Origin of the sequence: Streptomyces sp. Ag109_O5-10, assembly GCF_900105755.1 — a bacterium.
Lineage (GTDB): Bacteria > Actinomycetota > Actinomycetes > Streptomycetales > Streptomycetaceae > Streptomyces.
This window is the reverse complement of sequence record NZ_FNTQ01000001.1, coordinates 3,189,182-3,419,867: the sequence shown is the minus strand read 5'-3', so window position 1 is coordinate 3,419,867 and position 230,686 is coordinate 3,189,182. Positions and strand designations below refer to the sequence as shown.

At 71.6% G+C, this 230,686-nt stretch carries 203 protein-coding genes and 1 pseudogene (2 of these 204 cut by a window edge); 133 read left to right on the top strand and 71 right to left on the bottom strand.

From position 1 onward, the window contains the following. Window positions 1-810, bottom strand: the 5' portion of a protein-coding gene (locus tag BLW82_RS15555) for a M14 family metallopeptidase (protein ID WP_093499373.1). The gene continues 546 nt to the left of window position 1, outside the view; 810 of the gene's 1,356 nt are visible here — the first part of the coding sequence; the start codon lies at window positions 808-810; its stop codon lies off the left edge, out of view. 258 nt (window positions 811-1,068) lie between these two features. Between BLW82_RS15555 and BLW82_RS15550 the strand changes: the two genes are divergently transcribed. The 3 genes from BLW82_RS15550 to BLW82_RS15540 all read left to right on the top strand — a co-directional run bounded on the left by BLW82_RS15550 (window position 1,069) and on the right by BLW82_RS15540 (window position 4,952). Then, window positions 1,069-3,429: an ATP-binding protein gene (locus tag BLW82_RS15550; protein ID WP_093499372.1), complete on the top strand. Its 2,361-nt coding sequence runs from the start codon at window positions 1,069-1,071 to the stop codon at window positions 3,427-3,429. 15 nt (window positions 3,430-3,444) lie between these two features. Continuing rightward, window positions 3,445-4,365 (top strand): MEDS domain-containing protein, encoded by a 921-nt coding sequence (locus BLW82_RS15545; protein WP_093499371.1) that lies wholly within the window; start codon window positions 3,445-3,447, stop codon window positions 4,363-4,365. Window positions 4,366-4,469: 104 nt separating this feature from the next. Beyond that, entirely contained in the window at window positions 4,470-4,952 is a 483-nt protein-coding gene (locus tag BLW82_RS15540) for an ATP-binding protein (RefSeq protein WP_256215810.1), read from the top strand. A gap of 55 nt (window positions 4,953-5,007) precedes the next feature. Here the strand turns inward: BLW82_RS15540 and BLW82_RS15535 are convergent, their stop codons facing one another. Continuing rightward, window positions 5,008-6,732, bottom strand: coding sequence for a chitinase (locus BLW82_RS15535; protein WP_093499370.1), 1,725 nt, complete (start codon window positions 6,730-6,732; stop codon window positions 5,008-5,010). Between the two features lie 259 nt (window positions 6,733-6,991). On the opposite strand from BLW82_RS15535, the gene BLW82_RS15530 reads away from it, so the two are divergent. From BLW82_RS15530 to BLW82_RS15465, 14 genes are all read left to right on the top strand, one after another. Further along, window positions 6,992-7,873: a hypothetical protein gene (locus BLW82_RS15530; protein ID WP_093499369.1), complete on the top strand. Its 882-nt coding sequence runs from the start codon at window positions 6,992-6,994 to the stop codon at window positions 7,871-7,873. A 67-nt stretch (window positions 7,874-7,940) separates the two neighbouring features. Beyond that, window positions 7,941-8,645 (top strand): Flp pilus assembly protein CpaB, encoded by a 705-nt coding sequence (gene cpaB, locus BLW82_RS15525; RefSeq protein ID WP_093499368.1) that lies wholly within the window; start codon window positions 7,941-7,943, stop codon window positions 8,643-8,645. Window positions 8,646-8,657: 12 nt separating this feature from the next. After that, complete coding sequence (locus BLW82_RS15520) at window positions 8,658-9,923, top strand: CpaE/TadZ family protein (protein WP_093499367.1); 1,266 nt, start codon at window positions 8,658-8,660, stop codon at window positions 9,921-9,923. Between the two features lie 224 nt (window positions 9,924-10,147). After that, window positions 10,148-10,477 carry a septum formation initiator gene (locus BLW82_RS15515; protein WP_093499366.1) on the top strand — a complete coding sequence of 110 codons (330 nt, stop codon included), beginning with the start codon at window positions 10,148-10,150 and terminating at the stop codon, window positions 10,475-10,477. A gap of 1 nt (window position 10,478) precedes the next feature. Continuing rightward, complete coding sequence (locus BLW82_RS15510; RefSeq protein ID WP_093499365.1) at window positions 10,479-10,850, top strand: TadE/TadG family type IV pilus assembly protein; 372 nt, start codon at window positions 10,479-10,481, stop codon at window positions 10,848-10,850. 18 nt (window positions 10,851-10,868) lie between these two features. Further along, entirely contained in the window at window positions 10,869-12,206 is a 1,338-nt protein-coding gene (locus tag BLW82_RS15505) for a TadA family conjugal transfer-associated ATPase (RefSeq protein ID WP_093499364.1), read from the top strand. A 7-nt stretch (window positions 12,207-12,213) separates the two neighbouring features. Then, the gene (locus BLW82_RS15500) at window positions 12,214-13,158 is read left to right on the top strand and encodes a type II secretion system F family protein (RefSeq protein WP_093499363.1); all 945 of its coding nucleotides are present in this window, start codon (window positions 12,214-12,216) and stop codon (window positions 13,156-13,158) included. Between the two features lie 33 nt (window positions 13,159-13,191). Continuing rightward, window positions 13,192-14,079, top strand: coding sequence for a DUF5936 domain-containing protein (locus tag BLW82_RS15495; protein ID WP_093499362.1), 888 nt, complete (start codon window positions 13,192-13,194; stop codon window positions 14,077-14,079). A 100-nt stretch (window positions 14,080-14,179) separates the two neighbouring features. Further along, complete coding sequence (locus tag BLW82_RS15490) at window positions 14,180-15,502, top strand: sensor histidine kinase (RefSeq protein WP_371131494.1); 1,323 nt, start codon at window positions 14,180-14,182, stop codon at window positions 15,500-15,502. Beyond that, window positions 15,499-16,221: a response regulator gene (locus BLW82_RS15485; RefSeq protein ID WP_093499361.1), complete on the top strand. Its 723-nt coding sequence runs from the start codon at window positions 15,499-15,501 to the stop codon at window positions 16,219-16,221. Before BLW82_RS15490 ends, BLW82_RS15485 begins: the two co-directional genes overlap by 4 nt. A gap of 107 nt (window positions 16,222-16,328) precedes the next feature. Beyond that, the gene (locus tag BLW82_RS15480; protein WP_093499360.1) at window positions 16,329-16,514 is read left to right on the top strand and encodes a hypothetical protein; all 186 of its coding nucleotides are present in this window, start codon (window positions 16,329-16,331) and stop codon (window positions 16,512-16,514) included. After that, entirely contained in the window at window positions 16,514-17,098 is a 585-nt protein-coding gene (locus BLW82_RS15475) for a pilus assembly protein TadG-related protein (protein WP_177233295.1), read from the top strand. Before BLW82_RS15480 ends, BLW82_RS15475 begins: the two co-directional genes overlap by 1 nt. A gap of 35 nt (window positions 17,099-17,133) precedes the next feature. Beyond that, window positions 17,134-17,715, top strand: a complete 582-nt coding sequence (locus tag BLW82_RS15470; RefSeq protein ID WP_093499358.1) for a hypothetical protein — start codon at window positions 17,134-17,136, stop codon at window positions 17,713-17,715. A 7-nt stretch (window positions 17,716-17,722) separates the two neighbouring features. Beyond that, a complete protein-coding gene (locus BLW82_RS15465; protein WP_093499357.1) occupies window positions 17,723-18,352 on the top strand; it encodes an OmpA family protein in 630 nt (209 codons plus the stop codon). Here the strand turns inward: BLW82_RS15465 and BLW82_RS15460 are convergent. Beyond that, entirely contained in the window at window positions 18,327-18,728 is a 402-nt protein-coding gene (locus tag BLW82_RS15460) for a DUF192 domain-containing protein (RefSeq protein ID WP_093499356.1), read from the bottom strand. The genes BLW82_RS15465 and BLW82_RS15460 overlap by 26 nt on opposite strands. Window positions 18,729-18,921: 193 nt before the next feature. Here BLW82_RS15460 and BLW82_RS15455 point away from each other — a divergent pair, with 193 nt between their 5' ends. Genes BLW82_RS15455 through BLW82_RS15430 form a run of 6 tightly spaced genes read left to right on the top strand, consistent with a single transcriptional unit; the run spans window position 18,922 to window position 23,224 of the window. Further along, window positions 18,922-19,233: a hypothetical protein gene (locus BLW82_RS15455; RefSeq protein WP_093499355.1), complete on the top strand. Its 312-nt coding sequence runs from the start codon at window positions 18,922-18,924 to the stop codon at window positions 19,231-19,233. After that, window positions 19,230-20,468 (top strand): hypothetical protein, encoded by a 1,239-nt coding sequence (locus BLW82_RS15450; protein WP_093499354.1) that lies wholly within the window; start codon window positions 19,230-19,232, stop codon window positions 20,466-20,468. The genes BLW82_RS15455 and BLW82_RS15450 overlap by 4 nt, the downstream gene beginning before the upstream one ends. Further along, window positions 20,465-21,088 carry a hypothetical protein gene (locus BLW82_RS15445; RefSeq protein WP_093499353.1) on the top strand — a complete coding sequence of 208 codons (624 nt, stop codon included), beginning with the start codon at window positions 20,465-20,467 and terminating at the stop codon, window positions 21,086-21,088. Before BLW82_RS15450 ends, BLW82_RS15445 begins: the two co-directional genes overlap by 4 nt. Before the next feature lie 10 nt (window positions 21,089-21,098). Continuing rightward, window positions 21,099-21,752: a hypothetical protein gene (locus BLW82_RS15440; protein WP_177232957.1), complete on the top strand. Its 654-nt coding sequence runs from the start codon at window positions 21,099-21,101 to the stop codon at window positions 21,750-21,752. Between the two features lie 56 nt (window positions 21,753-21,808). Next, on the top strand, window positions 21,809-22,687 hold the full coding sequence (locus BLW82_RS15435) for an LLM class flavin-dependent oxidoreductase (RefSeq protein ID WP_093499352.1): 879 nt from the start codon (window positions 21,809-21,811) through the stop codon (window positions 22,685-22,687). A 57-nt stretch (window positions 22,688-22,744) separates the two neighbouring features. Next, window positions 22,745-23,224, top strand: a complete 480-nt coding sequence (locus BLW82_RS15430; protein WP_093508059.1) for a GNAT family N-acetyltransferase — start codon at window positions 22,745-22,747, stop codon at window positions 23,222-23,224. Window positions 23,225-23,251: 27 nt separating this feature from the next. Here the strand turns inward: BLW82_RS15430 and BLW82_RS15425 are convergent, their stop codons facing one another. Continuing rightward, window positions 23,252-23,752, bottom strand: a complete 501-nt coding sequence (locus tag BLW82_RS15425) for a DinB family protein (protein ID WP_093499351.1) — start codon at window positions 23,750-23,752, stop codon at window positions 23,252-23,254. A gap of 51 nt (window positions 23,753-23,803) precedes the next feature. Here BLW82_RS15425 and BLW82_RS15420 point away from each other — a divergent pair, with 51 nt between their 5' ends. From BLW82_RS15420 to BLW82_RS15395, 5 genes are all read left to right on the top strand, one after another. After that, a complete protein-coding gene (locus tag BLW82_RS15420; RefSeq protein WP_093499350.1) occupies window positions 23,804-24,604 on the top strand; it encodes a class I SAM-dependent methyltransferase in 801 nt (266 codons plus the stop codon). Between the two features lie 863 nt (window positions 24,605-25,467). Next, window positions 25,468-26,241 (top strand): isoprenyl transferase, encoded by a 774-nt coding sequence (locus BLW82_RS15415; protein WP_093499349.1) that lies wholly within the window; start codon window positions 25,468-25,470, stop codon window positions 26,239-26,241. Between the two features lie 433 nt (window positions 26,242-26,674). After that, window positions 26,675-28,000 (top strand): PhoH family protein, encoded by a 1,326-nt coding sequence (locus tag BLW82_RS15405; RefSeq protein WP_093499347.1) that lies wholly within the window; start codon window positions 26,675-26,677, stop codon window positions 27,998-28,000. A 407-nt stretch (window positions 28,001-28,407) separates the two neighbouring features. Further along, the gene (locus BLW82_RS15400) at window positions 28,408-29,112 is read left to right on the top strand and encodes an aggregation-promoting factor C-terminal-like domain-containing protein (protein ID WP_093499346.1); all 705 of its coding nucleotides are present in this window, start codon (window positions 28,408-28,410) and stop codon (window positions 29,110-29,112) included. A 116-nt stretch (window positions 29,113-29,228) separates the two neighbouring features. Beyond that, window positions 29,229-30,701 (top strand): AI-2E family transporter, encoded by a 1,473-nt coding sequence (locus BLW82_RS15395; RefSeq protein ID WP_093499345.1) that lies wholly within the window; start codon window positions 29,229-29,231, stop codon window positions 30,699-30,701. A 24-nt stretch (window positions 30,702-30,725) separates the two neighbouring features. Here the strand turns inward: BLW82_RS15395 and BLW82_RS15390 are convergent, their stop codons facing one another. Beyond that, window positions 30,726-31,265, bottom strand: coding sequence for an alkyl hydroperoxide reductase (locus tag BLW82_RS15390; RefSeq protein ID WP_093499344.1), 540 nt, complete (start codon window positions 31,263-31,265; stop codon window positions 30,726-30,728). A 3-nt stretch (window positions 31,266-31,268) separates the two neighbouring features. Further along, complete coding sequence (locus BLW82_RS15385; RefSeq protein WP_093499343.1) at window positions 31,269-31,820, bottom strand: peroxiredoxin; 552 nt, start codon at window positions 31,818-31,820, stop codon at window positions 31,269-31,271. Window positions 31,821-31,956: 136 nt separating this feature from the next. On the opposite strand from BLW82_RS15385, the gene BLW82_RS15380 reads away from it, so the two are divergent. Further along, window positions 31,957-32,949 carry a LysR substrate-binding domain-containing protein gene (locus tag BLW82_RS15380; protein WP_371131343.1) on the top strand — a complete coding sequence of 331 codons (993 nt, stop codon included), beginning with the start codon at window positions 31,957-31,959 and terminating at the stop codon, window positions 32,947-32,949. A gap of 6 nt (window positions 32,950-32,955) precedes the next feature. On the opposite strand, the gene BLW82_RS15375 is transcribed toward BLW82_RS15380, so the two are convergent. Genes BLW82_RS15375 through BLW82_RS15365 form a run of 3 tightly spaced genes read right to left on the bottom strand, consistent with a single transcriptional unit; the run spans window position 32,956 to window position 36,511 of the window. Then, window positions 32,956-35,304 carry an ABC transporter permease gene (locus tag BLW82_RS15375; RefSeq protein WP_093499341.1) on the bottom strand — a complete coding sequence of 783 codons (2,349 nt, stop codon included), beginning with the start codon at window positions 35,302-35,304 and terminating at the stop codon, window positions 32,956-32,958. Continuing rightward, window positions 35,301-35,990 (bottom strand): ABC transporter ATP-binding protein, encoded by a 690-nt coding sequence (locus BLW82_RS15370; protein WP_093499340.1) that lies wholly within the window; start codon window positions 35,988-35,990, stop codon window positions 35,301-35,303. Before BLW82_RS15370 ends, BLW82_RS15375 begins: the two co-directional genes overlap by 4 nt. Continuing rightward, on the bottom strand, window positions 35,987-36,511 hold the full coding sequence (locus BLW82_RS15365) for a PadR family transcriptional regulator (RefSeq protein WP_093499339.1): 525 nt from the start codon (window positions 36,509-36,511) through the stop codon (window positions 35,987-35,989). Before BLW82_RS15365 ends, BLW82_RS15370 begins: the two co-directional genes overlap by 4 nt. Window positions 36,512-36,721: 210 nt before the next feature. Between BLW82_RS15365 and BLW82_RS15360 the strand changes: the two genes are divergently transcribed. Beyond that, a complete protein-coding gene (locus BLW82_RS15360; RefSeq protein ID WP_093499338.1) occupies window positions 36,722-37,663 on the top strand; it encodes an NAD-dependent epimerase/dehydratase family protein in 942 nt (313 codons plus the stop codon). A 284-nt stretch (window positions 37,664-37,947) separates the two neighbouring features. After that, the gene (locus BLW82_RS15355; RefSeq protein WP_093499337.1) at window positions 37,948-40,365 is read left to right on the top strand and encodes a transglycosylase domain-containing protein; all 2,418 of its coding nucleotides are present in this window, start codon (window positions 37,948-37,950) and stop codon (window positions 40,363-40,365) included. 165 nt (window positions 40,366-40,530) lie between these two features. Here BLW82_RS15355 and BLW82_RS15350 read toward each other — a convergent pair whose 3' ends face one another. The 3 genes from BLW82_RS15350 to BLW82_RS15340 form a co-directional block, all read right to left on the bottom strand. Further along, window positions 40,531-42,624: a SpoIIE family protein phosphatase gene (locus BLW82_RS15350; protein WP_093499336.1), complete on the bottom strand. Its 2,094-nt coding sequence runs from the start codon at window positions 42,622-42,624 to the stop codon at window positions 40,531-40,533. Window positions 42,625-42,928: 304 nt separating this feature from the next. Then, a complete protein-coding gene (locus BLW82_RS15345; RefSeq protein ID WP_093499335.1) occupies window positions 42,929-43,642 on the bottom strand; it encodes a cytidylyl-2-hydroxypropylphosphonate hydrolase in 714 nt (237 codons plus the stop codon). 84 nt (window positions 43,643-43,726) lie between these two features. Then, a complete protein-coding gene (locus BLW82_RS15340; RefSeq protein ID WP_093499334.1) occupies window positions 43,727-45,112 on the bottom strand; it encodes a class II fumarate hydratase in 1,386 nt (461 codons plus the stop codon). Window positions 45,113-45,296: 184 nt separating this feature from the next. Here BLW82_RS15340 and BLW82_RS15335 point away from each other — a divergent pair, with 184 nt between their 5' ends. Further along, on the top strand, window positions 45,297-45,671 hold the full coding sequence (locus tag BLW82_RS15335) for a hypothetical protein (protein WP_093499333.1): 375 nt from the start codon (window positions 45,297-45,299) through the stop codon (window positions 45,669-45,671). Window positions 45,672-46,127: 456 nt separating this feature from the next. On the opposite strand, the gene BLW82_RS15330 is transcribed toward BLW82_RS15335, so the two are convergent. Next, a complete protein-coding gene (locus BLW82_RS15330) occupies window positions 46,128-47,798 on the bottom strand; it encodes a fumarate hydratase (RefSeq protein WP_093499332.1) in 1,671 nt (556 codons plus the stop codon). Window positions 47,799-47,979: 181 nt separating this feature from the next. Here BLW82_RS15330 and BLW82_RS15325 point away from each other — a divergent pair, with 181 nt between their 5' ends. Next, complete coding sequence (locus tag BLW82_RS15325; RefSeq protein WP_093499331.1) at window positions 47,980-48,681, top strand: DUF1707 SHOCT-like domain-containing protein; 702 nt, start codon at window positions 47,980-47,982, stop codon at window positions 48,679-48,681. A gap of 153 nt (window positions 48,682-48,834) precedes the next feature. Then, entirely contained in the window at window positions 48,835-49,218 is a 384-nt protein-coding gene (locus tag BLW82_RS15320) for a WhiB family transcriptional regulator (RefSeq protein WP_093499330.1), read from the top strand. A 159-nt stretch (window positions 49,219-49,377) separates the two neighbouring features. Here BLW82_RS15320 and glpX read toward each other — a convergent pair whose 3' ends face one another. Continuing rightward, entirely contained in the window at window positions 49,378-50,415 is a 1,038-nt protein-coding gene (glpX, locus tag BLW82_RS15315; protein WP_093499329.1) for a class II fructose-bisphosphatase, read from the bottom strand. A 126-nt stretch (window positions 50,416-50,541) separates the two neighbouring features. Here glpX and BLW82_RS15310 point away from each other — a divergent pair, with 126 nt between their 5' ends. Beyond that, entirely contained in the window at window positions 50,542-51,066 is a 525-nt protein-coding gene (locus BLW82_RS15310; protein WP_093499328.1) for a DUF4245 domain-containing protein, read from the top strand. Between the two features lie 76 nt (window positions 51,067-51,142). Here the strand turns inward: BLW82_RS15310 and BLW82_RS15305 are convergent, their stop codons facing one another. The 3 genes from BLW82_RS15305 to xseA all read right to left on the bottom strand — a co-directional run bounded on the left by BLW82_RS15305 (window position 51,143) and on the right by xseA (window position 53,371). Next, on the bottom strand, window positions 51,143-51,736 hold the full coding sequence (locus BLW82_RS15305; RefSeq protein ID WP_093499327.1) for a malonic semialdehyde reductase: 594 nt from the start codon (window positions 51,734-51,736) through the stop codon (window positions 51,143-51,145). Between the two features lie 143 nt (window positions 51,737-51,879). Next, window positions 51,880-52,119 carry an exodeoxyribonuclease VII small subunit gene (locus tag BLW82_RS15300; RefSeq protein ID WP_093508058.1) on the bottom strand — a complete coding sequence of 80 codons (240 nt, stop codon included), beginning with the start codon at window positions 52,117-52,119 and terminating at the stop codon, window positions 51,880-51,882. Between the two features lie 43 nt (window positions 52,120-52,162). Beyond that, window positions 52,163-53,371 carry an exodeoxyribonuclease VII large subunit gene (gene xseA / locus BLW82_RS15295; RefSeq protein ID WP_093499326.1) on the bottom strand — a complete coding sequence of 403 codons (1,209 nt, stop codon included), beginning with the start codon at window positions 53,369-53,371 and terminating at the stop codon, window positions 52,163-52,165. Window positions 53,372-53,643: 272 nt separating this feature from the next. Between xseA and BLW82_RS15290 the strand changes: the two genes are divergently transcribed. Together BLW82_RS15290 and ppgK are read left to right on the top strand one after the other, a co-directional pair. Then, on the top strand, window positions 53,644-54,657 hold the full coding sequence (locus BLW82_RS15290) for a 4-hydroxy-3-methylbut-2-enyl diphosphate reductase (RefSeq protein WP_093499325.1): 1,014 nt from the start codon (window positions 53,644-53,646) through the stop codon (window positions 54,655-54,657). 76 nt (window positions 54,658-54,733) lie between these two features. After that, window positions 54,734-55,483 (top strand): polyphosphate--glucose phosphotransferase, encoded by a 750-nt coding sequence (gene ppgK, locus BLW82_RS15285; RefSeq protein ID WP_093499324.1) that lies wholly within the window; start codon window positions 54,734-54,736, stop codon window positions 55,481-55,483. 40 nt (window positions 55,484-55,523) lie between these two features. Here ppgK and BLW82_RS15280 read toward each other — a convergent pair whose 3' ends face one another. Next, window positions 55,524-56,075: a DUF6542 domain-containing protein gene (locus tag BLW82_RS15280; protein ID WP_177232956.1), complete on the bottom strand. Its 552-nt coding sequence runs from the start codon at window positions 56,073-56,075 to the stop codon at window positions 55,524-55,526. Window positions 56,076-56,272: 197 nt separating this feature from the next. On the opposite strand from BLW82_RS15280, the gene ychF reads away from it, so the two are divergent. The 6 genes from ychF to BLW82_RS15250 all read left to right on the top strand — a co-directional run bounded on the left by ychF (window position 56,273) and on the right by BLW82_RS15250 (window position 63,597). Further along, complete coding sequence (gene ychF / locus BLW82_RS15275) at window positions 56,273-57,361, top strand: redox-regulated ATPase YchF (RefSeq protein ID WP_093499322.1); 1,089 nt, start codon at window positions 56,273-56,275, stop codon at window positions 57,359-57,361. Window positions 57,362-58,099: 738 nt separating this feature from the next. After that, window positions 58,100-59,413 (top strand): NAD(P)/FAD-dependent oxidoreductase, encoded by a 1,314-nt coding sequence (locus BLW82_RS15270; RefSeq protein ID WP_093499321.1) that lies wholly within the window; start codon window positions 58,100-58,102, stop codon window positions 59,411-59,413. After that, window positions 59,410-60,144, top strand: a complete 735-nt coding sequence (locus BLW82_RS15265) for a DUF1365 domain-containing protein (RefSeq protein ID WP_093508057.1) — start codon at window positions 59,410-59,412, stop codon at window positions 60,142-60,144. Before BLW82_RS15270 ends, BLW82_RS15265 begins: the two co-directional genes overlap by 4 nt. Then, window positions 60,141-61,487, top strand: coding sequence for an SAM-dependent methyltransferase (locus BLW82_RS15260; RefSeq protein ID WP_093499320.1), 1,347 nt, complete (start codon window positions 60,141-60,143; stop codon window positions 61,485-61,487). The genes BLW82_RS15265 and BLW82_RS15260 overlap by 4 nt, the downstream gene beginning before the upstream one ends. Further along, entirely contained in the window at window positions 61,484-62,797 is a 1,314-nt protein-coding gene (locus tag BLW82_RS15255; protein ID WP_093499319.1) for an SAM-dependent methyltransferase, read from the top strand. Before BLW82_RS15260 ends, BLW82_RS15255 begins: the two co-directional genes overlap by 4 nt. Beyond that, window positions 62,794-63,597, top strand: coding sequence for a DUF1295 domain-containing protein (locus tag BLW82_RS15250; RefSeq protein WP_093499318.1), 804 nt, complete (start codon window positions 62,794-62,796; stop codon window positions 63,595-63,597). The genes BLW82_RS15255 and BLW82_RS15250 overlap by 4 nt, the downstream gene beginning before the upstream one ends. Window positions 63,598-64,233: 636 nt before the next feature. Here the strand turns inward: BLW82_RS15250 and BLW82_RS15245 are convergent. From BLW82_RS15245 to BLW82_RS15220, 6 genes and pseudogenes are all read right to left on the bottom strand, one after another. After that, window positions 64,234-64,606 (bottom strand): annotated as a pseudogene (locus BLW82_RS15245) (Asp23/Gls24 family envelope stress response protein); the annotation flags it as partial. Between the two features lie 152 nt (window positions 64,607-64,758). Continuing rightward, a complete protein-coding gene (locus BLW82_RS15240; RefSeq protein WP_093499317.1) occupies window positions 64,759-65,418 on the bottom strand; it encodes a fasciclin domain-containing protein in 660 nt (219 codons plus the stop codon). 68 nt (window positions 65,419-65,486) lie between these two features. After that, window positions 65,487-67,088, bottom strand: a complete 1,602-nt coding sequence (locus BLW82_RS15235; protein ID WP_093499316.1) for a sulfite oxidase — start codon at window positions 67,086-67,088, stop codon at window positions 65,487-65,489. Between the two features lie 783 nt (window positions 67,089-67,871). Continuing rightward, the gene (locus tag BLW82_RS15230) at window positions 67,872-68,627 is read right to left on the bottom strand and encodes an anti-sigma factor (RefSeq protein ID WP_093499315.1); all 756 of its coding nucleotides are present in this window, start codon (window positions 68,625-68,627) and stop codon (window positions 67,872-67,874) included. Further along, window positions 68,624-69,208, bottom strand: a complete 585-nt coding sequence (locus BLW82_RS15225; RefSeq protein ID WP_093499314.1) for a sigma-70 family RNA polymerase sigma factor — start codon at window positions 69,206-69,208, stop codon at window positions 68,624-68,626. Before BLW82_RS15225 ends, BLW82_RS15230 begins: the two co-directional genes overlap by 4 nt. Before the next feature lie 452 nt (window positions 69,209-69,660). Beyond that, the gene (locus tag BLW82_RS15220) at window positions 69,661-72,921 is read right to left on the bottom strand and encodes a choice-of-anchor D domain-containing protein (RefSeq protein WP_093499313.1); all 3,261 of its coding nucleotides are present in this window, start codon (window positions 72,919-72,921) and stop codon (window positions 69,661-69,663) included. Between the two features lie 394 nt (window positions 72,922-73,315). On the opposite strand from BLW82_RS15220, the gene BLW82_RS15215 reads away from it, so the two are divergent. Next, on the top strand, window positions 73,316-75,532 hold the full coding sequence (locus BLW82_RS15215) for a DEAD/DEAH box helicase (protein WP_093499312.1): 2,217 nt from the start codon (window positions 73,316-73,318) through the stop codon (window positions 75,530-75,532). A gap of 21 nt (window positions 75,533-75,553) precedes the next feature. On the opposite strand, the gene BLW82_RS15210 is transcribed toward BLW82_RS15215, so the two are convergent. Next, window positions 75,554-76,555 carry a LacI family DNA-binding transcriptional regulator gene (locus tag BLW82_RS15210; protein ID WP_093499311.1) on the bottom strand — a complete coding sequence of 334 codons (1,002 nt, stop codon included), beginning with the start codon at window positions 76,553-76,555 and terminating at the stop codon, window positions 75,554-75,556. Between the two features lie 253 nt (window positions 76,556-76,808). Between BLW82_RS15210 and BLW82_RS15205 the strand changes: the two genes are divergently transcribed. The 7 genes from BLW82_RS15205 (at window position 76,809) to BLW82_RS15175 (ending at window position 87,117) form a co-directional block, all read left to right on the top strand. Then, a complete protein-coding gene (locus tag BLW82_RS15205) occupies window positions 76,809-78,143 on the top strand; it encodes an ABC transporter substrate-binding protein (protein WP_093499310.1) in 1,335 nt (444 codons plus the stop codon). A 7-nt stretch (window positions 78,144-78,150) separates the two neighbouring features. After that, on the top strand, window positions 78,151-79,098 hold the full coding sequence (locus BLW82_RS15200; RefSeq protein WP_093499309.1) for a carbohydrate ABC transporter permease: 948 nt from the start codon (window positions 78,151-78,153) through the stop codon (window positions 79,096-79,098). A gap of 47 nt (window positions 79,099-79,145) precedes the next feature. Further along, window positions 79,146-79,952 (top strand): carbohydrate ABC transporter permease, encoded by an 807-nt coding sequence (locus BLW82_RS15195; protein ID WP_256216204.1) that lies wholly within the window; start codon window positions 79,146-79,148, stop codon window positions 79,950-79,952. Between the two features lie 41 nt (window positions 79,953-79,993). Beyond that, a complete protein-coding gene (locus BLW82_RS15190; protein ID WP_093499307.1) occupies window positions 79,994-82,720 on the top strand; it encodes a glycoside hydrolase family 38 N-terminal domain-containing protein in 2,727 nt (908 codons plus the stop codon). 106 nt (window positions 82,721-82,826) lie between these two features. Next, window positions 82,827-85,805, top strand: a complete 2,979-nt coding sequence (locus tag BLW82_RS15185; protein ID WP_256215807.1) for a glycoside hydrolase family 2 TIM barrel-domain containing protein — start codon at window positions 82,827-82,829, stop codon at window positions 85,803-85,805. Between the two features lie 59 nt (window positions 85,806-85,864). Next, window positions 85,865-86,170, top strand: a complete 306-nt coding sequence (locus tag BLW82_RS15180) for a response regulator (RefSeq protein WP_093499305.1) — start codon at window positions 85,865-85,867, stop codon at window positions 86,168-86,170. 119 nt (window positions 86,171-86,289) lie between these two features. Next, the gene (locus BLW82_RS15175; protein WP_093499304.1) at window positions 86,290-87,117 is read left to right on the top strand and encodes an oxidoreductase; all 828 of its coding nucleotides are present in this window, start codon (window positions 86,290-86,292) and stop codon (window positions 87,115-87,117) included. Window positions 87,118-87,283: 166 nt separating this feature from the next. Here the strand turns inward: BLW82_RS15175 and BLW82_RS15170 are convergent, their stop codons facing one another. After that, window positions 87,284-88,462: a serpin family protein gene (locus BLW82_RS15170; RefSeq protein WP_093499303.1), complete on the bottom strand. Its 1,179-nt coding sequence runs from the start codon at window positions 88,460-88,462 to the stop codon at window positions 87,284-87,286. Further along, a complete protein-coding gene (locus BLW82_RS15165; protein WP_093499302.1) occupies window positions 88,459-89,664 on the bottom strand; it encodes a serpin family protein in 1,206 nt (401 codons plus the stop codon). Before BLW82_RS15165 ends, BLW82_RS15170 begins: the two co-directional genes overlap by 4 nt. A gap of 98 nt (window positions 89,665-89,762) precedes the next feature. On the opposite strand from BLW82_RS15165, the gene BLW82_RS15160 reads away from it, so the two are divergent. The 6 genes from BLW82_RS15160 (at window position 89,763) to BLW82_RS15130 (ending at window position 96,362) form a co-directional block, all read left to right on the top strand. Beyond that, a complete protein-coding gene (locus tag BLW82_RS15160; protein ID WP_093499301.1) occupies window positions 89,763-90,980 on the top strand; it encodes a DUF4190 domain-containing protein in 1,218 nt (405 codons plus the stop codon). A 147-nt stretch (window positions 90,981-91,127) separates the two neighbouring features. Further along, a complete protein-coding gene (locus BLW82_RS15155) occupies window positions 91,128-91,880 on the top strand; it encodes a GntR family transcriptional regulator (protein ID WP_093499300.1) in 753 nt (250 codons plus the stop codon). Window positions 91,881-92,207: 327 nt separating this feature from the next. Continuing rightward, complete coding sequence (locus BLW82_RS15145; protein WP_093499298.1) at window positions 92,208-92,405, top strand: SPOR domain-containing protein; 198 nt, start codon at window positions 92,208-92,210, stop codon at window positions 92,403-92,405. 21 nt (window positions 92,406-92,426) lie between these two features. Then, window positions 92,427-92,861 (top strand): (deoxy)nucleoside triphosphate pyrophosphohydrolase, encoded by a 435-nt coding sequence (locus BLW82_RS15140; RefSeq protein ID WP_093499297.1) that lies wholly within the window; start codon window positions 92,427-92,429, stop codon window positions 92,859-92,861. Window positions 92,862-93,100: 239 nt separating this feature from the next. Next, on the top strand, window positions 93,101-93,514 hold the full coding sequence (locus tag BLW82_RS15135) for an ATP-binding protein (protein ID WP_093499296.1): 414 nt from the start codon (window positions 93,101-93,103) through the stop codon (window positions 93,512-93,514). 259 nt (window positions 93,515-93,773) lie between these two features. After that, the gene (locus BLW82_RS15130) at window positions 93,774-96,362 is read left to right on the top strand and encodes a SpoIIE family protein phosphatase (RefSeq protein WP_093499295.1); all 2,589 of its coding nucleotides are present in this window, start codon (window positions 93,774-93,776) and stop codon (window positions 96,360-96,362) included. 133 nt (window positions 96,363-96,495) lie between these two features. On the opposite strand, the gene BLW82_RS15125 is transcribed toward BLW82_RS15130, so the two are convergent. Then, on the bottom strand, window positions 96,496-97,977 hold the full coding sequence (locus BLW82_RS15125; protein WP_093499294.1) for a hypothetical protein: 1,482 nt from the start codon (window positions 97,975-97,977) through the stop codon (window positions 96,496-96,498). Between the two features lie 82 nt (window positions 97,978-98,059). Here BLW82_RS15125 and BLW82_RS15120 point away from each other — a divergent pair, with 82 nt between their 5' ends. Then, a complete protein-coding gene (locus BLW82_RS15120) occupies window positions 98,060-99,265 on the top strand; it encodes a glycoside hydrolase family 18 protein (protein WP_256215806.1) in 1,206 nt (401 codons plus the stop codon). Further along, the gene (locus tag BLW82_RS15115; RefSeq protein WP_093499293.1) at window positions 99,262-100,251 is read left to right on the top strand and encodes a phosphotransferase family protein; all 990 of its coding nucleotides are present in this window, start codon (window positions 99,262-99,264) and stop codon (window positions 100,249-100,251) included. Before BLW82_RS15120 ends, BLW82_RS15115 begins: the two co-directional genes overlap by 4 nt. Here the strand turns inward: BLW82_RS15115 and BLW82_RS15110 are convergent. Genes BLW82_RS15110 through BLW82_RS15095 form a run of 4 tightly spaced genes read right to left on the bottom strand, consistent with a single transcriptional unit; the run spans window position 100,226 to window position 104,091 of the window. Next, window positions 100,226-101,002, bottom strand: a complete 777-nt coding sequence (locus BLW82_RS15110) for a succinate dehydrogenase/fumarate reductase iron-sulfur subunit (RefSeq protein WP_093499292.1) — start codon at window positions 101,000-101,002, stop codon at window positions 100,226-100,228. The two genes, BLW82_RS15115 and BLW82_RS15110, sit on opposite strands and share 26 nt — an antisense overlap. Then, window positions 100,999-102,930 (bottom strand): fumarate reductase/succinate dehydrogenase flavoprotein subunit, encoded by a 1,932-nt coding sequence (locus tag BLW82_RS15105; protein ID WP_093499291.1) that lies wholly within the window; start codon window positions 102,928-102,930, stop codon window positions 100,999-101,001. Before BLW82_RS15105 ends, BLW82_RS15110 begins: the two co-directional genes overlap by 4 nt. After that, window positions 102,930-103,751 carry a hypothetical protein gene (locus tag BLW82_RS15100; protein ID WP_093499290.1) on the bottom strand — a complete coding sequence of 274 codons (822 nt, stop codon included), beginning with the start codon at window positions 103,749-103,751 and terminating at the stop codon, window positions 102,930-102,932. The genes BLW82_RS15105 and BLW82_RS15100 overlap by 1 nt, the downstream gene beginning before the upstream one ends. 49 nt (window positions 103,752-103,800) lie before the next feature. Further along, entirely contained in the window at window positions 103,801-104,091 is a 291-nt protein-coding gene (locus tag BLW82_RS15095; protein WP_093499289.1) for a hypothetical protein, read from the bottom strand. A 342-nt stretch (window positions 104,092-104,433) separates the two neighbouring features. On the opposite strand from BLW82_RS15095, the gene BLW82_RS15090 reads away from it, so the two are divergent. From BLW82_RS15090 to BLW82_RS15060, 7 genes are all read left to right on the top strand, one after another. After that, entirely contained in the window at window positions 104,434-106,680 is a 2,247-nt protein-coding gene (locus BLW82_RS15090; RefSeq protein ID WP_093499288.1) for an ABC transporter family substrate-binding protein, read from the top strand. 179 nt (window positions 106,681-106,859) lie between these two features. Further along, complete coding sequence (gene typA, locus BLW82_RS15085) at window positions 106,860-108,767, top strand: translational GTPase TypA (RefSeq protein ID WP_093499287.1); 1,908 nt, start codon at window positions 106,860-106,862, stop codon at window positions 108,765-108,767. Window positions 108,768-109,457: 690 nt separating this feature from the next. After that, window positions 109,458-110,492, top strand: a complete 1,035-nt coding sequence (locus tag BLW82_RS15080; RefSeq protein ID WP_093499286.1) for an ABC transporter permease — start codon at window positions 109,458-109,460, stop codon at window positions 110,490-110,492. Between the two features lie 87 nt (window positions 110,493-110,579). Then, a complete protein-coding gene (locus tag BLW82_RS15075) occupies window positions 110,580-112,391 on the top strand; it encodes an ABC transporter substrate-binding protein (RefSeq protein WP_093499285.1) in 1,812 nt (603 codons plus the stop codon). 95 nt (window positions 112,392-112,486) lie between these two features. Further along, window positions 112,487-113,467: an ABC transporter permease gene (locus tag BLW82_RS15070; protein ID WP_093499284.1), complete on the top strand. Its 981-nt coding sequence runs from the start codon at window positions 112,487-112,489 to the stop codon at window positions 113,465-113,467. A 22-nt stretch (window positions 113,468-113,489) separates the two neighbouring features. Next, a complete protein-coding gene (locus tag BLW82_RS15065; RefSeq protein WP_093499283.1) occupies window positions 113,490-114,551 on the top strand; it encodes an ABC transporter ATP-binding protein in 1,062 nt (353 codons plus the stop codon). Window positions 114,552-114,564: 13 nt separating this feature from the next. Next, a complete protein-coding gene (locus tag BLW82_RS15060) occupies window positions 114,565-115,671 on the top strand; it encodes an ABC transporter ATP-binding protein (protein ID WP_093499282.1) in 1,107 nt (368 codons plus the stop codon). A 27-nt stretch (window positions 115,672-115,698) separates the two neighbouring features. Here BLW82_RS15060 and BLW82_RS15055 read toward each other — a convergent pair whose 3' ends face one another. The 5 genes from BLW82_RS15055 to BLW82_RS15035 all read right to left on the bottom strand — a co-directional run bounded on the left by BLW82_RS15055 (window position 115,699) and on the right by BLW82_RS15035 (window position 118,874). Then, entirely contained in the window at window positions 115,699-116,139 is a 441-nt protein-coding gene (locus BLW82_RS15055; RefSeq protein WP_093499281.1) for a cytidine/deoxycytidylate deaminase family protein, read from the bottom strand. Then, a complete protein-coding gene (locus BLW82_RS15050; protein WP_093499280.1) occupies window positions 116,120-116,905 on the bottom strand; it encodes an alpha/beta fold hydrolase in 786 nt (261 codons plus the stop codon). The genes BLW82_RS15055 and BLW82_RS15050 overlap by 20 nt, the downstream gene beginning before the upstream one ends. 61 nt (window positions 116,906-116,966) lie before the next feature. Next, the gene (locus tag BLW82_RS15045; RefSeq protein WP_093508055.1) at window positions 116,967-117,707 is read right to left on the bottom strand and encodes a class I SAM-dependent DNA methyltransferase; all 741 of its coding nucleotides are present in this window, start codon (window positions 117,705-117,707) and stop codon (window positions 116,967-116,969) included. A 112-nt stretch (window positions 117,708-117,819) separates the two neighbouring features. Then, window positions 117,820-118,014, bottom strand: a complete 195-nt coding sequence (locus BLW82_RS15040; protein ID WP_256215804.1) for a DUF397 domain-containing protein — start codon at window positions 118,012-118,014, stop codon at window positions 117,820-117,822. 8 nt (window positions 118,015-118,022) lie between these two features. Next, the gene (locus tag BLW82_RS15035) at window positions 118,023-118,874 is read right to left on the bottom strand and encodes a helix-turn-helix domain-containing protein (RefSeq protein WP_093499278.1); all 852 of its coding nucleotides are present in this window, start codon (window positions 118,872-118,874) and stop codon (window positions 118,023-118,025) included. Between the two features lie 198 nt (window positions 118,875-119,072). Here BLW82_RS15035 and BLW82_RS15030 point away from each other — a divergent pair, with 198 nt between their 5' ends. The 3 genes from BLW82_RS15030 (at window position 119,073) to BLW82_RS15020 (ending at window position 121,738) form a co-directional block, all read left to right on the top strand. Then, the gene (locus BLW82_RS15030; protein WP_093499277.1) at window positions 119,073-119,471 is read left to right on the top strand and encodes an ATP-binding protein; all 399 of its coding nucleotides are present in this window, start codon (window positions 119,073-119,075) and stop codon (window positions 119,469-119,471) included. Beyond that, complete coding sequence (locus BLW82_RS15025; protein WP_093499276.1) at window positions 119,471-120,367, top strand: hypothetical protein; 897 nt, start codon at window positions 119,471-119,473, stop codon at window positions 120,365-120,367. The genes BLW82_RS15030 and BLW82_RS15025 overlap by 1 nt, the downstream gene beginning before the upstream one ends. A 111-nt stretch (window positions 120,368-120,478) precedes the next feature. Continuing rightward, entirely contained in the window at window positions 120,479-121,738 is a 1,260-nt protein-coding gene (locus BLW82_RS15020) for an MFS transporter (RefSeq protein WP_177232955.1), read from the top strand. A gap of 133 nt (window positions 121,739-121,871) precedes the next feature. Here the strand turns inward: BLW82_RS15020 and BLW82_RS15015 are convergent, their stop codons facing one another. From BLW82_RS15015 to BLW82_RS14995, 5 genes are all read right to left on the bottom strand, one after another. Beyond that, the gene (locus BLW82_RS15015) at window positions 121,872-122,915 is read right to left on the bottom strand and encodes an ABC transporter ATP-binding protein (RefSeq protein WP_093499274.1); all 1,044 of its coding nucleotides are present in this window, start codon (window positions 122,913-122,915) and stop codon (window positions 121,872-121,874) included. A 26-nt stretch (window positions 122,916-122,941) separates the two neighbouring features. Then, complete coding sequence (locus BLW82_RS15010; protein WP_093499273.1) at window positions 122,942-123,982, bottom strand: ABC transporter ATP-binding protein; 1,041 nt, start codon at window positions 123,980-123,982, stop codon at window positions 122,942-122,944. Window positions 123,983-124,030: 48 nt separating this feature from the next. Further along, window positions 124,031-125,011, bottom strand: coding sequence for an ABC transporter permease (locus tag BLW82_RS15005; protein ID WP_093499272.1), 981 nt, complete (start codon window positions 125,009-125,011; stop codon window positions 124,031-124,033). A 102-nt stretch (window positions 125,012-125,113) separates the two neighbouring features. Continuing rightward, on the bottom strand, window positions 125,114-126,847 hold the full coding sequence (locus tag BLW82_RS15000; protein WP_256215803.1) for an ABC transporter substrate-binding protein: 1,734 nt from the start codon (window positions 126,845-126,847) through the stop codon (window positions 125,114-125,116). Window positions 126,848-126,942: 95 nt separating this feature from the next. Beyond that, window positions 126,943-127,968 (bottom strand): ABC transporter permease, encoded by a 1,026-nt coding sequence (locus BLW82_RS14995; RefSeq protein ID WP_093499270.1) that lies wholly within the window; start codon window positions 127,966-127,968, stop codon window positions 126,943-126,945. Window positions 127,969-128,491: 523 nt separating this feature from the next. On the opposite strand from BLW82_RS14995, the gene BLW82_RS14990 reads away from it, so the two are divergent. Genes BLW82_RS14990 through BLW82_RS14970 form a run of 5 tightly spaced genes read left to right on the top strand, consistent with a single transcriptional unit; the run spans window position 128,492 to window position 134,063 of the window. Next, window positions 128,492-130,123, top strand: coding sequence for a peptide ABC transporter substrate-binding protein (locus BLW82_RS14990; protein WP_093499269.1), 1,632 nt, complete (start codon window positions 128,492-128,494; stop codon window positions 130,121-130,123). A 6-nt stretch (window positions 130,124-130,129) separates the two neighbouring features. Beyond that, window positions 130,130-131,053 (top strand): ABC transporter permease, encoded by a 924-nt coding sequence (locus tag BLW82_RS14985; RefSeq protein WP_093499268.1) that lies wholly within the window; start codon window positions 130,130-130,132, stop codon window positions 131,051-131,053. After that, on the top strand, window positions 131,046-132,026 hold the full coding sequence (locus BLW82_RS14980) for an ABC transporter permease (RefSeq protein ID WP_093499267.1): 981 nt from the start codon (window positions 131,046-131,048) through the stop codon (window positions 132,024-132,026). The genes BLW82_RS14985 and BLW82_RS14980 overlap by 8 nt, the downstream gene beginning before the upstream one ends. An 8-nt stretch (window positions 132,027-132,034) precedes the next feature. Next, window positions 132,035-133,009, top strand: a complete 975-nt coding sequence (locus BLW82_RS14975; protein WP_093508054.1) for an ABC transporter ATP-binding protein — start codon at window positions 132,035-132,037, stop codon at window positions 133,007-133,009. After that, window positions 133,002-134,063, top strand: a complete 1,062-nt coding sequence (locus BLW82_RS14970) for an ABC transporter ATP-binding protein (protein ID WP_093499266.1) — start codon at window positions 133,002-133,004, stop codon at window positions 134,061-134,063. Before BLW82_RS14975 ends, BLW82_RS14970 begins: the two co-directional genes overlap by 8 nt. 244 nt (window positions 134,064-134,307) lie before the next feature. Here the strand turns inward: BLW82_RS14970 and BLW82_RS14965 are convergent, their stop codons facing one another. Next, window positions 134,308-136,428, bottom strand: coding sequence for a S9 family peptidase (locus BLW82_RS14965; RefSeq protein WP_093499265.1), 2,121 nt, complete (start codon window positions 136,426-136,428; stop codon window positions 134,308-134,310). A 202-nt stretch (window positions 136,429-136,630) separates the two neighbouring features. On the opposite strand from BLW82_RS14965, the gene BLW82_RS14960 reads away from it, so the two are divergent. From BLW82_RS14960 to BLW82_RS14920, 9 genes are all read left to right on the top strand, one after another. Continuing rightward, on the top strand, window positions 136,631-136,825 hold the full coding sequence (locus BLW82_RS14960) for a hypothetical protein (protein WP_046733847.1): 195 nt from the start codon (window positions 136,631-136,633) through the stop codon (window positions 136,823-136,825). 71 nt (window positions 136,826-136,896) lie between these two features. After that, complete coding sequence (gene mshB, locus BLW82_RS14955) at window positions 136,897-137,763, top strand: N-acetyl-1-D-myo-inositol-2-amino-2-deoxy-alpha-D-glucopyranoside deacetylase (RefSeq protein WP_093499264.1); 867 nt, start codon at window positions 136,897-136,899, stop codon at window positions 137,761-137,763. Continuing rightward, a complete protein-coding gene (locus BLW82_RS14950; RefSeq protein WP_093499263.1) occupies window positions 137,760-138,176 on the top strand; it encodes a DUF6113 family protein in 417 nt (138 codons plus the stop codon). Before mshB ends, BLW82_RS14950 begins: the two co-directional genes overlap by 4 nt. Window positions 138,177-138,332: 156 nt before the next feature. Next, a complete protein-coding gene (locus BLW82_RS14945; protein WP_093499262.1) occupies window positions 138,333-140,639 on the top strand; it encodes a hypothetical protein in 2,307 nt (768 codons plus the stop codon). Between the two features lie 178 nt (window positions 140,640-140,817). Further along, complete coding sequence (locus BLW82_RS14940) at window positions 140,818-141,276, top strand: hypothetical protein (RefSeq protein ID WP_093499261.1); 459 nt, start codon at window positions 140,818-140,820, stop codon at window positions 141,274-141,276. A 152-nt stretch (window positions 141,277-141,428) separates the two neighbouring features. Then, on the top strand, window positions 141,429-142,397 hold the full coding sequence (locus BLW82_RS14935; RefSeq protein WP_093499260.1) for an ABC transporter ATP-binding protein: 969 nt from the start codon (window positions 141,429-141,431) through the stop codon (window positions 142,395-142,397). Further along, window positions 142,394-143,134 carry an ABC transporter permease gene (locus BLW82_RS14930; protein ID WP_093499259.1) on the top strand — a complete coding sequence of 247 codons (741 nt, stop codon included), beginning with the start codon at window positions 142,394-142,396 and terminating at the stop codon, window positions 143,132-143,134. The genes BLW82_RS14935 and BLW82_RS14930 overlap by 4 nt, the downstream gene beginning before the upstream one ends. Before the next feature lie 5 nt (window positions 143,135-143,139). Then, on the top strand, window positions 143,140-144,339 hold the full coding sequence (locus BLW82_RS14925; protein WP_093508053.1) for a sensor histidine kinase: 1,200 nt from the start codon (window positions 143,140-143,142) through the stop codon (window positions 144,337-144,339). After that, the gene (locus tag BLW82_RS14920; RefSeq protein WP_093499258.1) at window positions 144,336-144,950 is read left to right on the top strand and encodes a response regulator transcription factor; all 615 of its coding nucleotides are present in this window, start codon (window positions 144,336-144,338) and stop codon (window positions 144,948-144,950) included. The genes BLW82_RS14925 and BLW82_RS14920 overlap by 4 nt, the downstream gene beginning before the upstream one ends. 216 nt (window positions 144,951-145,166) lie before the next feature. On the opposite strand, the gene BLW82_RS14915 is transcribed toward BLW82_RS14920, so the two are convergent. Beyond that, the gene (locus BLW82_RS14915) at window positions 145,167-146,036 is read right to left on the bottom strand and encodes a transglutaminase-like and tetratricopeptide repeat-containing protein (protein ID WP_093499257.1); all 870 of its coding nucleotides are present in this window, start codon (window positions 146,034-146,036) and stop codon (window positions 145,167-145,169) included. A 50-nt stretch (window positions 146,037-146,086) separates the two neighbouring features. After that, window positions 146,087-147,097, bottom strand: a complete 1,011-nt coding sequence (locus BLW82_RS14910; RefSeq protein ID WP_093499256.1) for a GNAT family N-acetyltransferase — start codon at window positions 147,095-147,097, stop codon at window positions 146,087-146,089. Window positions 147,098-147,237: 140 nt separating this feature from the next. Here BLW82_RS14910 and fdxA point away from each other — a divergent pair, with 140 nt between their 5' ends. Both fdxA and BLW82_RS14900 read left to right on the top strand, forming a co-directional pair. After that, on the top strand, window positions 147,238-147,558 hold the full coding sequence (fdxA, locus tag BLW82_RS14905) for a ferredoxin (protein ID WP_089098949.1): 321 nt from the start codon (window positions 147,238-147,240) through the stop codon (window positions 147,556-147,558). A 131-nt stretch (window positions 147,559-147,689) separates the two neighbouring features. Further along, on the top strand, window positions 147,690-148,784 hold the full coding sequence (locus tag BLW82_RS14900; protein ID WP_093499255.1) for a bifunctional succinyldiaminopimelate transaminase/glutamate-prephenate aminotransferase: 1,095 nt from the start codon (window positions 147,690-147,692) through the stop codon (window positions 148,782-148,784). A gap of 320 nt (window positions 148,785-149,104) precedes the next feature. Here the strand turns inward: BLW82_RS14900 and BLW82_RS14895 are convergent, their stop codons facing one another. Together BLW82_RS14895 and BLW82_RS14890 are read right to left on the bottom strand one after the other, a co-directional pair. Next, on the bottom strand, window positions 149,105-149,524 hold the full coding sequence (locus tag BLW82_RS14895) for an ATP-binding protein (RefSeq protein ID WP_093499254.1): 420 nt from the start codon (window positions 149,522-149,524) through the stop codon (window positions 149,105-149,107). A 271-nt stretch (window positions 149,525-149,795) separates the two neighbouring features. Next, a complete protein-coding gene (locus tag BLW82_RS14890) occupies window positions 149,796-150,746 on the bottom strand; it encodes a VldE C-terminal domain-containing protein (protein WP_093499253.1) in 951 nt (316 codons plus the stop codon). 147 nt (window positions 150,747-150,893) lie between these two features. Between BLW82_RS14890 and dapE the strand changes: the two genes are divergently transcribed. Both dapE and BLW82_RS14880 read left to right on the top strand, forming a co-directional pair. Next, window positions 150,894-151,973 carry a succinyl-diaminopimelate desuccinylase gene (dapE, locus tag BLW82_RS14885; RefSeq protein WP_093499252.1) on the top strand — a complete coding sequence of 360 codons (1,080 nt, stop codon included), beginning with the start codon at window positions 150,894-150,896 and terminating at the stop codon, window positions 151,971-151,973. Window positions 151,974-152,077: 104 nt separating this feature from the next. Next, window positions 152,078-152,836: an LOG family protein gene (locus tag BLW82_RS14880; protein WP_093499251.1), complete on the top strand. Its 759-nt coding sequence runs from the start codon at window positions 152,078-152,080 to the stop codon at window positions 152,834-152,836. 141 nt (window positions 152,837-152,977) lie between these two features. Here the strand turns inward: BLW82_RS14880 and folP are convergent, their stop codons facing one another. Further along, a complete protein-coding gene (gene folP, locus BLW82_RS14875) occupies window positions 152,978-153,838 on the bottom strand; it encodes a dihydropteroate synthase (protein ID WP_093499250.1) in 861 nt (286 codons plus the stop codon). Between the two features lie 161 nt (window positions 153,839-153,999). On the opposite strand from folP, the gene BLW82_RS14870 reads away from it, so the two are divergent. Together BLW82_RS14870 and BLW82_RS14865 are read left to right on the top strand one after the other, a co-directional pair. Then, window positions 154,000-154,395 carry a DivIVA domain-containing protein gene (locus BLW82_RS14870; protein ID WP_093499249.1) on the top strand — a complete coding sequence of 132 codons (396 nt, stop codon included), beginning with the start codon at window positions 154,000-154,002 and terminating at the stop codon, window positions 154,393-154,395. Next, window positions 154,392-154,997: a DNA-3-methyladenine glycosylase I gene (locus tag BLW82_RS14865; RefSeq protein ID WP_371131342.1), complete on the top strand. Its 606-nt coding sequence runs from the start codon at window positions 154,392-154,394 to the stop codon at window positions 154,995-154,997. Before BLW82_RS14870 ends, BLW82_RS14865 begins: the two co-directional genes overlap by 4 nt. Before the next feature lie 72 nt (window positions 154,998-155,069). Here the strand turns inward: BLW82_RS14865 and BLW82_RS14860 are convergent, their stop codons facing one another. Next, window positions 155,070-155,873, bottom strand: coding sequence for a 2-cyclohexenylcarbonyl CoA isomerase (locus BLW82_RS14860; protein ID WP_093499248.1), 804 nt, complete (start codon window positions 155,871-155,873; stop codon window positions 155,070-155,072). A gap of 414 nt (window positions 155,874-156,287) precedes the next feature. Between BLW82_RS14860 and BLW82_RS14855 the strand changes: the two genes are divergently transcribed. Continuing rightward, a complete protein-coding gene (locus BLW82_RS14855) occupies window positions 156,288-156,455 on the top strand; it encodes a DUF3117 domain-containing protein (protein ID WP_004950282.1) in 168 nt (55 codons plus the stop codon). A 112-nt stretch (window positions 156,456-156,567) separates the two neighbouring features. On the opposite strand, the gene BLW82_RS14850 is transcribed toward BLW82_RS14855, so the two are convergent. Next, on the bottom strand, window positions 156,568-157,266 hold the full coding sequence (locus tag BLW82_RS14850) for an O-methyltransferase (RefSeq protein ID WP_093499247.1): 699 nt from the start codon (window positions 157,264-157,266) through the stop codon (window positions 156,568-156,570). A 235-nt stretch (window positions 157,267-157,501) separates the two neighbouring features. On the opposite strand from BLW82_RS14850, the gene sigE reads away from it, so the two are divergent. The 4 genes from sigE (at window position 157,502) to BLW82_RS14830 (ending at window position 160,901) form a co-directional block, all read left to right on the top strand. Next, the gene (gene sigE, locus BLW82_RS14845) at window positions 157,502-158,218 is read left to right on the top strand and encodes an RNA polymerase sigma factor SigE (RefSeq protein ID WP_093499246.1); all 717 of its coding nucleotides are present in this window, start codon (window positions 157,502-157,504) and stop codon (window positions 158,216-158,218) included. Next, window positions 158,215-159,180 (top strand): zf-HC2 domain-containing protein, encoded by a 966-nt coding sequence (locus tag BLW82_RS14840; protein WP_093499245.1) that lies wholly within the window; start codon window positions 158,215-158,217, stop codon window positions 159,178-159,180. The genes sigE and BLW82_RS14840 overlap by 4 nt, the downstream gene beginning before the upstream one ends. A gap of 364 nt (window positions 159,181-159,544) precedes the next feature. Beyond that, window positions 159,545-159,991 carry a sec-independent translocase gene (locus BLW82_RS14835; protein WP_093499244.1) on the top strand — a complete coding sequence of 149 codons (447 nt, stop codon included), beginning with the start codon at window positions 159,545-159,547 and terminating at the stop codon, window positions 159,989-159,991. 238 nt (window positions 159,992-160,229) lie between these two features. Next, window positions 160,230-160,901 carry a hypothetical protein gene (locus tag BLW82_RS14830; protein WP_093499243.1) on the top strand — a complete coding sequence of 224 codons (672 nt, stop codon included), beginning with the start codon at window positions 160,230-160,232 and terminating at the stop codon, window positions 160,899-160,901. A 147-nt stretch (window positions 160,902-161,048) separates the two neighbouring features. Here the strand turns inward: BLW82_RS14830 and BLW82_RS14825 are convergent, their stop codons facing one another. The 3 genes from BLW82_RS14825 to BLW82_RS14815 are packed head-to-tail and all read right to left on the bottom strand — an operon-like array spanning window position 161,049 to window position 164,131. Continuing rightward, window positions 161,049-162,182, bottom strand: coding sequence for an Mrp/NBP35 family ATP-binding protein (locus BLW82_RS14825; protein ID WP_093499242.1), 1,134 nt, complete (start codon window positions 162,180-162,182; stop codon window positions 161,049-161,051). 43 nt (window positions 162,183-162,225) lie between these two features. Further along, window positions 162,226-162,822, bottom strand: a complete 597-nt coding sequence (locus BLW82_RS14820) for a DUF1003 domain-containing protein (RefSeq protein WP_093499241.1) — start codon at window positions 162,820-162,822, stop codon at window positions 162,226-162,228. Next, window positions 162,812-164,131, bottom strand: coding sequence for a magnesium transporter MgtE N-terminal domain-containing protein (locus tag BLW82_RS14815; RefSeq protein WP_093499240.1), 1,320 nt, complete (start codon window positions 164,129-164,131; stop codon window positions 162,812-162,814). Before BLW82_RS14815 ends, BLW82_RS14820 begins: the two co-directional genes overlap by 11 nt. Before the next feature lie 199 nt (window positions 164,132-164,330). Here BLW82_RS14815 and BLW82_RS14810 point away from each other — a divergent pair, with 199 nt between their 5' ends. Next, window positions 164,331-165,056, top strand: coding sequence for a hypothetical protein (locus tag BLW82_RS14810; RefSeq protein ID WP_177232953.1), 726 nt, complete (start codon window positions 164,331-164,333; stop codon window positions 165,054-165,056). Between the two features lie 80 nt (window positions 165,057-165,136). On the opposite strand, the gene BLW82_RS14805 is transcribed toward BLW82_RS14810, so the two are convergent. Both BLW82_RS14805 and BLW82_RS14800 read right to left on the bottom strand, forming a co-directional pair. Next, a complete protein-coding gene (locus BLW82_RS14805) occupies window positions 165,137-165,649 on the bottom strand; it encodes a hypothetical protein (RefSeq protein WP_093499239.1) in 513 nt (170 codons plus the stop codon). 10 nt (window positions 165,650-165,659) lie between these two features. Further along, window positions 165,660-166,790, bottom strand: a complete 1,131-nt coding sequence (locus BLW82_RS14800; protein ID WP_093499238.1) for a magnesium and cobalt transport protein CorA — start codon at window positions 166,788-166,790, stop codon at window positions 165,660-165,662. Between the two features lie 490 nt (window positions 166,791-167,280). Here BLW82_RS14800 and BLW82_RS14795 point away from each other — a divergent pair, with 490 nt between their 5' ends. The 4 genes from BLW82_RS14795 (at window position 167,281) to BLW82_RS14780 (ending at window position 170,426) form a co-directional block, all read left to right on the top strand. Beyond that, window positions 167,281-167,877 carry a suppressor of fused domain protein gene (locus tag BLW82_RS14795; RefSeq protein WP_093499237.1) on the top strand — a complete coding sequence of 199 codons (597 nt, stop codon included), beginning with the start codon at window positions 167,281-167,283 and terminating at the stop codon, window positions 167,875-167,877. A 174-nt stretch (window positions 167,878-168,051) separates the two neighbouring features. Continuing rightward, entirely contained in the window at window positions 168,052-168,693 is a 642-nt protein-coding gene (locus tag BLW82_RS14790) for a DUF6758 family protein (protein WP_093499236.1), read from the top strand. 214 nt (window positions 168,694-168,907) lie between these two features. After that, window positions 168,908-169,765 carry a PHP domain-containing protein gene (locus BLW82_RS14785; RefSeq protein ID WP_093499235.1) on the top strand — a complete coding sequence of 286 codons (858 nt, stop codon included), beginning with the start codon at window positions 168,908-168,910 and terminating at the stop codon, window positions 169,763-169,765. 55 nt (window positions 169,766-169,820) lie between these two features. Beyond that, window positions 169,821-170,426, top strand: coding sequence for a MarC family protein (locus BLW82_RS14780; RefSeq protein WP_093499234.1), 606 nt, complete (start codon window positions 169,821-169,823; stop codon window positions 170,424-170,426). A 144-nt stretch (window positions 170,427-170,570) separates the two neighbouring features. On the opposite strand, the gene BLW82_RS14775 is transcribed toward BLW82_RS14780, so the two are convergent. Further along, window positions 170,571-170,723: a hypothetical protein gene (locus BLW82_RS14775; RefSeq protein WP_093499233.1), complete on the bottom strand. Its 153-nt coding sequence runs from the start codon at window positions 170,721-170,723 to the stop codon at window positions 170,571-170,573. A gap of 161 nt (window positions 170,724-170,884) precedes the next feature. On the opposite strand from BLW82_RS14775, the gene BLW82_RS14770 reads away from it, so the two are divergent. Then, on the top strand, window positions 170,885-171,787 hold the full coding sequence (locus BLW82_RS14770; protein ID WP_093499232.1) for an NYN domain-containing protein: 903 nt from the start codon (window positions 170,885-170,887) through the stop codon (window positions 171,785-171,787). Window positions 171,788-171,807: 20 nt separating this feature from the next. On the opposite strand, the gene BLW82_RS14765 is transcribed toward BLW82_RS14770, so the two are convergent. Then, entirely contained in the window at window positions 171,808-172,725 is a 918-nt protein-coding gene (locus BLW82_RS14765) for an alpha/beta fold hydrolase (RefSeq protein WP_093499231.1), read from the bottom strand. Between the two features lie 127 nt (window positions 172,726-172,852). Then, a complete protein-coding gene (locus tag BLW82_RS14760; RefSeq protein ID WP_093499230.1) occupies window positions 172,853-175,486 on the bottom strand; it encodes a DEAD/DEAH box helicase in 2,634 nt (877 codons plus the stop codon). A 560-nt stretch (window positions 175,487-176,046) separates the two neighbouring features. On the opposite strand from BLW82_RS14760, the gene BLW82_RS14750 reads away from it, so the two are divergent. Beyond that, entirely contained in the window at window positions 176,047-176,793 is a 747-nt protein-coding gene (locus BLW82_RS14750; protein WP_093499228.1) for a ferritin-like fold-containing protein, read from the top strand. Window positions 176,794-176,880: 87 nt separating this feature from the next. On the opposite strand, the gene BLW82_RS14745 is transcribed toward BLW82_RS14750, so the two are convergent. The 4 genes from BLW82_RS14745 to BLW82_RS14730 form a co-directional block, all read right to left on the bottom strand. After that, the gene (locus BLW82_RS14745; RefSeq protein ID WP_093499227.1) at window positions 176,881-177,153 is read right to left on the bottom strand and encodes a hypothetical protein; all 273 of its coding nucleotides are present in this window, start codon (window positions 177,151-177,153) and stop codon (window positions 176,881-176,883) included. A 174-nt stretch (window positions 177,154-177,327) separates the two neighbouring features. After that, the gene (locus tag BLW82_RS14740; RefSeq protein ID WP_218162371.1) at window positions 177,328-177,555 is read right to left on the bottom strand and encodes a DUF3107 domain-containing protein; all 228 of its coding nucleotides are present in this window, start codon (window positions 177,553-177,555) and stop codon (window positions 177,328-177,330) included. Between the two features lie 201 nt (window positions 177,556-177,756). Then, complete coding sequence (locus BLW82_RS14735) at window positions 177,757-178,401, bottom strand: TetR/AcrR family transcriptional regulator (protein ID WP_093499226.1); 645 nt, start codon at window positions 178,399-178,401, stop codon at window positions 177,757-177,759. Between the two features lie 202 nt (window positions 178,402-178,603). Then, window positions 178,604-178,837: a hypothetical protein gene (locus BLW82_RS14730; RefSeq protein WP_093499225.1), complete on the bottom strand. Its 234-nt coding sequence runs from the start codon at window positions 178,835-178,837 to the stop codon at window positions 178,604-178,606. 256 nt (window positions 178,838-179,093) lie between these two features. On the opposite strand from BLW82_RS14730, the gene BLW82_RS14725 reads away from it, so the two are divergent. From BLW82_RS14725 to moeZ, 12 genes are all read left to right on the top strand, one after another. Next, window positions 179,094-180,113, top strand: coding sequence for an alpha/beta fold hydrolase (locus BLW82_RS14725; RefSeq protein WP_093499224.1), 1,020 nt, complete (start codon window positions 179,094-179,096; stop codon window positions 180,111-180,113). Window positions 180,114-180,495: 382 nt separating this feature from the next. Beyond that, window positions 180,496-181,572 carry a DUF3152 domain-containing protein gene (locus BLW82_RS14720; protein ID WP_371131341.1) on the top strand — a complete coding sequence of 359 codons (1,077 nt, stop codon included), beginning with the start codon at window positions 180,496-180,498 and terminating at the stop codon, window positions 181,570-181,572. A 56-nt stretch (window positions 181,573-181,628) separates the two neighbouring features. After that, window positions 181,629-181,721 (top strand): Ms4533A family Cys-rich leader peptide, encoded by a 93-nt coding sequence (locus BLW82_RS46285; protein WP_351321593.1) that lies wholly within the window; start codon window positions 181,629-181,631, stop codon window positions 181,719-181,721. A 165-nt stretch (window positions 181,722-181,886) separates the two neighbouring features. Next, window positions 181,887-183,605, top strand: coding sequence for an ABC transporter substrate-binding protein (locus tag BLW82_RS14715; protein ID WP_093499222.1), 1,719 nt, complete (start codon window positions 181,887-181,889; stop codon window positions 183,603-183,605). Between the two features lie 5 nt (window positions 183,606-183,610). Then, complete coding sequence (locus BLW82_RS14710; RefSeq protein ID WP_093499221.1) at window positions 183,611-184,654, top strand: ABC transporter permease; 1,044 nt, start codon at window positions 183,611-183,613, stop codon at window positions 184,652-184,654. Next, entirely contained in the window at window positions 184,651-185,649 is a 999-nt protein-coding gene (locus BLW82_RS14705; protein ID WP_093499220.1) for an ABC transporter permease, read from the top strand. Before BLW82_RS14710 ends, BLW82_RS14705 begins: the two co-directional genes overlap by 4 nt. Next, entirely contained in the window at window positions 185,646-187,238 is a 1,593-nt protein-coding gene (locus tag BLW82_RS14700) for a dipeptide ABC transporter ATP-binding protein (protein WP_093499219.1), read from the top strand. The genes BLW82_RS14705 and BLW82_RS14700 overlap by 4 nt, the downstream gene beginning before the upstream one ends. Before the next feature lie 303 nt (window positions 187,239-187,541). After that, window positions 187,542-189,296: a glycosyltransferase gene (locus BLW82_RS14695; protein ID WP_371131340.1), complete on the top strand. Its 1,755-nt coding sequence runs from the start codon at window positions 187,542-187,544 to the stop codon at window positions 189,294-189,296. A gap of 254 nt (window positions 189,297-189,550) precedes the next feature. After that, on the top strand, window positions 189,551-190,624 hold the full coding sequence (locus tag BLW82_RS14690) for a hypothetical protein (RefSeq protein ID WP_093508050.1): 1,074 nt from the start codon (window positions 189,551-189,553) through the stop codon (window positions 190,622-190,624). A gap of 181 nt (window positions 190,625-190,805) precedes the next feature. Beyond that, complete coding sequence (locus BLW82_RS14685; RefSeq protein WP_093499217.1) at window positions 190,806-191,765, top strand: NAD-dependent epimerase/dehydratase family protein; 960 nt, start codon at window positions 190,806-190,808, stop codon at window positions 191,763-191,765. After that, a complete protein-coding gene (locus BLW82_RS14680; RefSeq protein ID WP_093499216.1) occupies window positions 191,753-192,502 on the top strand; it encodes a spherulation-specific family 4 protein in 750 nt (249 codons plus the stop codon). The genes BLW82_RS14685 and BLW82_RS14680 overlap by 13 nt, the downstream gene beginning before the upstream one ends. A gap of 63 nt (window positions 192,503-192,565) precedes the next feature. Next, window positions 192,566-193,744: an adenylyltransferase/sulfurtransferase MoeZ gene (gene moeZ, locus BLW82_RS14675; protein WP_093499215.1), complete on the top strand. Its 1,179-nt coding sequence runs from the start codon at window positions 192,566-192,568 to the stop codon at window positions 193,742-193,744. Window positions 193,745-193,806: 62 nt separating this feature from the next. On the opposite strand, the gene BLW82_RS14670 is transcribed toward moeZ, so the two are convergent. The 3 genes from BLW82_RS14670 to BLW82_RS14660 all read right to left on the bottom strand — a co-directional run bounded on the left by BLW82_RS14670 (window position 193,807) and on the right by BLW82_RS14660 (window position 200,022). Continuing rightward, on the bottom strand, window positions 193,807-195,363 hold the full coding sequence (locus tag BLW82_RS14670; protein WP_093499214.1) for an alpha/beta hydrolase: 1,557 nt from the start codon (window positions 195,361-195,363) through the stop codon (window positions 193,807-193,809). 205 nt (window positions 195,364-195,568) lie between these two features. Continuing rightward, window positions 195,569-197,113, bottom strand: a complete 1,545-nt coding sequence (locus BLW82_RS14665) for an alpha/beta hydrolase (RefSeq protein ID WP_093499213.1) — start codon at window positions 197,111-197,113, stop codon at window positions 195,569-195,571. A gap of 134 nt (window positions 197,114-197,247) precedes the next feature. Further along, a complete protein-coding gene (locus BLW82_RS14660; protein WP_093499212.1) occupies window positions 197,248-200,022 on the bottom strand; it encodes a lysylphosphatidylglycerol synthase domain-containing protein in 2,775 nt (924 codons plus the stop codon). Window positions 200,023-200,183: 161 nt separating this feature from the next. Here BLW82_RS14660 and BLW82_RS14655 point away from each other — a divergent pair, with 161 nt between their 5' ends. The 6 genes from BLW82_RS14655 to BLW82_RS14630 all read left to right on the top strand — a co-directional run bounded on the left by BLW82_RS14655 (window position 200,184) and on the right by BLW82_RS14630 (window position 210,989). Then, window positions 200,184-200,570, top strand: coding sequence for an MGMT family protein (locus tag BLW82_RS14655; RefSeq protein WP_093499211.1), 387 nt, complete (start codon window positions 200,184-200,186; stop codon window positions 200,568-200,570). Window positions 200,571-200,836: 266 nt separating this feature from the next. Continuing rightward, window positions 200,837-204,130, top strand: a complete 3,294-nt coding sequence (locus BLW82_RS14650) for an ATP-dependent helicase (RefSeq protein ID WP_093499210.1) — start codon at window positions 200,837-200,839, stop codon at window positions 204,128-204,130. A gap of 114 nt (window positions 204,131-204,244) precedes the next feature. Next, on the top strand, window positions 204,245-207,841 hold the full coding sequence (locus BLW82_RS14645; protein ID WP_093499209.1) for an ATP-dependent DNA helicase: 3,597 nt from the start codon (window positions 204,245-204,247) through the stop codon (window positions 207,839-207,841). A 10-nt stretch (window positions 207,842-207,851) separates the two neighbouring features. Further along, window positions 207,852-209,255: a dipeptidase gene (locus BLW82_RS14640; RefSeq protein WP_093508049.1), complete on the top strand. Its 1,404-nt coding sequence runs from the start codon at window positions 207,852-207,854 to the stop codon at window positions 209,253-209,255. A gap of 155 nt (window positions 209,256-209,410) precedes the next feature. Further along, complete coding sequence (nudC, locus tag BLW82_RS14635) at window positions 209,411-210,355, top strand: NAD(+) diphosphatase (protein ID WP_093499208.1); 945 nt, start codon at window positions 209,411-209,413, stop codon at window positions 210,353-210,355. A gap of 10 nt (window positions 210,356-210,365) precedes the next feature. Next, entirely contained in the window at window positions 210,366-210,989 is a 624-nt protein-coding gene (locus BLW82_RS14630; protein WP_093499207.1) for a class I SAM-dependent methyltransferase, read from the top strand. Window positions 210,990-211,032: 43 nt separating this feature from the next. On the opposite strand, the gene BLW82_RS14625 is transcribed toward BLW82_RS14630, so the two are convergent. Further along, window positions 211,033-211,275, bottom strand: coding sequence for a mycoredoxin (locus BLW82_RS14625; protein WP_093499206.1), 243 nt, complete (start codon window positions 211,273-211,275; stop codon window positions 211,033-211,035). Window positions 211,276-211,451: 176 nt separating this feature from the next. Between BLW82_RS14625 and BLW82_RS14620 the strand changes: the two genes are divergently transcribed. The 5 genes from BLW82_RS14620 to BLW82_RS43890 all read left to right on the top strand — a co-directional run bounded on the left by BLW82_RS14620 (window position 211,452) and on the right by BLW82_RS43890 (window position 215,339). Beyond that, entirely contained in the window at window positions 211,452-213,647 is a 2,196-nt protein-coding gene (locus BLW82_RS14620; RefSeq protein WP_093499205.1) for an ATP-dependent DNA helicase UvrD2, read from the top strand. 164 nt (window positions 213,648-213,811) lie between these two features. Beyond that, window positions 213,812-214,126, top strand: coding sequence for a hypothetical protein (locus BLW82_RS14615; protein ID WP_093499204.1), 315 nt, complete (start codon window positions 213,812-213,814; stop codon window positions 214,124-214,126). A 172-nt stretch (window positions 214,127-214,298) separates the two neighbouring features. After that, the gene (locus tag BLW82_RS14610) at window positions 214,299-214,667 is read left to right on the top strand and encodes a WhiB family transcriptional regulator (RefSeq protein ID WP_010984500.1); all 369 of its coding nucleotides are present in this window, start codon (window positions 214,299-214,301) and stop codon (window positions 214,665-214,667) included. Next, a complete protein-coding gene (locus BLW82_RS14605) occupies window positions 214,664-214,990 on the top strand; it encodes a hypothetical protein (protein WP_093499203.1) in 327 nt (108 codons plus the stop codon). The genes BLW82_RS14610 and BLW82_RS14605 overlap by 4 nt, the downstream gene beginning before the upstream one ends. Window positions 214,991-215,126: 136 nt before the next feature. Next, window positions 215,127-215,339 carry a hypothetical protein gene (locus BLW82_RS43890; protein WP_143063667.1) on the top strand — a complete coding sequence of 71 codons (213 nt, stop codon included), beginning with the start codon at window positions 215,127-215,129 and terminating at the stop codon, window positions 215,337-215,339. A 9-nt stretch (window positions 215,340-215,348) separates the two neighbouring features. Here the strand turns inward: BLW82_RS43890 and BLW82_RS14600 are convergent, their stop codons facing one another. Next, window positions 215,349-216,713, bottom strand: coding sequence for an ABC1 kinase family protein (locus BLW82_RS14600; RefSeq protein WP_093499202.1), 1,365 nt, complete (start codon window positions 216,711-216,713; stop codon window positions 215,349-215,351). Beyond that, a complete protein-coding gene (locus tag BLW82_RS14595) occupies window positions 216,706-217,911 on the bottom strand; it encodes a TOMM precursor leader peptide-binding protein (RefSeq protein WP_093499201.1) in 1,206 nt (401 codons plus the stop codon). The genes BLW82_RS14600 and BLW82_RS14595 overlap by 8 nt, the downstream gene beginning before the upstream one ends. Window positions 217,912-218,137: 226 nt before the next feature. Between BLW82_RS14595 and BLW82_RS14590 the strand changes: the two genes are divergently transcribed. From BLW82_RS14590 to BLW82_RS14575, 4 genes are all read left to right on the top strand, one after another. After that, a complete protein-coding gene (locus tag BLW82_RS14590; RefSeq protein ID WP_093499200.1) occupies window positions 218,138-218,734 on the top strand; it encodes a M48 metallopeptidase family protein in 597 nt (198 codons plus the stop codon). Between the two features lie 137 nt (window positions 218,735-218,871). Further along, window positions 218,872-220,518, top strand: a complete 1,647-nt coding sequence (locus BLW82_RS14585) for a TerD family protein (protein WP_093499199.1) — start codon at window positions 218,872-218,874, stop codon at window positions 220,516-220,518. Between the two features lie 11 nt (window positions 220,519-220,529). Further along, window positions 220,530-221,210, top strand: a complete 681-nt coding sequence (locus tag BLW82_RS14580; RefSeq protein ID WP_093499198.1) for an AIM24 family protein — start codon at window positions 220,530-220,532, stop codon at window positions 221,208-221,210. Window positions 221,211-221,227: 17 nt separating this feature from the next. Continuing rightward, window positions 221,228-221,983, top strand: a complete 756-nt coding sequence (locus tag BLW82_RS14575) for an AIM24 family protein (protein WP_093499197.1) — start codon at window positions 221,228-221,230, stop codon at window positions 221,981-221,983. 84 nt (window positions 221,984-222,067) lie between these two features. Here BLW82_RS14575 and BLW82_RS14570 read toward each other — a convergent pair whose 3' ends face one another. Both BLW82_RS14570 and BLW82_RS14565 read right to left on the bottom strand, forming a co-directional pair. Next, window positions 222,068-222,589, bottom strand: a complete 522-nt coding sequence (locus tag BLW82_RS14570; RefSeq protein ID WP_093499196.1) for an NUDIX hydrolase — start codon at window positions 222,587-222,589, stop codon at window positions 222,068-222,070. Further along, window positions 222,586-224,028: a zinc-dependent metalloprotease gene (locus BLW82_RS14565; RefSeq protein ID WP_093499195.1), complete on the bottom strand. Its 1,443-nt coding sequence runs from the start codon at window positions 224,026-224,028 to the stop codon at window positions 222,586-222,588. Before BLW82_RS14565 ends, BLW82_RS14570 begins: the two co-directional genes overlap by 4 nt. A 192-nt stretch (window positions 224,029-224,220) precedes the next feature. On the opposite strand from BLW82_RS14565, the gene BLW82_RS14560 reads away from it, so the two are divergent. The 4 genes from BLW82_RS14560 to BLW82_RS14550 all read left to right on the top strand — a co-directional run bounded on the left by BLW82_RS14560 (window position 224,221) and on the right by BLW82_RS14550 (window position 227,769). Then, window positions 224,221-225,333, top strand: coding sequence for an SDR family oxidoreductase (locus tag BLW82_RS14560; protein ID WP_093499194.1), 1,113 nt, complete (start codon window positions 224,221-224,223; stop codon window positions 225,331-225,333). 524 nt (window positions 225,334-225,857) lie between these two features. Continuing rightward, complete coding sequence (locus tag BLW82_RS14555) at window positions 225,858-226,319, top strand: molybdenum cofactor biosynthesis protein MoaE (protein ID WP_093508048.1); 462 nt, start codon at window positions 225,858-225,860, stop codon at window positions 226,317-226,319. Window positions 226,320-226,436: 117 nt separating this feature from the next. Then, window positions 226,437-226,601 carry a hypothetical protein gene (locus tag BLW82_RS44425; RefSeq protein ID WP_177232951.1) on the top strand — a complete coding sequence of 55 codons (165 nt, stop codon included), beginning with the start codon at window positions 226,437-226,439 and terminating at the stop codon, window positions 226,599-226,601. A 70-nt stretch (window positions 226,602-226,671) separates the two neighbouring features. Further along, the gene (locus BLW82_RS14550) at window positions 226,672-227,769 is read left to right on the top strand and encodes a YlbL family protein (RefSeq protein WP_177232950.1); all 1,098 of its coding nucleotides are present in this window, start codon (window positions 226,672-226,674) and stop codon (window positions 227,767-227,769) included. A 106-nt stretch (window positions 227,770-227,875) separates the two neighbouring features. Here the strand turns inward: BLW82_RS14550 and BLW82_RS14545 are convergent, their stop codons facing one another. Further along, window positions 227,876-228,418 carry a PPA1309 family protein gene (locus BLW82_RS14545; RefSeq protein ID WP_256215798.1) on the bottom strand — a complete coding sequence of 181 codons (543 nt, stop codon included), beginning with the start codon at window positions 228,416-228,418 and terminating at the stop codon, window positions 227,876-227,878. 187 nt (window positions 228,419-228,605) lie between these two features. On the opposite strand from BLW82_RS14545, the gene BLW82_RS14540 reads away from it, so the two are divergent. Beyond that, window positions 228,606-230,686 carry the 5' portion of a UPF0182 family membrane protein gene (locus BLW82_RS14540; protein ID WP_093499192.1) on the top strand. 892 nt of this gene lie beyond the right edge of the window, so the window shows 2,081 of its 2,973 coding nt (coding positions 1-2,081); its start codon is at window positions 228,606-228,608; the stop codon falls past the right edge of the window.

The window sequence follows — 230,686 nt, the reverse complement described above, 5'->3', positions numbered from 1 at the left end:
CCGGTTCAGGTCCGTACCGACGTACGAGGAACCGGAGTTGGGCTGCCGGTTCTTGCGCCACGACCGGTAGGAGCCGGTGGCGATGTCGTACTCGCCCCCGTCGGGGTTGAGGTCGGGGACGATCCAGATCTCCCGGCTGTTGACGATGTTCGTGACCCGGGAGTCCGATCCGTATCCCGCGCCCAGCTCACGCAGCAGGTAGAGGGCCATCTCCACCGTGAGGTGCTCGCGCGCGTGCTGGTGGAAGGTGAGCAGGACCTCGGGTTCGTTCTCGTCCGTCGCCACGTTGTCGCTGACCTTGATCGCGACGATGTCCCGGCCCTGGTACGACTTGCCGATCACCTGCTTGCTCATGATCGAGGGGTAGGCGGCGAGCCGCTGGTCGATCTCGGCGTTCGCCTCGGCGTAGTTGTGGTACTTCGCGTCGGCCGTCGGGAAGTCGAACAGGCGCAGCCGGTCGGCGGCGGAGGACCGGTCCGGGGCCGCGCCGAGGGGCGTGACGTCGTAGCCGAGGCGCTTCAGTGCGGCGACCTGCGCGGCCCGTCCGGAGACGACGACCGTCTCCTCGTCGGCCTCGTCCACGGTGACGCCGGTCCGCTGGATCGCCGCGCGGGTCACCGGGGTGGTGCTCTGGTGGATCTCGTACTGCCGGACGTCGTCGGCCGAGGGGACGGCCGGGCGGGCGCTGTCGGCGGTCGCGTGGGTCGCCGTCGCCGACACGGGGGCCGCGAGGACGATGGCCAGCAGGGCGCCCAGCGTGGCGGTCCGTCTGCTGCTGCGGGCACCGGAGCCGCGTATGCGAAGTCGCATGAAGTCTCCTGGGGGAGGTGGGGGTTGGTTCAGTGCGACGTACCTACGTACCTGTGCAAGGGCTGTGCGGGTGCCGCTCATCGTCCAGGGAATGACATGGACAGGTCAAGACGGTAAAATCGGCCGCGCAGTGTACGCGCGTGCCCGCCACCGCAAGCGGCCCCCGCCGAAGTACACCCGCCCGCGTGACGTCCGTGTGCGCTCTCCCGGTCCGCCGGGAGACCGTGGTCGGACGGTCTGGAGGAGGGCTGGCTGATCATGGGCGGATCGGCGCCGCGCGGAGGCTGCCAGCTGCCGGTCGAGACGACCAGCTTCGTCGACCGGAGAGCCGAACAGGCCGCGGGCCGGGAGCTGTTGGCCACGGCCCGCCTCGTCACGTTCACCGGCCCCGGCGGGGTCGGCAAGACCCGGCTCGCCGCCCACGTCGCCGCCCGTGTCGAGCGCGCCTTCCCCGACGGCGTCCGCTACGTCGCCCTCGCCGGCCTGCACGACCCGGCGCTCGTCCCGCTGGCCGCCGCCGACGCCCTCGGCCTGCACGACCACTCCGACCGGCCGCCCCTGGACACGCTGGTGGAGCGACTCCGCGACCGCCGCCTGCTCCTCGTCCTGGACAACTGCGAGCATCTGCTCGCCGCCTGCGCCGGCCTGGCCGCGGCCCTGCTGCGCGGCACCACCGGCGTCCGCATCCTCGCCACCAGCCGGCACCGCCTCGGCCTCACCGAGGAACACCTCATGGAGGTACGGCCGTTGCCGGTCCCCGACCCGGACGGCGACCTGTCCGCGGCCGAGTCCCACGCGGCCCTCGCCCTCTTCGCCGACCGCGCCGCCGCCGTGCTCCCCGGCTTCCGCCTCACCCCCGCCAACCGTGCCGCCGTGGCCCGCCTGTGCCGTCGCCTCGACGGGCTCCCGCTCGCCATCGAACTCGCCGCCGTCCGGATGCGCGTCCTCGGCCTCGACCAGCTCCTCGCCCGTCTCGACGACCGCTACCGCCTGCTCACCGCCGGCAGCCCAGCGGCCCTGCCCCGCCACCGGACGCTCCGCGCGGCCGTCGACTGGAGCCACGACCTGTGCACCGCGCGGGAGCAGTCGGCGTGGGCCCGGCTGTCGGTGCTGGCGGGCGGCTTCGACCTGGAGACGGCCGAGGCGGTGTGCGGCGGACCCGCGGCCGCGGACGAGGCGCCCGGTCCCGCAGGCCGGGAACCGGAACCGCTCGACGTCCTCGAAGCCGTCGCCGGGCTCGTCGACAAGTCCGTGCTGGTGCGGGAGGAGACCCCGGACGGCGGCGGGGCCCGCTACCGCCTCCTCGACACCCTCCGCCACTACGGCCTCGACCGGCTCCGGGAGCGGCCCGGCGCGGAGGCCGCCGCCCGGCGCCGGCACCGCGACCACGTCCAGCTCCACGCCGAAGCCTGCGAGGCCGCCTGGTTCGGGCCGGGACAGCGGGAGATCGTCGCCCGGCTCCGCGCCGACCAGGACAACCTGCGCGCCGCCCTCGACTTCAGCCTCACCACCCCCGGCGAGGAAGGCGCCGGACTGCGGCTCGCGGGCACCCTCTGGTTCTATTGGCACGCCTGCGGCGCCCCGCGTGAGGGCCGCTACTGGCTCGACCGCGCCCTCGACGCCAACCCCGCCCCGACCGTCGGCCGCGCCCGTGCCCTCTGGGTCTCCGCCCTGCTCGCCGGCAGCCCCGAGGACCTCACCCGGGGCCTGCGCCGCGCCCGCGAGGCCCGCGCCCTCGCCGAGCGGCTCGGCGACCCGGCGGAGGCGGCCCACGCCGACTACGTCATCGGCGTGGTCCAGCTCTTCGCCGACGACCTGGTCGCCGCCCGCGCCCACTACGAGACCACCGTCGCCCGCGGCCCCGTACCCGGCCAGCACCTCAGCCTGCACGGCCTGGACCTCGTCGAACTGGCCTGCGCGTACGCCCTCCTGGGGCAGGCGGACCAGGCCGCCGCCGTCTGCGCGCGGGCCCTCGCCCTGTGCGAGGCGCACGGCGAGGACTGGGTCCGCTCCTACGTCCTGCGCATCCTCGCCCTGGCCCACGCCGTCCGCGCCGACTGGCACCGCGCCGAGCCGCGCGCCCGCGAGGCGCTGCGCCGCAAACGCGAGGTCCACGACGTCATCGGCATCGGGCTCACCCTCGACCTGCTGGCGAGGATCGCCGACGGCCTGGGCGCCGCCGAGCGCACCGCCGTCCTGCTCGGCGGCGCCGATCGCGTCTGGTCCGACATCGACCGCGACCGCTGGGGCTCCACCGCCCTCAACCAGGCCTGCCGTGACTGCGAGACCCACGCCCGGGCGGCCCTGGGCCAGGGGCCGTACGAGCGGGCGTACGGCCGGGGCGCGGCGCTGGGTCTCGCGGAGGCCCTGGCGTACGCGCTCGACGAACAGCCGCAACCGCCGCCGCGGCGGCCCGAGGTACGGACGGCGCCCGTCCGGCTCACCCGCCGTGAGACCCAGGTCGCCGAACTGGTCGCCGAGGGGCTCGGCAACCAGCAGATCGCCGACCGGCTGGTCATCGCCCGCCGCACCGCCGAGGGCCATGTGGAACGCATCCTCGGCAAGCTCGGCTTCAGCAACCGCAGCCAGATCGCCGCCTGGGTGACCGCCCGGCGCTGACGCACAGGAGACCCGATGAGTACCAGTACGGGCGCGCGCCCCGCCGCGGCCCACGGGCAGTTCGACCACCGGATGGCCGTGTTCGGCTCGGACGACGCGTTCGCCGCCGCCGCCCTCCCCTTCCTCGCCGAGGGCCTGGCCGCCCCCGACGAGCCCCCGCCCGTCGCGATCGCCGCCCCGGGCCTGCTGGCCGCCCTGCGCGACGCGCTCGGCAGCGACGCCCGGGACGTCGGCTTCATCGACCACGCCGACTGGTACACCGGCACGGCCGCCAACGCCGTGGCCCAGGGCGCCGGGTACCTCGCCGCGAACGCCGGTCCCGGCGGCCGGGTGCACCTCCTCATGGAGCCCGACTGGGCGGGACGCGCGGGCCGTTCGGCGCGCGAGAGCACCGAGTGGATCCGCTACGAGTCCCTCGCCAACCTCCTGTTCGCCCCCTTCGCCACCACCGCCCTGTGCGCGTACGACACCCGTACCGCGGGCCCGGCCGTCGTCGACGCGGCCCGCAGGGCCCACCCGGGTTCGGGGGTGTACGAGCAGCCGCCGGTCCTGGTGCGCGAGCTGGACGCCGTACCGCTGCCCCCGCCGCCGCAGTCCGCGGCCCGGCTGCCCGCGCCGGAGGCGGTCCGGTCCTGGGCCGCCGGGCGCGGGCTGCCGGCCGTGGACGCCGGGCTGTTCGGCCGTGCCGTCGGGGCGGCGGCGGCCGCGCACGGGCCGGTGGTCGAGATCCTCGCCTGGGGCGAGGCCCCGGCCTGCGTCTGCGAGCTGCGGCTGTGCCGGGCGGTGGCGGACCCGCTGGCCGGCTTCGTGCCGCCGTCCGGCGGGGCACCGGAGCCGGGGCAGGGGCTGTGGTTCACGCGCCAGGTGTGCGCGTACGTCGACGTCCGGGACGGGGCGCCGGGGGACGGGGCGAAGATCCGCGTCCAGTACGCGTGAGCGAGACGCCGTACGCGCGTACCCCCGCGGCGGTCCGTACGCGGGTACCTGATCAGGTATTCCTCCCCGTGTGCGGGGAGCCGGGGCCGGGCAGGCTGGGTGGCATGCTGCTGCCTGCCGGGAGCCGGTTCCCGGATCCCGACCCCCAGTACGCCGCGTACCCGCAGCAGCCGACCCGGGCCGGTCATCTGAGCGTCGAGTACGACCCCCGGCCCACGGCGGCCGGCGAGGCGCGCGCCGCGGTGCGGCGGCAGCTGGAGGAGTGGGGGCTCGCGGAGCAGGGCGAGGTCGCCTACGTGTGCGAACTGCTGGTCGGGGAGCTGGCCGCGAACGCCCTGTGCCATGCGGCGACCAGGTTCCGGCTCACGCTGGCGGCCTCGCACGGGGTGCTGCGCTGCGAGGTGGCCGACGAGGACCGCCGCCCGCCGCGGCTGCTGGAGGCGGGCCTCGCGGAGGGCGGCCGGGGGATGTACCTGGTGGATGCGCTTGCCCGGCGCTGGGGCTGCCACCAGGACGGGCCGGGCAAGACCGTGTGGTTCGAGCTCGGCACCTGCGGGTGCGACGGCTGCGGTCGGCGACAGCCGTAGCGCCGCACAGCCCGGGTCCCGGCGGCCCTGCCCGGCCGCCGGGACCACCCGCCGGTTACGGCAGGGCGTGCACGTGGGCGCCCACCGAGGACGACCACGCGTTCCCGGCCGCCGCGTCCCAGTTCGTCGACCAGGTCATCGCGCCCCGCAGGTCGGGGTAGGCCTTCGACGGCTTGAACGAGCCGCAGCTGGTGAGCTTGGTCAGGCAGTCGAGGGCGTTGTTGACGACGGTGGGCGATACGTAGCCGCTGCCCGCCGCGCTGGTCGACGCCGGCAGGCCGAGACCCACCTGGGACGGCGCCAGACCGCCCTGCAGCTGGATGCAGGCGAGCGCGGTCAGGAAGTCCACCGAGCCCTGGCTGTACACCTTGCCGTCGCAGCCCAGCATCGAACCGCTGTTGTAGTACTGCATGTTGACGACCGTGAGGATGTCCTTGATGTTCAGGGCCGTCTGGAAGTACCCGTTGGACGTCGACTGCATGTCGATCGTCTGCGGGGCCATGGTGATGATCAGCGAGGAGCCCGCCTTCGACGAGAGCGAGCGCAGCGCCTGGCTCATGTAGGTGGCGTTGATGCCGTTCTCCAGGTCGATGTCGACGCCGTCGAAGCCGTACGTCTGCATCAGCGAATACACGGAGTTGGCGAAGTTCGTCGCGGAGGCCGAGTCGCTCACCGAGATCGTGCCGTTCTGGCCGCCGATCGAGATGATGACCTTCTTGCCGGCCGCCTGCTTGGCCTTGATGTCGGCCTTGAACTGGTCGACCGTGTAGCCGCCGAGCCCGGAGGAGTCGAGGGTGAAGCTCACCGCGCCCGGTGTGCCGGTCGCGTCCGCGAAGGCGACGGCGATGATGTCGTACGAGGACGGCACGTCCGAGATCTTCTGGACGGTGGCGCCGTTGTTGAAGTTCTGCCAGTAGCCGGTCACCGCGTGCTTGGGCAGCGAGCCGCCGCCGTTGCCGCCGGACGCGGTCGTGGTCGCCGTCACCGCCGACGACTTGGCCGACTCACCCGCCGAGTTCGTCGCGCTGACCTGGAACGAGTACGACGTCGAGGCCGCGAGTCCGGTGACCGTCGCCGAGGCGCCGGAGACCGCCGAGACCTTGGTGCCGTTCTGGTAGACGTTGTAGCCGGTCGCGCCCGAGACCGCGCTCCAGGACAGCGACGCGGAGGACGACGTCGTACCCGAGACCGCGAGGCCGGTGGGGGTCGCCGGGACGGTCGGGGCCGGGTCGGAGCCGCCCCCGCCGTCGGGGCCGTAGACCGAGACGTCGTCGGCGTAGTAGGCGGGCTGGCCGTACCAGCCGTGCGTCCAGACCGTCACCGAGGTGGTCGAGGCGCCGGTGGTGAAGGTCGTCGACAGCTGCGTCCAGGTGGTGTTCGGGGTCCAGGTCGACACGTCCGTGGTGCCGGTGCCGGTCACCCCGAGGTAGGTGTAGGAGCCCTGCACCCACGCGCTGAGCGTGTAGGTCGAGTTGGCCTTCACCGCCACCGTCTGGCTGCACTGGGCGTAGTCCTGCCCGGCCGGGGTCGCCTTCAGGGCGGCGGCGCCGGAGTGCACGGGGGAGGAGACCGTCGTCCCGCTGCCCGCGGAACAGGTCCAGTTGGACAGGCCCGACTCGAAGCCGGGGTTCTTCACGTTGTTGACGTCGGCGGCGGAGGCCGGCGCGGAGGCCAGCCCCGCCATCGCGAGTGCCGTGGCGAGGGAGGCCACGGCCGACCAGATGCGGATGCGTCGCTGTCCGGCATGCCGGGACACGAGCCGGGGGATGAGTCTGGGCATGACAATCAAGGTGGTCCAGACCAATTCACGTGTCAATAGGTCCAGACCAAATTCAAAGGTCCGCGAGGCCCCCGCGGGACCGAACGAGCCCCGGTCATATGCACAACCTGTCCCGTTTTGAAGTCACTTGTGTGGTCACGGATCCCAGACAGCTGCACAAACGCTGTTCTCCGGTCACAGACGCGTGGTTACAGTGCTGAGGAAGTCACGCAATGAAGTCGTCCCGGCTCATTGGAGTTACACCGGTGGGCCGCCGGGTGTGAAGAGCGGGGAGCTGCGCGTGCCAACTGCCATTGCCGTGACCAGTGCCGACATGGCGCTGCCCGTCCAGGACGAGCGGACCGTGCCCGCGGTCGTCCTGAAGGACCTCGACCAGCGGCCCCTCGACCACACCCTCGCCGAGTTCGTGGCCCTCATCGAGCAGTACGGGCACGTGGTCGTCGTGTACTCGGACGCCGTGCCGGAGGCCGTCGTCCGGCGCCTGCACACCCTCCGCTCCCTCCTGGAGAGCGACCGCATCGCGCTGTTCCGGCCCGGCCTGCCGCCGCTCGGCATCGCCGTCCTGGCCCGGCAGCTGCGCCAGCTGGCCTCCTGCGACCTCAGCCCCGGCGTCCTCGCGTCGGCCGGCCGGCTGCTCACCCACTACATCCACTCCGGCGCCGTCCTCGGCTCCGTCGCCAAGCTGGACCGCGTCCCGGTCGGCCTCAAGGCGCACGCCAAGTCCTGGCTGCCCGGCACCCACTTCGGGGTCGTCGCCCACCCCGAGCCGCAACTGGTCCGGATCGCCCCCGAAGCCGTCCTGAGCGGCCCCGAGTTCAGCACGTGGATGCTGGTCGCCCGGGGACAGCTGCAGTCCGACTGGATCGGCGGCCTCGCCAAGGCCTGGGGCGCGTACGGCCTGCGCGAGACCCCGCTGCCCGCCGAGTCCGCCGTGTGGTGGGGCACCGGCCGGATGATCGAGTTCACCAGCTACCTCGCCGACCTGTCGGTCCTCTACCAACTGGTCACCTCGGTACGGCAGACCAGCTGTCACTGGTGCGGGATCGACGTCATCGGCGACCGCTGCGTCTTCTGCTCCGCCACCCCGCCCGACTACGACCCGCCGGCGCCCCGCGCGCTGGAACAGCGGACGCCCGCCTGACCCGTACCTCCCGCCATCGCTCGGTTCCCCCACTCCTTTCCGCTTCCCCGATGAGGTCGCACGGTCCATGAACTCCCGTCAGCGCCGCGGCGTGATACTCCTGATCCTGTCGGTGATCTGCGCGCTCGCCGCGTTCGCCGGCGTGCTCTCGGTCATCGACAACGCGAAGTCCGAGGTCGGCCCCAAGGTCACCGCGTACGAACTCCGGTCCGACGTCACGCCGTACACCGCGCTGAGCCCGAGCCAGTTCAAGAAGGTCTTGCTGCCCGAGCGCTGGCTGTCCGCCAACGCGGTCACCAGTCTCAGCCAGATCCAGGGCAAGATCGCGGTCACCACGCTGAAGAAGGGTTCGCTGCTCCAGACCGACATGATCGTCGACCAGCCCGAGCTGAAGCCGGGCGAGCAGGAGGTCGCCATCATGATCGACGCGGCCACCGGGGTGGCCGGCAAGATCACCCCGGGCTCGCGGGTCAACGTCTACGCCACCTTCGAGGGCAAGCGGCAGAGCGACCCCGACGAGTCGAAGATCATCGTGACCGACGCCCGGGTCCTGGACGTCGGCGCCCAGCTCAGCTACGTGGACCCGGACAACCGGAACGCGCAGCCCAGCGACGCCGTCCCCATCACCTTCGCGCTGTCCACGCTCGACGCCCAGCGCCTCACCTACGCGGAGTCCTTCGCCCAGCGGGTCCGGCTCGCCCTGGTCGCGCCCGGTACGACGACCACCGTGCCGGACAAGGACCGCACCTACGAACTCGCGACGGACAAGTGAGAGGCGCCCTCCATGCCCATCAGGATCCTCCCCGCCGTCGGTGACGCGGACGCCGTCCGCTCCCTGGTCTCCCTGCTCAGCCAGCTCCCGGACACCGAACCGCTGCCCCCCGTCGTCGACTCCACCCAGCTCGTCGACACCCTCGCCCGGTCCGCCGCCGAGTCCGTCGACGAACTCCCCGAGGTCGTCGTCGTCCACGAACGCATCGGACCCGTACCGGCGCTGGAACTGATCCGCGAGGTCGCCCTGCGCTTCCCCGCCGTGGGCGTCGTCCTGGTCACCACCGACACCAGCCCCGGCCTGTTCGCCGCCGCCATGGACTCCGGCGCCCGCGGCCTGGTCGGCCTCCCGCTGAGCTACGAGGAGCTGGCCGGCCGCGTCCAGGCCGTCGCCCAGTGGTCCACCGGCGTACGACGCCATCTCGGCCACGGCGCCGACGTCTTCGCCGGCGTCGGCGGCACCGTCGTCACCGTCAGCGGCGCGAAGGGCGGCACCGGCGCCACCCTCGTCGCGGTCCAGATCGCCCTCGCCGCGCAGGCCTCGGGGCACTCCACCGCCCTGGTCGACCTCGACCTGCAGACCGGGGACGTCGCCTCCTACCTGGACGTCCAGTTCCGCCGCTCGGTCGCCGACCTCGCCGCGGTGGGCGACATCTCCCCGCGGGTCATGGCCGAGGCCGTCTTCCGTCACGACTCCGGGCTCGCCCTGCTCCTCGCGCCCGCCGAGGGCGAACGCGGCGAGGAGGTCACCGACCGCGCCGCCCGGCAGATCCTCAGCGCCCTGCGCTCCCGTTACGAGGTGGTGGTCGTCGACTGCGGCGCCCAGCTCGGCGGGGCGGGCGCGGCGGCCGTGGAGACCGCCGACCTCGCCCTCCTGGTCACCACACCGGACGTGGTCGCCGTACGGGCCGCGAAACGGACGGTACGGATGTGGGACCGGCTGCAGATCCGCAAGGCCGAGGAGACGACGGTGGTCGTCAACCGGTACACGCGCGGTACGGAGATCCAGCCGGCGCTGATCGCCCGCATCACCGGGACCGCCCTGGCGGGGACGCCGATCCCCGCCAACTTCAAGGAACTTCAGGGCGCGGTGGACGCGGGCCGCATGCACGAACTGGACGCGCGGAGCACGGTGAAGCAGGCGATCTGGAGGCTGGCCGGGGAGCTGGGGCTGGTCAGGTCGGGGGAGGGGGCACCGCCGCCACGCCGGTCCGGCACCCGGGCCCGGGGCGGGGAGCGGGCGGCGGTGGGGTTCCGGCGCCGGAAGGAGCTGCCGTGAGACGCGGTCGGTCGGGTTCGGGGCCGTCGGGTCGTCGGCCGGGTGCGGCCCGGTGGGGGTTGCTCGCGCGGTTCCCCGCGCCCCTGAAGGGGCGCTCACGGTGGCGCCCGGCTTTCAGGGGCGCGGGGAACCGCGCGACCAGCCACGACGGCGCCGCACCCGGCCGACGACCCGGCGCCCCCTTCCTCCGCGACCGCGGACAGGTCTCCATCGAACTCCTCGGCATGACCCCGGTCATCATCCTCACCCTCGTGCTCATGTGGCAGGCGGTCCTGGTCGGCTACGCGTTCACCCTCGCGGGCAACGCCGCCGACGAGGGCGTACGGGCGGGCACCGCCGTCCCCCGCGGGGAACGCTTCGGCGTCTGCGAGCGCGCCGCGCTGGAGGACCTCTCCGGCGCCTGGCGGGACGGCGCCACGGTGGACCACTGCGGCGGCACCGGCACGGTGACCGCGGACGTCTCCCTGCGCGTCCCGGTCCTCTTCCCCGGCTCCATCGACTTCCCCGTCACCGTGCACGGCCACGCCGGCACGGTCGAGGAGGTGAAGAACTGACATGCACCCCGGTCACCCCCGTCACCCACGTCCTCCCCGCCGGCGGTCCCGCGACCGCGGCCAGGTCGCCGTCGAGTACCTCGGCTTCCTCCCGATCCTCCTGATCGTCGGCCTGGCCGGCATCCAGCTCGGCGCCGTCGCCTACGCCGCCGAGCAGGCCGGTACCGCGGCGCGGGCGGGGGCACGCGCCGCCTCGCTGCGGCAGGACGCCGGCGCCGCCTGCTCGTCCGCCGTCAGCAGCGGGATCGACGTGAGCTGCGCGACCTCCGGCGGCGGCGACTCGGTCACCGTCACCGCCACGGTCCACATCCCGAAGATCGTCTGGGACCTCGGCAACGCCACCAAGTCCGCCACGATGCCCGTCGACCACTGAACGAGGAGCACGGCAACCATGAGCCTGCGGGCACGCATCAACTCCCCCGAGGAGCAAGGCAGCCGGGGCGAGGACGGCCACCTGGTCTCCTCCTACCGCGCCAAGCTCCTGGAGGAGATCGACCTCGCCGAGATGAGCGCGCTGGCCGCCGCCGAGCGCCGGGCCCGGCTCGAACGCGTCCTCGGCCACATCATCAGCCGCGAAGGCCCGGTCCTGTCGACCGTCGAACGCTCCCAGCTGATCCGCCGCGTCGTCGACGAGGCCCTCGGCCTCGGCATCCTGGAACCGCTCCTCGAAGACGCCTCGATCACGGAGATCATGGTGAACGGGCCGGACGCGATCTTCGTCGAACGCGGCGGCCGCGTCGAGCAGCTGCCGCTCCGCTTCGTCTCTGCGGACCAGCTGATGCAGACCATCGAACGCATCGTCTCCACGGTCAACCGCCGCGTCGACGAGTCGAACCCGATGGTCGACGCCCGCCTCCCCTCCGGCGAACGCGTCAACGTCATCATCCCGCCGCTCTCCCTGACCGGCCCCACCCTCACCATCCGCCGCTTCCCGCGCTCCTTCACCCTCCAGGAGCTGATCGGCTTCGGCTCGCTCGACGAGCACATGGTGTTCCTGCTGGCGGGCCTGGTGCAGGCGAAGTTCAACATCATCGTCTCCGGCGCCACCGGCACCGGGAAGACCACCCTCCTCAACGCCCTGTCCGGCCTGATCCCGGCCCACGAACGCATCATCACCATCGAGGACTCCGCCGAACTCCAGCTCCAGCAGACCCACGTGGTCCGCCTGGAGTCCCGCCCGGCGAACGTCGAGGGAAAGGGCCAGGTCACCATCCGCGACCTGGTCCGCAACTCCCTGCGGATGCGCCCCGACCGGATCGTGGTCGGCGAGGTCCGCGGCGGCGAGGCCCTGGACATGCTCCAGGCCATGTCCACCGGCCACGACGGCTCGCTCGCCACCGTCCACGCCAACAGCGCCGAGGACGCCCTCACCCGGCTGCAGACGCTGTCCTCCATGTCGGACGTCGAGGTCCCCTTCGTCGCCCTGCACGACCAGATCAACAGCGCCGTGGAGGTCATCGTCCAGCTGACCCGGTTCGCCGACGGCGCCCGCCGGATCACCGAGATCGCGATGCTCGACAGCCACGGCAGCGAGCCGTACCGGCTGGCGACCGTGGCCCGCTTCGACGCCCAGCCCATGACCCACGACGGGCGGGTCTTCGGCGCCTTCCAGTACTTCCCGCTCCCGCGCCGCACCGCCGACCGCCTCTACATGGCGAGCCAGCCCATCCCGCAGGCCTTCGGCGTGGCCCAGCACCTCGACCAGCTCACCACCCGAGAAGCCCGGTAGGCGGCCCATGTCCCTCCACGACCTCGTCACCCTCACCACCGGCATCACCCTGCTGGCCTGCCTGCTGGCCGTGGTGGGCCTGCACACCTACGCCTCCGGGCGGGCCCAGCGCGCCGCCCTGGTGGACCGTCTCTCCTACACCGGCCAGGCCCCGCTCACCGGCCGCCGGCGCCGGTTCCGCAACCTGGACCGCCGCCTGCGCGGCACGTCACTCGGCCGCCGCCTGGAACTCCGGCTGGCGGCGACGGGCCTGGACGTGACGCCCGGCGAGTTCCTCGTCTACCTGCTCGCCGCCGTCGTGGCCCTCTGGCTCGTCGGCCAGGCCGCCCTCGCCCCCTTCTTCGGCCCGATCGCCGGCCTGCTCGGCGTCTTCGCCGCCGTCCAGTTCCTCAACTGGCAACGGCAGAAGCGCATCGAGCGGTTCATCGGCCAGCTCCCCGAACTGGCCCGCATCCTGGCCAACGCCACCCACGCCGGTCTCGCCCTGCGCACCGCGATCGGCATGGCCGCGGAGGAGCTGGAGGCCCCGGCCGGCGAGGAACTCGGCAAGGTCGCCGACCAGCTGGCGATCGGGCATTCCATGGACGACGCGCTCGGCGAGCTGGCCGACCGGCTCCCCTCCCGCGAACTGGTCGTCCTCGTCACCACGCTGGTCCTCTCCAACCGGGCCGGCGGCCAGGTCGTCTCCGCGCTGCGCAACCTCACCGAGACCCTGGAGGAGCGCAAGGAGACCCGCCGCGAGATCCGCACCCAGCTCTCCCAGGTCACGATGACGTCGTACGCCGTCCCGGTCCTCGGCGTCGGCGCCCTGTTCCTGATGAACGGGGTCAAGGACGGCACCCTGGCACGCATGACGGGCACCGGCCTCGGCCAGGCGGCCGTGGTCGTCGCCTTCGGGCTGTACGTCATCGGGTTCGTCCTCATCCGCCGCCTGAGCCGCATCGACGTCTAGGCACTCGACGTATAGGTAGAGGTGGTACGTCACATGGCACTCCTCCTGGCCCTCCTCGTGGCCCTCGCCGTCTACGGCGCCTTCGCGGGCGTCCGCATGTACCGTGCGGACGCCAAGCTCCCCTCCGACCTGGCCATCGCCCTGGAGGTGGGCGCCACCCGCACCGGCGCCGCCAACTCCCTCATCGACCGCATGGGCATGCGGTACGCGCCCGCCGTGCTGCGCCTGATGGGCCCGCGCCAGGTGGCCAAGTACCGCCGCAGGATCGACCTGGCGGGCAACCCCGGCGGCCTGACCATCGACCGCTACGCGGCCCGCCGCGCCGTCTACGGCGCCCTGGGCGGCACCGGCTTCCTGGTCTTCCTCCTCCGCGGCCAGTGGCTGGTGGCGGTCCTGCTCCTCCTCTTCGGCGCGTTCTGGACGGAGGTCGGCATCTGGTCGGCGATCCGCCTGCGCAAGGACGTCATCGAACGCACCCTCCCGGACTTCCTCGACGTCCTCGCCGTGGTGGTCGGCGCCGGCCTCGGCTTCCGGCAGGCCCTGGACCGGGTGGCCACGCACTACGAGGGCCCCTGGGCCGACGAACTGCGCATCACCCTCCGCCAGATGGACCTCGGCATGAGCCGCCGCCAGGCCTTCGCGGAACTGCGCCGGCGCAACGACTCCGAACAGGTGGCGATGTTCGTGACCGCACTCCAGCAGGGCGAGGAACTGGGCGCGCCGATCGTCGACACCCTGGTCGCGCTGGCCAAGGACATGCGCCGCACCGACGCCCAGAACGCCCGCCGCAAGGCGGCCCGCGCGGTACCGAGGGCCACCCTCATGATCACCACGTTCATGGTCCCGGCGACGATGCTGCTCCTGGTCGCGGGTCTGCTGCTCGGCTCCGGGGTCGACTTCGGTTCGGTCACGGGTAAGTAGGGGGAAGCAGGCGGAGGTGACGACCGTGGCGACCAGCGAGGACGAGGAGAAGACCGCGCCCCGCGCGACCGGAGCGGACGGCGCGACCGCCGGTGTGGGCGTGGACGGCGTGGCCGTCGGTGTGGGTGGGGACGGCGTGGCCGTCGGTGTGGGTGGGGACGGCGAGACCGCCGGTGTGGGTGGGGACGGCGAGACCGCCGGTGTGGGCGTGGACGGCGTGGCCGTCGGTGTGGCCGGGGACGGCGCGAAGGTGGAGGTCCGTGCCCTCCAGGCGCTGTGCCGCCAGGTCTTCGGCCTCCGCCTGGCGATGATCGCCGTGGCGACCCCCGCCGCCCTCCTCAACGCCAGCCCCGGCCTGGGCGCCCGCCTGGTCGGCTCGGCCGTGGTCGTCACGTTCATGGTCTCCTACGTCCTCTTCCGGGACTGGCAGCGCTTCGGCCCCCTCCTCCTGCGCCACCCCACCCTCCTGGCCGCCGACACCCTCTTCGGCTCGCTCCTCCTGATCTCGGCGGGTCCCGACACCACCCTCGCGTACGTCAGTGTCTGCACCCCCCTGCTCGCCGGCCTCCTCTACAGCTGGCGCGGAGCGGCGGTCTTCGCCTGCCTCCAGTCGCTGATCCTCCTGGTGGCCCAGGAAGCGCTGCGGCACCACTCCGCACCGGCCGAGTCCCTCCTCCTCCCCGGCCTCTGCGTCATCACCGGTGCGATGGGCTCGACCCTGCGCAACCTGATGCTCCGCTTCGGCGCCGCCACCGAGGCCCTGACCGAGACCCGGGCCCGCCTGGCCGCGGCGGAGGCGACGAGTGCGGAACGCGCCCGGCTGGCCCGCGAGATGCACGACTCGGTGACCAAGACGCTCTACGGCGTGGCGCTGGTCGCCGACGGCCTCGCGTCGTCGGCCGCCGTCCCCCCGGACCGCCTGGACCCGGCCCTGATCAGGGAGCAGGCGGACCTGCTGGCCAGGGCGGCCCGCCGGGCGGCGGCGGAGTCACGCGAACTCCTGACGGACCTGCGCGGCGGCCCAGAGGCCGACGTACTGTCCCAACTGGAGTCACTGACCACCGGCTTCACCGCGCGTACGGCCCTTCCCGCCCGGTACGACGGCCCCGCCGCCCCGGTCCCGCTCCCGCCCCCCACCGCCCGCCAGCTGCTGGGCATCGCGGCCGAAGCCCTGGAGAACGCGCACCGCCACGCACACGCGACGAGAGTCGACGTACGGGCCACCACCACCCCCACCCACCTGGTGGTGACGATCCACGACGACGGCCGGGGCCTGCCCGCCGACACGTCCCTCGATGGCCTGCGCCGCACCGGCCACTTCGGCCTGCTCGGCATGACGGAACGGGCGGCGGCGGTGGGCGCCCGCATCCAACTGACCACCGGCAAGGGCACGGAGGTCCGAGTGGAGGTGCCACTGCCATGACCGACGCGACAAGAGCACTGCGCGTCCTGGTGGCCGACGACAACCCGGTGATCCGCGCGGGCCTGACGGCCGTCCTCTCGGCGGCGGACGACCTCACGGTGGTGGCGGAGGCCGAGGACGGCCGAGCGGCCTACGAGGCGGCCCTGCGGCACCGCCCCGACGTCATCCTCCTGGACGTCCGCATGCCCGGCGTGGACGGCATCGCGGCCCTGCCCCACCTGGCCCGCGTCGCCCCGGTCATGATGCTGACGTACAGCGACGAGACGGCCCTCGTGCAGGAGGCGGTCCGGCTGGGCGCCGGGGGCTACCTGGTCCACGGCGAGTTCACGACCCAGCAGCTGACCGAGGCGGTACGGGACGTGGGCCGGGGCCGCCCGCACTTCACACCGACGGCGACGAACGCATTGCTGGCACACGTCAGAGGGAACGCAACTGCACACGCCGGACCGGAAACAGGCGCTCCCCGTAGGGAATTTACCCACCAGCACCTTTCGCGATTGCAACCATCCATGGGACAGTCATCCCAGTCCCGGTTTCAACTGAGCGGCAGGGAGGCGGAGATCATGGACCTCATCGCGTCCGGCATGAACAACCAGCAGATCGCCGCCGTCTGCTTCATCAGCGAGAAGACGGTCAAGAACCACATCAACCGCATCTTCGCCAAACTCCACACCACCACCCGCGCCCAGGCGACGGCCAAGTGGCTGGGGGTGGCCTGAGATGAACCGGGTGAACTGGGTCCGGATTTGGGTCCCCGGACCCTCCGCCACCGGGTATGTTCCGCCCTACGCTGCCAGGATCGGAACCGAACCCGGAGGGGAGCACCATGAGCAACCTGATGCTGCGGATGCTTGTCGCAATGCAGCGCCGTGCCGACGACCGGGGCCAGACCGCGGTCGAGTACCTGGGGATCATCGCGGTGGTGGTGGCGATCGTGCTGGCGGTTACCGGTACCAGCATCGGCCAGACGATCCTCACCAAGATCACTGCGGAGATCAACAAGATCACGTGATACGTGTTCGTCGTTACGGCGACTCGGGGCAGGCCTTCCCTATCTACATCACGGTAGTGGGAGGCCTGCTCTTTCTCGCGCTCGCGTACCTGGCGGTGGGGCAGGCCGCAGTGAATCGTAACGGGGCACAGACCGCAGCCGACGCGGCGGCTCTCGCCGCGGCCATGAACACTCGAGACGAGCTCGCGGACCTGTGGGTGCAGGACGTGCGTGACCCGACCAAGTGGCTGGACATTTTCCAGGGCCACGTGGACGTCGCGGACTCCTGCTGGCGTGCCGACCAACTCGCGGCCCAGAACGACGCGACGGCACGTTGCGCGTCGGACCCGCCGTTGGCTTACGAGGTCGATGCCGTGCCGAACAAGACCGTGGGCGACTCGGTCGTGCCCGGCACCGAGAACCTGAAGTCGACGGGGCACGCCAGGGCCGTGATCGATTCGCTCTGCACATTCTCACCTGCCGGTGATGACGGCGCCCTGCCCGAGCTCACCTGCAAGGGCGGGCGGATCTGGAGGCTGGACCCCGCCGATCTCTCCGATCTCCCGGGACCCGAGGACCTCTTCGACGTCCACCTGGCCGACTGACAAGCGAATCGACGAGTGAAGAAGGAAGCGGTGCGATGAGCATTCGGTTCACTGCGATGGCTCGCAGGGGGGCGGTCGCGTTGCTGGTCACGGCTGGCCTGGCAGTTGCAACCGGCTGCGGCAGCGGGGGCGACGACAAGGCGGACAAGCCCCAGGCGTCGGCCTCCGCCTCCAAGGGCGGCGGATCGAACCCGAGTGCTCAGGAAGGCCAGTCCGAGACGCCGTTGGCCGAACTCAAGGGAACGGACGGCCTGCTCCTGCAGATCACCTCCGTCCAGCGGGACTCGGGCGGCTTCGTCACCGTCAACGGGGACATCAAGAACGACGGTGCCAACTCGGTCGTGATCCCCGCCCAGGTCAGCGGCGACGAAACGGAGATCACCAAACACGGCTTCTCGCTCGGCGGGGCCACCTTGGTGGACTCCAAGGGCAAGAAGCGCTACTACGTTCTCCGCGACACGGACGGGCGGCCACTCACCAGCACCGGCATCACGAACGTGGACGCCGGCCAGACCGTCCCCGTCTTCATGCAGTTCCCCGCCCCACCGGCCGACACCACCGAGGTCACCCTCCAACTCCCCACCTTCTCCAGCGGCACGATCAAGATCTCCGGGTGAGGCCGCAGTGACCACTCCACGCCTCCCCCTGACGCTGGGCGCCGCGGCGCTCCTGCTCGCCACGAATCTCTGCGGCGCGACGGCCGCCCGCGCCGACGGCGGCGACCCGAGCACCCCGCCGGGCACGGAACCCTCCGCTTCCGCCCCCGTGAAGATCGACCCGACCGATCCCGACCTGAAGCTCCCCGAGGGCGCCACCCTGGCCGAGCCCAAGGTCCTGGACATCAAGTCGGTCGTGGAGGACCAGAGCGGTGACGAACGGCGCGAGGACACCAACGCGGACGTGACGTTCGCCCTCCAGGCCGAGGTGCTGTTCAGCAAGGACAGCGCGAAGCTGAGCGAGGCGGCGAAGGCGCGGATCGGGGCGATCGCGGACGAGATCAGGAAGCAGAACCCGACCCAGGTCCGGGTCTTCGGCTTCACCGACAACCTGGGCACCTCGGCCCACGGAGACGTCCTCTCCCGCCAGCGCGCCAACGCCGTACAGAGCGTCCTCGACCAGGACCTGAACGACCCGAACATCACCTTCGACGTCCGCGGCTACGGCGAGCAGTATCCGATCGCCGACAACTCGACCGAGGAGGGGCGGAAGAAGAACCGCCGGGTGGAGGTCACGTTCCCGCGGACGGAGAGCTGAGCGCCACCTCGACCGTCACCCGCGCGCCCGCCCGCACCCCCCACCCGGCCATGGCCCCCGCCTCCGCCTCCAGCACATGCCGGGAGCGGAAGCGAGGCCGGCCGAGCCGGCCCGGCGGCATCGTCCGCACGGCGACGACGTTCAGCCGGCGGTCCAGGTAGGCGACGTCGATCGCCATCCGCATCCGGAAGGTGTGGATCCCGCTGGCGGGCGAGAGCAGGATCGCGCCGTCCAGGCCGTCGCGCCCCAACAGTCCTCTGGTGCGGGCGCGATACGACGTGGCGATCTCCAGGGGAACGGCGGCCACCGGGTCCCCGTCCTCGTCCCCGTCCCCGTGCACGAGCAACGTTCCCCGGCCGTCCCGCCAGCGCCCCACACCCCACCCCTTTCATGGCTGCACCGCAGGTGTGCGCACCGACCGTATCCACAACGCGGGCGGCAGGTCCTGGCCGAAGCCCGAATACGTGTCACCGGAGCACGCGGAGATCGTTGAGCGGGACGAGAGACCGCTGGCCCCGCCTGGAACTGGAGCCCCCCGGTGAACCCCCTGCCCGGCACGAGGAACGCACATGGCTGACCGGCTGAAGATCGACGGCACCGAACTGGACAGGTTCTTCAAGGAACTGAAGAGGGCGCAGGAGTCGTTCACCGCCCTGCAGGAGGCGTTGCGCGGTGCGGGTGCCGCCGGCCTCGGTACGGACGGCCTGGACAAGGCCTGCGACCGCTTCCAGGAGGAGTGGCGCTACGGGGCGAAGGAGATCGCCGAGCAGATCGGCGAGCTCACGGACATCACGAAGAAGGCTAAGGACGACTTCCACGAGGTGGACGTCGCCCTGGAGAAGGCGCTGGAGAAGGCGCGGAACGGGGGCGGGGGCACATGACGGTCGCCGGCCCCTACCCCCATCTCGGCTTCGACCCGGCGCCCGGCAGTACCGACCTGGTGCGGGACGTCCATCACAGGCTGTCCGACTGCGCCAGGGAGATGGAGAAGGCGCACGCCAAGGTCACCAGGCTGATGAACGGCAGCTACTGGGAGGGCGACGCGGCCGTCGCCTTCCGTGCGCAACTGGAGGGCGGCCCGCTGCCGCTCAACCTCAGGAACGGCGCCCGCTCCGTCGCCAAGGCGGCCGGGCAACTCGACCTCTGGGCCGGGGAACTGGAGGAGTTCCAGCGGCGCGCGAGGAAGCTCGACGGCGAGGCCGCGGAGGCGCGCGAGGCCTTGCGGCGGGCCCGGGGGCACGCGGCCCAGCACACGGCGCGGGAAGACCTGGACGATGTGCTGAAGCGTGCCCGCACTCTCGCCGGCGAGCACGAGGAGACCGCGCGCAGGCGGGCCCGGCACATCGGCGACGCCACGCACAGGCTGGCGCCGCACGAGCCGAGCGCGTGGGACGAGTTCACCGACTGGCTGGGCGACAACCTCCCCGACGTCCTCAGCGCGTGCGCCGCCGTGCTGGGCGTCATCGCACTGCTGGGCCTCACGGCCGTCGCCCCCTGGATGCTGTTCCTGGCCGCGGGCCTGCTCAGCGGAGCGGCCTTCGGCCTGCGCGTCAGCGACCCCGAAGTCCTCTCGTCCCTGAAGGACGGCTTCACCAAGGGCGAACTGGACATCGACTTCTGGAGCAACCTGCTGGGCGTGGCGGGCGACTTCCTGGGGATGCTGCCGGGGTTGGGGGCGGTGGCCAAGGGGGCCATGAAGGCCCCCGAACTGCTGGCCGCCACCGCGGGACCGGCCGGTGAGGCCGAAGGCGTGTTGACCCTCGGGCAGAGGATCGCCAAGGCCAGAGTCAGGGCGGGGACCTCGATCAGGACAGTGGGCGTCTCGATCCGGACGGAGGCCGCGGCGGCCGAGGGAGCGGTCAGCCTGCTGTCGCATCCCCGCGTGCTCGGCGGAAGGCTGGCGCCGATCGTCGAGAAAGTCGACAGGCCAGCGACCATCCTGGGGGCCGGCACGGCCGTGTACGGCGTGGCGAGCAGCCTTGCCGGTGCCTTGGACAACGGCACGGCCAAGACGGTCACCAACTTTCTCGACGGACCGAGAACCCTGGGCGTCGACGTTCCGGCGACAGCAGGTGCGCTCCACTTCCTGCTCCGTGGCGCGGGAGAAGCATCGTGAGCGGTGCCGCCTACACGATCGACGACTCGGCCCGGAGCGAGGACGCCGATGTCTGGTTCGCGCTGCCCTCGGGCTTCGTACCCCTTCCGCTCCACGAGTTGGGGGAGGCGTGTGATGCGGCACAGACGGACGGTCCGCTGGTCGGCCTCGGTCCGGTGCTCCGACTGGCCCAACTGCTCTTGGAGGCCGGGGTGATGCGCTGCTGCCTCGGTCTTCACACGGACGACGAGGGAGACGGCGGACTGTTGCTGTCTCTCTTCACGCTCGCCCGACGGGACACCGGCTGGGCCCCGCGCAGTGTCCTCGCGGGCCGGGCGGCCGTCGGTGTGGAGAGTGCCGAGCACATCGAAATGCTGGACCTGCCCTGCGGTCCGGCCTCGCTCGTCCAGACACGTCTGAAGGTGCCGCCGGAACTGGGACTCGGTGCTCCGAGCGGACTGCTCCAGGTCACGGCATACGTACCGTGCCTCGACGGCCGAGGCATCGCGATGCTCTCACTGGCCACAACGGCGGTCGACCACGCCCGGCACTACCGCGGTCTGCTCAGGGACATCGCCGCCACGGTCGGTTTCGAAAACCCGCTTCCGGAAGTGTCCGACGATGCGACTGACAAGGACTGACATGCCGCCCGTGCATCACCCCGTAGCCTGGGACGATCCCGCGACCCGCCGCGCCTGGGCCAAGCTGGTCACCTGCGCGCTCTTGGGCCAGATCCTGTGGCCCGCCGCGTGGCTGGGGCTGCTGGCCTGGTACGTCACCACGTCGACGACCTGGACGCTGTGGTTCTTCTTCGCTCCTCTGCTCTACGCGTTCTACCGGGCGTTTCTCCAGCCGTCCTACATCTCCTGGGCTTTCCGCACGCGGCGACTGCTGCGCGCCTACCCCTGGCAGGTGTTCGAGGAGCCGGAAAACGGGATCGGAAGGGTACCGGGAGCCACCGCCGGGGACGTCTGGCTGAGCTTCCCCGACCCGGAGCGCCATGACGAGAAGCTGCCGATGATCCTGAAGGTGCACATTCGGTCCATGTGGTGGAGACGGCGCCTCGGACGTGGCTACGCCACCGAGAGGACCCAGCAGATCAGGGAGGTGTGGTTCGCCGGAGACCCCCGCTTCGCCGCCGTCATCGCGGCCCCCGGCCCCCGTCGCCTCCACGTGCTCCAGCCGCGCCCCATGAACAAGCGAGGAGTGGCCGACCCCCAGGGCGCAGGCCCGGCCGCACTCGCACGCGCCCGCCGTGCCGGAGCACGACTGCCGGACGCGGACGCGGACTCGGTGAGCGGGTGAACGATCGGGTGGCTGATGGAGTTGTCGGGGCTCCACCCCCGGGTAATACCACCCCCATGACATCACTCGGTGCAGTCTTCCGCCCCCAGCTTCCCCCCGAGCGGTTGCGGGACGTGGTTCGTGTCGCTGAGGGGGTGGGGCTCGAGGAGTTGTGGTTGTGGGAGGACTGTTTCCGGGAGGGTGGGATCTCCGCGGCGGCGGCCGCGCTCGCGTGGTCGGAGCGGGTGCGGGTCGGGGTCGGGCTGTTGCCGGTGCCGTTGCGGAACGTCGCCGTCACCGCGATGGAGGTCGCCGCGCTGCACCGGATGTTCCCGGGGCGCGCGATCGTCGGCGTCGGCCACGGCGTGCAGGACTGGATGGGCCAGGTCGGCGCCCGCGCGGACTCCCCGCTGACCCTGCTGCGCGAGCATCTGGACGCCCTGCGCGCGCTGCTGCGCGGGGAGCGGGTCACGGTGGGCGGGCGGTACGTCCGGCTCGACGACGTCGCGCTCGACTGGCCGCCCGCCGGCCCCGCCGAGATCCTCGCCGGCGCCGAGGGTCCCCGTACCCTCCGGCTGTCCGGTGCCGCCGCCGACGGGACCGTGCTCACCTCCGCCACCTCACCCGACGGGGTGCGCCGGGCCGTGCGGCTCATCGAGGAGGGGCGGCTGGCCGCGGGGCGCGGGGCGGAGGAGCCGCACCGGGTCGTGGTGTACCTGCTGACCGCCACCGGGGCCGACGGTCCCGCCCGACTCCGTGCCGAACTCGTCGCGGACGGGCTGGAGTCCGTCCCCGGCCTCGGTGTGGCCGGCGACGCGGACGCCGTCGCCAAGGCCGTGCGGCGGCTCCTGGAGGCCGGTGCCGACACCGTCGTCCTCCAGCCGACGGCGGACGAGCCCGATCCCGAGGGCTTCGTACGGTTCACCGCGGAGGAGGTCCGGCCGCTGGTGCCGTAGCGGCCTGCCGGAGCAGGCCGCCCGGCGTTGTCAGTGGCGGGTGCCACACTCGCCGGTATGACGACCAACGACGTTCGGCTGCGGCCCGTACAGGACGACGACCTCGAACTGTTCCTCGCGTACGAGCACGACCCGGAGGCCGTCCGGCGGTCGAGGTTCACGCCCCGGCCGCGGGAGGCCTTCCTCCGGCACTGGAGAGAGCGGGTGCTCGGGGATCCGAGCGGCCTGGTGCGGACCGTCGTCGCGGACGGGGAGGTCGCGGGGAACATCGTCGCCTGGTGGGAGGGCGAGCGCCGGTTCACCGGGTACTGGCTCGGGCGGGCCTACTGGGGGAGAGGTATCGGCAGCCGCGCCCTCGCCCTCTTCCTCCGGGAGGAGCCGGTACGGCCGCTGTTCGCCGACCCGTTCGCCGGGAACACCGCCTCCGTACGGCTCCTGGAGAAGAGCGGCTTCGTGCCGTACGAGGGCGCCGAGCACCCCGTGGACGAGGGGTTCGTGCTGCTGGTCCTGCGCGACCGTGCCGCGGGGGCTCCCTGACCGCCCGCGCGGCACGCTGCCGGTGGTTCAGGTGCGCGGACGGTCCCCCGTCGCCCCGTCGATCAGCTCCCGCACGATGTCCATGTGCCCGGCGTGCCGCGCCGTCTCCTCGATCATGTGGACGAGGACCCAGCGGAGCGAGACCTCGTGGTCCCGCCAGTCCGGGCGGCCCGGCGCGTCCAGCGGGCGTCCGCTGATCACCGCGTCGGAGGCGGCGCGGGCGCGGCCGTAGAAGTCGATGATCTGCCGGGTGGTCTCACCGGGGCCGACGGACAGGTCGTCGTCGGTGTAGGGGTCGAACCACAGCGGCTCGACCTCGGCGCCGAAGGCCGCGACGAACCAGCCGTACTCCACCGAAGCCAGATGCTTCACCAGCCCCAGCAGGTTCGTGCCCGACGGCGTCATCGGGCGCCGCAGTTGCTCGTCGTCCAGGCCCTGCAGTTTCCACAGGACCGCGTCCCGGTGCCGGTCCAGGCTCGCGTGCAGGATTTCCTTCTCACCGGCCGTGTACGTGTCGTCAGTCGTCATGGCCGGTGAAATTAGCAGCGGGGACCGACAGTCCGCTGCGATGCTGCGGGCATGGCAGAACAGCTGACGCACCGCACCTTCGAGGACCTCGTCGCAGAGGGCGCCGCCGTGCCGACCGAGGGGTGGGACTTCTCCTGGTTCGAAGGGCGGGCCACCGAGGCGCGGCCGTCCTGGGGGTACGCCCGTTCGGCCGGCGAGCGGCTGGCGCGCGCCACCGCGGCGCTCGACATCCAGACCGGCGGCGGCGAGGTGTTCGACTTCGCCCTCGGCACGGCCGCCCCCGGCCGGCCCGGGCTGCTCGCCGCCACCGAGGGCTGGCCGCCGAACGTCCCGAAGGCGAGCGCGCTGCTGGGCGCCCGCGGTGTGGTGGTCGTGGCCTCTCCCGAGGACGCCCCGCTGCCGTTCGCCGACGAGACCTTCGACCTGGTGCTCAGCAGGCATCCGGTGCAGGCCCACTGGGCCGAGATCGCGCGGGTGCTGCGGCCGGGCGGCACGTACTTCGCGCAGCACGTCGGGCCGGCCAGCGTCTTCGAACTCGTCGAGTTCTTCCTCGGCCCGCAGCCGGAGGCCGTCCGCGGCGGCCGCCACCCGGGCACCGAGCGCGCCGCGGCGGAGGCGGCCGGGCTCGAGGTGGTCGGGCTGCGGGCGGAGCGGCTGCGGATGGAGTTCCACGACATCGCGGCCGTCGTGCACTTCCTGCGGAAGGTCGTGTGGCTGGTCCCGGGCTTCACGGTCGAGGCCTACCAGCCCCAACTCCGCGCCCTGCACCGCCGGATCGAGACGGAGGGACGCTTCGTGGCGCACAGCTCCCGGCACCTCTTCGACGTCCGCAGACCGGCGCTCCGGACCTGATCCACCGGCCTTGGAATGCCAGGCGGCGAAGAATGGCCAAGAACCGCCGCCCGGGGTTCCGGACACCCGCCCGGCGGGGCGGAAGGCGGAGCGATCAAGATGGGGCACTACGGGGCGTTGATCACAAATGTGGCCAAGTGGTGCTCCACATCCTGGTTCTGTACATGAGTGAAGAGTGGGTCTCTCTGTTCACCTCTCATTTTCACAGTGTTCTCACATCGTTACCCCTTTCGCTTCGTGTCACCCGATCGGCTCACGTAAGTTCAGACCAAGGCAATTCGCGTGAGCAAAGCTGCGCGGGCGGTACCGCGCAGTGGAGGGGGCTGCGCGGTGCCGCGACGCCCCACTCGCTCCCGTCAAGGCGCTGTTCACACCCCGGGTAGCCCGTCGGGGGGATGGGCGAACAACACGCCGAGGTGTCCACAAGACGGCTCAAACCCTCTTGATCTCCCCGTAAGCGGCTACTTTTCCTGGGATTCCGCTGCGAATCGGCCACGCGGGACCCTCGAATCCAGCGTTTCGGGCCCACCGGGGCGTCGCCGGACGACTCCGGAGCGTAGTTGATGCGCGCTGATGCACGCAGCATCACTTACGAAGGGTTATGGTGGAGCCCCCCCCTCGGGCCGGTCCGTCTCCCCCCCACGGACCGGCCCGTTTTTTTTCCCCGCTTCCCAACCGCCTCGGGGTCGCACCCCGAAGGCGCGCCGGGAAGTGCGCGACCAGCCGCGACCAACCCGCGGCCGCGCGCGACCGGAACCCCCGCCCCATGAGGGCCCTTCCCTGCCGCGCCTCCCCCAACTCCCCGCGGGGTAGGCTTCGGCGGGCGGACCCCACGCATCCGAATCACGAGGGGCGGACTTCAAGTGAACCTGCGCGACAAGCTGCGCGGCCTGCTCGTCAGGCTCTACGCGCGCCGGGTGGAAGGCCACCTGGACCACGCTCAGGTGCCCAAGCACATCGGCGTCATCATGGACGGCAACCGGCGCTGGGCGAAGGCCGCGGGATCCAGCACGGTGCACGGTCACCGCGCCGGCGCGGAGAAGATCGAGGAGTTCCTCGGCTGGTGCTCCGAGACCGACGTCGAGGTCGTCACCCTGTGGCTGCTGTCGACCGACAACTTCGACCGCGCCAAGGAGGAACTGGTCCCGCTCCTCGGCATCATCGAGGACGTCGTCCGCACCCTCGCCGCCGACGGCCGCTGGCGCGTCCACCACGTCGGCACCCCCGACCTGCTGCCCACCCCGATGCAGACCGCGCTGAAGGAGGCCGAGGAGGCCACCGCGCACGTCGACGGAATACTGGTGAACGTGGCCATCGGCTACGGCGGCCGCCAGGAGATCGCCGACGCCGTCCGCTCGATGATCCTGGACGCCCACGACAAGGGCGTCCCGATGGAGGACCTCGCCGACGCCGTCGACGTCGACATGATCGGCCGTCACCTCTACACCGGTGCCCAGCCCGACCCCGACCTGGTGATCCGCACCAGCGGCGAGCAGCGGCTGTCCGGATTCATGCTCTGGCAGACCGCCCACTCCGAGTACTACTTCTGCGAGGTCTTCTGGCCCGCGTTCCGCAAGGTCGACTTCCTGCGCGCCATGCGCGACTACGCGGCCCGGCACCGCCGCTACGGCGGGTGACGTCATCCTGACGGCGGACGCCAACGCGGCATACGGCCCCTGGCACCTGCGCCACGCTGGATGACCGCGTCGTCACGGTGGATGACCCCATGCCACCCATGAGGCGTAAATCACCCATATGGGGGCGCGAGTAACACGGAGTTCACCTGCGCGTCGTTGCGGACCGTGGCATGGCGGCGCATGTTCGAGGGCATAAGCCAGACAGGTCGACGCCCGAACCCCGGGCATCGGATCTCAGTGGGCGGCTCGGGGCCGTCCACCCGGGAGGCCCTTTGCACCAGCCCGACCGTGCGGTCACGGCACGGAAGAAGCAGCGGGGGGCCGGTTTTCGGCCCGTGCAGGGTGGCCGTCAACCGGTCGGGTTCTTCCCGCCCTCCCGGCCCAGCTCTGCCTTCGTCGCTCCCCGACCTCATCCGAGGGGGTACGTCCTTCCGTGGTGACCAGCACAGCGCGCCGCAAGTCCGACCGGCGCACCTATGTTCTCGACACCAGCGTCCTGCTGGCCGACCCGAACGCCATGACCCGCTTCGAGGAGCACGAGGTAGTGCTCCCGATCGTCGTGGTCACGGAACTGGAGGCCAAGCGGCACCATCCCGAACTCGGTTACTTCGCCCGGCAGGCGCTGCGCCTGCTCGACGACTACCGGGTCCGGCACGGCCGCCTCGATGCCCCCATCCCGATCGGGGACCTCGGCGGCACCATCCGTGTCGAGCTCAACCACTCGGACCCCAGCGTGCTGCCGAGCGGCTACCGCCTGGGGGACAACGACTCCCGCATCCTCGCGGTGGCCCGCAACCTGCAGGCCGAGGGGTACGACGTCACCGTCGTCTCGAAGGACCTGCCGCTCAGGATCAAGGCGTCGTCGGTCGGGCTCCTCGCGGAGGAGTACCGCGCCGAGCTCGCCATCACGGACTCCTCCGGCTGGACCGGAATGTCCGAACTGACCCTGCCCGGCGAGCAGGTGGACGTCCTCTTCGAGGAAGGGCACGTGTACGTCCCGGAGGCCTCCGACCTCCCCGTGCACACCGGCCTGACCATCCAGTCGGAGCGCGGCAAGGCGCTCGGCCGGGTGACCGCGGAGGGCAACATCCGCCTGGTGCGCGGCGACCGCGAGGCGTTCGGCATCAAGGGCCGCAGCGCCGAGCAGCGCATCGCGCTGGACCTGCTGCTCGACCCGGACGTCGGGATCGTGTCGATGGGCGGCCGGGCCGGCACCGGCAAGAGCGCGCTGGCGCTGTGCGCGGGCCTGGAGGCGGTCCTGGAGCGCCGCCAGCACCAGAAGGTGATGGTCTTCCGCCCGCTGTACGCGGTCGGCGGCCAGGAGCTGGGCTATCTGCCAGGCTCCGAGGCGGAGAAGATGAGCCCCTGGGCGCAGGCGGTCTTCGACACCCTCTCGGCGGTCACCAGCCGCGAGGTCATCGAGGAGGTCACCGCGCGCGGGATGCTGGAGGTGCTGCCGCTCACCCACATCCGCGGCCGCTCCCTGCACGACGCGTTCGTGATCGTGGACGAGGCCCAGTCGCTGGAACGGAACGTCCTGCTGACCGTTCTGTCCCGGATCGGCGCGAACTCGCGGGTCGTTCTGACCCACGATGTGGCGCAAAGGGACAATCTGCGGGTCGGCCGCTACGACGGTGTGGTCGCCGTGGTGGAGAAGCTGAAGGGGCATCCGCTGTTCGCGCACGTCACCCTCACCCGGTCCGAGAGGTCCCAGATCGCCGCCCTTGTGACCGAAATGCTGGAGGACGGGCACATCTGAACCATCTGATCCCTGTGTCCAACTTGGGCTGATGGCCCACCCGTTGGCGCCGTCCGGCAAAGGCCCCGAGCCTAGCCGGGCGGCGCCTTCGCGCGTGGTGGTTTCCTGAAATCCCCAGGGAGAAACCGGATGTGAGCTTTCACACGCAACTCGGAATTGCCACCCGGCGTCGGGTTACGGCAGAGTCTCACTCCTGTCAGGCCCCGCATACGACACACCCGTACCCCCAGCGGTACGGAACAACAGAAGCACCACCGCTAATTCCATAGCGACGTCGTATGCCGCCCGAGCACCACGCGGCGCTCCCTTCCGGAGCTGCCCGCCGGGCCCGTGTCTCCCGTGACCCAGTAGTGAGGAGACCTGTGCCAGGGGCACGATTGCGTCCGCCAGGGTCACCGAAGCGGGCGATGCTGGAAGGAAACCGTGTGAGCCGGATCTCGGTCCGGGGATTCGCAGTGGCCTCCGCCACCGCGGTCACCGCCGTCGGAAGCGTCGTGGGTGTTGCCTCGGGCAGCGTTGCCCAGCCCAACAACGACGCCGAGGCTACGGCAGCCGACACCACGCTCCTCGCCGACCTGCCCGCGGGTCAGCAGGCCCAGGTTCAGACCGCGTCCCTGACGCAGCAGGCCGACGCCGTGGCGATCCAGGCGGACGCGTCCGCCAAGAAGGACGCCGAGCAGGCCGCCCGGGTGGCCGCGGCCAAGACCGCCGAGGCCAAGAAGGCCGAAGCGGAGAGGGCGGCCAAGGCAGCCAAGGAGCGCGCCCAGGCGAAGCAGGCGGCCAGCCGCTCCTCGTCCAGCTTCCCGGTCCAGAGCTCGTACACCGTGGCGCAGATCCAGGCGATGGCGCAGCAGATGGTGGCCAGCGGCCAGTACCAGTGCTTCAGCAACATCGTGAACCACGAGTCCAGCTGGAACTACCAGGCGGTCAACGCCTCCTCCGGCGCCTACGGTCTCTTCCAGGCCCTGCCCGGCTCCAAGATGTCCTCCGCGGGCGCCGACTGGCAGACCAACCCGGCCACGCAGATCAAGTGGGGCCTCAACTACATGAACTCCCGGTACGGCAGCCCCTGCCAGGCCTGGTCGTTCTGGCAGGCGAACCACTGGTATTAGAGGCACCGGCCTCTCTCAACCTTCCACAGCCCCTTCCCGTCCTAGGGGGAGGGGCTGTTGCCCTGTACGGTCGTTGCGGACGACTCCAGGGGGGAGTGGTGGGGAAAGGGCGGATCATGTCGCGCGTGCCTGAGTGGCTCGGCCGTATCGGTGCCGGACTGACCGAGATGGGCGAGCGGTTGGACGAGCGCCGGGCCGAGGTGGAGCGGGAGCACGCCGAGCCGGAGCCGCCCCCTCCGGCCGTGCCCGTGCCGGCGCCCGCCCCGGCCCCGGACCCGCCGGCCCCCGCGCCCGTCCGGAAGCCGGCGCCGCGTCCGGACCCGGTGACGGCCATCCCCTGGGGCGTGCGGGTCGCCGCCGAGGCCGGCTGGCGGCTGCTCGTGCTGGCCGGCACGGTCTGGATCCTGATGCGCGTCATCAGCGCCGTCCAACTCGTCGTGTTCGCCTTCGTCATCGCGCTGCTGATCACCGCGCTGCTCCAGCCGACGGTCGCCCGGCTGTGCCGCTACGGCATGCCCCGCGGCCCGGCCACCGCGCTCACCGCCATCTCTGGCTTCGTGGTGATCGGCCTGATGGGCTGGTTCGTGACCTGGCAGGTCATGGAGAACGTCGACACGCTCTCCAGCCAGGTCCAGAACGGCATCGACGACCTGCGCAACTGGCTGCTGAAGAGTCCCTTCCACGTCACCGACAAGCAGATCAACCAGATCGCCAAGAACCTCCGCGAGGCGATCGGCGCCAACACCGACCAGATCACCTCGTTCGGTCTGGAGGGCGTCCAGGTGATCGTGGAGGCCCTGACCGGCATCCTGCTGGTCTTCTTCTCCACGCTCTTCCTGCTGTACGACGGCGCGCGCATCTGGCAGTGGTTCCTGAAGCTCGTGCCGTCCGCCGCCCGCGAGGGGGTGGCCGGCGCCGGTCCGCGCGCCTGGCGCACACTCACGGCCTACGTCCGGGGCACGGTCCTGGTCGCCCTCATCGACGCCATCTTCATCGGCATCGGCATCTACTTCCTGGACGTCCCGATGGCCGTGCCGCTGGCCGTCTTCATCTTCCTGTTCTCGTTCATCCCCCTCGTCGGCGCCGTCGCCTCCGGCGCCCTGGCGGTGATCGTGGCGCTGGTCACCCAGGGCGTCTTCGCCGCGGTCATGACCCTGGCCGTGGTCCTCGCGGTCCAGCAGATCGAGGGCCACATCCTCCAGCCGTTCATCCTCGGCCGGGCGGTCCGGGTCCATCCCCTCGCGGTGGTCCTCACGGTCGCGGCGGGCGGCATGGTGGCGGGCATCGGCGGCGCGGTCGTGGCGGTACCGCTGGTGGCGGTGACGAACACGGTGGTCAGCTATCTGCACCACTACTCGCACGACCGCTACGAGGCCACCGAGCCCGGCGACGCCGGCCGGCCGCATGATCCGGCCCGTCCGGTCCTCGACGACGATCAGCCGCACAACCCAGTCCCTCCGGCACCCGGCGACGGCGACCAGCCGCACGCATCAGCCCGTCCGGCGCCTGAGGACGAGACCGTTCAGGCCGGAGGGGGGTCTGGGGGCGCAGCTCCCAGGGATGCGGAAGACCCCGCCCACAAGAGGTGAGCGGGGTCCACAGGGCGACGCCGCCTACTCGAACTCGGCCAGCACGGCTTCGGCTTCCAGGGTGGAGCCAACCGCCTGGACCACCGAAGCGATCTTGAACGCCTCCTGGATCACCTCACGGCCGACCCCGGCCTTGCGCAGCACCTGCTCGTGGGAGTCCAGGCACATCCCGCAGCCGTTGACCGCGGACACCGCGAACGACCACAGCTCGAAGTCGACCTTGTCGACGCCGGGGTTGCCGATGACGTTCATCCGCAGCCCCGCGCGCAGGGTGCCGTACTCGTGGTCGGAGAGCAGGTGGCGGGTGCGGTAGAAGACGTTGTTCATCGCCATCACCGCGGCCGCGGCCTTGGCCGCCGTGTACGCCTCGGGCGTGAGGTTCGCCCTCGCCTCCGGCGCCAGCTCGCGCAGCACGATCGGGGAACGGGCGGCGATGGCGGTCGCCAGGACCGTGCCCCACAGCTGCTGGGCCGGCAGCTCCGAGTTGCCGATGACCGACCCCAGGTTGAGCTTCAGGTCCTTGGCGTAGTCAGGGACACGGGACTTGAGGTTGTCGAGGGACACGGGTCACTCACCCGCGAGGAGCGCGACCGGGTCGAGGGTGTCCTCGCCCTTGCTCCAGTTGCACGGGCAGAGCTCGTCCGTCTGGAGCGCGTCGAGGACCCGCAGGACCTCCTTGGGGTTACGGCCCACCGAGCCCGCGGTCACCATGGAGAACTGGATCTCGTCGTTCTGGTCGACGATGAACACCGCGCGCTTGGCGAAGCCGTCCTCGCCCTCGATGCCGAGGTCGCGCATCAGCTCGTGCTTCGAGTCGGCCATCATCGGGAACGGCAGCTCGCGCAGGTCGTCGTGGTCCTTGCGCCAGGCGTGGTGGACGAACTCGGAGTCACCGGAGAAACCGAGGATCTGCGCGTCGCGGTCGGCGAACTCCTCGTTCAGCTTGCCGAACGCGGCGATCTCGGTGGGGCACACGAAGGTGAAGTCCTTGGGCCACGCGAAGACCACCTTCCAACCCTGGTAGGTCTTGTGGGTGATCGTCTCGAACTCCTTGCCCTTCTCCAGCGAGACGCAGGCGGTCAGTTCGAACTCGGGGAACTTGTCACCGACAGTGAGCACACGCTCTCCTTGCAGCGCGGAGCCACCCCGGATCGCGGGGCCGGCTCCGATGGGTTGGACGCCGCCGATCGTGGCACAAGGTGCATTGATTCCTGAAATAGCTACACTCGGTCGGGTTGATCGGAGGTGGCTATCAGTGGCTGTGGGTAATTCCCTGGGGAACGGTACCGGGGGCGGAGGCGGGGCCGGCGGCAGGCGGCGGCAGCCCAGTCTCGCGCAGCTGCGCGCCTTCGCCGCCGTCGCCGAGCACCTGCACTTCCGGGACGCGGCGGCCGCGATAGGCATGAGCCAGCCCGCGCTCTCGGGGGCCGTCGCGGCCCTCGAGGAGACCCTCGGCGTCACGCTGCTCGAACGGACCACCCGTAAGGTGCTGCTGTCGCCGGCCGGCGCGCGGCTCGCCGTACGGGCGAGGGAGGTGCTGGACGGCGTGCAGGCGCTGCTGGCGGAGGCGGAGGCGGTGCGGGCGCCGTTCACCGGCGCGCTGCGGCTCGGGGTGATCCCCACCGTCGCGCCGTATCTGCTGCCGACCGTCCTCGCACTGGTCCACGACCGCTATCCGGACCTCGACCTCCAGGTCCACGAGGAGCAGACCGCCAGCCTCCTGGACGGGCTCGCCGCCGGCCGGCTCGACCTGCTGCTGCTCGCGGTCCCGCTCGGCATCTCCGGGATCGTCGAACTTCCGCTGTTCGACGAGGACTTCGTGCTCGTCACGCCCCTCGGGCATCCGCTCGGCGGCCGTACCGGCATCGCCCGCGAGGCGCTCAAGGAGCTGAACCTGCTGCTCCTTGACGAGGGGCACTGCCTGCGCGACCAGGCCCTGGACATCTGCCGGGAGGCGGGCCGCGAGGACGTCGCGGTGACCACCACGGCCGCCGGGCTCGCCACCCTCGTCCAGCTGGTCGCCGGCGGTCTCGGCTGCACCCTGCTGCCGCACACCGCCGTCAGGGTCGAGACCAGCCGCAGCGACCAGCTTCGCACCGGCTCCTTCGCGGAGCCCGCGCCGAGCCGCCGGATCGCCCTCGCGGCGCGTGCCGGGGCAGCGCGCGGCGCCGAGTACCGGGAGCTGGCGGCCGCGTTGCGCGAGGCACTGCGGCCGCTGCCCGTCCGGGTCCTCGGCGCCGGCTGCTGACAGCGGCTACTCGGTGCGCAGGCCGTCCGGGCGCATCAGCCGCACCAGCGGCGGCAGGCTGAGCAGGGTCACCGCGAGGACGACCGCCGCACCGAAGCCGGTCATCGCCAGCACACCCGGCCAGTCCACGCGCACCGTGGAGCCGACCATCTTCAGCAGCACCGTGCCGAGCGCCAGCCCCACCACACCGGCCAGCAGCAGGCCGAGCCCGACCGGGATCGCCGTCTGCCACAGCACCGACAGGCTCAGCGTGCGGCGCCGGGTGCCGAAGGCGACCAGGGCCGACAGCAGCTTCTTGCGCTCGCGCAGCTGCTCCAGCTGACTGACCAGCAGGCTCGCACCGATCAGCGCCAGTACGGCGGCCGCGCCTACGAGCAGCCCGGTGCGGATGGACTCGAACTGGCCGTTCCGCTCGATCGAGGTCAGCGTCTCCGCGTGCATCAGCGGGTCGATCCGGACCGCCGTGTTGATCACGTACTCGTGGGCGTCGCGGACCGCGGAGTCGATGGACAGATAGACGACGCCCTGCACCGCCGTACTGGCGCCCTGCGGCAGCGCGCCCGGGGTGAGCAGGAATCCACCGCGCTTGTAGCCGGTGGGGTCCTCTCGGGTCTCGGCCTGCTTCAGCCTCGCCGGCACCGTCCAGCGGCTCGGGGAGCCTTCGGTGTCGCCGGAGTAGGAGGGGTCGAGGTACAGCGTCCGGCCGTGCTTCTCGCCGGCCGCCAGCAGCTTCGTCGTCTCGGAGTCGCTGTCGGACCCCTGCACCACGAAGGCGTCGCCGTCGTGGCAGGACGGCAGGGTCGCGACCTCTCGCAGCGAGGCGCAACTGCCCACGCTCACCTGGCCCGTTTGGCTCGGGTCCTTCTTCCGGTCGCCGACCTGGCCGTCGGCGATCGAGACCACCTTCCGTACACCCTTGGTGGCCGTCATGGCCCGGGCCACCTCGGGCACCGGGACGCCGTTCGGCACCTGGACCGACATCTGTGCGCGGTCGAGGTCGTTGGTGGTCTGCTTGGTGTAGTCGGCCTCGACACCGGCGAAGACCATCTGGAGCGCGATCGCACCGGCCACCGCCACCGCGATGCCGTTGACCATGCGGGCCGCCGTACCGCTGCTCAGCTGCAGTCGCCGGACGGCCAGTTGCCAGGCCACCGCGCCCCGGCCGAGCCGGCCGACGACCGTCTCCACGACCCACGGCAGCAGCGCCGTGATGCCGACCAGGAGGAGCAGGACGCCGCCGGTCACCAGGTACTGGTTGAAGTCGCCACCGCCGCGGCCCTGTCCGATCATCGGGTAGAGCGCCGCCAGGCCGGCCACCGGGAGGAGCAGCCGCCACCACAGCCGGCGGCGGGTGGGCTTCGCCGTGCGCACCACGCCGAGCGGCTCGATGATCACCCCGCGCAGGGTGAACAGGGTCACCAGCACGGCCGCCGCCGGGACCAGGACCGCCACCAGCGCGGCCAGCACGGGGGAGGGGTTGAGATAGCTCGGGAACACGCTGGTGCCGAACACCTCGGCGTTGCCCGCGAGCTGACGGCCGACCAGGAAGAAGCCGAGGCCGAGGACGAGTCCGAGCAGAGCGCCCGCCATCGCCTCGCCGGCCGCGATCCGCCGGACCATCCGGCCGTCGGAGCCGACCAGCCGCAGCGCGGCCAGGCGACGGTCGCGGCGCTCGCCGCCGAAGCGGACGGCGGCCGCGACGAACACGGCGACCGGCATCAGCAGGATCACGAAGACCACGAGGACGAGCAGCGTGAGGACCGGGTCGCTCTCCGCGTCCGGGGACCGGGGGCTGCCGAAGTGGTCGATCCGGGCCACGTCCGGCGGGTGGATGTGGGCCGCGAGGTCGGCGGAGCCCGCGTAGTAGGCGAGTTCCTGCGAGCCGGTCAGTCCGCTCTCCGCGATGGTGGCGCTGATCCGGTACGGCAGCCGGGCCCGCAGGAGCGCTCCGTCCGCGGAGTCGAGCAGCCGCTTCAGCGCGGGCGAGACGGCCATCTCGCCGGGCGCCGGGTACTCGGTGAGTCCGGGCGGCACCGGCGCCTTCGCGCCCTCCCGCTGGATCATCCGGCCGCGGATGTCGGCGCCGCGGTAGGGAGTCTCGATGTCCGCGATGACGAACGTCTTCTCGCCGGCCTTCAAGGGGTGGCCGAAGACGTATGTGTAGTCCGCCCGTGCCACGTCGCGCTGGTGGCGTACGGCCAGCGCGTTCGGGACGGCCGTGGTGAGCAGCAGCAGCGCCACCCCCAGGCCCACGCCCACCGCCGTCATCGCGGCCCGGAACCAGCCCTCGCGGCCGCCCCCGAAGGCGAACCGGACCCCCATGGCCAGATCCCTGGACCACTGCCTGACGTTCATACCGCCCGCTCCATGTCCCGGGACTTCCCGTCCCGTACGACGATCTCGCGGTCGGAGTAGGCGGCCACCCGAGCCTCGTGCGTGACGAGGACGACGGCCGCGTTGGTGGAGCGGGCGGCGTCCGTCAGCAGCTCCATCACCCGCTCGCCGTTGAGCGAGTCGAGCGCGCCGGTCGGCTCGTCAGCGAACAGCACCCGGGGACCGGTCACCAGCGAGCGGGCCACCGCGACCCGCTGCCCCTGACCGCCGGAGACCTCGCCGGGACGCTTCTTCGCGAGGTCGTCGACCTCCAGCTTCTCCATCCAGCCCAGCGCGGCCCGCTCGGCCTCCTTGCGGGAGGTGCCGTTCAGCCGCAGCGGCAGCGCGACGTTCTCCACGCAGGTCAGCTCGGGCACCAGCTGGCCGAACTGGAAGACGAACCCGAACTCGCTGCGCCGCAGCGCGCTGCGTTCGGTGTCGTTCATGGTGGCCATCTCGCGGCCCGCGTACATGATCGACCCGGAGTCGGGCGGCACGATCCCGGCGAGGCAGTGCAGCAGCGTCGACTTGCCGGAGCCGGACGGCCCCATCACGGCGACGACCTCGCCCGGGTGTATGGAGAACTCGGCCCCGTCGAGGGCGACGGTCGGGCCGTAGGCCTTGTGGAGGTTCTCGGCCGCGAGCAGCGAACCGGCGGGGGCGTTCACCTGGTCACCTCCGCACGGAGCTTGTCGAGCCGGGCCGCGGTCAGTTCCAGCCAGCGCAGGTCGGCCTCCAGGTGGAACAGGGCGTGGTCGCAGACGAGCTGGTCCGCGAGGTCGCCGTGGCGCTTGCGGTCGGTGAGGATGCGCATGCTGCGCAGGTGCTCGGAGCGCTGGCTGTCGAGGATGTCGCCGGCGTTCCGGTGCGTCAGCAGCGCGAGCACGACCTTGGTGTAGAGGGTCGACTGGAGGTACTCCGCCGGCTTCTCGGGGGTCGCCAGCCACTGCTCGACGTCGGTGACCCCGGCGTCGGTGATGGCGTACCGCTTGCGCTCGGGTCCGCCGCCGGCCTCGATGCCGTCGACTTCCACGAGCCCGTTCTTCAGCAGCCGGGACATCGTCGAATAGACCTGGCCGTAGTGGAGCGGCCGGTCGTGACCGAACTTCTCGTCGAAGGCCCGCTTGAGGTCGTAACCGTGGCGCGGGCCGGACTCCAGGAGCCCCAGGAGGGTGTGACCGATGGACATGGGGAGGACTCTACACATGGTGTATACGTCGCGTGTATACGCGCTGTGTGTAGATCATGGCCCGCTGTACGGAGCCGCAGGTGAGGGTCGATTGTCACGGTTCTGCGACAGCGCGGTGTCACAGCGGCGGTGCCCGTCTCGTCTCCGGTCCGGCAGCGGGTCTCCCGCGTCGAGTCGGATCGGGTCGCATCGGGTCGGATCAGGAAGGTGATGGCCGTGAGGGTGTTCGTGGCAGGGGGCAGCGGGGTTCTGGGGCGGCGGCTGGTACCGCAGCTGGTGGCGCGAGGGCATCAGGTGACGGCCACCACGACCGGCGCGGCCAGGCTCGGGCTCCTGGCGGAACTGGGCGCGCAGGGGGTCGTGATGGACGGCCTGGACGCGGCGTCGGTCGGCGCGGCGGTGGCCGCGGCCCGCCCGGACGTCGTCGTCCATCAGCTGACCGCGATCTCCATGGCGCACGCCGGCAAGCCCGACATCAAGCATCCCGACCGCTGGTTCGCCCTCACCAACCGGCTGCGCACCGAGGGCACGGACCACCTGCTCGCCGCCGCCGAGGCGGCCGGCGTGAAACACGTCGTCGCACAGAGCCACGCCAGCTGGAACGGCATCCGCGAGGGTGGCTGGGTGAAGACGGAGGAGGACCCGCTGGACCTGCTGCCGGGCACCGCCGCGCACCGGGGGATGCTCGCGCTGCGCCACCTGGAGGAGGCGGTCCTGCGGGCCGGCGGCGCGGCCCTGCGCTACGGCGCCTTCTACGGGCCCGGCGCCATCGACGACCAGGTCGAGCTGGTCCGCAAGCGCCAGTACCCCCTGGTCGGCCGCGCGACCGGCTACAGCAGCTGGATCCACCTCGACGACGCGGCGAGCGCGACCGTCCTCGCGGTGGAGCGGAAGGCGCGGGGCGTGTTCAACATCGTCGACGACGAACCGGCGCCGGCCGCCGAGTGGCTGCCGTACCTGGCCGAGTGCGCCGGGGCGAAGCGGCCGCTGCGGGTGCCGGTGTGGCTGGCCCGGCTCCTGGCCGGCGAGCAGGCGGTCGTCGTCATGACCCAGGGCCGCGGCTTCTCCAACGCCAAGGCCAAGCGGGAACTGGGCTGGGAACCGCGGTATCCGTCCTGGCGGCAGGGGTTCAAGGCGGCGCTGGCAGGCTGAGATCCCACGAGGCGCACGGCCGGACGAGCCCGGCCGGCCGTGCAATCCCGGACGTCATTGCTTTATCGAAGTGATATCACTCGGCAGCTCCGGGCAACCCTCCGCGCCCTCCGATCGTCGGTTCCGTTGGGTGGGGGTGCTGATTGTCACGTCCGAAAAAGGACAGATCGTGCGGCCTTTGTCATAGAGAGCGGTGTTAGCTTTCTGGACTGACCTGAGCCACGTACCTGTGTGACACCCGTACACACGTGTGACAGCCGAGACGAAGCGGAGCAGACGGACTCATGGGACGAGCGGACGAGAGAAGAGCGCGACAGCGTGGCGGCCGCCGCGCCGCGCCCCGGAACCGTACGTCCCAGCAGGCCGCGCCCGACACGCGGGCGGAGAGCGGGACCAGCACGACCGTCGAGTCGCCGGCCGCCGCGGCCGCCGAGGGCGCCACCCGCGCGGAGCGCCGGCGGGCCGCCGCCAAGCCGCCCGGCAGGCCCGGTGCGCCGGGCAAGCCCGCCAGGGGCCGCATACGCAGACTGTTCACCTGGAAAAGGATGCTCGGCGCGTTCTTCACCGTCTGCCTGCTGGGCATCGGCTCCTTCATCGCGCTGTACATGATGGTGAGCGTCCCCGAGGGCAACGCGCTCGCGCAGACGCAGAGCAACGTCTACAAGTACAGCGACGGCTCGGTCCTGGCCCGCAAGGGCACCGTCAACCGCGAGATCGTCGACCTCTCCAAGGTCCCGAAGGCCGTCCAGCACACCTTCGTCGCCGCGGAGAACAAGACCTTCTACACGGACAACGGCATCGACCTCAGGGGCATGGCCCGCGGCCTCTACAACACCGCGCGGGGCCGCGGCACCCAGGGCGGGTCCACGATCACCCAGCAGTACGTCAAGAACTACTACCTCGACCAGGACCAGACCGTCACCCGCAAGCTGAAGGAACTGGTCATCTCGCTGAAGGTGGACCGCGAGAAGTCCAAGGACGACATCCTCGCCGGTTACATCAACACCAGCTACTACGGCCGCGGCGCCTACGGCATACAGGCCGCCGCCCAGGCCTACTACCGCGTAGACGCCGACAAGCTCTCGGTCGAGCAGGGCGCCTACCTGGCCGCGCTGCTGCAGGCGCCCAGCCAGTACGACTGGGCGGTGGCGGGTCCTGTCGGCAAGAAGCTGGTGCAGGCCCGCTGGAACTACGTCCTGGACAACATGGTCGGCCAGAAGTGGCTGGACAAGTCCGCGCGCGACGCCATGAAGTTCCCGATCCCCAAGGACCCGAAGCCCGCGTCCGGTCTGGAGGGCCAGAAGGGCTACCTGGTCGACCTGGCCAACACCCAGCTGGAGAACCAGCTGATGAAGTCGCAGAACATCACCCGGTCCCAGGCCGAGGCCCAGGTCGTCGACCAGGGCTGGACGATCACCCTGAACATCGACCCGAAGAAGCAGGCCAAGCTGGAGGCGGCCGTCAAGAGCCAGCTCACCAGCAAGCTCGACGGCAAGAAGCGCAAGGTCGACAAGAACGTCCAGGCCGGTGCCGTCTCCGTCGACCCCAAGACCGGCAAGGTCCTCGCCCTGTACGGCGGCATCGACTACTACAAGCACTACACGAACAACGCCACCCGCGCCGACTACCAGCCGGCGTCCACCTTCAAGCCGATCATCCTCGCCGCCGCGCTCGACCAGGACGCCAAGACGCAGAACGGCAAGGACATCAACGCCGACACGATCTACGACGGCACCAGCGGCCGTCCCGTCAAGGGCAGCGACATCGCCTTCGCCCCGCCGAACGAGGACGACGCGGACTACGGCAACATCACCGTGCAGACGGCGATGAACAAGTCCGTCAACTCGGTGTTCGCGCAGATGGGCGTGGACGTCGGCATGAAGAACGTGCTGAAGACCGCCGACGACCTCGGCCTGGACACCGAAAACCTCCAGGCGGTGCCCGCGATGACCCTGGGCAGCATGGGCGCGAGCCCGCTGGAGATGGCCTCGGTGTACGCCACGCTCGACAACCACGGCCGGAAGGTCACCCCGACGATCCTCGCGTCTGCGGAGAAGACCGGGCGCAAGGTCGACCTGCCGGACCCCATCGGCGAGCAGGTGATCAGCGCCGAGGCGGCCGACCAGGTGACGTCGGTGCTGACCGGCGTGGTCGACGACGGCACGGCCAAGGTGTCGGTGGCCCAGAACCCGCTGCGCAAGGGGCAGCAGGTGGCCGGCAAGACGGGTACGTCCGACAACAACAAGTCGGCCTGGTTCACCGGTTACACGCCCGACCTGGTGACCTCGGTCGGGCTGTTCGGCGAGGACGCCAAGACCCACAACCAGGTCCCCCTCACCGGCGCCACCGGCCTGATCCCCGGCACCGGCCGTATCAACGGTGGCGGTTACCCGGCGCAGATCTGGGCGACGTACACCTTCGGCGTCACGAAGAAGGCGAAGTTCGACCTGAACACGGAGCTGGGCGCGGCCGTCAAGCCGACGGACACCCCGAGCATCAGCGAGTCCCCGTCCGAGACGCCCTCGCAGACCCCGTCCCAGACCCCGACGAAGTCCGCGTCCCCGTCGCAGACGCCGTCCCAGACGCCGTCCCAGACCCCGACGAAGTCCCCGGATCCGACGACCAGCGCCCCGTCGAGCCCGTCGCAGAGCCCGACGGGCGGCATCACGGACAATCCGCTGAATCCGGCGGACGAGCAGTAGCCGAGCCCCCCCGCACCCGGCACACCGCCGGGTGCGGGAGCGTCGTGGTCGCTCGCGCAGTTCCCACCGGCCCTTCAGGGCGCCGGCCGTAGCGCCCTGGAGAGGCGCGGGGAACCGCGCGACCGGCCCGCAGCTCCCGGGCGACCCCGAGCAGCCCCTACCGCGCTACCTGTTCAGCTCGAACCACACCACCTTGCCGGTACTCAGCCGCGTCGCCCCCCACCGCCGTGCCAGCCGGTTCACCAGGTACAGCCCCCGGCCGCCCTCGTCCGTCGCGCGGGCCTGCCGCAGCCGCGGCAGCTGGGGCACGTCGTCCCCGACCTCGCAGCGCAGCACATCGGTCCGCAGCAACCGCAACGTCACCGGCCGCGACGCGTACCGCACCGCGTTCGTCACGACCTCGCTGACCAGCAGCTCCACGGAGTCGGTCAGTTCCTCGAGCCCCCAGCGGGCCAGCGCCCGCCGCGCGAGCCGCCGGGCCCGCCCCGGCGCCGCGTCCTCCGGCTCCAGGAACCAGTACGCCACGTCGCTCGGCGCGATCCCGTCGAACCGGGCCGCGAGCAGCGCGATGTCGTCGTCGCGGTCACCCGGCCCGAGCATGTCGAGCACCTCGTCGCACAGCGCTTCGAGCGGCGGCGGATGGTCCGGCCCCGTCAGCTGCGCCGTCGCGGCGAGCTTCTCCCGCAGCTGCTCTATGCCGGTCCACACGTCCCGCAGCCGGGACTCCACGAGACCGTCGGTGTACAGCAGCAGCGTCGCCCCGGCCGGCGCGTCCAGCTCCACCGCCTCGAAGTCGACCCCGCCGACGCCGATCGGCGCCCCGGCCGGCACCCGCAGCACCTCGGCGTGGCCGCCCAGGTGCAGCAGCACCGGCGGCGGATGGCCGGCGTTGGCGATGGTGATGCGGTGCGACACCGGGTCGTACACGGCGTACAGGCAGGTCGCCATCCGGTCGGAGCCGAGCCGCTGGGCCTGCTCGTCCAGGTGGTGCAGGACCTCCTGCGGCGGCAGATCGAGGCCCGCCAGCGTCTGCGCGGTCGTCCGCAGCTGGCCCATGATGGCCGCCGACGTCATCGAGTGGCCCATGACGTCACCGACGACCAGCGCCACCCGGCTCCCGGGCAGCGGGATCGCGTCGTACCAGTCGCCGCCCACCCGGGCCGTCTCGGCGGCCGGCAGATAGCGGGACGCCAGCCGCACACCCGTCGCGCTCGGCAGGTTCTCCGGCAGCATGGTCCGCTGCAGCTCGTCGGCGATGTAGGCCTCCCGGCCGTACAGCACCGCCTTGTCGATGCCGAGCGCGCTGTGCGTGGCCAGCTGGGCGGCGACCAGCAGGTCGTCGGCCTCGAACGCCGGCCGCTCCGGGCGGCGCAGGAAGAGGGCCGCGCCGATCACCCGGCGCCGGCCGCGCAGCGGGGCGAGGATCGCGTGCTGGGCGCCGGGGACGAGCGACTCGCTGCCCTCACCGAGGAGCTCGGGCAGCGCCGCGCGCGCCGCGGGGGAGTCGGCGAAAACCGGCCGTACGCCCCGCAGCACCTCGTTCAGCGCGCCGCCCGGCCGCACCTCGCACAGCTCCGCGGTGAGCGCGGCCAGGCCGAGGTCGGCCGGATCCGGCTCCGGGACCGGTACCGGCAGGAAGCCGCCGTCGCTGTCCCGCTCCTCAGGGATCCGGTCGGTGCGGCGCAGCCGCAGCACCACCGGGCCGACGGGACGCTCGTCGCCGACCGGCAGCGGGTCGCGCAGATAGACCAGGATCGCGTCCGAGAAGGTCGGCACGGTCGCCCGGCACAGCCCCATCACGATCTCGTCCAGGTCGATGCCCCGGGCGATCCGCCGGGTCGCGGCGCCCACGAAGCGCAGCCGGTCGCCGTCCCGCCGCATCGGCATCGGCCGGCCCGGCGGCAGCCCGCGTCCGGTACGCCGCTCCTGCGCGCTCGCCACCCGCTCCGGCTCGGCGCCGGGCTGCGGCGGAATGCCCTCGGGGACGGGGCGCGGCCGGTGCGGATCGGGCTCAGCGCTGGTGGGCTGGGCGTGCTCGGGGCCGTTGACGGAGTGCTCCTCGGACGTGCTGGTACCGGGGCCGGAGGGCGTCTCGCCCGTGCGGGCCTGTGCCGGTAAGGCGGTGCCGCCGCGCGGACAGGGCTGGGGTTGTCCCGGCGCCTGCAGCTGCGGCTGCGGGGTACGCAGGAGCGCCCCGCGGGCCTCCGCGGGGTCGGCGCCCGGCTGTGGGCGCTCGTAGGAGGTGGGGTGCTCCGTCACGCGTGTCGAATCCGTCCGTCCGGGGCTGCGCGCCGGGCGCGCAGGTGGTCCCGCCGAAGTGCCGATACCCGGATTACGTGTCCCAGGAACGGAATTTCGGCGTGGCTGGAGGCTGTTCCTGTGCCACCGGCGAACGGTCTGCGGCCCGCGGGCCGCTCGCCGGTGTTGCCCTCGTACCCCTCGCTCACGTCCTGCCGCCCCTCGGTGACGTTCGGTCAAGCCCGGCGCATGATCCGGGAGTTGTGCTCACGCTTCCTTGCGGAGGACGATCCTACGGTTGTGGGCCGGGGGCGCATCAAGGGTCTCATGAGGACACGTGCGCGGGCGTACGGTCCCAGTCCTTCGGCAGTGACGGTACCGCCCAGGTCGGGTCCGGGCGCCAGTGCTGCCAGCCGGCCGAGAAGGGCGCCTCCCAGGCCTCGACGGCGGCCACCGCGGCCAGGCCCGCCGTCCGCACCGCCGCGGCCGTCTCCGCGTCCATCAGCCCGTCCCGCTGCGCCTGCGCGAACTCGTCCTCGTCGAGCCACCGCCAACTGCGGTCGGGGTGCACGGAGATGTCCAGAAAATGGTCCTCCGAGTCCACTCCGCCGGCCCAGCGGGCCAGCGGCTGCTCCAGGTTGACGTACCAGTTCTTGAACTGCCAGCCCGGCTCCCAGAACAGCCACACCGACCAGGGCTGACCGGGCCGGGCCAGCTTCAGCACGCCGGTGCCGCGCCAGTGGCCGCGCGTGACGGACCGCGGTTTGGTGTAGCGGGACTCCAGCGGTTCCGCACCGACCGACGAGCCGTCGGCGAGCACGGGCCTGACGCACTCGGTGCCGGGGGCCAGCCAGACGGCGAGCAGCTCCGCGTCGTCCCGGACGACGGTGACGGGGCGCGCGATGTGGAAGCCGTGCCCGGCGTTCTCCCGGTACCGCCACAGGATCTGGCTCCCAGGAGTCCAGAAACCGGTCCCGTCGCCGGTCGCACCGCCCGTTTCCCCGCGCATCACGCGTCTCACCGCTCCACCGTCTGCCATGCACAGATATTAGGTGCCGTAGGCATACGACGCTGCGGCGGACGTCACGGTTCTGGCCGGGCGGCGCGAAACGTTCGCACCCGGTTACGGCCGTGTCATCCGCAGGACATCCAGCGCCTCGTCCAGCTGTTCGACGGTCAGGTCGCCCCGCTCGACGTACCCGCCCTCGATGACCACCTGGCGGATCGTCTTGCGTTCCGCGAGCGCCTTCTTGGCCACCTTGGCGGCCTCCTCGTACCCGATGTACTTGTTGAGCGGGGTGACCACGGACGGCGACGACTCGGCGTACTCCCGGGCCCGCTCCCGGTGCGCGGTGATCCCGTCCACGGTCCGGTCGGCCAGCAGCCGCGACACGTTGGCCAGCAGCCGGACGGACTCCAGCACGTTCTTCCCGATGACCGGCAGCATCACGTTGAGCTCGAAGTTCCCGGCCGCGCCGGCCACGGCGATGGTCTGGTCGTTCCCGATGACCTGCGCGGCCACCATCAGCACGGCCTCGGGGATGACCGGGTTGACCTTCCCCGGCATGATCGAGGACCCCGGCTGCAGGTCGGGCAGCGAGATCTCGGCGAGTCCGGTCCGCGGCCCCGAGGACATCCACCGCAGGTCGTTGGCGATCTTCGTCAGCCCGACCGCGACGGTCCGCAGCTGCCCGCTGGTCTCCACGATCCCGTCCCGGGCACCCTGCGCCTCGAAGTGGTTGCGGGCCTCCGTGAACGGCAGCCCGGTGACCCGCGCGACCTCCTCGATCACCGCGGCGGAGAACCCGGGCGGCGTGTTGATCCCGGTGCCCACCGCCGTACCGCCGAGCGGCAGTTCGGCCAGCCGGGGCAGCGAGGCCCGCAGCCGCTCGACGCCGTACCGCACCTGCGCCGCGTACCCCCCGAACTCCTGCCCCAGCGTGACCGGCGTCGCGTCCATCAGGTGCGTCCGCCCCGACTTCACCACATCGGCGAACTCCTCGGACTTCCTGGTGAGCGAGTCGCCGAGGTGCTCAAGGGCCGGAATCAGATCCCGGGTGACGGCCGCGGTGGCGGCGATGTGGATGGACGACGGGAACACGTCGTTGGAGGACTGCGAGGCGTTCACGTGGTCGTTCGGATGGACGTCCCGCCCCAGCCGCTCGGTCGCCAGCGTGGCGAGGACCTCGTTGGTGTTCATGTTCGACGAGGTGCCGGACCCGGTCTGGAACACGTCGACGGGGAAGTGCTCGTCCCACTTCCCCTCGGCGACCTCCTCGGCCGCCTCCTGGATCGCCCGCGCGATGTCCTCGTCGACCACTCCCAGCTCGGCGTTCACCTTGGCCGCCGCGCCCTTGATCCGGGCCAGCGCCGCGATGTGCGCGCGCTCGATCCGCTGCCCGGAGACGGGGAAGTTCTCGACGGCCCGTTGGGTCTGGGCCCGCCACTTGGCGTGCGCGGGGACCCGGACCTCGCCCATGGAGTCGTGTTCGATGCGGTAGTCGCTCATGCCCTTGTCAGCGATCGGGCGGCGGTGGTTGTTCCGGGTGCCTGCTGCATTGGCACCACCGACGTCACCGGGAAGGGGTACTGCCCCTCCGCTCACCAGGCGGGACATCTCGGACAAATGTGACGATCACCCAAGGCGGCAAGGCGATTCCCTGCCGTCATCACGGCTACCAGGAGGGCCACTCATGAACTTCACTCCCAAGGGTCTGCTCGGCGCCCTGGCGGCGGTGTCCATAGGCACGGCGACCCTGCTGGGCGCGGGAGCCGGCACCGCCGCCGCCGACGGTGGTGCCCACCGGGCCCACTGCGACCGTGCCGAACGACCCGTCTGGAGCGGCGACCCCAGCCGCAACATGACGAGTCACGGCTGCACCCTGCCGTCCAGCAAACGTCCCTGGTACCGCGTCGCGATCGACACCCTGGCGCAGCCCCACCACACGACGGACTACGCGAACGGCCCGGTCGACCACACCGAGAAACTGCACGACGAAACCGTCCGGTGCATGGGCTACACCAAGGACCGCGACACGGTGAACTGGTTCGGCTGCATCCCCGACTGACGGCGTCCGCCAGTCAGCCCGTCCGGCGCCGGTGACACCCCCTTCAGCCCGTCCGGCGCCGGTGGGTGAAGGCCGGTGGGTACCACCTCCGGCCTGTCCGGCGTCGGTGGGTGACACCCCCTTCAGCCCGTTCGACGTCGGTGGGTGAAGGCCGGTGGGCGCCACCTCCGGCCTGTCCGGCGTGGGTGGCGAAGGCCGGTGGCACCACCTTCAGCCTGTCTGGCGTGGGTGGCGAAGGCCGGTGGCACCACCTTCAGCGTGTCCGGCGTCGGTGGCGGTCGCCGACCCGCCCCCACCTTCCAGCCCGTCCGGCGTTTGAGGACGAGGCCGGAGGCCGATGCGGGGGTCCGGGGGCGGCAGCCCCCGAAACGGGCGGCCGCAGGGGGCCCACCCCCTGGAAGGACGGGACGGGTAGGGGCGGCGGGGGCGACATCCTCCCCCGCCGCCCCGGGCGCACTACGCCAGCCCGGGCCCCCGGACCGGAATCGACGTGAACGTCGGAGCCGGCGCCGGGTCCTGGAAGAAGTCGTTGCCCTTGTCGTCCACGACGACGAACGCAGGGAAGTCCTCGACCTCGATCTTCCAGACCGCCTCCATGCCGAGCTCCTCGTACTCGACGACCTCGACCTTCTTGATGCAGTCCTGCGCGAGCCGCGCGGCCGGCCCCCCGATGGAGCCGAGATAGAACCCGCCGTGCGCCTCGCACGCGTCGGTGACCTGCTTGCTGCGGTTCCCCTTGGCGAGCATCACCTTGGAGCCCCCGGCGGCCTGGAACTGCTCGACATAGGAGTCCATGCGCCCGGCCGTCGTGGGCCCGAAGGACCCGGAGGCGTACCCCTCGGGCGTCTTCGCGGGCCCCGCGTAGTACACCGGGTGGTCCTTCAGGTACTGCGGCATCTCCTCACCCGCGTCGAGCCGCTCCTTGATCTTGGCGTGCGCGATGTCGCGCGCCACGACCAGCGGTCCGGTGAGCGAGAGCCGGGTCTTGACGGGGTACTTGGTCAGCTCGGCGAGGATCGTGTCCATGGGCTGGTTGAGGTCGATCCGCACCACGTCCGAGGACTCGTCGAGGTGCTCGTCCGTCGTCTCCGGCAGGAACCGCGCCGGGTCCGTCTCCAGCTGCTCCAGGAACACGCCCTCCGCGGTGATCTTCGCGACCGCCTGCCGGTCGGCGGAGCAGGAGACCGCGATGGCCACCGGGCAGGACGCGCCGTGCCGCGGCAGCCGCACCACGCGCACGTCGTGGCAGAAGTACTTGCCGCCGAACTGGGCGCCGATGCCGATCTTCTGCGTCAGCTCGAAGACCTTCTGCTCCAGGTCCTTGTCCCGGAAGCCGTGCCCGAGCTCCGAGCCCTCGGCCGGGATCTCGTCCAGGTAGTGCGCGGAGGCGTACTTGGCGGTCTTCAGCGCGAACTCGGCGCTCGTACCGCCCACCACGATCGCCAGGTGGTACGGCGGGCAGGCGGCCGTGCCGAGCGAACGGATCTTCTCCTCCAGGAACTTCATCATGGAGGCCTCGTTGAGGACGGCCTTCGTCTCCTGGTAGAGGAACGACTTGTTGGCCGAGCCGCCGCCCTTCGCCATGAAGAGGAACTTGTAGGCGCCGCCGTCGGTGGCGTACAGCTCGATCTGGGCCGGCAGGTTCGACCCGGTGTTCTTCTCCTCCCACATGGTGAGCGGAGCCATCTGCGAGTAGCGCAGGTTGAGGTTCAGGTACGCGTCGTAGATGCCGCGGCTCAGCGCCGCCTCGTCGCCGCCCTCGGTCAGCACGTTCTGCCCGCGTTTGCCCATGACGATCGCCGTGCCGGTGTCCTGGCACATGGGGAGCACGCCGGCGGCCGCGATGTTCGCGTTCTTCAGCAGGTCCAGCGCGACGAACTTGTCGTTGTTCGACGCCTCCGGGTCGTCGACGATGCGGCGGAGCTGGGCGAGGTGGGCCGGGCGCAGGTAGTGCTGGATGTCGTGGATGGCCTCCTCGGCCAGCTTGCGCAGCGCCTCCGGCTCCACCTTGAGGAACGTCCGCCCGTCCGGTCCCTCGACGGTGGACACACCCTCCGAGGTCACCAGCCGGTACGGGGTGGTGTCCTCGCCCTGGGGGAGCAGATCGGTATACGCGAACTCAGGCATCTCAGCCCATTCCTCACTCTGACGGACGGCCGCCCGCCGACGCTGGCGGGCGCTGTCCAGCGTAGAACCTGCCGCTGACACGGAACCTGTGAGGTAAGGCTCAGTTCGCGGGCGGTACGGGTTTTCCACAGGCCGGGACGAGGGGTAGTCGCGATCTATCGCGTTTCGGTACGCTGCTGCCGTGGACCTTCAGAAGCAGACCCCTCAGGAGCGGGCCGGGGCGCCGGTGGCCGAGCTGCGCGCCTCCGACGCGGACCGCGACCGTATCGCCGACATCCTGCGGGAGGCCCTCGCCGAGGGGCGCCTGACCGCCGACGAGCACGCCGAGCGCGTGGAGGGGGTGCTGAACGCCAAGACGGTGGGCGAGCTGGAGGTCTTCATACGGGACCTGCCCGCGGCGCACGCCCGCCCGGCCGGCCCGGCCTACACGCCGGTGCCGCCGCGGCCGACGCCCGGCGCGATCCCCGTCGAGGCGGACAGCAACGTGGTCGCCGTCTTCAGCAGCGCCCGCCGCCGCGGCCGCTGGCGGGCCGGCCGCCGGCTGCACGCCTATGCGGTCTTCGGCTCCGTCGAGCTGGACCTCACCGAGGCCATCTTCGAGTACCAGCAGGTCGTCATCAAGGCGATCTCGGTCTTCGGCGACATCCAGATCCGCGTCCCGGAGAACGTGTCGCTGCGCGGCACCGGGGGCGGTGTGCTCGGCAACTTCGAGGCGGACACGCTGGATTCGGTCGACTCCGACGCGCCGGTCGTCTACGTCGACGGCTGGGCGGTCCTCGGCAACGTGGAGGCACGGCCGAAGCGCGGAAAGCTCATCGCGGACATCCTGGACCGGGTTCAGGACAAGGTCGACCGGAAGTTGCGCAAACACCTGGACCGTTGACGGTCGCGAATCACTCCTTGCCCAGCGGCCCCAGGGGTTGTGAACGAGCCTACGGGCTACGGCTGTTGAGAACGCTGTGCATAGGCCCGCGCACAGCGGGTAGGCCTTGCTGCATCGTCTCTCGCTCGCGAAGCCGTCGTCAGGAGTAGACCCGTGCTGCAACCGCCGCATTCGTCCCTGCAGGTAGCTGCCGTTCCGGCCCAGCGGGTGCCAGTGCGGGACAGGGACCAAGACGCACCCTGGCACACCGAGGCGGTGTGCCAGCGCGACGAGGCCGGCCTGTTCTTCGCACCCTCCAAGGAGCCCACCGCCGCCCGGCTGTCCCGCGAGGAGGCGGCCAAGCGGGTCTGTGCCCGCTGCCCTGTGATGGTCGAGTGCCGCGAACACGCGCTGGTCCAGCCCGAGCCCTACGGCGTCTGGGGCGGCCTCACCGCGGCGGAGCGCCGCGTGGTCCTGGCCCGCCGCAGGCGTCGCGAGATGGAATTGAAGAAGGCGGCGCGAGCGGCAGCGGCGAACCGCATAGCCCAGGCCGGCTGACGAAAAGGCGCCCTCTCCGCACCGAGGGCGCCTTTCGAACCGGCTGGGGCACCTTTCAGCGCCCCGAAAGTCAGCGCCCCGAAGGGGCGCGGGGAACTGCGCGACCGGCCACGGCGCACCCGCGGCCACACACGGTCGGCAGCCCCCTTCTGGCCGGCGTCACTTCGGCCTGTCGAAATCCACCGTGCTGTAGGCCCGCAGCTTGCGCAGCCGGTGCTCGGAGTCGATCCGCCGCACCGTCCCCGACTTCGACCGCATCACGATCGACTCGGTCAGCGCGGTCTCCGACCGGTACCGCACCCCCCGCAGCAGCTCGCCGTCGGTGATGCCCGTCGCGACGAAGAAGACGTTCTCCCCGGTCACCAGGTCCTCGGTGGTCAGCACCCGGTCCAGGTCGTGCCCGGCGTCGATCGCCCGCTGCCGCTCCTCGTCGTCCTTGGGCCACAGCTTGCCCTGGATGGTCCCGCCCAGGCACTTCACCGCGCACGCCGAGATGATGCCCTCGGGCGTGCCGCCGATCCCGAGCAGCATGTCGACGCCCGTGCCCTCGCGCAGCGCGTAGATCGACCCGGCGACGTCGCCGTCGGAGATCAGCTTGATGCGCGCGCCGGCCTCCCGGATCTCCTTGATGATCCCTTCGTGCCGGGGCCGGTCGAGGATGACGACGGTCACGTCCTCCGGGGTGGCCCGCTTCGCCTTGGCGACCCGCCGGATGTTGACGGAGACGGGCGCGTCGATGTCGACGAAGTCCGCCGCCTCCGGGCCCGTGACCAGCTTGTCCATGTAGAAGACGGCCGACGGGTCGAACATGGCCCCGCGCTCGGCCGCGGCCAGTACGGCGATCGCGTTGGGCATGCCCTTGGCGGTCAGCGTGGTCCCGTCGATCGGGTCGACGGCGATGTCGACCTCGGGTCCGGTGCCGTCACCGATGCGCTCCCCGTTGAAGAGCATCGGGGCCTCGTCCTTCTCGCCCTCGCCGATGACGACCACGCCGTTCATCGACACGGTGGAGACGAGGGTCCGCATCGCGCGCACCGCGGCGCCGTCGGCGCCGTTCTTGTCGCCGCGGCCGACCCAGCGTCCCGCGGCCATCGCCGCGGCCTCGGTCACCCGGACCAGCTCCAGGGCGAGGTTGCGGTCGGGGGCCTCGGAGGGAACATCGAGCTCGGACGGCAGATGATGATGATTCTCGGTCATCGGAGCGCACCTTTCTGATACGACGACGGCCGGATGAGGGTTTCCCGTCGACTCTATCGCCAGGCCGACAAAATGAGCAGGGGACCCCACGGATGAGCGCAGGGGGCACCTGCGACGATAGGGGACGTGGCAGGCACGAACGGCAAGCAGAAGACGGTCCGGGACATGATTCTCTCCCTGGCCCTGATCGGCCTCGCGGCGGGCTTCATCTACCTGCTCGTCCCGCACGACGATCACGCTCCCGACATCCAGCGGGTCGACTACCGGGTCGAACTGCTGACGGCACGGCGCGCGGCGAGCTACCCGGTGGCCGCGCCCCAGGGCCTGCCCAGCACCTGGAAGGCCACCTCGGTCCGCTTCCAGGGTGAGGCGGGGGACCGCTGGCATCTCGGCTACCAGACCCCCGACGGTCAGTACGTCCAGATCGAGCAGTCGACTCAGAAGCGCGCGGACTTCATCGACGACGCCAGCCAGGGCGCGTCGGCCACGAAGACGACCGAGAAGATCGGCGACCGCAGCTGGACGCACTACACCGGCGGCCGCTATGACGCGCTGGTGCTGGACGGCACCACCGGTTCCACCACGGTCGTGGCCGGAACCGCCTCGTTCACCGAGCTGACGAAGATGGCGGCGGCCCTCAAGCTGTCCTGACGGACGTCGCGACGCGCACGCGAGAGGCCCCCGGCGCCGTTGCCGGGGGCCTCTGCCGCGTCTGCGCGGGGGTGGTTCAGACGGTCGTGACGACGTCGTCGTACGCCAGGCGCGGACCGCGCGGGAACCAGGCGTCCGGGCCCGGCTTGCCGATGTTGACGACCACGAACGGGGTGTGGTCGTCGTCCAGGAACTCCTTCTGGACGCCCGCGAAGTCGACACCCGTCATCGGACCGGCGGCGAGACCGGCGGCGCGCACGCCGATGATGAAGTAGGCGGCCTGGAGGGCGGCGTTCAGGGCGGCGTTCTGCTCGCGGGCCTCGCGGCCGGCGCCCTCGAACATCGCCTTGGCACCCTCGAAGTGCGGGAAGAGGTGCGGAAGCTCCTCGTGGAACTCGTTGTCCGCGGAGAGGATCGCGACCAGCGGGGCGGCCGCGGTCTTCTGCTGGTTGCCCTCGGCCAGGTGCTTCACCAGGCGCTCGCGGGCCTCGGGGGAGCGGACCAGCGTGACGCGCAGCGGCGACTGGTTCATGGAGGTCGGGCCGTACTTGACCAGGTCGTAGATCGCCTGGACCTGCTCGTCGGTCACCGGCTCGTCGGTGAAGGTGTTGGCCGTGCGGGCCTCACGGAACAGCAGGTCCTGAGCGGCGGGGTCGAGAACGAGAGACATGGTTGAACTTCCTGGGGGGATCGCATCGCGTACGAATCCGGACCGCAGTCCGGATAGGCTGACGGCACGACCATACGTTGCTGGAGGTTCAAGGTTCAACTAAAACCGGACCACGGTGATCCGCCTCACACCGGCGGTGCCGCTCAGCCCTCCTCTTCGGCTTCTTCGGCCTCCTCTCCCTCCTCCTCGGCCAGCGCCGCGTCCAGCCGGGCCCGTGCCCCCTCCAGCCACCGCCGGCACACCTTGGCCAGCTCCTCGCCCCGCTCCCAGAGCGCCAGCGACTCCTCAAGGCTCGTCCCGCCGGCCTCCAGCCGCCGCACGGTCTCGATCAGCTCGTCCCGCGCCTGCTCGTAGGAGAGCGTCTCCTCCGCCTTGCTGCTCATGCGCATACCTCTCTCATCCGCCCGTACGGCATGTACGAACTGGCTAGCCGTCCACCCGCACCGTGAACTCACCCTCGGCGACCCGCGCCCGCAACGCCTCACCCGGCTCGACGTCCCCCGGGGCCCGCACCACATGACCGTCGCCCTTCTGCAGCACGGCGTAACCGCGCTTCAGCGTGGCGGCCGGGGAGAGGGCCACCACGCGCGCGTGCGTGTGCGTCAGCTCGGAGTCGGCGCGGTCGAGCAGATGCCCGACGGTGCGCCGCGAACGGTCCACCAGCGAGGCGACGTGATCGGCCCGCTCGTCGACCATCCGGTGCGGATCCTCCATGGCCGGCCGCGCGAGCGCGTTGGCCAGTCCCCGCTCCTCCCGCGCCACCAGCGCGTCGACACACCGCCGCCCCCGGTCCCGCAGCATCCGCACCCGCTCCGCCTCTTCCCCCACGTCGGGGACGACCTTCTTCGCGGCGTCGGTGGGGGTGGAGGCGCGAAGGTCGGCGACGTAGTCGAGCAACGGGTTGTCGGGCTCGTGCCCGATGGCGGAGACGACCGGAGTACGGCACTCCGCGACCGCCCGCACCAGCTGCTCGTCGGAGAACGGCAGCAGATCCTCCACGCTGCCGCCCCCGCGCGCGACGACGATCACATCCACCTCCTCCATCGCGTCCAGCTCCTTCACGGCCTGCACGACCTGCGGGACGGCGTGCACGCCCTGCACCGGCACGTTCCGCACCTCGAACCGCACCGCGGGCCACCGGTGCCGGGCGTTCTCCAGCACGTCCCGCTCGGCGGCCGACGCCCGCCCGCACACCAGCCCGATCAGCTGTGGCAGAAACGGCAACGGCTTCTTCCGCCCGGCGGCGAACAGCCCTTCCGCGGCCAGGGCCTTCTTGAGCATCTCCAGCCGCGCCAGCAGCTCCCCGACCCCGACCGGCCGTATCTCGACAGCCCGCAGGGAGAGCTGCCCGCGCGGCGCGTACCACTCGGGCTTCGCGTGCACGACGACCCTGGCCCCCTCGCCGACCACGTCGGCCACGGCGTCGAACACCTGCCGGAAACAGGTCACGCCGATCGAGATGTCGTACGACGGATCCCGCAACGTCAGGAACACGACCCCGGCCCCCGGCCGCCGCGACAGCTGCGTGATCTGGCCCTCGACCCAGACGGCCCCGAGCCGGTCGATCCACCCCCCGATGAGGCGGGAGATCTCGCCGACGGGGACGGGAGCTTCAGCGGACGTGTTCAAAGCCATGCGCCGAGAGTAACGGCGCGCACCGACAGCGCCTTCCAGCCCGTCCGGACACCGGGGGCGAGGCCGGTCAGGCCGCGGCGGGGTTCCGGCGGCGCTGCATGACCGGCACCACCAGCCCGGCTCGCGGCGACGGGATCGTGCGGCCGCGCCCCCGCCGACACGTCGACCGCGTCGTGGAACGCGGCGCACCCGCCGGTCTTCCGTGTCTTCCGCCAGTCTCCCCGGGATCGTCACCCGGAGGCGATCTTCGACCCCCCGAACGCGGCCTTACGATGGGTGCCATGACTGCTTCGTCTGGCCGCCGTGTCCTGCTCGCCGCCCCCCGTGGCTACTGCGCGGGTGTGGACCGCGCCGTGATCGCCGTCGAGAAGGCCCTGGAGCAGTACGGGGCCCCGATCTATGTCCGGCACGAGATCGTGCACAACAAGTACGTCGTGCAGACCCTGGAGAAGAAGGGCGCGATCTTCGTCGAGCGGACCGAGGAGGTCCCGCCGGGGAACATCGTGATGTTCTCCGCGCACGGCGTCGCCCCCGTCGTCCACGAGGAGGCCGAGCGCGGCCGCCTCGCCACCATCGACGCGACCTGCCCGCTCGTCACCAAGGTCCACAAGGAAGCCGTCCGCTTCGCGGGCGAGGACTACGACATCCTCCTGATCGGCCACGAGGGCCACGAGGAGGTCATCGGCACCTCCGGCGAGGCCCCCGACCACATCCAGCTGGTCGACGGCCCGGCGGACGTCGCCAAGGTCGAGGTCCGCGACGAGTCCAAGGTCGTCTGGCTCTCCCAGACCACCCTCTCCGTCGACGAGACGATGGAGACCGTCGACGCCCTCAAGGAGAAGTTCCCGCAGCTCATCTCGCCGCCCAGCGACGACATCTGCTACGCCACGCAGAACCGCCAGCTCGCTGTGAAGCAGATGGGCGCCGAGGCCGAGCTGGTCATCGTGGTCGGCTCCCGCAACTCCTCCAACTCCAAGCGGCTGGTCGAGGTCGCCAAGCTGGCCGGTTCCCGCGCGGCCTACCTGGTCGACTTCGCGGACGAGATCGACGAGGCCTGGCTGGAGGGCGTGACGACCGTCGGTGTCACCTCCGGCGCCTCCGTGCCCGAGGTGCTGGTCGAGCAGGTCCTGGAGTGGCTCGCCGAGCGCGGCTACGGCGATGTCGAGATCGTCAAGGCGGCCGAGGAGTCCATCACCTTCTCGCTCCCCAAGGAACTCCGCCGTGACCTGCGCGAAGAGGCGGCCACCCTGGTCGCCGAGCGCGGCGGCACCGGCGCCGGCGCGTGACCACCGTCCGTACGACTGTGTGATCGCGGACCCGTCCGACGTCGTGACTGTCAGTCGTACGACGTAACGTGGAGCCATGCAGATCTTCGGCGTGGACATCGGTGGTTCCGGGATCAAGGGCGCTCCCGTGGACCTGGACAAGGGCGACCTGGCTCAGGAGCGGTACAAGGTGCTCACCCCGCACCCGGCGACGCCGGACAGCGTCGCCGACGGGGTCAAGCAGGTCGTCGACCACTTCGGGTGGAGCGGCCCGGTCGGGCTCACCTTCCCCGGGGTGATCACCGACGGCACTCACATCCGTACGGCGGCGAACGTCGACAAGAGCTGGATCGACACCGACGCGCGCAAGCTGTTCAGCGAGCGGCTCGGCGGTCTCCCGGTGACCGTGGTCAACGACGCGGACGCGGCGGGCGTGGCCGAGATGGAGTTCGGCGCCGGCCGGGACCGCAAGGGCGTCGTCCTCCTGCTCACCTTCGGTACCGGCATCGGCAGCGCCCTGTTCGTGGACGGCGAGCTGGTCCCCAACACCGAGCTCGGCCACCTGGAGCTGGGCGGCCACGACGCGGAGAAGAAGGCCTCCAGCAAGGCCAAGGAGGACGAGGAGCTGAACTGGGAGCACTGGGCGCGCCGGGTCACCAAGTACCTGGCCCACGTCGAGATGCTCTTCACCCCGAACCTGTTCATCATCGGCGGCGGGGTGAGCCGCAAGGCCGACAAGTTCCTGCCGTACATCGAGGGCATCAAGGCCGAGATCGTCCCGGCCCAGCTGCAGAACAACGCCGGGATCGTGGGCGCGGCGATGCGCGCGACGCACCACGCCAAGTAGCCGGCCCGCCCATGACCCCGGCCCGGCCCGTCGGCCGGGGTCAGGTCCGGCGGCGCCGGACCGTCCGGGCCGCCCGGATCATCCGGATCCGGCGGACGACGACGATCACCCCGGCGATCAGCGTCCCGCCGTAGAGCCAGCCGGCCTGTGTGGACAGGCCCGTCACCAGGCCCATCACCGCGCCCAGGAAGCCGCCGCCGCCGTCGTCGGCGACGGCCGTCAGTCCGACGGCGAAGGCGATCGGGATGACGACGGGGGCGGTCAGCAGATCACCCCCGCGCACCCACAGCGCGGTCAGCGCGGACACCGGCAGGCAGAGCACGCCGTACGCGGTCAGGGACGCCCCGAGGAGCAGGTCGTCCAGGAAGCCGAGCGCGAGCATCGCGGCCATGCAGAAGAGGCCGCAGCCGAGCCCCGTGAGCCGTGGGTTCGGCAGCCGCGCGGGCTGCGTCACCGGTGCCGGACGCGACCTTCCCGGAGTGGGCCGGCGGCCTGCCGTCCCCGGCCGCGGTCTCCCCTGCGGAGGCAGCGGCGGACGGGGGCCGCCTCGACGCGGTCCGGGCTGTCGGGGTCGGGTCCTGTGATGCTCCACCGGACCAACCTAGGTCTGTTTATGTGCCCAGTCGCAGCCCAGACACGCCGAAACCAAGCCGAAGAGCGGCCCTTGGCCAGGTGTTCGACGCGGCCGCCGGCAGGGTGCCCCGAACCCCGTAAACTGGTGGATCGGCCGGCCCGCCGGCACTGGCAGCCCCCCGGCTCACTCACCCACTCACTACGGGAAGTCGCAACGTGTCGCTCACGATCGGAATCGTCGGCCTGCCGAATGTCGGCAAGTCGACCCTGTTCAACGCCCTGACCAAGAACGACGTGCTCGCGGCCAACTACCCGTTCGCCACGATCGAGCCCAACGTGGGTGTCGTCGGCGTCCCCGACGCCCGGCTGGCCAAGCTGGCGTCGATCTTCAAGTCGGAGCGCATCCTCCCGGCCACGGTCGACTTCGTCGACATCGCGGGCATCGTGCGCGGCGCCTCCGAGGGTGAGGGTCTGGGCAACAAGTTCCTCGCGAACATCCGTGAGTCCGACGCGATCTGCCAGGTCATCCGGGCCTTCAAGGACGAGAACGTCGTGCACGTCGACGGCAAGGTCTCGCCGAAGGACGACATCGAGACGATCAACACCGAGCTGATCCTCGCCGACCTCCAGACCATCGAGAAGGTCCTGCCGCGTCTCCAGAAGGAGTCGCGCATCAAGAAGGACGTGGCCCCCAAGGTCAAGGCGGTCGAGGAGGCCAAGGAGATCCTGGAGAAGGGCGACACGCTCTTCGCCCACGGCATCGTCCAGGGCTCGGAGCGCGCCGAGCTCCTGCACGACCTGCACCTCCTGACCACCAAGCCGTTCCTCTACGTCTTCAACGTCGACGAGGACGAACTGCTCGACGAGGACTTCAAGACCGAGCAGCGCGCCCTGGTCGCCCCCGCCGAGGCGATCTTCCTCAACGCCAAGCTGGAGCAGGACCTCGCCGAACTCGACGAGGAGGACGCCCTGGAGCTCCTGGAGTCGGTGGGCGCAGAGGAGCCCGGCCTCGCCACCCTGGCCCGCGTCGGCTTCGACACCCTCGGCCTCCAGACCTACCTCACCGCCGGCCCCAAGGAATCCCGCGCCTGGACCATCAAGAAGGGCGCCACGGCCCCCGAGGCGGCCGGCGTGATCCACACCGACTTCCAGAAGGGCTTCATCAAGGCGGAGGTCATCTCCTTCACCGACCTCGTCGAAACCGGCTCGGTGGCCGAGGCCCGTGCCAAGGGCAAGGCCCGCATGGAGGGCAAGGACTACGTCATGCAGGACGGGGACGTGGTGGAGTTCCGCTTCAACGTCTAGTGGGCGGCTGAGCACCACTTCGCCGATCTGGCGAACATTCAGGTCAATGGGGGTCTGACTCTTCGGGGTCAGGCCCCTGAACATGTATGGCGCTGGATCCGGGCTGGGATTGCGGAGAGGGCACGTGCCGGCTTGCCGCGGCATTCGGCCGAGGTGGCGGGGGCGGAGGTTTGACGTCTCGTGCGGGAGTGGCGAAGGTGTCCGGCCCGGGCGTCGGCTTGCCGATATTGGCTCTACCGGTTCTGGAGGGCGCCCAGGCCGCCCGCTTCCCTCCGTGAGAGGTCCGGGCTGCCGGCACATCGACAGCTGTGCTCCCGAGATTTTCTGAGCGGCGCACCGGCGGCGGTCTCCCGCACGAACCCGGTTCCGGATTGCTCCCGTCCCGTGTGGAACGTGAAGCGCTGTAGTCGGACTGCTGTGCCGCCGACCATCCCCTTCAGGCTTCCGCGGTTGCTCTGCGTGTGCGCGGATCCGACCTGCGCGCAAGTTTCTCGTCGACGCCCGGTCCACTCCGGTCGCGTGGTCTCGTGAGCGAACCCGAGTGGTCGTCGGGACATGTCCGAAACCGGAGGCAGATGGCCGCCCTCGGCGTTCGCTCCCCGCGAGGGCCGCGCGGGGAACGGATGGCGGCACCGCCACCGCGCCGAACGCGCGGCACTGCGGCCGATCCACCAATCCACCGCCCGAGCTGCTCCGGATTACGCGCGGACCCCTGATCACCAAGGGCGGGAGGAAGCGATGGAGCGGACGTCGACGGGTGCCGGGCAGGGCGCGGAGGGGCGGGCCGGGCCCCGGCGCCGGACGGCCGTGGTGGGTTCCGGGGTGGCGGGGCTGACCGCCGCGTACATCCTGGGCCGAAGCCGTCACGTCACCTTGTACGAGGCCGACGACCGGCTCGGCGGCCACGCGCACACGCACGAGCTCCTCTCGCCCCACGACGGCCGGGTGCACCGCGTCGATTCCGGGTTCATCGTGCACAACCGCCGCACCTACCCGAACCTGCTGCGGCTCTTCGACGAACTCGGCGTCGCCACGCAGGAGTCGGAGATGAGCATGTCCGTGCGGTGCGAGGGATGCGGCCTCGAATACGCCGGCGCGCGCGGCCCGGCCGGACTCTTCGCCCAGCCCCGCAACCTGCTGCGCGGCCGCTATCTCCGGCTGCTGTCGGAGGTGCCGGCCTTCCACCGTGCGGCCCGGCGGCTGCTGGCACAGGGCGGCCAGGACGCGCTCACTCTGGGCGAGTTCCTGGACCGTGAGGGTTTCTCCGCCTACTTCCGCTCCCACTTCATGACACCGGTCGTGTCGGCCGTCTGGTCCTGCGACGCAGCCACCGCCCAGCGCTACCCGGCCGCCTACCTGTTCAGGTTCCTGGACCACCACGCGATGCTCTCGGTGAGCGGCTCACCGGTGTGGCGCACGGTCAGCGGCGGCTCGCACGCGTACGTCGACCGGATCGCCAAGCAGATCCCCGAGGTCCGCACCGGAACGCCGGTACGGGCTGTACGGCGCCACGCCGACGGGGCCGAGATCACCGCCGAGGACGGCACGACCGAGTCGTACGACGACGTCGTGATCGCCGTCCACCCGGACCAGGCCCTGCGGCTGCTGGCCGACCCGACCGCACCGGAGCGCGAGGTGCTGAGCGCGTTCCGCTACTCGCGCAACGCCACCCTCCTGCACACCGACACAGGGCTGCTGCCGCGCGCCACCGGAGCCCGTGCCTCCTGGAACTACCTGATGCCCTCGTGCGCGGCCGGCGCCGACCGGGTACGGGTCAGCTACGACATGAACCGGCTCCAACACCTCGACGCCGCCGAGACGTTCGTGGTCACCCTGGGCGGCGAGGACCGCGTCGATCCGCGCCGGGTACTGGCCCGCATGGTCTACGAGCACCCCGTCTACACCCCCGAGTCGGTGGCCGCGCAGCGGCGGCTGCCCGAACTGACCAGCCCCGTCTGTGCGTTCGCCGGCGCCTACCACGGCTGGGGCTTCCACGAGGACGGCTGCCGCTCGGGAGCCGAGGCCGCCGCGGCGCTGGGAGCGCGGTGGTGACGGCCGTACCCGCCCTCTATCCGTGCACCGTGGCGCATGCGCGCACCGGTCCCCGGCGGTACGTGCTGCGCCACCGCACGTACCTGTGGCTCGTCGACCCCGACCGCCTGCCCGCGCTCCCGCGCCCGCTGCGGGCGCTCGCCCGCTTCGACCCCCGCGACCACTTCACCGGCGACCGGCCCTCGATCCGTGCCGGCCTCGACGACTTCCTCGCCGCGCGCGGTGTGTCGCTGGACGGCGGACGCGTGCTGATGCTCACCCACGCCCGGGTGTTCGGGTACGTCTTCAATCCCCTGACCCTGTACTGGTGCCTCGGCCGCGACGGCGAGCCGCGCTGCGTGGTCGCCGAGGTGCACAACACGTACGGCGGCCGGCACGCCTACCTGCTGACCCCGGACGCGACCGGGAGCGCGCGCACCGAGAAGGAGTTCTACGTCTCGCCGTTCTTCCCGGTCGACGGCCACTACCGCATGCGGCTGCCCCGCCCCGGCGAGCGGCTCGATCTCACCGTGCACCTGGACCGGCAGGGCGGACGGGCCTTCACCGCGACGGTACGCGGCCACCGCAGGGAGGCGACCGCCTCCGCACTGCTGCGGCAGGCGCTGCGCCACCCCTGGTCCACCCTCGCCGTGTCGGCCGCGATCCGCGCCCACGGCATACGCCTCTACCTGCGGGGACTGCCCGTCCAGCCCCGCCCCGACAACCACCGCACCCCGGAGAAAGCGACATGAGGACAGCCGACGCCCGCCCCGCCGCCCCCGAGCCCGCCGTCGCGGAGAACCCCGGCTCCGAGGACGCCGCCGCGGACCCCGGGTCCGTCTCCGTGCACCCCGCTTCCCCACCCACCGCTGTGAACCCCATCCGCTGGCCGGACGTCGCCGCGGTGCCACGGACGTCGTGGCCGCGCCGGAAGGCGACCGAAGCCGTCGTACGCGGAGCCCTGCGCGGGCTGCCGGTGCGGGTCCGGTTCGCCGGCGGGGACACCCTGGGGCTGGGTGGCCCGCTGCTGGACGTACACGATCCGGCCGCCTTCCACGCCCGCGTCGGCACCGGCGGGCTGGTCGGGTTCGGTGAGTCCTACATGGCCGGAGAGTGGGACGCCCCCGACCCGGTCGCCGTCCTGACCGTGCTCGCCGCGCACGCCGCCGACCTGGTCCCGGCCCGGCTCCAGCGGCTGCGCCGCCTGTGGGCGCTGCGCCACCCGCACGACGAGCGCAACACCCCCGACGGCTCCCGCTCCAACATCAGCCGCCACTACGACCTGTCCAACGACCTGTTCGCCCTCTTCCTCGACGACACGCTGACCTACTCCTCGGCCGTCTTCCGCGGCTTTCCCGCGAGCCGGGACCGGCTCGCCGCGGCCCAGCACCGCAAGATCGACCGGCTGCTCGACCTGGCCGACGTCGGCCACGGCACCCGGCTGCTGGAGATCGGCACCGGCTGGGGCGAACTCGCCCTGCGGGCCGCCGCCCGCGGAGCCCGCGTCACCTCGCTCACCCTCTCCCGCGAGCAGCGCGCCCTCGCCCTGGAGCGGGTTCGCGCGGCGGGGCTCGACGACCGGGTCTCGATCGAGCTGTGCGACTACCGCGAAGCACGCGGCACGTACGACGCCGTGGTCAGCGTGGAGATGATGGAGGCGGTGGGCGCCGAGTTCTGGCCCGCTTACTTCCGCACGCTCGACGAACGGCTGGCACCGGGCGGCCGGGTCGCTCTCCAGGCCATCACCATGCCGCACGAGCGGATGCTCGCCAGCCGGGACACCTTCACCTGGATCCACAAGTACGTCTTTCCCGGCGGCCTCATCCCCTCGACGCGCGCGATCGAGGAGACCGTCCGCGACCACACCCGCCTCGGCCTGGCCCGCCGAGACGCGTTCGGCGCTCACTACGCCGAGACCCTGCGGCTGTGGCGGGAGCGCTTCACCGAACGCGCGGAGGAGGTCGAGGCGCTGGGCTTCGACGAGACCTTCCGCCGCCTGTGGACCTTCTACCTGGCCTACTCCGAGGCCGGGTTCCGGGCCGGCTACCTCGACGTCCAGCAGTACCTCTTCACGAAGGAGAACCCCGCTCGATGAGCACGACCGCCCCCAGCAGGGCCGCAGGTGCCGCCCACCGGCTCGCCGCCCTCGCCGAGGACATGCTCGGCGGACCCCTGCCGGTACGCCTGCGAGCCTGGGACGGCAGTGAGACCGGCCCGGCCGACGCGCCGGTCGTCGTGATGCGCTCCCGGCGCGCACTGCGCCGACTGCTGTGGCAGCCCGGAGAGCTGGGTCTCGCGCAGGCGTACGTCACCGGCGAACTCGACATCGAGGGCGACCTCGGGCAGGGCCTGCGGGCGGTGTGGGCGGCCCAGCGCGAGGGCGGGCTGCGGCCGCCCCGCCTCGGCCCCGCCGACACGGCCCGCGCCCTCGCCACCGCCGCGCGGCTCGGTGTGCTCGGGCCCCGCCCGGCCGCCCCCGCCTCCCAGGCGCGGCTGCGCGGCGGCCTGCACAGCCGGTCCCGTGACCGGGCCGCCATCAGCCACCACTACGACCTGTCCAACGACTTCTACGGCCTCCTCCTCGACGAGACCATGGCCTACTCCTGCGGCTACTGGACACGCGACGACGAGGGCTTCGGCCCCGCCGACGCCCAGCGGGCCAAGCTGGAGCTGATCTGCCGCAAGCTGGCCCTGAAGCGCGGCGCGCGGCTGCTGGACATCGGGTGCGGCTGGGGCTCGCTCACCCTGCACGCGGCCGAACGGCACGGGGTCCAGGTCACCGCTGTGACGCTGGCCCGGGAGCAGGCGGCGTACGTGCGCGAGCGGGTGCGCGAGCGGGGGCTCGCCGAGCGGGTGGAGGTGGTGTGCCAGGACTACCGGGACATCGAGGGCGGCGGATTCGACGCCGTCTCCACCATCGAGATGGGCGAGCATGTCGGCGACGCCGAGTACCCCGGGTTCGCCGCCGCACTGCACCGCCTCGTCCGGCCCTGCGGACGCGTCCTGGTGCAGCAGATGTCCCGCGGCCCGGGCGCCCCCGGTGGCGGCCCCTTCATCGAGGCGTACATCGCCCCCGACATGCACATGCGCCCACTCGGACACACCGTGGCCCTGCTGGAGGGGGCGGGACTGGAGGTCAGGCACACCGAGTCCCTGCGCGAGCACTACGTCCGCACCGTCGGCGCCTGGCACCACACCCTGGAAGAGCGCTGGGAGGCGTTCGTCCGGCTGGTGGGGGAGGAGACCGCGCGGGTGTGGCGGCTCTACCTGGTCGGCGGGGCGCTCGCCTTCGAGGAGGGGCGGATGGGCGTCGACCAGATCCTGGGCGTACGGCCGGGCCCCGGCGGCGACAGCGGCATGCCGCTGGCCACGCGTCAGTGGTACGAGGGGCTGGAGCGGCCGTGAACGGGTTTCCCTGGGGCGCGTTCGCGCTCAACCTCGCCTGGGCCGCCGCGGCGGCCCTCGCGGTCATGCTGGTCACCTTCGCCGTCGCGGTGCGTACCGGCCTCCACCGGATCGTGGACGTCGCCTGGGGCATCGGCTTCACCGCGGTCGCCGTCGTCAGCCTCGGCGCGTCCGCCGAGGAGGGCGATCTCGTACGGCGGCTGCTGGTGACCGCGCTGACGGCGGTCTGGGGGCTGCGGCTGGCGGTACATATCGCCCGCCGGGGACGCGGCCACGGCGAGGATCCGCGCTACGAGGCGATGCTCGCGAAGGCACCGGGCAACCGGAACGCGTACGCCCTGCGGATGGTCTATCTGCTGCAGGGCGCCCTGGTGTGGCTGGTGTCCCTGCCCGTCCAGGCCGCGCAGTACGTGAGCGGCCCGCCCTCGGCCCTCACCTTGGCCGGCGTCGGCCTGTGGGCGCTCGGTGCCGGCTTCGAGGCGGTGGGGGATGCCCAGCTCGCCCGCTTCAAGGCCGACCCCGTCAACAGGGGAAGAATCATGGACCGGGGTCTGTGGTCGTGGACCCGGCACCCCAACTACTTCGGCGACTTCTGCGTCTGGTGGGGCCTGTTCCTGCTCACCTGCGACGCTCCGGAGGCCGCCGCCGTGTCCGTCGTCTCCCCGGTGGTGATGAGCCTGCTGCTGACCAAAGGCAGCGGAAAACGGCTGCTGGAACGGCACATGGCCGACCGGCCGGGCTACGCCGCGTACGCGGCGCGCACCAGCGGCTTCTTCCCCCGCCCGCCGGGGCCGCGGTGACCGCCGGCCAGGTGTCCGCGACGAGTGCCCTCGTGCCGCTTCGGCTCCCCGCCCGTCCCTGGCACCTCGCAGCCCTGCGGATGCGCCCCTTCCACCGTGCGGTCGTGTCCGCCCTGCCGCCGGAGTGCTACGAGGCGGGTCCGGTCCCGTCGCTGTGAACAGTCGGGTTCTTGCCCGGCCCGGCGGTGAACTGCCCGGTACGGCTCACTACTTGCTCTGGCAGCTTGGGGACGGAGCCGGTCAGCGCCGCCGGGTGGGGGGAGCGCCACGTCGCGGTCCGCGTGTGCCCGGCGTCCGTGCACGGTCGCCATCGCCTTGGACCCCTGGCCCGTCAGGGCCTCGTCGGCGGCCCGCTCGTCGATCCTGCGCACGGCCCGGTCCGTGTCTGTGGTGGTGGCCCGCCGCGCCGCGGTGGTCATCGGCGACTCCGCTCGAACGCGTCCCGTACGTCCCGGACGCTGCCGCCGCCCTCGACCCAGCGGCCCGCGGCCCGGCCGAGGCCGCCGAGCGCCCACGAGCAGGAACGCGCCGATGCCGCCGACGTATCCGGTGAACGCCAGGGCCATCCCCGCGAGCATTCCTCCGCACGGTGCGCTCACCCCCGTCCACCTTCCGCCTGGATCCGCTGTCGTCCGCTCACGCCGGGAACCGCCACTCAACGCGGGCCTCGGCACCGGCGGAGGGCTCCTCCTCGCCGGGCAGTCGGACGTCGTTGACGGTGATGTTCACCTCGGCGACCTCCAGGCCGGTGCCGCGTTCGACCGCCCGGAGATCACGTTCTCGCGGACGTCCCGGGACACGGCGGTGGCGGGTACGCCGTACTCGACGACGAGGTCGAGGTCGATGGCCTCTGCCGTTCGCCCAGCTCGACCTCATCGCCGCGCCCGACGGTCGGCCGGCCGCCGGGTACGCGGACGCGGGCGGCGCCGATGGTGCGGGACATCCCGTCGCCCATGTCGTACACGCCCGGGATCCCGCGGGCGGCGATGTCCGCCACCTGTGTGGTCATGGTGGCGTCCCTTCTGCCGTGACCGCCTCGTCAGGTGCCTGTACTTGCATCGACCCGTTCCGCGCGCAGCCGTACCCGGTTGCCCGGCAAGCGCCGGGGAACGCCGACGGGGGCCGGGACCGCGGTGGTCCCGGCCCCCGCGCGGTGCGCGGTCAGGAGGTCGGCATCAGGACGGTGTCGATGATGTAGACGTTGGCGTTGGCGGTCTTGACGTTGCCGCAGACGACCTTGGCGGAGTCGTTCACGGTGTAGGACTCGCCCGAGCCGGCGGTGGTGAGCTTCGACTTCTCCAGGGTGTCGAAGGAGCCGTTCTCCAGGTCCTTCGGGGTGAGCTTCCGGCCGACCACGTGGTAGGTGAGGATCTTCGTCAGCTGCGCCTTGTCGCTCAGGACCTTGTCCAGCGTGGCCTTGGGGATCTTCGAGAAGGCGTCGTTGGTCGGTGCGAACACGGTGATGTTCTGGGCGTTGTTGAGGGTGTCGACCAGACCGGCCTTCTTCACCGCGGCCACCAGCGTGGACAGGGCCGGGTTGTTGGAGGCGGCCGTGGCGACCGGATCCTGGGCCATGCCGTCGAAGGAGCCCGCGCCGCTGGCGGGCACGGCCGAACAGGCGGCGCCGAAGGGCTGGTCCGCCGAGGTGGTGCTGCCGGAGCCCGTCATGCCGTCGCCCGACGCGGAGGCGGACGCCGACGCCTTCGACGAGGAGTCCGAGTTGGTGGAGTCGCCGCTGTTGTCGGAGCAGGCGCTCAGAGCCAGCGGCAGGACGGCCGCGGCGGCCACGGTCACGGCGATGCGGCGGATACGGGTGTTCATGGTGTTTCTCCTGTAGGTCACGGCAGCGGGTACTGCCTTGTGAGGGGAAGGGAAGGTGGTCTTGGAGGTCACTCGACGGTGACGACGACGGAGTGCCGTCCGCTGGCGCCGTCGGGGACGGTCCGGGCGCGTTCGCCGGTCTGCACCGCGCCCGTGCGGTCGGTGGCGCGGACGGTGAGGGTGTGGCCGCCCTTGGTTGCCTGCCAGGGGAAGGACCACTGGCGCCAGGTGTCGGCCGTGTCCTCGGCGGCGAGGCGGGCTTCCCGCCAGGGGCCGTCGTCGACCCGGATCTCGACCTTGTCGATGCCGCGGTGCTGGGCCCAGGCGACCCCGGCGACCATCACCGTGCCCGCCTTCGGCCGGGCGAACGGCCTGGGCGTGTCGATCCGCGACTCCGTCTTGACCGGCGCCCTGCGCGCCCAGCCGCGCTTGACCCAGTAGGCGTCGTAGGCGTCGAAGGTGGTGAGTTCGATGTCCTTGATCCACTTGCAGGCGGAGACGAACCCGTACAGGCCGGGTACGACCATGCGGACCGGGAAGCCGTGCGCGAAGGGCAGCGGTTCGCCGTTCATGCCGAGGGCCAGGAGGGCGTCGCGGCCGTCCATGACGTCCTCGATCGGGCTGCCGATCGTCATGCCGTCCACCGAGCGCGCCACCAGCTGGTCGGCGGGGCCGCCCTTCGAGGGAGGCCGCACCCCGCACTCGGCCAGCAGGTCCGCCAGTCGTACGCCGATCCAGCGGGCGTTGCCCACGTACGGGCCGCCGACCTCGTTGGAGACGCAGGTGAGGGTGATGTCGCGTTCGACCAGCTCGCGTCGCAGCAGGTCGTCGAAGGAGAGCGTGAGCGGGCGGGTGACGCCCTGGCCGTGGATGCGCAGCCGCCAGGTGGTCGCGTCGACCTTGGGGACCACCAGAGCGGTGTCCACCCGGTAGAAGTCGCTGTTCGGGGTGATGAAGGGGACGGCGCCGGGAATCCGCAGCCCCGCTCCCCGGAGGACGGCGGCCGCGGGTGAGGCGGGGGCCGGCAGGACCAGCCGGTCACGGGAGGCGACCGCGCTCCGGCCGCTCGCCGAGTTCAGGGACCTGCCCAGGACACCGGCTCCCGCGGAGGCCAGGGCTGCGGTGGACGCCGTGACGACGAAACCGCGCCGGTCCCGGTCGGCCACCGGTTCACCGGCCGTTGCGGGCCCTGTCGTGGGCCGCCGTTCGAGACGGCCGGCCAGGACGTACAGCAGGAGTGCCCCGGCACCGGCGCCCACGAGTGACGGCAGTGTGTCGGTGAAGCCCTTCGTGTCGGGACGCGAGACGGCCGCCAGCGCCCCGACCGCGCCGAACACCAGCACACCGGCCGCGCCGGTGCGCCGGAACCGCAGCACCGCAATTCCCAGCGCCACCGCGAAAAGCGCGAGTACCGCGAGAATTCCGAGCTGGAGAACGAGTTTGTCGTCGGTGCCGAAATTCCGTACCGCCCAGTCCTTCACCGCGGCGGGGGTGCGGTCGATCGCCGCGCTCCCCACCGCGACCACCGGTCCCGCCTGCGGACGGACCGCCGCCGACACCAGCTCAGCCACGGTGATGGCGGCGAATCCGCTCACCACCCCGGCGATCGCACCCGCGGCGAGGCGGAGCGGGCCGTTCGGCCTGCGTGGTTCGTTGTCGTTGTCGGTCACGTGGGGAATCCGGTTCCGGACCGGGGCCGGATTGGTCGTCCCCTCGAACGGGTGAATCTTTTTTCCGCACCAATCCGCGGGCTGTTCCGCTCCGGATTCCAAGAAAATACGCATCGGAACGGCGATAGGTGCCCTCCGCGCCGCACGTCGATGTCCAGGTGGTCGCGGTGCGCCGGGCCCGAGCGGTGGAGGTGGCCCGCGCCGTTCGTCGTGCCGTCGAGGGACACCTGGCCGTTGCCGTGCCCTACGGGTGCGGCTGGGGCGTGGTCGTCATCAGATACAGCAGGGCGGTCCACACGCCCGTCGCGAGCGCCAGGGCCCGCGGCCTTCGGCGGCCCGCCGGAGTGCCGGGATCCGGCCTGGCTCCCACGGGCCGCACCGCCTCGCCGGCTGTTCGCGTGGTCAGCGCTGCCGATACGACGGTTGCGGGCCGGGCGGCCGGTACCCCCGACGGCACCTCGCCCTGCGCCGGAGAGGCGGCAGGGCGCGCCGTGGGCCCGGGCGCGCGGCGCCGTCGACGGCGCTTCCCGTTCCGCCGGACGGCGCCGCACCGGCCTGGCCAGAGGCGGCCACCGGGCCCTGGGCCAGACCGCTGAGGAACGCACCGTACGCGGCCCGGCGCGGCCCGGTCGGCGCGGTGCGGCCCGCCTCCCAGGACCGCGCGGTCGCCGTGGTCACGCCGAACGCCCCGGCCACGTGTTCCACGCTCAACCCCCAGGCCCGGCGCGACCGGGCCCCCTCCTCGGGGGCGGGCAGGGGGGTCTATCGCATCCTGATGGACCCTCAGGCCGGGAAGCCCAGCAGGGCGACCGGCGCGGAGGTCGGACTCTTCGAGCCGCCGGCCGGTTCCACTGTGACCCCCATCCCCGAGGCCCCGTCGACTCCGCCCCGCAGGAGTACTGCCTGGTCGGTGCGGCCGGGATCCATCAGACCGGCGGAGCGCATGGTGCCGTCGTCGTCGAACCACAGCTGGTACACCTTGCCGCCGGGGGGTCTGGCCATCCCGGAGACGACGAACACGGCCCTGTCCCGGGCCTTGGAGACGACGACCGTGCCGGTGGCGCCGTCGCCCAGCGCGGCGGCACGTGTCCTGGCGTCCGGTGCGGCCAGGACGGCGGCGATCTCCCCGGTCCCGCTCTGCGCGCGGTGCGCCTGGCGCAGGGCGTCCTCGGCGCGCTGATGTTGCCAGACGGTCGTGCCTCCGAGCGCTGCGACCGCCGCGAGGCAGGCGGCGAGCGTCCACCGGGACAGCACCCTGGCATGCAGCGAGGAGCGTCCGGCGCGTCCGGCCGCCGGCCCGCCCGGTGTCTCCTGCCGGACGGACGAGACGCGGTGCAGTACCCGCTCGCGCATGGCCGCCGGGGGTGTCATGGTGGTGGCCAGTCCCAGCCGGGCCGCGGTCGCCGACAACTCGGCGGTCTCCTGTGTGCACGGTTCGCAGCCCGCCAGGTGATGCTCGAACGTGCGCAGTTCGTCGTCGGACAGGGCGTGCAGGGCGTAGGCCCCCGTCAGGTGGTGCAGATCGGCGACGCTGGTCATGCGGTCACCCCCAGGCAGTCGCGCAGGCGGATGAGCCCGTCCCGCAGTCGGGTCTTCGCGGTGCCCAGTGGAAGCGTGAGCGCCTCGGCCACCTGGCCGTAGGTCAGCCCTCGGTAGTAGGCGAGCGTGACGGCCTGGCGCTGGATCTCGGTCAGCGTGCGCAGGCACCGTCGTACCTGCTCCCGTTCCAGCCTGGCCTCCACCTGCTCGGTCACCTCGTCGAACTCAGGCGTCCGCTCCAGCAGCGCGGCCTTGTGGTCGCGGGCGGTCGCGGCCTCCACCGAGCGGACCCGGTCCACCGCGCGGCGGTGCGCGAGGGTGAGGATCCAGTTGACCGCAGTCCCGCGCTCGGGCCGAAAGCGCGGGGCGGTCCGCCACACCTCCACCAGCACCTCCTGCGCCACCTCCTCCGACTGCGCCTGATCACGCAGCACGGCACGCGCGACCCCCAGGACGGAACCGGCCACGGCGTCATAGACGGCGGCGAACGCGTCCTCGTCCCCCAGAGCCACGCGGCCCACCAGCTCCTCCAGATCCGGTTCCGACGATGGATTTCTGCCGATATACACGGCTTCTTTCACGGGGGCCTCCGCTGTTGGGACATCTCCGGACGTAATCCGATCCTGCTGTGGCGGCGGATTGGTCCTGGTCGCAAGGAAACCGCAGCTGTCCTCGCGGAACCCGTGGCGGTTCCGCCCGCCACGATCCTTCAGGGCGGGGCCGTGCGCGGATCCGGCCGTAGGACGCGGTCCGCGGCGCCGATTCTTCACCCCGCGCGGCGAAGGGTGCCGAAGGGCCGGACGGCGTCCGGGCGTCGGTGAGAGGCGGCCGACGGCGGCCGACTCGGAGGTGTGGACGGCGGCGGCCGACTCGGAGGTGTGGACCGCGATGTCGGAGATGCCGGTCTCCGAGGCAGCTGGAGCGGTATACGCCGCTGCCCCCGGTCGACGCGATCGCCGCCCGTCGGACGCACGGGCGGCGCGGCACCCTTCGCGGGGGCCGCGCCGCCGTCGTTGCCCGGGCCGCAGTGGGCTCAGACGAGGGAGTTGTAGATCTTCCAGCCGGGCCCGACGCTGACGCGCGACGCGTAGGGCGCCGCCGCGTGGCCGGTGCCCCGGTAGAGCCACAGCGTGCCCGTGGTGTCGCGGGCGAGCAGGTCGGCCCTGCCGTCACCGGTGACGTCACGCGGTCCGGCGAGCGCGTTGTAGGTGTTCCAGCCCGTGCCGATCCTGGTGCGGGCGGCGAAGGGGGCGGTGGTGCTGCCGGTGCCGCGGTAGAGCCACAGGGTGCCCCTGGTGTCGCGGGCGAGCAGGTCGGCCCTGCCGTCACCGGTGACGTCGCCCGTGCCGGTCAGCGCGTTGTAGGTGTTCCAGCCCGTGCCGATCCTGGTGCGGGCGGCGAAGGGGGCGGTGGTGCTGCCGGTGCCGCGGTAGAGCCACAGGGTGCCCCTGGTGTCGCGGGCGAGCAGGTCGGCCCTGCCGTCACCCGTGACGTCGCCCGTGCCGGTCAGGGAGGTGTAACCGCCCCAGCCCGGCCCGACCTTCCTGCGCGGCGCGAACGGTGCCGCCGCCTTGCCGGTCCCCTGGTACAGCCACAGCGTGCCCGTGCCGTCGCGGGCCACGACCGAGCCGGTGCCGTCCGACATCACCCGCGAGACACTGGTGATCAGGTTGTAGGTGTTCCAGCCGGGGCCGATGTCGAGGCGCCGCGCGAGGGGCGCCGCCGCCACGCCCGTGCCGTGGTACTGCCACAGCACGCCGAAGGTGTCCCGCGCCAGCAGCGTGCCGAGCTGTGCCGGCGGCGGGGTGCCCGTGCCGCCGACCGTCTCCAGCATCGCGCCCTGCCCGGAGTCGCCGGTGATCTCGTAGGACGCCGACCGGGCGCCGACGGTGGTCGGCGAGAAGGTCACGGTCTGCCGCACGCTCTGCTCGGGGCCGATGACCAGCCCCTCGGGCAGCGGGTCCGCGCTGGTGAACACGCCGGCCGGCGCCTTCGCCTTGGTGATGGTGACCGGAACGTTCCCGGAGTTGGTGATGGTGAACGACTTGGTGACCGACGTGCCGCGGGTGACCCCGCCGAACGCCAGCGACGGGGGAGTGAGCAGCAGGTGCCCCTGGCCGCTGATCGCGTTGCCCTCGACCGGGATGGTCAGCGTGCCGCTGGTGCTCGACAGGGTGATCGACGAGGAGTGCCGGCCGGTGGCCGTGGGCGCGTAGCCGACGCGGAGCACGACCGAGCCCTGGGCCGGGACGACCGTCGGGTCCGCCGGGTCGGCGCTCGGCAGGTTGTCCGCGCTGAACGGTCCGGTGGGCGGTGCGACGGAGGTGATGGTCTCCGGCTCGGTGCCGGTGTTGGTCAGCTGGACGTTCGCGGTGGCCGCGGTCCCCGTCGGCTGGTTGGCGAAGGACACCGTGCCCGGGAACGCGGCCAGCCCCGCCCTGGTCCCGACGCCGTGCAGACTCAGCGCGAACGTGCCCGCGCCGGTGGCGACGGTGAGCGTGCCGCTCGCGCCCAGGACCGCGGCCGGCCGGAACGTGACCGGCACGGTCAGCTGCCCGCCGGCCGGGATCGAGGCGGGAAGCGACGCGGTGTCCGCGGTGAACGGTCCGTCGACGCTCACCGACTCGATCGTCAGCGCCCTGGACGGGTTCTGGTTCTCCGTCAGGACGACGTCGGTGCTCACCGCGTCGCCGACCTGCGCCGTCCCGAAGTCGACAGGTCCGCCCTTGAGCGGGCTGCCCACCGGGTTGCCGTACGCGTAGACCTTGCCGTCCCGTGTTCCGACGAAGACCTGATTGCCGTCGGTAGCCGGGACGGCGAACTTCGCTGCGGTGCCGATCGGCGCGGACCACACCAGCTGCAGGACGCCGTTCGCGTCCGGTACCGGGTTGTAGGCGCGCAGTTGGGCGCCCACGCCCGTCGGGCCGCCCGACCACACGACCCACACCAGGGCGCTGCCCGAGCGCGTCCCGTCGGAGGTGACCACCGCCGAGCCGCTGGTGTAGGGGAAGGAGTCCTGGCTCGCGCCCGCGACGCTCAGCGCCGGGTCCCCCTTGCCGGTCACGCCGCGGTGCAGCGCCGTCAGCGAGCCGCCGTTGCCGACGACGTACACGTAGCCGCCGTCACCGCCCCAGACCGCGGGGTGGCCCCACTGGCCCTTCAGCGGCCCGGTGACGCCGACGACCGCGTCCGTTCCGCCGGGGCCCTGCGAGCGCCCGCCGAGGTGGTCGCGGTCCAGCAGGAACACCCGGCCGTCCTTGCCCTGCTGCACCAGCAGATGCGGGTGGGAGGCGGTGCCGAAGCTGTCCGGCAGGCCCACCGGGCCGCCGGAGGCCAGGTCGGTGTCGAGCTGGTCGAGCGTCGGCGCGTTGGACGGGCTGAAGAAGTCCGCGGCCTTCAGGCTCCGGTCGCTCTGCACCTGGAGCCGGACCACGGACTCCGCGAGCGTGCCGGGCGGCGAGGTGCCCGGGCCGGGCGCCGGGCTGACGCCGTTGCCGGTGGCCACGAAGATCCGGCCGGGACCGTCGGAGACCAGCCCGCCGCCGGACTGCCAGATGCCGGCGCCGCTGTTGCTGGCGCCGGTCTCCGTCGCCCACATCGACGTCACCGAGGGCGACGTGGTGCTGACGCCGACCACGTAGCCGCGGTACGGCTTGGCGTCACAGTGCCCGCCGAAGCCCGCGTACACGGTCCCGTCGAGCAGCAGCAGTCCCGGCCGCTGCATCTCGTACGCGGGCAGGAACGACTGGCTCGGGTCGTTGGACGCCGAGCCCTTGATCGTCACGGGGAAGCCCTGCTTCTCCGCGCCGGTGACCGGGTCGAGCGCGTGCATGTACCAGTGCGGGTTGAGCGCGTTCGGGCCGTCGTCGACCTTGGTCGTCAGGTAGACCGCGCCGGACGCCGGGTCGTACACCGGCGTGCCGGTGCTGCCGATGGTCGGCGCCAGGTCGCCGCAGCTGAGCGTGGCGGCCGGCCACGCCGGCCCGAAGTTCCGCTTCCACAGCACGGCGCCGGTCGTCCGGTCCAGGCCGTAGGCCACGTTGTTCTCGGTGACCGCCACCACCGTGGCGCCGACCACGATCGGCTGCGCGTAGATCTGCCCGTCCAGCTGGGCCGGGGCCTTCCACAACTGCCCGAACGACGACGACTTCACGTCCGCCGCGCTCAGACCGCTCTCCCCCTGGTCCCAGCCGGTGCGCAGCGAGTCCACCGACCCGGTGTTCTCGCCGGCCCGCGCCTGCGGGACGCCCACGCCGACCAGCCCCGCCGTCAGCGCGCCCGTCACCGCGAGCACCAGCCCGCGCCACCCGCTCCCTCTCCTGCGTCTCTGCCGTATACCGCCGCGTCTGTCAGCACCCACGACGAAAACCCCCTCCGACGCCCCGCACCCGAAGTCCCCGCGACCGCGCTCCCCGCACGGCCGCCCTCCCCTGCACCGCCCGGCGCCTCAGGCGTCCTTCCTCGGGGGAAGGACGCGGCGCACGGTCGCAGCCCGCGCATCAAACCACACAACCCACCCCACGTGACCTGGTTGTCCCTGCTCTCTCTCGCGGCCTCTCGCGACGCGTGGTCGGTTCAACTCCCGTACCGCGCCGAGCCGCTCGTGGGCTGCTTCGTGCCGGGGGGCTCCGGACGGCGCGGGGTGGGAAGATGCCGGAACGGCCGGTGAGGAGTGAGGGGCGGGGCGCGTGGGGCGGGAAGAGCGGGACGTGGTCGCGCGGGGAGCGCGGCTGGCCGAGGCGGCCCGGAACGTGGCCGGTGACCACGGCAGGGCCGTCGAGGCCGTACGGGCGGCACTCGCGCCGATCCACGACGCGGCGGTACGGCGGGAGCTCGACGCCATCCCGGTCGCGCGGCTCCAGGACGTCACCGAGGGGCGGCTGCGGCTGGGCGGCGTCGAGCAGAGCGGGCTGCGGACGGTGGGTGCCGTACTCGACGCGGGCGCGTACCGGCTGCTTCAGATACCCGGTGTCGGGCGCCGCACCGTCGACCAGATGCTCGCCGCGGCCCGCAGACTCTCCGAGGCCGTGCACGAGACCGTGGCGGTCCATATCGACGTGGACCGGCCGGAGCCGGGCACCACCGCACTCGTCGTGGCCCTTCAGGTGCTGGTGGAGGCGGGGCCGGAGGCTCGGCGCGCCGTCGACCGGGCCGGCGCCCTGTCGCAACGGCTGGAGCCGCTGCTGGCCGACGCCCGCCCCGTCGCCGGGCGGTTCCGGATGCTCCTGGCCGGTCCGGAGCGGAAGGCCCGCGCCCTGTCGGCGGTGGCCGAACTCCGTCCGCTGGTGGACGAGGCGGACCGGGGGCGGGTGCCCGAACTGTTCGCCCAGGCCTCCGTCGACCTGCTCCGAGGGCCGTCGTCCGACCTCGCCGCCTGGTCGGACTTCGAACTCCGTTCCGCCGAGTACTACAGCCTGCTCGCCGAGATCTCCGGCGCGGCGCCCGACGCGGCCGCCGCCGAGGGCTTCCTGCCGGACGAGATCGCCGAGCGGGTCCGCGCCCAGCGCCTCCACGACGCGCACCGGCGGGTCTCCCTCCGCGGCTACCAGGCGTTCGGCGCGCGGTTCGCCCTCGCGCAGCGCAAGGTGATCCTCGGTGACGAGATGGGCCTCGGCAAGACCATCCAGGCGATCGCCGTGCTGGCCCACCTGGCCGCCGAGGGGCAGAGCCATTTCATGGTGGTGTGCCCGGCGAGCGTCCTCGTGAACTGGACGCGGGAGATCGAGGCCCGGAGCGCCCTGCGCACGATGCTGCTGCACGGCCCCGACCGGCGCGACGCGTTCGCGGACTGGAAGGAGCGGGGCGGGGTCGGGGTGACCACGTTCGACGCCCTGCGCGGGTTCCCCGCACCGGACGGCGGCGAGATCGGCCTGTTCGTGGTCGACGAGGCACACGCGGTGAAGAACCCGAAGGCCAAGCGCTCCCAGGCGGTCGCCCGGTGGGCGGAGCGCTGCGAGCGCGCCCTGTTCATGACCGGCACCCCGATGGAGAACCGGGTCGCGGAGTTCCGCAGCCTGGTCGGGATGCTCGACCGCGGCGTCGCGGAGTCCCTGGACGACGGTGACGCCCTGGCCGGATCGGTCGCCTTCCGCAGGGCCGTCGCCCCCGTCTACCTGCGGCGCAACCAGCAGGACGTGCTGACCGAACTCCCGAGTCTCCAGCACACCGACGAGTGGGAGGAGCTGAGCGCGTCGGACGCGGAGGCGTACCGCGACGCCGTGCGCGCCGGCAACTTCATGGCGATGCGCAGGGCCGCGTACCTCCGCCCGGAGCGGTCGGCCAAGCTGGAGCGGCTCCGGGAGATCGTCGAGGAAGCCGGCGAGAACGGGCAGAAGACGGTGGTCTTCTCCAACTTCAAGGACGTCCTGCGCGTGGTCGAGGAGGCGCTCGCCGACGGCGCCCCGGTCTTCGGCCCGCTCACCGGCGCTGTTCCCGCCGCACGCCGGCAGCAGCTCGTCGACGACTTCGCCGCCGCCCCGGGCGCCGCGGTGCTTCTGGCGCAGATCCAGGCGGCGGGCGTCGGCCTCAACATGCAGGCCGCCTCCGTCGTCGTCATCTGCGAACCCCAGATCAAACCGACCGTCGAACACCAGGCGGTGGCCAGGGCCCACCGCATGGGCCAGGTCAGACCGGTCCGGGTGCACCGCCTGCCCGCCACCGGGGGAGTGGACGAACGCCTGGTGGAGATGCTGGCGAGGAAGACCCGCCTGTTCGACGCCTACGCCCGCCGCAGCGAGGTGGCCGAAGCCACCCCGGACGCGATCGACGTGTCGGACACCGAACTGGCCCGCCGGATCGTCGAGGCGGAACAGGTCCGTCTGGGAACGACGGACGGGGCCCACGTCGAGCGACCGGACGGGGACCGCCTCCGGAGAACCGACGGCTCCGTCACCGTCAAGCCCTGAGCCCGGTCGGCCCGGCCGCCCCTACGCCGACTCCCGCACCCGCAACTCCGCCCCCACGGTGAGCTGTTCGGCGGGCAGCGGGTCGCTGCCGGTCAGCAGCCGGGCCGCCTGTTCGACGGTGAGGGCGCCGAGACGGCGGGTGTCCAGGGCCACCGTCGTCAGCGGGGGGTCGACGAGCGTGCCCAGCTGCAGGCCGTCGAAGCCGATCACGGCGAGGTCCCGGGGGACCTGCCGGCCGAGCCGGCGTGCGGCGCGCAGCGCCCCTATGGCGACGATGTCGTTGAAGGTGAACACGGCGGTCAGGTCCGGGTGCCGGGCGAGGAGTTCCTGGAGCGCGCTCTCCCCGCCCTCGACGCTCTGGTCGGCGCGGGCCACGGAGGTCGAGTCCAGTCCGCATGCGGACATCGCGGTGTCGAACCACCGGTGCCGGATGCTCGGTTCGTACCGTTCGGCGTGGTCGAGCATGCCGATGTGCCGGTGTCCCGCGGCGGTCAGATGCCTGATCGCCGCGTGCACGCCGCTCTCGCCGTCGATACGGATCGAGCTGAACCGCTGGGTGCGGTGCTCGCGGTCGATGAGCACCACGGGCAGGCCCAGGGTCAGCCTGTCGATCTCGTCCTCGGGCAGGCTGAGGTAGCCCACGACGGCGTCGACCTGGGAGGCGATCACCTCCAGCGTGCCCCGTTCCTCCTCGGTCCGGTCGCCGGTGTCGTACACGACGACGTGCCAGCCGCGGTCCCGGGCCGCCTCCAGCGCGGCCGCGGCGACCTCGGTGAAGAACGGGTTGAGCAGGTCGGGGATCACCAGGCCGACACTTATGGTGTCCTGCCGGACGAGCCCCCGTGCGAACCGGCTCGGCCGGTAGCCGAGCGCCAGGGCGGTGTCGAGCACGCGCTGCTTGGTGGAGGCGCCGATCTCGCCCTTGTCGTTGAGCGCCCGTGACACGGTCTGCCGGGACACGCCCGCGGCCTCGGCCACATCGTCGATCGTGACCTTGCGGGGTCCGGTCCCCGACGACGCCATCACTCACCTCCGCGAAAAACCGTGAAATTGCCGACGCGCCAGCGCCGCAGGGACACCGAGTATGCCCCGGCGCGTAGAGACCTTGACACTCTGGCGTTCGGAAGCACACACTCCCAATCACTTCCCGTTACCGCTCCCGTGAGCGCTCACGTTACCGCTCACGGAACCCAATTCCAACCAGAAGGCATCCGCCTCCAGGTGTCAACGTCGACCCGCCTGGGCCCATGACCAGGCGCTCTCTGGAACGGAAGACATGACAAGCACAGCCACGCGCACCCGCCTCGCCGCAGCAGCCGCGACCGCGGGCATCGTCGTACTCGCCGGGTGTTCCTCCTCCGGCTCGTCGGACAAGGCGTCCGCCGCCTCCTGCGAGCCCGCGAAGGGCAAGGTCACCCTCCAGTACTGGAACACCGTTCCGGGCATGGACCAGGTCGTCGACCTGTGGAACAAGCAGCACCCGAACATCCAGGTCGAGACGAAGAACATCTCCAACGACCAGTACGGCACCCTCGGCAACGCCCTCAAGGCGGACAAGGCGCCGGACCTCGCCCAGGTCGGCTACGACGAGCTGCCCAACCTGCGCACCCAGAGCGCCTTCGTGGACGCCTCCGCCTGCAAGGACGCCACCGCGGCCAAGGCGAAGTTCGTGCCGTGGACCTGGTCGCAGACCAGCTTCGGCGACACCGGCGTGTTCGCGATCCCGCAGGACACCGGCCCGATGGCGCTGTACGTCCGCAGCGATCTCTTCAAGAAGTACAACGTCGCCGTCCCCACGACCTGGGACGAGTACGCGACGGCCGCCGAGAAGCTGCACAAGGCAGACCCGAGCCTCGACATGACGTTCTTCGACCCGAACAACGCCGAGTGGTTCAACGGGCTCCTGTGGCAGAACGACGCCAAGATGTACGGCTACTCCGGCGACAAGTGGCAGGTCTCCGTCGACTCGGCGCAGAGCAAGCAGGTCGCGGACTACTGGCAGAAGCTGATCTCCGAGAAGGTCGTGCGCACCGACCTCGCCCACGGCTCCACCCAGATGTACGCGGCGTACCAGAAGGACCAGCTCGCCACCTACGTCGGCGCCGCCTGGGGCTACAGCATGTTCCGTGACAACCTGCCCAAGCAGGCCGGGAAGTGGTCGATCGTCCCGATGCCGACGTGGGGTTCGAACCCCTCCTCCGGTGACTGGGGCGGCTCGACCGTCGCCTTCATGAAGGGCAGCAAGCACCTCTACGAGTCGGTCGAGTTCAACACCTGGCTGAACACCGACCCGGACGCCCTGGCGCTGGAGAACAAGCTCGGCGGGCTCTACCCGGCCGCCAAGGCCGGTCTCGACCTGCCCGCACTGAAGCAGGGCGTGCCGTACTACAACAACGAGAAGATCTTCGACGTCTTCGCCGACGCCTCCAAGAAGATCGACACCAGTTTCGCCTGGGGTCCGACGCAGAAGACCGTGAACCTGGCCCTGCAGGACGCGCTGGCCAAGGCCGCGGCCGGCGGCGGCAGCCTCAGCGACGCGCTCGCGACCGCGCAGGCGGCCGCGCTGAAGTCGATGAAGGACCAGGCGATCCCGGCGACGGCGGGCAAGTGACCGCGGTATGACCGACCTCGCAACCCGCTCGGCCGGCGTGCGAACCACGCCCGGAGGCCGCCGTCGCCCGAACGGCGGCGGCCCCCGGGCGGCCACCGTCGCCGCCTTCGTGACCCCGTTCTTCCTGCCGTTCCTGCTCTTCTACCTGGTGCCGGTCGGCTACGCCCTCTGGCAGAGCTTCCGCGTCGTGCGCCGCTCCGGCGGCCAGTACGGCACGTCGTACACGACCTTCGGCGGCTTCGAGCAGTACGGGCAGGTGCTCCAGAACCACGAGTTCTGGTCCAGCATCGGCCGCATCGGGCTGTTCGGCATCGTGCAGGTGCCGGTCATGCTCTTCGTGGCCCTGATCATCGCGCTGCTCCTCGACACGCCCCTGCTGCGGGCCAAGGGGTTCTTCCGCATCGTCGCCTTCATGCCGTACGCGGTACCCGGCGTGATCGCCGCGATCATGTGGTCGTACCTCTACTCGCCCCAGCTCAGCCCGGTCGTCGACCTGCTGAACGGGGTCGGGCTGCACCCCGACTTCCTCGGCCCCGGCGCCGTGCTCTGGTCGGCGGCGAACGTCTCCACCTGGCTGTGGACCGGCTACAACATGCTGATCATGTTCTCGGCGCTGCAGTCGATCCCGCAGGAGCTCTACGAGGCCGCCAAGCTCGACGGCGCCTCCAACTGGACGATCGCCTGGCGGGTCAAGGTGCCGATCATCGCGCCGTCGATCGTGCTGACCACCGTCTTCTCGATCATCGGCACGCTCCAGCTGTACGCCGAGCCGGCCGTGCTGCGGCAGATCTCCTCGAACATCTCCAGCACGTTCACGCCGAACATGCTCGCCTACACGGTGGCCTCGGGGAACAACTACCAGCAGGCCGCGGCCATCTCGGTGGTCATCGCCGTCATCACCTTCGTCTTGAGCTTCGGGTTCATGCGACTGACCTCGAAGAAGGCCGGACTGTGAACAAACCGACCATCGACCGTGAAAGCCGGGTCAGCCGTACGGCCGCGATGGGGCTGATGCTGCTCCTGGCCGTCTACTTCCTGCTGCCGGTGTACTTCCTGGTCGTCGCCGCGACCAAGCCGCAGGGCGACCTGGCCGCCACCAACGGGCTGGCGTTCTCGCACTTCAACCTGTTCGACAACCTGCACACCCTGTTCACCCGCAGCGACGGCATCTTCGGCCGCTGGGCCCTCAACACCGTCCTGTACGCGGTGCTGGGCGCGGCCGTGGGCACCCTGATCTCCGCGCTGTGCGGCTACGCCCTCGCCAAGTTCGAGTTCCGCGGCCGGGAGTTCCTGTTCTCCGTCATCCTCGGCGGCGTCCTGGTGCCCACCACCGCGCTCGCCCTGCCGCTGTTCCTGCTGTTCTCGGCGACCGGGCTCGTCAACACCTACCTCGCGGTGTTCCTGCCCAGCATCGTCAGCCCGTTCGGCGTCTACCTCGCGCGGATCTTCGCCAACGCCTCCGTGCCGCAGGAGCTGATCGAGTCGGCGCGGCTGGACGGCGCCGGCGAGTTCCGCACGTTCTTCTCGGTGGCGTTCCGGCTGATGACACCGGCCCTGGTGACCATCTTCCTGTTCCAGTTCGTGGCCATCTGGAACAACTTCTTCCTGCCGATGGTCATGCTCCAGAAGGAGTCGCTCTTCCCGATCACGCTCGGCCTGTACGAGTGGAACGGCCAGACCGCCCGGGCCCCGCTGCTCCAGGAGTCCATCATCACCGGCTCGCTGGTGTCGATCCTGCCGGTGATCGTCGTCTTCATCCTCCTCCAGCGGTTCTGGCGCACCGGCCTGGCCGCCGGCTCCCTCAAGTGACCCCCCACGCACAGCCCCACGCACAGAAGGTGTTCCCCACCATGCCCAACCCGGCTGTCTTCGTGCCCCACTTCCACTGGGACCGGGAGTGGTACGAGCCGTTCCAGGTGTTCCGGCACCGCCTCGTCACCGCCCTCGACACCGTGCTGGAGACGGCCGAGACCGACCCGGACTTCCGGTTCACCGTCGACGGGCAGATGGCCGCCGTCGAGGACTACCTGGAGATGCGGCCCGAGAACCGCGACCGGGTCGCCGCCCTGGTCCGCGAGGGCCGGCTGGCCGTCGGGCCCTGGCTGATCCTGCTCGACGAGTTCCTCTGCTCCGGCGAGACCATCGTCCGCAACCTGCAGATGGGCTGGGCGGCCGCCGAACGGCTCGGCGGGGCCATGCCGATCGGCTACCTCCCGGACATGTTCGGCCACGTCGCGCAGATGCCGCAGATCCTGGCCCGGGCCGGCCTCGAGCACGCGGCGCTGTGGCGCGGGGTGCCCGGCACCGTCGACGGACACGCCTTCCGCTGGCGCGCCCCCGACGGCTCCGAGGTGCGTACCGAGTTCCTCTTCGACGGGTACGACAACGGCCTCGACGTCCTGCTGGTGCCGGACCGGATCCGCGGCGCGCTGGCCGAGTACGCCGGGATGACGGCGCACCGCTGGGGCGGCGACCCGGTGCTCGCCATGTCCGGCACCGACCACAACGCGCCCGACCCGCGGCTCGCGGAGTGGCTGCGCAAGGCCTCCACCGAGGAGCGGCCGATCACCGTCGCCACCCTCGACGAGTACGTCCGCAAGCACGTACGGGACGACGTCACGGCCGTCGTCACCGGTGAGCTGCGCAGCCACGTGCGGGGCAACATCCTTCCCGGCGTGCTCTCCGTGCGGCTCGGGCTCAAGCAGCGGATGGCCGCCGCCGAGCGGACCGTCGACCACGCCGAGCGGATGAACGCCCTGTGGTCCGGCCGCGACGACGCCCCCTTCCTCGCCCTCGCCTGGCACAAGATCATCGAGTCCACCGCGCACGACTCGGTGGTCGGCTCCGGCACCGACGAGACCTGCGACCAGGTCGCCGCCCGCCTCGCCGAGGCCGCGCAGGCCGCCCGCGCCGTCCGGGACGAGGCCCTCGCCGAGCGCGCCGCCGGGGTGGCCGGCGACGCCTACCTGGTCGCCAACCCGCTGCCGGCGCCCCGTACCGCACTGGTCGAGGTCGACGTGGTGGCCGCCCCGGACGGCGGCACGCTGGTCGCGACCACCGCCGACGGCACGGCACACCCCGTACAGCTGGTCTCCCAGGCCCCGACCCTCCTCAGCGACGAGCGGCTCGACGCCGCCCAGCTGGAACGCGTACTGCGCCGCATCCACCGCCGCGAGCTGTTCGGCCTGCTGATCAACGGTTACGAACTCACCCCGCACTCCCTCGTCTTCCACCTCGCCGAGGTCCCGGAGGGCTCCTTCGACCTGATGACCCTGCGCGGCGAGGTCGCCGCCGCGGCCGCCGCGCACCCGGGGGAGTGGCGGGTGCGGACCCTCGCCCAGGCCCGGGCCACCGCGCTGGTGGCCGTCCCCGTCCCCGCCGCCGGGCTCGCCGCCTTCCGGGTCGGCACCGGCGACCTGCCCGCCGCCCCCGCCTCGCGGGGCGCGACGGCGACGGCGGACACCCTCTCCAACGGCCTGGTCGAGGTCGCCGTCGCGGCCGACGGCACCCTGGACGTGACCGGCGCCGACGGCACCGTCCTGTCGGGCGTCGGCCGCCTGGTGGACGGCGGCGACCGCGGCGACAGCTACAACTACGCCCCGCCCGCCCAGGACGTCCTCGTCTCCGAGCCGACGCGGGTCGAGGTCGAGCTCCTCGAAACCGGCCCGCTGCGGGCCCGGCTGCGCGTCACCCGCGTCTACGAGTGGCCGGAGGCGCTCGCCGACGGCGACCGGGACCGGCGCAGCGGGCGTACCGTCCCGACCCCCGTGGACATGCTGGTGGAGGTCCGCGCGGGCGAGCCCTTCGTCCGGGTCTCCACGTCGTTCCTGAACCGGTCCGCCGACCACCGGCTGCGCCTGCACGTCCCGCTGCCGCTGCCCGTCACCACGTCCGCGTCGGCCGGGCAGTTCGCGGTCACCGAGCGCGGCCTGACCGCCGAGGGCGGCTGGGGCGAGTACCCGCTGCCGACCTTCCCCGCGAGCACCTTCGTGGCGGCGGGCCCGGCCACCGTCCTGCTCGACCACTCCGCCGAGTACGAACTCGTCGACGACGGCTCCGCCCTCGCCGTCACCCTGCTGCGCGCCATCGGCTTCATCAGCGTCAACATCCACCCCCTGCGCGACGAACCCGCGGCGAGCGAGATCCCCGCCCCGGGCGCCCAGGACCTGGGCATGCGCATCGAGAACCGGTTCGCCGTGCTGCCCTGGGCCTCCGGCTGGCAGGGCGCCGACGCGGTCGCCCTCGCCGAGGAGTTCCGCAACGACGCCCTCGTCACCCGGGGCACCGCCCCCGGCGGTGCCCCGCTGCCCCCGGACGCGGCCGGCCTGCACGTCGACGGCCGGGACGTGCACGTGTCCGGCATCCGCCGGATCACCGACGCGGAGCACGGTCCCGGCACCGAGGTCCGGCTGGTGGCGATGCGGGACACGGCGACGAGCGTGCGCCTGACCGGGGCGTTCACGGAGGCCACCACGGTCGACCTGCTCGGCCGGCCGCTCGCCCCCGAACCGGTCCGGGACGGGCTCGAACTCGCTCTCGGCCCGTGGGAGATCCGCACGGTGGTGCTCCGCCGGTAGGGCCGCGATGTGCCGTCTGTCGTCTGCCGGTCCGTCGTGGCTGATCGCGCAGTTCCTCCCCCCAGCACCCCTTCGGGGCGCTCTTCTTCAAGAAAGCTGTGGCGTCTTGTCCTCCGAGCTCACCGCGTACGTATCGGACCCCGCCCCCTGGCACGGCGCCCTGCGCCCGGCCCGCTCCTGGCTGCACTCCGACGCCCCCACCCTCTCGCTGAACGGCTCCTGGCGCTTCCGGCTGTCGCCCACGGCGGCCGTGGCCGCGGAGTTCACCGCCGAGGGCTTCGACGACCGGGGCTGGGACAGCATCCCGGTGCCCGCGCACTGGGTGCTGGAGGGCGACGGCGCCTACGGCCGGCCGGCGTACACGAACATCCAGTTCCCGTTCCCGATCGACCCGCCGCACGTCCCCGACGAGAACCCCACCGGCGACTACCGCCGCCACTTCGACCTCCCCGCCGGCTGGCCGGACGCCGAGCGCGTCCTGCTCCGGTTCGACGGCGTGGAATCGCTGTTCAAGGTGTGGGTGAACGGCGTCGAGATCGGCGGCGCGAGCGGCAGCCGGCTGGCCCACGAGTTCGACGTGACCTCCGCCGTCCGCCCCGGCGACAACGTCGTCGCCGTCCGCGTCCATCAGTGGTCGGCCGCCAGCTACCTGGAGGACCAGGACCAGTGGTGGCTGCCGGGCATCTTCCGGGACGTCACCCTGCTGGCCCGCCCGGCCGGGGGCATCGAGGACGTCTGGCTGCGCACCGGGTACGACAACGGGCGCGGCCGCGTCGAGGCGGAGATCACCGCCGGGCCGGCCGCGTTCCCGGTCACCCTGCGCATCCCCGAACTGGGCGTGGAGCGGGTCTGGGAGACGGCCGCCGACGTGGCACCCGTCGACCTCCCGGAGGTGGAGCCCTGGTCGGCGGAGGTGCCCCGGCTGTACGACGTGACCGTGTCCTCGGCCGCCGAGAGCATCGCGCTGCGGGCCGGTTTCCGCACGGTCGAGATCCGCGGCGACCAGTTCCTGGTCAACGGCCGCAAGGTCGTCTTCCACGGCATGAACCGGCACGAGGCCCACCCCGCGCGCGGCCGCGTCTTCGACGAGGCCCACGCCCGCGCCGACCTGGCCCGGATGAAGCGGTTCAACGTGAACGCCATCCGCACCAGCCACTACCCGCCGCACCCCCGGCTGCTCGACCTCGCCGACGAACTCGGCTTCTGGGTCGTCCTCGAATGCGACCTGGAGACCCACGGCTTCGAGAAGGTCGGCTGGACCGGCAACCCCACCGACGACCCGGCCTGGCGCGCGGCCTGCCTGGACCGCATCGAGCGCACCGTCGAACGGGACAAGAACCACCCCGGCGTCGTCATGTGGTCGCTCGGCAACGAGGCCGGCACCGGAGCCAACCTCGCCGCCATGGCCGCCTGGGTGCACGCCCGCGACCCCGAGCGGCCCGTCCACTACGAGGGCGACTACACGGGCGACTACACCGACGTCTACTCCCGGATGTACGCGACCGTGCCGGAGACCGAGCAGATCGGCACCGACGGCTCCACCGCCCCGCTGCTGGGCTGCACCCCCGCCCAGGGCGCCCGGCAGCGCACCAGGCCGTTCCTGCTCTGCGAGTACGCCCACGCGATGGGCAACGGCCCGGGCGCCCTCGATCAGTACGAGGAACTGGTCCACCGTCACCCGCGGCTGCACGGCGGCTTCGTCTGGGAGTGGCGCGACCACGGCATCCTGGCCACCGCCCCCGACGGCACGCCGTACTACGCCTACGGCGGCGACTTCGGCGAGGTCGTGCACGACGGCAACTTCGTGATGGACGGGATGGTGCTCAGCGACGACGTGCCGACGCCCGGCCTCCACGAGTTCAAGGCGGTCGTCCAGCCGATCCGGTTCGCCTTCGACGGCGACAAGCTCGACATCACCAACCTGCGGCACTCGGCCGACACCTCCGACCTGCGGTTCCGCTGGCGCGTCGAGTTCGACGGCGTCCCCGTCGAGACGGGAGAACTGGACACCCCGTCGCTCGCCGCGGGCGAGTCCGGACGGGTCCCGCTGCCCGCGTTCGCCGTGGCCGCGGACGCCGAGACCTGGCTGACCGTCGAGGCCGTGCTGGCGACGGACACCGCCTGGGCCCCCGCCGGGCACGAGGTCGCCACCGCCCAGCTGGACTGCTCGGTACGGCGGCCGGTACCCGCCGTCCGGCCCCGCACCGGCTGGCGTCCCGGCGCGGGCACGCGCACCCTCGGCATCGCCGAGTTCACCGGCGGCTCCCTCACCCGGCTCGCCGGACGTCCCGTCACCGGGCCGCGGCTGGAACTGTTCCGCGCCCCGACCGACAACGACGAGGGCACCGCCGACCGGCTGGAGGGCAGCGACGCCAGCGCCGAGGGGATCTCCAGCGCCGAACTGTGGCGCCGCGACGGCCTCGACCGCCTCACCGCGCGCCGGATCAGCGTGGAACACGCCACCGACGCCCTGCGCACCGTCGACCGGGTCTCGGCCGCGGACTCCGGGCTCTCGGTGACGGTCGAGTCGGTCTGGTCGGTCGAGGACGGCGGACTGGAACTGCGTGTCGAGATCGAGCCCTCCCGCGGCTGGGCGACGGTGTGGCCGCGGATCGGCATCCGCTTCGAACTGCCCGACGGCACGGCCCCCGTGGACGGCGCCGAGTGGTTCGGCCTCGGCCCGCTGGAGTCCTACCCCGACAGCCTCCGCGCGGCCCGCACCGGCCGGTTCTCGGCCACCGTCCGGGACCTCTCGGTGGACTACGCGCGCCCCCAGGAGACCGGCCACCGCTCGCGGCTGCGCCGGCTCACGCTGACCAGCGGCGACACCGAGGTCCTCCACCTCGACGCCCTCCCCGACACCCGCGGGCGGCGCCCCGGTTTCACCCTCGCCCGCCACACCCCGCAACAGCTCGACCGGGCCGCCCACCCCTACGAACTCCCGGAGTCCGCCACCAGCCACCTCATCATCGACGCGGCCCAGCACGGCCTCGGCTCCCGCGCCTGCGGACCGGACGTGTGGCCGGAGTTCGCCCTGCGCCCCGAGGCCCGCACGATCAGGCTGCGGTTCACCCAGGGCGCCTGAGCAACAGGACCCGACAGCTCTTTCACAGTCCGTAGCCGCGCGTCTCACGGCCCGGCGCGGTGGACGGTCACCGGCCACGGACTTGTCCACCGGTATCCCACGGAACCGGGGCCGAGGGCCGGCGCACCGAGCCGGCGCCGGACGGCCCGACCGCGCCGCCCGACCTGGAGGGCCTGGAGGTGCCGCGGCGCCTCCGGGCCCGGCGGCCGGACCTCCCCGTGCTGTTCCTGACCGCCCGGGAGAGCGTCGAGGACCGGGGCGCCGGCCTGTGCGCGAGCGCCGACGACTACGTGCCCCAGCCGTTCGACCCGGACCGCACGGTTGCTCACCCCACGGCTGCCGCCGTGCCCCGCGTACGACGGTGAGGTGAACCCGCCCGCCCCGGAAACCCGTTGGACGTGAACCCCCTCACGGGTGAGGCTGGTCGGTCGAACCGGCAGGGGACAACAGCGGAGAGCGGCCCGGAGCGGCAGGGAGACGGCACATGACCAGGATCTGGCTCATCACCGGCGCGAGCAGCGGCTTCGGCCGGGCGCTCGCCGAGGCCGCGCTCGCCGCGGGCGACACGGTCGTCGGGGCGGCCCGGCACCCCGAGGCCCTGGCGGAGCTGGCCGCCGCCCATCCCGGCCGGGTGGACCCGGTCCGCCTGGACGTCACGGACACGGCCGCGATCGAGCCGGCCGTACGGGACGTGATCGCCCGGCACGGCCGGATCGACGTCCTCGTCAACAACGCGGGCCGCACGCACGTCGGCGCCTTCGAGGAGACCACCGACGCCGAACTGCGCGACCTGTTCGACCTGCACGTCTTCGGCCCCGCCGCGCTGGTCCGGGCGGTCCTGCCGCACCTGCGCTCCCGGCGCTCGGGGGCGATCGTCCAGATGAGCAGCATGGGCGGGCAGATGTCCTTCGCCGGCTTCTCCGCCTACAGCGGCACCAAGTTCGCGCTGGAGGGCATGTCCGAGGGGCTCGCCGACGAGGTGCGGGAGTTCGGGATCAAGGTGCTGATCGTGGAGCCGGGTGCCTTCCGCACCGCCCTCTTCGAGACCGGCAGGGCGGGCGCCAGCGACGACACCGGCGTCTACGCCAAGGTCGCCGAGACCCGCGCCGGAGTCGACGCCGGCCACGGCAGCCAGCCCGGCGACCCGGCCAAGGCCGCCGCCCTGATCCTCGCCGCCCTCGACGCCGAGGACACCCCGCTGCACCTGCCCCTCGGCGACGACGCGGTGACCGCCGTACTGACCCAACTGGACGCCGTACGAGCCGACATCGCCGCGTGGGAGAAGCGCACCCGGGCCACCGACTTCGACTAGGCGCGCGTTCCGCTGGCTGTGCCGTTGTCCGGCTGCGGGTGCGTGGGGGTTGCTCGCGCGGTTCCCCGCGCCCCTCACGGCGCGCTACCGCCGACGTCCGCAACAACGCGCCCCACAGGACCAGCCACGACGGGTGCTGCAGCCGAACGACGGCGTGTCGCGGCCCCTACGGCTTGCCCACGACCGTCGGCTCCGTCACCCACCCCGCCGCCAGCACCAGCCGGCTCTCCCGGTGCACGGCGAGGAAGCCGAACGGGCGGTCGACGGTGCCCCGGACCACCGTCGACTCGTACCGGTACTGCGGCGGGCCGCCGCCCGGCGCCGCCACCACGGCGGTGGCCGCGGCGGCCCGGAAGCCCAGCGGCCCGAACTCCGCGACCGCGGACTGCCCCGCCGCCCCGATGGCCAGCGGCGCGGCACTGATCCCGGGGAAGTGCCCCTCGCGGGCGTCCGCGGCCGTGGAGAGCCCGAACAGCCCGTGCAGCTGGAGCAGATCGTGGTCGGCGCGGACCGTGAAGCCCGGGGCGGTCACGTCGAGCCGGACCGGGTCCGGGGCGACGGACGGCTGCCGCTCCACGACCACGCCCGGCCCCGCGGCCCCGTAGGGGAGCTGTCCGCCGCTCGTCACCGGCAGGGCCCGCTCCAGGACGCCGATGCCCGTGTGCAGCACCTGCCCCGGCGCCATCCCCTCCGCGCCCAGCAGGAGGTGGACGTCGAGACCGTTGTCGCCGAGGACCTTCAGCGTGGTGACGTGGCCGTCCGGACCCGCGGTCACCCCGATCCGGTCGGGCCGGACACTGCTGCGGTGCAGCCCGGCCAGGTCCAGCCCCTGCCAGGGCCCGGAGCCGGGCCGCAGCACCGTCTCCCGGAACGGGTGCTGCCAGTCCGTGCGCAGCGCCAGCGCGGTCGCCAGCACCATCCGGGCGCCCTCGGCGAGCCGTACCGGCAGCCGCTCCACCAGCCCCTCGGTGCGCTTCGCCGCCCACGCGTCCAGCGCCTCCCGGGAGACCGCGGGATCGGCGCCGAGCACTCCGTGCGCGCCCGCGGGCAGCCCCGCCGCCCACGGCTCGCGCAGCTCCAGCGCCCGGTCGGTCCACAGCCCGAGGGCCGCCCCGACCCCGGGCACCGAGTCCAGCCACGCGAGTAACTCCCGTGCACCGGCGGCGGCCTGATCGGCTTGCCGGCCCACGGCCCGGGTCAGTTCGTCCCGCGCCGGGCCGGCCGCCCCGTCGGCGAGGAAGGCCAGCAGCGGCCAGACACCGGCGGCCGAGAAGACCGTGCCCTGTCTGGTCTGCCGCGTCCAGCGTGCGGTGAGCGCGTTGACGGCGCCGACGGTCTCGTTCATTCGTCGTCCTCCCAGGGGTACTCGGGGAAGGGCAGGGGATCCGTGACCCAGCCCGCCGCGAGGACGAGCCGGGAGTGCCGGTGCAGGGCGAGGAAGCCGAAGGGGCGGTCGAAGGCGGCGCCGATCCGGGTGGTGACGTGACGCCGCTCGGGCGGAGGGCCTGCCACGGACATCCCGAACGCCGTGACCGCCGCCGCCTCGAAGCCCAGCGCGCCGAACTTCGCCACGGTGGCCTGCCGTGCGGACCCGACGGCCAGCGGGAAGGCGCTGATCCCGGGGAAGTGACCGCGGCGGGGGTCCGTCGCCGTCGTGAGCCCGAACAGCCGGTGCAGTTCGAGCAGGTCGTGGCTCGCCGTCACGTCGTACGCCGCCGTCGTCACGTCGAGCCGCGGGGGCCGCGGTGTCCCGGACCGCACCTTCGCCACGCTCAGCCCCGGCCCGGGCTCGCCGTAGGGAAGCCGCCCACCCGGCACCACCCGGTGCAGGCCGTCCAGGATGCCGACACCGGCCGCCAGCACCTGCCCCGGTGTCATCCGCTCCTCGCCGAGCAGCAGATGGACGTCCAGGGCGTTGTCGCCCAGCACCTTCAGCGCGGTGACGAAGCCGTCCGGGGTGTCCGCCAGCGCGATCCGGTCCAGCTGTACGCCGGAGCGGCGCAGTCCGAGCCGTTCGACGGCCGCCCAGGGCTCGTACGCCGTCTCCAGCGGCAACTCGTCGAAGGGCGCGAGCCAGCGGGTACGCATCGCCAGCGCGCCCGCCAGGACCAGCTCAGGGTCCTCGTCCAGGCCGACCGGCATCCGTTCGACGAGCCCGCCGGTGCGGTCCGCGGCCCAGGCGTCCAGTGCCGCGCGGTCCGTCGCCGCGTCCCCGGTCAGCACCCCGCGCGTGCCGGCGGGCAGCGCCGCCGCCCAGGCCTCCCGCAGCTCCAGGGTCCGTCTGGTCCACACGCCCACCGCGGTGTGCAGGCCGCGCATGCCCGCCATGCCGCCGAGCAACTCCCGTGCCACCCCGGCCGCTTCGTCCGCCGGTAGGCCCAGCGCGTCCGCGAGCTCGCCGCGCGCCCGGCCGTCCGCCCCGTCGGCGAGGAAGGCCAGCAGCGGCCACACCCCGGCCGCCGAGAACACCGTGTCGCCCGGTGCCGCGGCCGCCCAGCGCGTGGTCAGCCCGTTCACCGCGCGCGCGGTCGCCGTCCCCACCCTCATTCCGCCCCCGTTCACGGCGCGCTTACGATGCGCGCAGTCGTACATCAGTCCAGCCGTCCGTTTCCGCGGCCCGACGCCCCCTCAGGAGCACGGTACCGGTGTCCATACCTCCGCCCCCCGGCCCCCACCAGCCACAAGGGCCCTACCAACCGCCCCAGTCGGGCCCGCCGCAGTACCCGCGGTACCCGCAAGGGCCGTACGGGCAGCAGCCGCCGTACCCGGGGCCGAACCAGCAGTGGGGGCAGGGCTACGGCCCGTACCCCCCGCAGCCGCCCGTCAACGGGCTCGCCATCGCCTCCCTCGTGCTCGGGGTGCTGTGCTGCCTGCCGGGGGTGGGTCTGGCGCTGGGACTGGCCGGGCTGGGGCAGATCCGCAGGCGGGGGGAGCGCGGCAGGGCGATGGCCGTCGTCGGGTCGGTGTTCTCCGTGCTCGGGCTGGCCCTGTGGGTGCTGGCGCTGTCCACCAACGGGGCGGCGCAGTTCTGGGAGGGCGTCAAGGAGGGCGCGAACGACAGCTCCAGCCTCTCGCTGTCCACCGGCGACTGCTTCGACACCCCCGACGGCACGCTCACCGGCGACCTGGTCTCCGACGTCACCGTGAAGGACTGCGCGAAGGCGCACGACGGCGAGGTCTTCGCCACCTACACGCTGAAGGGCTCGGAATACCCGGGCGACGACAGCGTCGGCGACTCCGCCGACCGGCGCTGCTACGGCCTGGAGGACGGCTACGCGATGGACGGCTGGGCGATCCCCGGCGACGTCGACGTGTACTACTTCACGCCCAGCGCGGACAGTTGGGAGTACGGCGACCGGGAGGTCGCCTGCGCCTTCGGCAACACCACCGAGGGCCGCACCCTGTCCGGCTCGCTGCGCAACGACGAGAGCGTGCTGGACGACGACCAGGTCGCCTACCTCGGTGCCGCGCACGTCCTCAACACCGCCCTCGCCGGCGCCCCCGAGGCCGAGTACGTCGAGGACGACCTGCCCGGCTACCGGCAGTGGGCGGACCAGGTGACGACGGCCCTCGGCAAGCAGACCGCGATGCTGCGCGCGCACGGCTGGGGCCCGGACGCGAAGCAGCCGGTGGACGACCTGGTCGCGGACCTCGACAGGGCGAAGGCGGAGTGGGCGAAGGCGGCGAAGGCCACGGACGCGGACACCTACTACACCCATTACGACAAGGGTTCGGCGCTCCTCGACCCGAAGCGGACCGTCACCGCCCGCAAGGCTCTGGGCCTCGCCACGACCCCGCCCTCCTACGACGACGGGGGCGACGGAGCCGGCAGCGGAGGAAGCGGCTCCGGCATGGAGGTGTGATCGCGGCTATAACGGGGAGAAAGTGCCTGCGTAATGCATCCCCGGGCCGCATGTCATCACATCGAGTGATTCTCTGGCCTTTGCTTGCATGGCTCAACCCACGGTTGCCACGCTGTTGCTGTCTGTACAACCTGATGGGAGCGGCCAGTGACTTTCGGTGAGCAGCCGGCGTATCTGCGTGTCGCGGGTGATCTCCGCAAGAAGATCGTCGACGGTTCGCTGCCGCCCCACACCCGGCTGCCCTCGCAGGCCCGCATCCGCGAGGAGTACGGCGTCTCGGACACGGTCGCCCTGGAGGCCCGCAAGGTGCTGATGGCCGAGGGGCTGGTCGAGGGCCGGTCCGGCTCCGGGACCTATGTGCGCGAGCGGCCCGTGCCCCGGCGGGTGGCCCGCTCCGGGTACCGCCCGGCCGGCGGCGCCACGCCGTTCCGGCAGGAGCAGTCCGACGCGGCGGCGCGCGGCACCTGGGAGTCCCGCAGCGAGCAGACCGGGGCGGGTGCCGCGATCGCCGACCGGCTCGGCATCCACGTCGGCGACCGCGTGATGTGCACCCGGTACCTGTTCCGGGACGCGGGCGAGCCGATGATGCTCTCCACCTCCTGGGAGCCGCTCGCCGTCACCGGCCGCACCCCCGTCATGCTGCCGGAGGAGGGCCCGCTCGGCGGGATGGGCGTGGTCGAGCGGATGCGCGCCATCGACGTCGTCGTGGACAACGTCACGGAGGAGGTCGGCGCCCGCCCCGGCCTCGCCGAGGAGCTGCTCACCCTCGGCGGGGTCCCCGGCCATGTCGTCCTGGTGATCCAGCGGACGTACTACGCCTCCGGCCGCCCGGTGGAGACCGCGGACGTCGTCATCCCCGCCGACCGCTACCGGGCCTCCTACCACCTGCCGGTGCGGTAGCGGGCGTACCACCCCTCCGTGAAGTAGCGCACACCCTTGCGATGGTTGACGCCTTCGCGACCCGGGACCGGACCGGTGCCCGCCGTGCGAATCCGGCCGTTCTCCCAGGTGGCCCGGCTGTCCTCGACGTGCGTGGGACCCGAAGTGCGGGGCGCGCGAACGGCGCATTCGTAGTCGTGCGCCCCCACCGTTCTGGCTGGTTGCGTACCTCTTTGTGAAAAGGCGTATTCGCTGCGTAAAGGTTAGGCGTACGCTCGGGCATATGCGGAGTGCGGTTTCCTTAGTGGGGCGGGGATGGACGGGAGCCGGGAGATGCGGAGGGGCGCGATGACGGAAGGCACGGTCTCTCTCCCCTGGCTCGTCATACGGCAGGACGACAACGGCAATCGCTACCGCGTCGGCCGGTACGCGACCCGGGCCGAGGCGCAGAAGATCGCCGACAGTCTCGACGACCGCGGGCACAAGCAGCTCTACTGGGTCGAACGCATCGGCCACAGCAACGGGGAGGCGGCCACCCGGAACTGACGCTCCCGTAGGCTCCGGCCCATGAGCGAACGGATCGTGGTGGTCGGAGCGGCCCTGCTCGACACCGGCCGCCTCCTCGCGGCCCGCCGCAGCGCGCCCCCCGAGCTGGCCGGCCGCTGGGAGCTGCCCGGCGGCAAGGTCGAGCCCGGCGAGACCCCCGAGCACGCCCTCGTCCGCGAGCTGCACGAGGAACTGGGCGTCGCGGCGGAGACGCTGACGCGCGTACCGGGGGAGTGGCCGCTGCGCGCCCCGTACGTCCTCCAGGTGTGGACCGCCCGCCTCCATCCCGGCTCCCCGCAGCCCGAGCCCCTCCAGGACCACGACGAACTGCGCTGGCTCACCCCGGCCGAGATCTGGGACGTCAGCTGGCTGGACCAGGACGTCCCAGCGGTACGCGAGGTCGCCGCGACACTGGGTGCAGAGGGGGCGGGGGCGAAGCGCCGCCCCCTCGGTTGAGTCCGGGGCGCAGCCCCGACGAAAGGGGCGCGGGGGACTGCGCGACACGCCACGACGCACCCGCGGTCGCCCGGCAACCGCACCTCGCGAGCCCCTGGGCGCTCGGCCCTCCCGGCGTAAGCCGTCCGTGCCACAGTGCGCCCTCGCGTGCGGTACTGCCCCCACGCAATCGGGTATGTGCCCATTAACCCCACGAAACCGGACAGTGCCGGGCTCGCAGCCGGGGAAGCGACTGGGAAGTGATCGGTGTGATCGACACCGAAGGTGACACCGTCGAGTGGACCTTTCCCGCGGAACCGGGCGCCGTGCGCACCGCCCGCACCGCGGTCCGGGACAAACTGCGCGGCTGGGGCCTGGACGGCCTCGCCGATCTCGCCGCCCTGCTGGTCAGCGAGCTGGTCACCAACTCGCTGCGGCACGCCACCGGCCCCATCGGCGTCCGCCTCGTCCGCCCACGCCTCCCGGGGCCCGGCGACACCCTGCGCGTCGAGGTCTCCGACCCGCTCCCGGACCCGCCGCGCGAGCGCGCCGCGGGCGCCGACGACGAGAGCGGCCGCGGTCTCCAGCTGGTCGCGGGTTCCGCGCGCAGCTGGGGTACCCGCCCGGGGGACAACGGAAAGACGGTCTGGTTCGAGCTGGCCGTACCAGGGTGAACGGGGTGAACGGGGTGTACACGCAGTGCTACCGCGTCCACCCGCGGGAGTGGCCGATCAACGTGTGCCGGAGTACGTGATTCGACGGCGTGTTCCCTGGTTAGAAGATTGGAAGTGTTGTCACGGTCCGGTCCGGAAATCGTCGGGACCGTGCTGTGATCGTGAACACCGTGTCAGGCGGCACCGTAGTGCTGGATACTGCGGGCAGCCGCACCCGGTGACCGGTGCCGGGCGCGGTGAGCTGGAGGGGACGGTTCGCGTGAGCGAGATACCAGCTAAGGCCACGGAGTCCGAGGACCCGTCGGACGGTGCGAGGGCGGGGACCGCGGAGCAGGCCGCGGCCCCTGGCGACGCCGTGTGGCAGAGCAGTCCGCCCGGCTCGATCTACGACTACATCAAGGTCGCCTCGTTCTCCATCGGCGCCGGCGGCCTGGTCGACCAGTGGAGCCTGCGCGCCGAGCAGATCTTCGGCATCCCCGCCGAGCGCGCCGTCGGCATGGACCCCATCGAGGCGTTCGTCGACCCGGACCTGCGCGAACGCGGCCAGCGGAAGATGGCCGAGATCCTGGACGGCCGGGAGTGGACCGGCGTGGTCCCGTTCCGCATGCCCGACACGGCGGACGGCGAGCGCGGCGAGGAGGGCATCGCCGAGGTCTACGTCATGCCCACCCGCACCGCCGAGGGCGAGAACGCGGCCGTGTGCATCGTGGTCGACGTCCGCACCCTGCGCAGGATCGAGACCGACCTGGCGGCCTCGCAGTCGATATTCGGTCAATCTCCGTTCGGCTTCCTGCTGATCGACACCGACCTGCGGATCCGCCGCGCCAACGTGCGGTTCTCCTCCATCTTCGGCGGCACCCCCGAGGACCACCGCGGCAAGGGCGTCCACGACTACCTCCCGCGCTCCGAGGCCGAGCGGGTGGCGGCCACGCTGCGCCGGGTCCTGGAGACCGGCAACTCCATCACCGACATGCACGTCACGGGCTTCGTCCCGGGCTCCGAGGAGCGCCGGCACTGGTCCATCAACCTCTACCGGGTGCACAGCGGTACCGGCCGCCCCATCGGCATCGCCTGGCTGGGCCTCGACATCACCGCCCGCCGCGCCGCCGCCCGCGAGGCCGCCGCCGCCCGGCGCAACCTCGCCCTCCTCAACGAGGCCGGCGCCCGCATCGGCAACTCCCTGGACCTGGAGACCACCGCCCGCGAACTCCTCGACGTGGTCGTCCCCGGCTTCTGCGACCTCGCCACCGTCGACCTCTACCAGGGCCTGCTGGCCGGCGACGAGACCCCGCCCGGACTCGCCGACGGCAGCGCCGAACTGCGCCGGGTCGCCTTCGCCAGCGCGGTCTCCGACGCCCCCTTCGTGGGCGGCGGCGTGCCGGTCGCCGTCGGCGCGGTCCACCACTACCCCTTCAACTCCCCCTGCGCGGACGCCCTGCGCACGGCCCGCCCGCAGCACGTGCCGGCGACCGAGGGCGGCCTCGTCCAGTCCACGCTGGCCGTGCCCATGGTCGCCCACGACACGGTCGTCGGCCTCGCCCAGTTCGCCCGCACCAAGGGCAGCGAGCCGTTCGGCGACCGCGACCGGGAACTCGCCGTGGAGCTGGCCGCCCGCGCCGCCGTCTGCATCGACAACGCCCGCCTCTACCGGCGCGAGCACGAACGCGCGTTGATACTGCAACGGTCCCTGCTCCCGCCCGGCGACCCCGAGGCCTCGGGCCTGGACATCGCCTGCCGTTACCTGCCCGGCAACGCGGCCACCGAGGTCGGCGGCGACTGGTTCGACGTCATAGAACTCCCCGGCCACCGCACGGCGCTGGTGGTGGGGGACGTGATGGGCCGGGGTCTACGCGCGGCGGTCGCGATGGGTGAACTCCGCACAGCGGTCCGTACGCTGGCCCTGCTCGACCTCGAACCGGCCGAGGTGCTCTCGGCGCTGGACGAGATCGCCCGCGGCCTCGGCACCCCGGGCGGGGTCCAGCAGGCCACCCGCACGGCCCGCCAGCCCCGCGACGCCGACCTCTCCGAGGTCTACCTCGCCACGTGTGTGTACGCCGTCTACGACTCCGTCACCAGGCGCTGTACGTTCGCCAACGCCGGCCACCTGCCGCCCGTCCTGGTGGAACCCGGCGAGGCCGCCCTGATGCTCGACGTGCCGCCCGGCATGCCGCTCGGCGTCGGCGGCGAACCCTTCGAGGAGGTCGAGGTCGAACTCCCCGAGGGTGCGTTGCTGGCGCTCTACACCGACGGCCTGGTCGAGTCCCGTGACCACCCCCTCGACGAGGGCCTCCAGGCGTTCGTAGGGGCCCTCACCGACCCCGCCCAGCCCCTGGAGGACGTCTGCGACCACGTCCTCAGCACCCTCGACACGCACCACGGCGAGGATGACATCGCGTTGCTGATGGCACGTGTACAGGGACTGACGGCCGACTCCGTCGGCGACTGGACGCTCCCGCGCGAGCCCCGCAGCGTGGGCCGCGCCCGGGAGTACGCGCGCGGACAGCTCCTCACCTGGGACCTGGAGCCGCTGGTCGACACCACGGAACTCCTGGTCAGCGAACTCGTCACGAACGCGCTGCGGTACGGCGAGGGCGAGATAAGGCTCCGTCTCCTCCTCGACCGGACCCTGGTCTGCGAGGTCTGGGACTCCGGCCTGGTCCAGCCGAGGCGCCGCCGCGCCCGGGACACCGACGAGGGCGGGCGCGGGCTGCAACTGGTCGGCCTGCTCAGCGCGGCGTGGGGCTCACGCCGGACGCCGCGCGGGAAGACGGTGTGGTTCGAACTCCCGCTCCCGGACGGCGAGACAGGCCTGACCGACCCCGCGGAGGCTCTGCTCAGCCTGTTCTGATCGCGCGGTTTCCCGCGCCCCTCGAAAGCAGGGGGTTGCATGAGCGCCCCCTTTGGGGGCGCGGGGAACCGGGCGACCAGCCACCACGCACTCGCAGCCGCCTGGCGGCCGGTCGCGGCATCCCCCGCGGACGTCAGCCCAACCGCCGCCTGCTCTCCGGCCCCCCGAACGCCACCACCGGCCCCCCGTCCCCCTCCTCACCCAGCAGCACGCCCCCGAGCACCACACCGCCCACCCCGCTCCCGTGCGCGGCCTCCCCGGCGAACGGGTTCCCGTGCGCCCGCACATCCCGCTCCGCCAGCTCCCGCGCCTTCCGGGCGAGCCGGTCGGCGTCCGCGGGCGCCGACCGCCCCGCCGCGGCCAGCAGGGCCCGCGCCTCCGCCCCCACCGCCGCCCGGTGCGTCCCCACGAAGTCGTCCGCCGCCCCCAGCGCGCTGCGCGCCACCAGCTCCGCCCCCGCCGCGATCACCCCGGACCGCCCGCCCCCCGTCCCCTCCACCGCCCGCACGATCCGGCGCAGGGCGTCCACCGTGTCGTAGGGCCCGCCGGTCACCTCGCCCCGCACGCCGGCCAGCACGGCGTCCGCATGGGCCGGCCGCGGCCGCGACGCCGTCCCCCGCAGCCCCGTCAGCTCCGCCTCGGCGCCCGTGAGGGCGGCCGGCACCAGCTCCGCCGCCGCCCGCACCTCCTCCACCAGCCGCTCCACCCCGCCCAGCAGCACCGCGGCCTGGGTCACGGCCCCCTCGGCGGCCCGCACCCCCCGCCGCCGCCCCTCGCCGTCGCCCGAATCGGCGGCCTGACGGGCCTGGTTGAGCCGTGCGGTCGCGAACACCAGCCGGTCCTTTGCCTGTTCGACGTATCCGACGACGGGGGCGACCGCGGCCGCACCGTACCGCTCACCCGCCCCGGCCAGCGCCGCCGACACTGTGCCGGTCCGCCCCGCCAGCTGCCGGAACCGCCCCTCGGCCACGGCCAGCGCGTCCCCCGCATCCCACACGGCGTCGAACCCCGCCGCCTCCGCGTCCAGTCGCCGCCCCGCCTCCGCGCACCGCCCGACCACCCCCACCAGCGCCTGCCGCCGGCCGGCGGCGTCCTCCGGCACCCCCTCCTCGTACCGCCGCCATATCGCGAACGCGGCCGCCAGCTCGGTCTCGGCCGCCCGCAGGGCCTGTTCGGCGGACGTCGCACCGTCGACGTAGCCGAGCGCCTCCCGGCTGGTGCGGACGCAGTCGTCGGCGAGGACCAGGGAGGCCCGGGCCTGCCGCTCGACGTCGGCGGGCGACGGAGCCGGCGGGACGGGGGAGGGGCTCCCCGGCGTGGTGCGCGAGCGGGTCCGCCGTATCCGGCGCACGTAGCCGTAGCCGCCCAGCGCGCCGGCCGCCGCCAGGGCGACGAGCGGCAGGACGTAATCGGTCGCCGACGCCCCGTCCGCCGCCTGGGCCGCGGAAGCCGTCACGCCGCCCGCCGCGGGAACCGGATCTTGAGTGACGCTCGTCATCACCGGCAACACCAGCCAGACCACCCCGGCCACCCCGCCCAGCACCGCGTGCCCCACCCGTACGGCTATGTGCCCGGCGGCACGCCTGGGCCGCCCCCGGATCAAGGAAGACGTCACATTTCGGAGCGTATGGGCAGCCGATCGGCTCCGCGACCGGGGCGGAGACAGCCGGGGGACGACGAGAGAGGGCGGACGGAACATGGAACGGAGCCCGAACCAGGACAAGAACCCGGAACCGGCCCCGACCGAGGCCAGGACCGGCGCCCCGGCCCCCGCACCGGTCTCCGCCGCCCCCGCCGACGGCCCCGCCCCAGCGCCGCCGTCCGCCGCCCCCGCAGCCGCCGATGTGCCCGAAACCCCACAGGGCCCGGCCGCGCCCGACGACCAGAGCCGCACGGGCCGGGCGGGCGGGAAGAAGAGAGCCGTCAGATGGACGCTCGGCGTCCTCGCCCTCCTGGTCCTCCCCCTCCTCATCGCCGAGACCGCCCTCCGCATCGACTACGCCGGCGACCCGAAGGCCGGTACGTACAGCCGGAACCGGGACGCCCTCTGGCTCGGTCACGCGTGGGTCGACGGTCGTAGGACCGACGCCGACGTCACCGCCCTCGCCGCCCGGCTCGCGGACACCGGCATTCGCGACCTCTACGTCCATGCCGGACCACTGGAACACAACGGCACGCTGCCCACATCGGCGTATCCCAAGGCCCGTTGGCTGATAACGGCCGTGCATCGAAAACTGCCCGGCGTACGGGTGCAGGCCTGGCTCGGCGACGAGGTCGCGCCCGAGAAGCCGGACGCCATGCACCTGGAGAAGAAGGCGACGCGGGACGCCGTGGTCGAATCCGCCCGGCAGATCGTCGGTGCCGGGTTCGACGGGGTCCACTTCGACCTGGAGCCCCTGCACTCCGGCGACCGGAACTACCTCGCCCTCCTCGACGCCCTGCGCCCGGTCACCCCGCTGCTCTCCGTCGCCGCACACCAGATCGATCCGCTGCCGGCGTTTCACTCCTTCTGGGGTACCGTCACCGGTCATCCGAAATGGTGGTCGCAAGAATATTTCGGACAAGTCGCCCGCCGGGTGGACCAGATCGCGGTCATGTCGTACGACACCATGCAGCCGCTGCAGAGCCTGTACGGCGGGTACGTCGCGCAGCAGACCAGCCTCGCGCTGGAGGTCACACCCGCGGACACCGATCTGCTCATGGGGCTGCCCTTCTACCACGAGAACCGGTTCGGGCACCGGGCGCACGCGGAGACCGTGCCGGCGGCCGTGCGCGGGGTTCGGCTGGGACTGTCACGCACGGCCCCGGATCGCGCTACCTTCGGCGTCGCCCTGTACGTCGACTTCGCCGCCACCGAGGATGACTGGACCTCCTATCGGAAGGACTGGGTTCGTACGTCATGACAACCGCTCGTGCCCACCTCACCCGTGACGACCTCGCGTCGCTGTCCCGCGAGGCCCTCGGCCGTGCCCCCGCGGCCGTCACCCGGCTGCGCGGAGGGAGCAAGAAAGGCGTCTACCGGCTCGTCCTCGACAACGGCCGGAGCGCGATCGCGTACGTCTGGTCCCCGGAGGAGGACTACTGGGGTCCCGCCGACGCCGACATCCGCGACCCCTTCGCGCACGCCTCCGGCCTCGGCCTCTTCCTGTCCGCCCACGACCTGCTGACCGAACTGGGCGTGCGCACCCCGCGGCTGCTGTTCGCCGACGAGGAAGCCCGGCACCTGACCGCCTTCGCCGCGGTCGTCGAGGACGTCCGCGGCGGCAGCCTGGAGGTGCTGCTGCGCAGCGACCCGGGCGCCGCACGGGTGCCGCTGGCCCGGCTGGCGGGGACGCTCGCCGTGCTCCGCGCGCACGTCGCCGCCGGATACGGGAAGGCCGCCCTGGTGGAGGAGGGCGGGAAGCCGCTCGGCAGCTCCTGCGAACAGGTCGTCGCGGACCGCGCTTTGCGCGACATAGCGGAGGTGGCCGAGCGGGATCCCCGGGTGCGCGAGGCCCAGCAGGCGCTGACCGAGCGGGTGCACGAGCTCTACGACGCGGTCGGGCCGCGCGAGCACGTCTCCCTCGTGCACGGTGAACTCGGCCCGGACCACGTCCTGGTGACCGAGGAGGGCGATCCCGCGCTCATCGACATCGAAGGCCTGATGTACTTCGACGCCGAATGGGAGCACGCCTTCCTCCAGCACCGCTTCGGGCCCGCCTACGACGTGCTGCGCACCGCCGACCTCGACGAGGACCGCATGGCGCTGTACCGGCTCGCGATGCACCTCAACCTGGTCGCCGGGCCGCTCCGGCTGCTGGACGGCGACTTCCCGGAGCGCGAACCGATGCGGGACATCGCCGAGTCCAACCTGCGGCAGGTGCTCAGCCTCCTGCGGGGCGCCTCCTGATCTTCGAGCCGAGCCACACCAGCGGGTCGTACTTGCGGTCGACGGCCCGCTCCTTCAGGGGGATCAGCGCGTTGTCGGTGATGTGGATGCCCTCCGGGCACACCTCCGTGCAGCACTTGGTGATGTTGCAGTAGCCGAGGCCGTGTTCGTCCTGGGCCGTGCGCTTGCGGTCCAGGCCGGCGGCCTCCGCCGCGTCCAGCGGATGCATGTCCAGTTCGGCGACGCGCATCAGGAAACGCGGGCCGGCGAAGGCCGTCTTGTTCTCCTCGTGGTCGCGCACGACGTGGCAGGTGTCCTGGCACAGGAAGCACTCGATGCACTTGCGGAACTCCTGCGAGCGGTCCACGTCCTCCTGGTACATGCGGTACTCGCCGGGGCCGACCCCGGCGGGCGGCACGAAGGCCGGGACCTCCCTGGCCTTCTGGTAGTTGAAGCCGACGTCGGTGACCAGGTCGCGGATGACCGGGAACGCGCGCAGCGGAGTGACCGTGATGGTCTCGGCCGGCTCGAAGACGGACATCCGGGTCATGCACATCAGGCGCGGGCGGCCGTTGATCTCCGCCGAGCACGAACCGCACTTGCCCGCCTTGCAGTTCCAGCGGACGGCCAGGTCGGCGGCCTGGGTGGCCTGGATGCGGTGGATGATGTCGAGGACCACCTCGCCGTCGTTCACCTCGACCTTGAAGTCCTCCAGGCCGCCGCCCTCGACATCGCCTCGCCACACCCGGAAGTGGGCCGTGTAGCCGCTCATTCGTACAGCTCCTCTTCGGCGAGGTACTTGACCAGCTCCTCCTTCTCGAAGAGGGCGAGCAGGTCGGCTCGGATGGGGTCGGTGGTCTCGCGGGTGAGGTCGATCTGGCCGCGCTCCGGGTCGGTGGCGGCCAGCCCGCCGGTGGGATCGGCCAGCCGGCAGAGCAGGTTCACGGGACGCCAGCGGCGGTCCATCAGCGGATGGTCCTCGCGGGTGTGGCCGCCGCGCGACTCGGTGCGCTCCAGCGCCGCCCGGGCCACGCACTCGCTGACCAGCAGCATGTTCCGGAGGTCCAGGGCGAGGTGCCAGCCGGGGTTGAACTGCCGGTGCCCCTCCACCCCGGCCCGTCGCGCCCGCACCCGCAGCTCGGCGAGCCTCTCCAGGGCCTGCTCCATCTCGCCCTCCCGGCGGATGATGCCGACCAGGTCGTTCATGGCCTGCTGGAGCTCCTGGTGAAGGGTGTACGGGTTCTCCGGCGGACCGGAGTCCGGTTCCTGGCCCTCGGCGGAGAAGGGCCGCAGCGCCTCGGCCGCGGCCGCGTCGATCTGCTCGTCGTCCACGGCCGGACGCTCGTCGAGGTCCGCCGCGTGGTCGGCCGCGTGCCAGCCCGCCCGGCGCCCGAACACCAGCAGGTCGGAGAGCGAGTTGCCGCCGAGCCGGTTGGAGCCGTGCATGCCGCCGGCCACCTCACCGGCCGCGAACAGCCCGGGCACCCCGCGGGCGGCCGCGGTGTCGGAGTCCACCGCGACCCCGCCCATCACGTAGTGGCAGGTCGGCCCGACCTCCATCGCCTCCGCGGTGATGTCGACGTCCGCCAGCTCCTTGAACTGGTGGTACATGGACGGCAGCCGGCGCCGGATCACCTCGGCCGGCATCCGCGTCGACACGTCCAGGAAGACCCCGCCGTGCGGGGAGCCGCGGCCCGCCTTCACCTCGGAGTTGATGGCGCGGGCCACCTCGTCGCGGGGGAGCAGCTCCGGGGGACGCCGGTTGTGGTCCGGGTCCTCGTACCAGCGGTCGCCCTCCTCCTCGGACTCGGCGTACTTCTCCTTGAAGACGTCCGGGATGTAGTCGAACATGAACCGCTTGCCCTCGGAGTTGCGCAGCACCCCGCCGTCGCCGCGCACCGACTCGGTGACCAGGATCCCCTTCACCGACGGCGGCCAGACCATGCCGGTCGGGTGGAACTGCACGAACTCCATGTTGAGCAGCGGCGCCCCGGCCAGCAGGGCGAGCGCGTGCCCGTCGCCCGTGTACTCCCACGAGTTCGACGTCACCTTGAACGACTTGCCGATGCCCCCGGTCGCGACCACCACGGAAGGCGCTTCCAGGACGAAGAAACGGCCGGTCTCCCGCTCGTACGCGAAGACCCCGGAGACGCGCGAACCGTCCTTGAGGATCCGGGTGACCGTGCACTCCTGGAAGACCTTGAGCCGGGACTCGTAGTCACCGGTCTCCTTGTGGTCCTCCTGCTGGAGCGAGACGATCTTCTGCTGCAGGGTCCTGATCAGTTCGAGCCCCGTGCGGTCGCCGACGTGCGCGAGGCGCGGGTACTCGTGGCCGCCGAAGTTGCGCTGGGAGATCTTCCCGTCCTTCGTGCGGTCGAAGAGGGCACCCCAGGTCTCCAGCTCCCAGACCCGGTCCGGGGCCTCCTTGGCGTGCAGTTCGGCCATCCGCCACTGGTTGAGGAACTTGCCGCCGCGCAGGGTGTCGCGGAAGTGCACCTGCCAGTTGTCGTGCTCGTTGACGTTGGCCATGGCCGCCGCGATGCCGCCCTCGGCCATCACCGTGTGCGCCTTGCCGAACAGCGACTTGCAGATCACCGCCGTACGGGCGCCCCGCTCGCGCGCCTCGATCGCGGCGCGCAGGCCCGCGCCACCGGCCCCGACCACGACGACGTCCCACTCCTGCCGGTCCACCACGGGCATCAGAAAAACCTCGGATCGTCGAAGGCACCGGACGCGAGCAGGTAGACGTAGAAGTCGGCGAGCGCCACGCTCACCAACGACGCCCAGGCGAGCAGCATGTGCCGGGCGTTGAGCCGGCCCACGAACTGCCATGCCTTGTAGCGCACGGGATGTCGGGAGAAGTGCTTCAGCTTGCCGCCGACGATGTGCCGGCAGGAGTGGCAGGACAGCGTGTACGCCCAGATCAGCACGATGTTGACCAGGAAGACGAGGGTGCCTAGGCCCATGTGGCCCCAGCGCTCGTGGGTGTCCCGGAAGGAGAGCACCGTGTCGTAGGTCAGCACGCAGGCGACCAGCAGGGCGAAGTAGAAGAAGTACCGGTGGACGTTCTGCAGGATGAGCGGGAAGCGGGTCTCACCGGTGTACTTCGCGTGCGGCTCGGCCACCGCGCAGGCGGGCGGGGACGCCCAGAAGCTGCGGTAGTACGCCTTGCGGTAGTAGTAGCAGGTCAGGCGGAAGCCCAGCGGGAAGATCAGGATGATGATCGCCGGGGAGATCGCCCACCAGCTGCCGAACAGGTCGGCGTTCGGGCCGGACGGCATGGTCCTGCAGTTCTCCGCCAGACAGGGCGAGTAGAACGGCGAGACGTACGGCGCCGAGTAGTAGTGCGCGTTCGAGAAGGCCCGCCACGTCGAGTAGACGACGAACGCGAACAGACCGGCCGCGGTGACGGCGGGCGCCAGCCACCAGCGGTCGGTCCGCAGGTGCGGGGCGGAGATCGCGGCGCGCGTACCTGTGCGTACGCCGCCGCTGTTCGGATGTGGTTCCGTACCAGTGGCCAAGGGGATGACTCCGGTCGGTTCGGGGGTCGGGGCCTGCGGGCGGGCGCTCCTAGGGGGCGCGCCGGTCGCGGGCGCCGAGACCCTCGTCGTCCGTGTCCGTCCACAGGTTGATGTCGTACGGGTCGTCGGAGATGGTCACGAGCTCGGGGCGCTTGCCCGGGGCGCCGGTGTGGGCCGCCTCCCGCAGCAGTGCCACGCTCTCGCGCAGGTGATCGGCGTCGGCGCGGACGCGGCGCATCTCCAGGCCGCCGCTCCCGAGCTGCTGCTCCAGGCGGCCGACGGACCGGTTCAGGTCCTCTAGGCAACGCTGGACTGACGTCAGGTCGTCGTGCACGGACATGACGTGACCTCACTTCCGCGGACTTCGGTGTCCAAGGCGGCAACGTTCATGCGCCTGCGAGTGTTGCGCGTCACACCTGCCGATGTGAAGCCATGTGCAGCGATTGGCGGATTGCGCGCCTCCGTCGCACGCCCGCACGCGCTCTGTGTGCGCCGGGAAAGAGCACGGCATTGCGCCGCACGGGTGGCCTTTGGCAGCCCCCGCCGCCGTGTCGTACCCGGCCGACGGACCCCGTCCATTTCAGTGGGGTCCGTACTTCTGACGTACATGTGATCAACTCCAAAATACCCCCAAATGTGAACAGACCGCACCCGTGTCACGGGGCCTTCGGAGGTAGCAGAGATGTCTCACCACGGCGTCGGCGTGGGGCAGCGCCCCGAAGGGGCGCGGGGCCCGGTTGTATGTGCGGCTACCGCCGCGTGGGCGCGACCAGCCACGACGGAGCGGCAGACGGACAACGGCACCTCGCGGCGCTACCGGCGGAGCCTCGCCGTTCTCGCCGCCGGCGCCCTCGCCGTCCCCCTCCTCGCCGGCTGCGGCTCCGACGACGAGGGCAGCAAGCCGCTCGCCGGACAGGACATCGTGCCGGTCGCCCGGGACGCGGTCGCCGAGGGCGGCACGCTGAAGATGGCCGTGGACGCCGTACCCGAGACCCTCAACACCTTCCAGGCCGACGCCGACGCCGGCACCACCCGGGTCGCCCAGGCCGTCCTGCCGTCGATGTTCACCATCGACGCCACCGGGAAGCCGGTCCGCAACCCGGACTACCTGGAGTCCGCGAAGGTCATCGAGACCGAGCCCCGCCAGGTCGTCCTCTACAAGCTCGACCAGCAGGCCGTCTGGAGCGACGGCCGGGAGATCGGCGCCGCCGACTTCGCCGCCCAGTGGCGCGCCCTGTCCGGCAAGGACTCCGCCTACTGGACCGCCCGCAACGCCGGCTACGACCGCATCGCCCAGATCGAACGCGGCGCCAACGACCTGGAGGTCCGGGTCACCTTCGACCGGCCGTACGCCGACTGGAGGTCGCTGTTCTCGCCGCTCTACCCGAAGGACGTCATGGGCACCCCGGACGCCTTCAACGACGGCGCCCGCCGCAAGCTCACCGTCACCGCGGGCCCCTTCTGGGTCGACAAGGTCGACACCGCCAAGAAGGACGTGATCCTCACCCGCAACCCGCGCTGGTGGGGACGCCCGGCCAAGCTCGACGAGATCGACCTGCACGCCGTGGACCGCGGCAAGCGGGCCGCCGCGCTCGCCGACGGCACCGTGGACGTCGCCGACATCGACGCCGCCGACGCCGACCGGATCGCCGTCGCCGGCCGCGAGAAGGGCACCGGTCTGCCGTTGCAGGGCGCCGGGAAGACCTCGGCCAAGAAGCTGCGGTCCTGGGCGCTGACCCTCGGCATGGACGAGGAGAAGCTGCCGAAGGGGCCGAAGAAGCTCCGCAGGAGCATCGCGAAGTGGCTGGAGCAGCAGCACGAGCTGCGCGACTTCGGCGTCCGCAAGTCGCTGGAGCCCGCCTACACCCAGCTCGCCCTCAACGGCTCCGAGGGCCCGCTCGCCGACGAGCGGGTGCGCCGGGCCGTCGCCCGCGCCCTGGACCGCCAGGCGCTCGCCAGGCTGGTCCTCACCCCGCTGGGGCTGCCCGCGGTGCCGGTCGGCAGCCACGTCGCCCTCTCCGGGCAGGCCGCCTACACCGACGGCAGCGGGGCGATCGGCGGGCTCGACACCCACGAGGCGCAGGCCCTGCTCGCCGACGCGGGCTGGGTGGCCGGCGGACCGGTCAAGGCGGGCGGCAAGGCGGCCGGCGCCGAGGACGGGGAGAAGGCCGACAAGAAGAAGGACGACAGCGAGCAGGGCGACGAGTCGGACGGCGGGCACGACGGGCAGTACATCGTCGGCGAGGACGACAAGGCCACCGGCAAGGACACCCGCGACCACCAGAAGGACCACGCCCACGGGGCCCCCGGGGCGTACGCGCCCAAGGGCACCGCGGCGCCCAGGGGCGGGGCGCCGGCCGGACCGCTGGCCAAGGACGGGAAGGCGCTCTCGCTGCGGTTCGTGCTCCCGTCGGGGCCGGGCTCGGAGACCCTCCAGGCGGTCGCCGACCGGATCTCGCAGATGCTGGACCGGGTGGGCATCGCGACCGAGATCCACAAGGTCTCCGACGACAGCTACTTCAAGGACCACATCGCGGCCGGCCAGTACGACCTCGCGCTGTACTCGTGGCCGTCGTCCGCGTTCCCGGCGACGGACGCGCGGCCGATCTACGCGAAGCCGGTGGTGGCGGCCGACGGCTCGCTGAACGTGGAGCAGAACTACACGCGGGTCGGCACCGACCAGGTGGACCAGCTCTTCGACCAGGCGCTGGGCACGCTGGACGAGGACGAGGCGGACGGGCTGCTGCGCAAGGCCGACTCCAGGATCTGGGCGTCGGCCGGTTCCCTCCCGCTGTACCAGCGGCCGCAGCTCGTGGGCGCCCGCAAGGACCTGGTGAACGTGGGCGCCTTCGGCTTCCAGACGCCGGTCTACCAGGACATGGGCTTCCTGAAGAAGGGGGCGAAGGTCTCGCCGAGCCCCAGTAGGTGAAAACCGCCGTGCCGGGTGCGCAAAAGCCCAGCTGACGTGCACTGACGTATCCCGGCGCGCCCCAGTGGCAGCGGCCCCGTACCATGGGGTGAGGCCGTGGCGTGTTCAGCCCGGCAGGGTCCGCGTAACACCGACGTACGCGCAGGCCCCTTCCTCACACTCCGGGAGTACGCCGCACTATGGCCACGCGCCACGACATCCGCAATGTCGCCATCGTCGCTCACGTCGACCACGGCAAGACGACCATCGTCGACGGCATGCTCAAGCAGGCCGGCGCGTTCGCAGCGCACCAGCTCGAAGGCGTCGACGACCGCATGATGGACTCGAACGACCTGGAGCGTGAGAAGGGCATCACGATCCTCGCCAAGAACACGGCAGTGAAGTACCACCCCAAGGACGGGGGTGACGTCATCACGATCAACATCATCGACACCCCCGGCCACGCCGACTTCGGCGGCGAGGTCGAGCGCGGTCTGTCGATGGTGGACGGTGTCGTGCTGCTCGTCGACGCCTCCGAGGGACCGCTGCCGCAGACCCGGTTCGTGCTGCGCAAGGCGCTCCAGCAGCGCCTGCCCGTCATCCTGTGCATCAACAAGACGGACCGCCCGGACTCCCGCATCGACGAGGTCGTCAACGAGACGTACGACCTCTTCCTCGACCTGGACGCGGACGAGGAGCAGATCGAGTTCCCGATCGTCTACGCCTGCGGCCGCGACGGCATCGCCTCGCTGACCAAGCCGGAGAACGGCACGGTCCCGGCCGACTCCACCAGCCTGGAGCCGTTCTTCTCGACGATCCTTGAGCACATCCCGGCGCCGACCTACGACGAGGAGGCCCCGCTCCAGGCCCACGTCACCAACCTGGACGCCGACAACTTCCTCGGCCGTATCGCGCTGCTCCGCGTCGAGCAGGGCGAGCTCAGGAAGGGCCAGACCGTCGCCTGGATCAAGCGGGACGGCACCGTCAGCAACGTCCGCATCTCCGAGCTGCTGATGACCGAGGCGCTCACCCGCAAGCCCGCCGAGAAGGCCGGCCCCGGCGACATCTGCGCCGTCGCCGGTATCCCGGACATCATGATCGGCGAGACGCTCGCCGACACCGAGAACCCCATTCCGCTGCCGCTGATCACGGTCGACGAGCCGGCGATCTCCATGGTCATCGGTACCAACACCTCCCCGATGGTCGGCCGCGGCGGCTCCGGCAAGGGCGCCGACGCGAAGACGGCCGTCAAGGACCGCAAGGTCACCGCCCGCCAGGTCAAGGACCGCCTCGACCGCGAGCTGGTCGGCAACGTCAGCCTCCGGGTGCTGGAGACCGAGCGTCCCGACGCCTGGGAAGTCCAGGGCCGCGGTGAGCTGGCGCTCGCCATCCTGGTCGAGCAGATGCGCCGCGAGGGCTACGAGCTGACCGTCGGCAAGCCCCAGGTCGTCACCAAGGACGTCGACGGCAAGGTCTACGAGCCCGTCGAGCGCATGACGATCGACGTGCCCGAGGAGCACATGGGCGCGGTCACGCAGCTGATGGGCGTGCGCAAGGGCCGGATGGACAACATGTCCAACCACGGCTCCGGCTGGGTCCGCATGGAGTTCGTCGTGCCGTCCCGGGGTCTGATCGGCTTCCGGACCGAGTTCCTGACGCAGACCCGCGGCACGGGCATCGGCCACTCCATCCACGAGGGCCACGAGCCCTGGTTCGGCTCCCTGCAGACCCGTAACAACGGTTCGCTGGTCGCCGACCGCTCCGGTGCCGTCACCGCGTTCGCGATGACGAACCTCCAGGAGCGCGGAGTGCTCTTCGTGGAGCCCGGCACCGAGGTGTACGAGGGCATGATCGTCGGTGAGAACTCCCGCTCCGACGACATGGACGTCAACATCACCAAGGAGAAGAAGCTCACCAACATGCGGTCCTCGACGGCCGACGTGGCCGAGTCGATCGTGCCGCCGCGCAAGCTGTCGCTGGAGCAGTCGCTGGAGTTCTGCCGCGACGACGAGTGCGTCGAGGTGACCCCGGAGGCCGTTCGCATCCGCAAGGTGAACCTGGACGCCCGCGAGCGGGCCCGCGCCGCCAGCCGCGCCAAGCACGGCTGATCGGCCCTGATCGCCGGACATCTGAGCCCGGGTGCCCCCATGATGGGGGTACCCGGGTTTTTTGCAACCCGTTTTCGGGTGGGCGGGACTCGGCCAATTCCGGGCCGCTGTCCGAAATGCGGAGATCCTCGCCCGATACTTATGTAACAAGTCCGTTTCGCGCCCTTCTCCCGTCGAACGCTTTGTCCATTTTTCGGAAGAACTAGGGGCCAGCTGTGACTGAATTGAGATTTAAAGACAGTGGTCGGCACCTGACACATGGCAGATAGTTAGCCGCGTAGCGCTCGGGTCAATGGGTCTCGCGCTGTGGGGACAGCGCCCGACTCACGAGCATCAGGGGGTGTCTGACCCTCCGTCAGGGGTGTCGGAGGGTATGGACGGAAACCTCTTGTTGGTGAACACGTGAAGTCATGAGGAGAAGCCCCATGTGCAGTGTCACAGGCACCAGGTGGGTTCCGTCGCCGGCGACGGCCGCTCGGTCCGCTCGGTCCGACTGTCCTTGTTCGTCCGGCAGTTGGTCCTGAAACTAGGGCCGGCCGGGTAGCGCGTTCGCTCGCCTACGCGCGTCCGGCTGCGGCGTTCCCGTTCACCGCGGGGACGCCCGGACGCCTCATCGGATCATGCCCCAGCGGTCGCACCCCCGTGCCGGCCGCCGGTTCGGCACACCCATACCTGTGAATTGGACGAACTGTGACCAGTCCTACGGACATTGAGGGCGGCGGAAGGTCGGTCGTCGTGGACGGCGGAACGGAGCCCGACACGAAGACCGGCACGGTGACGGTCGAAGGCCGGTCACCGGGCCGGCTGATGTGGATACGCTTCAAACGCGACCGCACGGGCGTCATCTCGGCGTTCGTCGTGGCCTTCTTCTTCCTCGTCGCGGCGGCGGCCCCGCTGATCTCGAAGCTGTACGGCAAGAACCCGTACACCATCTACGCCGACGAACGCCCGGAACTCTTCGACAGCGCGGGCGTGCCGGTGCAGCCCAACGGCGGCATCAGCAGCGAGTTCTGGTTCGGCCTGGAACCGGGCAACGGCTACGACGTGTTCACCAAGCTGATCTACGGCATCCGGACCTCGCTGCTGATCTCCCTCGCGGTCACCGTCGCGGTCGTCCTCACCGGAATCCTCCTCGGCGTCAGCGCGGGCTACCTCGGCGGCAAGACCGACTTCTTCATCGGCCGGGTCATCGACTTCCTGCTCGCCTTCCCCTCGCAGCTGTTCTTCATCGCCAGCATGCCGGTGGTGGTCTCACTGTTCGTGAGCCCGCGCGACGAGACGCCGACCTACGTGCGCGTCGTCGCGCTGATCGTCGTCCAGTGGGTGCTCGGCTGGATGAGCCTCGCCCGCATTCTGCGCGGCACCACACTCGCCCTTCGAGAACGGGAGTTCATCGAAGCGGCCAGGGTGAGCGGCGCCTCGCCCTGGCGGATCATCCGCAGGGAGATCCTGCCGAACGTGGTGACACCGCTGCTGGTGCAGGCCACGTACATCCTGCCCAGTTTCGTGACGATCGAGGCAGGTCTCTCGTTCCTCGGCGTCGGCATCGTCGAGCCCACCCCCGACTGGGGCCAGATGTTCTCCAAGGCCTCGACCGAGCTCGTCCTGCAGAACGACATCACATACATGTTCTTCCCCGGCGTCTCGATGGTCGTCTTCGTCGTCGCCTTCAACCTGCTCGGGGACTCGGTCCGGGACGCCTTCGATCCCAAGACGGCTCGCTGACCGGGAGCTTGTGGGCGTCCACGCCCGGATACCGCACGGCCATTTCCTTCGCACCGGCGTACACACAGATGGGTGGAGACTTCAGTGATGAGTAGGGGCGGACGCCATACATATGCCGCTTTGTCAGTATTCGCGGCCGGAGCACTCGTGCTCAGCGGCTGCAGCAAGGGCGGCAGCAGTGCCGGCGACAACGAGAAGAAGGACCAGCAGAACGCCAAGCGGCAGCAGGCCTCGATCAAGTTCGGCAACGCCGCGGACTCGACAGGGCCCGCGGCCGCCGTGCCGGGCGCGAAGACCGGCGGCACCCTGGAAGTGCTGCAGCGCGACTCGTACGCGCACCTCGACCCCGGGCAGATCTACGTCTCCGACGAGGGCTCACTTTCCACGCTGATCCACAGAGGCCTCACCGGCTACAAGGCGACCGGCAACGACGGCAGCAAGCACGAGGTCGTCGGCGACCTGGCCACCGACTCCGGTACCACCACGGACGGCGGCAAGACCTGGAAGTACACCCTCAAGGACGGCGTCAAGTTCTCGGACGGGACGCCGATCACGTCCGCGGACTTCCGCCAGACCTTCGAGCGGCTCTTCGCGTCCTTCATCAACCAGGGCCCGACCTACCTCCAGCAGTGGCTGGCCGACACCAACGGCGCCGACTACCGCAAGCTGCTCCCGGACGGCCCCTACAAGGGCAAGCACCTGCCGAACAGCATCCTGGAGACGCCCGACAGCAAGACCGTCATCTTCCACTTCAAGACGCCCCACCCGGACCTGCCGTACGCGCTCGCCATGGCGGGCTACGCGGTCGTCTCCAAGAAGGGCGACACGAAGGAGAAGTACGACAAGGCCCCGCTGACGACCGGACCGTACAAGATCCAGTCGTTCAAGTCCGGCAAGTCGATGGTGCTGGTCAAGAACACCAACTGGGACCCGAAGACGGACCCGATCCGCAACCAGTACGTGAACCAGATGGACTTCACGTTCAACGTCCAGTACGAGGACTCCACGAAGGCGCTGCTCGCGAACAGCGGGGCCGACCAGACCGGCGTCAGCTTCAACAACTCGGTGGACGCGGGCAACATCTCCCAGGTCCTCGGCGGAGACGCGGCCGTCAAGGCCCGCACGGTCGCCGGCTACCAGCCGTACGTCGGCCAGGTCAACATCAACCAGTCGCACAAGGCGCTGCAGGACAAGACGGTGCGCGAGGCCATCGCCTACGCCCTGCCGATCACCCCGATGATCCGTGCCTTCGGCGGCAGTTCCGCCGCGGAGGTCGCCGGCGGCTTCATCAGCCCGACCGTCAGCGGCTACGACGCGTCCTTCGACCCGTGGGGCAAGAAGAAGAACCCGGGTGGTGACGCGGCCAAGGCCAAGGCGCTGCTGAAGAAGGCCGGCAAGGTCGGCATGAAGCTGACCTACGGCTACATCAACACCCCCGAGGGCCAGCAGTACTCCGCCGCCATCGCCGCCGCGCTGGACAAGGCCGGCTTCAACGTGCAGCGCCAGGACATCCCGGCCGAGACCTTCTACGACCAGATCGGCAAGGTCGACAACAACTACGACATCTACCACTCCGCCTGGGGCGCCGACTGGCCGTCCGCCTCGACCGTGATCCCGCCGCTGTTCGACGGCCGCGCGATCGCCGACGGGTCGCCGAACTACTCGCACATCAACGACTCGAAGGTGAACGCCGACATCGACGCGGCGAACCAGATCACCGACCCGGTCAAGTCGGCGAACGCGTGGGAGAAGATCGACCAGTACCTGGCCAAGGACGTCATCAACGCCGTCCCGACCATCTACTACAAGCAGGTCCAGATCGCCGGTTCCAAGGTCGGCGGCCTCGTCTACGACGACGTGATCGGCGGCATCGACCCGCGTCGCCTCTACATCAAGTAACCCCACCCGCCAGCCCGGTACCCGGTGCGTGCGCCCTTCGGGGCGACACCGCACCGGGTACCGCCCGGCCCGCCGACGTCAGAAAGCCCCCTCGCATGCTGCGCTTCCTCGTCCGCCGGATCCTCGGTGCCGTCGTCATCCTCTTCTTGTTGAGCATCGTGACGTTCTTGCTGTTCTTCGGGATGCCGCGCGACCCGGCGCTGCTGATGTGCGGCAAGACGTGCAATCCGACGAGTCTCGCCAACATCCATCATGTGCTCGGCCTCGACAAGTCGATCCCCGAGCAGTACTGGATCTTCCTGCACAACCTGATCCTGGGCAGCGACAAGTTCGCCCAGGGCCCCTGCCCGGCACCCTGCTTCGGGTACTCGTACCACACCAACGACCCGGTCTGGTCGACCATGATGGACCGGCTGCCCACCACCATCTCACTCACCCTGGGTGCCGCCGTGGTCTTCCTGGTCGTGGGTCTGGGCACCGGGATGCTCGCGGCGTGGAGGCGCGGCACCCTGCTCGACAAGACGGTCACCGCCGGTTCCATGGTGCTCAGTTCGATGCAGATCTACTTCCTGGGCCCGCTGGCGCTCGCCGTGCTGGTCTACCAGTCGCACATCTTCGCCAAGCCCGGCTACCACAACTTCACCGGGGACCCGATCGTCTGGTTCACCGGACTGATCATCCCCTGGGTGGTGCTGTCCACGATCTTCGCCTCCCAGTACACCCGTATGGCGCGCTCGTCGATGATCGAGCAGCTCCAGGAGGAACACGTGCGCACCGCGCGCGCCAAGGGCATGTCCCGCAGGTACGTCTTCTTCCGCTACGCCTGGCGGGGCTCGCTCATCCCGATCGTCACCATCTTCGGCATCGACCTCGGCTCGCTGCTCGGTGGTGCCATCATCACGGAGTACACCTTCGGACTGCCCGGCCTCGGGCGACTCGCGGTGGAATCCGTGCAGTTCAGCGACCTGCCCTTGCTGCTGGGCGTCATGCTGTTCTCCGCCTCCATGATCCTGCTCTTCAACATCATCGTCGACGCGGCCTACGCGTTCATCGACCCGCGCGTCCGGCTGTCCTAGGCCGGGCAGGAGGAGAACCGTCGTGACCACTCTGACCAAGGACGCCGGTACCCCCGCGCCGGCCGACTCGGGTGCCTTCCTCTCGGTGCGGGACCTGCACGTCAGCTTCAAGACCGAGGACGGCGTCGTAAGGGCCGTGGACGGGCTGTCGTTCGACGTGGCGCGTGGCAGGACCCTCGGCATCGTCGGCGAGTCGGGCTCGGGGAAGTCGGTCACCAACCTGACCATCCTCGGCCTGCACAACCCCCAGTTCACCACCGTCGAGGGCGAGATCCTCCTGGACGGCCAGGAGCTGATCACCGCCCGCGAGTCCGAGCTGGAGAAGGTGCGCGGCAACAAGGCCGCCATGATCTTCCAGGACCCGCTCACCGCGCTGTCCCCGTACTACACGGTCGGCCGGCAGATCGCCGAGCCGTTCATGAAGCACCGGGGCGCCTCCAAGCGGGCGGCCTGGGACCGGGCGGTCGAGATGCTCGCCAAGGTCGGCATCCCCAACCCGAAGGAGCGGGCGAAGGACTACCCGCACCAGTTCTCCGGCGGCATGCGCCAGCGCGCGATGATCGCGATGGCCCTGGTCTGCGACCCCGACCTGCTCATCGCGGACGAGCCGACCACCGCCCTGGACGTGACCGTGCAGGCGCAGATCCTGGACCTGCTCAAGGACCTGCAACAGGAGTTCGGATCAGGCATCATCTTCATCACCCACGACCTGGGGGTGATCGCCGACATGGCCGACGACATCATGGTGATGTACGCGGGCAGCGCGGTGGAGCGCGGCACGACGAACGAGGTCCTGCGCGCGCCCCAGCACCCCTACACCTGGGGCCTGCTGAACTCGATGCCACGCCTCGACTCCGACCTGGGCACGCCGCTGAACCCGATCCCCGGCACCCCGCCCTCCCTGCTGACCCCGCCCTCCGGTTGCCGCTTCCACCCCCGCTGCACCTTCCAGGACCGGGTCGGCGGCACCCGCTGCGTCACCGAACGCCCGCTGCTCGGCCCCGACCGGGCCTCGGCCTGCCACCTCACGGCGGACCAGAAACGCACCATCTTCATCGAAGAGATCAAGCCCCGTCTGGGCTAGGAGACGACACGTCATGACCCAGGACACGGTCCTTCCCGCCCCGCGCGAGGCGACTGCCGGTGAACCGCTGCTGGAGGTCTCCGGCCTGACCAAGTACTTCCCGGTCAAGGGCGGCTTCCCGATCCGGCGCACGGTCGGGCACGTCCAGGCCGTGGACGGCATCGACCTGACGGTACACGTGGGGGAGAGCTTCGGCCTGGTCGGCGAGTCCGGCTGCGGCAAGTCCACGACCGGCCGGCTGATCACCCGCCTGCTGGAACCGACGGACGGCACGATCAGCTACCGCGGCCAGGAGATCGGCCACGCCTCACGCCGGCAGCTGGCGCCGATCCGGTCCGAGATCCAGATGATCTTCCAGGACCCGTACTCGTCGCTGAATCCCCGCCAGACCGTCGGCAAGATCATCTCGGGCCCGATGGAGATCAACGGGATCCAGCCGCCCGGCGGCCGCGAGAAGCGCGTACGCGAGCTCCTCGAGATCGTCGGCCTGAACCCGGAGCACTTCAACCGCTTCCCGCACGAGTTCTCCGGCGGCCAGCGCCAGCGCATCGGGGTGGCCCGCGCCCTGGCTCTGGAGCCGAAGCTGATCGTCGCCGACGAACCGGTCTCCGCCCTGGACGTCTCCATCCAGGCCCAGGTGGTCAACCTCCTCCAGCAGGTCCAGAAGGAACTGGGTATCGCGTTCCTGTTCATCGCCCACGACCTCGCGATCGTGCGGCACTTCTCGCATCGGGTCGCGGTCATGTACCTCGGCAAGATCATCGAGGTGGGCGACCGGGAGGCGATCTACAGCCGCCCCCGCCACCCGTACACCCACGCCCTGCTGTCCGCCGTCCCCGAGGTCAGCCTCACGGACGACGGCGACTCGGCCGGCCGCGAACGCATCCGCCTGGCCGGCGACGTCCCGTCCCCGATCTCCCCGCCGTCCGGCTGCCGCTTCCGCACCCGCTGCTGGAAGGCCCAGGACAAGTGCGCGACGGAGGAGCCCCCGCTGGTCCGGATCGCCGGCAACAACGAGGGCCACCTCACGGCCTGCCACTTCCCGGAGGACCCGACGACGGAGGCCCGGGACGAGGACATCGTGCTGGATCCGGCGCTGGTGGCGCTGGAGGAGGAGTAGACCCCACCTGCCCGACGGCGGTGGGCCTCATGCGCCGTCGAGCTGGTGGTCCGCCCAGATGTAGCTCTCGGGCAGCAAGTCCGTGATGAGGACGGTCCGGAGGCGGCCGTCCTCTCCGACGATGACGTGGAGAGCCGGAAAGTAGTCCAGCAGGACCTGGCGGCACCGGCCGCACGGGGGAACGACCCCCCGGTCCCGGTCGCCCACGGCGACGACGGTGTCCAGCTCATAGGCGCCCTGGGCGGCCGCGGCACCGATGAGGACCAGTTCGGCGCACGGGCCTCCGGTGAAGTGGTAGGCGTTCACCGCGGTGATGATCCGGCCGTCCCGGGCGCGGCCCGCGGCTGCCATCGTGTGGTTGTCGCCCCGGCAGCGGGTGCGGGCGACGTGCGCCGCGGCCTCGACGAGTTCGTGGTCGACGGGACCGGCCCCGGAGGCCGTCCCCGGGTCAGCGGGCGAGGAATTCACGGAGTACCGAGCTGAGTTCGGCCGGTGCGTCCAGGGCGACGAGATGGGCGGCGGTGGCGAACTCGACCAGGTGGGCGCCGGGGATCGCGGAGGCGTAGCGGCGGGCGATGTCCTGGAAGTCGGTGACGTCGAGCTTGCCGACACCCACCAGCGCGGGAACGGAGACGGCGGCGAGATCGCCGGTCGCGGGACCTCGGGAGTGCCGGCCGACGACGGCCTGGTTCACCAGCGACGTCCGCAGCGGGCCGCGCAGCCGTTCGGCCAGTTCGTCGGCCACGTCGTCCCAGGCGCGGGCCGGGCCGCGCAGCCACATGTCCAGATTGACGCGCACGGCGGCGTCCAGGTCACCCGCGTCCAGAGCCGCGGTCTCGGCCTCGTCGTACGCGATCATCTCCGCCGACCAGGGGTACCGCGGCCAGGGTGCGGCGAGAATCGCCAGCGAGTGCACCCGGTCCGGGTGGGTGAGCGTGAAGTCCACCGCCACTCGGCCGCCCCAGGACGCACCCACGAGGCGTACCCGTTCGTGGCCGAGATGGTCCAGAAGGCTGCGCAGGTCGTCGGTCTCCCGGAACGGGCCCGCCGGGACCGCGGATTCCCCGAAGCCGCGCAGGTCGTACCGGATCACGGTGTGCACGTCCGCGAGCGAGGGCACGACCGCGTCCCACATGCGGTGATCGGCGACACCGGCGTGCACGAGCACGACGGGTGGGCCCTCACCGGCCGTCTCGTAGGCGAGGTGTCCGAGTTCGTCGTCGAGTGTGAGCATCCGCTGATGATCGCAGGCCGACGCACCCGGGCCAACGGGGTTCGCCACGGCGGCCGTTGCCTCAGCGCGGTCCCGCGACGGTGATGATCTCGGGGCTGCCGGAGGTGACCGGCCCGCGACCCCAGTCCCCGTACTGCTCGACGACCTCCAGACCGGCACCGGCCAGGAAGCCGGACAGGGCGTCGAGGCCGAGAAAGCGCAGGGTCGAGCGGCACACCTGAGGCTGCGCCCAGGCCTCGCCCTCGTACGTCTCCGTGAAGGTCACCCGGTCTCCCACCGGCGGTCCCGCGACCTCGTGCCAGACCCGGACCTGACGCCCGTCCCCGTCGGCGAGCCGGCGTACCCGGTCCGGCGTCCAGGACTCCCAGGCGCGGGCGGTGGGGTTGCGGGTCTCGAAGACGAACCGGCCGGTGGGGCCGAGAGCGTTGCGCACGGCGGTCAGCGTGGCGCGTACCTCCTCGTCGCCGAGCAGCTCCTGAAAGGCGTGACCGGTCATCACGGCGAGATCGAAGTCGTGCCCCTCCCAGCGGCGGGCCCGCAGATCACCGAGCACCCACTCGACACCGGGTTCGGCCCGACGCGCCTGCACGAGCATCGCGGCGGCCGGCTCGAGCCCCAGCAGTCGCCCGTCGTGCCCCGCGGCCCGCGCCCCGCGCAGCAACCGCCCGGTCCCGCAGCCGACATCGAGCACCGACCCGGCGGACATCACCAGGCCCAGGTAGAAGTCGTCACCCGGCCCCCACGGGTTGAGGCTGTCGTAGAGCGCGGCAAGCGAGAGGTCCGCGTACGAATGATCGACCACCGCGGCAGTGTGCCACACGATGTTGAACGCGGGGTCAGGAACGAGCCTCTTCTTGAGCTTCTATCAACTTCCGTCGGACTGGAGGGGCTTGACCACGCAACTGGCCGGACGGCTACGAGGGGGAGCTGGTGGCCCGCAGGGCACTGACGAAGGCGGCGAAGGTGTGGGGGCCGAAGGTGAGGGTGGCTCTCGCGGGGGCTTTGGAGTCGCGGACGGATATGCGGGTGGGGCGGGGGGCTACCTCGACGCAGTTGTTGCCGTCGCCGCTTCCCGAGTAGGACGACCTGCGCCATTTGTCAGGGGCCACGGTGTGCCTCACAGCTCTTTCGTCATTCTGTGGATGAAGTCGCGCGACCGCTCGGGGCTGAGGGACGCCGACTCCACCTTACGGAAGAGCGTTCGAAACGCACCGAGTTGGGCCTCGGAGTCGATGAACCCCGCGCCCTGTGGTGCATCGCGCACCGCTGTGTCCAGCTTGGGCACGGCACCGCCCGCGTACATCATGGCGTTCGTCGCTCCGGCGAAGCCGTCCAGGTCGAACGGGATGACCCGTACGGTGATGTGCTGCTCCTCGGAGAACTCCAGGACACGCCCGAGCTGAGCACGTGTGGCGGCGCGGTCGCAGACCCTGATGCGCAGGGCCGCCTCGTGGATCACAGCCTCGTAGGGAACGCGGGCCGGCTCCTCCAAGACCGCCTTGCGTTCCATGCGGTGGCGGACGCGCAGCTCAAGATCGCTCGTCGGGAGTTCGGGCACCCGGTAGGAGAAGATGGCGCGGGCGTAGTCCTCCGTCTGGAACAGGCCGGGGATGTGCAGGAACTCCACGTCGAGCCGATACGAGGAGTGGTACTCCAACTCGGCGAGGTCCAGGAACGACGTCGGCAGCAGACCCCGGTACTCCTCCCACCACCCTTGGGTCCGGTCCGTCGCCACTGCTACCAGCGCCTCGATCAACCCCGTGTCCGTGCAGGAGTAATGGGCGGCGAGCCGCCGTACGCGCTCCTCGCTCACGCCTGCTGTACCGAACTCGATCTGGCTGATCTGGGCAGAGTCCGTCCCGAGCAGCGCCGCGGCCTCCAGTCCTTTGAGCCCTGCGGCCTCGCGCAGTTTGCGTAGTTCGGAACCCAGACGAGCCTGGCGTGCAGTGGGTTGTTTCCTGCGCGTCATGTCCTCCTCCTCGTCAGGAACTGCGGTGAGGCAGAACCTCGTTCGAGGGGAAGATTACGGCAGCGACTTGCGCCGTCCCAAATTATGACTCTACCGTCGGTGACGTACCGGACACGCTACGGAAGCGCACCGCACCTCTGCCGTGCGGCGATGCCACCGTGCGTGGAATCCCCTTCACCTGACCGGAGTTGATGACGCATGCCCGAAACCTGGGACTACACGGTCTACGTCCCCAACGACCTGAGAGCGGTCACCGTCTGCCGCCGGACCCTGCGTCTGATCCTGACCATGCACGGGCTCATCGGCCTGGTGGACACGGCGGAACTGCTGGCCGCGGAGCTGGTCTCCAATGCCGTACGGCACACGAAGGGTCCGGCGGCGCTGAGGGTCCGGCACTCCCCAGCGGGCGTGGTGTGGATCGGGGCGTGGGATGCGGATCCGGTGCCTCCGGAGCCGCCGGGGGTGGTCGCCGGGCTCGAAGAGGCGGGGCGGGGGTTGGGGCTGGTGGTCGCATGTGCGGATGGCTGGGGCTGGCAGCCGTCGGCCCGGTTCGGGGAGCGGGGCAAGTACGTGTGGTGTGAGTTGGGGGTGGCGTGATGGTGGGGTCGTCGCATGAGGCGTTGCACCGGATCTTCCAGAAGGATCCGGGGTTGCTGACGCATGCGCTGCAGCGGGTGCTGGGGGTGCCGTTTCCCGAGACGCGGGAGTTCGCGGCGATGAACGTGGACCTGACGGAGATCGAGCCGGTCCAGCGTCGGGTGGACACGCTGCTGCGGGCGGAGACGGACGAGGGGACGTATCTCCTGGTCGTCGAGTCGCAGGGGGAGGTGGACGGCCGGAAGCGGGGGAGCTGGCCTTACTACCTGTCGTATCTGTATGAGAAGTACCGGTGTGAGCCGGTACTCATCGTGATCACGCAGAGCAGCGCGACCGCACGGTGGGCCTCGCAGCCGATCCGGCTCGGCTTGCGGGGATGGGAGTCGTTGACGGTGCGGCCGCTGGTGCTGGGGCCGGAGAACGTGCCGGTGATCGCGGATGAGCGGGAGGCGGTGCGGGACGTACCTCTTGCGGTGCTGTCGGCCATGACACACGGGCGGGGGCGGCAGGCCCCGGCCATACTGGAGTCGCTGGCAGCCGCCCTGAAGACCATCGACCGCGACAGTGCCGCGGTCTTCGTGCAGTTCGTCGACTCGTGCCTGGTCGATCCCCAGGCGAAGCAGATGTGGAGGGACCTGATGACGGCGATCCAGTACTTCTGGCGGCACCCGCTGGCGGAGCAGGTGCGCGAGGAAGGGCGTGAGGAAGGCCGGGAGCAGGGGCGGGTTCAGGAGCGTGCCGAGATGGTGCTACGTGTTCTGGAGTGGAGGGGAATCGCGGTGAGCGACTCCGTGCGCGAGCGGGTGGACGCGTGTACCGATCTGGACCAGCTCGAAACCTGGGCCCAGCGGGCGGTGCACGTCACGGACGCTGCGGAGCTGTTCGTCGAGTCCTGAACGGCGGGGCTTGGGCGCGGGTCGGGGAATCCTGACCCGTGATCCGTACTTGGCGGGAAGGGGGCGTGACAGTGACCGGCCCGAGGCGGAGAGGGCGTAATGTGCCCGTCCATGTCTGTCGCTGAGCGCACCTCTTCCCTACTGCGCAACGCCGGTTTCGTGCGCCTCGCGTGCGCCCGGGTCATCTCCGTCCTCGGCAACGGGTTCGCGCGGATCGCGCTGGCCTTCGCGGTGCTCTCACTGCCCGGCGCGACCCCGGGCGACCTCTCGCTCGTCGTCGCCTGCCAGGCGGTCCCACAGCTCGCGCTGGTGCTGGTCGGCGGAGTGATCGCGGACCGGGTGTCTCGCTCCGCGCTGATGGCCGTGGCGGACGTGCTCGGCGCCCTGTCCTACGGCGGACTCGCGGCCATGGTGCTCAGCGGCCACGCCCCCGTCGCCGCGCTCTGCACGCTCGCCGTCACGGCGGGCACCGCGACCGCACTCTTCTCGCCGGCGATGGACGGGGTCATCCCGGTGCTGGTGCCGTCCGAGGCCCTCCAGCGAGCCAACGGTCTGTTGCGGGTCGGCACCAACACCTCCCTCCTGCTGGGGCTGGCCCTGTCCGGCGTGACGGTCGCGTGGGTCGGTGCGGGCTGGGCGCTGGCCATCAACGGTCTGTCCTTCGTGGTCAGCGCGGCGCTCACCGCTTCCCTGCGGCTGCCGCGCCGGCGACGGAAGTCCGCCTCGGGCTGGGCGGACCTGCGCGAGGGCTGGCACGAGTTCGCCTCCCGGCAGTGGCTGTGGGTGGTCGTCGTCCAGTTCTCCCTGGTGATGGCCGCCACGAACGCCAACGCCGGCGTACTGGGGCCGCTGGCCGCGAGCGCGCACTTCGGCGGGGCCCGCGCATGGTCGCTGGTGGTGGCCGCGCAGGCGCTGGGCGCCGTGGCGGGCGCCGGGATCGCGGCCCGTGCGCGCGTGACCCGGCCGATCCTGGCGGCGGTCCTGTTCACCCTCCCGTCCGCCCTGCCGCCGGCCCTGCTCGGGGCCGGAGCACCGCTGTGGGCGGTCGCCGCGGGTGCCTTCACCGCCGGCGTCAGCCTGGACTTCTTCGGCGTGCTGTGGGCCACCACCATGCAGCGCGAAGTCCCCGAGGAAGCCCTGTCCCGGGTCAGCTCCTACGACTGGTTCGGCTCGCTCAGCCTCGCTCCGCTCGGCCTCGCGCTGGCGGGACCCGGCGCCGACGCCCTCGGCACCGACCGGATGCTGATCGCCTGCGCCGTCCTCATCGTCGCGGCCACCCTCGCCGCACTCCTGTCCCCCGGGGTGCGGTCGCTGCGGGCCGCGCCCGGTGCGGACCGGCCCGAGCTCCTCGAAGCCCCTACCGCGTCCTGACGTACGGCAGTGAGAAGGGCCCGCACCTGGGGAGGTGCGGGCCCTTGCTCCCCTGGAGCGGACGTTCAGGGGCTCGGGTCAATGGGCCGGTGAAAGTCCGATCCGCAGGCGGCGGCTGACGGAAAGGGGTGTGTCAGGCCGCGGCCTCGGGGTCCTTGGAGAGACGCGGGGCGGGAATCATGTCCTGCGTCTCAGGATAGTGGCACGCGGTGAGGTGGCCGGGCTTGTTGCCCTCGACCTGGACCAGCGGCGGGGCCTCCGTGGCGCACTTCTCCGTGGCCTTCCAGCAGCGGGTGCGGAAGCGGCAGCCGGTCGGCGGGTTGATCGGGGACGGGACGTCGCCGACCAGGCGGATCCGCTCGCGCGGCTCCACGTCCACCGTCGCCTCGGGCACGGCGGACAGCAGCGCCCGGGTGTAGGGGTGGCGCGGGTTGTCGTACAGGTCCTCGCGGTCGGCGATCTCCACGATCTTGCCGAGGTACATGACCGCGACGCGCTGGGAGAAGTGCCGCACGATCGCGAGGTCGTGGGCGATGAAGACGAAGGCGATGCCCAGTTCCTGCTGGACCTTCTGAAGAAGGTTGACGACCTGCGCCTGGATGGAGACGTCGAGTGCCGAGACCGGCTCGTCGGCGACGATCAGCTTCGGCTCCAGGGCCAGGGCGCGGGCCACCCCGATGCGCTGGCGCTGGCCGCCGGAGAACTCGTGCGGGAAGCGGTTGAAGTGCTCCGGGTTCAGGCCCACGATCTCGAGGAGCTCGCGTACGCGCTTCTCGCGGCCGCCGACCGGCTGGATCCCGTTGATCTCCATCGGGCCGGCGACGATCTTGCCGACGGTCTGGCGGGGGTTCAGCGAGGCGTACGGGTCCTGGAAGATCATCTGGATCTCGGACCGGATCGGCGCCAGCTGCCGGCGGTTGGCGTGCGTGATGTCCTGGCCACGGTAGGTGATCTTGCCGCCGGTCGGCTCCAGCAGACGCGTGATCAGCCGGCCGGTGGTCGACTTGCCGCAGCCGGACTCGCCGACCAGGCCCAGGCTCTCGCCCTCGGCGACCTGGAAGTCGAGGCCGTCGACCGCCTGCACGGCGCCGACGGTCCGCTTGATCGGGAAGCCGCCCTTGATCGGGAAGTGTTTGGTCAGCCCGGAGACGTCCAGGAGGGGGTTGGTGTTGCTCATGGTCGTGAAGTCCCGTCTCGTGTCCGTCAGTTGTGGCCGGCAGCGGTCGCGTGGTCGGCGAAGAGCTCGTCTCGCCGGCTCAGGTCCAGGTGGCAGGCGGAGCCGCGGCCCTCGACCAGTTCGAGCACCGGCTGCACGCTGGAGCACTTGCCGCCCGGGACCTTCTGCGCGAACGCGCAGCGCGGGTGGAAGCGGCAGCCGGACGGCGGGTTGAGCAGCGAGGGCGGGGAGCCGGGAATCGGCGACAACGGCACGTCGACCGGTCCGTCCAGCGCCGGCATCGAGTTGAGCAGACCGAGCGTGTACGGGTGCTGCGGATTGCCCAGCACCTGCTTCTTCGTGCCCCGCTCGACGCACCGGCCGCCGTACATCACCAGGACGTCGTCCGCGATGTCGGCGATGACTCCGAGGTCGTGGGTGATGAAGATGATCGCCGTGCCGAACTCCTGCTGGAGGTCCTTGAGCAGGTCCATGATCTGGGCCTGGACCGTCACGTCGAGCGCGGTGGTCGGCTCGTCGGCGATCAGCAGCTCGGGGTCGCAGACCAGGGCCATCGCGATCATCGCGCGCTGGCGCATACCGCCGGAGAACTGGTGCGGGTAGTCGTCGACCCGGACGTCCGGCTGGGGGATCCCGACCCGCTTCAGCATCTCGATCGCCCGCGCCCGCGCCTCCTTCTTGGAAGCGCCGGTGTGCTTGCGGTACACCTCGGAGATCTGCGTGCCGATGGTGTGGTACGGCGACAGCGAGGCCAGCGCGTCCTGGAAGATCATCGACATCTTGTTGCCGCGGAGCTTCTCCAGCTCCCGCTCGGAGGCCGTGAGCAGCTCCTTGCCGTCGAGCAGGATCTCGCCGTCGATCGCCGTACGGTCGCGGTCGTGGAGACCCAGGATCGTGAGGTTGGTGACGGACTTGCCGGAGCCCGACTCACCCACGATGCCGAGCGTCTGGCCCTTCACGAGGTCGAAGGAGAGCCCGTCGACGGCCTTGACGATGCCGTCCTCGGTGGAGAAGTGGACCTTTAGGTCCTTGACGGAAAGGAACGGCTGCTGATCGGTGCTCGTCACGGGGACGCTCCTGGGGATGATGCGGGGGGTAGGGGTCGGGGGCGGAGGTCAGGCGAGCCGGATCCGCGGGTCGATGAAGGCGTACACGGCGTCGACGATGATGTTGGAGAACACGATCGCGGCCGCGGACAGCACCGTGACGCCGAGCAGCATCGGCAGGTCGCTCTGGATGACGGAGGTCACCGAGAGGCGGCCGATGCCCTGGAGGCTGAAGACCTGCTCGGTGATGATCGCGCCGCCGATCAGGGTGCCCAGGTCGATGCCGAACAGTGTGACGATGGGGCCCATCGCGCCGCGCCAGGCGAAGCGCAGGAACACGTTGGCGCCGGAGAGGCCCTTGGCCCGGGCGGTGCGGACGTAGTCCTCGCCGAGCTGCTCCACCAGCTGGGACCGGGCCATACGGGTGTAGTTGGCGGTGAAGATGATCGACAGCACGATCCACGGCAGCAGCAGACCCGAGAACCACTGGACGGGGTTGTCGGTCAGTGCCGTGTACGAGGGCTGGTCGAGGATGCCCAGCTTGAAGGTAAAGAAGTACAGCGCGATGTAGCCGACGAAGTAGATCTGCAGCGAGGAGCCGAGCAGCGACGCCGAACTCGCGAACTTGTCCAGGAACTTGCCCTGCTTGAGCGCGGCGATCATGCCGGCGCCGACACCGAAGATCAGGAAGATGACGGCCGAGCCGAAGGCGAGCGAGAGGGTCAGCGGCAGCCGGTCCATGATCGTGCCGAAGACGGGCTCGTTGTTGGCGAAGGAGTAGCCGAGGCACGGCGCGTTGCAGTGCCCGAAGCCGCTGTAGTCACGCCCGACGAAGATGCCCTTGAGCCAGGACCAGTACTGGACCGGGATCGGATGGTCGATGCCCAGGTTGTGCCGAATCTGCGCCAGCGAGGCCGGCGTGCAGTTCTTGCCGCAGGACATCATGGCCGGGTCACGCGGAACGGCGTAGAAGAGCCAGAACGTGATGGCGCTGATGATCAGCAGAATGACCAGCGCGCCGATCGTACGGCGGACAAGGAAGCGGAACATGGGGTCAGGACTTTCCGGACGGGGCGCCGTTGCCGGGGCGTGAGGGGTGAGGAGCCGGTGGGGGCGGCCCGGGTGGGGGCCGCCCCTGATGCCGTGTGGCGCCTACGCCTTGGCGTAGAGCCTGGTGAGCGCGATGCCGGTGTTGCCGGCGTCGTAGACGAAGCCGCCGACCTTCGAACCGTGCATCCAGTTGCGGATGGCGTGGTAGTCCGGGACGCAGGCCGCGAGCTCCATGACCTGCTTGTCGATGGCACCCCAGGCCTTGTTGGCCTCGTCCGCGTTGGTGATCAGAGAGGCGGCCGCGATCGCCTTGTCGACGCTCGCGTTCTTCAGCTGGGCGTAGTTGCTGCGCCCGTCACCGATGTTGTCGCCGTCCCAGCAGGGGTAGAAGACCGAGTAGCCGCCCGGCCAGTCCGGGCTCCAGCCGGCCGCGAACAGGTCGTAGGTGTTGTCGATCTTGCCGATCTGCGTGTAGAAGGTCGACTTGTCGAGCTGCTTGTTGACCACCGTGAAGCCGGCGGCCTCCAGCGCGTTCTTGATCGCGACGGCCTGCTTCACCGCGTTGTCGGACGTCTGGTACGCGATGACCAGCTTCTGCCCGAGCTTGCCGGCCTCCTTGAGGAGGGCCTTGGCCTTGACCGGGTCGCCGCCGGGCTTCGTCTTCTTGCCGTAGAGGTCGAAGTCCGTGAAACCGGGCGTCACCGGGCTGAAGATCGTGGTGGCGATCTCGCTGGTGGACGCACCGCCGCGGATGGTCTGCAGCTGCTGGTTCGGCCAGGCGTAGTTGATGGCCTGGCGGACCTTGACGTCCGTGATCCGGGTGGTGTTGATCGGCCAGTAGTAGGTGACCGTGTCGACCGCGGTGAGCACCCGCTCCTTGAGCTTCGCGTCGGTGAGGACCGTGGCGATGCGCTCGGGGGCGATCTCGTTGAAGATCGACATCGTGTACTGGTCGTTGCCCTTGTCCGCGATGTAGCGGTCGGTCGAGGCCAGCAGCTCGAAGCCGAACTGGAAGAGGTACTTGTCCGGGTACGCGTTGCGGATCGGGTCCGTCGCCGCGTCCCAGTGCTCGTTGCGGGTGTACGTCAGGGACTTGCCGATGTCGCGGGCGGAGATCTTGTACGGGCCGCAGGAGAACGGCTGCTTGTCGTACTTCTCCTTGGTGTCCTTCGACTTCTTCACGAAGGAGTACGCGCGCTCGGCGAGCGTGAAGTTGAAGTCACCACGCGCCTGGTTGAGGCGGAAGGTGATGGTCTTGCCGTCGATCTCGATGGAGTCGAGGTGCTTGCCCTCGTAGGGGCCCTTGTACTTGTCGCCGCCGACCAGGAACTGCTGGACGTAGCGCGGGCCCTCCGTCACGAACGAGGCGAAGAGGCGCTCGAACGTGTGGCGGACGTCCTCCATGGTGAGGTCGGAGCCGTCCTCCCACTTGATGCCGTCCTTGATCGTGAACGACCAGGTCTTGCCGCCGTCCTTGGCGGTGCCCGCGTCCGTGGCGACGTCGCCGACGAGGGTGGCGCCGCCCTTGGAGTCGAGCTTGTAGCCGGTCAGACCGCGCATGATCGGCGTGGTGATGAGGATCTCGGTGGAGACGTAGATCTGGGCCGGGTCGAGGTGGTCCATGTCGAACTGGTCGAGGCCGTAGATGGTCCCGCCCTTGACCGCGCCGGCGACCTCGGGGGCCGGGCCGGTCGAGTCGGCCTTCGTGCCGACCGCGATCTTGCTCTGCTTGGCCTTGCTGACCGAGGGGATCTTGTTGCCCGACGACTTGCTGCCGCCGCCGCCACAGGCGGTCAGCACCGCGCTAGAGGCGGCGACCACGCCGGTGGCGATCATGAAGTTTCTGCGGGAAAAAGACACAGCAACCCTGCCTTATGGGTGGGACGGGACCAGCCGGACGACGTTGACCGGGCCGGCAGATGAGAGATGGGTCAGCGCTTGGACTTCGGGTCGAGCGCGTCGCGCGCCGAGTCGCCGAGCAGGTTGAACGCCAGGACGAAGATCACCATGGCCAGGCCCGGGAAGAGCATGAAGGTGAAGTCCTGGGTGTAGAACTGGGCGCCTCGCTGGATCATGACGCCCCAGTCGGGGGTGGGGTCGATCATGCCGACACCGAGGAAGGCGAAGCCCGCCTCCGCGGTCACGTAGGCCGGGAGCATGAGCGTGGACTGGATGAGGATCGGGGTCCACAGGTTCGGCAGCAGTTCCTTGAACACGATGCGCGCCGGTGACGCCCCCGTCACCTTGGCGGCCTCGACGAACTCCCGCTCCCGCAGGCCGAGTACCTGGCCGCGCAGCAGACGGGCGATCGACGCCCAGCCGAAGAAGGACATCATGAAGATGAGCGCGACGGCCCGCAGCCAGGTCGGGATGTTGTCGTCAGCGGCGACGAACAGTCCGAACACCACCGGCATGAAGGCGATGATGAACAGCGTCGAGGGGATCGACAGCACGATGTCGATGATCCGGCCGACGAGGTAGTCCGTCTTGCCGCCGAGGTAGCCCGCAGTCACACCGACCACGACGCCGACGACGGTGGTGATCAGGGTGGCGGCCAGGGCGATACCCAACGAGGTCCGGATGCCGTAGATCAGGAAGGTGAAGACGTCACGGCCCAGCTGCGGCTCGATGCCGAACCAGAACTGCGAGCTCATGCCGCCGTTCGCGCCCGCCGGGTACGAGAAGGCGTCCAGCAGGCTCGGGTCCTGGCTCGCGTACGTCGTGTACGGGTCCTTCCCGTACAGCTTGGATATCAGCGGCGCAGCCAGCGCGATCACGAAGAAGAAGATCACGATGATCGCCGATATGACGCCCGTACGGTCGCGCTTGAAGCGCCGCCACGCGAGCTGTCCTGGGGACCTGCTCGCGCCGGCCTTCGAGTCGGGAGAAGTGGTCGACTTCTCAGCGCTCTCGTCGGACACCTCGAGCGGGGCCGCGGATGGAGTTGGGGGGGTCATGGTGCTCCTGGCCCAAGGGAGGGTCTGATGACTCCGCAGGGCACTCTCCCCTACGGGCTACGCCGGACTTTTTCAACGTAATTCATTCAAGGTCAATAAATTCTGGGCCGACTTGGGTTTGTCTTTACTTTCTTTGCCTGGTCATGACCGATTCGTAGCTACGCGGGTAGCGCGCCGTAATCGCACCGTGCTTTAGTTCGGGCTAATTACGCGAAACGGGCAATGCGTTCGTTATGCGGACGCCAGGGTGCCGAAATGCGTACATCGGCGGGTCGCAATCCAACGTTTCGGCATCGTTGTCCGGAGATCCATTGCGTCACCGTCACAAGATCCTCAAGAGGGTCCCGGAGAGGTGTCCGCAATCGGGTGACGTGTCCCTCTAAAGGTCGGCATGGGGTCTCCGGGAACCCTCCGTTCGGTGCAGTGGGGGAGCGATATCGACCTGTTCGGTCGATATTGACCGATAGCGGGTCATCCGGGGACCCGCCGGTCCACCGATCACCCTTCACGGAGGAGGCACGCCATGCGTTCAGCCACGCACGCCCGAGGGGCGGCCTGTGCGGTCGTGGTGGCGCTCGCCGTCACGGCCTGCGGGGGCGGCGGAGGCAGCGGGGGTGGCGGAGGCGAGAGCGGCGTGCTCAGCTCCTCCTGGGGAGACCCGCAGAACCCCCTGGAGCCGGCCAACACCAACGAGGTCCAGGGCGGCAAGGTCCTCGACATGATCTTCCGGGGTCTGAAGAAGTACGACCCGAGGACCGGCAAGGCCACGGACATGCTCGCCCAGAAGATCGACACGAGCGACTCGCAGAACTTCACGATCACGCTCAAGGACGGCTGGACCTTCAGCAACGGCGAGAAGGTGACCGCCAAGTCGTTCGTCGACGCCTGGAACTACGGAGCGAGCCTCAAGAACAACCAGAAGAACGCCTACTTCTTCGGCTACATCCAGGGCTACGACAAGGTCCACCCGGCCGGCGGCTCACAGAGCGCCGACACGCTCTCCGGGCTGAAGGTCGTCGACGACAAGACCTTCACCGTCGCGCTCAACCAGAAGTTCTCCAGCTTCCCCGACACCCTCGGCTACGCGGCCTTCGCCCCGCTGCCGCGGACCTTCTTCACCGACCACGCCGGCTGGCTGGCGCAACCGGTCGGCGACGGACCGTACCGCATCGAGTCCTACACCAAGGGCTCGCAGATGGCCCTGAGGAAATGGGACGGCTATCCCGGTGCCGACAAGGCGCAGAACGGGGGAGTGACCCTCAAGGTCTACACGGACAGCGACACCGCCTACACCGACCTCATCGCCGGCAACCTCGATCTCGTCGACGACGTTCCCGCGTCGCAGCTGAAGAACGTCAAGAGCGATCTCGGCAACCGCTACATCAACACTCCGGCCGGCATCATCCAGACGCTCGCGTTCCCCTACTACGACAGCGCCTGGAACAAGAGCGGTGCGGAGAAGGTCCGCACCGGCATCTCCATGGCCATCAACCGGAAGCAGATCACCGACACCATCTTCCAGAACACCCGCACCCCGGCCACCGACTGGACCTCGCCCGTGCTCGGCGCGGCCGGCGGCTTCAAGGAAGGGCTGTGCGGGAGCGCCTGCGACTACGACCCGGCCCAGGCCAAGAAGCTCATCCAGGAGGGCGGGGGACTGCCCGGCGGCCAGCTCAAAATCACGTACAACGCCGACACCGGCTCGCACAGGATGTGGGTGGACGCCGTGTGCAACTCCATCAACAACGCACTGGGCAACGACAAGGCGTGCGTCGGCAATCCGGTCGGCACGTTCGCCGACTTCCGCAACCAGATCGGGCAGCACAAGATGACCGGGCCGTTCCGCGCGGGCTGGCAGATGGACTACCCGCTCATCCAGAACTTCCTCCAGCCGCTCTACTACACCAACGCCTCCTCCAACGACGGCAAGTGGTCCAACAAGGACTTCGACAGACTCGTCGACCAGGCGAACGCCCAGACCGACACCGCCAAGGCCGTGTCCACCTTCCAGCAGGCCGAGGAAGTCGTCCGCGACAACATGGCCGCCATTCCGCTCTGGTACCAGAACGGCAGCGCCGGCTACTCCGAGCGGCTGTCGAACGTGGCCCTCAACCCGTTCAGCGTCCCCGTCTACAACGAGATCAAGGTCAGCTGAACCGGCATGGGACGCTACGTCGTCCGGCGGCTGCTCCAGATGATCCCGGTGTTCGTCGGGGCCACGCTGCTGATCTTCCTCATGGTCAACGTCATGGGCGACCCGATCGCCGGGCTGTGCGGCGAGCGCGCCTGCGACCCGGCGACCGCCGCCCAGTTGAAGAAGGAGTTCGGGCTCGACAAGCCGGTGTGGCAGCAATACCTCACCTATATGGGGAACGTCTTCACCGGCGACTTCGGTACGGCGTTCAACGGGCAGCCGGTCACCGAGCTGATGTCCACCGCGTTCCCCGTCACCATCCGGCTGACGGTCGTGGCCATCGTCCTCGAGGTCGTCATCGGCATCACGCTGGGCGTGGTGACCGGGCTGCGGCGCGGGCGCCCCGTCGACACCGGGGTGCTGCTGGCCACCCTGGTCGTCATCTCCGTACCGACCTTCGTCACCGGTCTGCTGCTCCAGTTGCTGCTGGGCGTGGAGTGGGGCTGGATCAGACCCTCCGTCTCCCCGGAGGCCGCCTTCGGGGAGCTGATCGTGCCGGGGCTGGTGCTCGCGTCCGTGTCGCTCGCCTATGTCACCCGGCTGACCCGCACCTCCATCGCCGAGAACAAGCGGAGCGACTACGTCCGTACGGCCGTCGCCAAAGGGCTGCCCCGCCGCCGGGTCGTCACCAGGCACCTGCTGCGCAACTCGCTCATCCCCGTCGTCACCTTCATCGGCACCGACATCGGCGCGCTGATGGGCGGTGCGATCGTCACCGAGCGGATCTTCAACATCCACGGCGTCGGCTACCAGCTCTATCAGGGCATCCTGCGGCAGAACACCCAGACGGTGGTGGGGTTCGTGACCGTGCTGGTCCTGGTGTTCCTGGTGGCGAACCTCCTGGTGGATCTGCTCTACGCCGTACTCGACCCGAGGATCCGCTATGCCTGAGCAGCCGTTCGAGCAGGACCGGGCCATCGCCGGGACGGGCATGGGCGGGGCCATGGACCTGGCGGCGAGCGAGGCGCAGACGCTGGAACGGACGCCGGGAGGACCGCTCGGCACCGGTCCCGCGGCCAAGCCCCGCTCCCTCTGGTCCGACGCCTGGCGGGACCTGCGGCGCAACCCGGTCTTCATCGTCTCCGCCCTCGTCATCCTCTTCCTCGTCGTCATCTCCCTGTGGCCGTCCCTGATCGCCTCCGGCTCCCCCCTCAAGTGCGACCTCGCCCTGGCCCAGGAGGGCTCCCGGCCGGGCGCCCCCTTCGGCTACGACGGGCAGGGCTGCAACGTCTACACGCGGACCGTGTACGGCGCCCGTACGTCCGTCACGGTGGGTGTGTGCGCCACGCTCGGGGTCGCGCTGTTCGGGTCGGTGCTCGGCGGGCTCGCCGGGTTCTTCGGCGGCGTCTGGGACTCGGTGCTGTCCCGGATCACCGATGTCTTCTTCGCGATCCCGGTCGTCCTCGGCGGTCTCGTCCTCCTCTCGGTGGTGACCAGCAATACGGTCTGGCCCGTCATCGGGTTCATGGTGCTGCTCGGCTGGCCGCAGATCTCCCGGATCGCCCGCGGCTCGGTGATCACCGCCAAACAGAACGACTACGTCCAGGCCGCCCGCGCCCTCGGCGCCTCCAACTCCCGGATCCTCCTCAGGCACATCGCACCCAACGCGGTGGCCCCCGTGATCGTCGTCGCGACCATCGCGCTCGGCACGTACATCGCCCTGGAGGCGACGCTGTCGTACCTCGGCGTCGGCCTGAAGCCGCCGAGCGTCTCCTGGGGCATCGACATCTCCGCCGCCTCGCCCTACATCCGCAACGCCCCGCACGCGCTGCTGTGGCCCTCCGGGGCCCTCGCGCTCACCGTCCTGGCCTTCATCATGCTCGGCGACGCGGTGCGCGACGCCCTCGACCCGAAGCTGAGGTGAGCGCCGCCGTGCTGCTCGAAGTGCGTGACCTGCACGTGGAGTTCCGGACGCGAGACGGGGTCGCGAAGGCGGTCAACGGCGTCTCGTACGCCGTCGACGAGGGGGAGACGCTGGCCGTGCTGGGCGAGTCCGGGTCCGGGAAGTCGGTGACCGCCCAGGCCGTGATGGGGATCCTGGACGTGCCGCCCGGGCGGATCGGCGGGGGCGAGATCCTCTTCCAGGGCCGCGACCTGCTGAAGCTGAAGGAAGAGGAGCGGCGGAAGATCCGGGGCGCCGAGATGGCGATGATCTTCCAGGACGCGCTGTCGGCGCTCAACCCGGTGCTGAGCGTGGGCGACCAGCTGGGCGAGATGTTCGTCGTGCACCGGGGGATGTCCAGGAAGGACGCGCGGACCAGGGCCGTCGAGCTGATGGACCGGGTGCGGATTCCGGCCGCAGCCCAGCGGGTGCGGGACTATCCGCACCAGTTCTCCGGGGGCATGCGCCAGCGCATCATGATCGGCATGGCGCTGGCCCTCGAACCGGCGCTCGTCATCGCCGACGAACCGACCACCGCCCTGGACGTGACCGTCCAGGCCCAGGTCATGGACCTGCTCGCGGAGCTGCAGCGCGAGTACCGGATGGGGCTGATCCTGATCACGCACGACCTGGGTGTGGTCGCCGACGTCGCGGACCGGATCGCCGTGATGTACGCGGGGCGGATCGTCGAGTCGGCGCCCGTGCACGACATCTACAAGGCGCCGGCCCACCCCTACACGCGCGGGCTGCTCGACTCCATCCCGCGCCTCGACCAGAAGGGCCAGGAGCTCTACGCCATCAAGGGTCTGCCGCCCAACCTGATGGACATCCCACCGGGGTGCGCCTTCAACCCGCGCTGCCCGATGGCCCAGGACGTGTGCCGCACCGACGAACCGCCGCTGTATCCGGTGGATCAACACCGGGGCAGCGCCTGTCACTTCTGGAGGGAGTGCCTCAATGGTTGAGCGGGTGGTTGAGCCGATCCTGGAAGTGAGTGGACTGGTCAAGCACTACCCCTTGACCCAGGGCATCTTGATCAAGAAACAGATCGGTGCCGTCAAGGCCGTCGACGGCGTCGACTTCGTACTCGACAAGGGAGAGACGCTCGGCATCGTCGGGGAGTCCGGCTGCGGGAAGTCGACGGTCGCCAAGATGCTCGTCAACCTCGAGCGGCCGACTGCGGGGTCGATCAAGTACAAGGGTGACGACATCACCAGGCTGAGCGGACGGGCGCTGAAGGCCGTCCGCCGCAACATCCAGATGGTCTTCCAGGACCCGTACACCTCCCTCAACCCCAGGATGACCGTCGGCGACATCATCGGGGAGCCGTACGAGATCCACCCGGAGGCGGCCCCCAAGGGCGACCGGCGCAGACGGGTCCAGGAACTGCTGGACGTCGTGGGGCTCAACCCCGAGTACATCAACCGCTATCCGCACCAGTTCTCCGGCGGCCAGCGGCAGCGCATCGGCATCGCGCGCGGGCTGGCGCTGCGCCCCGAGGTGATCGTCGCCGACGAACCGGTGTCCGCGCTCGACGTCTCCGTGCAGGCCCAGGTGATCAATCTGCTGGACCGGCTCCAGAACGACTTCGACCTGTCGTACGTCTTCATCGCCCACGACCTGTCGATCGTGCGGCACATCTCGGACCGGGTCGGGGTGATGTACCTCGGGCGGATCGTGGAGATCGGCAAGGACGAGGAGATCTACGAACACCCGACCCACCCCTACACCCAGGCCCTGCTCTCCGCGGTGCCGGTGCCGGACCCGGAGGCGCGGGAGCACCGGGAGCGGATCATCCTGAGCGGGGACGTGCCGTCGCCGACGGACATTCCGTCGGGATGCCGGTTCCGCACGAGGTGCTGGAAGGCCGAGGAGCGGTGCGCGGTGGAGGTGCCGTTGCTCGCGGTCCCCGCCGCCTTCCGGCTCGTGCCGGGGCCGGCGGCCCATGACTCCGCCTGCCACTTCGCGGAGGAGAAGCAGGTCGTGCCGCCGGACGATCTTGGTAACCCGGGTGCGTAACGGGGCGTATGTGCACCAATCGCGTTAACACGCAGGCAACTTCTCCGACCCGGTCTCGATATACGGACGCGGCACTCTTTTCAGCGTACGGCCGTGCGGGTGCCGTAAACGGGCCGGAGCGCGCCATGTCGCTCCGGCCCGTTGCCGCTTTTGCGCCTGAACCGGCGCCGCTCTCGCGGACCTGGCCGGTGCTTCGTCGGGGTTCCTCGGTTGGTGGTCGCGGTGCTCTGTGGAGCGCTGTGGCTCAGCTCAGTCCGAGAGCGCGCCGGAGGAAGTCCAGCTGGAGCAGCAACAGGTTCTCCGCCACCTGTTCCTGTGGGGTCATGTGGGTCACGCCCGACAGGGGCAGGACCTCGTGGGGGCGGCCGGCTGCCAGCAGGGCGCTGGAGAGGCGCAGGGAGTGGGCCACGACCACGTTGTCGTCGGCCAGGCCGTGGATGATCATCATCGGGCGGTGCGGTTCGGCGGCCTCGACCAGACCGGCGTCGTCGATCACCGAGTTGCGGCGGTATACCTCCGGCTGTTGGCCGGGGTCGCCGAGGTAGCGCTCCTGGTAGTGGGTGTCGTACAGGCGCAGGTCGGTCACCGGGGCGCCCACCACCGCCGCGTGGAAGACGTCCGGGCGGCGCAGGGCCGCGAGAGCGGCGAGGTAGCCGCCGAAGGACCAGCCGCGGATCGCCACCCTGCTCAGGTCGAGGGGGAAGTCGGCGGCCAACGCCTGGAGGGCGTCGACCTGGTCCTGGAGGACGGTCGCCGCGACGTCGTCCTTGATGGACTTCTCCCAGGCCGGTGAGCGGCCCGGGGTGCCCCGGCCGTCGGCGACGACGACCGCGAAACCCTGGTCGGCGAACCACTGGGAGGTGAGGTGGGCGTTGTGCGCGGCGACCACCCGCTGGCCGTGCGGACCCCCGTACGGGTCCAGCAGAACCGGAAGGGGAGTGTCCCCGTGGTAGTCCCGTGGCATAAGCACGGCGCACGGAATTCGACGTGCGCCCCCCTCGGTGAGCCTCACGCGCGGGGACAAACCGGGGTCTTCGGCGTATGACGTGACAGTCGCCAGGTGCTTTCCGTCATGCAGTACCTGGGCGCGGGCGCCCGGGCTGTCCAAGGTGGCGGAGACCAGTACGGTCACGCCCCCGGCGCGCACGGCGGTGTGCACGCCCGGCTCCTGCGACACGCGCTCCACGCCGAGCTCGTTCACCCGGTAGACGTGCACCTCGCCGATCTCGGGGGACTCGGCCTCCTCGCCCGCGGACGCGGAAACCAGCACGTCGTCGGCGGTCACGTCGAGCACCGCACGGATGTGCAACTGGGGCCCCGTGAGCGGACGTTCACCCACCGCAAGCACGCGTGCGCCACCCTCGTCGGCGATCCGGACCAGCTGTCCGGAGGGGCTCCAGCAGGGCACGCCGGCGAACAGTTCCAGCCATGTTGGATCTTCGTCGGCGTGCACCATCCGGGTCGCCCCCGACTCCGGGTCCACGGCCAGGAACAGCTGGCTGCGCTGGTCGCGCGCCTGTACGAGCAGGAGTGGGGCACCCGCCTCTGACCAGTGCACATGCGCCACGTACGGGTAGCGCGCCCGGTCCCAGGAGATCTCCGTGCGCGTCCCGTCGAGGCCGTGGGCGAACAGGCGTACGTCGGCGTTCCGGGTGCCCGCCGCCGGGTAGGCGACATGATGTGGCTCACGCTCCGGGTGGGCGGGGTCGGCGATCCACCACCGCTGCACCGGCGTGTCGTCCACGCGCGCCACGAGCAGCCGGTCGGACTGCGGCGACCACCAGAAGCCGCGCGAACGGCCCATCTCCTCGGCCGCGATGAACTCGGCCAATCCGTAGGTGACCTGTTCCGATTCCGGCTCGGCGAGCGCCCGGTCGCCCTCGCCCTCGGCGCCGACCACACGCAGGGTGCCCGCCGCGACGTACGCCACATGGCGGCCGTCGGGGGACGGGCGCGGGTCGATCACCGGCCCGGGGACGGTGAGTTCGCGTGCCGTACCGGCCCGGAGCTCGGCCGTGAAAAGCCGTCCTGACAAGGCGAAAGACGCCAACTCCAGGGCCGCGTCGGTGGCGTAGCCGACGATGCCGGCACCGCCCTCCCGGCTGCGTTCGCGACGGGCCCGTTCCTCGGGCGAGAGGTGCTCCTCGGCGCCGCCGAGCAGGGTGCGGGGGTCCGCCGCGAGGCGCTCCTCGCCGCTCGGCAGGTCAAGGATCCAGAGGGAGTTGGAGCGGTCGGTGCCGGAGCCGGAGCGCAGAAACGCCACGCGGGAGCCGTCGGGGGCCACGGTGAACGCGCGCGGCGCGCCGAGCGTGAAACGCTGGGTGCGGGCGTGCCGGCGGGGGAATGAGACAGCCTCGGTCGTCATCCCCCGACCATATTGGCCATGCGCCCCCTTGTGCGGCCGTGCGCCGAGCGATGCGCGAGCACGCATAGTTATGATCACTACCGCTGAGTGGGTATGAACCTGCTGGCGTGCGCATGGAATTGCTGTACCGATCCACAACGTGATCTACAACCCCCATAGTCCGAACCCCCCGCATCCCTGGGATCTTTGGAGGTGAGCCGCCGTGGCACTCTCGATTTCGGCGGTGGTGCTGCTGGCGATCATCGTCTTCTTGTTGATCAAGAAGTCGGGTCTGAAGGGCGGTCATGCAGTGGTGTGCATGCTGCTCGGTTTCTATCTCGCCTCCTCGACCGTGGCGCCGACGATCAGCGATCTGACGACGAACGTCGCCAGCATGATCGGCAGCATCAAGTTCTGACCCCGGTCACTTCTCGCACCGGCCGACCCGGGCTGCGCGGCACTGTCGGTGTCGTTTCGTAGGGTGGGCACATGACGGAACTGCCCACCCGGCGTCTGTTGCTCGTGCACGCGCACCCGGACGACGAGTCGATCAACAACGGCGCCACCATGGCCCGCTATGCGGCCCAGGGTGCCCACGTGACGCTGGTCACCTGCACCCTGGGTGAGGGTGGCGAGGTCATCCCGCCCGGGCTGCGGCACCTCACCGGTCCCGCGCTGGGCGAGTACCGGCTCGGCGAGCTGACCGCGGCCATGCGCGAGGTCGGCGTGGCCGACGTCCGGCTGCTCGGCGGACCGGGCCGCTACCGCGACTCCGGGATGATGGGCGTGCCCGACAACGACGTGCCCGGCTGCTTCTGGCAGGCCGACGTCGACGAGGCCGCCGGGCACCTGGCCGAGGTCGTCCTGGAGACCCGCCCCCAGGTCCTCGTCACGTACGACGACAACGGCGGGTACGGCCATCCGGACCACATCCAGGCCCACCGGGTCGCCATGAGAGCCGTCGAACTGGCCGCCCGGGCCGGCCACCGCATCGCCAAGGTCTACTGGAACCGCGTCCCGCGCACGGTCGCCGACGCCGCGTTCGCCAGGCTCCGGGACGACCTGCCGGGGCTGCCCTTCGCCAAGTCCGCCGCCGTCGACGACGTACCGGGCGTGGTCGACGACCGCCGGGTCACCACCGAGATCGACGGCGCCGCGTACGCCGACGCCAAGGCCGCCGCGATGGCCGCCCACGCCACCCAGGTCGAGGTGGCGCCGCACGGCGCCCGCTACTTCGCGCTCTCCAACGAGCTGGCCCAGCCCTTGTTCACCACCGAGTTCTACGAGTTGGTGGGCGGCGAGCCGGGCGCGGCGCGCGAGACCGATCTCTTCGCCGGCCTCGGGGAGGCGTCATGAGTTCCGACGGACGCGGTTCGATGCTCGCGCAGCCCTTGCGCGCGCCCTCGGCCGGACGGGTCGCGGCCCTCGTCGGGCTGGTCGTGCTCGGAGCCGTGGTCGGCGCCGCGGGCGCCCTCGTCCAGGCCGGGTGGTTCCCGGGTGGGCTGCTGCTGGCCCTGGCCGGCGCCGCGGGGCTCTTCCTCGGCGGAGCCCGGGCCCTGGCGAGCCGATCCGGAGCCGTCGCACCCGCGTTCGGCTGGGTCGTCGCGGTCATCTTCCTCACCGCCAGCAGACCGGAGGGCGACTTCCTGTTCGGCGCGGGAGGCGGCTCGTACCTCTTCCTCCTCGGCGGCATGGCGCTGGCTGTGATCTGCGCCACAATGGGTTTGGGGCGGCAACCCGGAGGCGGCGACGCCCGACTTGGCAAGTGACGTACCACTTCGCGGTGGGGCACCCGTGCGAGTCAGGTGTGGGTTTCCCCAGCGGTCATGGGATAAGCGTCAGAAGTGGCCAGTATGGTGGTGCGCGCCGCCGAGCCGTCCCAGCGAGGTCGTCACGGGCGGTGGAGCCAACCGGGAGAACCTGCCTTGAGTCGTGAAACTGACACTCCGTCCTCCGGGCCCGACGGACGCGGTGGATCCGCATACCCCTCGGGCACGCCGCCGTACGGGACCCCCATGGCTTCCGACGACGGTACGGCCGCGGCCCGTTCGGCCGCGCAGCCGGAGGAGCGCAAGACCGAGACCACGCTGACGACCCGGATCCGGATCAACATCCCCGGCTCCCGGCCGATTCCGCCCGTGGTCGTCCGTACCCCCGTCGCGGACGTCGAGGGCGGCACGGCCGTCGCGGGCGGTCCGAGCGGCACGGGTGGCACGGGCGAGGAGACGGGCTCCCACGCGCGACCGGCAGGCGCCGCCATGTCCGCCGGCACCGTGGAGCCGCCCGCCGCCGAGCAGCCGCCCGCGCCGGGCGGCGAGGAGAAGGCCAGCGACTGGTTCGCGCCGCGCAAGTCCGGCCCGGCCAAGGGCGGTCCGCGCGGCGGCGCCACCAACGGCGCCGGTACGCCCGCGGGTTCCCCCGCCGCGGCACCGAACGGCACCGCGGCGGGCGGCCCGGCGACCCATGGCGGTGCGCGGCCCGGCGGCGGCCGTCCCGGCGGTGTGGTCGGCGCCATGAGCGTGCCGGGCACGTCCCGGCCCGGCGGGACCAACGGCGCGGGGCTGCCCGCGGGCGCGACCGGCGGCCCGGTGGCCCCCGGCCACGGCGGTGGCACCGGCTCCTTCGACGTGACCGAGGCACTCGCCGCGGGCCCGCTCGGCGGCTCCCGGAACGGCGCGCCGGGCGGCGGCGACGCCCGCCGCGACGACCTGCCGTACTTCTCCGACAACGGCGGCCAGAACGGCACCCAGGGCGGCCCCGACGTGCCCGGCGGCGGCCCGGCCGGTCCCGGCGGCCCCAGCGGCTTCAGCGGGCCGGGCGGTCCCGGCGGCCCGGCCGGCCCGCAGGGCCCGGCAGGCCCCACCGGCGGCCCGGTCACCGGCGACGGCCCGTTCGTCCCGCCGGTCAACGGCGGCGAGCACTTCGGCGCCCCGAACGGTCCCGCGGGTCCCGCGGCCCCCGGCGGTCCCCGCGCCCGCGGCGCCCAGGCCGGGCCCGGCGTGCGCACCGCCCCCGGCCTCCCCGGCGGCGGCCTGAGCGACGACACCGCGATCCTCACCCCGCAGAAGCCCGCCCCGGGACCGGGCATGCCCGGCTACGGATCCCCGGCCGGCAATGTCTCAGGGCAGACCGTCACCAGCGGCATCCCGGTCGTACCGCCGGGCGCGGGCTCCCCGTTCGCGCCGGGCGCCCCCGCCGACGGGCCGCTGCCGCACACGCCCCCGAAGCTGCCCGAGCCGGTCTCGCCGCCCCCGGCCGAGGGGAAGAACAAGGGCAAGACGAAGGCAAAGAAGAAGCGCGGCAAGCTGCCGCTGCTCGGCGGTGTCGTGGTGGTGGCCGGCGTGGGACTCTACGGCGCCGGGCTGCTCATGAACCACTCCGACGTGCCCAAGGGCACCACCGTGCTCGGCGTCGACATCGGCGGCGGCACCCGTGACGACGCGGTCAAGAAGCTCGACGACGCGTTCGGCAAGCGGGTGAACCAGCCGCTGAAGCTGTCCGTCGACGGCAAGACCGTCTCGCTGCCGCCGGACCAGGCGGGCCTGCAGTTCGACATCCAGAGCACCGTCGAGGCGGCCGCCAAGAGCGACTACAACCCGGTCTCCGTGGTCGGCTCCCTGTTCGGCCAGAAGCGGGTCGTCGACCCCGACATGCCGGTCGACGAGGAGAAGCTCCAGGCCGCCCTCAAGGGCCTCGGCGGCAGCTCCGGCTCGGTCACCGAGGGCACGATCAAGTTCGTCTCCGGCAAGGCCGTCGCGGTCTACGGCAAGGCGGGCAAGGGCATCGACGCGGCCGCCTCCACGAAGGCGGTCGAGCAGGCGTACCGGACCATGGTGGAGACCGACACCTCCTCCCCGGTCACCGTCCCGACGACCACCGTGCAGCCGACGGTCTCCAACGCCGAGGTCGACCGCGAGATGAAGGCGTTCGCGGAGCCGGCGATGTCCGCGCTGGTCACGGTCAAGGCAGACACCGGCACCCCGGTGCCGTTCAGCCCGCAGAACTCCCTGTGGAAGTTCCTCCGGGTGAAGGCCGTCAACGGCAAGCTCGTCGACAGCCCCGACCTGAACGCGCTCAAGGAGCTCTACGGCGGCGCTTTCGACGGGGTCAAGATCACCCGAGCCACCGGCGGTAAGACCGCCGTTACCCCGCAGGACGTCTACGTCGCCCTGCGCCAGGCCCTGCTGAGCAAGACGAACCGGGTGGGTGTCATCGACACGAACCCGAGCTAGTGGAACAAGAGGGAGAGAGGCACCCGGTGATCACCGGGTGCCTCTCGTCGTGTGCCGTGGTTAGGCGTCGTCACCAACAACCCTTTTATTAGGCAGAGTTGAGCTCAGGTCGGTGATACGGTGCCCCGGCTCTCTGCAAGATCCATCTCGTCGGCATCCGACTCAGACAGGAATCTGCATGCACTCGATCCGTCGCGCCATGGTCTTCCTCTCCAGCCTGCTCATGCTCGCCGGAGCCGGCCTGTTCCTCGCGTCCCCCGCGCAGGCCGCCACCTCGTGCTCCGGCACCATCACCTACGATGCGACTGTCTCCCGTAGCGGGAGCGTCATAGGTGAGCTGGTCATCTACTACAACAGCAGCAATGGCGGCACTAACAGCGCGTGCTTCTACCACCGTGGCGTGTCCTACGGCGTTGCCGCTACCACCGACGTCCAGATCCTTCGCTGCTCGCAGACGTCGGGCACGGGGAAGGTCTGCACCCCGACCCAAAACTCCCCAGTGGACAGCGGTTCCTACTCGTACCAGGCGGGTCCTGTCGGCGTGACCGGCACGGCGAACTACTGTGTCGCGGCTGTCGGCGGAATCTGGTGGGGCGGTACGGAGTCCTACATTGAGAGCGGCACGCGAGGATGCTGATCAGCGTGTCCTGAAGAATGGGGCCCAAGGGGCGTCCGGTGCTCACCGGGCGCTCCTTCGCGTATGTCAGGCGCTGCTCATGACATCTGTCATGCGGCTCTCCGGACGCCCGACACTGCCCCCGGACAGGGGGTCGCCGCCAGCATGGAGGCATGACAACGACAGCGGCGACGACGGCCACCGGGACCCCGGTGGTGGTCGGGTTCGACGAAGTGAGCAAGACCTACGGGAACGTGCGGGCCGTCGACGGGCTCTCGCTGCGGCTGCACCCGGGGGAGACCGTGGCCCTGCTCGGACCGAACGGCGCGGGCAAGTCCACCACGCTCGACCTGCTGCTCGGCCTCAAGCAGGCCGACGCCGGCAAGGTGAGCGTGTTCGGCCTGAGCCCGCGCGAGGCCATCGTCGCCGGACGCGTGGGCGCGATGCTGCAGAGCGGCGGCCTGATGGACGAGGTCACGGTCGCCGAGTTGGTCAAGCTCGCCTGCCGGCTGCACCCCAAGCCGTACAAGGTCACCGACGTCCTCGCCCGCGCGGGCATCACGCAGATCGCCGACCGCAAGGTCAACAAGCTCTCCGGCGGCCAGTCCCAGCGCGTCCGCTTCGCCCTCGCCACCGCGGGTGACAGCGACCTGATCGTCCTGGACGAGCCGACCACCGGCATGGACGTCTCCGCCCGCCAGGCGTTCTGGGCCACCATGCGCGAACAGGCCGACCAGGGGCGGACGGTCCTGTTCGCCACCCACTACCTCGAAGAGGCCGACGCCATCGCCGACCGGGTGCTGGTGTTGCACCGGGGGCGGCTGCTCGCCGACGGCACGGCCGCCGAGATCAAGGCGAAGGCGGGAGCGAGGAGGATCTCCTTCGACCTGGAGGGCGAGATCGACGAGGCCCCGCTGCGGGCTCTGCCCTTCCTCACCGCCGTCACGGTGTCAAAAGGCGGCTCCGCCGCGGGGAGCGGCCAGACCATCCGCATGCAGTCGTCCGACGCCGACGCCACCGTCCACGCCCTGTACGGCCTCGGTGTCTACCCCCGCAACCTCGAAGTCGCCGGGCTCGGCCTGGAACAGGCCTTCGTCGCCATCACGGAGGCCGAAGAGGCCAAGGAGGCCACGCAGTCATGAACGCCCTGATCAAGCTGGAACTCGCCCGCGCCCTGCGCAACCGCAAGTTCCTGTTCTTCTCGGTGATCTACCCCTCGATCATCTTCCTGCTGGTCGCCAGTCAGGGCGGCACCGGCGAGACCGTCGACAACTCCGGCCTGTCCGTCGCCGCCTACGTCATGGTCTCCATGGCCTCCTTCGGCGCCCTCACCGCCGTCCTGATGGGCAACAGCGAGCGCATCGCCAAGGAGCGCGAGAGCGGCTGGGTACGGCAGCTGCGCCTGACCACCCTGCCCGGCCGCGGCTACGTACTGGCCAAGACCGCCAGCGCGGCCGTGGTCAGCCTCCCCTCCATCGTGGTCGTCTTCCTGGTCGCCGCCTCGGTGAAGCACGTACGCCTCGACGCCTGGCAGTGGTTCGCGCTCACCGGCGCGATCTGGGCAGGCAGCCTGGTCTTCGCCGCGCTCGGCGTCGCCATCGGGTACCTGGCGAGCGGCGACGCGGTCCGCCCGATCACGATGATCACCTACTTCGGCCTGTCGATCCTCGGCGGACTGTGGTGGCCGTCCTCGTCCTTCCCGACCTGGCTCCAGGACATCGCGAAGTGGCTGCCCACGCACGCGTACGCTGCACTGGGACGGGCCATCGAGCAGAGCCAGGCCCCGAAAGCCCAGGACATCGCCATCCTCGTCGTCTTCTTCGCCCTGTTCGTCGGCGGCGCGGCCTGGCTGTACCGGAAGGACACGCTGAAGGCGTGAGCACGATGACGGAAGACCTGCGGTCCGAGGACGAGGCACGGGCGGACCGGCTGGTGCGGATCGGCCAGCCGCCGCGCAACCGGGGCGAGGCGGTGCGCAAGCTGGTGTGGGTGCTGCCGTGGCTGGTGTTCCTGGGCTCCCCGGTGGACGACCTGACGTCCGGCCACCACACCACCGGGGCCACGGCGGCCGGTTCGGCGGGCCTGACGGCGTTCGTCGGGATCTACCTGACCATCGTCTTCCGCCAGATGGGCCGGCCGTTCCGCGGCGGTGTCGTCGCCGCCGCGGTCGCCGTGGAGTGGACGCTCGCGGTCGTCCTCGCCTTCGGCCTCGGCAGCTCCTGGCTCGGCCTGTTCGTGTACGTCTCCGTGATGTGCGGGGTCACCTTCCCGCTCCGCGTCGCCTACTGGACGATCCCGGTCACCACCGTCGCCATGATGCTGGCGGGCTGGCACGCCCACGCCCTGGACGACGCCTGGGGCCTGTTCCTGGTGGTGCTCCTGGTCGGCTACTCCATGACCGGCGTACGGCAACTCGTCGCCACCACGATCGAGCTGCGCAAGGCCCGCGCCACGGTCGCCCAACTGGCCGCCAACGAGGAGCGGTTGCGCCTCGCCCGCGACCTGCACGACCTGCTGGGCCACTCCCTCTCCCTGATCACCCTGAAGAGCGAGCTGGCCGGCCGGATGCTGCCCGACCACCCCGGCAAGGCGGCCCAGCAGGTCTCCGACATCGAACAGGTCAGCCGCCAGGCCCTGGTGGACGTCCGCGAGGCGGTCACCGGCTACCGGCGGCCCCGGCTCGCCGCCGAGCTGGCCGGTGCCCAGGTCGCCCTGGCCGCCGCCGCGGTCACCGCCGAGGTCCCGGCCGACCCCGACCTCGCCGGCGTGCCGGAGGACGGCGAGGCGGCCCTGGCCTGGGCGCTGCGCGAGGCGATCACCAACGTCGTACGGCACAGCGGCGCGAGCGTCTGCACGGTGGAGCTGCTGCGCCGCCAGACCCTGGACGGCCCGGTCCTCGAACTCGCCGTCGAGGACAACGGTTCGGGCGGCTCCGGCAAGGGCGCCGGCAACGGGCTCACCGGGCTCACCGAGCGCCTGGAGAAGGCGGGCGGCACTCTGGAGGCAGGCCGCCTCAAGCGCGGGTTCCGGCTGGTCGCCCGGGTCCCGCTGGGCTCCGGCATGGCCGTAGGATCCGGGGCATGAGCAGCACGATCAAGGTCCTCCTCGCCGAGGACCAGTCGATGGTCCGCGAGGCGCTGGCCGCCCTGCTGGGGCTGGAGGACGACATCGAGGTCGTGGCCCAGGTCGCCCGCGGCGACGAGGTGCTGCCCACGGCCCGGCAGCACGACATCGACGTCGCCCTGCTCGACATCGAGATGCCGGGCTGTACGGGCATCGAGGCGGCGGCCCAGCTCAGCAAGGCGCTGCCGGCGGTGAAACTGGTCGTCCTCACCACCTTCGGGCGCCCCGGCTACCTCCGCAGCGCCATGGAGGCGGGCGCCGACGCGTTCCTCGTCAAGGACGCCCCCGCCGCCCAGCTCGCCGAAGCGATCCGCAAGGTCCTCGCCGGCGAACGCGTCATCGACCCCACCCTCGCGGCGGCGGCCCTCGCCGAGGGCGCCAACCCCCTGACCGACCGCGAGCGGGACGTCCTCCGCGCCGCCGCCGACGGCTCCACCAACGCCGAACTCGCAGCGGCGCTGCACCTCTCCCAGGGCACGGTACGCAACTACCTCTCCACAGCGATCCAGAAGCTCGCGGTCCGCAACAGGGCAGAAGCCGTCCGCATCGCCCGCGAGAAGGGCTGGCTGTAGAGGCCCGCTCCCCGTGAGTCCGGCACCGCCGTCCCGCACCGCGGTGGCTGAGCGCCGTCGCGGCGGGGCGAGGGGCGTGCAGGGTGAGGGACGGTGCCGGATCGGTGCCGGGAGCGCATCCCACCCAGGGGCGCGGGGAACTGCGCGACCAGCGCCCACACGGCCGCAGCCGCTCACGCACCGAAGCCACTATGGCCAACGGGCCCGCACACGGCCTCAGTTGAGCCGGGCCCGTGCCGCTCTGGCCTCCCCCCGCACCTTCTCCGCCGCGCCCTCGTCGACCACGTCGATCAACCCGGCGTACTTCTCCAACTCCTCGGCCCCGTCGATGAATTCGCCCCGCTCCACCAGCAGTCGCGCCCGCTCGTACCGCAGCCGCGCGGGATGCGACGGCAGGAGCAGGGAGAGGTCGACCGACCACAGGCCCACGTCCGACCGTTCGGGACGGGCCGCCGCCCACGCCCGTACGTTGTTCAGGATCCGCCGCACGACGTCCAACGGGTCGGCCGGCTCCAGCATCGCCGGCTCCAGCGGCACCCCCGCCGCCCCCACCACCAGCAACTCCGCGTCCGCCCCGGTCAGCACCCGCCCCCCGTCGAACGGATCGGCCAGCACCTGTTCCTCCGCCGCCCCGAACCCGACCACGAAGTGCCCCGGCAGCGCCACCCCGTACACCGGCGCCCCGGCCCGCCGCGTGACCTCCAGCCACACCACCGACAGCAGGATCGGCAGCCCGCGCCGCCGCCGCAGCACCTCGTGCAGCAGCGAGGACTCCAGCCGCTGGTAGTCCCCGGCGGTGCCCCGGAAGCTGAACCGCTCGCCCAGCACCCGCTGCGCCGCCGTCGCCCACGCGTGCGGGCCGCCCGGCCGGTACGGCAGCTGCCCGGCCAGCCGGTCCAGTTCCATCTGCGCCGCGTCGATCCCGTCCTCGTCCAGCGAACCGTCGGCCGCCGCGCCCGTCAGCAGGCACAGCGCCGCCAGATCGGGCCGCTCGGACCGCGCCTCCTCGGCGAACCGCCGCCGTACCTCGGCGGCCCGCTCCGGCGACGGCGGACGTGGACGTGGATGTGGCTGACCGGAAGCCATAGCTGTTTCGTGCCCCTTCGCAATGATCGGTACCGCCTCGCCGCCCGGATTCAGGAGCCGTCCGCCCCCGGCGCCCGGTAGTGGTGGTACGCGTGGTGCGCCGCGAAGCCCAGCCGCCCGTACAGCGCCCGCGCCCCCGCGTTGTCCGTCTCCACCTGCAGCCAGGCCGCAGACGCGCCCTCCGCCAGCGCCCGGCGGGCCAGCGCCGCCATGACCTCGGTGGCCAGCCCCCGCCGCCGCAGCCCCGGATCCACCTCGACGGCGGCGAACCCGGCCCACCGGCCGTCCACCACCAGCCGCCCGATCGCCGCCGGGGCACCTCCCCCGGCCCCCGGCACGGTCGCGAACCACACCGACGGCCCGCCCCCGAGCACCTTCAGCGCAACCTCGCTCACGCCCTTGCGCTGGTACCGCTCCAGCCAGTCCTCGCCGGCCGCCCGGGAGAGCAGCACCCCGGCCCCCTCGGCCCGGTCCGCCACCGGTGCCAGCCCACCGGTCCACAGCTCGGCACTCACCTCACGCTGCCACCCGCGCCGCTCCAGCTCCGCGCAGAGCAGCTCCTGGGTGCCCTCGGCGCCGGTCGCGGTCTGCACGTACGCGGGCAGCGCCCGCTCCCCGTACCACCGCCGTACGGCCATCAGCGCCGCGTCCAGCGGCAGCCCGGGATCACCGAGCGGCAGCACGCTGTTGGCCCGCCGGGTGAACCCCGCGGCGGCCCGCAGCTCCCACTCGCCGAGCCGCTCGCTCTCCACCGGACGCCACCCGCGCGACGCGACACGCGCGAGCTCCCCGTACGAGGCGGCGGGACCGCGGCGGCGCGCCGGAGCGGCCGGCACCACCTTCCCCGCCACCAGCGCGGACTCCGGTATCCGGACGGTTTCCCCGTCCCGCCGTGTGATCGTCAGCATGCCGTCGTCGTCCCATGATGTGAGAACACCCACCGTGTCGGTGAACTTCTCCCCGACGGCACCACTACCGGCCAAACGGCGCACCGACACCCGTTTGCCCACGTCAGCAGCGGTGATAAGGACTTCGAAGCGTCCTGCGGCAGAGATTTCCACTGGTCAGTTCACCCCTCCTGTTCGGATCATGCCCAGGAACGGAGATACTAGGGGCGGGCATCGACGACGCCGCGCTCCCGCGCGCCAGGCGGCGGAGCCTACGGAGGCCCGCCAGCGCCCAATCGAGGAGGAACGACAGCGTGACCTACGTCATCGCGCAGCCTTGTGTCGACGTGAAGGACAAGGCGTGCATCGAGGAGTGCCCGGTCGACTGCATCTACGAGGGCCAGCGGTCCTTGTACATCCACCCGGACGAATGCGTCGACTGCGGAGCCTGTGAGCCGGTCTGCCCGGTCGAGGCGATCTTCTACGAGGACGACACCCCCGAGGAGTGGAAGGACTACTACAAGGCCAACGTCGAGTTCTTCGACGACCTCGGCTCCCCGGGCGGCGCCAGCAAGCTGGGTCTGATCGAGCGCGATCACCCGTTCATCGCCGCGCTGCCCCCGCAGGCCGAGTAGTCCGCACCGGCGGCCCCCCCCGCAACACCGTGCCGCCTCGGTCCCGTACGGCCTGATCACGCCCGATCGGCGCCGTACGGGGCCGAGGCGTTTGCCGTACCGGTCGTACCGAAGAAAGTGAGCAAGGAATCGTGTCCGCAGTCTCCGACCGTCTGCCCACCTTCCCCTGGGACAAGCTGGAACCGTACAAGAAGACGGCAGCGGCGCACCCGGACGGCATCGTCGACCTGTCGGTCGGCACTCCGGTGGACCCGGTCCCCGACCTGATCCAGAAGGCCCTGATCGACGCGGCCGACTCGCCCGGTTACCCCACGGTCTGGGGCACCCCGGCGCTGCGCGACGCGATCACCGGCTGGGTCACCCGCCGCCTCGGCGCCCGGGACGTCACGCACCGCCACGTCCTCCCGATCGTCGGCTCCAAGGAACTCGTCGCCTGGCTCCCCACCCAGCTGGGCCTCGGCCCCGGCGACCGCGTGGCCTACCCGCGCCTCGCGTACCCCACGTACGAGGTCGGCGCGCGCCTCGCCCGCGCCGAGTACGAGGTCTACGACGACCCGCGCGACCTCGACCCGGCGAACCTGAAGCTCCTCTGGCTGAACTCCCCGTCCAACCCGACAGGCAAGGTGCTGTCCCAGCGGGAACTGACGGAGATCGTCGCCTGGGCCCGCACCCACGGGATCCTGCTCTTCTCCGACGAGTGCTACCTGGAACTGGGCTGGGAGGCCGACCCGGTCTCGGTCCTGCACCCCGAGGTCAACGGCGGCTCGTACGACGGCGTCGTGGCCGTCCACTCCCTCTCCAAGCGCTCCAACCTCGCCGGCTACCGCGCGGCCTTCCTGGCCGGCGACCCGGCGGTCCTCGGCCCCCTCCTGGAGATCCGCAAGCACGGCGGCATGATGACCTCGGCCCCGACGCAGGCGGCGGTCGTGGCGGCCCTCTCCGACGACACCCACGTCCAGGAGCAGCGTGCGCGCTACGCCTCCCGCCGCACGGTCCTCCGCGAGGCCCTCCTGGCCCACGGCTTCCGCATCGAACACAGCGAGGCCAGCCTCTACCTCTGGGCCACCCGCGACGAGTCCTGCTGGCAGACCGTCTCCCACCTGGCCGACCTGGGCATCCTCGTCGCACCGGGCGACTTCTACGGCGAGGCCGGCGAGAAGTTCGTCAGAGTGGCCCTGACAGCGACCGACGAACGCGTACGAGCGGCCGCACAGCGCCTCACCTGAAACACCCCCTGGCTGCGGCGCCCCGTCAGGGGCGCGAGGAACCCCGCGAGCGGCCCCCTTCGGACGTGCGCGAGCCGGTAGCGCCTCGCCAGGGGGCTGGGGAGGCGCGCGAACAGGCTTTTGGGCCTTGTGCGGGCGGTGGCGTCCCGTCAGGGGGATGGAGAGCCGGGCGAGCGGGCCTTTTGGGCGTGCGCGGGCGGTGGTGCCCCGTCAGGGGCGCGGGGAACTGCGCGAGGAACCCCCACCGGCCCGCGGCTGACGCACAACGGAAAGGGGCCCGGGGAAACCCCCGGACCCCTTTCGGCAAGCGGTTGGCCCACTTACCCGAGCGGCAGCCCCTTCACCGGGAGCCCACCCGTCGGCAGCCCACCCTTGGTCGCGGTGGACGCCGTCTCACCCAGCAGCCCGCCGGCGGATCCTGCCGCGTCGCCCGCGGTGTGCTGCACCACCGGCGCCGCCTTCTTGACGGCCTTGCCGCCGGTCTGGCCGGCGGCGGGCACCGCCGACTCGATCGCCGCGCCACCGGTGCGGCCGACGGTCCCGGTGACGGTCTGCGCCGCCGCGTCGGCGGTGTTGCCGACGCTCGCGCCGTCCAGGGCGGTCAGACCGCCGAGGTTCGGGGCGCCGGCCGGCAGACTCGGGGCCGCGCCGGCGGAGCCGGCCGCACCGACCCCGGCAGCCGCTCCCGCTGCGACGAGCAGCGCGGCACGGGCGATCCGGCGGGTCAGAGGGAGGGACATGATGCTCCATTCGACGGGAGGGAACGTGATCGCCGTGACTACCGCTCGAAGCCCGCGAAGGTTGCGGATGCCCAAGGTAAAGAATTGATAACGCATCGCATTATCGGGTGTGGGGAAAAACGGGCAAACGGCGCGCTGTCGGTGCCCCCGCAGAATCCTTACGGCCCAACGCGCCCAGGGGGTTTCACGCATGCGCGAGTGACCGTGCGAAAACGTGAGCACACCACGGATCCGGCGTGTCCCGGCTGACCCGCCGGAGGGACCCCCCGAACTACTGCCCGGTCACGATCCGCACCGAGCCCGCGGACTTCTCCGCACCGCCCGTGCTCTGCGAACCGGACACCGGCTGCCACCGGCTGTCCGTGCTCCCGGCGGCCCACTCCCGGCCCGCGTACGAGACCCGCTCGATGTGCAGCGCCGACGAGTTGGCCACCGCCCAGTGCGCCAGCTGCCAGCCCCGCTCGCTCTCGGTGCGCCCCGACTTGTCGGTCTTCGTCCCCTCCGGCACCGGCACGGTCACGGTCCGCCCGTGCGCCGTGGCGGTCACGGTGGGGGTGGGGGTCGGCGTGGCCGACTCGCTCACCTCGGCGCCGGCCTCTTCGACCGCGTCCCGTCCGAAGTCCCGTACGAGCGCGGTCCGCACCGCGTCCGGGCCCGTCGCCGTCGCTGCCGCCTCCGCGGTGGCGGCAGCCGGGCGCCCGTCGCAGGTCAGGGTGGCCGCCGCCTGCCCGGTCAGGGCCGCCGCGAGCAGCGTGGCGTCGGTCTCGTGCTTCGCGTACGCCTCCGGGTAACCGCTGCGCTGCACGCGCTGCGCGGCCACCGTCAGCGGCAGGGTCTCGTAGTCGCGCACCTTGGCCAGGTGGGCGTAGAACATGCCCGCCGCGTACGCCGGGTCCAGGATCTGCTTCGGGGTGCCCCAGCCCTGCGAGGACCGCTGCTGGAACAGACCCAGTGAATCCCGGTCGCCGTGCTTGATGTTGCGCAGCCCCGACTCCTGGATCGCGGTCGCCAGGGCGATGGCCACGGCCCGCTCGGGCATCCCGCGGCCGGTGCCGACGGCGGCGATCGTCGCCGCGTTCACCGCCTGCTCGGGCGTGAACTGGTACGACTCGTCGTCGCTTCGGCCCGAGACGACCTTGCAGCCCTCGGCGCCACCGCCGCCGGTGACGTACTGGACGACCAGATACGCGCCGACAGCGCACAGGATGAGCAAGCCCGACACGAAACGCAGGACACGGCCGCGACGCTTGGGGCGGATGGGGGACGGCTCTGGCACGCGTACAACATACTGGAGAGTACGAGCCGATCACCCCTGGGGCGGCAAGCCTGTGAACCGGCCCACGGGATCGCGCGCGTTAGGGTCGGGGCCATGGCCGACCCCTCGCTTGACCTCACGCTGGACGCCGCCGCGCTCACCGCGCAGCTAGTCGACCTCCCCTCCGAGAGCGGCACCGAGAAGCCGCTCGCGGACGCGATCGAGAGCGCGCTGCGCGCCCTGCCGCACCTGACGGTCGACCGGTACGGCAACAACGTGATCGCCCGGACGAGCCTCGGCCGCCCCGAGCGCGTGATCCTGGCCGGTCACATCGACACCGTCCCGATCGCGGAGAACGTGCCCTCCCGGCTCGACGCGGACGGCGTGCTGTGGGGCTGCGGCACCTGCGACATGAAGTCGGGCGTCGCGGTCCAGCTGCGCATCGCGGCCACCGTCCCGTCCCCCAACCGCGATCTGACCTTCGTCTTCTACGACAACGAGGAGGTCGCCGCCGACCTCAACGGGCTCAAGCACGTCGCCGAGGCCCACCCCGAGTGGCTGGCGGGCGACTTCGCGGTCCTCCTCGAACCCTCGGACGGCGAGGTCGAGGGCGGCTGTCAGGGCACCCTGCGCGTCCTGCTGAAGACCTCCGGCGAGCGGGCCCACTCGGCGCGCTCCTGGATGGGTTCCAACGCGATCCACGCGGCCGCCCCGATCCTGGCCCGCCTCGCCGCCTACGAGCCGCGCCACCCGGTCATCGACGGCCTGGAGTACCGCGAGGGCCTGAACGCGGTCGGCATCTCGGGCGGGGTCGCGGGCAACGTCATCCCCGACGCGTGCGTGGTCACCGTGAACTTCCGGTACGCCCCCGACCGTTCCGAGGCCGAGGCCATCGCCCACGTCCGCGAGGTCTTCGACGGCTGCGGGGTCGAGGAGTTCGTGGTCGACGACCACAGCCCCGGCGCGCTGCCCGGCCTCTCCCACCCGGCCGCGGCCGCCTTCATCGAGGCGGTCGGCGGCACGCCGATGCCCAAGTACGGCTGGACCGACGTCTCCCGCTTCTCGTCCCTCGGCGTCCCCGCGGTCAACTACGGCCCCGGCAATCCGCACTTGGCTCACAAGCGGGACGAAAGGGTGGAAATCGGCAAGATTCTGGCGGGTGAGGAGCGGTTGCGCGCCTGGCTGACCAGCTGAGCCCCACGACGGCGCTGCGCGCCCGACATGCCGACGTCCCGCGCGTGTAACCCACGCGGATCTACGCTGGGGCGGATACACCTGCAAGCGGAGGGAGCGCGCACATGCCTACCGGGAACCCCGAGGGGAAGAAGGTACCGCCGGACGAGCAGCGCCTGGGACCGGTCCTCCGACGGCGCGGTCAGGTGACCGCGAGCACGACGGACCAGCGGCTGCTGGACGCGGGCGGCCCCTCCGACTGGGTCCACACGGACCCCTGGCGGGTGCTGCGCATCCAGTCGGAGTTCATCGAGGGCTTCGGCACGCTCGCCGAACTGCCGCCCGCCATCAGCGTGTTCGGCTCGGCGCGGACACCGGTCGACACCGCGGAGTACGACGCGGGCGTGAAGCTGGGCCGCGGCCTGGTCGAGGCGGGCTGGGCGGTCATCACGGGCGGTGGGCCCGGTGCCATGGAGGCGGCGAACAAGGGTGCCCTCGAAGCGGGCGGCGTCTCGGTCGGCCTCGGCATCGAGCTCCCCTTCGAACAGGGCCTCAACCCGTACGTCGACATCGGCCTCAACTTCCGCTACTTCTTCGTGCGGAAGATGATGTTCGTCAAGTACGCACAGGGCTTCGTGGTCCTGCCCGGCGGCCTCGGCACCCTCGACGAGTTCTTCGAGGCCCTCACCCTCGTCCAGACCCAGAAGGTCACCCGCTTCCCGATCGTCCTGTTCGGCAGCGGCTACTGGGGCGGCCTGGTCGACTGGCTCAAGAACACGCTGGTCGCCCAGGGCAAGGCGGCCGAGAAGGACCTCCTGCTCTTCCACGTCACGGACGACGTCGAGGAGGCAGTCGGCCTGGTCTCCAAGGAAGCGGCCCGCTGAGCCGACGGACCGCTCTCCCACCAACCCACCACCCCCACGACTCGCTCCGCCGAGAAGCCGGTGCGTGCACCTCTCGGCCCACCGGGCCGGGTGGGTGGTGGGCGAGGGCCCGGGAGGTCCGGGGGCTTGGCCCCCAGGGCGCTACGCCAGGCCCCGGCGGGCCACTGCCGGAGGGCGGTGGCCGGCGATCGACGCCACCATGTCCAGCACCTGGCGCGTCTCGGCCACCTCGTGAACCCGGTACACCCGTGCCCCCAGCCACGCCGACACCGCCGTCGTCGCCAGCGTCCCGACCAGCCGCTCCTTCAGCGGCCGGTCCAGGGTCTCGCCCACGAAGTCCTTGTTGGACAGGGAGACCAGCACCGGCCACCCCGTCTCCACCATCTCGCCCAGCCGCCGCGTCGCCTCCAGGCTGTGCCGGGTGTTCTTGCCGAAGTCGTGTCCGGGGTCGATCAGCACCGACTCCCGCGGCACCCCCAGCGCGACGGCCCGCTCGGCCAGTCCCAGGGTCACCCGCAGGATGTCGGCCACGACGTCGTCGTACGTCACCCGGTGCGGCCGCGTCCGTGGCTCCGCCCCGCCCGCATGCGTGCACACCAGCCCCACCCGGTACCGCGCCGCGACCTCCGCCAGCCCCGGGTCCACCCCGCCCCACGCGTCGTTCAGCAGATCCGCCCCGGCCTCGCAGGCGGCCTCCGCGACCGACGCCCGCCAGGTGTCCACGCTGATCACGACGTCCGGGAAGCGGCGGCGTACCTCCGCGACGAACCCGACGACGCGGCGTGCCTCCTCCTCGGCGCCGACCTCCTCGCCCGGCCCGGCCTTCACCCCGCCGACGTCGATGATCGCGGCCCCCTCGGCCACCGCCTGCTCCACGCGCGCGAGGGCCGGCTCGTCCCGGAAGGTCGCCCCCTGGTCGTAGAAGGAATCAGGCGTCCGGTTCACGATGGCCATGATCACCGGTTCGTTCGGCCCGAATTCCCGCCTGCCCAGCCTGAGCATCGCCTGTGACCTCCCGTAGCAATTCCCTCGGTGCGACCGCCTGCGACCCTAACTGTCAGACTCGCATGGCACGATCGGACAGAGACACATTCGACATCGAGCACACTGAGCACCACGAGTGCTGCTGCACCGAGCTTCACCGAGCCTGGGGGCCCACCGCGATGGTTATGTTCCTGTTCCTCGTCGTCGCGCTCGCGGTCGTGGTCGCCGCGGTCACCCTCTCCGTGGTGAGCGGCGGCGAGAGCGGACCGCTGCCCGAGGTGGCGCCCGAGCGGATCGAGGACCCGTTGCCCCCGGACCGCCCGGTGAACCGCGCGGACGTGGAGAGCATCCGCTTCCCGCTCGTCCCGCGCGGCTACCGCATGGCGGACGTCGACGACGCGCTCAACCGCCTCGGCGCCGAGCTCGCGGAGCGCGACGCACGGATCGCCGACCTGGAGTCCGCGCTGGCCGGCGCCCAGGCCGGGCCGCGCGGCCCGCACACGTCGCACGGCCCGCACACGTCGCACGGCCCGCACACCTCGCTGGACAAGCCCGAGCCGGAGGACCGGCCATGAGCGAGACGACCGGCCTGATCGAAGGCGGGGCGGTTCCCGGGCCGGACGGCAGGCTGCGCTGCCCCTGGGCGCTGTCCACCCCGGACTACGTGTCGTACCACGACGACGAGTGGGGCCGCCCGGTCCACGGTGACGACGCCCTCTACGAACGCCTCAGCCTGGAGGCCTTCCAGTCCGGCCTCTCCTGGATCACCATCCTGCGCCGCCGCCCCGGCTTCCGGGCCGCCTTCGCCGACTTCCGCATCGAGAAGGTGGCCGCGTTCGGCGACGAGGACCGCGACCGCCTGCTGGCCGACCCCGGCATCATCCGCAACAGATCGAAGATCGACGCGACGATGGCCAACGCGAAGATCCTCGCCGAGTGGGGGCCGGGCGAGCTGGACGCCCTGATCTGGTCGCACGCCCCGGAGCCGGGTACCCGGCCCGCGCCGAAGACCATCGCCGACGTACAGGCGGTGACCCCCGAGTCGACGGCCCTCTCCAAGGCCCTGAAGAAACGCGGCCTGCGCTTCATCGGCCCGACGACGGCGTACGCCCTGATGCAGGCGTGCGGTCTGGTCGACGACCACCTCGAAACCTGCGTGGCCCGGAAATCCCCGTAGGGGACAGCGCCCCGCGAGGGGTGCGGGGAACTGCGCGCTCGGCCCCCACTCACCCGCAGTTCCCCACGACCGTCACCGCCCCAGATACTTCGGCTTCTCCTTGTTCACGAACGCCTGCACGGCGATCCCGTGATCCTCGGAGGCCCCGGCCCGGGCCTGCAGCTCGTCCTCCTTGTCCAGCGTCTCGTCGAGGGAGTGCGTGAGCCCGTAGGCGACGGCCTCCTTCAGCGCCGCGTACGCCACAGTCGGCCCTTCGGCCAGTTTCCGGGCCACCTTCTCGGCCTCGGCGCGCAGCTCGGCCGAGGGCACCACCTTGGTCGCGATGCCCAGCTCGTACGCGTCCTGCGCACTGATGCTCCGGGGAAAGAGCAGCAGGTCGGCGGCGCGGCCCGGTCCCACGACCCGCGGCAGCGTCCACGAGACGCCGGAGTCCGCGGTCAGCGCCACCCCCGCGAACGACGTGTTGAAAGCGGCCGTGTCGGCGACCACCCGGTAGTCCGCCGCGAGGGCGAACCCGAGACCGGCGCCGGCGGCCACCCCGTTCACCGCGGCGACGACCGGCTTCGGCGCGGACACCAGCGCCCGCACGATCGGGTTGTAGTGCTCGCGTACCGTCGTCATCGTCCGTCCCGCCCCGGTCTCCCGGTCGGAGGCGAGCAGCGTGATGTGCTCCTTGAGGTCCTGGCCCACGCAGAACGCCCGGTCCCCGGCGGCGGTCAGCAGGATCGCCCGGACAGCCGTGTCAGCCGCCGCCTCCTGCGCGGCCTCCCGAAGGGCCTCCTTCGTCGCGATGTTCAGCGCGTTCATCGCCTCGGGGCGGTTCAGCGTGATCGTCGCGAGCCCGTCGCCCACCTCGTAGAGCACGGTGTCGGTCATGGTGCGTCCCCTCCGTCGTCTTCGTCGGTCGTCGTTCGCCGGTCGTCGTTCGTCCGCGTCGCCGCGGCTGACGTACCGCTCAGTACGTCCGTGTCCGAGGGACAGCATGGCGGAGATCTTTACCGGGGGACCGGAGCGGCCGTGTGACCTGCGTCAAAGAATTCCGGAGCCGACTCGGTCGGCGTAAGGACACGAGGCGGCGAAGTATCGCAGTCACATCGCCGAATTGAGTGGTTTTGCTCGCGTGCGTTGCCCAAGCGATGCCGACTGATGTTGGTCATCGGGTCCTGAGATGCGGGATAATGGCTTGGAAGCAATGTGTTCGATGCCGGAGTCGCGTGTCCCGCCAGAGACCGCGCGTGCCCTCGAGGGCCGTCGGCAGACGATGAGCTGTTTTCAGGAAGGGGAACCAGCATGGCGGCCATGAAGCCGCGGACGGGTGATGGCCCGCTCGAGGTGACCAAGGAGGGGCGGGGCATCGTCATGCGCGTTCCGCTCGAAGGCGGCGGTCGGCTCGTCGTCGAGCTGACCCCTGACGAGGCCGCGGCGCTTGCCGACGCCCTCAAGAACGTCGTCGTCTGAGGCGTCAGCGACCACACCCTTTCGGCCGCCCCGGCATCCTAAGCGGTGCCGGGGCGGTGCCGTTCACGCGCACTTCCCGCGTCGACGCGGACCCGCTCCCGGCCCGCGAGGCCTACCGCTTGACCGCGCACAGCAGCCCGTCGCCCACCGGCAGCAGTGACGGCACCAGCTCCGGGCTCTCCCGGACGGTGCGCAGCAGCTCGCGCAGCCGCAGCACCTCGGTCGGCTGCGGCCCGGAGTCGACGGTGCGGCCGTTGGCGAAGACGCCCTCGAAGACCACCAGGCCACCAGGGCGCAGCAGGCGCAACGATTCAGCGAGGTAGTCGGAGTACTCCTGGCGGTCCCCGTCGCAGAAGACGAGGTCGTAGCCCGCGTCCGCGAGGCGGGGCAGCACGTCGAGCGCCCGGCCGGGGATGAAGCGGGCCCGGTTGCTGGCGAAGCCGCAGGCACGGAAGGCCTGCCGGGCGAACTGCTGGTGCTCCGGCTCCGGATCCACGGTGGTCAGCACGCCGTCCGGACGCATGCCGTGCAGCAGGTACATCCCGGAGACCCCGCACCCCGTACCGATCTCGGCGACCGCCTTGGCGTCCACGGAGGCGGCGAGCATGCGCAGCGCGGCGCCCGTGCCGGGCGACACCGAGCGCAGCCCTGCCTCGCGGGCCCGGTCACGGGCCCACCGCAGCGCTTCGTCCTCGGCGACAAAGGCGTCGGCGAACGCCCAGCTCGTCTGCCGGTTGCCGGTAATGACCCTCTCCTGTCCCCGTGGTTGCCTGGGCGTGACTGTATCCGTTGGCGTCGGGAACCCGCAGATGGGACCAGGCGTTTAGAGGGGTGGAACAGAAGGCGGGGGGACACGAATGGATCACGGTGACGAGACGGCGGACCACCACCCGCTGTCGTGGCCGGACGAGCCGTACCAGCACAGATCAAATTCTTGTAAAACCGCTTATCCGGTGCTAACGGGCGAGGTGGCTATGGTAGGGGCTCCACTGGACACCACCAGAGCCGACAGGGGAGGTGCGGCCGCGCCTGGGGATCGGGGAGGAGTGCTGCGGCGCTTTCTCGGATCGGCAGGCAGGCCGAAATCCGTGAACGACACCGCTGCTGACCCCAGCCACGCCACCGCGCTCGCCACGGGCGAGGACCGGACCGCGACCTTCTCCACCGACGCGGACGGGCAGGCATGGACTCCGCCCACGTGGGAGGAGATCGTCAGCACACACAGCGGCCGCGTCTACCGCCTGGCCTACCGCCTGACCGGTAACCAGCACGACGCCGAGGACCTCACCCAGGAGGTCTTCGTCCGCGTCTTCCGCTCCCTGTCGACCTACTCCCCGGGCACCTTCGAGGGCTGGCTGCACCGCATCACCACCAACCTGTTCCTCGACATGGTCCGCCGCAAGCAGCGCATCCGCTTCGACGCCCTCGGCGAGGACGCGGCCGAGCGCCTGCCCAGCCGCGAGCCCACCCCCTCGCAGGCGTTCAACGACGCGCACTTCGACGCCGACGTGCAGCAGGCCCTGGACACCCTCGCGCCCGAGTTCCGTGCCGCCGTCGTGCTCTGCGACATCGAAGGCCTGTCGTACGAGGAGATCGCCGCGACCCTCGGCGTCAAGCTCGGCACGGTCCGCTCCCGTATCCACCGCGGCCGCTCCCAGCTGCGCAAGGCTCTCGCGCACCGCTCCCCGCAGGCGCGCAAGGCCGAGCGCCGCTCCTTCGTGCCCCGTGTTCCCGCACTGGGAGGAGGGGGCGCGACCGCGTGAGTGGATCACGACCGAAACCGGCCGAGCGGCAGCTCGCCGAGCAGCACCTGGGAGACCGACTCTCCGCCCTGGTGGACGGAGAGCTCGGTCACGAGACGCGTGAGCGCGTCCTGGCCCACCTGGCGACCTGCGCCCGGTGCAAGGCCGAGGCGGACGCCCAGCGCGCCCTGAAGAACGTCTTCGCGGCGGCCGCCCCGCCCCCGCCCTCCGAGAGCTTCCTCGCCCGTCTCCAGGGGCTGCCCGCGGGCGGCGACCAGGACGGCGGTGGTTCGCCGTTCGGCGGGGGAGACCCCTCGGGACGCGGATCCGACAGCGGGATCTTCGGCCTGAGCCGGGACGACCGCTTCGAGTTCGGCTACGTCCCCGCCCGCCCGCACGACCCGGCCGCGGCCGCCGGCCGGGGCTTCCGCATCCACCCCGTCGGCCGCCCGGACGCCGACCGCTCCGCCTCGCGCGGCATGCGGTTCGCGTTCGTCGCCGCCGGCGCGGTCTCGCTCGCCGCGGTCGCCCTCGGCGGCGTCACCGCGGGCCTGCCCGGCACCCCGGCCGCCGACACCCGCAGCGGCACCGGCGGCGGCAGCGTCGCCCCGGCCGGCACGGCGGGCTCGGGCACGACCGGGGCCGCCGACTCGCAGCGCCGCCGCCTGCTCACCCCGCTGCTGTCGTCCGGCACCCTGCTCGGCTCCGCCCCCGCCGTCCCCACCTCGGTGTCCGCGCCGCTGCTGCCCGGAGTGCCCTCCCCGGCCGCCGCGCAGCAGAAGCTGCGGGAACTGACCGCCCCGGTGATGGCCGGCGCGGCCGCGGTCTCCCCGCTGATACGACCGCTGAGCACCAATCCGCCGTTCGCTCTCACCTCGTGGACCACCGTTCCCGAGGCGACCGGCACCAGCCTGCTCGCCGCACCCGTCCCCGACACCACACCCTCCCCGTCCTCGTCCCGCTCCTCGCGCGCGGCCCGCTGACCGGCCGCTGCCCACCTGCTGAACGGCCCCGCGCGGCGACTCGCGAAGCTGGTCGAATCCCGCGACCCGGCCATGCCCGCCGGGCGCTGCCGCGGGCATGCCCTCACCAGCGACCACGTCGTCGCGCCCGCGGCCTCGGCGGGCGGCTCTGCGGACAGGAACTGACAGAAACGTCACAGGCGGGCCCGCACTCGTGCCGCGACTAGGCAAACAACCCGGAAAACCGGTCGTACACACGCAGTCGGACACCTCGGGCAGTACCGGTCGGACAGGTCCGCCGGGTACCGTGGACCCGGCCCGGACCACGGAACAGCCGCAACAGCGACCGGGGGGCCGAGACCGAGGACATCGCAAGGAGCTTCAGGTGTTCAATGACATAGGACCACTCGAGCTGGTGACGATCATTGTGCTCGCCGTGCTCGTCTTCGGTCCGGACAAGCTCCCGAAGGTCATCCAGGACGTCATGCGGACCATCCGCAAGATCCGGGAGTTCTCGGAGAGCGCCAAGGAAGACATCCGGCAGGAACTCGGCCCCGAGTTCAAGGACTTCGAGCTCGAGGACCTGAACCCGAAGACCTTCATCCGCAAGCACCTGGACAGCGACGAGCTGGGGTTGAAGGAGATCCGCAACGGCTTCGACCTGAAGAAGGAGATGGCCGAGGTCACGGACGCGGTGCACAGCCGCGACACCGACTCCTCGCCGTCGTCCTCCGGGAGCGGTTCGTCGGGAAGAGGCCGGCTCGACATGACCAAGAAGCCCGAGGACCCGGGCCCGGACGACCGCCCGCCCTACGACGCGGACGCCACCTGAGTCCCGATCACCGACCCGCGCAAGAGCGGCGCACGTGACGCGTTTCATACCGCGTGTGCGCCGCTCATTTGTCTCTTACGGCCCGAACCAGCCGCCCGCGCGACCCACGCACCGGGCGGTTTCGCGGCTGGTCCCAGCTGTGTCGATATGCTGCCGAGTTGTTGTGCGGACCGGACGAGTGCGCCCGAAGGGGGGCGGGCCGCTTCGGGCCGACGAGAGCTAGGAGGCGTCCGGGCAGATGGAGACGACAAGTCGGGTGGACGGACAGGCGCCGGTCGCGGAGGGTGCCCAGCAGGCCCCCTCCGCCCGCCGTACGGTCGACGGCTACCTGGAGGCGCCCTTCCCCTGGTACGGCCTCGACGAGGCGTTCACGGGGCCGCGCTGGCTGATGCAGGTGGGCACGGCGGCCGACGGTGCGGTGGAGCACGGGTCGATCGGGCACGGCGACGAGCCGTCGGTGCGCAACGAGCACCTCGCCGCGTCCGTCGGTGAGCCGCGGGAGAAGTTCGCGGTCGTCGTGACCGTCGCGGCGAGTCCGTCCCGGCGCAGCGCCGACGGGACCGGGCTGCTGGAGGCCACGTCGGTGTCGTCCGCCGCGTGGCTGGCCGGGGTCGGGCTGCTGTCCTTCACCTGGCCGGGGCAGATGGACCACAGCCTGCGGGACGACTGGCTGGAGCAGCAGACCGAGACGGCGTGGGAGCTGGCCGACGAGCTGACCGGGCCGGAGTGGTCGACGCTGTCGCTGCCGGTCGACGGGGTGGCGACGCCGTTCCACTACCGGGAGTCGGAGTTCGGGTGGGTGCTCGCCGGGTCCACGGCCGAGGGCGTGCACCTCGGGGCGTACGGGCGGGGGATGTCGGCGTACGGGCTGGGGTTCGCGGTGATCAAGGACGTTGCCGCGTACGCATGAGAAAAGGGGCGCCGGTGGGGGCGCCCCTTCGCCGCAGGGGGTGCGGTCGTCGCGCGACCGCGGGTGCGCAGTGGCCGGTCGCGCAGTTCCGCCCCCAGCCTTCGGCCGGGGGCCCCAGCGCCCCTGACGGGGCGCTGCGGGTACCCCTCAGAACTTGTTGCGCGGAGTGATGCCCAGGGACATGCCGGAGAGGCCTCGCTGCCTGCCGCCGAGCTTGCCGGCGATGCCGCGGAGGGCCGCGCCGGCCGGGGAGTCCGGGTCGGTCAGGACGACCGGCTTGCCCTCGTCGCCGCCTTCCCGCAGGCGGACGTCGATGGGGATGGAGCCGAGGACGGGGACCGTCGCACCCGTCGTGCGGGTCAGGCCGTCCGCGACGGTCTGACCGCCGCCCGTGCCGAAGACGTCGACCATCTCACCGCAGTGCGGGCAGGGCAGGCCGGACATGTTCTCGACCACGCCGACGATCTTCTGGTGGGTCTGGACCGCGATGGAGCCCGCCCGCTCCGCGACCTCCGCGGCGGCCTGCTGAGGCGTCGTCACGACCAGGATCTCGGCGTTCGGGACCAGCTGGGCGACCGAGATGGCGATGTCGCCGGTGCCCGGCGGGAGGTCGAGGAGGAGGACGTCGAGGTCGCCCCAGTAGACGTCCGCGAGGAACTGCTGGAGGGCGCGGTGCAGCATCGGGCCGCGCCAGACGACCGGGGCGTTGCCCGGGGTGAACATGCCGATGGAGATGACCTTCACGCCGTTGGCCGACGGCGGCATGATCATGTTCTCGACCTGGGTCGGGCGGCCGTCCGCGCCGAGCATGCGCGGCACGGAGTGGCCGTAGATGTCCGCGTCGACCACGCCCACCTTGAGGCCGTCGGCGGCCATCGCGGCGGCCAGGTTGACCGTGACCGAGGACTTGCCGACGCCGCCCTTGCCGGAGGCGACCGCGTAGACGCGGGTGAGGCTGCCGGGCTTGGCGAAGGGGACCTCGCGCTCGGCCTGGCCGCCGCGCAGTGCGGAGGCCAGCTCCTTGCGCTGCTCGTCGCTCATCACGTCCAGGGTGACGTCGACGCGGGTGACGCCCTCGACGCGGGAGACCGCCTCGGTGACGCGCTGGGTGATCGTGTCCCGCATGGGGCAGCCGGAGACGGTCAGGTACACGGTGACCGCGACCGCGCCGTCCTCCCCGATGGCCACCGATTTGACCATCCCCAGTTCGGTGATGGGTCGGTTGATCTCGGGGTCGTTCACCGTCGCCAATGCCTCGCGCACCGCGTCTTCGCTAGCCATACCCCCGATGGTACGGCGCGCCGCAGCACCCCTATAACGCCCCTCACCGGTCGTCTACGTCACGCCTGGCCGACCGTTCTGCCGGGAATACGGCATGTTCGTGATGCCCGTCCCGCCGCTCGTCCATGTCCTTCAGCAGGTCCTGGAGCTCGGAACGGATCCAGTCCCGGGTCGCCACCTCGCCCAGGCCCATGCGCAGGGCGGCGATCTCCCGGGTGAGGTACTCGGTGTCGGCGATGGACCGCTCGTTCTGCTTGCGGTCCTGTTCGAGGTTGACGCGGTCGCGGTCGTCCTGCCTGTTCTGCGCGAGCAGGATCAGCGGGGCCGCGTAGGAGGCCTGCAGGGACAGGGCCAGGGTCAGGAAGATGAACGGGTACTCGTCGAACCGGAGCTTGCCGGGTGCCGCGATGTTCCACAGCACCCAGAGGATGATCACGACCGTCATCCAGACGATGAACCGTCCGGTGCCGAGGAAGCGGGCGATGCGCTCGGAGAGGCGTCCGAAGGCCTCCGGGTCCCACTCCGGCAGCAGCCTGCGCCGCGGCGCGCGCGGCTGGTCCAGACGGTGGCCGCGCGACCGGCCGGCCGCGGTCGCGCCGGACGGCGTCCGCTCACGGGCGCTCTCGCGCTCAGGCGCCATGGAGCCCCGCCCCCTTCCCCGCCGCCTGCTCCTTCTCCTGCTCGTCCCCCTCGTCCAGGTGGAACTCGGTCTCCCGCCAGTCCTCCGGCAGCATGTGGTCGAGGACGTCGTCCACGGTCACCGCGCCGAGGAGCGACCCCGCCTCGTCCACCACGGGCGCCGCGACCATGTCGTACGTGGCGAAGAACCCGGCGATGACCGGGAGCGTGGCGTCGGGGTCCAGGGGTTGCAGGTCGTCGTCCGTGACCAGCGCACTGACCAGGGTGTACGGGGGGTCGCGCAGCAGCCGCTGGAAGTGCACGGTGCCCAGGTACTTGCCGGTCGGGGTCTCGTCGGGCGGCCGGCAGACGTAGACCTGGGCGGCCAGGGCGGGGGAGAGGTCGGGGTTGCGGACCCGGGCGAGGGCGTCCGCGACGGTCGCGTCGGGCCGCAGGACGATCGGCTCGGTGGTCATCAGACCGCCCGCCGTGTGCTCCTCGTACGACATCAGGCGCCGCATCTCGGCCGCGTCCGCCGGCTCCATCAGACTCAGCAGCCGTTCCTTGTCCGGTTCCGGGAGTTCGGCGAGCAGGTCGGCCGCGTCGTCCGGGTCCATGGCCTCCAGGACGTCCGCCGCCCGCTCCTCCTTCAGCTTGCCGAGGATCTCGATCTGGTCGTCCTCCGGGAGCTCTTCGAGGACGTCGGCCAGGCGGTCGTCGTCGAGGGCCGCGGCCACCTCGGCGCGGCGCTTGGCGGAGAGGTGGTGGAGCACGTTGGCGAGGTCGGCGGGGCGCAGCTGCTCGAAGGTGGCGAGCAGGCTCTCGGCGCCCTGGCCGTGCTCCTCCAGGGAGAACCCGGTGACCTGCGACCACTCGACGGTGAGCGTCTCTCCCCTGGCCCGCCGGAAGGCGCCCTTCTTCCCCTTGCGGACGAAGACCCGGTCGATCTCCCAGTCCCGGCGGGCCGGCAGCTGCTGCACGGACAGATCGAGGACGGTGACCTCCTCGCCGGTCTCGACCAGCTGGACGCGCCGGTCGAGGAGTTCGCCGAAGACCAGGCGTTCGGTGGGGCGCTGCTCGAAGCGGCGGACGTTGACCACGCCGGTGGTGATGACCTGGCCGGACTCGACGCCGGTCACGCGGGTCATGGGCACGAAGACGCGTCGCCGGGTGGACAGTTCGACGACCAGGCCGAGCAGCCGGGGCGGGCGGCGGCCGACGCGCAGCATGACGACGAGGTCCCGGACGCGGCCGACCTGGTCGCCGGTGGGATCGAAGGCGGGGACACCGGCGAGGTGCGAGACGAAGATGCGGGGAGCGCCGGCTGCCATGGGGTTGCTTCCTTTACCTACCGGAGTACTGCTTGCGTGGTTTTCGGTCCCTTCTGCCCGCTCGGTGGGCTTCAGGCTAGCCCGTGCCGATCGGATACGCCCTGGTGGGCGGTCCGGACGGACCGGCTCCGCCGTGCGGGTGGGGCACCGGTACGCTGCGGTACGCCCTGCCGGACCCCTCAGAAAGGTGGCCCTGCCTGTGACCGTCATCGCTCCGGGCCGTACCCGCCACGCCGCACTGGTCACCGCAGTGTGCGCACTGGCCGTCCTCACCGGATGCGGCGGGGACCCGGACGCGGGCACGAACGGGGTGGGCAAGCTGGCGCCGGACGTCATCCAGTCCAGGACGCGGACGGCGGCCTCGTCGGTGAAGACGGTGCGGATGGCGGGGACGGTGGTCACGAGCGGGCGTACGTACGAGCTGGACATGCGCCTGAACGAGGAGGGCGGGACCGGTTCGGTCACCTCGAAGGGGTCGACGTTCCAGCTCCTCCGGGTGGGCGACACGCTGTATCTGCAGGCCGACGCGGGGTTCTGGAACCACGCCGACGGCAGCGACACGACCGCGGCGAGCAAGCTCGACGGCAAGTACGTCAAGGTGCCGCGGACGGATCCCGCGTACAAGAAGTTCAGCGGTTTCACGGACAAGGACGTCCTCCTCTCGGGCCTGCTGACCCTGCACGGCTCGCTCGCGACGGCCGGTCACCACGAGCAGTCGGGTACCCGCACGATCCGCATCACCGGCGACGGCGGCTCCGGCGGCAGCCTCGACGTCTCCCTGGAGGGCAAGCCGTACCCCCTCCGTCTGGAACGCGGCGGCGGCGCCGGCACCCTCACCTTCTCCGACTGGGGCAAGGACTTCAGCGTGGTCGAGCCGGAGAAGGGCGAGACGGTCGACTACGGGAAGCAGCTGCCCGCGTCGTAGCCGGTCACCCGCACCCGGTCGCCCCGGTGATCCGCCGCGACGGTCCGATCCGACGGTGCCGAACCCGGCTCGGGTGACGGCTACTTGGCCTTCCGGCGCCTCGCCAGCAACCGCGGCAGGGCGGCCGGGACCGGACGCCGGGTCGTTGCCGGGGACGGGAGCGGGGGCGCCGCAAGGTTCTCCTCCGGCAGGGGCGAGGTCGCCCCCGTCGGGGTCAGGCGCAGCACCCTGCACTCCCTCGCCCAGCGGTCGGTCATCGCCTCGCCGTCGGGGGCGTTGAGGCGTTTGCCCTTCAGTTCCGCCACCGCCGCGTCCCACTCGGGGGTGCCGGCGGGCAGCTCCGTGACGGTCGCCGTCCAGGTGACCAGCCGGCCGCCCTTGTCCTTGCTGCGGACGGTCACCTCCGCGGCCCCGCCGTCGGCCAGCTCGCCCAGCGGCTGCTCGGCGCCGCCGCCGACCAGGCACATGGCGCCGTCGGCCCACGCGTGCCACACCGCACGCGCCGGCGCCGCCCCGGCGCCCCGCACCCAGACGAGGCCGGACTTCTTCGTGGCCTCCTCGACGAGGGCCTGGTCGAGCAGCTCGCTTGTCATGGCGACCAGCCTAGAGCCAGCCGTTGCGCTTCAGCGTGCGGTGGATGCCGAGGCAGATCACCCCGGTGATGGCCATGATCACCGGATAGCCGTAGCGCCAGTGCAGCTCCGGCATGTACTTGAAGTTCATGCCGTACACACCGCACACCATCGTCGGTACGGCGATGATCGCGGCCCAGGACGTGATCTTGCGCATGTCCTCGTTCTGCGCGACGGACGCCTGCGCGAGGTTGGCCTGGAGGATCGAGTTCAGGAGCTCGTCGAAGCCGACGACCTGCTCGTGGACGCGGGCGAGGTGGTCGGCGACGTCCCGGAAGTACTTCTGGATGTCGGGGTCGACGAGCCGCATCGGCCGCTCGCTCAGCAGCTGCATGGGGCGCAGCAAGGGCGAGACGGCGCGCTTGAACTCCAGCACCTCGCGCTTGAGTTGGTAGATCCGCGCCGAGTCGACACCACGGGAGACGCCGCCCTTGCGGCCCGGCGTGAAGACCTCCGTCTCCACCTCGTCGATGTCGTCCTGCACCGCGTCGGCGACCGCGACGTAACCGTCCACGACGTGGTCGGCGATGGCGTGCAGCACGGCCGAGGGGCCCTTGACGAGCAGCTCGGGGTCGTCCTGGAGGCGGTGCCGCAGCGCCCGCAGCGAGCCCTGCCCGCCGTGCCGGACGGTGATGAAGAAGTCCCGGCCGGTGAAGCACATGACCTCGCCGGTCTCCACGACCTCGCTGTTGGCGGTGAGCTGGTCGTGCTCGACGTAGTGGATGGTCTTGAAGACGGTGAAGAGGGAGTCGTCGTACCGCTCCAGCTTCGGGCGCTGGTGGGCCTGGACGGCGTCCTCCACCGCCAGCGGGTGGAGTCCGAACTCGCCGGCGATACCGGCGAATTCGGCCTCGGTCGGCTCGTGCAGGCCGATCCAGACGAACCCGCCGTCGCGCCGCACCAGGCGCATCGCCTCGTGCGGGGTCAGCGGCTTGCCGGTCTCCACGCGGGCGCCGTCGCGGTAGACGGCGCAGTCGACGACGGCCGAGGGCGTACCGGGGTCGCGGGTGGTGTCGTACGCGCCGTTCTCCGGTCGCGGGCTCTTGCGCAGCGAGGGGCGGGAAGGTCGGACCACGGCTCGGAGGTCGCGGATCATCGACATGGGCAGGCTCCTTCGCGACAGGCAGCGGAAGACCGCCGAGGAACGGGTGGAACTACCCGGAATGAGGACGTCCTGGCTTCGGATGTTTGGCACGTCCACAAAGCGGGGAGCACCGCACCGTTGCGGTGGCGACTTCGCTACTGATTCAGATCAGACGAACGGATCCAGACAGATCCGGAACGGACCGGTCGAAGGGATCAGGCAAGCGAAACGGAGTGCTCTTCCGAACGACGACGCGCACGAAAAGGCGGCAGCCAGCCAGAGAAAGAGGTTCAGAGGCCGGAAGAGCGAGTGGTACTGCACGGGTGACTTCGATCCATGACAGCCCCACCTCCTCCAGCCGGTCCCTCGTAAGGGAGTCCTGTCGGCGGCGTCGGGGTCTGACCGCGACGCACTGCGTGCTGCCCCGAACCACCGCGGTCAGAGTAGCAGCAGCCCTCAGTGTCAAGGCGCCGCTTTGCCCGGTACTGACGAGTTCTATGCTCGCGACATGGTTGAAGTTCTTCCTCTGGTCGAGGCCCGGTTGACCACCGCACTGGGCGAACCGGACGCGCGCGCGGCGGTCACCTTCCTCGGTACGGACCGCATCGAGGTGCTCCGTTTCCACGAGGACCTCCAGGGCGAGAACGTCGTCCGCTACGCCACGCTCGGCATGTCCGCGCACCCCATGACCGACCCCACCGCAATGGTCGCGGACCCCGTTCAGGGGCCGCGCGCCGAGCTGGTCCTGTCGGTCCGCGCCGGGCTCGCCGAGACCGACAAGGTGCTCCGCGCGCTCGCCGTGCTCGCCGCCTCCCCGCAGGTGGAGGGCCTGGTCGTGGCCCCGGGCGCGTCGCTGGACGTGGGCGGCCCGCTGTGGCCGGGCGCGCCCTTCACCTCCGTGCTGGTCGGCGAGCCGGGCGGGCTCGTCGAGGATCTGGAGCTGGACGAGCCCCTCGACCCCGTACGGTTCCTGCCGCTGCTGCCGATGACGCCGAACGAGGCCGCCTGGAAGCGCGTACACGGCGCCGGCGCCCTCCAGGAACGCTGGCTCGCGAACGGGGCCGACCTCAGGGACCCGCACCGGAAATCCGTCCGGCTGGACTGACCAGCTTGGTGAGCAAGCTCACCAAGCGGCAGTCGCCGTCGGTCAGTTGGCGAAGCGCGTGACGCCGTCGCCGGCGGCCTGCCGCGCGGCGGGTGCCGTCCGGCGCGCGGTCGCGTGCGCTGGACGGGTGATCGTCCTTGACGTGGGGGGTCCTGGGTAGGACCGTGGGGCTCTATGAGGGGCGAACCCAGTTGCCCGAAGTGTGGTGGCCGGGTCAGGGCTCCCGGACTCTTCGCCGACACCTGGCAGTGCGATGTCCACGGGACCGTGCATCCGGTACAGCCCGTGATCCCGCCCAGCGTCGAGGCCCTCGGTGTGGTGGTGCACCGCACCCAGGTCCCGGTGTGGATGCCCTGGCCGCTGCCGGTCGGCTGGCTGTTCACCGGTGTGGCGTGTGCCGGTGACGACCGCAGCGGGGGCCGCGCGACGGCCGTCGCCTGCTCCGGACCCGCGCCGCTCGGCGGCATAGGGGAGATGATCCTGGTCGCCGAGGAGCTGGGGGTCGGCCTCGGGGCGCGGTACGCGGGGATCGACGGGCCGGATCCCGGGCCGTCGATGGACGTGGAGAAGCCGCCCCAGGCGAAGGTGCTGGCGGCGGGCCGGCCGACACCGCTGTGGCACGTCTCCGGCGCGCCGGACGACCGCGCCGTGTTCGCGGGCGAGGCGCGCGGGCTGTGGCTGTGGGCCGTGGTGTGGCCCGAGCAGACGGGTCTGCTGATGTACGACGAGCTGGTGCTGACCGATCTGCGGGACGCGGGGGCCGAGGTGGACCTGGTGCCGTGCGGGGCGTTGTCGCCGCGGTTGCTGGAGCCGTAGCGCCGTAGCGCCGGTGCGCCGTAGCGCCGGTGCGCCGGTGCGCCGGTGGGATCGGTCGTCCGCGGGGCGGTGGGGGGCTGGTCGTGCGGTTCCCCGCGCCCCTTGAGCGGGCCAGGTAAAGGGCGCTCACCGGTTGCGGGTGTGACAGGGGCACCCTCCGTCGGCCGTTATCCTTGACGCGTCCCTTCCGTACCGGCCCGCTGGAGTCTGTGTCGTGCGCATCGATCTGCACTGCCACTCCACCGCGTCCGACGGCACGGACACCCCGGCCGAGCTGGTGCGCAACGCCGCCGCCGCCGGTCTCGACGTCGTCGCGCTGACCGACCACGACACCACCCGCGGGTACGCCGAGGCCCTCGCCGCGCTGCCCGCGGGGCTCACGCTGGTCACCGGGGCCGAGCTGTCCTGCCGCCTCGACGGCGTCTCCATGCACATGCTGGCCTACCTCTTCGACCCCGAGGAGCCCGCGCTGCTCGCCGAGCGCGAACTGGTCCGGGACGACCGGGTGCCGCGCGCCCGGAGCATGGTCGCCAAGCTGAACGCGCTGGGCGCGCCGGTCACCTGGGAGCAGGTGCGGCGGATCGCCGGGGACGGTTCGGTCGGGCGGCCGCACGTCGCCTCCGCGCTCGTCGAGCTCGGTGTCGTGCCGACCGTGAGCGACGCCTTCACCGAGGAGTGGCTCGCCGACGGCGGCCGGGCCTTCGTGGAGAAGCACGAGACCGACCCCTTCGAGACGATCCGGCTGGTCAAGGGCGCCGGCGGCGTGTGCGTGTTCGCGCACCCCGCCGCCGCGAAGCGCGGGCGCACGGTTCCCGAGTCGGCGATCGCCGAGATGGCCGCGGCCGGTCTCGACGGCATCGAGGTCGACCACATGGACCACGACGAGGACACCCGTGCCCGGCTGCGCGGGCTCGCCGACGAGCTGGGGCTGCTGGCCACGGGCTCGTCCGACTACCACGGCAGCCGCAAGACGGTGGCGCTGGGCGAGTGCACCACCGACCCCGAGGTGTACGGCGAGATCACCCGCCGGGCCACGGGCGCGTTCCCGGTGCCGGGGACCGGCGGGGCCTGACGCCCGGCCCCCGCACGTCCCAGTCCCTCACTTCAGCAAGGCCTGTAGCACCATCATGTTCGATCTCGCCGTCTTCGGCTCCCTCTTCCTGACCCTCTTCGTCATCATGGACCCCCCGGGGATCACCCCGATCTTCCTCGCCCTCACCGCCGGCCGGCCCGGCAAGGTACAGAAGCGGATGGCCTTCCAGGCCGTGTGCGTGGCGGGCGGTGTGATCACGGTCTTCGGGCTGCTGGGGCACCAGATCCTGGACTACCTGCACGTCTCCGTGCCCGCGCTGATGATCGCGGGCGGACTGCTGCTCCTGCTCATCGCCCTGGACCTGCTCACCGGCAAGAACGACGAGCCGAAGCAGACCAAGGACGTCAACGTGGCGCTGGTGCCGCTGGGCATGCCGCTGCTGGCCGGCCCCGGTGCGATCGTGTCGGTCATCCTCGCCGTGCAGAAGGCCGACAGCGTGGCCACGCAGGTGTCCGTCTGGGCCGCGATCCTCGCGATCCATGTCGTCCTCTGGCTGGTGATGCGCTACTCGCTGCTGATCATCCGGGTCATCAAGGACGGCGGTGTGGTCCTGGTGACGCGGCTCGCGGGCATGATGCTCTCCGCGATCGCCGTGCAGCAGATCATCAACGGCGTCACCCAGGTGATCAAGGGCGCGTAGCGCGCGACGTAGGGGGCCGGTGAACGCAGAGCCCCCGTACGGCCTGAGTGCCGTACGGGGGCTCTGAAGACTGTGTGCGGTGCGTCGTCGGTGTGGCTGTTGTCGTCTTCTGTCGTTGTCGCGTCGTCGTGTTACAAAACCTGGTTACGAAGCCTGGGTCTCGGCCGGTCGGATCCACAGACGCTGCCCCACGGCGGCGGCCTGCTGAACGATCCCGCTGACGGAGGCGGCGTCCACGACGGTGCTGTCCACGGTGGTGCCGTCGACCTCGTCGAGTCGCATGATTTCGAAGCGCATGGCCTCTCCCTTCGTCGTCCTCTTCCGTAGCAGTCAACGGCTTGCGTGTTACAAACATTCCCTACGCTAAAGAAATTTTTCGAACGTCTAATTACCGACCGGTAAGAGTTCGCGCGAGACTGACCGGGACCGGTTGTGTTCGCAGCGTGACCGCCGGGACAATGGAGGCGATGAACGACGACCTCGACGCCCTCCAGGCTCGTATCGACCGCACGAACGAGCTGCTCACCCGCATGCTCGCCGAAGTGGCCAAGACGCCCTCGACGCACGCCATCTTCGTGGACGCGGGCTACCTCTACGCGGCCACGGGCCGGCTCGTCGCCGGGACGGAGGACCGGCGTGCCTTCGACCTCGACGCGGAAGGGCTGATCGATGCCCTCATCGACAAGGCACGCCAGATCTTCGCCGACAGCAGGCTGCTGCGCGTCTACTGGTACGACGGCGCCCGCCGCCGCATCCACACCGCCGAGCAGCAGGCCATCGCCGAACTCCCCGACGTCAAGGTCCGCCTCGGCAACCTCAACGCCAACAACCAGCAGAAGGGCGTCGACTCCCTGATCCGTACGGACCTGGAGTCACTCGCCCGGCACCGAGCCATCAGCGACGCGGCCCTGCTCGGCGGCGACGAGGACCTGGTCTCGGCGGTCGAGGCCGCCCAGGGCTACGGCGCCCGGGTCCACCTGTGGGGCATCGAGGCCCCCGAGGGCCGCAACCAGGCCGAGCCGCTGCTCTGGGAGGTCGACAGCCAGCGCACCCTCGACCTCGAGTTCTTCAAGCCGTACGTCTCCAGACGCGCCGCCCCCGGCTACGAGGCCGGCGCCACCAGACCCACCCGCGAGGACGTCCGTTTCATCGGCGCGCAGATCGCGGCGAAGTGGCTCTCCTCGCGCGGCCGCGAGGCGCTCGTCGAACTGCTGCCCGGCCACCCCTACCTGCCGGGCCCCGTCGACCAGGACCTCCTCGTCGAGGCCGAGGGGATGCTCCAGTACTCCCTGCGCGGCCAGGCCGACCTGCGCCGCGCCCTGCGGGACGGCTTCTGGGAGCACCTCCAGACGCAGTACTAGCCGCCGTACCAGCTGCCGTACTAGCCGCCGTACCAGCCGCGGTCCCGGTCTGCGGGGCCGGTGGTTCCGTCCCAGAAGTCGGCGATCGCCTCGGCGGTGGCGGCGGGGCGATCGGTGTTGGGCGAGTGCTCCGCCCCCGCGATCACCGTACGGCGCGCCCGCAGCCGCAGTGCCATGTCGTCCAGCAGCGATACCGGCCAGGTGTCGTCCCGGGCGCCCGACAGGACATGGAAGGGCAGCGGCAGGGCGGCCAGTTCCGCGACGCGGTCCGGCTCGGTGCACAACTGGCGGCCGGTCGCGAGGAGCTGGGCCGGCTTGTTGCCCAGCCAGCGGCGTCGCAGATCCTCGCCGTCCTCCGGGCCCTCCTCCGGCCCGTCCGGCTCCCCCAGCTCCTCCGGTGCCTCCAGAGCCTGCATGGCCTCCCACACCTCGGCCATCGACATCACGGCGAGCGCGTCCCGCAGCAGCTTCACCCGCTGCTGCTGGGAGGAGGAGATCTGCGCCGGACCCGAGGCCATCAGGGTCAGCGAACGGAACGGCGTGCGGTCGAGGAGCACGGCGGCGCGGGCGATCTGGCCGCCGAGGGAGTGCCCCAGCAGATGCACCGGCCGGCCCGCGCCGACCGCCGCCGCCTGCGCGAGCACGTCCCGCGCCAGCTCCTCCTGGGCATACGCCGATTCGTCGTGCGCCGGTCCGTCCGACTCGAACTGGCCGCGCCCGTCCACGGCGACCGTCCGGTACCCGCGCCGGCCCAGTGCCTCGTGCAGCCGGTTGAAGTCCTCCTTGCTGCCGGTGAACCCGGGCAGCAACAGCGCGACCCCCCTGGGCTCGGCCCCGGCGGCCACGGGCGCGTCGACGACGGCGAACTCGCCCCGGTCGGTGGCGAGCGCATACGCACGGGCACCGGCGGGCGGGACGAAGGTGCGAGGCCTGCTCATGGGGGAGAGGGTATCCGGAGCGGGGTGACCGACCGGGGGCCGGTGGGTGAACCCCGGCACCGGGCACCGCGCAGACGCCGACGGCCCGGACCACACGGGGTGGTCCGGGCCGTCGTCAGGCGTGTGCTCAGGCCTCCGGGGCCGCGGCGGCCGTCTTCCGGGGCCGGCGGGTCCTCGGCTTCGCCTCCGCGTCGGCCGCCTCGGCGGATCCGGCGGTCTCGGCGGACTCGGCCGCCTTGCGGGTGGTGCGGCGCCTCGGCTTGGCCTCCGGCTCCTCGGTGGCCTGCGCCGGGATCTCCGCAGAGGCGGCGGCTGCCGTCTTGCGGGTGCGGCGGGGCTTGGCCTCGGTGGCTTCGGCGGTGTCGACGGCGGCCTCGGCCGCCTTCCGGGTGCGGCGCGCCTTGGGCGCCGCCTCCGCCTCGACGGTCTCCGGGGCGGCGGCCGCCGTCTTCCGGGCCCGACGGGGCTTCACCTCGGCGACCGCCTCGGCCGTCTCCGCGGAGGCGGCGGTCGCCGTCTTGCGGGTGCGGCGGGGCTTGGCCTCCGCGCCCTCGGCGGTGTCCACCGCGGCCTCGGCGGCGGCTGCCGTCTTGCGGGTGCGGCGGGGCTTGGGCGCCGCCTCCGCCTCCTCGGCGGCCTCCGGGGCGGCGGCTGCCGTCTTGCGGGTGCGGCGGGGCTTGGCCTCGGTGGCTTCGGCGGTGTCGACGGCGGCCTCGGCCGCCTTCCGCGTCCGGCGCGGCTGGGGCGCGGCCTCGGCCTCCGCATCGGCGGTCGCCGGCTGCGGCGCGGCCGCCACCGGCTCGGCCGGCTCCGCGGCCTTGCGGGTGCGGCGGCGGGCCGGGGCCACGGGAGCCTCGACGGCGTCCGCGGGAGCCTGCGCGACCTCCGCCACGGGCTCGGCGGCCTTGCGGACACGACGGCGCGGCTTGGCCTCGACGGCCTCGGCGGTGTCCACCGCGGCCTCCGGGGTGGCAACCGCGGTCTTCCGCGTGCGGCGCGGCGTCGGCTCCGCCACGGCCTCGATCGCCTCGACGACCGCCGCGACGGCTGCCGCCTCGGGAGCCTCGGCCGTCTTGCGGGTGCGACGGCGCGCGGGGGCGGCCGGTGCCTCTTCGGCCACCGGTGCCTCGGTCACCACAGGCGTCGTCGCCTCGGCCACCGGAGCGGCCTCCGCGGACCTGCGGGTGCGACGGCGGCGCGGCTTCTCCGCCGCGTCCGGCTCCACGACGGACCCGGCCGTCCCGACCGTCTCGACGACGGCCTCCGGCGTCACGGTCGCCGGGGCGGCGGCCGCCACCGGCTCCTGCGACGCCCCGTTGCGGGTACGGCGACGGCGGCGCGGGGTCCGCGCGGCAGCCGGCTCGGACGCCGCGAGGGCGTCGCCGGCGGAGGCGGGCGACGCGGCCTCGGCGGCCGGCGCCGTGGACGTCGTGCCGGACACCTGGTCCGGGGTCGAACCGCCGCGGGTGCGACGGCGGCGGCGCGGGGTGCGGGCCGGGCGCTCGCGCTCCTCGGTACGCGCCTCGACCCGGCCGTTTCGGTCACCGCGACCGCGGCCTCCGCGGCCTCCGGTCTCGCCCAGGTCCTCCACCTCCTCCGCGTCGAGCCCGGCGCGGGTGCGCTCCGAGCGCGGCAGGACACCCTTGGTGCCCGCGGGGATCTTCAGGTCCTCGAAGAAGTGCGGCGAGGTGGAGTACGTCTCCACCGGGTCGGGGAACTTCAGGTCCAGCGCCTTGTTGATGAGCTGCCAGCGCGGGATGTCGTCCCAGTCGACGAACGTGATCGCCGTACCCGACGCGCCGGCACGGCCGGTGCGGCCGACCCGGTGCAGGTACGTCTTCTCGTCCTCGGGGGACTGGTAGTTGATGACGTGCGTGACGCCCTCGACGTCGATACCGCGCGCGGCGACGTCGGTGCAGACCAGGACGTCCACCTTGCCGTTGCGGAACGCGCGCAGCGCCTGCTCGCGGGCGCCCTGGCCGAGGTCGCCGTGGACGGCCCCGGAGGCGAAGCCGCGGCGCTGCAGCTGCTCGGCGATGTCGGCGGCGGTGCGCTTGGTGCGGCAGAAGATCATCGCGAGCCCGCGGCCGTCGGCCTGCAGTATGCGCGCGATCATTTCCGGCTTGTCCATGGAGTGCGCGCGGTAGACGAACTGCGCGATGTTCGCGACGGTCGCGCCCTCGTCGTCCGGCGCGGTGGCGCGGATGTGGGTGGGCTGGCTCATGTACCGGCGTGCGAGGCCGATGACCGCGCCCGGCATGGTCGCCGAGAACAGCATGGTCTGCCGCCTGGCCGGAAGCATGTCGATGATCTTCTCGACGTCCGGCAGGAAGCCCAGGTCGAGCATCTCGTCGGCCTCGTCGAGGACGAGCGACTTGATGTGCTTGAGGTCGAGCTTCTTCTGGCCCGCGAGGTCCAGGAGCCGGCCAGGGGTGCCGACGACCACGTCGACGCCCTTCTTGAGGGCCTCGACCTGCGGCTCGTAGGCACGGCCGCCGTAGATGGCGAGAACGCGTACGTTGCGGACCTTGCCGGCCGTCAGGAGGTCGTTGGTGACCTGGGTGCAGAGCTCGCGCGTGGGGACGACGACGAGCGCCTGCGGCGCGTTGGTGAGGGCCTCGGGGGCGGCGCGGCCGGCCTCCACGTCGGCGGGGACGGTGACGCGCTCCAGGAGCGGCAGACCGAAACCGAGGGTCTTGCCGGTGCCGGTCTTGGCCTGGCCGATGACGTCGGAGCCGGACAGGGCGACCGGGAGCGTCATCTCCTGGATGGGGAAGGGGTTGATGATGCCGACGGCTTCCAGGGCCTCGGCGGTCTCGGGAAGGATTCCGAGTTCACGAAACGTCGTAGTCAGGGTGCTGCCTCTTCTGTGTGTCGCGGCGCGAGGCGAGCGCGGGGGTCTTTGACGGACCGTGCCGGGGACGTCGGCTGCCTTACGGGCGGGCCGTGGGGCACGCCGTAGTGCACGGGACCTCTACCGACGCTCTAGCGCTCGTACCGCTGAGGGTGTGTCCCTCCGGTCGTCGTACGCACAGTGCCGTACGAACCGGGAGGGCTGTCGGGTCGGAGCCGATCGGGCCACCGACCGGGCATCCTCATACGTGCGGCCTGTCGAGGTACGTCCAGAATCGACGGCGTACCAGCAGGCGCATTACCACCATACCCCGGAATCGTGCACATGCGATGGCCGATTCGGTCACGTCGTGGTAGTCACAGTGGTTGACCAGGGGCTTCTGCGGGACTTCTCGGGGTACCCCTGAGACTCTCCGGGGCCGGACCGGAGCTTCCCCAGCACTTCCCGGGGGTCGTGGGCGGGCTATTGTGCGCTTCATGACGAGCTCTGACAAGCCTGAGACCGCCTCCGCCGAACCGACCGGTGTCGCCGCCCAGGACTGGGCGCGGGCGGCCGCCGACCCGCACTACCGTGCCGCGGTCGTGGACCTCCTCGGTGCCCTCGCGTACGGCGAGCTCGCGGCGTTCGAGCGGCTCGCGGAGGACGCCAAGCTGGCGCCCTCGCTGGTGGACAAGGCCGAGCTGGCGAAGATGGCGTCGGCCGAGTTCCACCACTTCGAGCGGTTGCGCAACCGGCTGACGGAGATCGGCGAGGACGCCACGCAGGCGATGGAGCCGTTCGTCGCGGCCCTCGACGGCTTCCACCGCCAGACGGCGCCGTCCGACTGGCTGGAGGGCCTGGTCAAGGCGTACGTGGGCGACTCGATCGCCAGTGACTTCTACCGGGAGGTCGCGGCCCGCCTCGACTCGGACACCCGCGAACTGGTGCTGGCCGTCCTCGACGACACCGGGCACGCCGGGTTCGCGGTGGAGAAGGTGCGCGCGGCGATCGACGCCGACCCGCGTGTCGGGGGCCGACTGGCCCTGTGGGCGCGGCGGTTGATGGGCGAGGCGCTGTCGCAGTCCCAGCGGGTGGTCGCCGACCGGGACGCGCTGTCGACCATGCTGGTCGGGGGAGTGGCCGACGGGTTCGACCTCGCCGAGGTGGGGCGGATGTTCTCGCGGATCACCGAGGCGCACACGAAGCGGATGGCTGCGCTGGGGCTGGCGGCCTGACGCCCTGTGGGAGGTGCTGCGGGGAGTCGCGCGGCCGCGGGTGTGGTGGTGGCCGGCCGCGCGGTTCCGCCGCGGCCCCTCGGGGCGCTACGCCGGGATCGATCGTCGGCGCAGGTGGCGGCCCGCCGGGCGGAGCAGCAGTGACAGGGACGCCGCCGAGACGATCGCCGCGCCCAGAAGAGTGACCAGGACCGCGCCGGGGCCGAGCGCGCTGTGCGTGACGAAGTCGCCGAAGAGGGCTCCCGCGACGCCGGTGGAGAACACCAGCGGACGGGCCGGGAGCCGGTGGGACAGCCGGCTGGTCGCGGCCCACGACAGGGCCAGGCCGAGCAGGGCGGATCCGAGGACTTCCAGGAGCATCACGAGGGGTCCCTCCCACGGCCGGCCGGTGCTTCGCGGTCGTAGCCCGTCTTACCCGTGACCTGCGGAATCCAATCCTCCTCTGTGGACGACTTGTGCGCCACATGTGGGAACCGGACACGACGGAGGGGCCGGGCGGACACACGTCCGCCCGGCCCCTCCGTGCTGCTGTGGTCAGACCGCGCTGAAGCCGACCTTGCGCACCGTCGGCTCGCCGAGCTCGATGTACGCCAGGCGGTCCGTCGGAATCAGGACCTTGCGGCCGCGCTCGTCCTCCAGGGACAGCACCTGTGACTTGCCGGCCAGCGCGTCGGCGACGATGCGCTCGACCTCCTCGGCGTTCAGACCGCTCTCCAGAACGATCTCGCGGGGCGCGTGCTGCACGCCGATCTTGACCTCCACGGCTATGTCCCTCCGACGGTCAGTGAAGTGCGCGACCTTCCGCGCCGTACGCAGCACACATTAGCCCGGTGAGGGGACGTACACGCTGCGCACGTGCACGCCAGGAGCGAACAGCGAACGGGAATTCCCTCCGGCAGTGCTGTCGGCGGCGGGTGAGTGGCGGTGCCAGAGCCGGTGCCAGTGCCAGAGCCGGTGCCGGTGTCAGTGGTGCGCGTCGATGCCGTGCAACGGGAATCCCGCGATGCCCCGCCAGGCCAGCGAGGTCAGCAGCTGGACCGCCTGGTCGCGCGAGACGGAGCGGTCGCTGTGCAGCCAGGAACGGGCCACCACCTGGGCGAGACCGCCGAGGCCGGAGGCCAGCAGCATCGACTCGGCACGCGGCAGACCGGTGTCCTCCGCGATGACCTCGCAGATCGCCTCGGCGCACTCGTTGGTGACCTTGTCCACGCGCTCGCGCACCGCGGGCTCGTTCGTCAGGTCGGACTCGAAGACCAGGCGGAAGGCCCCGCCGTCGTCCTCGACGTACGCGAAATAGGCGTCCATGGTCGCCCGGACCCGCTGCTTGTTGTCGGTCGTCGACGCGAGCGCGCTGCGCACCGCCTGGATCAGCGCCTCGCAGTGCTGGTCCAGCAGGGCCAGGTAGAGGTCGAGCTTGCCCGGGAAGTGCTGGTAGAGCACCGGCTTGCTGACGCCGGCGCGTTCGGCGATGTCGTCCATCGCGGCCGCGTGGTACCCCTGCGCGACGAACACCTCCTGGGCGGCGCCCAGCAGCTGGTTCCGTCGGGCACGGCGCGGCAGGCGCGTGCCCCGCGGGCGTGCTGCCTCTGTCTGCTCGATGGCTGTCACGCCGCCTCCCAAAGTCGTCCACATGAGTCGTCCACATGCGGATCGCTCCGCGCGGCCATCGTACTTTTCGGTAACCCTGCTGTGCGCGGTGCGAGCGCAGAATTTCACGTACCGGACGACGTTGACAGCCGCACCGGGAAATCCCGTGACATCCCGGGACATGCGAACGGGCCGGGTGGGTCCGTCGGAGAACCGGCCGAGGTCAGCGGTAGTCGTCCTCGTCGAGGGAGACCACCCGTGCCTGCTCGATGAGATCGGCCTCGTTCGCCCGGTCCGGGTCGACACCGGTGAGCGGGTCGTCCTGGGACGGCGTCACGTCCGTGTGCTGCTCGGCTGCGTCGTCCTCGGGGGCCTCGACATCGATCTCCGGGGCCTCCTCCGCCTCCAGATCCTCCAGGACGTCGGGGTCGGTGGGGTCGGTGGGGTCATGGGTCATGGTGGGGCTCCCTTCCTTCGGAGATCCCTGGCTGCAGCAGGGGGCCACAAACGGGTGCCCTGTTTACGAGCGTAGGAGACAGCGGATGCGGACGCTATGCATCCGTGTGCCGTCCCCGGCTGTTCGCTCCGCCTGGCGGCCTGCCCCTCACCTCCGTCCGCGCACGGGTCGTGCGCGGCCCGCGCCCGGCTCGCCGGGACGATTATGTGACGGCGAACACGTGAATCACGGTGTGATCGTCTCGTAACATTGGCTCATGTCTTCGACCGAGCTGCCCTCCGTGCCGCCCACCAGCGTGCTCCCCGAGGCGGCGGCAGTCAGGGTCGCGGAGGGCGAGCGGCTGCGGTCGGTGGGACTGCCCGGCGTCACCCTCTCGGTCCGTTCACGGCCGCCCGCGCGCGAGGGCCTGCCGCCCGCGCTCTACCTCCACGGGCTCGGCGGCTCCTCGCAGAACTGGTCGCAGCTGATGGAGCGGCTCGAAGACGTCGTGGACAGCGAGGCGGTCGACCTGCCCGGCTTCGGCGACTCGCCGCCGCCGGACGACGGCGACTACTCCGTCACCGGGCACGCGCGCGCGGTCATCCGCTACCTCGACGCGGCCGGCCGCGGTCCGGTCCATCTCTTCGGCAACTCCCTCGGCGGCGCCGTCGCCACCCGCCTCGCCGCCGTCCGCCCGGACCTCGTGCGCACCCTCACGCTCGTCTCGCCCGCCCTGCCCGAGCTGCGCGTGCAGCGCACGGCCGTACCGACGGTGATCCTCGGCCTCCCGGGCATCGCCGGGCTCCTCACCCGCACGACCGGCAAGTGGACCGCCGAACAGCGCGTACGGGGCGTGCTGGCCCTCTGCTACGGCGATCCCAGCCGGGTGACGCCCGAGGCGTTCGAGCACGCGGTGGAGGAGCTGGAACGGCGGCTGCGGCTGCCGTACTTCTGGGACGCGATGGCGCGGTCGGCACGCGGGATCGTCAACGCGTACACGCTGGGCGGCCAGCACGGGCTGTGGCGCCAGGCCGAGCGCGTCCTCGCCCCGACCCTCCTGATCTACGGCGGCCGCGACCAGCTCGTGGGCTACCGCATGGCCCGGAAGGCCGCCCGCAGCTTCCGCCACTCCCGGCTGCTGTCCATGCCGGACGCCGGGCACGTGGCGATGATGGAGTACCCGGGTGCGGTGGCCGGGGCGTTCCGTGAACTCCTCGCCTCCACCGACAGGCCGGCCGGCGGACCGGCTTCCGGGACCGTCGGCGGCGGTCCGGTCGCGCCGGGCGCGGGGAGCTGAGGGGCGAGTGGGACGCCACAGCCGCCGCGGGCCGGCACCAGATGACGACACGGCGGACATAGCGAACACACGCGCGACCCGGAAGCAGGGCCCGGGGGGCGTCGAGCGCGGCCCGGCGGGACCCACGGTGCCGGGTCCGGCCGCCCGCGTGCCCGGCTCCGCCGAGGGGACTCCGGCGCACGGCGTCCCGCGTTTCCCCGAGGGGACTCCGGCGCACGGCGTTCCGCGAGTCCGTGGTGGTCACCCGGAGCAGCGTGAAGCGGGCGGTGGCTGGGGCCGGTTGGGCGGGGCGGCCGGTGCGCCCTCCGGGCCCGGCGGCGCTCCCTCCGGGCCCTCTGCTGCCGCTTCCGGGCCCGCCGGTGCCGCCTTCGGGGCGACCGGTGTGCCGATACCGCGGCAGCGGCAGGGCGGCCCTGGCGGTCCGCGGCAGGGCGGGCCCGGCGGTCCGCGGCAGGACTACGTCGACGCCTTCGACGAGGACGTCGACGTCTTCGCGCCCCACCCCCGCATCGGCGCCCAGCGCGCGGAGACGTATCCGCCCGGCTCCGGTACGCACACCTCCCCGCTCCCGGCCGGCGTCGACGGCGGTGCGGGCGACACCGGCCACGCGCCGCCCGCCGGCGAGCCCGCGCTGCCCAGGGGCGGCAAGAGCCGGGCCTTCGCGGGCGTCGCGGCCGCCGCCGTCACCACCGTGCTCGCGGTGATCGTCGCCGGGCAGGTGATCGACGGCCGCGACGGCTCCGCCGCACGCTCGCAGTCGGCCCCGGACGGTACGCGGGCCACCGACGGCGCCGCCTCGCGCGGGGACGGCCGTACGACGCCTTCCGCGGCGGCCTCCGCCTCGCCGGGCGTGGTGACGCTGTCGTACGAGCAGGCGATGGGCGAGAAGTACCCGCTCAGCGCCAAGCTGACCGGGTCCGGGAAGTTCAGCACCGTGCCCGGGAGCGCGCCTGCGCCGGGCAAGGGGCGGAAGTACACCTACCGCGTCGACGTGGAGCAGGGGCTGGGCCTGGACGGGAAGCTGTTCGCCGAGGCCGTGCAGAAGACGCTCAACGACGAGCGCAGCTGGGCCCACGACGGCGCCCGTACCTTCGCGCGCGTGTCCACCGGCAGGCCCGACTTCGTGATCACGCTCGCCAGCCCCGGCACCACCGCCAAGTGGTGCGCCAAGTCCGGCCTCGACACGACCGAGGACAACGTGTCCTGCGACTCGGCGTCCACCGAACGCGTCATGATCAACGCATACAGATGGGCCCAGGGCAGCAAGACGTACGGCGACAAGATCCACGCCTACCGGCAGATGCTGATCAACCACGAGGTCGGCCACCGGCTCGGTCACGGCCATGTGACCTGCGACAAGGACGGCGAGCTCGCGCCGGTCATGCAGCAGCAGACCAAGTTCCTCGACCACGACGGAATCCACTGTCTGCCCAACCCCTGGCCGTATCCCAAGAGTTGACAGGTGGCTCATACATCACGTTGACATGCGCAGAAAGGTCGTACATATTTCTGGGCATGTCGTCTCTTCACGCCTCCGCGCGCGCCGCCATCGAGCTGGCGCTCATCGGCGTGACCGCGCTCTGCGTGGCCGACATCCACTGTCGCTGACGCCCGCCTTCAGGCGTTCGCGTCGCGACTTCTCTGTGCTGCCGTGACCTCGGTCACGGCTCTTTCGACGACCTGACGCCGGGCAGACGTCTGTTCACTTTCGTCTCATTCCTCGTCAATCTGTCTCACCCATCGAGACTCGCCTTCCGAGAGGTCGTCATTCCGATGCGTCACCCGTCCGTAACCAGCGCCCGTGCGGCGTACGTTTCGCTTGCCCTCGTCGTGGCAGCGGGCGCCGCCGCCTGCGGGCCGAAGGACAACGATGCCAACGGCTCCAGTGGCGACTCCGCGCCGCACAAGGGCGGCACGCTCACCGTCCTGAACTCCGACCCGCAGACGGACTTCGACCCGGCCCGCCTGTACACCTCCGGCGGCGGCAACGTGCCGTCCCTGGTCTTCCGTACGCTCACCACCCGCAACCGCGCGGACGGCGCCGCCGGCACCAAGGTGGTCCCCGACCTGGCCACCGACACCGGGCGCCCCAGCAAGAACGCGACCGTGTGGACCTACACCCTGAAGGCGGGCCTCAAGTACGAGGACGGCACCCCGATCACGTCCGGCGACATCAAGTACGGCATCGAGCGCTCCTTCGCCCCCGAACTCTCCGGCGGCGCGCCCTACCTGCGGGACTGGCTGGTCGGCGCCGCCGACTACCAGGGGCCGTACAAGGACAAGAAGGGGCTCGCGGCGATCGAGACGCCGGACGACCGCACCATCGTCTTCCACCTGAACAAGCCCGAGGGCGAGTTCCCGTTCCTGGCCACGCAGACGCAGTTCACGCCCGTCCCGAAGGCCAAGGACACCGGCACCAAGTACGAGGAGCACCCGATCTCGTCCGGCCCGTACAAGGTCGTCAAGAACGAGAACGACGGCGAGCACCTGGTCCTTGAACGCAACACGTACTGGTCCGCCTCCGTCGACGACCAGCGCAAGGCGTACCCCGACAAGATCGACGTGCAGTCCGGGCTGGACTCGTCCGTGATCAACCAGCGGCTGTCGGCGTCCCAGGGGGCGGACGCGGCCGCCGTGACGACGGACACCAACCTCGGCCCGGCCGAACTCGCCAAGGTCACCGGCGACAAGGAACTCGCCGCGCGCGTCGGCACCGGCCACTTCGGCTACACGAATTACATAGCGTTCAACCCGAAGGTCAAGCCGTTCGACAACCCCAAGGTGCGGCAGGCCATCTCCTACGCCGTCGACCGGTCGTCCGTGATCAACGCGGCGGGCGGCAGCGCCCTCGCCGAGCCGGCGACCACCTTCCTGCCCGACCAGAAGTCCTTCGGCTACACGCCGTACGACCTCTTCCCGGCGGGCGGCACCGGCAACGCGGCCAAGGCCAAGGAGCTGCTGAAGGAGGCCGGTTACCCGAACGGGCTCACCGTCACGCTGACCCACGACAACGCCGAGAACTTCAAGACGAGCCCCGAGATCGCGACCGCGCTCCAGGACGCCCTCAAGAAGGCCGGCATCACGGTCAAGCTGCAGGGCCTGGAGGACAACAACTACTCCGACACGGTCCACAGCGTGAAGACCGAGCCCGGTTTCTTCCTCGCCGCGTGGGGTGCCGACTGGCCTTCCGGCGGTCCCTTCCTCGCCCCGATCTTCGACGGCCGGCAGATCGTCAAGGACGGCGCGAACTTCAACGCCTCCCAGCTCAACGATGCTTCGGTCAACGCCGAGATTGACGCGATCAACAAGTTGACCGATCTCAACGCCGCCGCCAAGCGGTGGGGTGCACTGGACAAGAAGATCGGCGCACAGGCGCTGACCGTGCCGCTGTTCCACCCCGTCTACAAGCGGCTGGTCGGCAAGGACATCAAGAACGTCGTGATCAGCGACTGGACCGGTGTCCTGGACATCTCCCAGGTCGCGGTGAAGTAAGCACCGTGAGCGAGGCAATTGTCGCCACCCAGGCCCCCGAGGCGCTCGCCTCGGGGGCCTCGGGGGCTCGTCGGTTCTGGCGGCGGCTGCGCACGCAGCGGGCCGCCACGGTCGCGGCGGGCGTCGTCGCGCTGCTCGTCCTGGTCGCGCTCGCCGCGCCGCTGCTCACCGCGCTGGAGGGCCAGGACCCGTTCACCTACCACCCCGCCCTCATCGACTCCGCGCGCGGCGGCGTGCCGGTCGGCTCCCTCGGCGGCGTCTCCGCCGACCACTGGCTGGGCGTCGAGCCGCAGACCGGGCGGGACCTGTTCGCACGGCTGGTGTACGGGGCGCGGGTGTCCCTGGGTGTCGCGTTCGCGGCGACCGTGATCCAGGTCCTCCTCGGGCTGGTCGTCGGCGTGGCGGCCGCGCTCGGCGGTGGATGGGTTGATCAAGTGTTGAGCCGGATCACGGACATCATCGTCGCACTGCCCCTGATGATCATGTCGCTGGCGCTGCTCGCGATCGTGCCGCAGAGCTTCCCCAGGCCCGTCCTGGTCACCCTCGTCATCGGGCTCATCGCGTGGGGCAGCATGGCGAAGATCGTGCGTGCCCAGACACTCACCCTGAAGGGGCTCGACTACGTCGCCGCCGCCCGGCTCAGCGGCTGGGGCGCCTGGCGCATCGCCCGCCGTGAACTGCTGCCCGGCCTGGCCGCACCGGTCATCACGTACGCCTCGATCCTCATCCCGGTCAACATCAGCACCGAGGCGGCCCTGTCCTTCCTCGGCGTCGGGGTGAAGCCGCCGACGCCCTCGTGGGGCCAGATGCTCACCGCTGCCGACGTCTGGTACCAGGCGGCCCCGCAGTACCTGCTCCTGCCGGCCGGCGCGCTGTTCGTGACCGTCCTCGCGCTGACCGTCCTCGGCGACGGCGTCCGCACCGCCCTGGACCCGCGCGCCGCCTCCCGGCTCGGCGTCGGCACCGGCCGCAGGCGCGCGGCCCTGACGGCGGCGAAGGCGACGGCGGGGGCGGCGGCGAAGACGACGGCGAAGGAGGAATCCGCGTGAACGGCTTCGGCGGCTTCCTGCTGCGCCGCACCATCGGCACCGTGGCGACCCTGCTCGCCATCTCGGTGATCGTCTACGTCGTCTTCTACGTCACCCCGGGCAACGTCGCCCAGATCACCTGCGGCCCGCGCTGCTCCCCGGAGCAGGTGCACCAGGTGGCCCAGCAACTGCACCTCGGCGACCCGCTGTACGTGCGCTACTGGCACTTCCTGGAGGGCCTGGTCGTCGGCCAGGACTACTCCACCGGCACCTCCGTGGAGCACTGCTCCGCACCCTGCCTCGGCCTGTCGTACCAGACCGACCAGCAGGTCCTGAGCATCATCCTGACCAGGCTCCCGGTCAGCCTCTCGCTGGTAATCGGCGCGATGGTGCTGTGGCTGCTCCTGGGCGTCGGCACGGGCGTGCTCTCCGTCTGGCGGCGCGGCCGGCTCACCGAGCGGGTGCTGACCGGCCTCACGCTGGCCGGCTGGGCCACGCCGGTCTTCGTCATCGGCCTGGTCCTGATGATCGTCGTCTGCGGCGAACTGCAACTGCTGCCCTTCCCGCAGTACGTGAAGTTCACCGACGATCCCGAGCAGTGGGCTTGGAACCTGCTGCTGCCGTGGTTCTCCCTCGCCCTCATCGAGTCCGCGTCGTTCGCCCGGATGACCCGGGCTTCGATGCTGGAGACCCTGGCCGAGGACCACATCCGCACCTTCCGCGCGTACGGCGTCGGCGAGCGGTCGATCGTCGGCCGGCACGCCCTGCGCGGAGCGCTCGCGCCGGTCATCGCGCTCAACGCCAACAACTTCGGCTCGGCCGTCGGCGGAGCCGTGCTCACGGAGACGCTGTTCGGCCTGCCCGGCCTCGGCCAGGAACTCGTGCACGCCGTCAGCGTGGTCGACCTGCCCGTCGTCGTCGGCATGGTCCTCGTCGTCGGCTTCTTCGTGGTGCTCGCCAACGCCGTCGCGGACGTCCTGTACGCGGTGGCCGACCGACGGGTGGTACTGACGTGAGTCTCGTCCAAGTCACCGATCTGACCGTCGACTTCGGCGACCTGCGGGCCGTGGACGGACTGTCGTTCACCTTGGAGGGCGGCGCCGCCCTCGCCCTGGTCGGCGAGTCCGGCTCCGGCAAGTCCACCGTCGCCGCGGCCCTGCTGGGCCTGCACCACGGCACGGGAGCGCTGCTCGGCGGCTCGATCGAGGTCGCCGGCACCGACGTACAGGCCGCCTCCGACGGCGAACTGCGCAGGTTGCGCGGCGCGAAGGCGGCGATGGTCTTCCAGGACCCGCTGTCGTCCCTCGACCCGTACTACGCGATCGGCGACCAGATCGCCGAGGTGTACCGCGTGCACACGCGCGCGTCACGACGGGCCGCACGCGCGCGTGCCGTGGAGGTGCTCGACCGGGTCGGCATCCCGGACGCCCGGCGCCGGTCCCGGTCCCGCCCGCACGAGTTCAGCGGCGGCATGCGGCAGCGCGCACTGATCGCCATGGCGCTCGCCTGCGAGCCCGAGCTGCTCATCGCGGACGAGCCCACCACCGCCCTCGACGTGACCGTCCAGGCCCAGATCCTCGACCTGCTGCACACCCTGCGCGAGGAGACCGGCATGGGCCTGCTGCTGGTCACCCATGACGTGGGCGTCGCCGCCGAGAGCGTCGACGAGGTGCTCGTCATGCGGCACGGGCGCGTGGTCGAACAGGGTCCGGTCGCCGCCGTGCTCGGCGCGCCCGCCGAGCCGTACACCCGGGAACTGCTCTCCGCCGTCCCGCGCGTGGACGCGGTGCGCGCACCCTCACAAGCCTCTGAGGAGGTCGTCCTGGAGGCACGGGGTCTGCGTCGCGAGTTCGGGCGCGGGAAGCGGGCGTTCGCGGCCGTGGACGACGTCACCCTGACCGTGCGCCGGGGCGAGACCCTCGGCGTGGTCGGCGAGAGCGGCAGCGGCAAGACCACCCTCGGCCGGATGCTGGTCGGGCTGCTGGAGCCGACCGCGGGGGAGGTCCGTTTCGACGGCCACGCGCGCGTGGGCGTGGACCCGGCCGTCCAGATGGTCTTCCAGGACCCGGTGTCCTCCCTCAACCCGCGGCGCAGCGTCGGAGCGTCGATCGCCGACCCGCTGCGGGCGCGGGGCGAACGCGACGAGGGGCGCATCCGGGGGCGCGTGATCGAACTGCTGGAGCGCGTGGGGCTCGAAGGGGCGCACTACCAGCGTTACCCGCACGAGTTCAGCGGCGGCCAGCGCCAGCGCGTGGGCATCGCGCGGGCGCTCGCGGCCAACCCCCGGGTCATCGTCTGCGACGAGCCGGTGTCCGCGCTGGACGTCACCACCCAGGCCCAGGTCGTCGCCCTGCTCGGCGAACTCCAGCGCGAACTCGGGCTCGCGCTCGTCTTCGTCGCCCACGACCTCGCCGTCGTGCGCCAGGTCAGCGACCGGGTCGCGGTCATGCGGCGCGGCCGGATCGTCGAGACCGGCCCGGCCGACGAGGTCTACGACAACCCCCGGGACCCGTACACCCGGCAGTTGCTGGCCGCCGTACCCGCCCTCGACCCCGGTGCCGCGGCCCAGCGGCGGGCGGCGCGTCGGGAACTGGCGTCGGCGTGACGTTTCCGCAGATCCGCACGCAGATCCACGGCGAGACCTGCGTGCGGATCGGCGCCCGGATCCGGGCGTGACGTTCCGCCGTCGAATGGTCGCCTAGCGCGACAGAACGCGACCCGCACGGGAAAGTTACGACCGTTCACCCCTTTTGGTGGCGCGATGGACAACCGTCCGTCGCGCCACCGCCTTGTCCGCATACCTTCGTCCCGCTGCGAGCCGCCGAGCCACGGCGGCTCCCCATACGGGAGATCGATCGGGGGTGCACACGTGCGCATCGGACTGCTTACGGAGGGTGGTTATCCGTATGTGAGCGGTGACGCCGGACTCTGGTGCGACCGGCTCGTGCGCGGGCTCGGGCAGCACGAGTTCGACCTCTACGCGCTCAGCCGCACCCGGCGTCAGGAGGACGAGGGCTGGCTGCCGCTGCCGCCGCACGTCAGCCGGGTCCGGACGGCTCCGCTGTGGACCGCCGACGAGGACTGCGTCACGTACGGACGGCGCGCGCGCCGGCGCTTCGCCGAGAGCTACGGCGAGTTCGTCGCGGTGCTGTGCGCCGGTCCGGCCGCGGACGGCCTTGACGGCACGGCCGGCTCGAACGGACCGGGCGACGCGGGCGGTCCGAACGGGCCGAGCGACCTGGGTGGCTCCGGTGTCGTGCCCGGTTCCCTGGCGGACCGTTTCGGCAGCGCGCTCCACGGACTCGCCGAACTCGCCCGCGACGAGGGCGGCCTGGCCGCCGCACTCCGCTCAGACACCGCCCTGCGCGCCCTGGAGCGCGCCTGTCGCGCACCCGGCGCCCTCGGCGCGGCGCGCGAGGCGCGCGTGCCCGATCTGCTCGCCGTCGTCGCACACCTCGAACGCGCCCTGCGCCCCCTCTCCCTGGACTGGTACGGCGACGACGGCCTCGGCGCGGCCGACCTCTGCCACGCCACCGCCGGCGGCCCGGCCGCCCTGGCCGGCCTGCTCGCCCAGCACTTCTCTGGTGTCCCACTGCTGGTCACCGAGTACGGTGTGCGGCTGCGCTCGCACTACCTCGCCACCGGCCCCGACACGGCCACCCTCGCCGTACGCGCGCTGCTCGCCGCCTTCCACGGCCGGCTCGCCGCCGAGGTCTACCGCCGCGCAGCGATCATCACGCCGGGCAACGCGCACACCCGCCGCTGGCAGGAGCGCTGCGGCGCCGAGCGCGCCCGCATCCGCACCGTGCATCCCGGCATGGAGGCCGCCCGCTTCACCGAGGTGGGCGAGGCCCTGGACCGCGCGGAACCGGACACGCTCGTGTGGGTCGGCCGGATCGAGCCGGCCAAGGACCTGGTGTCGCTGCTGCACGCCTTCGCCGAGGTCCGCAAGGAGGAGCCCAAGGCGCGGCTGCGGGTCGTCGGCGCCCCGGCGGGACCGGAGGGCGAGGCCTACCTGGGGCACTGCAGGGCGCTCGCCGCACAGCTCTTCCCCGACGAGGCCGACGGCGTGCACGCCGTCGGCGACAACCCGGTCTCCTTCGACGAGATAGGCGGACCCGAGGCGCCGACCCTGGCCGACGCCTACGCGTCCGGCGCGATCGTCGTCCTGTCCAGCGTCGTCGAGGGCTTCCCGGCGGGACTCGTCGAGGCGATGTTCTGCGGCCGGGCGACCGTCTCCACGGACGTCGGCGCCGTGGTGGAGGCCATCGGCGGCACCGGGCTCGTCGTGCCCCCGCGCAATCCGCGGGCACTCGCGGAGGCGTGCGTGGCGCTGCTCCGCGACCCCGAACGCCGCGAGCGCCTCGGAGCCGCCGCGCGGGCCCGGGCGCTCGAACTGTTCACCGTCGAGCAGAACATCGCGGCATTTCACAGCATTTACCTGGAGATCGTCTCGCACTGCCCGGTACGCCGGGTCGTTCTCGACCGGTCCGGCGAGCCCCTGCCGTTCGCCTTCCCCGCCGAGGCACGCGTACCGGGCCGCTGGACCGGCCCCACGGCCCGCGTCGCCCGTCGCGCCGTGCCGGGCTGGGCCCTGGGCACCGCCGTGCGGCCCGCCCCCGTACGGGCCACCCCGCTCACGGCCGGCGAGGGGGCGCTGTGAGCGACGATGAGGGCGGCACGGTCAACGGCGCCCCGGCAGAGCTGGACCGGCCCGGACGGCCCGGCGGCGCCGACGCCTGGGACGCGCGGTCGCAGGGGTGGCTCCTGAGAGCCGAGGAAGCCGGCCCGGGGCCCGCTCTCCCCGCGAGCGCGGCAACGGCGTCCGGCAGGATCCCCCCGGGTGGCCCGACGGCCGTGCAGGACACCGTCGGCGGCCGCAGAACCACATCCCGCCGAGGCGCCGCCGCCGACCCGGTGAAGGCACTGATGCACCGGCACCGCGCCCTGTGCGAGCGGGCCGTGGACCCGCTGGAGATCGCGGCCGGCCTCGAGGCCCACGGCGTCACCGACCGCACCGCCGCCCGTTTCCGGCACCGTGACGTCTTCTCCCTCGCGGAAGAGCTCTACGCGCGCGTGCCCCGCGACGAGGACCCGCGCCCGAACCCCGGACCGGCGCCCGCGCCCCGCGTGCGCGCCGACCGGGCGCTGCTCACCCTCCTCCCGGGCGTCGTGTGCGCGGCGGCCGTGACCGCCGTACGGCTCACCGAGGGCCGCCCCCGCCTCCTCGCGGCAGCCGTCGGCGTGCTCGCCGTCGCCCTGGCCGTACGCCCGGTCCTGCGCCGCGGCCCCCTGGCCGCACCGGCCCGGACCCCTGCCTGGCGCGCCACCACCGGCACCCGTGCGTGGACCTGCTGGCTGCTCGCCTACGCGCTGCTCGGCGACGGCCTGCTGCGGGCCGTCCTGGACGGCGGCCCCGACGGCCTCCCGACCGGCGCGGCCGACGGCCCCTGGCCGGTGACCACGGCTCCGGTCCTCGCCCTCACCCTGGCCTGCGCACCGGCCGCCTGGAGCGCCCACCTCTTCACGGCGGGCGCCCGTCGCAGACTCGCGGCCAGCCGGGGCCTGGAGGAGTTCACCGGGGCCGTACAGCCGCTGCTGCTCGGCACGTTCGCCCTCTTCCTCGGCGCCCTCACCGCCCTGCTCGCCCTGTGCGGCGCCGCCCTCGGCGAACCCGCTGGCTACCCGGCGGCCCTCGCTCTCGGCTCCCTCCTGCTGCTCGCCCGCCTCCTCGCCGTCCACAACGTCCCGCAAGGGGCCGCCCTCGCCGCCGCGGCCGCCACCGAAGCGGCGGCCGTGGCCCTCGTCCTGGCCGGCCGGCTGCCCGGCTGCGCCTTCCTGACCGCCCCCGTCGACCACCTGGTCGACGCCTGGGGCACGGGCGGTGTCCCGGCCCTCGCCTGCGGGGCCGCCGCCCTCGTGCTGCTCTTCCGGGCGACCGGCACCCTGACCCGGGCCTCGGCCCACGCGCCGACGGGAGACCCGGAGTGAGCAGAGCCGCCGATCATCCCGGACGCCTCGCCGAGCCGTCCCGGCGGCCGGTGCCCGGCACCCCGCCGCAGGCAACCGCACCACCTCTTGAAGGAGACCACCAGATGACCACCTCCCGACCCGGACCCGGAGCGTCCGGAACCACCGGAGTCGCCGGAGCGCACACCCCGGGAGCCGCGCGATGAGGGTTCTGCTGATCGGAGCCAACGGATACCTCGGCCGCTTCGTCGCCGACCGGCTGCTCGCCGACCCGGCCGTCCAGCTCACCGCGCTCGGCCGCGGCGACGACGCCGACGTCCGCTTCGACCTCGCCACCGGCAGCCCCGGCGCGCTCACCCGCTTCCTCGACGCGGTCCACCCGGGCGTCATCGTGAACTGCGCCGGTGCCACCCGCGGGGGAGCCCGGGAACTCACCCGGCACAACACCGTCGCCGTCGCCACCGTCTGCGAGGCCCTGCGCCGCAGCGGCTGCGGCGCCCGCCTGGTGCAGGTCGGCTGCAGCTCCGAGTACGGCCCGAGCCAGCCCGGCTCCTCCACCGCCGAGGACGCCGTGCCCCGCCCCGGCGGCCCGTACGGCGTCAGCAAGCTCGCCGCCACCGAACTCGTCCTCGGCTCCGGCCTCGACGCCGTCGTCCTGCGCGTGTTCTCCCCCGCCGGTCCCGGCACCCCGGCCGGCTCTCCGCTCGGCCGCCTGGCCGAGGCGATGCGCCGCGCCATGCAGTCCGGGGACGGCGAGCTCAAACTCGGCGGCCTCGGCGCCCAGCGCGACTTCGTCGACGTGCGCGACGTCGCCCGCGCCGTCCACGCGGCCTCACTCTCCGCCGCCCAGGGCGTCATCAACATCGGCTCCGGCCGCGCCGTCCGGCTCCGCGACGCCGCCGCCGTCCTCGCCCGGGTCGCCGGGTACGGCGGCGCGCTGCACGAACTGGACGGCCCGCCAGGACCATTGCGCGGCGCCATCGGCCACCCCCGGATGGACGGCGAGCACGCGGGCCCGGTCGCGTACCCGTACCCGGACGGCTGCGGCAGCTGGCAGCAGGCCGACGTGCGCTGCGCCCGCGACCGGCTCGGCTGGCGCCCCCGCATCAACCTCGAGGAGTCCCTCGCGGACATCTGGATGGAGGCGGCGTGCCGCATCTGAGCAGCACCAGGGCGGGCGCCGCGACCACCGGCGTCCGCACCGCCGTCGGCGTCCCCGGCTACGCCCACCCCCTCCTCGCCCCCGCCCAGTGGGCCGAACTCGCCCGCCCGGGCACCCCTCTGCACTGGGTCGTCCTCGACGTGGCGAACGGCCCCGGCGGCCTGCCCGACCCGCACTGCCTGGAGGCGGCCGGCCGGCTCCGCAACGCGGGCGTCCGTGTCCTCGGCCACCTGGACACCGCCTACGGCGCCCGCCCGCACGGCGACCTGCTCGCCGACGCCCGCCACTTCCACGACTGGTACCGCGTCGACGGCTTCCTGCTCGACCGCTGCCCCACCGAGCGCTCCGCGCTCCCCGAGACCCGCCGCACCGTCGCGGCGCTCCGCGCCGTGGGTGACGGTCCCCACATAGTCCTCGGGCACGGCACCCACCCCCACCCGGGCTACGCCGAGAACGCCGACCAGCTGGTGACCTTCGCCGGGCCCTGGAGCGACTACCGCTGGTCCCAGGTCGCCGAGTGGACCGCCGACTACCCGCCCGACCGCTTCTGCCACTTCGTGCACGGTGTGCCCCTCGGCCACCTCGACGAGGCGCTGCGCATAGCCCGCTGGCAGGGTGCCGCCACCATCTACTTCACCGACCGGACCGATCGCTGGGGCAGGGCGGATCCCTGGGAGGCCATGCCCGGTTACTGGGACGAATTCGTCTCGCGGATCGGAACAGGTGTCTCGGAATGAAGAAGCCCGTGGCAGTGTTACAGGGAGAACAAACGTAGTGATCGACCGAGCAACGGAGTCCCCGTGTCGCTGCCACCCCTGGTCGAGCCAGCCTCTGAGCTCACCGTAGACGAGGTCCGCAGGTACTCCCGCCACCTGATCATCCCCGATGTCGGGATGGACGGGCAGAAGCGGCTGAAGAACGCCAAGGTGCTCTGTGTGGGCGCCGGCGGCCTGGGCTCGCCCGCGCTGATGTACCTGGCCGCCGCGGGCGTCGGCACCCTGGGCATCGTGGAGTTCGACGAGGTCGACGAGTCGAACCTGCAGCGCCAGATCATCCACAGCCAGGCCGACATCGGCCGCTCGAAGGCCGAGTCCGCCCGTGACACGGTCAAGGGCATCAACCCGTACGTGGACGTGATCCTTCACGAAGAGCGGCTCGAGGCCGAGAACGTGATGGACATCTTCAGCCAGTACGACCTGATCGTCGACGGCACCGACAACTTCGCCACCCGTTACCTGGTGAACGACGCCTGCGTGCTGCTGAACAAGCCGTACGTGTGGGGTTCCATCTACCGCTTCGACGGCCAGGCGTCGGTGTTCTGGTCCGAGCACGGCCCGTGCTACCGCTGCCTCTACCCGGAGCCCCCGCCGCCGGGCATGGTCCCCTCCTGCGCCGAGGGCGGCGTCCTCGGCGTGCTCTGCGCGTCCATCGGCTCCATCCAGGTCACCGAGGCCATCAAGGTCCTCACCGGCACCGGTGAGCCCCTGGTCGGCCGCCTGATGATCTACGACGCCCTGGAGATGCAGTACCGCCAGGTCAAGGTCCGCAAGGACCCGAACTGCGCGGTCTGCGGCGAGAACCCCACCGTCACCGAGCTCATCGACTACGAGGCCTTCTGCGGCGTCGTCTCCGAGGAGGCCCAGCAGGCGGCCGCCGGCTCGACGATCACTCCCAAGCAGCTCAAGGAGTGGATCGACGACGGCGAGAACATCGAGATCATCGACGTCCGTGAGCCGAACGAGTACGAGATCGTCTCCATCCCGGGCGCCAAGCTGATCCCGAAGAACGAGTTCCTCCTCGGCACCGCCCTGGAGGGCCTGCCCCAGGACAAGAAGATCGTCCTGCACTGCAAGACGGGTGTCCGCAGTGCGGAGGTCCTCGCCGTCCTGAAGTCCGCGGGCTTCGCGGACGCCGTCCACGTCGGCGGCGGCGTGATCGGCTGGGTCAACCAGATCGAGCCGTCGAAGCCGGTCTACTGAGCACAGGCTCCCCGGCGGGCGGGGGTTGCGGGCACCGCAGGTGCACGGAACCCCCGCCTTCGTCATGAGCAGACCGTGCCGTCCTTCGGGACCGTGCCGCTGACCAGGTAGGCGTTCACCGTGGAGTCCACGCAGTCGCTGCCGCTGCCGTAGGCCCCGTGGCCCTCGCCCTTCCAGGTCAGCTCGACACCGACCCCCTTGCCCAGCTCGTCGGCCATCCTCCGGGCGCCTTCGTAGGGGGTGGCCGGGTCGCCGGTGTTGCCGACCAGCAGGATCGGTGCCGCGCCCGGTGCGCTCACCTCCGGTGTGTCCCACTGCCCGGCCACCGGCCAGTCGTGGCACCAGCCGGCCGAGTCCCAGCCCAGGAAGTCCCCGAAGACGGGGGAGACCTTCTCGAATTCCGCCAGCCGCCGCTTCGTCTCGGTGAGCGTCGGCCGCTCCTTGTCGTCCAGGCACGATATGACCCGCTGGGAGTGCGTGGTCGTGCCGTAGTGCCCCGAGGAGTCACGCTCGTTGTACTGGTCCGCGAGCGACAGCAGTTCCGAGCCGTCGCCCTCCTCGGCCGCCGCGAGCGCGCTGGTCAGCGTCGGCCAGCTGTCCTTGCTGTACAGCGGCAGCACGATGCCGGTGACGGCGAGGCTCTGGGTCAGCTTCCGCCCGGAGGACGCGGGCAGGGGCGTGGCGTCCAGCCGCTTCAGCAGATCGGCGATCTTCCGGGAGCCCTGGTCCGGGTCCTGCCCGGTGGACTTGAGGTAGTCGTCCAGGGCCCGCTGGAAGCCGGCGGCCTGGTTCTTCTCCTGGCCGACCGAGTCGGCCGTCGGGTCCACCACCGCGTCCAGGATCAGCCGCCCCACCTTCTTTGGGAACAAGTGGGCGTACACACCGCCCAGTTCGGTGCCGTACGAGATGCCGAAGTAGTGCATCCTCGCGTCGCCGAGTACCTGGCGCATGAGGTCCATGTCGCGGGCCGTGTCGGTCGTCGAGACGTGCGCGATGAGCTTGCCCGCGGCCTTCGCGCAGCCCTTGCCGAAGTTCGCGGCGTCCTGGAAGTACGCCGTCTCCTCGGCCGCGGTGTCCGGAGTCGAATCGATCGACTCGGCGCGCTGGATGTCCTTGTCGCTGCGGCAGCGGATCCCCTCGCTGGCCCCCACCCCGCGCGGGTCCCAGCTCACCAGGTCGTACCGCTCGCGCAGCGCGGAGACGGTGCCGGCGAAGTACGGCATCGTGGAGACGCCGGAGCCGCCCGGCCCGCCGAAGTTGAACAGCAGCGAGCCGATCCGCTTCCCCGAACCCCCGCTTGCCTGCTCCCGGATCAGCGCCAGTCCTATCGTCTCCCCGTCCGGCTTCGCCCAGTCCAGCGGCACCTTGAGCGTCGCACACCGCCATGCGTCCCCGGGCGCGGCGGAGTCCGAAGTGCTCTTGCAGCGGCCCCAGTCGAGCTTCTGGGAGGTGAGGGAAGCGGGCAGGGCCGTCGAGCCCGCCGCGGTGGCCGTGGCGGCCGACGGCTGCCCGGACGAGGCCTTCCCCTCGTCCTCGCCCCCACCCGACGACCCGCTGCCACACCCGGCCACGAGCAGTCCCGCGGCAACAGCGGCCGCCCACCGTACATATCGCAACATGTGCGTACACCCCCCACGCAGGCCCTCCGCAGGTTCGTCGCGGAAGGCGGTCAGGCCATGGTAGGCGGACCGGGCGCGGGCCGTTTCAGCCTGTGGATAACCTTTTGACCTGCGTGTTCATGACGCCCCATGAGGGTCGCGGGGCTGCGTCCGCGATGCGCCGGCGCCGTGTGGGCGCGATCGACCGCGACGAAGCCGCCGACGACTACGTGCAGACCGTCCCCGCCTTCGGCACCGTCCCCTCCAGCAGATAGCCGTTCACCGCCCCCTGCACGCACTTGTCCTTGCTGTCGTACGCCCCGTGCCCCTGCCCCTTGTACGTGAGCTCGACCCCGACGCCCTTGCCGAGCGCGTCCACCATCTTCTTCGCGCCCTCGTACGGGGTCGCCGGATCGCCCGTGTTGCCGACGACCAGGATCGGCGCCGACCCGGGCGCGCTGACGTCGGGGTGGTCGGCGGCCCCCGGTACCGGCCAGTTCGTGCAGCTGACCATGCCCCACGCGAGGTAGTCGCCGAACAGCGGGGAGGCGGCGCGGAACTCGGGGAGTTTCTGCTGGACGTAGTCGGCGGTGTACCGAGGCTTCTCGTCGGCGCAGTTGATGGCGATGTTCGCGGCCGTGATGTTGCTGTACTCGCCGTTCTCGCTGCGGCCGTTCATCGAGTCGGACAGCAGCATCAGGATCTTTCCGTCGCCGTCGTACGCCTCCTCGAGCCCCTCGGTGAGGTACTCCCAGAAGTCCTTGGAGTACAGCGACTGCGCGATGCCGTTGGTGGCGGCGGACTGGGTGAGCCGGCGGGGCAGGATGCCCGGGATCGGTTTCTTGTCGAGGTCCGCGAGGAGCGTGGCGATACGGTCCTTCACGTCCTGCGGGGTGTCGCCGATCGGGCACTCCGTCGTCTTGGAGGTGCAGTCCTCGGCGAAGTTGTCGAGCGCGAGCTGGAAGCCCTTCGCCTGCCCGAGCGAGCTCTGCTCCGGGTCCTGGGTGGGGTCGACGACACCGTCGAAGACGGCCCGGCCCACGTTCTTCGGGAACAGGTGGGCGTAGACGCCGCCGAGTTCGGTGCCGTAGGAGATGCCGAAGTAGTGCATCTTCGTGTCGCCGAGGACCTGGCGCATCAGGTCCATGTCGCGGGCCGCGTCGGTGGTGCGTACGTGCGGCAGGATCGCCTTGGAGTTCTTCTCGCAGGCGGCGTTGAACTGCTTGGTGCGGTTGATCAGCTGGGTGCGCTCGGCGCTGGTGTCGGGCGTCGCGTCCTGCTGGAAGTAGTTGTCGAGCTGGGCGTCGTCCTCGCACTCGACGGGGTCGCTGCGGCCGACTCCGCGCGGGTCGAAGCTGACGAGGTCGTAGCGGGTGCGCAGGGCGGCGTAGTCCGAGCCGAACGCGGGCAGCGTGGTGACGCCGCTGCCGCCGGGGCCGCCGAAGTTGAAGATCAGGGAGCCGATCCGCTTGTCGGCGTCGCCGCTGGCCCTGGCGCGGATCAGGGCGAGGCCGATGGTGGCGCCCTTCGGTTTCGACCAGTCCAGGGGCGCCTTCATGGTGGCGCACTCCCAGGTGCCGCCGCTCGGCAGCGGTGACGGCGCTTCGCCGCCGCCCTCGGCCTCGTCGGGCGCCGGGCAGCTCTTCCAGTCCAGTTTCTGCGCCGCCAGATCCCCGCCCTCCTCGGAACCGTTGCCGCACCCGGCCAGCGAGGAGGCCAGCACCAGGGCGGCGGTCAGGGCGGCGACACGGATCCGGAAGGGGTTCGGCATGCTCCCATCCTGGGGTCGCGCAAGGCCACGCGCGCGGGGCACGAGCCGTCCGGGGTACGGCCCCTGGAGGGCGTCCTCGCGGGATCCGGGGTACGGCCCCTGAAGCGCGTCCTCGCGGGAGCCGGGGTACGGCCCTAGAGCGCGCCCTTGCGGGAGAGGTGGTTGAAGGCCAGCCAGCCCGGGAGGACGGGTAGCCACAGGGTCAGCAGCCGGTACAGGAGGACGGCGGGCGCGGCGACCTCCTTGGGCAGGCCGACGGCGATCAGACCGACGGTCAGGGTCGCCTCGACCGCACCGACACCGCCCGGGGTAGGCGCCGCGGAGCCGAGCGCGTTGCCGGCGAGGAAGACGACCGCGACGCTGGCGATGCTCAGCGAGGTCGACTGGTCGCCGAACGCGCGGATGGAGGCGTCGAGGCACATCACGAAGCAGGCGGTCAGCAGCAGCATGCCGCCGATGCCGGTGACGAGCTTCTGCGGGCGCTGCAGCACGTCCAGCATGCGCGGCACGACACCCGCGAAGAGCGACCGCACGCGCGTGCTGACGAACTTCCGCAGGAACGGCACCGAGGTCACCACGAGGACCAGCACCGCGACGGTCAGCAGGCCCGCGATGACCGTGCGGGACGGGGACAGCGAAGGGGTCTTCTCGGTGCCGGTCAGATAACCGAAGGACAGCAGCATCAGGATGTGGCAGCCCAGCCCGAACAGCTGCGAGGCACCGACGCTCGCGACCGCGCCCCCGGGGCGCACGCCCGCGCGCTGCAGGAAGCGCGTGTTGAGGGCGACACCGCCGACCGCGGCGGGGGCGACGATCTTCACGAACGACCCGGCGAGTTGTGCCGCCACGGTCCGTACGAACGGCACCCGCTCCGGTACGAAGCCGAGCAGCGACATCGCGGCGGCGACATAGCTGACGGCCGAGAACAGCACCGCGGCGACCACCCAGCCCCACTGGGCGTTCGCGACCAGGGGGCCGAACTCGATGTGGGTGAGCTGGGTCAGCAGGTAGTACCCGCCGATCGCGCCGGCGATGACGCTGATCAGCGTGCGCGGCCGCACCCGCTCCAGACGGGCCGGCTCCACGGGCGCCTGCGGCCTGATCTTCAGCACCTGGTGCCGGATCTGGGTGAGCAGATCCTCCTCGCGGGCCTCCTCCAGCGCGTCGTCCAGCGCCCGCTTCTCGGCCCGCTGCTCCGCGCGCACCGTCTTCTTGTCGGGCTTCCCGGCCTCCTCGGTGCGGGCCTGCTTGGCCTGCCGGGACGCCTCCAGGACCGCGTCCCGCTCGCGCTGGGCGCGCTCCCTGGCCAGTCTGCGCAGCGTCGCGCGCGTGGAGCGCGTGAGCGCGATCGGCTGGAGCATCGGCAGGCAGTCGGCGACGGCGTCGGGGCCGAGCACGCCGACCGCCGAGGCCACCGCGCGCTCGGCGCCCACTCTGAGCCCCAGCGTGGTGACCAGCTGGGCGACGTCCATGCGCAGCAGCAGTTCACCGGCCGCGATCTCACCGCCGCGCAGGTCGGTGAGGATCACGGTGCCGGAACGATCCACCAGGATGGCGTCGCCCGCGAGCCTGCGGTGCGCGATCCGGCGCGACTGCAACGCCTGCACCTGGTGCCAGGTGTGGCGCAGCAGTTCGTCGGTGATCTCCTCGTCGGCCAGCGAGTCGAGGGTACGTCCGCCGGTGTGCTCGTAGACGAGCATCACGGCGTCGGGGCCCAGCTCGGAGGTGGCGATCAGCTTGGGCGCGTTGGCGCCGGCCGCGATCGCCGCGTAGGCCAGCAGGGCCTCCTGCTCCAGGGCCTGGCGCAGGGACTGCAGGCTGGAGCGGGTGGCGAAGCCGCGCAGGGTCAGGTTGCGCCACGCGCGGTAGAAGAAGCCCTGGGCCTGCTGTTCCCGGTCGACGACGGTGACGTCCAGCGGCGGGCCGTCCTCCAGGGTGACGAAATAGCGCCGGCCCCGGTCGCCGTTCTCGGTGTCCAGGGCCTCCTCGCGGGCCGCGCCGACCGGGTGGAAGCCGACGTGCCTGAGGCCCGCCAGCAGGGTCCGTCCGGTGGGGCGGACGTTGGGGGAGCCGACGGCGTACAGCGTGCCGTAGGCGACGGTCCAGCCGATCAGCACCGTGAGGATGATCGAGAACGGTGTGGTGTAGCCGGTGACGAGCATGGAGAACGCGTCGAGGAGCAGCACGATCCACAGCACCGCGCGCCATCTCGGCCGCCGGGACATGCCGACCGCCGTCATGTAGGCGATGACGGGCGCGAGATAGCCGTGCACCGGGTCGGTGAGGGCGTGGATGTCGCCGGGGGAGGGCTGGGTCAGCGCCTCCTGGATCGAGCCCGGGGCGGCCCGCGCGACCCACAGGTCGGTGGCCAGGGTCACGCCGTGCGCGAGGACGGCCGCGAGCACGCCGTCGGCGATCCGCAGCCCGTCCCGCTTGATCAGCCGTTCGATCGCGAACGCGACCGGCACCAGCAGGATCGCGATGCTCGAGGCCAGCCCCGCGAACCTGATCAGCAGGTCGGGAGCCTGCCCGGTGCCCTTGTTGATGTCCTGTTCGAGACCGGAGGTGGTGCCGTGCGCGACCGCCGAGATGCCGAGCAGGACGGCGATGGCGAGCACGCCGACCAGGAGCCGCATGAGGTCGGAGGGGCGGTGCACGCGCGCGGGGAGCAGCGGTTCGTCGCCCTCCACCTCGTCGGCGTGCGCCTCGGCGCACCCGTGTTCGGCCTCGGCTTCCGCTGCGGCCTCCGTCGCGACGGCGTCTGGGTCCACGGCGTCCGGCCGCGCGGTGTCCGGGTGCGGGGTGTCGGATCCGGGCACGTCCGGGCGCGCGGCAGCGTCAGAGGTGCCCGCCCCGCCCTCGGGGTGCACGCCCTGCTGCCCGGTCGTCTCTTCTTGATCTCGTATCACCAGTCACCGCCCGCACGATGGTGGCATGCTCCACCGACACCGGGGGGCATCAGGGTGCAGATGCGGGGGCGCACAGTCTGCCCCAAGCGCCGCGAGAGGGCGAGGCGGCGGCCCGCCGCGGGCCGGGCCGGTTGTCGGTGGGGTGCGGCAGGATGGGGCGAATGAGCGAGCAGAGCCTTCCCGAGGACACCCGAGAGGGGTACGCGGACGAACTGCCCGAGTACGCCGAGCGGGTCCTGGAGGTCGCCGAGCGGATCCCGCCCGGGCGCGTGATGACGTACGGCGACGTCGCGGAGTGGCTGGAGGAGGGAGGGCCGCGCCAGGTCGGGCGGGTGATGTCCCTCTACGGCGGCACCGTCCCCTGGTGGCGGGTGGTGCGTGCCGACGGGGTCCTGCTCCCGGGCCACGAGCTGGGCGCGCTGGACCACTACCGTGCCGAGGGGACCCCGCTGAAGGAGGCGAGCAGGGCCGCGGAGGGCCACCTGCCGCGGCTCGACATGAGGCGGGCGCGGTGGGACGGCGGCGCGGACGCGGGGGCTCACACCTGACAGCTTCCGCCATCGGAGGCCCTTGGTGGCAACCTGTGGCCCGTAAGAGGGACACCGGGGACGTCCGTGGCATGACGTACGTTCGTGAGATGTGCGGCGCGCGTGCCGCGAGTGCCTGCGGAGGCTGACGGGAAGAAGCGGAAGCGCTGCTTCCGTCCGGTTCGTCGGCGTAGCGTCGGCTGCGCGTGTCCCGCTCACCCCGCGGCCACCTCCGCACCCGCGCGACCGCGCACCGACCAGCACACCCACCAGGACCGGCGAACCACGTGAGCTCCTCTTCCTCCACCAGGAACCTGCCGCACCTCCAGGTGCGGCAGGGGAACCGTGGCGCTTACCGACTGGTCCGTACCCCGCCGGCCGACGTGGATCCCCCTCGTCTGGACGCCGCGCAGCGCGCCGTGGTTGACCACGCATCCGGCCCGCTGCTCGTCCTCGCGGGTCCCGGCACCGGCAAGACCACCACCCTGGTGGAGTCCGTGGCCGCCCGGATCGCCCGGGGCGCGGACCCCGAGCGGATCCTGGTGCTGACCTTCAGCCGGAAGGCCGCCGTCGAACTGCGCGACCGCATGGCCCTGCGGGTGGGCACGGCCGCCGCCCCCCGGGCGACCACCTTCCACTCGTACTGCTACGCCCTGGTCCGCGCCCACCAGGACGCCGGCCTGTTCGTGGATCCGCTGCGGCTGCTGTCCGGCCCCGAGCAGGACGTCGCCGTCCGCGAGCTGCTGGCCGGCCAGCCCGACCTGGAGCGGCTCGGGCTCGACCACGTGCGCTGGCCCGACGAACTGCGCGCCTGCCTCACCACCCGGGGCTTCGCCGACGAGGTCCGCGCGGTCCTCGCCCGCAGCCGCGAGCTGGGCCTGGACCCGGCCGCCCTGGACGCCTTCGCCCACCGCATCGGCCGCCCCGACTGGCGGGCCGCGGCCGCCTTCCTCGCCGAGTACCTCGACGTCCTCGACCTCCAGGGTGTCCTCGACTACGCCGAACTCGTCCACCGCGCGGTGCTGCTCGCCCACCGCCCCGAGGTCGCCCTGGACCTCGCGGGCCGCTACGACGCCGTGTACGTCGACGAGTACCAGGACACCGACCCGGCCCAGGTACGCCTGCTGCACGCCCTGGCCGGCGGCGGCCGGACCCTGGTCGCGTTCGGCGACCCGGACCAGTCGATCTACACGTTCCGCGGCGCCGACGTGAACGGCATCCTGGACTTCCCGTCCGCCTTCGCGCGCGTGGACGGCCGTCCCGCCCCGGTGCAGGTGCTGCGCACGTCCCGCCGGTCCGGGGCCGGCCTGCTGGCCGCGACCCGGCTGCTGACCCAGCGGATGCCGCTGACCCGGCTGCCCGCCGACAAGGTGCGCGCGCACCGCGAGCTGACCGCCGCGCGGGACGGCGGCAGCGTCGAGGTCTACACGTACCCGACGTCCGGCACCGAGCTGGACAACATCGCCGACATCCTGCGCCGCGCGCACCTGGAGGACGGCGTCCGCTGGAGCGACATGGCCGTCCTGGTGCGCGCCGGGGCCCGCACCATCCCCACGGTCCGCCGCGCGCTCACCGCGGCCGGCGTGCCCCTGGACATCGACGGCGACGACGTGCCGCTGCGCCACGAACCGGCGGTGGCACCCCTGCTGACGGCACTGCGCGCGGTGGCGGAGGGCGAGGCGGAGCCGGATGCGGAGGAGGGCGGCTTCCGGCTCGACACCGAGACCGCGCTCACCCTGCTCACCTCCCCCCTCGCCGGCATGGACGCGGCCGACCTGCGGCGCCTCGGCCGTGCCCTGCGCGACGAGGAGCGCGCCGCCGGCAACGCCTTCCCGCCCCCCTCGGACGAACTGCTCGCGCGGGCGCTCGCCGAGCCCGAGCGCCTCGCCGTGCACGACCCCGGGTACGCCCGCGGCGCGCAGCGCCTCGGCGCGTTGCTCGGCAAGGCCCGGGAGCGCCTTGCGGGCGGCGGTACGGCCGAGGAGGCGCTGTGGGTCCTGTGGAACGGCACGCCCTGGCCCTCCCGCCTGGAGCGCTCCGCCCGGCGCGGCGGCGCGGCCGGCCGCAACGCCGACCGTGACCTGGACGCCGTGTGCGCCCTGTTCGCCACGGCCGCCCGTGCGGAGGAGCGCAGCGGCGGCCGGGGCGCGCTGAACTTCCTCGCGGAGATCGAGGCCGAGGACATCGCCGCCGACACCCTCGCCGGCCGCGCGGTACGCCCCGACGCCGTACGCCTGATGACCGCGCACCGCGCCAAGGGCCTGGAGTGGCGCCTGGTCGTGGTGGCCGGCGTCCAGGAGGGACTGTGGCCCGACCTGCGCCGCCGCGGCTCGCTCCTGGAGGCCGACCGCATCGGGCGCGACGGACTCGCCGAACCGCTCACCCCGGGCGCGCTGCTCGCCGAGGAGCGCCGCCTGTTCTACGTCGCCGCCACGCGCGCGCGTGAACGCCTCGTCGTCACCGCCGTGAAGGCCCCCGCGGACGACGGCGACCAGCCCTCCCGGTTCCTCACCGAACTGGGCGCCGAACCCCAGGACGTCACCGGGCGCCCCCGCCGCCCGCTCGCGGTGGCCGCCCTGGTCGCCGAGTTGCGCGCGACCACCGTCGACCCGCGCGTCTCCGACGCCCTGCGGGAGGCTGCCGCCCGCCGCCTGGCCCGGCTGGCGGCCCTCGCCGACGAGGACGGCCGCCCCTTGGTGCCGTCCGCCCACCCCTACCGCTGGTGGGGCATGTTCGAGCCGACCGAGAGCAAGGTGCCGCTGCGCGACCGCGACCAGCCCGTGGTGCTCTCCGGCAGCGCTCTCGACCAGCTCGCCAACACCTGCAGCCTGCAGTGGTTCCTGGGCCGCGAGGTGAAGGCCGACGCGCCCGCCACCACCGCGCAGGGCTTCGGGAACGTCGTGCACGTCCTCGCCGACGAGGTCGCCTCCGGACGCACCCCCGCCGACCTCGCCGTCCTCATGGAGCGGCTGGACTCGGTGTGGAACGCGCTCGCCTTCGACGCGCCCTGGAAGTCGGCGCAGGAGAAGGACAACGCGCGCGTGGCGCTCGAACGCTTCCTGAAGTGGCACGTCCTGGACCGCAGCGCACGCACCCCGGTCGCCAGCGAGCAGGACTTCGACGTCACCCTCGAAGCGGGCGACTACGAGGTGCGCATCCGCGGCCAGATGGACCGGGTGGAGGCGGACGGCGAGGGACGCGCCTACGTCGTCGACTTCAAGACCGGCAAACAGGCACCCAGCGCGGCCGAGGTGACCCGGCACCCCCAGCTCGCCGTCTACCAGCTCGCGGTCCGCGAGGGCGCCGTCGACGAGGCCTTCGACGGCGTACGACCCGAGCCCGGCGGCGCCGAACTGGTCCACCTCAGGCAGGGCGCCGCCCAGCGCGACGGCGGCGAGACCCTGCCCAAGGTGCAGGCGCAGGAGCCGCTGGAGGGGGAGTGGGTCGGCGAACTGCTGGCCTCCGCCGCCGGCAAGGTCCTCGACGAACGGTTCGCGCCGACCACCGGCCAGCACTGCACCCACTGCGCCTTCCGCGCCTCGTGCAGCGCGCGGCCGGAGGGGCGGCACGTGGTGGAGTGAGCGGTCGCGGAGTGAGCGGTGTGTCGCGGAGTGCGCTGTGCCCTGGGGTGAGCGCTGTGTCGTCGATTGCGCTGTTTTATCGATTGTCAGTGCTCGCCGCTAGCCTCTTTCCTCATGCCCGCCCGTATCACCGACCCCGAGCAGCTCAAGGAGCTCCTCGGCATCCCGTTCACCCCGGAGCAGACGGCCTGCATCACCGCGCCGCCCGCCCCGCAGGTGATCGTGGCCGGGGCCGGGTCGGGCAAGACGACGGTGATGGCGGCCCGCGTGGTCTGGCTGGTCGGCACCGGGCAGGTGGCCCCGGAGCAGGTCCTCGGCCTGACCTTCACCAACAAGGCGGCGGGTGAGCTCGCCGAACGCGTCCGCAAGGCGCTCGTCAGAGCCGGCGTCACCGACCCCGACGTCATCGACCCGGACAACCCGCCCGGTGAGCCCGTCATCTCCACCTACCACGCTTTCGCGGGCCGGCTGCTGACCGACCACGGCCTGCGCATCGGCCTGGAACCGACCTCACGGCTGCTCGCCGACGCCACCCGCTACCAGCTCGCCGCACGCGTGCTGCGCGAGGCCCCCGGCCCCTACCCGGCGCTCACCCGCTCCTTCGCCGACCTGGTCAGCGACCTGCTCACACTCGACTCCGAGCTCGCCGAACACCTGGTACGCCCACAGGAGCTGCGGGCCTGGGACGCCGGACTGCTGAACACCCTGGCGGGCACGCAGCTTCGCAACGCCGACCTGCGCAAGGTCCCCGAGGCGGCCGCCGCGCGCCGCGAACTGGCCGAGCTGGTCGTCCGCTACCGGGCCGCCAAGCGGGAGCGGGACCTGCTCGACTTCGGCGACCAGATCGCGCTGTCCGCGGAGCTGGCCGGCGTCGCCGAGGTGGGCAGGCTGCTGCGCGAGGAGTTCCGGGTCGTGCTCCTCGACGAGTACCAGGACACCTCGGTCGCCCAACGCGTGCTCCTGGCGGGCCTGTTCGGCGCCGGCACCGGCCACCCCGTAACCGCGGTGGGCGACCCCTGCCAGGCCATCTACGGCTGGCGCGGCGCCTCCGTCGCCAACCTGGACGACTTCCCCGAGCACTTCGCGCACGCCGACGGCCGCCCCGCCACCCGCCAGGCGCTCAGCGAGAACCGCCGCAGCGGCGGCCGCCTCCTCGACCTCGCCAACGGCCTCGCCGAGCCGTTGCGCGCGCTGCACGCGGGCGTGGAGGCGCTGCGCCCCGCCCCGGGCGCCGAGCGGGACGGCACGGTCCGCTGCGCCCTGCTGCGCACCCACGCCGAGGAGATGGACTGGATCGCCGACTCGGTGGCCCACCTCGTCCGCACCGGCACGGCACCCGGCGAGATCGCGGTCCTGTGCCGTACGGCGACGGACTTCGCGGAGATCCAGGGCGCCCTCGTCGCCCGCGACGTTCCGGTCGAGGTCGTCGGCCTCTCCGGGCTCCTGCACCTGCCCGAGGTCGCCGACCTGGTCGCCGTGTGCGAGGTGCTCCAGGACCCCGGCGCCAACGCCTCCCTGGTCCGGCTGCTGACCGGCCCACGCTGGCGCATCGGCCCCCGCGACCTCGCCCTCCTCGGCCGCCGCGCCCGGCTGCTGGTGTCCCACGCGCGCGTGGGCGACGCCGACGACCCGGACCGCAGGCTCGCCGCGGCCGTCGAGGGGGTCGACCCGGCCGAGGTGATATCCCTGGCGGACGCCCTGGACACGTTCCTGGAGCTGCCGTTCGACGGCGACCGGCCCGGACAGGGGGACGACGGGCTGCCGTTCTCACCGGACGCGCGCGTGCGCTTCGCCCGTCTCGCCACCGAGCTGCGCGAGCTGCGCCGCTCCCTGTCCGACCCGCTGATGGACGTCCTGCACCGCGTCCTCGCCGTCACCGGCCTGGAGGTGGAGCTCTCCGCGTCCCCGCACGCGCTGGCCGCCCGCCGCCGCGAGACGCTGTCGAACTTCCTGGACGTCGCCGCCTCCTTCGCGGCCGGCGACCAGGAGGCGACCCTGCTCGCCTTCCTCGGCTTCCTGCGCACCGCCGCCCAGTACGAGAAGGGCCTCGACAACGCCCTGCCCGGCGGCGAGAACACCGTCAAGGTGCTCACCGCGCACAAGTCCAAGGGCCTGGAGTGGGACGTCGTCGCAGTCCCCGGACTGGTCAGGGGCACCTTCCCGAGCAGCCAGGGCCGCGAGAAGTGGACCGCCCAGGCCAAGGTGCTCCCGCACGCCCTGCGCGGAGACAGCGCCACCCTGCCCGACGTCGAGGCCTGGGACTCGCGGGGCATGAAGGCCTTCCACGAGGCGATGAAGGACCACCAGCACACCGAGGAACTCCGCCTCGGCTATGTCACCTTCACCCGCCCCCGCTCCCTGATCCTCGGCTCCGGCCACTGGTGGGGCCCCAGCCAGAAGAAGCCGCGCGGCCCCTCCGACTTCCTCCGGGCCCTGTACGACCACTGCGCCGCCGGACACGGCGAGATCGAGGCCTGGGCCGACGAACCGGAGGAGGACGAGGAGAACCCGGCCCTGCACACGGCGGGCGCCGACCAGGTCTGGCCGCTGCCGCTGGACGCGGCCGCCCTGGCCCGCCGCCGCGCGGCCGCCGAGACCGTCCTCGCCCACCTGGAGGCCCTCTCGGACGGAACAGGTGCAGGCGCTCCCACCGGGTACGACGCTGCCGCCGCCGAGGACCCGGACTGGCCCCCGCCGCCCGAGGAGGAGGAGCCGGACCCCTTCGAGGACGACCTTTCGGCCCCGGACTCGGCCGACTGGGACTCCTGGAGCACCGACCGTCCCGACCGCCCCGTGGTCCCGCGCCAGGCCACGTCAGGGGCCGGGGCCGGCGGGCGCAGGCCCTCGCGCACGCCGGAGCACCTCAGCGCCGGGGAACGGGAACCCGCGCGCATCCTCCCCACCTCCGAAGGATCCCTCCTCACCCCCGAGGAGGTCCGCACCATCGCCTCCTGGGACCGCGACCTCGACGCGCTCACCGGGGAGCTGCTGCGCGCCCGCCGGACCGTCACCGACGTCCCCCTGCCCGCCACGCTCTCCGCGACCCAGCTGATGCGGCTGGCCGAGGACCCGGACGGGCTCGCACAGGAACTCGCACGCCCCATGCCACGCCCTCCGCAGCCGGCCGCACGCCGGGGCACCCGCTTCCACGCCTGGGTCGAGGCGCGCTTCGAGGAACTCACGCTGCCCATGCTGGAGCCCGACGAGCTGCCCGGCACCGACGCCGAGATCGCCGACGAACGCGACCTCGAAGCCCTCAAGGAGGCCTTCGAACGCACCGAGTACGCGCACCGCACGCCGTACCGCGTCGAGGCCCCCTTCCAGCTCTCCCTCGCCGGCCGGGTCGTCCGGGGCCGGATCGACGCCGTCTACCGGACGGACCACGGGGACGGGGCGACGCACCGGACGACGTACGAGATCGTCGACTGGAAGACCAGCCGCGTCCGCCCCGCCGACCCGCTCCAGCTGGCGATCTACCGGATCGGCTGGGCCGAGCAGCAGGGCGTGCCGCCCGAGTCGGTCACGGCCGCGTTCGTGCACGTGCGCACCGGCGAGGTCGAACGACCCGAGGGTCTGCCGGACCGGGCCGCCCTGGAAAGACTGATCGTCGGGCAAGGTGCCGGGGAAGCCGCCGGGCAAGCTGCCGAGGAAGCTGCCGGACAAGCCGAGTGTGACGAACCGCCCGCCGAGGATGCCGGTCCGGGCCGATAGGCTCGTGAGCATGAGCCAGACCCCGGACAGCGCTGTCCGTACGTACATCGAGCAGCATCGCGCCGCCTTCCTCGCCGACCTCGCCGAATGGCTGCGCATCCCCTCCGTGTCGGCCCAGCCCGACCACGCCCCCGATGTACGCCGCAGCGCCGACTGGCTCGCCGCCAGACTGACGGAGACCGGCTTCCCGACCGCCGAGGTCTGGGAGACACCGGGCGCCCCGGCCGTCTTCGCCGAGTGGCCCGCCGGCGACCCGGACGCGCCCACGGTCCTGGTCTACGGCCATCACGACGTCCAGCCCGCCGCCCGCGAGGACGGCTGGGACAGCGACCCCTTCGAACCGGTCGTCCGCGACAACCGGCTCTACGCGCGCGGGGCTGCCGACGACAAGGGCCAGGTGTTCTTTCACACACTCGGCGTCCGCGCCCACCTCGCCGCCACCGGCCGCACCGCGCCCGCCGTCAACCTCAAGCTGCTGATCGAGGGCGAGGAGGAGTCCGGTTCGCCGCACTTCCGGGCCCTGGTCGAGCAGCACGCCGGGCGGCTCGCCGCCGACGCCGTGATCGTCTCCGACACCGGCATGTGGTCCGAGGACACCCCCACCGTGTGCACGGGCATGCGCGGCCTCGCCGAGTGCCAGATCGTCCTGCACGGACCCGACCAGGACATCCATTCCGGTGCCTTCGGCGGTGCCGTCCCCAACCCCGCCACCGTCGCGGCCCGCCTGGTCGCCGCCCTGCACGACGAGCACGCGCGCGTGGCGATCCCCGGCTTCTACGACGGCATCGTCGAGCTCAGCGACCGCGAGCGCCGGCTCTGGACCGAGCTGCCCTTCGACGAGGAGAGCTGGCTGCGCGAAGCGCATTCGTACGCCACCGAGGGCGAGGCCGGGCACACCACCCTGGAGCGGGTCTGGGCCCGCCCCACCGCCGAGGTCAACGGCATCGGCGGCGGCTACCAGGGCCCCGGCAGCAAGACGATCATCCCGTCCTGCGCCCTGCTGAAGCTGTCGTTCCGGCTGGTCGCCGGACAGGAGCCCGAGCACATCGAGAAAGCTGTCCGGGCCTGGGCCACCGAGCGGATCCCCGCCGGGATCCGCGCCGAGATCACCTTCCTGCCGGCCACGCGCCCGTGCCTGACCCCACTCGACCACCCCGGTCTCCAGTCGCTCGCCCGCGCCATGGGCCGGGCCTTCGAGCAACCGATCCGGTTCACCCGATCGGGTGGCTCCGGACCCGCCGCGGACCTCCAGGACGTCCTCGGCGCACCCGTCCTCTTCCTGGGCATCTCCGTCCCCTCCGACGGCTGGCACGCCCCGAACGAGAAGGTCGAACTGGACCTCCTCCTCAAGGGCGTCGAGACCAGCGCCTACCTGTGGGGCGACCTCGCCGAGAACTGGCGCCATGCCCCCTGAGTCATTCACGCCGTCCGGAGCGGCACCGCGGCCGGGGCACACTGGAAGGGCCGCCCCGCCGGCCCCGCCCCCGCCCCACCCGTTCTCCTCCCGCCCTTCGTCCCGCTGAACCGCCCGCTGAAACATCCGCTGCACTGGGGGAGTTGGAAGCACCCGTGACCACCTGGACCGACCACACAGCCGACCGACCCATCTCGCTCACCGCCCCGAGCGGCATCGACCGCGCCGCCCACCACCGGCTCGACGAAGCCTGGCTCGCGGCGGCGTGGAGCCACCCCGACACCCGCTGCTTCGTGGTCTCCGGCGGCCAGGTCCTCATCGACGAGACGCCCGAGGGCCGCACCGAACTCGTCATGACGCCCTCCTTCGAAGCCCCCCTCACCGAGGCGCACCGCTACTTCCTGGGCACCGACGAGGACGGCGTCAGCTACTTCGCCCTCCAGAAGGACGCCCTGCCCGGCCGCATCGACCAGTCGGCGCGCCCGGCCGGCCTGCGCGAGGCCGGACTGCTGCTGTCCCCGCGGGACACCGGCCTGATGGTGCACGCGGTCGGCCTGGAGAACTGGCAGCGCACCCACCGCTTCTGCTCCCGCTGCGGCGAGCGCACGGTCATCGCAGCCGCCGGCCACATCCGCCGCTGCCCCGCCTGCGGCGCCGAGCACTACCCGCGCACCGACCCCGCCGTGATCATGGCCGTCACCGACGAGGACGACCGCATCCTGCTCGGCCGCCAGGTCCACTGGCCCGAGGGCCGCTTCTCCACGCTCGCCGGTTTCGTGGAGCCCGGCGAGTCCATCGAGCAGGCGGTGCGCCGCGAGGTCTTCGAGGAGGCCGGGATCACCGTCGGCCCGGTCGAGTACGTCGCCAGCCAGCCCTGGCCGTTCCCGTCCAGCCTGATGCTCGGCTTCATGGCCCGCGCCACCACGACCGAGGTCAACGTCGACGGCGACGAGATCCACGAGGCCCGCTGGTTCTCCCGCGACGAACTGCGCGCGGCCTTCGACTCCGGCGACGTCCTGCCGCCGTACGGCATCTCCATCGCGGCCCGCCTGATCGAGATGTGGTACGGCAAGCCGCTGCCGACGAGGAGCTTCGTCTGAGACGGCCCTCATGACCGCCGAGGAGTACTGGAACCACAACGTCCACTACCATCCCGTGGTCCTGGACGCGGTACCGGACGGCTGCCGCGCCGCCCTGGACGTCGGCTGCGGCGACGGCCTGCTCGCCGCCAAGCTCGCGACCAGGGCGGAGTCGGTGACCGGCGTGGACCGGTCGGCGGAGATGATCAGGCGGGCGCAGAAGCGGGACGCCGGGAACGTCGCCTTCCTGGAAGGCGACTACCTCGACGGTGCTCTCCTCGACGCGGGGAGTTACGACTTCGTGAGCGCGGTCGCCGTCATCCACCACGCGCCGTTCGACGACGCGATCGAACGGCTGGTGGAACTGCTCGCGCCCGGCGGCCGGCTGGTCGTCGTCGGTATGGCCTGCGACCGCACTCTCCTGGACTGGGTGGTCAGCGGCTGCGGGGTCCCGGCGAGCCGGCTGAACGCGCGCCTGCGCGGCGGCAAGCGGGCTCCGTCCGACATGCCCGTCGAGGACCCGATCATGAACTGGGGCGAGGTACGGCGGGCTACCGCACACGTGCTGCCCGGCCGCAGGTACCGGCGCCGGCTGCTGTGGCGCTACACCCTGGTGTGGGACAAGCCGGACGGAACGCGCGAGGGCGGTCCCTGATCCGGATCAGGGACCGCCCTCGCACTGGGAAGCGCCGGGGAACCTACGCGCTGATCTTCTGCTTCACCTGGGCCAGCGAAGGGTTCGTCAGCGTCGAGCCGTCGGCGAAGAGCACCGTGGGGACCGTCTGGTTTCCGCCATTCGCCTTTTCCACGAATGCGGCCGACTCCGGGTCCTGCTCGATGTTGATCTCGGTGTACGCGATGCCCTCGCGGTCCAGCTGGCTCTTCAGCCGGCGGCAGTAGCCGCACCACGTGGTGCTGTACATCGTCACAGTGCCCTGCATCTCGCTCGCACTCCTTCGGCAGGTCGGGGAAGGTCGTCCAGGGTGGGAACGCATGTGACCCGCCGGCCATTCCCGCGGCGCGGGCCCGAGGAACGCCTGCCGTATTAGTACGACTGCGCGGGGCCGCCTGTGGACAACCGGCGCAGCCGTCTCCGGCGACCTGGCAGCATGGCCATGTGACAGCAGCAACGCACTCCTCCCTCTTCCCGCCGGTACCGGACTCTGCCGACGCGGTGCTCGAAGGGCTCGACCCCGAGCAGCGCGCGGTGGCGACCGCCCTGCACGGTCCGGTGTGCGTGCTGGCCGGGGCCGGTACCGGCAAGACCCGGGCGATCACCCACCGGATCGCCTACGGGGTGCGGGCCGGCATCCTCCAGCCGTCCAGCGTGCTCGCCGTCACCTTCACCAACCGCGCCGCCGGGGAGATGCGCGGCCGGCTCCGCCAGCTCGGTGCCCAGGGCGTGCAGGCCCGCACCTTCCACTCGGCCGCGCTGCGCCAGCTCCAGTTCTTCTGGCCGAAAGCGATCGGCGGTTCCCTGCCCCGGCTCGTCGACCGCAAGATCCAGCTCGTCGCCGACGCGGCCGCCGCCTGCCGTGTCCGCCTCGACCGGGGCGAGCTGCGGGACGTGACCGCTGAGATCGAGTGGTCCAAGGTCACCCAGACCGTCCCCGCCGACTACCCCGTGGCAGCCGTGCAGACCGGCCGGGAGGCTCCGCGCGACCCCGCCGAGATCGCCCAGATCTACTCGGTCTACGAGGACCTCAAGCGCGACCGCACGGTCATCGACTTCGAGGACGTCCTGCTGCTGACCGTGGGCATCCTGCAGGACCGGCACGACATCGCCGACCAGGTGCGTGCCCAGTACCAGCACTTCGTCGTCGACGAGTACCAGGACGTCAGCCCGCTCCAGCAGCGGCTGCTGGAGCTGTGGCTCGGCGACCGCGACAGCCTGTGCGTCGTCGGCGACGCCAGCCAGACCATCTACTCGTTCACGGGAGCAACCCCCGACCACCTGCTCGACTTCCGCACCCGCCACCCCGGGGCGACCGTGGTCAAGCTGGTCCGTGACTACCGCTCCACACCTCAGGTCGTCCACCTCGCCAACGGGCTGCTGGCCCAGGCCCGCGGCCGGGCCGCCGACCACCGCCTGGAGCTGATCTCCCAGCGACCCGCCGGACCCGAGCCGGTCTACACCGAGTACACCGACGAGCCCGCCGAGGCCGAGGGCGCCGCGCGCCGCATCCGGGAACTGGTCGACGCCGGGGTCCCGGCCGCCGAGATCGCCATCCTCTTCCGGACCAACTCCCAGTCCGAGACCTACGAGCAGGCCCTCGCCGATGCCGGGGTGCCCTACCAGCTGCGCGGCGCCGAGCGGTTCTTCGACCGGCCCGAGGTGCGCAAGGCGGGCGTGGCCCTGCGCGCCGCGGCCCGCTTCGGCGGCAATGACGCGCTGCTCGACGACACCGTGGACCTGCCCTCCCAGGTGCGCGCCGTCCTCTCCGGAGAGGGCTGGACCACCGCGCCACCGGCCGGCTCCGGCGCGGTCCGGGAGCGCTGGGAGTCGCTGGCCGCCCTGGTCAACCTCGCCCACGACGTCGCCGCCGCCCGGCCCGCGGCCACCCTCGCCGACTTCGTCGCCGAACTCGACGAGCGGGCGAACGCCCAGCACGCCCCGACCGTCCAGGGCGTCACCCTCGCCTCCCTGCACTCGGCGAAGGGCCTGGAGTGGGACGTGGTCTTCCTGGTCGGCGTCGCCGAGGGCATGATGCCGATCACCTACGCCAAGACCGACGAACAGATCGAGGAGGAACGCCGCCTCCTCTACGTCGGCGTGACCCGCGCCAGGGAGCGGCTCCACGTCTCCTGGTCGCTCTCCCGCACCCCCGGCGGCAGACCCGGCCGCAGGCCCAGCCACTTCCTGGACGGGCTGCGCCCCGGCTCGACGGGCACCGTCGGCCGCGGTGGCGGTGCGGGCGGCGGAGGTGTCGAACGCGGCTTCACCGGCGGCCCAGCGGCCGCGCCCCGGCGCACCCAGCGCAGCCCCGCCCGTTGCCGGGTCTGCGGACGCACGCTGAACGACGCCGGCGAGATGAAGCTGATGCGCTGCGACGGCTGCCCGTCCGACATGGACGAGGGCCTCTACGAGCGGCTGCGTGAATGGCGTGCCGACCAGGCCCGGCTCAGCGGCCAGCCCGCCTTCTGCGTCTTCACCGACAGGACGTTGATGGCCATCGCCGAGAGCGCTCCGGACGACGACCGGGAGTTGGCCCGCATCCCCGGTGTCGGCATGCGCAAGCTCAACCGCTACGGCGCCGATGTCCTGGCCATCTGCGCAGGCCAGGCGCCCGGGGGAGAAGAAGTGGGGGACTGATGCGAACTCGTCGAAAAAATAGTTTGCGCATGCCCCGGCAATCCCCATAGGTTCTAGGCACGGAAACGGCGGCCTTCTCGAAGGCCCGGTTCCGTGTTGTACTTGCATATCCGAACGGATCGGCTCAACACCGGTCCCCCAGACGCCGAGAGGAGGCGAGTCCAGTGATCAGCATCGAGACCAACATCAGCGCGGCCAAAATGACCGATCTCTCGGCCGTCTCCGTGTGCATGCTCGGCGTCTCTTACCTGGGCACCGGTCTGTCCGGCATTCCTGCCGTGCGTCCGGCGTCCTCCGTTTCTCTCGCGGGCCTTCCCGTCCGTGAGCGCAATGAGCGACCGACGAAGGCACTGGAAGCAGTAGCGGCACAGGCGCACGCCTATGCCTTTGCGGCAGCCGGTGCCGGAAGCCGGAAGCAGACGCAGCACCACCTGATGTGGGCCTTCCGTGGGCCAGAACCCTGGAGTGATCCAGCCTGATCGATCAGGCCGGCGCCTTCAGGGCCGCGGAACCCCATCCGGGATCCGCGGCCCTTCTGTTTTCCCCGAACGGGGAGAGCGGACCGAAGGGGCCTCGGGGCAAGAGCAGAACCCGGTACCAGCCGCCAACCGGTCCAACCCGACCGGCACGACCAGACGAGGAAGAACAGCCGTGCAACTCGAAGCGCACGCCCCGTCCGTACCGCCTTCCGAAACGATCCCCCCGCCCGGCCTCACGGAGGACTCCACCTTGATCCCGCTCACCGCGCTCACCGCGCTCGACGACGCCATCGAGAACCTCGGCGTACCCGTCCCCTGCCGCTCCTACGACCCGGAGGTCTTCTTCGCCGAGTCGCCGGCGGACGTCGAGTACGCCAAGTCCCTCTGCCGCACCTGCCCGCTGATCGAGGCCTGCCTCGCCGGGGCCAAGGAGCGGCGTGAGCCCTGGGGCGTCTGGGGTGGCGAGCTGTTCGTCCAGGGCGTCGTCGTCGCCCGGAAGCGGCCGCGTGGCCGCCCGCGCAAGAACCCGGTCACGGCATGAACATCCACGGAACGATCGACCGTCCCCTCACGCACGATCCCAAGAAGCAGGCCCCGATGAAGCCGTCCACCAGCGAGCCCGCAGGCTCCGCGATCCCAGACTTCACCACCGCCGGTACCGACACCGGCTCGCGTCAGAACAGGACCCGAGAGATGCAACTCATCCCAGAAGCCCTGGCTCGTGCGCATATGCACGAGCGACTGCACGAGGCCGAGCGGGAACGCCAGGCCGTGCGCCTGGCGACCGCTCGCCGGATGCAGCGCCGGGCCGAGCGCGCCTCGATGCGTGCCCGCCGTGCGCTCGCCATGGCCGTGATGCAGTAATCCAGTACACCTGAAGCGGTGGCCTCCCGATCCCGGGAGGCGAAAGCTCCCCGCGGGGGCCGGTCCGGCCGAACGGACCGGCCCCCGCGGTGCGTTGTGCCCGCTGATTCTCCCGTGGCGGAGTTATCGTCACCAGGTGACGAGTCTTCCCGGAGGCAGTGATCACGGCGGCTCCGCCACGGAGCCCCACCCGCTCGTGTGCGCCCGCTGCGGCACTCCGGCCGACGGCCCCCCGCCCGTCACCTGGACCTGCTCCGTGGAGAACGGCGTCCGCCAGTTCTTCTGCGAGGCCTGCTCCAGGGACAACCTCCGGGCGATCGAGGGCCGGCTCGACTCGTCCTGGTGGTGAATCCGTCCCCTACTGCGCCTCCACGGCGGCCTCGGTCTGCTCCTCGGGCACGAACCCGGGCAGCCAGGCCTCCAGTTCCTCCCGCAGCCGCACCGTCGCGCCCAGCTGGCACAGCACGCCGATGGTGCTCAGGGTCACCCGGTGTATCAGGAGGTAGGCCGGCGGCAGGTTGAGCTGCTTGCCCAGCTGGTGGGCGGGGTTGCGGGGGTCGGCGATGCGGGCGGCCTGGCTGCGCATCCAGTTGCGGGTGAAGGTGAACTCGTCGACCTGGGCCGGTTCGATGATCGGCAGCAGGTAGTCCAGGACGGCGTCGGGGTCCAGCTCTATGGACTCCTTGACGAACCCCTCCGCGCACAGCAGCTCGTAGACCGCCTCGGCGTCGTTGTCCAGCGTCATCCGCAGCGAGTCGCCGATCGGGCTGGGCAGTCCGCCGGGGAGCCGGTCGACGGTGCCGAAGTCCAGTACGCCGAGCCGCCACTCCTCCTCGTCCTCCGGCCCGCCGGGCAGCAGGCGGAAATTGCCGGGGTGCGGGTCGGCGTGCAGCAGGCCGGTGCGGGCGGGTCCCGAGAACAGGAAGCGGGCGAGGAGCTGACCGGCCCGGTCGCGCTGCTCCCGGGTACCCTCCGAGATGATCTCGGAGAGCGGTATTCCGTCGATCCACTCCGTGACCAGCACCTGGTCGCACTGGTGCACCACCCCCGGCACCACCACGTCGGGGTCGCCCGCGAACTCCTCCGCGTGCGCCGCCTGGGCCCGCGCCTCCAGCGAGTAGTCCAGTTCCTCGGAGACCCGGTCACGCAGCTCCGCGATCAGCGGCTTGATGTCCATACCCGGGATCAGCGGACCCAACAGGCGGGCGAAACGGCTCAGTTGTCCGAGATCGGAGAGCAGGGCCTCGCCGGCACCCGGGTACTGCACCTTGACCGCCACCGCCCGGCCGTCCCGCCACACGGCCCGGTGCACCTGCCCGATCGAGGCCGCCGCCGAGGGCCTGTCGTCGAACTCCAGGAACAGCTCCCGCCAGTCCTCCCCGAGGCGTTCGGTGAGCACCGCGTGCATGGTGCGGGTCGGCATCGGCGGGGCGGCGTCCTGGAGCTTGGTGAGGGCCGCCCGGTAGGGCCCGGCGACCTCCTCCGGGAGGGCTGACTCGAAGACGGACAGCGCCTGCCCGAACTTCATCGCCCCTCCCTTCAACTCGCCCAGGACCTTGAACAACTGCTCCGCCGTGCGCTGCTGGAGCTCCCGGCCGACGATCTCCGCGGACTCGCCCACGATGCGCTTGCCCAGGCCCCAGGTCGCCCGGCCGGCGAAGCCGAGCGGGAGCGCGGCGAGTTTGGCGGTCCGGGTGACCGCCTTCCGGGGAAGATCAGACATGCGCCCTCCAAGTCCCAGTCGGCCGCGCCGCGTCCGCGTGCTCTCGTCGCTGCGCCGACGGCCGTTGCCCCACCATTGTCGCGTGTGGATCCCCGTTGGTTGAGGAGTGTTCCCCCTTAGCTTTCTCCGCGGCTCCGCACGGGCATGCCGGATGCGGCCAGACCGGTCGCGCGTGCCAGTGCAGAACGGGCACGGACGCCTCCCAGCGTGCTCCCTCGGCAGCCGGCGACTCCCCGTCGAGGAAGGCCAGGGCGTGCGCGGCGGCCAGCCCCGCCACGGCCGCCGCCAGCGTCTGGTCGCAGGCGCCCATCCGGCGGGCCTGTCCGGACCGCCACTGGGCGACCAGGCGCGGCCAGGCCGGGTCCCGGTCCGTGCGGTGCTCGTGCAGACAACGGGCGCAGCCCGTCCCACCGGGCAGGACGAGGGGGCCGACCACGCCGGTGCCCTCCACGACACCCGTGTAGAGGTGCGGGGTCCCGGCGGCCACGAGCGGCTCGGCGGCGCGCGCGTCCGGGGCGTGCACCAGGACGTCGTCGCGCGGGGCGATGATCACCAGTGCCAGGCCGGGCTCCGCCGCGGCCGGGTCGGGGCGGCGAGGCGGCCGGTCCGGGGACGCCCTGCGGACGACTCGACGCGCGGCCTCGGTACGGCGCTCGCCGACCGCCTCCGCCGGGAGCCCGCCCGGCGCCACGTCCCACGGCTGGACCCGGCCCACGTCCCGTACGTCGACCTCGCCGACGCCCGCGCCCGAGAGCAACGCGGCCAGCGTGACACCGACCCGGCCCGCGCCCTGCACCTGCACCCGCAGTGCCCGGCGGGCCGCCAGCCGGCCGATCGCGCCGCCCGGCTCCGGAGTGATCAGGGAGAGCGAGGCGAGATCGGGGCCCAGCCGCTCCAGCACCTCCTTCTTCTCCCGCAACGCCTGCGCCGTGGGCCCGCCGCCCTGTGCGTCGTCGACGAGCCCGGCCCGGGACAGCCGGTCCACGAGCGCGTCGACATGGCCGTCCGGCAGGTCCATGCGGCGCCCCTCCTCCCGTAGCAGCCCAAGCCCGCGGGCGCCGTCGAGCAGGTCGAGGAAGCTCCCGGTCGCGGTGTCCATCGGCCCCAGTGTCATCGCGTGCGCGGGAGTCATCCCGAACTGCACGGTGTTGAGGTCGCGCCAGCCGCGCCGCAGCGCGGGCTTCACCAACGGATGCATGTCAGGCCCCCGTAGCCGTCGAAAGGTCACAGAATGTCCCCGTGTGCCGATGGAGCCGGTCCTGCTCCGCCGACGACTGCCAGCATGCCCGGGCCGTCGGGCGGCCGCCGAAAGTTGTCCACAGGCGGTGGGTATTCGTCGTACAAATCAGACGCATGGTGGGGGATCGGCACCGAACCGTTCCGGACCCGGGACTTCCCCCGTGGGCAGCGGGTAACGTCGGGGCGTGCCCGCCGACCCACTGCACCGCGCCGGAAAGCCACAGCGCAGCACGACGAGCCAGCCGCCCAGCGGCTTGGGGGCGAGCGCGATCGAGGTTCGCAGGAGTGCCCGGCGCCGCCGGACCGTTTCCGCGTACCGCGAGGGCGATCGCACCGTCGTGCTGATCCCCGCCCGGATGTCCGAGGCGGAGGAGAAACGCTGGGTGACCGTCATGCTCAACAAACTCGCCGCCCAGGAGAGCAAGCGAGTGCTGGGCGACGCCGAACTGGCCGAGCGCGCCGACTGGCTGTCGGCCCAGTACTTCGGCGGCCGGGCCCGCCCCGCCTCGGTGCGCTGGGTCACCAACCAGAACACCCGCTGGGGCTCGTGCACCCCCTCCGAGGGCAGCATCCGGCTCTCGCACCGCCTCCAGGGCATGCCCGAGTACGTCGTCGACTACGTCCTCTGCCATGAACTGGCGCATCTGCTGGTGCCGGGGCACGGGCCCCGGTTCTGGCGGCTGCTTGAGGCCTACCCGCGGACCGAGCGCGCCCGCGGCTACCTCGAAGGGGTGGTCGCGGCGGGCCGGCTGCCCCACCTGCCCGGTGCGCGCGATGAGTGACCCAGCCCGGGAACGCTCCCTCCGGGGCCGTTGAACGCGGTTGTGTACCGGGTCTGTACCGACTTCTTCCGATGTCCGAGTTAGCCGTTAGCCTGGCGCGACGCACTCGCATTCGGGATGGGGGACGGTCGTCACGCATGGCCAGGGAATTCCAACGCGGCCACAAGGCCAGGATCAGCGACCTCACGGCCGGTACCGATCTGTACGTAGGCGTGCAGATCTCCGGTCCCGGGCTGACGTTCGACATCAGCTGCTTCGGCCTCGACGCCGACGAACGGCTGTCGGACGACCGCTACTTCGTCTTCTTCAACCAGCCGAAGTCACCCGAGGAGTCCATCCAGCTGCTGGGTACGCAGGCGGGTGACACGGAGTCCTTCCGGGTCACGCTGGACCGGATCCCTCCGCGGATCCAGAAGCTGGCGTTCACGGCGACCATCGACGGCGCCGGGCAGATGTCGCAGATCGCGCCCGGGTACATCCGGATCGTCGCGGGCGGCGAGGAGGTGGCCCGGTACTCCTTCAACGGCTCGGAGTTCTCCACCGAGCGCGCCGTGATGCTGGGCGACTTCTACCTGAAGGACGTGTGGCGCTTCGCCGCCGTCGGCCAGGGCTTCGACGGCGGCCTGGAGGCGCTGCTGAAGAACTTCGGCGGCGAGGTGCTGGAGGAGGAGGCGCCCGCCGCGCCGGAACCGCAGCAGCCGCAGACCGGGTCCGCGCCCGGCTTCGCGCCGCCCGCGTTCGGCGTTCCGCCCGCGCCCGCGCCGGCTCCCGCGCCGGCCCCGCCGCCCGCACCCGCCCCCCAGGGCTTCACCCCGCCGCCTGCGCCCGGTCCGGCGCCGGCTTCGCATGTGCACCATGCGCCCACGGTCATCGCCCCGTTGACCCCGCAGGCGCCCGGCATGGTGCCGCCCCCGTCCCCGGCGCCCGCGCCCTACGGCCAGCCGCCCGCCCCGCCCGGCTACGGCCAGCCCCCGGCGCCCCCGCAGACCCCGGGCCCGCCGCCCGGATACCCGCAGCCGCCCCAGGCCCCGACCCCGCCCCCGGGCTACGGCCGGCAGCCGTCGTTCGGACAGGTCCCCGGGCAGCAGGGCTATGCGGTCCCGCAGGGAGCTCCCCAGGGCGGTGCCGGTGTCGGTGCCGCGCTCCAGAAGTTCAAGGAGACGCCCACCGGGCAGCGCTGGACCCTGCAGAACAGCAAGCTCGTCCGCGTCGACCTCGGGATGGGCGGGCAGCCGGTGCTGGCCCGGCAGGGCAGCATGGTGCTCTACCAGGGCAAGGTCGACTTCAGCTACAAGGGCGCCGGGTTCGCCGGCCGGATCGTGGGCAACGCCACCGGCCAGGAGATGCAGCTGATGCGCTGCACCGGCCACGGCCAGGTGTTCCTCGCGGAGAACTCCGCGCACCTGCACCCCATCGAGCTCCAGGGCGACGCGATCTGCGTCTCCGCCGAGAGCGTCCTCGCCTTCGACGAAAGCCTCCAGTACGAGGTCCGCCGGATCGAGGGGCACGGCATCCCCGGCGGCGCGCTGTTCACGATGCAGTTCCAGGGCACCGGCACCATCGTCGTCAAGACGCACGGCACGCCCGTCGTGCTGCCCGTGACGCCGACGACGTTCGCCGACTGCAACGCCGTGGTCGCCTGGTCCGCGGCCTCCCAGGTGATCGTCTCCAGCCAGGTGCGGATGCGGCGCAACGCCTACCCGGGCGACACCGGGGAGAGCGTCAACCTGCAGTTCCGGGGTGCGCCCGGCAACTTCATCGTCGTCCAGCCGTACGAGGTCTGAGGGAGCCCGTCATGAACCAGCCGCTCGCGGGCTACGCCCCCGCACCCGTCACCGCCCGCATGGAGAACCACGGCGACCACATGCTGAAGGTCGCCATGCAGACCGGGAACGACCTCCTCGCGCGCGTGGGGTCGATGGTCGCCTACGAGGGCTTCGTCCAGTACGAGCCCAACCCGCCGGCCGTCCGCCAGATCGCCCGGGACTGGGTGACCGGCGAGGGCGCGCCGCTGATGAAGTGCTCCGGCGACGGCCTGCTCTACCTCGCCGACTACGGTGCGAACGTCGTCGTCATCAACCTCAACGGCGACGGGATCTCCGTCAACGCCACCAACCTGCTCGCCTTCGACGCGCATCTGACGTGGGGCGTGGAGCGGGTCAAGGGGCTCGCGAAGTTCGCCGGCCAGGGCCTGTGGAACACCAAGATCTCCGGACAGGGCTGGGTCGCGCTGACCTCCCGCGGCAAGCCGATCGTCGTCGACTGCGGCGGTGGCGAGGACGAGACGTACGTCGACCCGGACGCACTGGTCGCCTGGTCCCCGAACCTCAAGGTGAAGGGCAAGCGCAGCTTCAAGGCGCAGGCGCTGATCGGCCGGGGCAGCGGCGAGGCCTACCAGATGGCCTTCTCCGGCCAGGGCATCGTCGTCGTCCAGCCCAGCGAGGACAGCACCGACCGCCTCCGGTTCCGGGGCTGAGGGGGAGTCAGGAAACCATGCAGAGCCCGCTTTTCGCCTTCAACGACTCCCAGGTCCGGGACCGCTACAGCCTGCAGAACAAGCAGATGCTGCGGGTCGTCCTGGAGGGCCACGACGACGTCCTCGCCCGCAAGGGCACCATGGTCGCCTACCAGGGGCTCGTCGAGTTCGACGCCGAGTACCAGGGCCACGGCCAGGCACGCGCACGTGCGTACACCGGCGAGGGCCTCGACCTGATGCGCTGCCACGGGCAGGGCACGGTCTACTTCGCCAACCTGGCCCAGCACATCCACGTCCTGGACGTCGAGCAGGACGGCCTGACCGTGGACAGCGGCTACGTCCTCGCCATGGACTCCTCGCTGCACTACGAGGTCGTCGCCGTCGACAGCCTCTACGGCATCTCCGGGTCCGGGAAGTACCAGCTCAACATCACCGGACGCGGTCAGGTCGCCCTGATGACCTCGGGCGCGCCGCTGCTGATGCAGGTCACGCCCGACAAGTACGTGAACTGCGACGCCGACGCGATCGTCGCCTGGTCCACCGGGCTGCGCGTCCAGATGCAGGCTCAGACGCATTCCTCGGGCGTGTGGCGGCGCCGCGGCAGCACCGGCGAGGGCTGGGAGCTGAGCTTCATGGGAAGTGGCTTCGCGTTGGTCCAGCCGAGTGAACTGCTGCCGCCGCAGCACGCCCAGATCGGCCAGGGCATCGCCGCCCAGTTCGGTATGGGCCAGCAGGGAGCGCGCGGCGCGAACCAGGGCAACGTCTGGAGCTGAGAGCCCATGTGTAAGGGGCGCCCGCAGCGGCGGGCACCCCTTACACATGCGCCGACATGCGCCGGCAGCTCCCGAAGTCCCAGGTCAGAGCCGCGCCCGAGTTCCTTCCAGCAGCCGTACGACCGAGTCGTCGGCGACCTCCGGCACCTCGTCGTAGGTGAACCAGCGCAGGTCGAGGGACTCGTCGCTGATCACGTGGGCGGCGCCGCGCGGGGCGAGGGCCGCGTACTGGACGTCGAAGTGCCAGTGGCACGGTGCCGGGATCGGATGCCGGTCCAGGCGCACCGGGCCGCCCGGCAGCAGCGTCAGCCCGGGGATGCCGGACTCCTCCGTCGCCTCCCGCAGCGCCGCGGCCGCCAGCGTGGCGTCCCCCGGCTCGCAGTGGCCGCCCATCTGCAGCCACATCCGCAGCTTCCTGTGCAGGGTCAGCAGCACCCGCCCGTGCTCGGGGTCGACGACCAGCGCGCTCGCCGTGACATGACCGGCAGGACAGGCCTTCCACATCCCGTCCGGGTGTGCTGCGAGGTGGTCGAGGTAGGTCTGGCGCAGCTCGTCCTGGTCCTCGTACCCCTTGAGGACGAGGACCGCGTCGTCGTGCAGGCTCACTCGGTGTCGTCGCCCTTGTCCTGCTCGCCCTTGTCCTGGGCGTCCTTCTTGCGCAGGTCGGGCTTCTGCGCGGCCTCGCCGAGCATCTTGTCCAGCTCGGAGAAGTCCAGCTGCTCGCGGTGCACGAAGCCGTCCGGGTCGTCCAGGTCGGACGCCGTCGGCAGCATGTCCGGGTGCGCCCAGAGGCCGTCCCGGCCGTCGACGCCGCGCGCGTCGGTGAGCGAGGCCCACAGGCGGGAGGCGTCGCGCAGCCGGCGCGGACGCAGCTCCAGGCCGATCAGCGTGGCGAAGGTCTGCTCCGCGGGGCCGCCCGTGGCCCGGCGGCGGCGCAGGGTCTCGCGCAACGCGTCGGCGGACGACAGACGCGGCTTCGCGGCCGCGTGGACCACCGCGTCGACCCAGCCCTCGACGAGGGCCAGAGCCGTCTCCAGACGGGCCAGGGCGGCCTTCTGCTCGGGGGTGTCCTCCGGCTGGAACATGCCCTGCTGAAGCGCGTCCTGCAGCTGCTCGGGGTTCTGCGGGTCGAACTGACCGACGACGTCCTCCAGCTTGGCGGTGTCGACCTTGATGCCGCGCGCGTACCCGTCGACCGCGCCGAACAGGTGCGAGCGCAGCCACGGCACGTGCGCGAACAGGCGCTGGTGGGCCGCCTCGCGCAGCGCGAGGTACAGCCGCACCTCCTCCTTGGGCACGCCGAGGTCCTTGCCGAACGCCTCGATGTTCACCGGGAGCAGCGCGGCCTTGCCGGCCCGGGTCAGCGGCAGCCCGATGTCGGTCGACCCGACGACCTCGCCCGCGAGCACGCCCACGGCCTGCCCGATCTGGGTGCCGAACATGGCGCCGCCCATCGAGCGCATCATCCCGATCAGCGGGCCGGCCATGGCCTGCATCTCCTCCGGCAGGACGTCGCCCATCGCGGCCCCCACCCGCTCGGCGACCGGATCGACCAGCTCCTGCCAGGCGGGCAGCGTCGCCTCGACCCACTCCGCGCGCGACCACGCCACGGCCGAACCGGAACCCGACGGCAGCGACGTCGCGTCGTCCAGCCACAGGTCGGCGAGCCGGACGGCCTCCTGGACCGCGGTGCGCTCGGCCGGACCCACGCTGGCGTCCTTGACGCCGTCCGAGGTGCCCTGGGAGACCGTCTGGCGGGCGATCTGCTTGGCCATGTCCCAGTTCACCGGGCCGCCCTCGTACGAGAGCATCTGGCCCAGCTGCTGGAAGGCCGCGCCCAGGTCGGTGGGGTTCAGCGAACCGAACATGGCAGCGAACGGATTGTCGGCGCCAGGGCCGCCGAAGCCGCCGGCCCCGGGGGTGCCGAAACCGAACGGGTTGGCCGGTCCCTGCCCACCACCGCTCTGCTGGTCCTTCTTCTTGCCCTCGTCGCCGTCTTCCGGCTCCTCCGGCGGAAGGCCGAAACCGAATGGGGTGTCACTCACGGGAATCCTCGGCTGGTAAGGCCACCGGTTCTCTCCGGCGGCGCGGCTGCCCGACAACACCACCCAGCGTAGACACCCCGACCCGATCGGGCCTCAGTGCTTCGCCGACAGTCGGCCTGCGGCAGGATGGATGCCACCTGGTACGTACGCGTCACTCACGCTCGTACTGAAGACAACCGCTGGAGACGCCCGGTGAGTTCCCCAGATCCGCAGGTTCGCGCAGCGCGAAACCACTCAACCCCTCCCGCCGTGCGCGGGCCCGTCGTCGCCGTCACCGGTGCCGCGACCGGGGTCGGCGCGCTGCTCACCGAGCGGCTGGCCGCGTCCGAGGAGGTCAGGCAGGTCATCGCCATCGACGAGCGGCGCGGGGAGTGCGCGGCCGCCCAGTGGCACATCCTCGACGTGCGGGACCCGGCCATCGCGGACAAGCTGCGCGGGGCCGACGTGGTGGTGCATCTCGCGCTCGACCTGGACCTGGAGACCGATCCGGCGGCTCGTACGGCCTACAACGTGCGCGGGACGCAGACCGTGCTGACCGCGGCGGCCGCGGCCGGGGTGCACCGCGCGGTGCTGTGCACCTCCGCGATGGTCTACGGTGCGCTGCCGGACAACGAGCTGCCGCTGTCGGAGGACGCGGAGCTGCGTGCCACCGCCGAGGCCACCGGGGTCGGCGACCTCCTGGAGATCGAGCGGCTCGCGCGCCGGGCGCCCCGCGCGCATCCGGGGCTCAATGTCACCGTCGTGCGCCCCGCGGTGCTGGTCGGGGGCACCGACACGGCTCTGACCAGGTATTTCGAGTCGCCCCGGCTGCTCGTCGTCGCCGGGTCGCGGCCTGCCTGGCAGTTCTGCCATGTCGAGGACCTGTGCAGTGCGCTGGAGTACGCGGTCCTGGAGAAGGTCGACGGGGAGCTCGCCGTCGGGTGCGACGGGTGGCTGGAGCAGGAGGAGGTCGAGGAGCTCAGCGGGACGCGGCGGATGGAACTGCCGTCGGCGGTGGCGCTGGGGGCGGCGGCCCGGCTGCACCGGATCGGTCTGACGCCGTCGCCGGCCGGGGACCTCGCGTACACGATGTATCCGTGGGTGGTGAGCGGGAGCCGGCTGCATGACGCCGGGTGGCGGCCGGGGTGGACGAACGAGGAGGTGCTGGCCGAGCTGCTGGCGGAGGTGGCCGGGCGGCACACGGTGGTGGGGCGGCGGCTGGGGCGGAAGGACGCGACGGCCGCGGGGGCGGCGGGGGCGACGGTGGCGTTGCTGGGGGCGGCGGCCGTGGTGCGGCGGGCGCGGAAGGCTCGGCGGCGGATCTGAGGGCGGGCGTGGGTTTTCTCGCCCCCGCCGCCCCTACCCGTCCCGTCCTCCAGGGGGTGGGCCCCCTGCGACCGCCCGTATCGGGGGCTGCCGCCCCCGGACCCCCGCATCGGCCTCCGGCCTCGTCCTCAAACGCCGGACGGGCTGGGGAGTGGGGGCGGGCCGGTCGTCGTCGAACGGCGGACGGGTTGGAGGGTGGGGGCGGGCCGGTCGTCGTCCTCGAACGGCTGACGGGTTGGAGGTTGGGGGCGGGCCGGTCGTCGTCGAACGCCGGACGGGTTGGAGGGTGGGGGTGTGGACCCGTCGTCGTGCTCAAGCGCCGGAGAGGCTGAGATGGGGTGGCGGTCGGTCGTCGTGCTCAGGCGTCCGGTGGGCTGAGATGGGGTGGCGGTCGGTCGTCGTGCTCAGGCGCCGGGTGGGCTGGGAGTGGGAACCGCCGCTGTAGGAGTCTCCAAGGGCGCACGCGTGTGTGCCTGGTGTTGGTTGTATTCCGTGTGGTCGTGGACGTGCGGCAGGATGGGGGTATGGCTGCTGTGAGTGATCATCCTGGGGAGCGGGGCGCCGCGGATCCCGTGAAGCTGATCGGGATCCGGGAGAGTGCGCTGTCCGTGGACGAGGTGTTCGCGGCCGTGGGGGACGACGCGGCCGGTGGGATCGCGCTGTTCGTGGGGACGGTGCGGAACCATGACGGGGGCGCCGACGTGGACGCGCTCGGGTATTCGTGCCATCCCAGTGCCGAGGACGAGATGCGGCGGATCGCCGAGAAGGTCGTCGCCGAGTACCCGGTGCGGGCCCTGGCCGCCGTGCATCGGGTGGGGGACCTGCGGGTGGGTGATCTAGCCGTGGTCGTCGGTGTGTCGTGTCCGCATCGGGGGGACGCCTTCGAAGCTTGTCGAAAGCTGATCGACGACCTCAAGCACGAGGTGCCCATCTGGAAGCACCAGAAGTTCTCGGATGGGACGGAGGAATGGGTGGGGGCCTGCTGAAGGGCCCCTGTCCGGGCTCCGCTTGCGTAACCGTACCCCTCGCGTGAGCGTTGTCAGTGCTGGTGATTAATCTGTTGATCAGTCAGTCGCGGACGCTCATGGGGTTGGGAGGTCAGCATGGCGGCGCTCGTCTGGTTGCTGATTCCGCTGGTGGCGGCGGTCGGTGCCGGTGTGTGGGGCAGCTGGGCCAACCGGACCAGGAGGGCGCGCAGCGACGGGCCGGAACTCGACGGGTACGCACGCTTCCGCGAGGCCATGGAGAAGTCCCGCTCCGGCGGCTGAGCGCGGCCGGGGCGCATGTGACGGGTAGCCCTGACGGTGCGCTGACAGACCCGTCCCGTACTGTCTTGGCATGCCACGCCGCACCGCGACGATGCTCGCCTCCACCCTGATGCTGATCGCACTCCTGTGCGCCGGAGTGCTCATCAACGTGCCGTACTCGGAGATGTCTCCCGGCCCGACCGTGAACACGCTCGGGGACCACGACGGCGAGCCGGTGCTGCAGATCTCCGGCCACAAGACCTACGCGACCTCCGGGCACCTGAACATGACCACGGTGCGGGTCACCAGCGCCGACTACAAGATGAACCTCCTCGAGGCCGTCTACGGGTGGCTCTCGCACGACAACAAGGTCGTGCCGCACGACACGCTCTACCCGGACGGCAAGACGGAGCAGCAGTCCACCCAGGAGAACGCCGAGGAGTTCAGCCAGTCCCAGGAGAGCGCCAAGGTCGCCGCGCTGAAGGAGCTGGACGTCCCGGTGAAGTCCTGGGTGATCGTCTCCACGGTCCTCAAGGGCTCGCCCGCCGAGGGCAGGCTGCACGCCGGTGACGTGATCAAGGCCGTCGACGGCACCGTGGTCAAGCAGCCGACCGACGTCGCCACGCTGGTGACCAAGCACAAGCCCGGCCAGGACGTGGTCTTCACCGTCGTGCCGGCCAAGGAGCAGGCCGCCGCCGAGAAGGCGAACAAGACGGCCACCAAGACCGAGAAGGTCACGGTCACCACGACCACCTCCGACGACAGCGGCGCGAAGCGCGCCATCGTCGGGATCTCCGCCGGGACCGATCACACGTTCCCGTTCTCCATCGACATCAAGCTCGCCGATGTCGGCGGACCGAGCGCGGGGCTGATGTTCTCGCTCGGGATCTACGACAAGCTCACCCCGGGCAGCCTCACCGGCGGCAAGTTCGTCGCCGGCACCGGCACCATCGACGACGACGGCACGGTCGGCCCGATCGGCGGCATCTCGATGAAGACCATCGGCGCGCGCAGCAAGGGCGCCCAGTACTTCCTGACCCCGGCCGACAACTGCGCGGAGGCCGCCAAGGACACCCCGAGCGGGCTCACCCTCGTCAAGGTGAAGACCATCGGCGACGCCCTCGGCGCCCTCAAGGACATCCGCGGCGGCGACACCGGCGCCCTGCCGAAGTGCACAGCCAAGGGTTGAGCAGGCTTACGCACAGCCGTCCACAGAGGCATACACGGAGTCGTACACACAGCCGGGGGCGCCCTTCGTGACGAGGGGCGCCCCCGGCTGCCGTCCGGTGGCGGGCTCAGTCCTCGAAGGTCGCCCTCAGCGCGTCCGCCAGGCCCGGGACCAGGTCGGGACCGGTGAGCACCTCCGTCGGCGAGTCCTTCTCGCGCAGCCGTACCGCGGCGTCGCGGCCGCCGTCGCGCAGCACCGCGACCGTCATCCGGACCTCCTGGCGCTCGGGATGGCTCGCCACCCACTTGGCCAGCTTCGCCTCGCTCAGCCCCTCGGGGACCTGGGACTCGGCGGACGGCGGCAGCATCAGCCGCTCCACCGTGAGCGCGCAGCCGACCACCGCGTCCGGCCAGGCGATGGTGCCGAGGAACTCGTCCAGCGCCTTGTCCGTTGGCACTTCGTCCTGCTCGATCGGGGTGAGACCGGTGGTCGCGGACTCCTCCTCCAGACCGAGCTGGGCGGCGAGGGCCGGTTCCTGGACGCGCAGCCGCGCGGTGTCGACGAGGGCGAAGAGACGAGCGGGCTGGTCCCAGCCGAGGCCGGAGGCGTACTCGTCGATCTCTAGAACCGCCCGGGTGAGCGGGTTCGCTGCCATGGGAGTGTTGGACATGGTCACAATCCTGCCTCGTTCATGGCCGGAATCGGGAACCGAGTAAGCGGTGAGTAAGTTGCATAGGTGTGGCCCCGCGATCACGGGGGGACACGTCCGGCCCGCGAACAAGAGGGCCTGACGCAACAACAGCCGATCAACAGCGGATCAAACAGCGAACTTCGAGGTGCGCACCTTGGCTTTCCAGATGCCGGACCGCGGCGGAGGCCCGACGGGGCCACGGATCAGAGCGACCGGACGTCCGTCCAGGCGGGTGCGGACCCTGCTCCTGACACTGGGCGTCCTTGCCGCGCTCGGCATGGCGTTCACCATGTTCGCGGGCTTCTGGACGGACTGGCTCTGGTACCGGTCGGTGCACTACTCCTCGGTGTTCACCACCACCCTGTGGACCAAGATCGGGCTGTTCTCCGTCTTCGGTCTGCTGATGGCGGCCGCGGTGGGCTTCAACATCTGGCTGGCGCACCGGCTGCGTCCCCCGCTGAGCGCCATGTCCATGGAACAGCAGAGCCTCGACCGCTACCGGATGGGCATCGCGCCGTACAAGAAGTGGCTGCTGCTCGCGGTCACCGCGCTGGTCGGGCTGATCGCCGGCGCTTCCGCGGCCGGACAGTGGCGCACCTGGCTGATGTGGGTCAACGGCGTGCCCTTCCACCAGAAGGACCCGCAGTTCCACCTCGACGTCTCCTTCTACGCCTTCGACCTGCCCTGGTACCGCTTCCTGCTGGGCTTCGGCTTCGCCACCGCGATCCTCTCCCTCATCGCCGCCGCGCTCACCCACTACCTGTACGGCGGGCTGCGCGTCACCAGCCCCGGAGCGCGTGCCACCGGTGCCGCGACCGGGCACCTCTCGGTGCTGCTCGGCCTCTTCGTCGCCCTGAAGGCGGTCGCCTACTGGCTCGACCGCTACGGACTGGCCGTCAAGTCAAGCGACTTCAAGGCCACCGGCAACTGGACGGGCCTGAGGTACGTCGACGCGAACGCCTATCTGCCCGCCAAGACGATCCTGTTCTGCATCGCCGTCATCTGCGCGCTGCTGTTCTTCGCCACGCTGTGGCGACGCACCTGGCAGCTGCCCGTCATCGGCTTCGGCCTGATGGTCCTCTCGGCGATCCTCATCGGCGGCCTCTACCCGGCGATCGTCCAGAAGTTCCAGGTCCAGCCCAACGAGCAGGCCAAGGAAGCCCCGTACGTCCAGAAGAACCTCAAGGCGACCCGCGAGGCGTACGGCATCGACGACACCCAGGTCACCGAGTACAAGGGCACGAGCACGACCACGGACAAGACCAAGCTCCGGGCCGACGTCGACAACACGGCGAGCATCCGGATCATGGACCCGAACATCGTGTCGCCCACGTTCCAGCAGCTCCAGCAGATGCGGAACTACTACGCGTTCCCGACCAACCTGGACGTGGACCGCTACACCAAGGACGGCAAGGTCCAGGACACCGTCATCGGCCTGCGCGAGCTGAACCTCGCCGGCATCCCGAAGAACAACTGGATCAACGACCACTTCCGCTACACCCACGGCTACGGCGTGGTCGCCGCCAAGGGCACCGAGGCCGACGACCAGGGCCAGCCCGTCTTCACCGAGTCCGACCTGCCGTCCACGGGCGACCTGGGCACCTACCAGCAGCGCGTCTACTACGGCGAGAAGACCAACACGTACTCGATCGTCGGCGGTCCCCAGAAGGAGATCGACTACTCCGACGACAACGGTGAGAAACTCACCAGCTACGCCGGCAAGAGCGGGGTCAGTCTCTCCAGCCCGATCAACCGCGCCGCGTACGCGGTGGCGTTCAACGAGCCGCAGATCCTGTACTCGGGCGCGATCGGCAAGGGCTCGCGGATCCTCTACAACCGCACGCCCAAGGAGCGCGTCGAGGCGGTCGCCCCCTGGCTGACCATCGACGGCGACGCGTACCCGGCGGTCGTGGACGGCCGTATCCAGTGGATCGTCGACGCCTACACGACGTCGAACGGCTATCCCTACGCCTCCCGTACGACCCTCGGCGACACCACCGCCGACTCGCTGACCGCGACCAACAACTCGCGCGCGGTGGTGGCCCAGCAGAACCAGGTCAACTACATCCGCAACTCGGTGAAGGCGACCGTCGACGCGTACACCGGCGAGGTCAAGCTCTACCAGTGGGACACCGGGGACCCGGTGCTGAAGACCTGGATGAAGGCCTTCCCGGGCACGGTGCAGCCCAAGAGCGCCATCTCCCAGGATCTGATGGACCATCTCCGCTACCCGCAGGACCTGTTCAA

Coding starts and splice junctions, on each gene's coding strand:
- BLW82_RS15550 (WP_093499372.1), top strand. CDS start 1,069: ATGGGCGGATCGGCGCCGCGCGGAGGCTGCCAGCTGCCGGTCGAGACG.
- BLW82_RS15545 (WP_093499371.1), top strand. CDS start 3,445: ATGAGTACCAGTACGGGCGCGCGCCCCGCCGCGGCCCACGGGCAGTTC.
- BLW82_RS15540 (WP_256215810.1), top strand. CDS start 4,470: ATGCTGCTGCCTGCCGGGAGCCGGTTCCCGGATCCCGACCCCCAGTAC.
- BLW82_RS15535 (WP_093499370.1), bottom strand. CDS start 6,732: ATGCCCAGACTCATCCCCCGGCTCGTGTCCCGGCATGCCGGACAGCGA.
- cpaB (WP_093499368.1), top strand. CDS start 7,941: ATGAACTCCCGTCAGCGCCGCGGCGTGATACTCCTGATCCTGTCGGTG.
- BLW82_RS15520 (WP_093499367.1), top strand. CDS start 8,658: ATGCCCATCAGGATCCTCCCCGCCGTCGGTGACGCGGACGCCGTCCGC.
- BLW82_RS15515 (WP_093499366.1), top strand. CDS start 10,148: ATGACCCCGGTCATCATCCTCACCCTCGTGCTCATGTGGCAGGCGGTC.
- BLW82_RS15510 (WP_093499365.1), top strand. CDS start 10,479: ATGCACCCCGGTCACCCCCGTCACCCACGTCCTCCCCGCCGGCGGTCC.
- BLW82_RS15505 (WP_093499364.1), top strand. CDS start 10,869: ATGAGCCTGCGGGCACGCATCAACTCCCCCGAGGAGCAAGGCAGCCGG.
- BLW82_RS15500 (WP_093499363.1), top strand. CDS start 12,214: ATGTCCCTCCACGACCTCGTCACCCTCACCACCGGCATCACCCTGCTG.
- BLW82_RS15495 (WP_093499362.1), top strand. CDS start 13,192: ATGGCACTCCTCCTGGCCCTCCTCGTGGCCCTCGCCGTCTACGGCGCC.
- BLW82_RS15485 (WP_093499361.1), top strand. CDS start 15,499: ATGACCGACGCGACAAGAGCACTGCGCGTCCTGGTGGCCGACGACAAC.
- BLW82_RS15480 (WP_093499360.1), top strand. CDS start 16,329: ATGAGCAACCTGATGCTGCGGATGCTTGTCGCAATGCAGCGCCGTGCC.
- BLW82_RS15470 (WP_093499358.1), top strand. CDS start 17,134: ATGAGCATTCGGTTCACTGCGATGGCTCGCAGGGGGGCGGTCGCGTTG.
- BLW82_RS15455 (WP_093499355.1), top strand. CDS start 18,922: ATGGCTGACCGGCTGAAGATCGACGGCACCGAACTGGACAGGTTCTTC.
- BLW82_RS15450 (WP_093499354.1), top strand. CDS start 19,230: ATGACGGTCGCCGGCCCCTACCCCCATCTCGGCTTCGACCCGGCGCCC.
- BLW82_RS15435 (WP_093499352.1), top strand. CDS start 21,809: ATGACATCACTCGGTGCAGTCTTCCGCCCCCAGCTTCCCCCCGAGCGG.
- BLW82_RS15430 (WP_093508059.1), top strand. CDS start 22,745: ATGACGACCAACGACGTTCGGCTGCGGCCCGTACAGGACGACGACCTC.
- BLW82_RS15425 (WP_093499351.1), bottom strand. CDS start 23,752: ATGACGACTGACGACACGTACACGGCCGGTGAGAAGGAAATCCTGCAC.
- BLW82_RS15420 (WP_093499350.1), top strand. CDS start 23,804: ATGGCAGAACAGCTGACGCACCGCACCTTCGAGGACCTCGTCGCAGAG.
- BLW82_RS15400 (WP_093499346.1), top strand. CDS start 28,408: ATGCTGGAAGGAAACCGTGTGAGCCGGATCTCGGTCCGGGGATTCGCA.
- BLW82_RS15395 (WP_093499345.1), top strand. CDS start 29,229: ATGTCGCGCGTGCCTGAGTGGCTCGGCCGTATCGGTGCCGGACTGACC.
- BLW82_RS15375 (WP_093499341.1), bottom strand. CDS start 35,304: ATGAACGTCAGGCAGTGGTCCAGGGATCTGGCCATGGGGGTCCGGTTC.
- BLW82_RS15365 (WP_093499339.1), bottom strand. CDS start 36,511: ATGTCCATCGGTCACACCCTCCTGGGGCTCCTGGAGTCCGGCCCGCGC.
- BLW82_RS15360 (WP_093499338.1), top strand. CDS start 36,722: ATGGCCGTGAGGGTGTTCGTGGCAGGGGGCAGCGGGGTTCTGGGGCGG.
- BLW82_RS15355 (WP_093499337.1), top strand. CDS start 37,948: ATGGGACGAGCGGACGAGAGAAGAGCGCGACAGCGTGGCGGCCGCCGC.
- BLW82_RS15345 (WP_093499335.1), bottom strand. CDS start 43,642: ATGGCAGACGGTGGAGCGGTGAGACGCGTGATGCGCGGGGAAACGGGC.
- BLW82_RS15340 (WP_093499334.1), bottom strand. CDS start 45,112: ATGAGCGACTACCGCATCGAACACGACTCCATGGGCGAGGTCCGGGTC.
- BLW82_RS15335 (WP_093499333.1), top strand. CDS start 45,297: ATGAACTTCACTCCCAAGGGTCTGCTCGGCGCCCTGGCGGCGGTGTCC.
- BLW82_RS15330 (WP_093499332.1), bottom strand. CDS start 47,798: ATGCCTGAGTTCGCGTATACCGATCTGCTCCCCCAGGGCGAGGACACC.
- glpX (WP_093499329.1), bottom strand. CDS start 50,415: ATGACCGAGAATCATCATCATCTGCCGTCCGAGCTCGATGTTCCCTCC.
- BLW82_RS15305 (WP_093499327.1), bottom strand. CDS start 51,736: ATGTCTCTCGTTCTCGACCCCGCCGCTCAGGACCTGCTGTTCCGTGAG.
- BLW82_RS15300 (WP_093508058.1), bottom strand. CDS start 52,119: ATGAGCAGCAAGGCGGAGGAGACGCTCTCCTACGAGCAGGCGCGGGAC.
- xseA (WP_093499326.1), bottom strand. CDS start 53,371: ATGGCTTTGAACACGTCCGCTGAAGCTCCCGTCCCCGTCGGCGAGATC.
- BLW82_RS15290 (WP_093499325.1), top strand. CDS start 53,644: ATGGGTGCCATGACTGCTTCGTCTGGCCGCCGTGTCCTGCTCGCCGCC.
- ppgK (WP_093499324.1), top strand. CDS start 54,734: ATGCAGATCTTCGGCGTGGACATCGGTGGTTCCGGGATCAAGGGCGCT.
- BLW82_RS15270 (WP_093499321.1), top strand. CDS start 58,100: ATGGAGCGGACGTCGACGGGTGCCGGGCAGGGCGCGGAGGGGCGGGCC.
- BLW82_RS15260 (WP_093499320.1), top strand. CDS start 60,141: ATGAGGACAGCCGACGCCCGCCCCGCCGCCCCCGAGCCCGCCGTCGCG.
- BLW82_RS15255 (WP_093499319.1), top strand. CDS start 61,484: ATGAGCACGACCGCCCCCAGCAGGGCCGCAGGTGCCGCCCACCGGCTC.
- BLW82_RS15240 (WP_093499317.1), bottom strand. CDS start 65,418: ATGAACACCCGTATCCGCCGCATCGCCGTGACCGTGGCCGCCGCGGCC.
- BLW82_RS15230 (WP_093499315.1), bottom strand. CDS start 68,627: ATGACCAGCGTCGCCGATCTGCACCACCTGACGGGGGCCTACGCCCTG.
- BLW82_RS15210 (WP_093499311.1), bottom strand. CDS start 76,555: ATGGCGTCGTCGGGGACCGGACCCCGCAAGGTCACGATCGACGATGTG.
- BLW82_RS15205 (WP_093499310.1), top strand. CDS start 76,809: ATGACAAGCACAGCCACGCGCACCCGCCTCGCCGCAGCAGCCGCGACC.
- BLW82_RS15200 (WP_093499309.1), top strand. CDS start 78,151: ATGACCGACCTCGCAACCCGCTCGGCCGGCGTGCGAACCACGCCCGGA.
- BLW82_RS15195 (WP_256216204.1), top strand. CDS start 79,146: ATGGGGCTGATGCTGCTCCTGGCCGTCTACTTCCTGCTGCCGGTGTAC.
- BLW82_RS15190 (WP_093499307.1), top strand. CDS start 79,994: ATGCCCAACCCGGCTGTCTTCGTGCCCCACTTCCACTGGGACCGGGAG.
- BLW82_RS15175 (WP_093499304.1), top strand. CDS start 86,290: ATGACCAGGATCTGGCTCATCACCGGCGCGAGCAGCGGCTTCGGCCGG.
- BLW82_RS15170 (WP_093499303.1), bottom strand. CDS start 88,462: ATGAACGAGACCGTCGGCGCCGTCAACGCGCTCACCGCACGCTGGACG.
- BLW82_RS15165 (WP_093499302.1), bottom strand. CDS start 89,664: ATGAGGGTGGGGACGGCGACCGCGCGCGCGGTGAACGGGCTGACCACG.
- BLW82_RS15145 (WP_093499298.1), top strand. CDS start 92,208: ATGACGGAAGGCACGGTCTCTCTCCCCTGGCTCGTCATACGGCAGGAC.
- BLW82_RS15140 (WP_093499297.1), top strand. CDS start 92,427: ATGAGCGAACGGATCGTGGTGGTCGGAGCGGCCCTGCTCGACACCGGC.
- BLW82_RS15120 (WP_256215806.1), top strand. CDS start 98,060: ATGGAACGGAGCCCGAACCAGGACAAGAACCCGGAACCGGCCCCGACC.
- BLW82_RS15115 (WP_093499293.1), top strand. CDS start 99,262: ATGACAACCGCTCGTGCCCACCTCACCCGTGACGACCTCGCGTCGCTG.
- BLW82_RS15110 (WP_093499292.1), bottom strand. CDS start 101,002: ATGAGCGGCTACACGGCCCACTTCCGGGTGTGGCGAGGCGATGTCGAG.
- BLW82_RS15105 (WP_093499291.1), bottom strand. CDS start 102,930: ATGCCCGTGGTGGACCGGCAGGAGTGGGACGTCGTCGTGGTCGGGGCC.
- BLW82_RS15095 (WP_093499289.1), bottom strand. CDS start 104,091: ATGTCCGTGCACGACGACCTGACGTCAGTCCAGCGTTGCCTAGAGGAC.
- BLW82_RS15090 (WP_093499288.1), top strand. CDS start 104,434: ATGTCTCACCACGGCGTCGGCGTGGGGCAGCGCCCCGAAGGGGCGCGG.
- typA (WP_093499287.1), top strand. CDS start 106,860: ATGGCCACGCGCCACGACATCCGCAATGTCGCCATCGTCGCTCACGTC.
- BLW82_RS15075 (WP_093499285.1), top strand. CDS start 110,580: ATGAGTAGGGGCGGACGCCATACATATGCCGCTTTGTCAGTATTCGCG.
- BLW82_RS15070 (WP_093499284.1), top strand. CDS start 112,487: ATGCTGCGCTTCCTCGTCCGCCGGATCCTCGGTGCCGTCGTCATCCTC.
- BLW82_RS15060 (WP_093499282.1), top strand. CDS start 114,565: ATGACCCAGGACACGGTCCTTCCCGCCCCGCGCGAGGCGACTGCCGGT.
- BLW82_RS15050 (WP_093499280.1), bottom strand. CDS start 116,905: ATGCTCACACTCGACGACGAACTCGGACACCTCGCCTACGAGACGGCC.
- BLW82_RS15035 (WP_093499278.1), bottom strand. CDS start 118,874: ATGACGCGCAGGAAACAACCCACTGCACGCCAGGCTCGTCTGGGTTCC.
- BLW82_RS15030 (WP_093499277.1), top strand. CDS start 119,073: ATGCCCGAAACCTGGGACTACACGGTCTACGTCCCCAACGACCTGAGA.
- BLW82_RS15025 (WP_093499276.1), top strand. CDS start 119,471: ATGGTGGGGTCGTCGCATGAGGCGTTGCACCGGATCTTCCAGAAGGAT.
- BLW82_RS15020 (WP_177232955.1), top strand. CDS start 120,479: ATGTCTGTCGCTGAGCGCACCTCTTCCCTACTGCGCAACGCCGGTTTC.
- BLW82_RS15015 (WP_093499274.1), bottom strand. CDS start 122,915: ATGAGCAACACCAACCCCCTCCTGGACGTCTCCGGGCTGACCAAACAC.
- BLW82_RS15005 (WP_093499272.1), bottom strand. CDS start 125,011: ATGTTCCGCTTCCTTGTCCGCCGTACGATCGGCGCGCTGGTCATTCTG.
- BLW82_RS15000 (WP_256215803.1), bottom strand. CDS start 126,847: ATGATCGCCACCGGCGTGGTCGCCGCCTCTAGCGCGGTGCTGACCGCC.
- BLW82_RS14995 (WP_093499270.1), bottom strand. CDS start 127,968: ATGACCCCCCCAACTCCATCCGCGGCCCCGCTCGAGGTGTCCGACGAG.
- BLW82_RS14990 (WP_093499269.1), top strand. CDS start 128,492: ATGCGTTCAGCCACGCACGCCCGAGGGGCGGCCTGTGCGGTCGTGGTG.
- BLW82_RS14985 (WP_093499268.1), top strand. CDS start 130,130: ATGGGACGCTACGTCGTCCGGCGGCTGCTCCAGATGATCCCGGTGTTC.
- BLW82_RS14980 (WP_093499267.1), top strand. CDS start 131,046: ATGCCTGAGCAGCCGTTCGAGCAGGACCGGGCCATCGCCGGGACGGGC.
- BLW82_RS14970 (WP_093499266.1), top strand. CDS start 133,002: ATGGTTGAGCGGGTGGTTGAGCCGATCCTGGAAGTGAGTGGACTGGTC.
- BLW82_RS14965 (WP_093499265.1), bottom strand. CDS start 136,428: ATGACGACCGAGGCTGTCTCATTCCCCCGCCGGCACGCCCGCACCCAG.
- mshB (WP_093499264.1), top strand. CDS start 136,897: ATGACGGAACTGCCCACCCGGCGTCTGTTGCTCGTGCACGCGCACCCG.
- BLW82_RS14950 (WP_093499263.1), top strand. CDS start 137,760: ATGAGTTCCGACGGACGCGGTTCGATGCTCGCGCAGCCCTTGCGCGCG.
- BLW82_RS14940 (WP_093499261.1), top strand. CDS start 140,818: ATGCACTCGATCCGTCGCGCCATGGTCTTCCTCTCCAGCCTGCTCATG.
- BLW82_RS14935 (WP_093499260.1), top strand. CDS start 141,429: ATGACAACGACAGCGGCGACGACGGCCACCGGGACCCCGGTGGTGGTC.
- BLW82_RS14930 (WP_093499259.1), top strand. CDS start 142,394: ATGAACGCCCTGATCAAGCTGGAACTCGCCCGCGCCCTGCGCAACCGC.
- BLW82_RS14925 (WP_093508053.1), top strand. CDS start 143,140: ATGACGGAAGACCTGCGGTCCGAGGACGAGGCACGGGCGGACCGGCTG.
- BLW82_RS14920 (WP_093499258.1), top strand. CDS start 144,336: ATGAGCAGCACGATCAAGGTCCTCCTCGCCGAGGACCAGTCGATGGTC.
- BLW82_RS14915 (WP_093499257.1), bottom strand. CDS start 146,036: ATGGCTTCCGGTCAGCCACATCCACGTCCACGTCCGCCGTCGCCGGAG.
- BLW82_RS14895 (WP_093499254.1), bottom strand. CDS start 149,524: ATGTCCCTCCCTCTGACCCGCCGGATCGCCCGTGCCGCGCTGCTCGTC.
- dapE (WP_093499252.1), top strand. CDS start 150,894: ATGGCCGACCCCTCGCTTGACCTCACGCTGGACGCCGCCGCGCTCACC.
- BLW82_RS14880 (WP_093499251.1), top strand. CDS start 152,078: ATGCCTACCGGGAACCCCGAGGGGAAGAAGGTACCGCCGGACGAGCAG.
- folP (WP_093499250.1), bottom strand. CDS start 153,838: ATGCTCAGGCTGGGCAGGCGGGAATTCGGGCCGAACGAACCGGTGATC.
- BLW82_RS14870 (WP_093499249.1), top strand. CDS start 154,000: ATGGTTATGTTCCTGTTCCTCGTCGTCGCGCTCGCGGTCGTGGTCGCC.
- BLW82_RS14865 (WP_371131342.1), top strand. CDS start 154,392: ATGAGCGAGACGACCGGCCTGATCGAAGGCGGGGCGGTTCCCGGGCCG.
- BLW82_RS14860 (WP_093499248.1), bottom strand. CDS start 155,873: ATGACCGACACCGTGCTCTACGAGGTGGGCGACGGGCTCGCGACGATC.
- BLW82_RS14855 (WP_004950282.1), top strand. CDS start 156,288: ATGGCGGCCATGAAGCCGCGGACGGGTGATGGCCCGCTCGAGGTGACC.
- BLW82_RS14830 (WP_093499243.1), top strand. CDS start 160,230: ATGGAGACGACAAGTCGGGTGGACGGACAGGCGCCGGTCGCGGAGGGT.
- BLW82_RS14825 (WP_093499242.1), bottom strand. CDS start 162,182: ATGGCTAGCGAAGACGCGGTGCGCGAGGCATTGGCGACGGTGAACGAC.
- BLW82_RS14820 (WP_093499241.1), bottom strand. CDS start 162,822: ATGGCGCCTGAGCGCGAGAGCGCCCGTGAGCGGACGCCGTCCGGCGCG.
- BLW82_RS14815 (WP_093499240.1), bottom strand. CDS start 164,131: ATGGCAGCCGGCGCTCCCCGCATCTTCGTCTCGCACCTCGCCGGTGTC.
- BLW82_RS14805 (WP_093499239.1), bottom strand. CDS start 165,649: ATGACAAGCGAGCTGCTCGACCAGGCCCTCGTCGAGGAGGCCACGAAG.
- BLW82_RS14800 (WP_093499238.1), bottom strand. CDS start 166,790: ATGTCGATGATCCGCGACCTCCGAGCCGTGGTCCGACCTTCCCGCCCC.
- BLW82_RS14795 (WP_093499237.1), top strand. CDS start 167,281: ATGGTTGAAGTTCTTCCTCTGGTCGAGGCCCGGTTGACCACCGCACTG.
- BLW82_RS14790 (WP_093499236.1), top strand. CDS start 168,052: ATGAGGGGCGAACCCAGTTGCCCGAAGTGTGGTGGCCGGGTCAGGGCT.
- BLW82_RS14780 (WP_093499234.1), top strand. CDS start 169,821: ATGTTCGATCTCGCCGTCTTCGGCTCCCTCTTCCTGACCCTCTTCGTC.
- BLW82_RS14775 (WP_093499233.1), bottom strand. CDS start 170,723: ATGCGCTTCGAAATCATGCGACTCGACGAGGTCGACGGCACCACCGTG.
- BLW82_RS14770 (WP_093499232.1), top strand. CDS start 170,885: ATGGAGGCGATGAACGACGACCTCGACGCCCTCCAGGCTCGTATCGAC.
- BLW82_RS14765 (WP_093499231.1), bottom strand. CDS start 172,725: ATGAGCAGGCCTCGCACCTTCGTCCCGCCCGCCGGTGCCCGTGCGTAT.
- BLW82_RS14760 (WP_093499230.1), bottom strand. CDS start 175,486: ATGACGCTCCCGGTCGCCCTGTCCGGCTCCGACGTCATCGGCCAGGCC.
- BLW82_RS14745 (WP_093499227.1), bottom strand. CDS start 177,153: ATGCTCCTGGAAGTCCTCGGATCCGCCCTGCTCGGCCTGGCCCTGTCG.
- BLW82_RS14730 (WP_093499225.1), bottom strand. CDS start 178,837: ATGACCCATGACCCCACCGACCCCACCGACCCCGACGTCCTGGAGGAT.
- BLW82_RS14725 (WP_093499224.1), top strand. CDS start 179,094: ATGTCTTCGACCGAGCTGCCCTCCGTGCCGCCCACCAGCGTGCTCCCC.
- BLW82_RS46285 (WP_351321593.1), top strand. CDS start 181,629: ATGTCGTCTCTTCACGCCTCCGCGCGCGCCGCCATCGAGCTGGCGCTC.
- BLW82_RS14715 (WP_093499222.1), top strand. CDS start 181,887: ATGCGTCACCCGTCCGTAACCAGCGCCCGTGCGGCGTACGTTTCGCTT.
- BLW82_RS14685 (WP_093499217.1), top strand. CDS start 190,806: ATGAGGGTTCTGCTGATCGGAGCCAACGGATACCTCGGCCGCTTCGTC.
- BLW82_RS14670 (WP_093499214.1), bottom strand. CDS start 195,363: ATGTTGCGATATGTACGGTGGGCGGCCGCTGTTGCCGCGGGACTGCTC.
- BLW82_RS14665 (WP_093499213.1), bottom strand. CDS start 197,113: ATGCCGAACCCCTTCCGGATCCGTGTCGCCGCCCTGACCGCCGCCCTG.
- BLW82_RS14655 (WP_093499211.1), top strand. CDS start 200,184: ATGAGCGAGCAGAGCCTTCCCGAGGACACCCGAGAGGGGTACGCGGAC.
- BLW82_RS14645 (WP_093499209.1), top strand. CDS start 204,245: ATGCCCGCCCGTATCACCGACCCCGAGCAGCTCAAGGAGCTCCTCGGC.
- BLW82_RS14640 (WP_093508049.1), top strand. CDS start 207,852: ATGAGCCAGACCCCGGACAGCGCTGTCCGTACGTACATCGAGCAGCAT.
- BLW82_RS14630 (WP_093499207.1), top strand. CDS start 210,366: ATGACCGCCGAGGAGTACTGGAACCACAACGTCCACTACCATCCCGTG.
- BLW82_RS14625 (WP_093499206.1), bottom strand. CDS start 211,275: ATGCAGGGCACTGTGACGATGTACAGCACCACGTGGTGCGGCTACTGC.
- BLW82_RS14605 (WP_093499203.1), top strand. CDS start 214,664: ATGAACATCCACGGAACGATCGACCGTCCCCTCACGCACGATCCCAAG.
- BLW82_RS14600 (WP_093499202.1), bottom strand. CDS start 216,713: ATGTCTGATCTTCCCCGGAAGGCGGTCACCCGGACCGCCAAACTCGCC.
- BLW82_RS14595 (WP_093499201.1), bottom strand. CDS start 217,911: ATGCATCCGTTGGTGAAGCCCGCGCTGCGGCGCGGCTGGCGCGACCTC.
- BLW82_RS14585 (WP_093499199.1), top strand. CDS start 218,872: ATGGCCAGGGAATTCCAACGCGGCCACAAGGCCAGGATCAGCGACCTC.
- BLW82_RS14580 (WP_093499198.1), top strand. CDS start 220,530: ATGAACCAGCCGCTCGCGGGCTACGCCCCCGCACCCGTCACCGCCCGC.
- BLW82_RS14575 (WP_093499197.1), top strand. CDS start 221,228: ATGCAGAGCCCGCTTTTCGCCTTCAACGACTCCCAGGTCCGGGACCGC.
- BLW82_RS14555 (WP_093508048.1), top strand. CDS start 225,858: ATGGCTGCTGTGAGTGATCATCCTGGGGAGCGGGGCGCCGCGGATCCC.
- BLW82_RS44425 (WP_177232951.1), top strand. CDS start 226,437: ATGGCGGCGCTCGTCTGGTTGCTGATTCCGCTGGTGGCGGCGGTCGGT.
- BLW82_RS14550 (WP_177232950.1), top strand. CDS start 226,672: ATGCCACGCCGCACCGCGACGATGCTCGCCTCCACCCTGATGCTGATC.
- BLW82_RS14545 (WP_256215798.1), bottom strand. CDS start 228,418: ATGTCCAACACTCCCATGGCAGCGAACCCGCTCACCCGGGCGGTTCTA.